At 61.1% G+C, this 220,991-nt stretch carries 203 protein-coding genes, 1 tRNA gene and 4 pseudogenes (1 of these 208 running past the window's edge); 96 read left to right on the forward strand and 112 right to left on the reverse strand.

Translation table 11 applies throughout. The features are described 5' to 3' along the window. From ASG68_RS14355 to dhaK, 9 genes are all read left to right on the forward strand, one after another. Nucleotides 1–555 carry the 3' portion of an ABC transporter ATP-binding protein gene (locus tag ASG68_RS14355; RefSeq protein WP_062583851.1) on the forward strand. 543 nt of this gene lie to the left of the window's left edge, so 555 of the gene's 1,098 nt are visible here — the last part of the coding sequence; the start codon falls outside the window, past its left edge; the stop codon is at nucleotides 553–555. Continuing rightward, nucleotides 548–1,558, forward strand: a complete 1,011-nt coding sequence (locus ASG68_RS14360) for an ABC transporter ATP-binding protein (protein WP_062583852.1) — start codon at nucleotides 548–550, stop codon at nucleotides 1,556–1,558. The genes ASG68_RS14355 and ASG68_RS14360 overlap by 8 nt, the downstream gene beginning before the upstream one ends. 72 nt (nucleotides 1,559–1,630) lie before the next feature. Further along, on the forward strand, nucleotides 1,631–3,277 hold the full coding sequence (locus ASG68_RS14365) for a dihydroxyacetone kinase subunit DhaK (protein WP_062584039.1): 1,647 nt from the start codon (nucleotides 1,631–1,633) through the stop codon (nucleotides 3,275–3,277). Further along, nucleotides 3,274–3,906, forward strand: coding sequence for a dihydroxyacetone kinase subunit DhaL (gene dhaL, locus ASG68_RS14370; protein ID WP_062583853.1), 633 nt, complete (start codon nucleotides 3,274–3,276; stop codon nucleotides 3,904–3,906). Before ASG68_RS14365 ends, dhaL begins: the two co-directional genes overlap by 4 nt. After that, nucleotides 3,903–4,304: a dihydroxyacetone kinase phosphoryl donor subunit DhaM gene (gene dhaM, locus ASG68_RS14375; RefSeq protein WP_062583854.1), complete on the forward strand. Its 402-nt coding sequence runs from the start codon at nucleotides 3,903–3,905 to the stop codon at nucleotides 4,302–4,304. The genes dhaL and dhaM overlap by 4 nt, the downstream gene beginning before the upstream one ends. Beyond that, nucleotides 4,301–4,645, forward strand: coding sequence for an HPr family phosphocarrier protein (locus tag ASG68_RS14380; protein ID WP_082478438.1), 345 nt, complete (start codon nucleotides 4,301–4,303; stop codon nucleotides 4,643–4,645). The genes dhaM and ASG68_RS14380 overlap by 4 nt, the downstream gene beginning before the upstream one ends. Beyond that, entirely contained in the window at nucleotides 4,629–6,212 is a 1,584-nt protein-coding gene (locus ASG68_RS14385; RefSeq protein WP_062583855.1) for a putative PEP-binding protein, read from the forward strand. Before ASG68_RS14380 ends, ASG68_RS14385 begins: the two co-directional genes overlap by 17 nt. Further along, nucleotides 6,212–6,622, forward strand: coding sequence for a hypothetical protein (locus ASG68_RS14390; RefSeq protein WP_062583856.1), 411 nt, complete (start codon nucleotides 6,212–6,214; stop codon nucleotides 6,620–6,622). The genes ASG68_RS14385 and ASG68_RS14390 overlap by 1 nt, the downstream gene beginning before the upstream one ends. A gap of 78 nt (nucleotides 6,623–6,700) precedes the next feature. Continuing rightward, a complete protein-coding gene (gene dhaK, locus ASG68_RS14395; protein WP_062583857.1) occupies nucleotides 6,701–7,696 on the forward strand; it encodes a dihydroxyacetone kinase subunit DhaK in 996 nt (331 codons plus the stop codon). Between the two features lie 6 nt (nucleotides 7,697–7,702). On the opposite strand, the gene ASG68_RS14400 is transcribed toward dhaK, so the two are convergent. After that, nucleotides 7,703–9,034: an NAD(P)/FAD-dependent oxidoreductase gene (locus ASG68_RS14400; RefSeq protein ID WP_062609877.1), complete on the reverse strand. Its 1,332-nt coding sequence runs from the start codon at nucleotides 9,032–9,034 to the stop codon at nucleotides 7,703–7,705. Nucleotides 9,035–9,127: 93 nt separating this feature from the next. Then, nucleotides 9,128–10,162 (reverse strand): LacI family DNA-binding transcriptional regulator, encoded by a 1,035-nt coding sequence (locus ASG68_RS14405; protein ID WP_062583859.1) that lies wholly within the window; start codon nucleotides 10,160–10,162, stop codon nucleotides 9,128–9,130. Between the two features lie 138 nt (nucleotides 10,163–10,300). On the opposite strand from ASG68_RS14405, the gene ASG68_RS14410 reads away from it, so the two are divergent. From ASG68_RS14410 to ASG68_RS14440, 7 genes are all read left to right on the forward strand, one after another. Then, nucleotides 10,301–11,326 carry a Gfo/Idh/MocA family protein gene (locus tag ASG68_RS14410; RefSeq protein ID WP_274534222.1) on the forward strand — a complete coding sequence of 342 codons (1,026 nt, stop codon included), beginning with the start codon at nucleotides 10,301–10,303 and terminating at the stop codon, nucleotides 11,324–11,326. A 13-nt stretch (nucleotides 11,327–11,339) separates the two neighbouring features. Next, the gene (locus ASG68_RS14415) at nucleotides 11,340–12,242 is read left to right on the forward strand and encodes a sugar phosphate isomerase/epimerase family protein (RefSeq protein WP_062583861.1); all 903 of its coding nucleotides are present in this window, start codon (nucleotides 11,340–11,342) and stop codon (nucleotides 12,240–12,242) included. Between the two features lie 98 nt (nucleotides 12,243–12,340). Next, nucleotides 12,341–13,573, forward strand: a complete 1,233-nt coding sequence (locus ASG68_RS14420; RefSeq protein WP_062583862.1) for an ABC transporter substrate-binding protein — start codon at nucleotides 12,341–12,343, stop codon at nucleotides 13,571–13,573. Between the two features lie 107 nt (nucleotides 13,574–13,680). Beyond that, on the forward strand, nucleotides 13,681–14,583 hold the full coding sequence (locus tag ASG68_RS14425) for a carbohydrate ABC transporter permease (protein WP_062583863.1): 903 nt from the start codon (nucleotides 13,681–13,683) through the stop codon (nucleotides 14,581–14,583). After that, nucleotides 14,580–15,407 carry a carbohydrate ABC transporter permease gene (locus ASG68_RS14430; RefSeq protein ID WP_062583864.1) on the forward strand — a complete coding sequence of 276 codons (828 nt, stop codon included), beginning with the start codon at nucleotides 14,580–14,582 and terminating at the stop codon, nucleotides 15,405–15,407. The genes ASG68_RS14425 and ASG68_RS14430 overlap by 4 nt, the downstream gene beginning before the upstream one ends. Beyond that, the gene (locus ASG68_RS14435) at nucleotides 15,404–16,471 is read left to right on the forward strand and encodes an ABC transporter ATP-binding protein (RefSeq protein WP_062603254.1); all 1,068 of its coding nucleotides are present in this window, start codon (nucleotides 15,404–15,406) and stop codon (nucleotides 16,469–16,471) included. The genes ASG68_RS14430 and ASG68_RS14435 overlap by 4 nt, the downstream gene beginning before the upstream one ends. A gap of 73 nt (nucleotides 16,472–16,544) precedes the next feature. Then, the gene (locus ASG68_RS14440) at nucleotides 16,545–16,952 is read left to right on the forward strand and encodes a winged helix-turn-helix domain-containing protein (protein WP_062583865.1); all 408 of its coding nucleotides are present in this window, start codon (nucleotides 16,545–16,547) and stop codon (nucleotides 16,950–16,952) included. On the opposite strand, the gene modC is transcribed toward ASG68_RS14440, so the two are convergent. The 3 genes from modC to modA all read right to left on the reverse strand — a co-directional run bounded on the left by modC (nucleotide 16,927) and on the right by modA (nucleotide 19,558). Further along, nucleotides 16,927–17,994: a molybdenum ABC transporter ATP-binding protein gene (gene modC, locus ASG68_RS14445; RefSeq protein WP_062583866.1), complete on the reverse strand. Its 1,068-nt coding sequence runs from the start codon at nucleotides 17,992–17,994 to the stop codon at nucleotides 16,927–16,929. The genes ASG68_RS14440 and modC overlap by 26 nt on opposite strands. Continuing rightward, nucleotides 17,991–18,692 (reverse strand): molybdate ABC transporter permease subunit, encoded by a 702-nt coding sequence (modB, locus tag ASG68_RS14450; RefSeq protein WP_062583867.1) that lies wholly within the window; start codon nucleotides 18,690–18,692, stop codon nucleotides 17,991–17,993. The genes modC and modB overlap by 4 nt, the downstream gene beginning before the upstream one ends. 71 nt (nucleotides 18,693–18,763) lie before the next feature. Continuing rightward, nucleotides 18,764–19,558, reverse strand: a complete 795-nt coding sequence (modA, locus tag ASG68_RS14455; protein WP_062583868.1) for a molybdate ABC transporter substrate-binding protein — start codon at nucleotides 19,556–19,558, stop codon at nucleotides 18,764–18,766. Nucleotides 19,559–19,744: 186 nt separating this feature from the next. Here modA and ung point away from each other — a divergent pair, with 186 nt between their 5' ends. Next, entirely contained in the window at nucleotides 19,745–20,440 is a 696-nt protein-coding gene (ung, locus tag ASG68_RS14460) for a uracil-DNA glycosylase (protein WP_062584041.1), read from the forward strand. A 5-nt stretch (nucleotides 20,441–20,445) separates the two neighbouring features. Here the strand turns inward: ung and ASG68_RS14465 are convergent, their stop codons facing one another. The 3 genes from ASG68_RS14465 to ASG68_RS14475 all read right to left on the reverse strand — a co-directional run bounded on the left by ASG68_RS14465 (nucleotide 20,446) and on the right by ASG68_RS14475 (nucleotide 24,568). Continuing rightward, nucleotides 20,446–21,354: a DMT family transporter gene (locus ASG68_RS14465; protein ID WP_062584042.1), complete on the reverse strand. Its 909-nt coding sequence runs from the start codon at nucleotides 21,352–21,354 to the stop codon at nucleotides 20,446–20,448. Between the two features lie 122 nt (nucleotides 21,355–21,476). Continuing rightward, nucleotides 21,477–22,805, reverse strand: a complete 1,329-nt coding sequence (locus ASG68_RS14470) for an HlyD family type I secretion periplasmic adaptor subunit (RefSeq protein WP_062583869.1) — start codon at nucleotides 22,803–22,805, stop codon at nucleotides 21,477–21,479. Then, complete coding sequence (locus tag ASG68_RS14475) at nucleotides 22,802–24,568, reverse strand: type I secretion system permease/ATPase (RefSeq protein ID WP_062583870.1); 1,767 nt, start codon at nucleotides 24,566–24,568, stop codon at nucleotides 22,802–22,804. The genes ASG68_RS14470 and ASG68_RS14475 overlap by 4 nt, the downstream gene beginning before the upstream one ends. A 371-nt stretch (nucleotides 24,569–24,939) precedes the next feature. On the opposite strand from ASG68_RS14475, the gene cobF reads away from it, so the two are divergent. From cobF to ASG68_RS14500, 5 genes are all read left to right on the forward strand, one after another. Further along, a complete protein-coding gene (gene cobF, locus ASG68_RS14480) occupies nucleotides 24,940–25,710 on the forward strand; it encodes a precorrin-6A synthase (deacetylating) (protein ID WP_062583871.1) in 771 nt (256 codons plus the stop codon). Nucleotides 25,711–25,859: 149 nt separating this feature from the next. Next, nucleotides 25,860–27,242, forward strand: coding sequence for a precorrin-3B synthase (cobG, locus tag ASG68_RS14485; RefSeq protein WP_062583872.1), 1,383 nt, complete (start codon nucleotides 25,860–25,862; stop codon nucleotides 27,240–27,242). 2 nt (nucleotides 27,243–27,244) lie between these two features. Continuing rightward, nucleotides 27,245–27,877, forward strand: coding sequence for a precorrin-8X methylmutase (locus ASG68_RS14490; protein ID WP_062583873.1), 633 nt, complete (start codon nucleotides 27,245–27,247; stop codon nucleotides 27,875–27,877). Further along, nucleotides 27,874–28,611 (forward strand): precorrin-2 C(20)-methyltransferase, encoded by a 738-nt coding sequence (locus ASG68_RS14495; RefSeq protein WP_062583874.1) that lies wholly within the window; start codon nucleotides 27,874–27,876, stop codon nucleotides 28,609–28,611. The genes ASG68_RS14490 and ASG68_RS14495 overlap by 4 nt, the downstream gene beginning before the upstream one ends. Beyond that, complete coding sequence (locus tag ASG68_RS14500) at nucleotides 28,608–29,372, forward strand: precorrin-3B C(17)-methyltransferase (RefSeq protein ID WP_062583875.1); 765 nt, start codon at nucleotides 28,608–28,610, stop codon at nucleotides 29,370–29,372. The genes ASG68_RS14495 and ASG68_RS14500 overlap by 4 nt, the downstream gene beginning before the upstream one ends. Here ASG68_RS14500 and ASG68_RS14505 read toward each other — a convergent pair. Then, entirely contained in the window at nucleotides 29,336–30,106 is a 771-nt protein-coding gene (locus ASG68_RS14505; protein ID WP_062583876.1) for a cobalt-precorrin-6A reductase, read from the reverse strand. The genes ASG68_RS14500 and ASG68_RS14505 overlap by 37 nt on opposite strands. On the opposite strand from ASG68_RS14505, the gene ASG68_RS14510 reads away from it, so the two are divergent. Together ASG68_RS14510 and cobM are read left to right on the forward strand one after the other, a co-directional pair. Next, the gene (locus tag ASG68_RS14510) at nucleotides 30,105–31,346 is read left to right on the forward strand and encodes a bifunctional cobalt-precorrin-7 (C(5))-methyltransferase/cobalt-precorrin-6B (C(15))-methyltransferase (protein ID WP_062583877.1); all 1,242 of its coding nucleotides are present in this window, start codon (nucleotides 30,105–30,107) and stop codon (nucleotides 31,344–31,346) included. The genes ASG68_RS14505 and ASG68_RS14510 overlap by 2 nt on opposite strands. 25 nt (nucleotides 31,347–31,371) lie before the next feature. Beyond that, nucleotides 31,372–32,136, forward strand: a complete 765-nt coding sequence (gene cobM / locus ASG68_RS14515; RefSeq protein WP_062583878.1) for a precorrin-4 C(11)-methyltransferase — start codon at nucleotides 31,372–31,374, stop codon at nucleotides 32,134–32,136. A gap of 6 nt (nucleotides 32,137–32,142) precedes the next feature. Here cobM and mnhG read toward each other — a convergent pair whose 3' ends face one another. Genes mnhG through ASG68_RS14545 form a run of 6 tightly spaced genes read right to left on the reverse strand, consistent with a single transcriptional unit; the run spans nucleotide 32,143 to nucleotide 38,163 of the window. Further along, nucleotides 32,143–32,523 (reverse strand): monovalent cation/H(+) antiporter subunit G, encoded by a 381-nt coding sequence (gene mnhG / locus ASG68_RS14520; protein WP_062583879.1) that lies wholly within the window; start codon nucleotides 32,521–32,523, stop codon nucleotides 32,143–32,145. Further along, the gene (locus ASG68_RS14525) at nucleotides 32,520–32,801 is read right to left on the reverse strand and encodes a K+/H+ antiporter subunit F (protein ID WP_062583880.1); all 282 of its coding nucleotides are present in this window, start codon (nucleotides 32,799–32,801) and stop codon (nucleotides 32,520–32,522) included. The genes mnhG and ASG68_RS14525 overlap by 4 nt, the downstream gene beginning before the upstream one ends. Then, nucleotides 32,798–33,286 (reverse strand): Na+/H+ antiporter subunit E, encoded by a 489-nt coding sequence (locus ASG68_RS14530; RefSeq protein ID WP_062583881.1) that lies wholly within the window; start codon nucleotides 33,284–33,286, stop codon nucleotides 32,798–32,800. Before ASG68_RS14530 ends, ASG68_RS14525 begins: the two co-directional genes overlap by 4 nt. Beyond that, entirely contained in the window at nucleotides 33,286–34,938 is a 1,653-nt protein-coding gene (locus ASG68_RS14535; RefSeq protein WP_082478439.1) for a monovalent cation/H+ antiporter subunit D, read from the reverse strand. The genes ASG68_RS14530 and ASG68_RS14535 overlap by 1 nt, the downstream gene beginning before the upstream one ends. Then, nucleotides 34,919–35,254 (reverse strand): Na+/H+ antiporter subunit C, encoded by a 336-nt coding sequence (locus ASG68_RS14540; RefSeq protein ID WP_062583883.1) that lies wholly within the window; start codon nucleotides 35,252–35,254, stop codon nucleotides 34,919–34,921. Before ASG68_RS14540 ends, ASG68_RS14535 begins: the two co-directional genes overlap by 20 nt. Further along, entirely contained in the window at nucleotides 35,254–38,163 is a 2,910-nt protein-coding gene (locus ASG68_RS14545) for a monovalent cation/H+ antiporter subunit A (RefSeq protein ID WP_062583884.1), read from the reverse strand. Before ASG68_RS14545 ends, ASG68_RS14540 begins: the two co-directional genes overlap by 1 nt. A gap of 405 nt (nucleotides 38,164–38,568) precedes the next feature. Between ASG68_RS14545 and ASG68_RS14550 the strand changes: the two genes are divergently transcribed. Together ASG68_RS14550 and ASG68_RS14555 are read left to right on the forward strand one after the other, a co-directional pair. Then, nucleotides 38,569–39,282: a response regulator gene (locus tag ASG68_RS14550; protein ID WP_062584043.1), complete on the forward strand. Its 714-nt coding sequence runs from the start codon at nucleotides 38,569–38,571 to the stop codon at nucleotides 39,280–39,282. Between the two features lie 2 nt (nucleotides 39,283–39,284). Next, nucleotides 39,285–40,538: an ATP-binding protein gene (locus ASG68_RS14555; protein WP_062583885.1), complete on the forward strand. Its 1,254-nt coding sequence runs from the start codon at nucleotides 39,285–39,287 to the stop codon at nucleotides 40,536–40,538. 410 nt (nucleotides 40,539–40,948) lie between these two features. On the opposite strand, the gene ASG68_RS14560 is transcribed toward ASG68_RS14555, so the two are convergent. The 9 genes from ASG68_RS14560 to ASG68_RS14595 all read right to left on the reverse strand — a co-directional run bounded on the left by ASG68_RS14560 (nucleotide 40,949) and on the right by ASG68_RS14595 (nucleotide 51,652). Beyond that, a complete protein-coding gene (locus ASG68_RS14560) occupies nucleotides 40,949–42,385 on the reverse strand; it encodes an efflux transporter outer membrane subunit (RefSeq protein WP_082478440.1) in 1,437 nt (478 codons plus the stop codon). A gap of 438 nt (nucleotides 42,386–42,823) precedes the next feature. Beyond that, nucleotides 42,824–43,168: a hypothetical protein gene (locus tag ASG68_RS14565; RefSeq protein WP_062583886.1), complete on the reverse strand. Its 345-nt coding sequence runs from the start codon at nucleotides 43,166–43,168 to the stop codon at nucleotides 42,824–42,826. Between the two features lie 85 nt (nucleotides 43,169–43,253). Then, complete coding sequence (locus tag ASG68_RS32050) at nucleotides 43,254–43,691, reverse strand: hypothetical protein (protein ID WP_156373860.1); 438 nt, start codon at nucleotides 43,689–43,691, stop codon at nucleotides 43,254–43,256. Then, on the reverse strand, nucleotides 43,645–46,296 hold the full coding sequence (locus tag ASG68_RS14570) for an EAL domain-containing protein (protein ID WP_244484241.1): 2,652 nt from the start codon (nucleotides 46,294–46,296) through the stop codon (nucleotides 43,645–43,647). The genes ASG68_RS32050 and ASG68_RS14570 overlap by 47 nt, the downstream gene beginning before the upstream one ends. Before the next feature lie 120 nt (nucleotides 46,297–46,416). Next, nucleotides 46,417–46,605 carry a DUF3008 family protein gene (locus ASG68_RS14575; RefSeq protein WP_062584046.1) on the reverse strand — a complete coding sequence of 63 codons (189 nt, stop codon included), beginning with the start codon at nucleotides 46,603–46,605 and terminating at the stop codon, nucleotides 46,417–46,419. Nucleotides 46,606–46,678: 73 nt separating this feature from the next. Next, nucleotides 46,679–48,304 carry a cisplatin damage response ATP-dependent DNA ligase gene (locus ASG68_RS14580; RefSeq protein ID WP_062583887.1) on the reverse strand — a complete coding sequence of 542 codons (1,626 nt, stop codon included), beginning with the start codon at nucleotides 48,302–48,304 and terminating at the stop codon, nucleotides 46,679–46,681. Nucleotides 48,305–48,306: 2 nt separating this feature from the next. Next, the gene (locus tag ASG68_RS14585) at nucleotides 48,307–49,317 is read right to left on the reverse strand and encodes a ligase-associated DNA damage response exonuclease (RefSeq protein ID WP_062584047.1); all 1,011 of its coding nucleotides are present in this window, start codon (nucleotides 49,315–49,317) and stop codon (nucleotides 48,307–48,309) included. Nucleotides 49,318–49,376: 59 nt separating this feature from the next. After that, nucleotides 49,377–50,336, reverse strand: a complete 960-nt coding sequence (locus ASG68_RS14590) for a nucleoside hydrolase (RefSeq protein WP_062583888.1) — start codon at nucleotides 50,334–50,336, stop codon at nucleotides 49,377–49,379. Between the two features lie 80 nt (nucleotides 50,337–50,416). Then, nucleotides 50,417–51,652, reverse strand: a complete 1,236-nt coding sequence (locus ASG68_RS14595) for an NAD(P)/FAD-dependent oxidoreductase (RefSeq protein ID WP_062583889.1) — start codon at nucleotides 51,650–51,652, stop codon at nucleotides 50,417–50,419. A 281-nt stretch (nucleotides 51,653–51,933) separates the two neighbouring features. Here ASG68_RS14595 and ASG68_RS31925 point away from each other — a divergent pair, with 281 nt between their 5' ends. After that, nucleotides 51,934–53,316, forward strand: coding sequence for a hypothetical protein (locus tag ASG68_RS31925; protein ID WP_200943298.1), 1,383 nt, complete (start codon nucleotides 51,934–51,936; stop codon nucleotides 53,314–53,316). Between the two features lie 23 nt (nucleotides 53,317–53,339). On the opposite strand, the gene lysS is transcribed toward ASG68_RS31925, so the two are convergent. Both lysS and gltX read right to left on the reverse strand, forming a co-directional pair. Further along, on the reverse strand, nucleotides 53,340–54,836 hold the full coding sequence (lysS, locus tag ASG68_RS14605; RefSeq protein ID WP_062583890.1) for a lysine--tRNA ligase: 1,497 nt from the start codon (nucleotides 54,834–54,836) through the stop codon (nucleotides 53,340–53,342). 198 nt (nucleotides 54,837–55,034) lie between these two features. After that, nucleotides 55,035–56,492, reverse strand: a complete 1,458-nt coding sequence (gene gltX, locus ASG68_RS14610) for a glutamate--tRNA ligase (protein ID WP_062583891.1) — start codon at nucleotides 56,490–56,492, stop codon at nucleotides 55,035–55,037. Between the two features lie 286 nt (nucleotides 56,493–56,778). On the opposite strand from gltX, the gene ASG68_RS14615 reads away from it, so the two are divergent. The 3 genes from ASG68_RS14615 to ASG68_RS14625 all read left to right on the forward strand — a co-directional run bounded on the left by ASG68_RS14615 (nucleotide 56,779) and on the right by ASG68_RS14625 (nucleotide 58,245). Next, nucleotides 56,779–57,126, forward strand: a complete 348-nt coding sequence (locus ASG68_RS14615; RefSeq protein ID WP_062583892.1) for an ArsR/SmtB family transcription factor — start codon at nucleotides 56,779–56,781, stop codon at nucleotides 57,124–57,126. Next, the gene (locus ASG68_RS14620) at nucleotides 57,110–57,604 is read left to right on the forward strand and encodes an SRPBCC family protein (RefSeq protein ID WP_062603258.1); all 495 of its coding nucleotides are present in this window, start codon (nucleotides 57,110–57,112) and stop codon (nucleotides 57,602–57,604) included. The genes ASG68_RS14615 and ASG68_RS14620 overlap by 17 nt, the downstream gene beginning before the upstream one ends. 104 nt (nucleotides 57,605–57,708) lie before the next feature. Continuing rightward, nucleotides 57,709–58,245 carry an SRPBCC family protein gene (locus tag ASG68_RS14625; protein WP_062584048.1) on the forward strand — a complete coding sequence of 179 codons (537 nt, stop codon included), beginning with the start codon at nucleotides 57,709–57,711 and terminating at the stop codon, nucleotides 58,243–58,245. Between the two features lie 224 nt (nucleotides 58,246–58,469). Here ASG68_RS14625 and ASG68_RS14630 read toward each other — a convergent pair whose 3' ends face one another. The 3 genes from ASG68_RS14630 to ASG68_RS14640 form a co-directional block, all read right to left on the reverse strand. Next, a complete protein-coding gene (locus tag ASG68_RS14630; RefSeq protein WP_062583894.1) occupies nucleotides 58,470–59,219 on the reverse strand; it encodes a TerC family protein in 750 nt (249 codons plus the stop codon). Between the two features lie 146 nt (nucleotides 59,220–59,365). After that, nucleotides 59,366–60,205 carry an AraC family transcriptional regulator gene (locus ASG68_RS14635; RefSeq protein ID WP_062603260.1) on the reverse strand — a complete coding sequence of 280 codons (840 nt, stop codon included), beginning with the start codon at nucleotides 60,203–60,205 and terminating at the stop codon, nucleotides 59,366–59,368. A gap of 96 nt (nucleotides 60,206–60,301) precedes the next feature. Further along, complete coding sequence (locus ASG68_RS14640) at nucleotides 60,302–61,006, reverse strand: TetR/AcrR family transcriptional regulator (RefSeq protein ID WP_082478441.1); 705 nt, start codon at nucleotides 61,004–61,006, stop codon at nucleotides 60,302–60,304. A 128-nt stretch (nucleotides 61,007–61,134) separates the two neighbouring features. Here ASG68_RS14640 and ASG68_RS14645 point away from each other — a divergent pair, with 128 nt between their 5' ends. The 7 genes and pseudogenes from ASG68_RS14645 (at nucleotide 61,135) to ASG68_RS14675 (ending at nucleotide 71,280) form a co-directional block, all read left to right on the forward strand. Next, a complete protein-coding gene (locus ASG68_RS14645; protein WP_062584050.1) occupies nucleotides 61,135–62,379 on the forward strand; it encodes an HlyD family secretion protein in 1,245 nt (414 codons plus the stop codon). 251 nt (nucleotides 62,380–62,630) lie between these two features. Then, on the forward strand, nucleotides 62,631–64,229 hold the full coding sequence (locus ASG68_RS14650) for a DHA2 family efflux MFS transporter permease subunit (protein ID WP_062583896.1): 1,599 nt from the start codon (nucleotides 62,631–62,633) through the stop codon (nucleotides 64,227–64,229). A gap of 116 nt (nucleotides 64,230–64,345) precedes the next feature. Next, entirely contained in the window at nucleotides 64,346–65,425 is a 1,080-nt protein-coding gene (locus tag ASG68_RS14655; protein ID WP_413814020.1) for a metallophosphoesterase, read from the forward strand. A gap of 107 nt (nucleotides 65,426–65,532) precedes the next feature. After that, nucleotides 65,533–66,555: pseudogene (locus tag ASG68_RS14660) on the forward strand (LacI family DNA-binding transcriptional regulator); the annotation flags it as partial. Nucleotides 66,556–66,643: 88 nt separating this feature from the next. Further along, the gene (gene xylB, locus ASG68_RS14665) at nucleotides 66,644–68,098 is read left to right on the forward strand and encodes a xylulokinase (RefSeq protein ID WP_062583897.1); all 1,455 of its coding nucleotides are present in this window, start codon (nucleotides 66,644–66,646) and stop codon (nucleotides 68,096–68,098) included. Nucleotides 68,099–68,139: 41 nt separating this feature from the next. After that, the gene (gene xylA / locus ASG68_RS14670; protein ID WP_062583898.1) at nucleotides 68,140–69,450 is read left to right on the forward strand and encodes a xylose isomerase; all 1,311 of its coding nucleotides are present in this window, start codon (nucleotides 68,140–68,142) and stop codon (nucleotides 69,448–69,450) included. Between the two features lie 312 nt (nucleotides 69,451–69,762). Continuing rightward, on the forward strand, nucleotides 69,763–71,280 hold the full coding sequence (locus ASG68_RS14675) for a globin-coupled sensor protein (protein ID WP_062583899.1): 1,518 nt from the start codon (nucleotides 69,763–69,765) through the stop codon (nucleotides 71,278–71,280). A 22-nt stretch (nucleotides 71,281–71,302) separates the two neighbouring features. Here the strand turns inward: ASG68_RS14675 and ASG68_RS14680 are convergent, their stop codons facing one another. Continuing rightward, nucleotides 71,303–72,337 (reverse strand): LacI family DNA-binding transcriptional regulator, encoded by a 1,035-nt coding sequence (locus ASG68_RS14680; RefSeq protein ID WP_062583900.1) that lies wholly within the window; start codon nucleotides 72,335–72,337, stop codon nucleotides 71,303–71,305. Between the two features lie 164 nt (nucleotides 72,338–72,501). Here ASG68_RS14680 and ASG68_RS14685 point away from each other — a divergent pair, with 164 nt between their 5' ends. The 11 genes from ASG68_RS14685 to ASG68_RS14735 all read left to right on the forward strand — a co-directional run bounded on the left by ASG68_RS14685 (nucleotide 72,502) and on the right by ASG68_RS14735 (nucleotide 85,478). Beyond that, nucleotides 72,502–74,028, forward strand: coding sequence for a sugar ABC transporter ATP-binding protein (locus tag ASG68_RS14685; protein WP_062583901.1), 1,527 nt, complete (start codon nucleotides 72,502–72,504; stop codon nucleotides 74,026–74,028). Between the two features lie 69 nt (nucleotides 74,029–74,097). Then, complete coding sequence (locus ASG68_RS14690; RefSeq protein ID WP_062583902.1) at nucleotides 74,098–75,102, forward strand: ABC transporter permease; 1,005 nt, start codon at nucleotides 74,098–74,100, stop codon at nucleotides 75,100–75,102. 118 nt (nucleotides 75,103–75,220) lie between these two features. Then, a complete protein-coding gene (locus tag ASG68_RS14695) occupies nucleotides 75,221–76,171 on the forward strand; it encodes a substrate-binding domain-containing protein (protein WP_062583903.1) in 951 nt (316 codons plus the stop codon). A gap of 245 nt (nucleotides 76,172–76,416) precedes the next feature. Continuing rightward, a complete protein-coding gene (locus tag ASG68_RS14700) occupies nucleotides 76,417–77,469 on the forward strand; it encodes a sugar phosphate isomerase/epimerase family protein (RefSeq protein WP_062583904.1) in 1,053 nt (350 codons plus the stop codon). Nucleotides 77,470–77,696: 227 nt separating this feature from the next. Beyond that, on the forward strand, nucleotides 77,697–78,881 hold the full coding sequence (locus ASG68_RS14705) for a Gfo/Idh/MocA family protein (protein WP_062583905.1): 1,185 nt from the start codon (nucleotides 77,697–77,699) through the stop codon (nucleotides 78,879–78,881). A 171-nt stretch (nucleotides 78,882–79,052) separates the two neighbouring features. Then, entirely contained in the window at nucleotides 79,053–80,426 is a 1,374-nt protein-coding gene (locus tag ASG68_RS14710) for a GH1 family beta-glucosidase (RefSeq protein ID WP_062583906.1), read from the forward strand. 54 nt (nucleotides 80,427–80,480) lie between these two features. Continuing rightward, the gene (locus tag ASG68_RS14715) at nucleotides 80,481–81,077 is read left to right on the forward strand and encodes an NADPH-dependent FMN reductase (RefSeq protein ID WP_082478444.1); all 597 of its coding nucleotides are present in this window, start codon (nucleotides 80,481–80,483) and stop codon (nucleotides 81,075–81,077) included. Further along, the gene (locus ASG68_RS14720; RefSeq protein ID WP_062583907.1) at nucleotides 81,074–81,460 is read left to right on the forward strand and encodes a hypothetical protein; all 387 of its coding nucleotides are present in this window, start codon (nucleotides 81,074–81,076) and stop codon (nucleotides 81,458–81,460) included. The genes ASG68_RS14715 and ASG68_RS14720 overlap by 4 nt, the downstream gene beginning before the upstream one ends. A gap of 60 nt (nucleotides 81,461–81,520) precedes the next feature. Next, entirely contained in the window at nucleotides 81,521–82,765 is a 1,245-nt protein-coding gene (locus tag ASG68_RS14725; protein WP_062583908.1) for an aconitase X, read from the forward strand. After that, entirely contained in the window at nucleotides 82,762–83,199 is a 438-nt protein-coding gene (locus ASG68_RS14730) for an aconitase X swivel domain-containing protein (RefSeq protein ID WP_062609924.1), read from the forward strand. The genes ASG68_RS14725 and ASG68_RS14730 overlap by 4 nt, the downstream gene beginning before the upstream one ends. A 77-nt stretch (nucleotides 83,200–83,276) precedes the next feature. Then, nucleotides 83,277–85,478, forward strand: a complete 2,202-nt coding sequence (locus ASG68_RS14735; RefSeq protein ID WP_062583909.1) for a putative bifunctional diguanylate cyclase/phosphodiesterase — start codon at nucleotides 83,277–83,279, stop codon at nucleotides 85,476–85,478. Between the two features lie 48 nt (nucleotides 85,479–85,526). Here ASG68_RS14735 and ASG68_RS14740 read toward each other — a convergent pair whose 3' ends face one another. The 5 genes from ASG68_RS14740 to ASG68_RS14760 form a co-directional block, all read right to left on the reverse strand. Continuing rightward, on the reverse strand, nucleotides 85,527–86,486 hold the full coding sequence (locus ASG68_RS14740; protein WP_062583910.1) for a rhodanese-related sulfurtransferase: 960 nt from the start codon (nucleotides 86,484–86,486) through the stop codon (nucleotides 85,527–85,529). A 93-nt stretch (nucleotides 86,487–86,579) separates the two neighbouring features. Continuing rightward, the gene (locus tag ASG68_RS14745) at nucleotides 86,580–86,939 is read right to left on the reverse strand and encodes a VOC family protein (RefSeq protein ID WP_062609881.1); all 360 of its coding nucleotides are present in this window, start codon (nucleotides 86,937–86,939) and stop codon (nucleotides 86,580–86,582) included. A gap of 68 nt (nucleotides 86,940–87,007) precedes the next feature. Beyond that, nucleotides 87,008–87,700, reverse strand: coding sequence for a helix-turn-helix transcriptional regulator (locus ASG68_RS14750; protein WP_062583912.1), 693 nt, complete (start codon nucleotides 87,698–87,700; stop codon nucleotides 87,008–87,010). Between the two features lie 43 nt (nucleotides 87,701–87,743). After that, nucleotides 87,744–88,649 carry a CHAD domain-containing protein gene (locus ASG68_RS14755; RefSeq protein ID WP_062583913.1) on the reverse strand — a complete coding sequence of 302 codons (906 nt, stop codon included), beginning with the start codon at nucleotides 88,647–88,649 and terminating at the stop codon, nucleotides 87,744–87,746. Beyond that, the gene (locus tag ASG68_RS14760; protein ID WP_062583914.1) at nucleotides 88,624–89,121 is read right to left on the reverse strand and encodes a CYTH domain-containing protein; all 498 of its coding nucleotides are present in this window, start codon (nucleotides 89,119–89,121) and stop codon (nucleotides 88,624–88,626) included. The genes ASG68_RS14755 and ASG68_RS14760 overlap by 26 nt, the downstream gene beginning before the upstream one ends. Nucleotides 89,122–89,353: 232 nt before the next feature. Here ASG68_RS14760 and ASG68_RS14765 point away from each other — a divergent pair, with 232 nt between their 5' ends. The 4 genes from ASG68_RS14765 (at nucleotide 89,354) to ASG68_RS14780 (ending at nucleotide 91,956) form a co-directional block, all read left to right on the forward strand. Then, nucleotides 89,354–89,992, forward strand: coding sequence for a 2-dehydro-3-deoxy-phosphogluconate aldolase (locus ASG68_RS14765; RefSeq protein ID WP_062583915.1), 639 nt, complete (start codon nucleotides 89,354–89,356; stop codon nucleotides 89,990–89,992). A 142-nt stretch (nucleotides 89,993–90,134) separates the two neighbouring features. Continuing rightward, on the forward strand, nucleotides 90,135–90,917 hold the full coding sequence (locus ASG68_RS14770) for a tellurite resistance TerB family protein (RefSeq protein WP_062583916.1): 783 nt from the start codon (nucleotides 90,135–90,137) through the stop codon (nucleotides 90,915–90,917). Between the two features lie 134 nt (nucleotides 90,918–91,051). Then, nucleotides 91,052–91,729 carry a GNAT family N-acetyltransferase gene (locus ASG68_RS14775; protein WP_062583917.1) on the forward strand — a complete coding sequence of 226 codons (678 nt, stop codon included), beginning with the start codon at nucleotides 91,052–91,054 and terminating at the stop codon, nucleotides 91,727–91,729. An 11-nt stretch (nucleotides 91,730–91,740) separates the two neighbouring features. Next, complete coding sequence (locus tag ASG68_RS14780; protein ID WP_062583918.1) at nucleotides 91,741–91,956, forward strand: hypothetical protein; 216 nt, start codon at nucleotides 91,741–91,743, stop codon at nucleotides 91,954–91,956. A 6-nt stretch (nucleotides 91,957–91,962) separates the two neighbouring features. Here ASG68_RS14780 and ASG68_RS14785 read toward each other — a convergent pair whose 3' ends face one another. From ASG68_RS14785 to ASG68_RS14795, 3 genes are all read right to left on the reverse strand, one after another. Beyond that, entirely contained in the window at nucleotides 91,963–93,006 is a 1,044-nt protein-coding gene (locus ASG68_RS14785) for a nickel/cobalt transporter (protein ID WP_062583919.1), read from the reverse strand. Continuing rightward, nucleotides 93,000–93,641, reverse strand: a complete 642-nt coding sequence (locus ASG68_RS14790; protein ID WP_062584053.1) for a DUF1007 family protein — start codon at nucleotides 93,639–93,641, stop codon at nucleotides 93,000–93,002. Before ASG68_RS14790 ends, ASG68_RS14785 begins: the two co-directional genes overlap by 7 nt. 98 nt (nucleotides 93,642–93,739) lie before the next feature. After that, nucleotides 93,740–94,639 (reverse strand): LysR family transcriptional regulator, encoded by a 900-nt coding sequence (locus ASG68_RS14795; protein WP_062603266.1) that lies wholly within the window; start codon nucleotides 94,637–94,639, stop codon nucleotides 93,740–93,742. A 716-nt stretch (nucleotides 94,640–95,355) separates the two neighbouring features. On the opposite strand from ASG68_RS14795, the gene odc2 reads away from it, so the two are divergent. Both odc2 and ASG68_RS14805 read left to right on the forward strand, forming a co-directional pair. Next, nucleotides 95,356–96,489, forward strand: a complete 1,134-nt coding sequence (gene odc2 / locus ASG68_RS14800; protein WP_062583921.1) for an ornithine/lysine decarboxylase — start codon at nucleotides 95,356–95,358, stop codon at nucleotides 96,487–96,489. A gap of 102 nt (nucleotides 96,490–96,591) precedes the next feature. Beyond that, nucleotides 96,592–97,182, forward strand: coding sequence for a GNAT family N-acetyltransferase (locus tag ASG68_RS14805; protein ID WP_062583922.1), 591 nt, complete (start codon nucleotides 96,592–96,594; stop codon nucleotides 97,180–97,182). Nucleotides 97,183–97,440: 258 nt separating this feature from the next. On the opposite strand, the gene ASG68_RS14810 is transcribed toward ASG68_RS14805, so the two are convergent. Next, nucleotides 97,441–97,872 (reverse strand): GNAT family N-acetyltransferase, encoded by a 432-nt coding sequence (locus ASG68_RS14810; protein ID WP_062583923.1) that lies wholly within the window; start codon nucleotides 97,870–97,872, stop codon nucleotides 97,441–97,443. Nucleotides 97,873–98,140: 268 nt separating this feature from the next. On the opposite strand from ASG68_RS14810, the gene ASG68_RS14815 reads away from it, so the two are divergent. Continuing rightward, nucleotides 98,141–98,584: a glyoxalase superfamily protein gene (locus ASG68_RS14815; RefSeq protein ID WP_062583924.1), complete on the forward strand. Its 444-nt coding sequence runs from the start codon at nucleotides 98,141–98,143 to the stop codon at nucleotides 98,582–98,584. Nucleotides 98,585–98,621: 37 nt separating this feature from the next. On the opposite strand, the gene ASG68_RS14820 is transcribed toward ASG68_RS14815, so the two are convergent. The 5 genes from ASG68_RS14820 to ASG68_RS14840 form a co-directional block, all read right to left on the reverse strand. After that, nucleotides 98,622–99,038, reverse strand: a complete 417-nt coding sequence (locus ASG68_RS14820; protein WP_244484242.1) for a GNAT family N-acetyltransferase — start codon at nucleotides 99,036–99,038, stop codon at nucleotides 98,622–98,624. Between the two features lie 32 nt (nucleotides 99,039–99,070). After that, nucleotides 99,071–100,060, reverse strand: a complete 990-nt coding sequence (locus ASG68_RS14825; protein ID WP_062583926.1) for a WD40 repeat domain-containing protein — start codon at nucleotides 100,058–100,060, stop codon at nucleotides 99,071–99,073. Further along, on the reverse strand, nucleotides 100,061–100,705 hold the full coding sequence (imm45, locus tag ASG68_RS14830) for an Imm45 family immunity protein (RefSeq protein WP_062583927.1): 645 nt from the start codon (nucleotides 100,703–100,705) through the stop codon (nucleotides 100,061–100,063). Further along, a complete protein-coding gene (locus tag ASG68_RS14835; RefSeq protein ID WP_062583928.1) occupies nucleotides 100,706–101,815 on the reverse strand; it encodes a CobW family GTP-binding protein in 1,110 nt (369 codons plus the stop codon). A gap of 121 nt (nucleotides 101,816–101,936) precedes the next feature. Next, entirely contained in the window at nucleotides 101,937–102,728 is a 792-nt protein-coding gene (locus ASG68_RS14840; protein WP_062583929.1) for a creatininase family protein, read from the reverse strand. Nucleotides 102,729–102,822: 94 nt separating this feature from the next. Here ASG68_RS14840 and ASG68_RS14845 point away from each other — a divergent pair, with 94 nt between their 5' ends. From ASG68_RS14845 to ASG68_RS14855, 3 genes are all read left to right on the forward strand, one after another. Next, nucleotides 102,823–103,317, forward strand: a complete 495-nt coding sequence (locus ASG68_RS14845; protein WP_062583930.1) for a MarR family winged helix-turn-helix transcriptional regulator — start codon at nucleotides 102,823–102,825, stop codon at nucleotides 103,315–103,317. A 103-nt stretch (nucleotides 103,318–103,420) separates the two neighbouring features. Next, nucleotides 103,421–104,449, forward strand: coding sequence for a LacI family DNA-binding transcriptional regulator (locus ASG68_RS14850; RefSeq protein ID WP_062583931.1), 1,029 nt, complete (start codon nucleotides 103,421–103,423; stop codon nucleotides 104,447–104,449). A 29-nt stretch (nucleotides 104,450–104,478) separates the two neighbouring features. Further along, a complete protein-coding gene (locus ASG68_RS14855) occupies nucleotides 104,479–105,450 on the forward strand; it encodes a 2-hydroxyacid dehydrogenase (protein ID WP_062583932.1) in 972 nt (323 codons plus the stop codon). Between the two features lie 25 nt (nucleotides 105,451–105,475). Here ASG68_RS14855 and ASG68_RS14860 read toward each other — a convergent pair whose 3' ends face one another. Then, nucleotides 105,476–106,234: a gamma-glutamyl-gamma-aminobutyrate hydrolase family protein gene (locus ASG68_RS14860; protein WP_062583933.1), complete on the reverse strand. Its 759-nt coding sequence runs from the start codon at nucleotides 106,232–106,234 to the stop codon at nucleotides 105,476–105,478. 427 nt (nucleotides 106,235–106,661) lie between these two features. Here ASG68_RS14860 and ASG68_RS14865 point away from each other — a divergent pair, with 427 nt between their 5' ends. From ASG68_RS14865 to ASG68_RS14875, 3 genes are all read left to right on the forward strand, one after another. Continuing rightward, entirely contained in the window at nucleotides 106,662–108,971 is a 2,310-nt protein-coding gene (locus ASG68_RS14865; protein ID WP_062583934.1) for a putative bifunctional diguanylate cyclase/phosphodiesterase, read from the forward strand. A 164-nt stretch (nucleotides 108,972–109,135) separates the two neighbouring features. Beyond that, nucleotides 109,136–109,891, forward strand: a complete 756-nt coding sequence (locus tag ASG68_RS14870; protein ID WP_062583935.1) for an N-acyl amino acid synthase FeeM domain-containing protein — start codon at nucleotides 109,136–109,138, stop codon at nucleotides 109,889–109,891. 215 nt (nucleotides 109,892–110,106) lie between these two features. Next, complete coding sequence (locus tag ASG68_RS14875; protein WP_062583936.1) at nucleotides 110,107–110,331, forward strand: aa3-type cytochrome c oxidase subunit IV; 225 nt, start codon at nucleotides 110,107–110,109, stop codon at nucleotides 110,329–110,331. Between the two features lie 224 nt (nucleotides 110,332–110,555). Here the strand turns inward: ASG68_RS14875 and ASG68_RS14880 are convergent, their stop codons facing one another. Next, complete coding sequence (locus ASG68_RS14880) at nucleotides 110,556–111,350, reverse strand: tetratricopeptide repeat protein (protein WP_413814021.1); 795 nt, start codon at nucleotides 111,348–111,350, stop codon at nucleotides 110,556–110,558. 393 nt (nucleotides 111,351–111,743) lie between these two features. Continuing rightward, complete coding sequence (gene rpsU / locus ASG68_RS14885) at nucleotides 111,744–111,980, reverse strand: 30S ribosomal protein S21 (protein ID WP_062583938.1); 237 nt, start codon at nucleotides 111,978–111,980, stop codon at nucleotides 111,744–111,746. 370 nt (nucleotides 111,981–112,350) lie between these two features. On the opposite strand from rpsU, the gene ASG68_RS14890 reads away from it, so the two are divergent. The 4 genes from ASG68_RS14890 to ASG68_RS14905 are packed head-to-tail and all read left to right on the forward strand — an operon-like array spanning nucleotide 112,351 to nucleotide 117,492. Continuing rightward, nucleotides 112,351–113,604 (forward strand): sarcosine oxidase subunit beta family protein, encoded by a 1,254-nt coding sequence (locus tag ASG68_RS14890; RefSeq protein WP_062583939.1) that lies wholly within the window; start codon nucleotides 112,351–112,353, stop codon nucleotides 113,602–113,604. A 12-nt stretch (nucleotides 113,605–113,616) separates the two neighbouring features. Beyond that, nucleotides 113,617–113,961, forward strand: coding sequence for a sarcosine oxidase subunit delta (locus ASG68_RS14895; RefSeq protein WP_062583940.1), 345 nt, complete (start codon nucleotides 113,617–113,619; stop codon nucleotides 113,959–113,961). Beyond that, the gene (locus ASG68_RS14900) at nucleotides 113,958–116,951 is read left to right on the forward strand and encodes a sarcosine oxidase subunit alpha (RefSeq protein WP_062583941.1); all 2,994 of its coding nucleotides are present in this window, start codon (nucleotides 113,958–113,960) and stop codon (nucleotides 116,949–116,951) included. Before ASG68_RS14895 ends, ASG68_RS14900 begins: the two co-directional genes overlap by 4 nt. Then, on the forward strand, nucleotides 116,944–117,492 hold the full coding sequence (locus ASG68_RS14905; protein ID WP_062583942.1) for a sarcosine oxidase subunit gamma: 549 nt from the start codon (nucleotides 116,944–116,946) through the stop codon (nucleotides 117,490–117,492). The genes ASG68_RS14900 and ASG68_RS14905 overlap by 8 nt, the downstream gene beginning before the upstream one ends. Nucleotides 117,493–117,511: 19 nt before the next feature. On the opposite strand, the pseudogene ASG68_RS14910 reads toward ASG68_RS14905, so the two are convergent. The 5 genes and pseudogenes from ASG68_RS14910 to ASG68_RS14930 form a co-directional block, all read right to left on the reverse strand. After that, nucleotides 117,512–118,581: pseudogene (locus ASG68_RS14910) on the reverse strand (DUF2332 domain-containing protein). Next, nucleotides 118,574–119,062, reverse strand: coding sequence for a MaoC family dehydratase (locus tag ASG68_RS14915; protein WP_062583943.1), 489 nt, complete (start codon nucleotides 119,060–119,062; stop codon nucleotides 118,574–118,576). Before ASG68_RS14915 ends, ASG68_RS14910 begins: the two are co-directional and overlap by 8 nt. A gap of 80 nt (nucleotides 119,063–119,142) precedes the next feature. After that, nucleotides 119,143–121,116, reverse strand: a complete 1,974-nt coding sequence (gene glgX / locus ASG68_RS14920; protein ID WP_062583944.1) for a glycogen debranching protein GlgX — start codon at nucleotides 121,114–121,116, stop codon at nucleotides 119,143–119,145. Nucleotides 121,117–122,261: 1,145 nt separating this feature from the next. Further along, nucleotides 122,262–123,227, reverse strand: a complete 966-nt coding sequence (locus ASG68_RS14925) for an SDR family NAD(P)-dependent oxidoreductase (protein WP_062583945.1) — start codon at nucleotides 123,225–123,227, stop codon at nucleotides 122,262–122,264. A gap of 41 nt (nucleotides 123,228–123,268) precedes the next feature. Beyond that, a complete protein-coding gene (locus tag ASG68_RS14930) occupies nucleotides 123,269–124,030 on the reverse strand; it encodes an SDR family NAD(P)-dependent oxidoreductase (RefSeq protein WP_062583946.1) in 762 nt (253 codons plus the stop codon). A gap of 150 nt (nucleotides 124,031–124,180) precedes the next feature. Here ASG68_RS14930 and ASG68_RS14935 point away from each other — a divergent pair, with 150 nt between their 5' ends. Continuing rightward, complete coding sequence (locus tag ASG68_RS14935; protein WP_062583947.1) at nucleotides 124,181–124,774, forward strand: TetR/AcrR family transcriptional regulator; 594 nt, start codon at nucleotides 124,181–124,183, stop codon at nucleotides 124,772–124,774. 10 nt (nucleotides 124,775–124,784) lie between these two features. Here the strand turns inward: ASG68_RS14935 and ASG68_RS14940 are convergent, their stop codons facing one another. The 16 genes from ASG68_RS14940 to ASG68_RS15015 form a co-directional block, all read right to left on the reverse strand. Next, a complete protein-coding gene (locus ASG68_RS14940; RefSeq protein ID WP_062583948.1) occupies nucleotides 124,785–125,108 on the reverse strand; it encodes a YrhB domain-containing protein in 324 nt (107 codons plus the stop codon). A 282-nt stretch (nucleotides 125,109–125,390) separates the two neighbouring features. Then, nucleotides 125,391–127,019 carry an alpha-D-glucose phosphate-specific phosphoglucomutase gene (locus ASG68_RS14945; RefSeq protein ID WP_062583949.1) on the reverse strand — a complete coding sequence of 543 codons (1,629 nt, stop codon included), beginning with the start codon at nucleotides 127,017–127,019 and terminating at the stop codon, nucleotides 125,391–125,393. A gap of 5 nt (nucleotides 127,020–127,024) precedes the next feature. Then, a complete protein-coding gene (gene glgA / locus ASG68_RS14950) occupies nucleotides 127,025–128,464 on the reverse strand; it encodes a glycogen synthase GlgA (protein WP_062583950.1) in 1,440 nt (479 codons plus the stop codon). A 1-nt stretch (nucleotide 128,465) separates the two neighbouring features. Then, the gene (gene glgC, locus ASG68_RS14955; RefSeq protein ID WP_062583951.1) at nucleotides 128,466–129,725 is read right to left on the reverse strand and encodes a glucose-1-phosphate adenylyltransferase; all 1,260 of its coding nucleotides are present in this window, start codon (nucleotides 129,723–129,725) and stop codon (nucleotides 128,466–128,468) included. Between the two features lie 124 nt (nucleotides 129,726–129,849). Beyond that, nucleotides 129,850–132,060 (reverse strand): 1,4-alpha-glucan branching protein GlgB, encoded by a 2,211-nt coding sequence (gene glgB, locus ASG68_RS14960; protein WP_062583952.1) that lies wholly within the window; start codon nucleotides 132,058–132,060, stop codon nucleotides 129,850–129,852. Next, nucleotides 132,057–134,522: a glycogen/starch/alpha-glucan phosphorylase gene (locus tag ASG68_RS14965; RefSeq protein ID WP_113105461.1), complete on the reverse strand. Its 2,466-nt coding sequence runs from the start codon at nucleotides 134,520–134,522 to the stop codon at nucleotides 132,057–132,059. The genes glgB and ASG68_RS14965 overlap by 4 nt, the downstream gene beginning before the upstream one ends. A gap of 367 nt (nucleotides 134,523–134,889) precedes the next feature. Further along, on the reverse strand, nucleotides 134,890–135,882 hold the full coding sequence (locus ASG68_RS14970) for a TadE/TadG family type IV pilus assembly protein (RefSeq protein WP_062583953.1): 993 nt from the start codon (nucleotides 135,880–135,882) through the stop codon (nucleotides 134,890–134,892). Nucleotides 135,883–136,203: 321 nt separating this feature from the next. Continuing rightward, nucleotides 136,204–137,082: a transglutaminase family protein gene (locus tag ASG68_RS14975; RefSeq protein ID WP_062583954.1), complete on the reverse strand. Its 879-nt coding sequence runs from the start codon at nucleotides 137,080–137,082 to the stop codon at nucleotides 136,204–136,206. Nucleotides 137,083–137,118: 36 nt separating this feature from the next. Further along, nucleotides 137,119–139,533, reverse strand: coding sequence for a circularly permuted type 2 ATP-grasp protein (locus ASG68_RS14980; protein ID WP_062583955.1), 2,415 nt, complete (start codon nucleotides 139,531–139,533; stop codon nucleotides 137,119–137,121). A gap of 8 nt (nucleotides 139,534–139,541) precedes the next feature. Beyond that, entirely contained in the window at nucleotides 139,542–142,871 is a 3,330-nt protein-coding gene (locus ASG68_RS14985; RefSeq protein WP_062583956.1) for a DUF2126 domain-containing protein, read from the reverse strand. A 152-nt stretch (nucleotides 142,872–143,023) separates the two neighbouring features. After that, complete coding sequence (locus ASG68_RS14990; RefSeq protein ID WP_062583957.1) at nucleotides 143,024–143,416, reverse strand: VOC family protein; 393 nt, start codon at nucleotides 143,414–143,416, stop codon at nucleotides 143,024–143,026. Nucleotides 143,417–143,436: 20 nt separating this feature from the next. Beyond that, on the reverse strand, nucleotides 143,437–143,817 hold the full coding sequence (locus ASG68_RS14995) for a response regulator (protein WP_062583958.1): 381 nt from the start codon (nucleotides 143,815–143,817) through the stop codon (nucleotides 143,437–143,439). Nucleotides 143,818–143,820: 3 nt separating this feature from the next. Continuing rightward, nucleotides 143,821–145,827, reverse strand: a complete 2,007-nt coding sequence (locus ASG68_RS15000; protein WP_062583959.1) for a GAF domain-containing protein — start codon at nucleotides 145,825–145,827, stop codon at nucleotides 143,821–143,823. 197 nt (nucleotides 145,828–146,024) lie between these two features. Next, on the reverse strand, nucleotides 146,025–146,801 hold the full coding sequence (locus ASG68_RS15005; RefSeq protein WP_062583960.1) for a VOC family protein: 777 nt from the start codon (nucleotides 146,799–146,801) through the stop codon (nucleotides 146,025–146,027). A gap of 67 nt (nucleotides 146,802–146,868) precedes the next feature. Next, the gene (locus tag ASG68_RS15010) at nucleotides 146,869–147,357 is read right to left on the reverse strand and encodes a DUF1579 domain-containing protein (protein WP_062583961.1); all 489 of its coding nucleotides are present in this window, start codon (nucleotides 147,355–147,357) and stop codon (nucleotides 146,869–146,871) included. 42 nt (nucleotides 147,358–147,399) lie between these two features. Next, nucleotides 147,400–148,128 (reverse strand): DUF899 domain-containing protein, encoded by a 729-nt coding sequence (locus ASG68_RS15015; protein WP_062584055.1) that lies wholly within the window; start codon nucleotides 148,126–148,128, stop codon nucleotides 147,400–147,402. A gap of 75 nt (nucleotides 148,129–148,203) precedes the next feature. On the opposite strand from ASG68_RS15015, the gene ASG68_RS15020 reads away from it, so the two are divergent. Further along, nucleotides 148,204–148,650 (forward strand): MarR family winged helix-turn-helix transcriptional regulator, encoded by a 447-nt coding sequence (locus ASG68_RS15020; protein WP_062583962.1) that lies wholly within the window; start codon nucleotides 148,204–148,206, stop codon nucleotides 148,648–148,650. 58 nt (nucleotides 148,651–148,708) lie between these two features. After that, nucleotides 148,709–149,107 carry a VOC family protein gene (locus ASG68_RS15025; RefSeq protein WP_062583963.1) on the forward strand — a complete coding sequence of 133 codons (399 nt, stop codon included), beginning with the start codon at nucleotides 148,709–148,711 and terminating at the stop codon, nucleotides 149,105–149,107. A 2-nt stretch (nucleotides 149,108–149,109) separates the two neighbouring features. On the opposite strand, the gene ASG68_RS15030 is transcribed toward ASG68_RS15025, so the two are convergent. Beyond that, nucleotides 149,110–149,574: a MarR family winged helix-turn-helix transcriptional regulator gene (locus ASG68_RS15030; RefSeq protein WP_062583964.1), complete on the reverse strand. Its 465-nt coding sequence runs from the start codon at nucleotides 149,572–149,574 to the stop codon at nucleotides 149,110–149,112. 84 nt (nucleotides 149,575–149,658) lie between these two features. Between ASG68_RS15030 and ASG68_RS15035 the strand changes: the two genes are divergently transcribed. Then, nucleotides 149,659–150,063 (forward strand): GFA family protein, encoded by a 405-nt coding sequence (locus ASG68_RS15035; protein WP_062583965.1) that lies wholly within the window; start codon nucleotides 149,659–149,661, stop codon nucleotides 150,061–150,063. 15 nt (nucleotides 150,064–150,078) lie between these two features. Here the strand turns inward: ASG68_RS15035 and ASG68_RS15040 are convergent, their stop codons facing one another. The 4 genes from ASG68_RS15040 to ASG68_RS32775 form a co-directional block, all read right to left on the reverse strand. Further along, the gene (locus ASG68_RS15040) at nucleotides 150,079–150,900 is read right to left on the reverse strand and encodes a class I SAM-dependent methyltransferase (protein ID WP_062583966.1); all 822 of its coding nucleotides are present in this window, start codon (nucleotides 150,898–150,900) and stop codon (nucleotides 150,079–150,081) included. Further along, nucleotides 150,893–151,819, reverse strand: a complete 927-nt coding sequence (locus ASG68_RS15045; protein ID WP_062583967.1) for a metal-dependent hydrolase — start codon at nucleotides 151,817–151,819, stop codon at nucleotides 150,893–150,895. The genes ASG68_RS15040 and ASG68_RS15045 overlap by 8 nt, the downstream gene beginning before the upstream one ends. 152 nt (nucleotides 151,820–151,971) lie before the next feature. Beyond that, on the reverse strand, nucleotides 151,972–153,810 hold the full coding sequence (ilvD, locus tag ASG68_RS15050; protein ID WP_062583968.1) for a dihydroxy-acid dehydratase: 1,839 nt from the start codon (nucleotides 153,808–153,810) through the stop codon (nucleotides 151,972–151,974). A gap of 358 nt (nucleotides 153,811–154,168) precedes the next feature. Beyond that, nucleotides 154,169–154,303: a hypothetical protein gene (locus ASG68_RS32775; RefSeq protein ID WP_274534218.1), complete on the reverse strand. Its 135-nt coding sequence runs from the start codon at nucleotides 154,301–154,303 to the stop codon at nucleotides 154,169–154,171. Nucleotides 154,304–154,441: 138 nt separating this feature from the next. On the opposite strand from ASG68_RS32775, the gene ASG68_RS31430 reads away from it, so the two are divergent. Further along, entirely contained in the window at nucleotides 154,442–154,882 is a 441-nt protein-coding gene (locus tag ASG68_RS31430; RefSeq protein ID WP_156373862.1) for a hypothetical protein, read from the forward strand. Here ASG68_RS31430 and ASG68_RS15065 read toward each other — a convergent pair. The 3 genes from ASG68_RS15065 to cpdR1 form a co-directional block, all read right to left on the reverse strand. Continuing rightward, a complete protein-coding gene (locus ASG68_RS15065; protein ID WP_156373863.1) occupies nucleotides 154,879–155,709 on the reverse strand; it encodes a calcium-binding protein in 831 nt (276 codons plus the stop codon). The two genes, ASG68_RS31430 and ASG68_RS15065, sit on opposite strands and share 4 nt — an antisense overlap. A 176-nt stretch (nucleotides 155,710–155,885) precedes the next feature. Continuing rightward, nucleotides 155,886–155,960: transfer RNA gene (locus ASG68_RS15070), tRNA-Val, on the reverse strand. Between the two features lie 95 nt (nucleotides 155,961–156,055). After that, nucleotides 156,056–156,418: a response regulator CpdR1 gene (gene cpdR1, locus ASG68_RS15075; RefSeq protein ID WP_018327941.1), complete on the reverse strand. Its 363-nt coding sequence runs from the start codon at nucleotides 156,416–156,418 to the stop codon at nucleotides 156,056–156,058. Between the two features lie 194 nt (nucleotides 156,419–156,612). Here cpdR1 and ASG68_RS15080 point away from each other — a divergent pair, with 194 nt between their 5' ends. Next, on the forward strand, nucleotides 156,613–157,500 hold the full coding sequence (locus tag ASG68_RS15080) for an N-formylglutamate amidohydrolase (protein WP_062583971.1): 888 nt from the start codon (nucleotides 156,613–156,615) through the stop codon (nucleotides 157,498–157,500). 150 nt (nucleotides 157,501–157,650) lie between these two features. On the opposite strand, the gene ASG68_RS31435 is transcribed toward ASG68_RS15080, so the two are convergent. Further along, nucleotides 157,651–157,860: a hypothetical protein gene (locus tag ASG68_RS31435; RefSeq protein WP_062583972.1), complete on the reverse strand. Its 210-nt coding sequence runs from the start codon at nucleotides 157,858–157,860 to the stop codon at nucleotides 157,651–157,653. A 30-nt stretch (nucleotides 157,861–157,890) separates the two neighbouring features. Here ASG68_RS31435 and hisN point away from each other — a divergent pair, with 30 nt between their 5' ends. Further along, complete coding sequence (gene hisN, locus ASG68_RS15085; RefSeq protein ID WP_062583973.1) at nucleotides 157,891–158,664, forward strand: histidinol-phosphatase; 774 nt, start codon at nucleotides 157,891–157,893, stop codon at nucleotides 158,662–158,664. Between the two features lie 21 nt (nucleotides 158,665–158,685). On the opposite strand, the gene ASG68_RS15090 is transcribed toward hisN, so the two are convergent. Then, nucleotides 158,686–159,666: an alpha/beta fold hydrolase gene (locus tag ASG68_RS15090; RefSeq protein ID WP_062583974.1), complete on the reverse strand. Its 981-nt coding sequence runs from the start codon at nucleotides 159,664–159,666 to the stop codon at nucleotides 158,686–158,688. Nucleotides 159,667–160,208: 542 nt separating this feature from the next. Between ASG68_RS15090 and ASG68_RS15100 the strand changes: the two genes are divergently transcribed. Further along, the gene (locus tag ASG68_RS15100) at nucleotides 160,209–160,685 is read left to right on the forward strand and encodes an Hsp20 family protein (RefSeq protein WP_062583976.1); all 477 of its coding nucleotides are present in this window, start codon (nucleotides 160,209–160,211) and stop codon (nucleotides 160,683–160,685) included. Between the two features lie 82 nt (nucleotides 160,686–160,767). Here ASG68_RS15100 and ASG68_RS15105 read toward each other — a convergent pair whose 3' ends face one another. The 3 genes from ASG68_RS15105 to ASG68_RS15115 form a co-directional block, all read right to left on the reverse strand. Continuing rightward, a complete protein-coding gene (locus ASG68_RS15105) occupies nucleotides 160,768–162,525 on the reverse strand; it encodes a caspase family protein (protein ID WP_062583977.1) in 1,758 nt (585 codons plus the stop codon). Between the two features lie 116 nt (nucleotides 162,526–162,641). After that, entirely contained in the window at nucleotides 162,642–163,637 is a 996-nt protein-coding gene (locus tag ASG68_RS15110) for a bile acid:sodium symporter family protein (RefSeq protein ID WP_062583978.1), read from the reverse strand. 51 nt (nucleotides 163,638–163,688) lie between these two features. Further along, nucleotides 163,689–164,732, reverse strand: a complete 1,044-nt coding sequence (locus ASG68_RS15115) for a threonine aldolase family protein (protein WP_062583979.1) — start codon at nucleotides 164,730–164,732, stop codon at nucleotides 163,689–163,691. Nucleotides 164,733–165,296: 564 nt separating this feature from the next. Between ASG68_RS15115 and gltB the strand changes: the two genes are divergently transcribed. Next, nucleotides 165,297–170,018 carry a glutamate synthase large subunit gene (gene gltB / locus ASG68_RS15120; protein ID WP_062609884.1) on the forward strand — a complete coding sequence of 1,574 codons (4,722 nt, stop codon included), beginning with the start codon at nucleotides 165,297–165,299 and terminating at the stop codon, nucleotides 170,016–170,018. Nucleotides 170,019–170,119: 101 nt separating this feature from the next. After that, nucleotides 170,120–171,574 (forward strand): glutamate synthase subunit beta, encoded by a 1,455-nt coding sequence (locus ASG68_RS15125; protein ID WP_062583981.1) that lies wholly within the window; start codon nucleotides 170,120–170,122, stop codon nucleotides 171,572–171,574. A gap of 160 nt (nucleotides 171,575–171,734) precedes the next feature. Here ASG68_RS15125 and ASG68_RS15130 read toward each other — a convergent pair whose 3' ends face one another. Beyond that, nucleotides 171,735–172,325 (reverse strand): TetR/AcrR family transcriptional regulator, encoded by a 591-nt coding sequence (locus ASG68_RS15130; RefSeq protein ID WP_062583982.1) that lies wholly within the window; start codon nucleotides 172,323–172,325, stop codon nucleotides 171,735–171,737. A gap of 139 nt (nucleotides 172,326–172,464) precedes the next feature. Between ASG68_RS15130 and ASG68_RS15135 the strand changes: the two genes are divergently transcribed. After that, nucleotides 172,465–172,863: a RidA family protein gene (locus tag ASG68_RS15135; protein ID WP_062583983.1), complete on the forward strand. Its 399-nt coding sequence runs from the start codon at nucleotides 172,465–172,467 to the stop codon at nucleotides 172,861–172,863. Between the two features lie 14 nt (nucleotides 172,864–172,877). Here ASG68_RS15135 and ASG68_RS15140 read toward each other — a convergent pair whose 3' ends face one another. Both ASG68_RS15140 and ASG68_RS15145 read right to left on the reverse strand, forming a co-directional pair. Continuing rightward, on the reverse strand, nucleotides 172,878–174,104 hold the full coding sequence (locus ASG68_RS15140) for a DUF459 domain-containing protein (RefSeq protein ID WP_062583984.1): 1,227 nt from the start codon (nucleotides 174,102–174,104) through the stop codon (nucleotides 172,878–172,880). A gap of 135 nt (nucleotides 174,105–174,239) precedes the next feature. Continuing rightward, on the reverse strand, nucleotides 174,240–175,412 hold the full coding sequence (locus tag ASG68_RS15145; protein ID WP_244484261.1) for a lytic murein transglycosylase: 1,173 nt from the start codon (nucleotides 175,410–175,412) through the stop codon (nucleotides 174,240–174,242). A gap of 349 nt (nucleotides 175,413–175,761) precedes the next feature. On the opposite strand from ASG68_RS15145, the gene galU reads away from it, so the two are divergent. Next, nucleotides 175,762–176,649 carry a UTP--glucose-1-phosphate uridylyltransferase GalU gene (gene galU, locus ASG68_RS15150; RefSeq protein ID WP_062583986.1) on the forward strand — a complete coding sequence of 296 codons (888 nt, stop codon included), beginning with the start codon at nucleotides 175,762–175,764 and terminating at the stop codon, nucleotides 176,647–176,649. A 73-nt stretch (nucleotides 176,650–176,722) separates the two neighbouring features. On the opposite strand, the gene ASG68_RS15155 is transcribed toward galU, so the two are convergent. From ASG68_RS15155 to ASG68_RS15165, 3 genes are all read right to left on the reverse strand, one after another. Next, nucleotides 176,723–178,183 (reverse strand): outer membrane beta-barrel protein, encoded by a 1,461-nt coding sequence (locus ASG68_RS15155; protein ID WP_062583987.1) that lies wholly within the window; start codon nucleotides 178,181–178,183, stop codon nucleotides 176,723–176,725. A 103-nt stretch (nucleotides 178,184–178,286) separates the two neighbouring features. After that, entirely contained in the window at nucleotides 178,287–178,745 is a 459-nt protein-coding gene (locus tag ASG68_RS15160) for an NfeD family protein (protein WP_062583988.1), read from the reverse strand. A 3-nt stretch (nucleotides 178,746–178,748) separates the two neighbouring features. Next, nucleotides 178,749–179,750 (reverse strand): SPFH domain-containing protein, encoded by a 1,002-nt coding sequence (locus ASG68_RS15165; RefSeq protein ID WP_113105656.1) that lies wholly within the window; start codon nucleotides 179,748–179,750, stop codon nucleotides 178,749–178,751. 185 nt (nucleotides 179,751–179,935) lie between these two features. On the opposite strand from ASG68_RS15165, the gene ASG68_RS15170 reads away from it, so the two are divergent. Continuing rightward, nucleotides 179,936–180,385: a hypothetical protein gene (locus ASG68_RS15170; protein ID WP_062583990.1), complete on the forward strand. Its 450-nt coding sequence runs from the start codon at nucleotides 179,936–179,938 to the stop codon at nucleotides 180,383–180,385. 11 nt (nucleotides 180,386–180,396) lie between these two features. Here the strand turns inward: ASG68_RS15170 and hemH are convergent, their stop codons facing one another. The 8 genes and pseudogenes from hemH to hmgA all read right to left on the reverse strand — a co-directional run bounded on the left by hemH (nucleotide 180,397) and on the right by hmgA (nucleotide 189,760). After that, nucleotides 180,397–181,434, reverse strand: a complete 1,038-nt coding sequence (hemH, locus tag ASG68_RS15175) for a ferrochelatase (RefSeq protein WP_062583991.1) — start codon at nucleotides 181,432–181,434, stop codon at nucleotides 180,397–180,399. 127 nt (nucleotides 181,435–181,561) lie between these two features. Continuing rightward, a complete protein-coding gene (locus ASG68_RS15180; protein ID WP_062583992.1) occupies nucleotides 181,562–183,523 on the reverse strand; it encodes a 5'-nucleotidase C-terminal domain-containing protein in 1,962 nt (653 codons plus the stop codon). Between the two features lie 230 nt (nucleotides 183,524–183,753). Continuing rightward, nucleotides 183,754–184,125, reverse strand: a complete 372-nt coding sequence (gene omp10 / locus ASG68_RS15185) for an outer membrane lipoprotein Omp10 (protein ID WP_062584057.1) — start codon at nucleotides 184,123–184,125, stop codon at nucleotides 183,754–183,756. A gap of 173 nt (nucleotides 184,126–184,298) precedes the next feature. Further along, the gene (locus tag ASG68_RS15190) at nucleotides 184,299–185,750 is read right to left on the reverse strand and encodes a homospermidine synthase (RefSeq protein ID WP_062583993.1); all 1,452 of its coding nucleotides are present in this window, start codon (nucleotides 185,748–185,750) and stop codon (nucleotides 184,299–184,301) included. Between the two features lie 153 nt (nucleotides 185,751–185,903). Continuing rightward, nucleotides 185,904–186,550: pseudogene (locus ASG68_RS15195) on the reverse strand (alpha/beta family hydrolase). A 71-nt stretch (nucleotides 186,551–186,621) separates the two neighbouring features. Beyond that, nucleotides 186,622–187,257: a maleylacetoacetate isomerase gene (maiA, locus tag ASG68_RS15200; protein ID WP_062583994.1), complete on the reverse strand. Its 636-nt coding sequence runs from the start codon at nucleotides 187,255–187,257 to the stop codon at nucleotides 186,622–186,624. Between the two features lie 9 nt (nucleotides 187,258–187,266). Continuing rightward, nucleotides 187,267–188,283, reverse strand: coding sequence for a fumarylacetoacetate hydrolase family protein (locus tag ASG68_RS15205; RefSeq protein ID WP_062583995.1), 1,017 nt, complete (start codon nucleotides 188,281–188,283; stop codon nucleotides 187,267–187,269). 127 nt (nucleotides 188,284–188,410) lie between these two features. Continuing rightward, on the reverse strand, nucleotides 188,411–189,760 hold the full coding sequence (hmgA, locus tag ASG68_RS15210) for a homogentisate 1,2-dioxygenase (RefSeq protein WP_062583996.1): 1,350 nt from the start codon (nucleotides 189,758–189,760) through the stop codon (nucleotides 188,411–188,413). Nucleotides 189,761–189,837: 77 nt separating this feature from the next. Between hmgA and ASG68_RS15215 the strand changes: the two genes are divergently transcribed. Beyond that, the gene (locus ASG68_RS15215) at nucleotides 189,838–190,287 is read left to right on the forward strand and encodes a MarR family winged helix-turn-helix transcriptional regulator (RefSeq protein ID WP_062583997.1); all 450 of its coding nucleotides are present in this window, start codon (nucleotides 189,838–189,840) and stop codon (nucleotides 190,285–190,287) included. Nucleotides 190,288–190,294: 7 nt separating this feature from the next. Here ASG68_RS15215 and ASG68_RS15220 read toward each other — a convergent pair whose 3' ends face one another. After that, nucleotides 190,295–190,771 (reverse strand): Lrp/AsnC family transcriptional regulator, encoded by a 477-nt coding sequence (locus ASG68_RS15220; RefSeq protein ID WP_062583998.1) that lies wholly within the window; start codon nucleotides 190,769–190,771, stop codon nucleotides 190,295–190,297. A 131-nt stretch (nucleotides 190,772–190,902) separates the two neighbouring features. On the opposite strand from ASG68_RS15220, the gene hppD reads away from it, so the two are divergent. Both hppD and ASG68_RS15230 read left to right on the forward strand, forming a co-directional pair. Further along, nucleotides 190,903–192,018 (forward strand): 4-hydroxyphenylpyruvate dioxygenase, encoded by a 1,116-nt coding sequence (gene hppD, locus ASG68_RS15225; RefSeq protein WP_062583999.1) that lies wholly within the window; start codon nucleotides 190,903–190,905, stop codon nucleotides 192,016–192,018. Between the two features lie 195 nt (nucleotides 192,019–192,213). Beyond that, nucleotides 192,214–193,122, forward strand: a complete 909-nt coding sequence (locus tag ASG68_RS15230; protein ID WP_062584000.1) for a sensor domain-containing diguanylate cyclase — start codon at nucleotides 192,214–192,216, stop codon at nucleotides 193,120–193,122. Nucleotide 193,123: 1 nt separating this feature from the next. Here ASG68_RS15230 and ASG68_RS15235 read toward each other — a convergent pair whose 3' ends face one another. The 4 genes from ASG68_RS15235 to ASG68_RS15250 all read right to left on the reverse strand — a co-directional run bounded on the left by ASG68_RS15235 (nucleotide 193,124) and on the right by ASG68_RS15250 (nucleotide 197,302). Then, on the reverse strand, nucleotides 193,124–193,408 hold the full coding sequence (locus ASG68_RS15235; RefSeq protein WP_062584001.1) for a YciI family protein: 285 nt from the start codon (nucleotides 193,406–193,408) through the stop codon (nucleotides 193,124–193,126). Nucleotides 193,409–193,410: 2 nt separating this feature from the next. Further along, nucleotides 193,411–194,040 carry an aminotransferase class IV family protein gene (locus ASG68_RS15240; protein WP_062584002.1) on the reverse strand — a complete coding sequence of 210 codons (630 nt, stop codon included), beginning with the start codon at nucleotides 194,038–194,040 and terminating at the stop codon, nucleotides 193,411–193,413. Further along, on the reverse strand, nucleotides 194,037–195,194 hold the full coding sequence (locus ASG68_RS15245) for an aminodeoxychorismate synthase component I (RefSeq protein WP_062584003.1): 1,158 nt from the start codon (nucleotides 195,192–195,194) through the stop codon (nucleotides 194,037–194,039). The genes ASG68_RS15240 and ASG68_RS15245 overlap by 4 nt, the downstream gene beginning before the upstream one ends. Nucleotides 195,195–195,439: 245 nt before the next feature. Next, nucleotides 195,440–197,302 carry a M3 family oligoendopeptidase gene (locus tag ASG68_RS15250; protein ID WP_062584004.1) on the reverse strand — a complete coding sequence of 621 codons (1,863 nt, stop codon included), beginning with the start codon at nucleotides 197,300–197,302 and terminating at the stop codon, nucleotides 195,440–195,442. 205 nt (nucleotides 197,303–197,507) lie between these two features. Here ASG68_RS15250 and ASG68_RS15255 point away from each other — a divergent pair, with 205 nt between their 5' ends. From ASG68_RS15255 to msrA, 4 genes are all read left to right on the forward strand, one after another. Continuing rightward, nucleotides 197,508–199,055, forward strand: a complete 1,548-nt coding sequence (locus tag ASG68_RS15255) for a sigma-54-dependent transcriptional regulator (RefSeq protein WP_062584005.1) — start codon at nucleotides 197,508–197,510, stop codon at nucleotides 199,053–199,055. A gap of 184 nt (nucleotides 199,056–199,239) precedes the next feature. Further along, the gene (locus ASG68_RS15260) at nucleotides 199,240–201,150 is read left to right on the forward strand and encodes a DUF882 domain-containing protein (RefSeq protein WP_062584006.1); all 1,911 of its coding nucleotides are present in this window, start codon (nucleotides 199,240–199,242) and stop codon (nucleotides 201,148–201,150) included. 262 nt (nucleotides 201,151–201,412) lie between these two features. Next, the gene (gene msrB, locus ASG68_RS15265; protein WP_062584058.1) at nucleotides 201,413–201,859 is read left to right on the forward strand and encodes a peptide-methionine (R)-S-oxide reductase MsrB; all 447 of its coding nucleotides are present in this window, start codon (nucleotides 201,413–201,415) and stop codon (nucleotides 201,857–201,859) included. After that, complete coding sequence (msrA, locus tag ASG68_RS15270; protein ID WP_062584007.1) at nucleotides 201,859–202,377, forward strand: peptide-methionine (S)-S-oxide reductase MsrA; 519 nt, start codon at nucleotides 201,859–201,861, stop codon at nucleotides 202,375–202,377. Before msrB ends, msrA begins: the two co-directional genes overlap by 1 nt. Nucleotides 202,378–202,589: 212 nt before the next feature. Here msrA and ASG68_RS15275 read toward each other — a convergent pair whose 3' ends face one another. The 4 genes from ASG68_RS15275 to ASG68_RS15290 form a co-directional block, all read right to left on the reverse strand. Next, nucleotides 202,590–202,853: a hypothetical protein gene (locus ASG68_RS15275; protein ID WP_062584008.1), complete on the reverse strand. Its 264-nt coding sequence runs from the start codon at nucleotides 202,851–202,853 to the stop codon at nucleotides 202,590–202,592. A gap of 288 nt (nucleotides 202,854–203,141) precedes the next feature. After that, entirely contained in the window at nucleotides 203,142–203,405 is a 264-nt protein-coding gene (locus tag ASG68_RS15280) for a DUF2312 domain-containing protein (protein WP_062584009.1), read from the reverse strand. A gap of 120 nt (nucleotides 203,406–203,525) precedes the next feature. Continuing rightward, a complete protein-coding gene (locus tag ASG68_RS15285; RefSeq protein ID WP_062584010.1) occupies nucleotides 203,526–203,831 on the reverse strand; it encodes a DUF1244 domain-containing protein in 306 nt (101 codons plus the stop codon). A 22-nt stretch (nucleotides 203,832–203,853) separates the two neighbouring features. After that, on the reverse strand, nucleotides 203,854–204,648 hold the full coding sequence (locus ASG68_RS15290) for an N-formylglutamate amidohydrolase (RefSeq protein ID WP_062584011.1): 795 nt from the start codon (nucleotides 204,646–204,648) through the stop codon (nucleotides 203,854–203,856). Between the two features lie 222 nt (nucleotides 204,649–204,870). Between ASG68_RS15290 and ASG68_RS15295 the strand changes: the two genes are divergently transcribed. Both ASG68_RS15295 and pyk read left to right on the forward strand, forming a co-directional pair. Further along, nucleotides 204,871–205,317 (forward strand): DUF1036 domain-containing protein, encoded by a 447-nt coding sequence (locus ASG68_RS15295; protein ID WP_162243584.1) that lies wholly within the window; start codon nucleotides 204,871–204,873, stop codon nucleotides 205,315–205,317. After that, nucleotides 205,317–206,756 carry a pyruvate kinase gene (pyk, locus tag ASG68_RS15300; RefSeq protein WP_062584012.1) on the forward strand — a complete coding sequence of 480 codons (1,440 nt, stop codon included), beginning with the start codon at nucleotides 205,317–205,319 and terminating at the stop codon, nucleotides 206,754–206,756. Before ASG68_RS15295 ends, pyk begins: the two co-directional genes overlap by 1 nt. A 92-nt stretch (nucleotides 206,757–206,848) precedes the next feature. Here pyk and ASG68_RS15305 read toward each other — a convergent pair whose 3' ends face one another. The 6 genes from ASG68_RS15305 to ASG68_RS15330 form a co-directional block, all read right to left on the reverse strand. Next, entirely contained in the window at nucleotides 206,849–207,847 is a 999-nt protein-coding gene (locus ASG68_RS15305; protein ID WP_062584060.1) for an alpha/beta fold hydrolase, read from the reverse strand. Between the two features lie 124 nt (nucleotides 207,848–207,971). Then, nucleotides 207,972–208,565: a hypothetical protein gene (locus ASG68_RS15310; RefSeq protein ID WP_062584013.1), complete on the reverse strand. Its 594-nt coding sequence runs from the start codon at nucleotides 208,563–208,565 to the stop codon at nucleotides 207,972–207,974. 174 nt (nucleotides 208,566–208,739) lie between these two features. Further along, entirely contained in the window at nucleotides 208,740–208,865 is a 126-nt protein-coding gene (gene ykgO, locus ASG68_RS15315; RefSeq protein ID WP_018327898.1) for a type B 50S ribosomal protein L36, read from the reverse strand. A gap of 184 nt (nucleotides 208,866–209,049) precedes the next feature. After that, nucleotides 209,050–210,099, reverse strand: coding sequence for a 5-(carboxyamino)imidazole ribonucleotide synthase (locus ASG68_RS15320; protein WP_062584014.1), 1,050 nt, complete (start codon nucleotides 210,097–210,099; stop codon nucleotides 209,050–209,052). Beyond that, on the reverse strand, nucleotides 210,096–210,560 hold the full coding sequence (gene purE / locus ASG68_RS15325; RefSeq protein WP_062584061.1) for a 5-(carboxyamino)imidazole ribonucleotide mutase: 465 nt from the start codon (nucleotides 210,558–210,560) through the stop codon (nucleotides 210,096–210,098). Before purE ends, ASG68_RS15320 begins: the two co-directional genes overlap by 4 nt. Nucleotides 210,561–210,627: 67 nt before the next feature. Then, the gene (locus ASG68_RS15330) at nucleotides 210,628–210,831 is read right to left on the reverse strand and encodes a YdcH family protein (protein WP_062584015.1); all 204 of its coding nucleotides are present in this window, start codon (nucleotides 210,829–210,831) and stop codon (nucleotides 210,628–210,630) included. Between the two features lie 241 nt (nucleotides 210,832–211,072). On the opposite strand from ASG68_RS15330, the gene ASG68_RS30685 reads away from it, so the two are divergent. Continuing rightward, entirely contained in the window at nucleotides 211,073–211,246 is a 174-nt protein-coding gene (locus tag ASG68_RS30685) for a YdcH family protein (RefSeq protein ID WP_082478450.1), read from the forward strand. Nucleotides 211,247–211,437: 191 nt separating this feature from the next. On the opposite strand, the gene ASG68_RS15335 is transcribed toward ASG68_RS30685, so the two are convergent. Together ASG68_RS15335 and ASG68_RS15340 are read right to left on the reverse strand one after the other, a co-directional pair. Beyond that, nucleotides 211,438–211,698, reverse strand: a complete 261-nt coding sequence (locus ASG68_RS15335; protein WP_037099983.1) for an ArsR/SmtB family transcription factor — start codon at nucleotides 211,696–211,698, stop codon at nucleotides 211,438–211,440. 161 nt (nucleotides 211,699–211,859) lie between these two features. Then, complete coding sequence (locus ASG68_RS15340; protein ID WP_062584016.1) at nucleotides 211,860–212,639, reverse strand: sulfite exporter TauE/SafE family protein; 780 nt, start codon at nucleotides 212,637–212,639, stop codon at nucleotides 211,860–211,862. Between the two features lie 105 nt (nucleotides 212,640–212,744). Here ASG68_RS15340 and ASG68_RS15345 point away from each other — a divergent pair, with 105 nt between their 5' ends. The 8 genes and pseudogenes from ASG68_RS15345 to ASG68_RS32455 all read left to right on the forward strand — a co-directional run. Next, nucleotides 212,745–213,398: a thiamine phosphate synthase gene (locus ASG68_RS15345; protein ID WP_062584017.1), complete on the forward strand. Its 654-nt coding sequence runs from the start codon at nucleotides 212,745–212,747 to the stop codon at nucleotides 213,396–213,398. 9 nt (nucleotides 213,399–213,407) lie between these two features. Continuing rightward, nucleotides 213,408–214,610 (forward strand): tetratricopeptide repeat protein, encoded by a 1,203-nt coding sequence (locus ASG68_RS15350; protein ID WP_082478451.1) that lies wholly within the window; start codon nucleotides 213,408–213,410, stop codon nucleotides 214,608–214,610. Between the two features lie 104 nt (nucleotides 214,611–214,714). Next, a complete protein-coding gene (gene efp, locus ASG68_RS15355; protein ID WP_062584018.1) occupies nucleotides 214,715–215,278 on the forward strand; it encodes an elongation factor P in 564 nt (187 codons plus the stop codon). A gap of 67 nt (nucleotides 215,279–215,345) precedes the next feature. After that, a complete protein-coding gene (locus ASG68_RS15360) occupies nucleotides 215,346–216,146 on the forward strand; it encodes an inositol monophosphatase family protein (protein ID WP_062584019.1) in 801 nt (266 codons plus the stop codon). A 150-nt stretch (nucleotides 216,147–216,296) separates the two neighbouring features. Then, nucleotides 216,297–217,406: a MotA/TolQ/ExbB proton channel family protein gene (locus tag ASG68_RS15365; RefSeq protein WP_413814015.1), complete on the forward strand. Its 1,110-nt coding sequence runs from the start codon at nucleotides 216,297–216,299 to the stop codon at nucleotides 217,404–217,406. Between the two features lie 3 nt (nucleotides 217,407–217,409). Next, nucleotides 217,410–218,441, forward strand: a complete 1,032-nt coding sequence (locus ASG68_RS15370; RefSeq protein ID WP_062584020.1) for a peptidoglycan -binding protein — start codon at nucleotides 217,410–217,412, stop codon at nucleotides 218,439–218,441. 109 nt (nucleotides 218,442–218,550) lie between these two features. Continuing rightward, on the forward strand, nucleotides 218,551–220,194 hold the full coding sequence (locus ASG68_RS15375; protein WP_062584021.1) for an FAD-binding dehydrogenase: 1,644 nt from the start codon (nucleotides 218,551–218,553) through the stop codon (nucleotides 220,192–220,194). Between the two features lie 444 nt (nucleotides 220,195–220,638). Further along, nucleotides 220,639–220,991 (forward strand): annotated as a pseudogene (locus ASG68_RS32455) (transposase); the annotation flags it as partial.

Genomic DNA, 220,991 nt, shown 5'->3' on the forward strand with positions numbered 1-220,991 from the left:
CGCATCCATGCGACCACCGTCTATGTCACGCACGACCAGCATGAGGCGATGGCCATGGCCGACAAAATCGCCGTCATGAACCATGGTGTGATCGAACAGTTCGGGACACCGCAGGAAATCTACAATCGGCCGGCGTCGATGTATGTCGCCGATTTCATCGGCTCGCCACCGATGAACTTCCTGAAATTTACCTCGGGTCTTCAGATCGGTGCGCGTTCGGTTTCGGTTGACGGAGTGGAGATCGCTCTTCCTGAAGTTCGCCAGGACATGGCGGTGGGCGAACTGGCGCTCGGCGTGCGCCCGGAACACATCCGTTTCAGCGACAACTCGGCTCTTCGGGGTTCCGTCTACGGCGCCGAATATCTTGGTACGAACCAGATCGTCGCGGTCGAAACCGGCAAGGGACTGCTCAAGGCGCGCGTCTCGGCAGACCGCACCTTCCGGGTCGGCGAGACCGTCGGGCTCGAACTGAACAGCGAGAAACTGTCTCTGTTTGACTGCGCCTCCGGCCGCGCGGTCAAGTCTTCCCTTTACACGGAGGCCCGTCATGGCTGAGGTATCGCTGCAGAACATCTCCAAGACCTTCGGCGATACGGAGGCTGTGCGTAACCTGACGCTGACTATCCGCGATGGCGAATTCGTCGTGCTGCTCGGTCCAACTGGGGCGGGCAAGACCACGACGCTGCGTCTGATCGCCGGTTTGGAAAAGCCGGATAAAGGCCGCGTGACGATCGGCGGGCAGGACATGGCCGCTTCCGCGCCGGCTAGCCGCGACGTCGCCTTCGTCTTCCAGCAATATTCGCTCTATCCGCACCTGACGGTGTACGAGAACCTGGCCTTTCCGCTGCGGTCTCCGGCGCGACGGCTATCCAGGGAAGAGATCGACCGGCGCGTGCGCGATGTTGCGCGGATGGTGCGCATCGACCATAAGCTCGAAAACCGATCGACCCGGCTGTCCGGCGGGGAAATGCAGCGTGTCGCCATCGGCCGGGCGCTGGTGCGCAAGCCGTCGATCTACCTGATGGACGAGCCACTGTCCTCGCTCGACGCCAAGCTGCGCGGAGAGTTGCGGCTGGAACTGAAGCGCATCCAGAGCGAACTGGGATCGACCTTGCTCTATGTTACCCATGACCAGATCGAAGCCATGACCATGGCGGACCGGATCGGCATCCTCAACGAGGGTGAACTCGTCCAGCTCGGGACGCCGCGCGAAATCTACAGCAATCCCGTCAACCTGCATGTGGCGGCAAGGCTCGGCCAGCCGCATATCAATTTGATCCCGGAAGGACTGGTGCCGGGCGGCCAGCCGCCGCGCGGAACCAAGACGATCGGTGCGCGCACAGAGCATATTGAAATCCACGCGGGCAACGGCACGGCGAATGCGGAGATCGACTGGATCGAGCATCTGGGCGATCAGAGCCACCTGCACATGCGCATTGGCGGGCACAAGCTGGTGACACTCGCCAACCCCTATGTGCCGGTCATGCCGGGAGACAAGATCACCTTGATGTTGAAGAATCCGCTCTATTTCGGAGCGGACGGACAACGGCTTGTATAAACAAAACAGGGAGGTTGCATCCTCTAAGCCCCGGCGGAAGGATGCAGATCGATAACGGACTGGATGAATGCCATGAAACATTTCTTCAACCGCAGGGAAAGCATTGTCACCGAGGCTTTGGACGGCCTGTTGCGGACGTCGGCGCCGGGAACATTGGCGCGTCTCGACAGCTATCCGGATATCAAGGTGATCGTCCGGGCCGACTGGGACAAGTCCCGTGTCGCCGTGATTTCCGGCGGTGGCGCCGGTCATGAGCCCTCGCATGCGGGCTTTGTCGGCAGGGGCATGCTGACGGCCGCCGTGTCAGGCGAAATCTTCGCCTCGCCCAGTGTCGATGCCGTCCTGACCGCGATCCGCGCCGTGACGGGAAAACCGGGTTGCCTGCTGGTGGTCAAGAACTATACCGGCGACCGGCTGAACTTCGGTCTGGCTGCTGAAAAAGCGCGGGCCGAGGGCTTCGATGTCGAGATGGTCATTGTCGCCGATGATATCGCGCTTCCGGATATCAACCAGCCGCGCGGTGTTGCCGGTACGCTCTTCGTGCACAAGATCGCCGGGCATCTGGCTGAAGACGGCGGAAGCCTCGCCTCAGTTGCGGCCGCTGCGAAGGCTGCCGCTCTCGATATCGTGTCTTTGGGCGTGTCCTATTCCTCTTGCTCGATCCCCGGTCAGCCGTTTGAGGACAGGCTGGCGGACGACCAGGGCGAACTCGGTCTCGGCATCCATGGTGAGCCGGGTGTCGAGAAGATCACTGTCCAGAATGCTGACAGTATCATCGCTGTCATGGCCGAACGACTGTCGGCTGCCATGAAGGGCGACGGCGATTATGCTCTGCTGATCAACAATCTCGGCGCGGTGCCGCCCGTGGAAATGTCGCTGGTCGCCAATGCGGTTCTCGCGTCGCCGCTGGCCGCCCGCGTTGCGCTGACGGTCGGTCCGGCGCCGATGATGACCGCGCTGAACATGAACGGGTTCTCACTGTCGCTGATCCGGCTTGATGCCGAACGTCAGAAAGCACTATTGGCGCCGGTCGCGCCGCATGCCTGGTATCCGGCGGTGGTGCCGGGCAAGGTGGCGGTCCAGCCCGCTCCGAAGGCCGCCAGAACGGCGGCCGCAGCGATAGCGAGCCGGGATCCGGCCGTTGAACATGTCGTGACCACAATCTGCCAGCATCTGATCGGCCTGGAAGCGGACCTCAACCGGCTGGATGCCAAGGCGGGCGATGGCGATACCGGCTCGACGGTGGCGACCGGTGCCCGCAGCGTTCTGTCGCTCACTGCCAGCCTGCCGTTTGCCGACAGGGCGGCGCTTTTCGCTGTCATCGGCGAGACGCTGTCGACCGCCATGGGTGGTTCCAGCGGTGTCCTGCTGTCGATCTTCTTCACCGCCGCCGGCAAGGCGAGTGGGGACGGAGCAGCGCTTCCTGCGGCACTTCTCGCCGGCCTGGACCGCATGACCTTCTATGGTGGCGCACATCCGGGCGATCGGACCATGGTCGATGCGCTGTCCCCGGCGCTACAGGCGCTCGCCGGCGGTGGCGTTCGCGCTGCGGCGGATGCGGCACGAAAAGGCGCCGAGGCGACCAAGGCGATGCGCAAGGCCAAGGCAGGACGTTCCGCCTATATCGGCGAAAGCGACCTGAACGGCGTGATGGATCCCGGCGCCCATGCCGTCGCAGAAGTCTTCGCCGCCGTTGCCGGCATTCTGGAGCCGGCATGATCGCTGTGGAAGAGCCCCGGCCAGCCATCGACCATGCGGTGCTGACCAACCGTCTGATCGCGGCATGCCGGGATGTCATCGCCACACGGGAGGCCGATCTCTGCGATCTCGACCGCGCCATCGGTGACGGCGATCACGGCACGAACATGCGGCGCGGCATGGATGCGCTCGCAGCCGAAAGCCGTCAACTTGCAGCGATGCCGCTGTCCGAGGCGATGTCACGCGCCGGGACGATCCTGGTGATGAGCATCGGCGGCGCGGCGGGGCCGCTCTACGGCACGTTTCTGATGGAGTTGGGCGCTGCATTGCGCAATGTGGAGGCTTGGCCGGAAGCATTGCGGCGCGCCGTTGCAGCCGTTGCTCGGCGCGGCAAATCCGCCGCCGGTGAAAAAACGCTTCTCGATGTTCTTTACCCTCTCCGTGATGAGGTGGTAAGGCACACGCCTCTTCCCCTGCTGGCCCAGCGTGTTCAAGGTTTTGCCGAAATGACAATCGACATGCAGGCCATGCGCGGGCGGGCTTCGTTTCTCGGCGAGCGCTCGATCGGCCACATGGACCCGGGCGCGGCAAGCTGCGCGCTTCTGGCCGCCACGATCTGCCGGGAACTGGCTGAGGCAGGCATCGAATGACAGTCAACAGCGCGAATGTCGGCATCGTTATCGTCTCCCACTCTCCACTTGTCGCGAGGGGCGCGGCCGATATGGTGCGCCAGATGGTGGGAAACAGCGTGCCTTTGGCCTGGTGTGGTGGCAATCCTGCCGGCGGTCTCGGAACCGATACCGGCGCTATCCTCAAGGCAATCGATGAGGCTTGGTCTGAAGCCGGCGTGGCGATCTTCGTCGATCTCGGCGGTGCCGAAACCAACAGTGAAATGGCAGTGGAGCTGAGTGGCGAGGCGCGCGCGTCGCGCATCGTCATCTGCAATGCGCCGATTGTCGAGGGGGCCGTCATTGCCGCCGCCGAAGCATCCGGCGGTGCATCGCTCGCCAAGGTCGTGGCGACGGCGCAGGAGCTGTCGCCATCATGACGGACAACCGGCACGGCGCATTGAACGGTGTGGGTCCGGCAGGTGGCAATGCCTCCGTCGAGCTGCTGATCACCCATGGCGTCGGCCTCCACGCCCGTCCCTCGGTCGTCTTCACACGTCTGGCCAAGACCTTTCCCTGCACGATCGAGATCGAGGTCAACCGGTCGGGGCTCTGGCTGAATGCCAAGAGCATCGTCAAGGTGATGGGCGCGCGCATCCGCAAGGGATCGACGCTGCGGATCCGGGCTCACGGCCTGCGCGCCGACGAGGCCATCGCCATGCTCGAAGCCCTGTTCGTCAATGATTTCGCCGAGGAAAGACCCCATGTCCGGGGTGCTTAGGCTGCAGGGGCAGGGCAACGGGCAGGGATATGCCACCGGTCCCGCCTATGTCGCACCGGCGGCAATCAGGCCCGCCGAAAACCGGGCATCACCTTCCCTCGAATTTGATCTCCTGAATGCGGCCATCGCTGCAGCCGCCGTCGATCTCGAATCGCTGATGGCTCAGAGCGATCCGTTGAGCGCCGAGATCATCGAGTTCCAGGTGGAAATGCTGCGCGATCCGGCGATCGGCGACATGGCGCTGGAACATATCGGGCGAGGGCAGAATGCTGCGCTGGCGTGGGCGGCGGCGCTGGAAGACTATATTGCCGGCTTCGAGCTATCCGGCGATGACGATATCCAGGCGCGCGCGGTCGATGTCATCGACATTCGCGACAGAGTTCTCAGAGCACTCGAGGGAAGCCCGTCCGCCGATTTTCCGCCAGGCTCCATCTTTATCGGCAGGGACATGGCCCCCAGCCTGTTTCTCGGCCATGACTGGACGGGGGGCGGCGGCATTGTGCTCGAGGCGGGCAGCACCGCCAGTCACGTCGCGCTTCTGGCGCGGGCCAAGGGTGTGCCGATGGTGGTCGGGCTTGGCAGCTTAACCGTCGAGGCGGAAACGCCGGTGCTCGCGGATGGCGCGACCGGCGTTGTCGTGGTGCGTCCCGGCGATGACGATGTCGCTGCGGCCGCAAGCCGGAAGAGGACAGTTGCCGCGGCGGCATCGCCTGCATTTTCGCCGGTCAAGCCGACCCAAAATGGTCCGATCGAAGTGCTGGTCAATATCAGCGACATCTCGGAAATTCAGCGGCTCGATCCCGGTGCTTGCGACGGCGTAGGCCTGTTGCGAACGGAGTTTATTGTGCCCTCCGCCGATCTCCTCAATGAGCAAAAGCAGGTCGAGCTCTATCGGCAAGTGCTCGATTGGGCCGATGACAAGCCGGTCACCATTCGCCTTTTCGATCTCGGTGGCGATAAGCCGCTCGGCGGGTTCGGTCTGGATGAGCGTAATCCCTTTCTCGGTCTGCGTGGCATTCGGCTGCTACTAGCAAAGCCTGAAATCCTCAAGGTTCAGGCGAGGGCGCTGTTGCGGGCGGGAACGACGGGGGCTCTGAAGATTCTTTTGCCGATGGTTACTGTCCCAAATGAGGTTGCAGACACGCGGCGCCTCTTCGAAGAGGAGGCGGCAGCTCTTTCAACTCAGCAGATTGCTGTCCGTATGCCATCCATCGGCATGATGGTGGAGGTTCCCGCCGCTGCCATCATGCTTGATACATTCACATCAGCCGATTTCTTCTCGTTAGGGACGAACGATCTGGCGCAGTATCTCGCCGCCGCCGCTCGAGACAATTCATCTGTCGCCGGTCTCTACCATCAGGCAGAACCGGCCGTCTTGCGGCTGGTCGTTCAAGATGTTGCGACCGCCCGCAGCATGGGCAAGCCGATCGGGATCTGCGGCGATATGGCGGGAGACCCTGCCAGCCTGCCGGCGCTGCTGGCCACGGGGTTGACGCAGTTTTCGGTTGCCCCCGCGCAGCTCGACGCCGTAAGGACGAGCCTGATGCAGGCGAAGGTGGACGGCTGATGGCACGCGACGCGAACGAAGATGCCATCATGGCCTACAAGGCGATCCTGGCGGGGATCATCGACAACCGGCCATCCGGCACGCGTCAGCGCCTGGCCGTTGCGCTCGGCAAACATCGCAGTTTCGTTACCCAGATCACCAGTCCCGGTTATGCCACGCCGCTGCCTGCCCGGCATCTGGCGACGATCTTCCAGGTTTGTCATGTCAGCAAGGCCGAGCAGGATCGTTTCCTCGAAGCCTATCAACTGGCCCATCCCGGCAAGTTGCCGGATCTCGGCAATGCCGGTGGCTTGCGGCAACTGACGGTGATGGTCGCCGATTTCGGCGATGAGCGGAAGAACCGGATGCTGGACGAAGCCATCCAGGATTTCATCCAGAAGATCGTGCTGATCACCGGCGAGGGGGACTGATTTGGTCCATACTGATCCGCCGCGAACGGCACTGGAAAATTCGCCCTGCTTGGATACGATTGCGGCGGGGGACGGGAGATGAAGAAATTCATGAACGGCGCCGGTACGCTGGCGCAGGATTGCCTGGATGGGCTTGTCGCGGCGCATGGCGATATCGTCGTGTTCGGTGCGGATCGCAAGCATGTCCGCCGCCGCACGCTGCGCGCCGGCAAGGTTGCCATCATCTCCGGCGGTGGTGCCGGTCACGAGCCGATGCATACGGGCTTTGTCGGCCTGGGCATGCTCGATGCCGCCTGCACCGGCTATGTTTTCACTTCACCGACGCCGGACCAGATCGTTTCCGCCATCCACGAGACCGATACCGGCTCCGGCACCTTGCTGATTGTCAAGAATTACGACGGCGACGTCATGAATTTCGAAATGGCCGCTGAAATGGCGATGGCCGATGGAGCGCGCCGGATCGAGACGGTCATCGTCAGCGACGACATTGCCGTTGAGCGATCAACGCGCGGAACCGGCCGCCGCGGCGTTGCGGGTACGCTGGTGGTCGAGAAGATCGTCGGCGCGGCGGCTGAGGCCGGCATCTCCCTCGCGGAGTTGAAGACCCTCGGCGATACGGTCGTGGGCACGACCCGGACGATGGGGGTTGCGCTGAGGGGCACGACGGTGCCGCAGACGACACGTGAGACTTTCGTGCTCGGCCCCGACGAAATGGAGATCGGCGTCGGCATTCATGGCGAACCGGGACGAGCGCGTGCGCAATTGGGCGAGGCGTCGTCGATCGTGACCTTGATCTGCGACCAGATCCTGAACGATTTCGGCGGTCTGTCCGGTCAGTCGATCCTGCTGTTCGTCAATGGGCTCGGCGGCACGCCGCTGTCGGAGCTTTACCTCGTTTTCGGCCTGGCGCGGACATTTCTCGAAGCGCACGGCGTCACCATCAGCCGCAGCCTTGTCGGAACCTATGTCACCTCGCTCGACATGGCGGGCGTGTCCATCACGGTGACCGTGCTCGATGATCGCCTGATGGAACTCTGGGACGCGCCGGTGCAGACGGCGTCGCTGCGCTGGTAGAACCGCTCAGACCGGCGGCGCGATCTCAAGCGGCGTGCCGTCTGAAAATCGGCTGAAACGGAACGGGACGGGATCGACAATCGGCGTGTCGCCGGTGACGAGGTCGGCGACCAGATGTCCGGCCCCGGGGCCGATGCCGAAACCATGACCGCAAAAGCCGGTGGCAATGATGAGTCCCGGCACGTCGTCGTGCTTGGAAATCACCGGAACGGCATCAGGCGTGACGTCGATCAGGCCGGCCCAAATGTGCTGCACCTGCGCATTGCGAAGAACCGGTATGGCGTCAGCCGCTGCCTGCAGCGCTTTCAGCCCGGATTTGGCATCCGGCTTCGGGTCGAGGATGCGATGGCGCTCGAAGGCGCCGGGCCTGTCGAGGGGAACGGCGGAAATCTCGAACAGTTCCTGCCAGCTGCGGGCACTGAGGCCGACCTGAACCGCTTCCCCTTCGGCCTTTCTGGCCGGCTGGAAATCCCGGAAGAAGGCAAAGCTGTCCGGCACCAGCGCGTGCAGGTTGATGCCACCGTTGGCGATCGTATAGCCGCCGTCGAGGCGTTTCCGATAGGCGTAAGTGCTTGCGGCACCAGCGCCATCCGGTCCGCCGGTGATCGGACCCGTCCGCAGCACGGTGTTGCGCACCTTCAGTTGCGGCAGGCGGATATCCAGCCCCTTGCAGAACAGCCGCGACCATGCGCCACCCGCGAGCACGATGGACGATGTTTCGATCCGGCCTTTTTCCGTGATGACGGCGCTGATCCGCCCCGCGCTTTTCTCGATGCCGCGGACGGCACAGCCGGTGACGATACGGGCACCGGCCTTGCGGGCGCCGGCGGCGATGGCGGGCACGGCCTTCTGCGGCTCCGCGCGGGCATCGCTTGGCGTATACATCGCGCCCTTGTAGCGCTGCGTTGCGCCCGGCATCAGTGCTGCGGTGTCGTCCGTACCGATCGTGCGGGTATCGAGGCCATGCGCCTCAGCCAGTTTCAGCCACCGTGCCTGATTGGCGAGGTCTCTTTCGGTTTCCGCGATGTAGAGAATGCCCGAACGCCGAAAGCCGGTGTTCCCACCGATACGGGTATCGAGTGTGTCCCAGATTTTCAGGGCTTCGATGGCCAGCGGAATTTCGCGCCGGTCGCGGCCCATGACGCGGACCCAGCCCCAGTTACGGCTGGACTGTTCACCGCCCAGCGCGCCCTTTTCGCAGAGAACGACATCCACGCCGCGTTCGGCCAGAAACAGGGCGGTGCTCACCCCGATGATACCGCCGCCGATGACGACGGCACCGGCCGTTTTCGGAAGAGTCTGGTCGGTATCGGTGAGGTCGAGTGTGGGGCCGGGCATGGGGCTATGGTTCCGATTTCGAAAGCTGTGCCAACGGTTTGCACCGTCCGGCAGCGTTCTTCAAGTCGCGAAGACTGACCTGCCGTGATCGTGTCAGGCCGGCAGCGTGAACGCGTCGCTCTCGCCCTCGACGAGATCCTCGGTCCAGACTTTCCGCCGGTTCGCATCCGGATAGAAATGGCTGAAGGCCGGCATGGTGGCGAGCAGCGCCTCCGCCAGCGCGATGCCGAGATCACGCCGCGACAGCTTGAAGCCCGTGAGGCTGGGTGAGAGGAAATGCGACTGCGGGCTCTGGCGGCCGATGACGGCGATATCGCGCCCCGGCTTGACGCCGGCTTCGTTGAGACCGCGATAGAGGCCGAGCGCGATGGTTTCGTTGACCAGCAGGATGGCGGTCGGCCGCTCCTTCTTGGCAAGAAGTTGCCGGGCGATCTGATAGCCGCCCGCTTCGTTCGGCGTCGAACTGAAGATGAGGTCAGGATCGAGCGTCAGGCCATGCGCCTCGAGCGCCTTGCGGCTCTGGTCGATGAAGATATAGCCGAGATTGACATCGTCATGTGGCCGGGTGACGGCGATACGCCGATGTCCCTTCGCCACCAGCCGGTCGATCGAGATCTGCGCCATGCCTTCGAAATCGAGGTCGAGCCAGGGCTGACCGACATCGGTGAGGCTCCGCCCGAGTGTGACGAACGGAATCTTGCGCTTGGCCAGAAATTCGAAACGCGGATCGTGGCGCTGGGTTGCCGACAGGATCAGGCCATCGGCGAACCCGCGGGCAACGACGCGGCGGAGATAATCGTCCGGATCTTCCTCCGACGAGCAGAGCAGGGCGACGAGGTCGAGGTGGTGGCGAGCAAAGACCGTCTGCACGCCATCGAAGACGCTCATGAAGAACGTGTCGCCCTGGCCGGTGATCTCCGTGCCGGTCTGCATCATGAAGCCGATGATGTTGGTGGTGCCCTGGCGCAGGCTGCGGCCGGATTGGTTGGGCACATAGCCGAGTTCGGCAGCAGCTTCGAGCACGCGCTTTCGAGTTTCCTCGTTGACGTCAGGACGCCCGTTCAGCGCGCGAGACACCGTTCCGATCGAAATATCCAGATGCTGCGCAAGCCTGCGTATGCCCGTCATTCCAGCCGCTTCCACCGTGCGTTTTTCGCGTCCCAATGGCCCCTCTCTTGACACGTTTCAAAAATCGTTCATAGTACCGTAAACGTTTACGGTGATTGAAAAGGAGCGAAAACCGTAGATTTTGAGGAGGAGAATCCTATTTTGCGTGCAGTTTTGTGCGGGTGCGGAGCTATGGCCAAAGGATGGCTGAAGGCGATCGCGGATACCCCTGAAATCCGGTCCACTGTCCAGGTCGTCGGCCTCGTCGACGTCAATCCGGCGGCTGCCGAAAAGCTGGCCGGGGAGTTCGGCCTGACCGATGCCGTCATCGGTTCGGATCTGGCGGATGTCCTGTCGAAATCCTCCGCCGATCTCGTCTTCGACGTTGTCATCCCGTCCGCCCGTCATGACGTCGTTTCAACCGCGCTGGCACATGGATGCCATGTGCTGAGCGAGAAACCGATGGCCCCGTCTATAGAAGAAGGGCGTTCGCTGATCGCCCGCTCCGAGGCCGCAGGGAAAATCCATGCCATCGTCCAGAACCGCCGGTTCATCTCCGGCATCCGCCGTATCCGCCGGCTGATCGAAAGCGGAGCGCTCGGCGATCTCACGGCCATTCATTGCGATTTCTTCATCGGCGCGCATTTTGGTGGGTTCCGCGAGCAGATGGACAATGTGCTGCTGCTGGACATGGCGATCCACACGTTCGACGCCGCCCGTTTCGTCGCCGGCAAGGTACCGGTCGCGGTCTATTGCCACGAGAGCAATCCACGCGGCTCCTGGTATGCCCATGGCGCCGCGGCCAATGCGATCTTCGAATTTTCTGATGACGTGACCTTCACCTATCGCGGTTCCTGGAGCGCGGAAGGGGCCAATACCAGCTGGGAAAGCCAGTGGCGGATCATCGGCACGAAGGGCACGCTGCTCTGGGATGGCGCCGACAATTTCCAGGCGGGCGTCGTCGCAGGTCCGGATGGATTCTTCCGCCCGATCGAGCCGATCGACGTGCCGACGCCGGCCGATGAGGCACAGACCCATGGCCATGCCAGCGTCATTGCCGATTTCCTCAAGGCCATCCGGACCGGCGAAAAGCCGGAAACGGTGAGCACTGACAATATCAACAGCCTTGCCATGGTGTTCGCGGCGATCGAAAGCGCCCGAACCCGGCAGCGCGTTACCCTATGAACAGGACAGTTTCATGAGCAATCCGGCAAAATCCATCCGCATCGGCACGATGGTCAGCGGCAACAAGGGCGATGCGGCCAAGCGTATCGGCGATATCGCCGGTCTGGGCTTCGAAAGCTTCGAGCCCTTCTTCTGGCAAACGACCAACGGCCAGAACCTGGCCGACCTCGGCAAGCGCTGTGTCGAGGCGATCGGGGACCGCGACATCACCATTTCGACGCTGGGCATGTTCGGCAATCCGTTGGAAACCGCCGAGATCGACCTCCAGACCCTGCAGGGCTGGAAGGATTGCATCGACAACGCCCATCATTTCGGCGCGACTTGCGTCGCCGGCTTCACCGGCCGTATCCGCAACAAGCCGCTGACCGAAAGCCTGCCGCGTTACAAGGAAATCTGGAGCGATCTCGCCAAGCGTGCCGCCGACAAGGGCGTGAAGATCGCATTCGAGAATTGCGCGATGGATGGCAACTGGGCGACTGGCGACTGGAACATTGCTCACAATCCGGATGCCTGGGAACTGATCTTCAACGAGACGCCGGACGATCATATCGGGCTCGAATGGGAGCCGTGCCACCAGATGGTCTATCTCATCGATCCGCTGCCGCAGATCCGCAAATGGGCGAAGAAGATCTTCCACGTCCATGGCAAGGACGCGACCATTCGCTGGGATGTCATCCGCGAGCACGGCATTTTCGGCAAGGAAAAATTCGTCTTCATGCGCACGCCGGGCTTCGGCGACACGAACTGGACCGACGTGATTTCCGAGCTGCGCCTTGCCGGCTGGTCCGGCTCCATCGATATCGAGGGCTGGCATGATCCGGTCTATCGAGATGCGCTGGAAATGACCGGCCAGGTGCATGGCCTGAACTATCTGAAGACGTGCCGGGGCGGCGATTTCGTCGTCGATCCGGTCTGAGGGATCGGGCCGGCCCGCCGGCCTGAAGGGACTGACATGACTGAGGAAGGCCGGCATGGAGGATGCCGGCCGAAAGGATCACCACAAGGAGGAAAATTATGGTTATCCGCAAATACGCACTCATCGGTGCGCTGGCGCTTGCAGGCGTTTCGATGTTCGGCCTCTCCGCAAAGGCAGAGGATGTGAAGCTGACAGTCTGGTCGCTCGACCGCGATATCCAGCCGGCCCCCAATCTGGTGGCGGATTTCAACAAGCTCAACAACGGCATCCAGATCGAATACCGGCAGATCCAGTTCGATGACGTGGTGAGCGAGGCCATGCGCGCCTTCTCCACCGGCCAGGCGCCCGACATCATCGCCATCGACAATCCGGAGCACGCGCTGTTTTCGTCGCGCGGCGCTTTCCTCGATCTCACCGACATGATCTCGAAATCGACCGTGATCAAGCCGGAAAACTATTTCCCCGGTCCGCTGAAATCGGTCGAATGGGATGGCAAATATTACGGCGTGCCGAAGGCGACGAATACGATCGCGCTCTACTACAACAAGGACATGTTCAAGGCGAAGGGTCTCGATCCCAACAAGCCGCCGCAGACCTGGGACGAACTGGTCGAGGATGCCCGCAAGCTGACCGATCCGGCTGCCAACGTCTATGGACTGGCTTTCTCGGCCAAGGCAAACGAGGAAGGCACGTTCCAGTTCCTGCCCTGGGCGCAGATGGGTGGCGGCAGCTACGAGAACATCAATTCCGAGGGAGCCGTGAAGGCGCTGGAGGTCTGGAAGACGATCATGGACGAGAAGCTCGCCTCGCCGGATACGTTGACGCGCGGCCAGTGGGATTCGACCGGCACGTTCAATTCCGGCAATGCCGCCATGGCGATCTCGGGCCCGTGGGAACTCGACCGCATGACGCAGGAAGCCAAGTTTGACTGGGGCGTGACATTGCTTCCGGTTCCAAAGGAGGGCGCCGAGCGCTCGTCGGCCATGGGCGACTTCAACTGGGCAATCTTCGCCTCGACCAAGCATCCGGAAGAAGCCTTCAAGGCGCTCGAATATTTCGCCTCGCAGGACGACAAGATGTTCGAGAAATATGGCCAGCTTCCGGCCCGTTCCGACATCACCATCCCGGCGACCGGTCAGGCGCTCAAGGATGCCGGTCTCAAGGTCTTCCTTGAACAGCTGAAATACGCCAAGCCGCGAGGCCCGCATCCGGAATGGCCGAAGATTTCCAAGGCGATCCAGGATGCCATCCAGGCAGCCCTGACCGGCCAGTCAACCGCCAAGGACGCGCTTGATCAGGCCGCCGAAAAGATCAAGGCTGTTCTGGGCTGATCTCCCGCACCGCCGGATGGCCTTCACTGGCCATCCACTGTTTCCTCCCGGAAGGGTCGGTTCGCGCGCGAATGCGCGGGCAACCCTGTCCGCGCATCGGAGGCCCCATGAAGAGGCTCCTTTCCAGTATCAGGGATGGCCGCGGTTTCGATATCGTGCTGGTCACTTTCCCGCTCGGTTTTCTGCTGCTGATGGCGGGCCTGCCGCTGCTCTACAACGTCCTGATGAGCTTCCAGGAGGTTGACATGTTCAGCCTCGGCACATTCTGGCGGCCCTTCGTCGGCTTCAAGAATTACGCCGATCTCTTCGCCCAGCCCGAAACCTGGCCCATCCTCGGCAACACCGCCCTGTTCGTCGTCGGTTCGATTGCCGGGCAGTTCATGATCGGCTTCGGATTGGCGCTGTTCTTCTGGGTGAACTTTCCCGGCGCCTCCTGGCTGCGCGGACTGTTCCTCGTGTCCTGGGTCATGCCCGGACTGGTCGTCGGCGCCATCTGGAACTGGATCCTGTCGGGCGATTTCGGCGTTCTGAATTTCATCCTGCGGGAAAGCGGCATCATCAGCGGCAACATCTTCTGGCGCTCCGATCCCAACTATTCGCTCTACGCTGTCATCATGGCCAATATCTGGCTGGGCACGGCCTTCAACATGATCCTGCTCTCTGTCGGTTTGGCGAGCATTCCCGGTGACCTATACGAGGCAGCCGAACTGGATGGCGCCAATGCCTGGCAGCGCTTCTGGACGATCACGCTGCCGATGATGCGCTCCACCATCGGCGCCATCATCGCGCTCGGGCTGATCTTCACGCTGCAGCAGTTCGACCTCTTCGCCTCGATCACATCAGGCGGGCCGAACAACTCGTCCAATGTTACCCAATACTGGGCCTGGGACCTGTCGTTTCGCCAGTACGATTTCGCCAAGGGCGCGACCATCTCCGTCATCATGATCGTCTTCGTCATGATCGCCGCGATCGTCTATGTCCGCTCCACACGTCATGAGGTGCGCGGATGAGCGAGACCAATCGCAACCGGCTGATGTTGGTGATCGCCATTCTCATGGCGGCCGTCTATCTGTTCCCGCTCTACTGGATGTACATCACCGCGCTGAAAAGCGGTTCGGAAATGTTCGCGACGCCGCCGAGCTTCTGGCCGTCGCAGCCGCAATGGGACACCTACCCCTTTGTCTGGGAAAGCCGGAACATGGGACGCTATCTCTGGAACTCGCTGGTCATTGCGTCGGGAGCCGTCGTGCTGATCACCGTGCTGGGCGTCGGCTGCGCCTATGTGCTCGCCCGCTACCGTAATGTCTGGGTCGATATCGGCCTGTTCCTGATCCTGATGCTGCAAGTATTGCCGGCCTCGCTGATGATCACGCCGATATTCGTCGGCTATTCGCAGCTCGGCATGCTGAACTATCCGCGACTCGCGGTGATCATCGCCATCGCCGCCAAGAGCATGCCGTTCTTCGTCGTGCTGGTGCGCGCAACTTTCATGGCGGTGCCGCAGGAACTGGAAGAGGCGGCGCTGGTCGATGGCAATTCGCGGGTCGGCGCCTTCTTCAACATCGTGCTGCCGCTTGCCCGCAACGGCATTCTTGTCAGCGCCATCCTGATCTTCATGCAGGCCTTCGGTGAGTTCGTCTATTCCAAGTCGATCATCCAGGCGGTGGAACTGCAGCCTGCCAGCGTCGGCCTCAATTCGTTCATGGGACCGAACACCAACGAGTGGAACCGGATCATGGCCTATGCCACGATCTACGTGACCCCCATCCTCGCCATCTTCGTGCTGCTGCAGCGGCGCATCGTCTCCGGCCTTACTTCGGGAGCCATCAAATGACCAAGCAGATCGAGCTCTCGGGCGTCAACAAATACTATGGCGCCTTCCATGCGCTGAAGAACATCGAGCTCAGCATCGAAAAGGGAACCTTTGTCGCCCTCGTCGGCCCCTCGGGTTGCGGCAAGTCCACGCTGCTGCGCTCGCTGGCCGGGCTCGAAAGCATTTCGACGGGTGACCTCAAGATTGCCGGCGAGCTCATGAACAACGTGCCGCCGCGCAAGCGCGACATTGCCATGGTATTCCAGTCCTATGCCCTTTACCCGCATATGACGGTGGAGCAGAACCTGACCTACAGCCTGCGCATTCGCGGCATCGGCAAGGCGGAGGCCAAGAAGGCGGCGGAAGAGGTCGCGGCAACCACTGGGCTTTCCCAGCTTCTCGGCCGCTATCCGCGCGAACTCTCGGGCGGCCAGCGCCAGCGCGTCGCCATGAGCCGCGCCATTATTCGTCACCCCAAGGCCTTCCTGTTTGACGAGCCCCTGTCGAACCTCGACGCGGCCCTGCGTGTTCACATGCGAAAGGAAATCCGCACGCTGCACGACCGGCTCGGCGCGACATCGGTCTACGTCACCCACGACCAGATCGAGGCGATGACGATGGCCGACCATGTTGTCGTCATGAAGGACGGCGTCATCGAGCAGCAGGGGGCGCCGCTGGAGCTTTACGACCGGCCGGCCAACAAATTCGTGGCCGGTTTCATCGGCTCGCCGGCAATGAATTTCGTGCCGGCCACGGTCGGCGCGGATGGCCGATCGCTGGCTGTCGATGTCGGCGAGAAGCAGACGATCCCGGTTGATCGGCAGCTGGAGCCGGGCCGTGTAGTGACGGCGGGATTGCGGCCGGAACATCTGCATTTCGTCGATCCGGGGCAGGGCGTGTTTCGCCTGCCGGTCGGCATTGTCGAAAGCACAGGGTCGGCGACCTATATCACCACCTCGACCGCGGCGGAGGTGACAATTGTCGAGACCTCGCGCCGATCGGTCAGGACCGGGGATATCATCGACATTTCCGTTCGCCCGTCCGATGTCCATGTCTTCGACGACAAGACCGGCGTGAGGATCTAATCGTCCGGCTGCTATACACCGGCGATCCGGCACGATAGTCTTCCGGAAAACGGAAGATGTCGTCGCTGATCGCATGAGCAAGAAAAACACCACGGAGCTGAACCCTGTTCTCAGGGTCGATTTCCCCCATGCCGAGCGGCTGGGTCGCGGCAAGATCATGCTGCTCGAACATATCCGCGAGACAGGGTCGATTTCCGCGGCGGGCCGGGCGATGGATATGTCCTATCGCCGCGCCTGGCTGCTCGTCAGCGCACTGAACCGGATGTTCGCTGAGGAGGCCGTCGCCTCGCAGCGCGGTGGAAAACAGGGCGGCGGCGCGGTGATTACCCCCTTCGGCGAAGAACTGATACAGCGGTTCCGAGCGATGGAGGCGAAGGCCGAGGCGGCCATGGCCGCCGAATTGGCCTGGCTCAACGAGAACCGCAACCCGGACCCGCAGCCTGCCGGCAAGGACGTCACAGATCCAGGGCAACACTCTTGATGATGGCATGCACCGGCTTGCCTGTCTGAAGCGCCAGTGCGTCGCGTGAGACGGTGGTGATGCGCGACACGATGGTCGCTCCACCGCAATCCAGCCGGATATCGACCATGCCTTGCGCCGCCTCGCCGATCTCGGTGATGACGGCGGGCAAGATGTTTAGCGCGCTCAGCCCTTCCGGCTTGCTGGTCGCGAGCATGACATCGCGGGCCGCGATCTGCAGCCGCACCGCTTTTCCAGCCGGGGCATCGAGATGGGGCACGACGATGCGCGTGCTACCGGCCCGGATCGTCGTGATCCGCTGATCGCCATCCGGCGCCTCCAGAACACCCTCGATCACGGCGCCCGCTTCCCGGCGGCTGACGGCGGGCGAGGGCTGGCTGAGGATAGTTGCCGCGTCACCGGAAGCGGAAACACGGCCGTTTTCCAGAATGATCACCTTGTTCGCCAGTCGTGCCACTTCGCTGACCGAATGGCTGACATAGACGATCGGAATGTCGGTTTCGTCGCGGATGCGCTCCAGATAGGGCAGGATTTCCGCCTTGCGATCCGCATCCAGCGCGGCCAGTGGTTCGTCCATTAGCAGCAGGCGAGGATTGGACAGCAGTGCCCGGCCGATGGCGATGCGCTGCTTCTCGCCGCCGGAGAGATTGGACGGAGAGCGGCCGAGAAGGGGAGCGACACCCAGCAGATCGACGATGCGGTCGAAGTCGGCCTGGCCTTCCTTCGCCGAGCCGAACCAACGGCCGTAGGTGAGATTGCGCCGGACGCTTAGATGCGGAAAGAGACGCGCCTCCTGAAAGACATAACCAAAGCGGCGCTTATGCGGCGGCACGAACACGCGCCTGTCGGTATCAACGAGAGCATCGCCGTTGAAGAGAAGGCGCCCGGTATCCGGCCTCAGCAGCCCGGCGATGATGTTGATCAGCGATGTTTTGCCCGATCCGGAACTGCCGAACAGGGCGGTGACCCCGCGATCGCAGGAGAAGGCTGCCTCGACGGAAAAGGAACCGAGTGTGTGCCGGATGTGGAGGACGAGGCTCATGCGGCATCCACCCGTTTGGCCGCAAGGTTCGCAAGGATTTCGGAGACCATCAGTGCCGCCATGGAAATGATGACGGAAATGATCGTCAGCCGGAACGCACCGGCGTCGCCACCGGGAACCTGGGTAAAGGTGTAGATCGCCGCCGACAGGGTTTGCGTCTCGCCGGGGATGTTGGAGACGAAGGTGATCGTCGCGCCGAACTCGCCCATCGCCTTGGCAAAGGCTATGATCATGCCGGCGATGATGCCTGGGATGATCAGCGGCAAAGTCACGGTCATGAACACCCAGGCGGGGCTGGCTCCCAGCGTGGACGCAGCCTGTTCCAGCTTGCGGTCAACGGCCTCGATAGACAGCCGGATACTGCGCACCATAAGCGGAAATGCCATGACGGCACAGGCAAGAGCCGCGCCCGTCCAGCGGAAGGAAAAGACGATGCCGGTATATTCGGCGAGAAAAGCGCCGATGGGGCCGCGCTTGCCAAAGAGGATCAGGAGCAGGAACCCGGTGACGACAGGAGGCAGCACGAGCGGCAGATGAACGATGCCGTTAAGGACGGATTTCCCCCAGAACCGGCCACGGGCGAGCAGCATCGCGATCGCGACGGCGAAGGGCAGGCTGGCGAGCATGGCGACGAGGGAAACGCGAAGGCTCAGGCGGATGGCCGTCCATTCCGCATCGCTTAAAACCAGCCAGTCCAAAATGCTTTGCTCCGTCGTTGACGGCAAGACGATATGCGCTCCATCCGCTCCCGGATAGAGCGCGCCACGTCTTATTTCAGGATGGTGAAGCCCTGAGCTTCGAACAGGGCCGCAGCCTTGGCCGATTTGACGAAATCGACATAGGCGGCCGCATCAGGGTTCTTGCTGTCGGCGGTGACGGCGATCGGATAGACGATCGGCGGGTGGGTGTCTTCGGGGAAGGTGCCCACGATCTTCACGCCTTTGTCGGCCGCAGCGTCCGTCTGGTAGACGATGCCGAGGGGAGCTTCGCCCTTGGAAACGAGCAGCAGGGCCGCGCGGACGTTTTCAGCGCCGGCCACATCCTTCTCGACGGAGGACCAGACGCCGAGCTTTTCCAGCGCCGCCTTGCCGTATTTGCCGGCCGGAACGGAATCGACGGCGCCCATGGCGAGTTTTCCGCCGCCGAGCAGGCCCTTCAGGTCGAAGCCTTCCTTGATCTCGACAGCCGCGGCATCGGGCTTGCCGGCAACCAGAACGATGCGGTTGCCCAGCAGGTTGGCGCGGGTGTCGTCCTTGATCAGCTTCTTTTCAGCGACATAATCCATCCAGGCGAGGTCGGCCGAGATGAAGACGTCAGCCGGTGCGCCGGATTCGATCTGCTTGGCGAGTGCCGAGCTTGCAGCATAGGAAACCGTGGTTTCCTTGCCGGCTTCCTTCTGCCATTCGGCATTGACGGCATCGAGTGCGTTTTTCAGGCTGGCCGCGGCAAAGACCGTGATCTTCTCGGCGGCTGCGGCCGGCTGGGCGAGCGGCATGCCGCCGACCCACAGAGCGAGCGCGGCTGCGCCCAGGAATTTCAGCAAGGTTCGACGTTCAGTGCGCATGCGGGTCCCCCATCGGTTTCGAGATATCCCTTTAGATATAACGGCGTATCGTAATTGGCCAGCGCTATATTCATGAAAATATATTGAAATTCATTCATGGCCAGTCCGGTATTGCCGCTTGTCTTGCCGGTACTCGACGTTAAATTCGGCCTCCGACGAGGATTGAACGAGGGACTGCGCCGCGCCATGGAATCGACTGTCAAACTCGAGGAAAGCTGGAAAGCGGCGCTCGCATCGGAATTTTCGAGCCCTTACATGGCGGCGCTGAAGCAGTTCCTCGTCGATGAGAAACACAACGGCAAACAGATCTTCCCGAAGGGTACGGAGTATTTTCGCGCGCTGGACCTGACGCCACTGGACAAGGTGCGTGTGGTCATCCTCGGGCAGGATCCCTATCACGGCGACGGCCAGGCGCATGGCCTGTCCTTCAGCGTCAAACCAGGCGTCCGCTCACCGCCTTCCCTGGTGAACATCTACAAGGAACTGCAGAGTGACCTCAGCATCCCGCCCGCCCGTCATGGCTTTCTAGAAAGCTGGGCGAAGCAGGGTATTTTGCTGCTCAACAGCGTGCTGACCGTGGAGCGTTCCATGGCCGCCTCCCATCAGGGCAAGGGATGGGAGAAGTTCACCGACGCGATTATTCGGGCCATCAACGAGCAGGAACACCCCGTCGTCTTCATCCTGTGGGGCTCTTATGCGCAGAAGAAGGCGGCCTTTGTCGATCAATCCCGCCATCTGGTCATCCGCTCGCCGCATCCGTCGCCATTGTCGGCGCATAACGGCTTCTTCGGCAGCAAGCCGTTTTCGAAGGCGAACGATTTCCTGACTTCCAAGGGGCGCAAGCCGATCGATTGGACCTTGCCGGCCAATCCGGCCGCCTGACGGGTTCAGGTCAGCGTCTGCGAGGATGGAGGCTCGGGCTTGCGGGCATTGCGCCGGGCGACCACGCTTTCGCGCCAGACGGTGAAGATGCCGGCGCCGACGACGATGGCCGAACCGGCGATCATGTTGAGATTCAGGGTCTCGCCGAAGATGGAAACGCCGATGATCGAGGCGAACACAAGCTGCAGATAGGTCAGCGGCTGGACCTCCGATGCATCCAGCAGTTCATAGGCCTTGATGAGCGCGAAGTGGCTGCTCGTCCCGGTGATGCAGAGCATCAGCATCCAGCCCCAATCCTGCGGCGCAAGCGCTGTCCAATAAAATGGCCCGACGAGCGTGATGGCCACCGCGCCCGCGACGCCCGTGTAGAAGAAGCTGGTGATCGAGGGATCGTCTCGGCTGACCAGCCGGGTCGCGATCACATAGACAGCGAAGTTGAGGGCGGCCAAGATCGGCACCAGCAATTTGACGTCGAACCCGCTGTCCTCCGGCTTGAGGATCAGCAAGACGCCAAGCATGCCGACGATGATCGCCGTCCAGCGGCGCCAGCCGACGCGCTCCCCCAGGAGTGGCATGGCGAGCAGCGCTACCAGAATCGGTCCGGCCGAAAAGATTGCCTGCGAGTGGGCCAGCCCGACTGTCGCGAAGGAAATAGTGACGATCACAATCTGTCCCGCCAGAAGGACACCGCGCATGATTTGCAGCGCTGGCCGTTTGGTGACGGCTGCGGCGCGGAGCCCTCCGCGCGACCGGGCGGCTAGAATGATCGCAAAGCTTGCAAACGCCCAGTACCGGATCATCGTGATGAAGATGGGCGGATAGAGGCTGCCGAGATGTTTGGAGATCGCGTCCTGTATCGAGAAGATCACGAGGGCAGTCAGGACGAAGATATAGCCGGTGCGCTTGGAGGTCATGAAGCGGTCATACACCCATGCATGTACCGCGCCACGCTATTCTTGCGGCGCAGCAATCTTTGTTGCTTTCCGGCGTTTTATGGCAACACGCGCGGCCCGAAAGCCACGCGTATAATGATGGATCACTCTTCGCGGAAGGTCCGCGCCATCTGCTCGGTCAGCGGCTTTGCCAGGTAGGAAAGCACGGTGCGGTCGGCGATCTTGATATAGACCTCCGCCGGCATGCCCGGATAGAGCGTCAGGCTTTTCAACGCTGCCAGACTTTCCGGCTTCGGCTTGATGCGCAGCGGATAGTAGGTCACGCCGCTCCGCTGGTCGGTGACTAGGTCGGGCGCAATCGTGACCACCTCGGCATCGACGATCGGTGTCGTGCGTTGGTTGAAGGCGCTGAAGCGGATCTCGACTGGCTGACCGAGGCGAATCTGGTCGATATCGTGCGTGGCGATCTTGGCTTCCACGGTCAGGGTGTCCGCGCCGGGAACGACGAGCATCAGCACTTCGCCGGGGTTGATCACGCCGTTCACCGTGTGCACGGCCAGCTGGTAGATCCTGCCGTCCAGCGGCGCGCGGATATCGATGCGCTTCAACTGGTCCATGGCGGCGATGCGGCGATCCTCGTATTCGGCGATCTTGCCCTCGACGTCCGTCAGTTCCTTGGCGTTTTCGGTGCGGCGATCCTCGTCGAGCTGCAGGATCTGCAGGTCGATCTCGCTGGATTTGCCGGCCGACTGGGCACGCGCCGCGATGCGGGCGCCGCGGTCGCCTTCCAGCTGGGCGCGGTCGCGCTTCAGTTCGGTCAGGCGCTGCATGGAAACGAGACCCTGGCCGTAGAGCTTGTCGAGACCGGCCAGTTCTTCACCGATCAGCTTCAGGGCGTCCTCGATGGCGGCGAGCTGGACGGTGAGGCCCTTGGCCTCATCGGCGAGCTGCTCCTTGCGGGATGCGAGCTGGCTCTTCATGCCGGCCAATGCATTCTTGCGGCTCATGAACAGCTTGCGTTCGCTCTCTTCCAGAATCTCGCCCGGCGTGCTTGTGCCGGAGGTGAGCGCGCTCAGGTCTTCCGGAATGGTGAAATCTTCGGATCCGAGCTGCTCGGCCAGCAGGCGCGCACGGCGGGCATAGAGCTGTGCCAGCGTGTTCTGCACGATCGAAAGGTTTGCGCGAACGGTGGTGCCGTCGAGCTTGATCAGGATCTGGCCAGCCTTGACAGCATCGCCTTCCTTGACGAGCACTTCACCGACAATGCCGCCCGTCAGATGCTGGATCTTCTTGACGTTGTTTTCCACCACTACAGTGCCGCCGGCAACGACGGCACTCGACAATTCGGTGGTTGTCGCCCAGCCGCCGACACCGACGACCAGAGCCAGTGCGAGAACCGAGACGGCGGTGATGTGGCGGCCCAGCGAGCGTCCGGAGTTCAAGGGCTTGGCGTCCGAGGTTTGGTCGGTCACGAGTTGGACTCCTGTCCTTCGCCCACGACCTTCAACGGTGCCGGGCTGGTAATCTGCGGCTGGCGGTTTTCCTTGCGCAGGATCTGCGAAAGGACCTCTTCCTTCGGTCCGAAGGCCTGCATGCGGCCTTCGTTCATCATCATCACCATATCGACGGCGGCGAGCGCGCTGGGACGATGGGCGATGACGATGACCATGCCATTACGGTTGCGGACACTCATGATCGCTTCGCTAAGCGCCTGTTCACCCTCGGCATCGAGGTTCGAGTTCGGCTCGTCGAGAACGACCAGGAAGGGGTTTCCATAGAGCGCTCGGGCGAGCGCCACGCGCTGCCGCTGACCGGCTGACAAGGCCGCACCGCCTTCGCCGATTTCGGTTTCATAACCGTTCGGCAGCTTGAGAATCAGATCGTTGACCCGCGCGGCGCGCGCCGCTTCGACGATGCTTTCAGCCGAGGCATTCTCGCTGAAGCGGGCGATGTTCTGCGCCACGGTGCCGGCGAAGAGTTCGACGTCCTGCGGCAGATAGCCGATATGACGGCCGAGCCTGTCTCCGTCCCACTGGTCGAGTGCCGCGCCGTCGAGGCGCACCGAGCCCCTGAACGATGGCCAGATGCCGATCAGCGCACGGGCGAGCGACGACTTGCCGGATGCACTCGGGCCGATGATGCCGAGCGCACTGCCCGCCTTGAGCGTGAAATTGACCTCGGCGAAGGTCAGGCGTTGTGCGCCGGGAGGGCCGCCGGCGAGCGCTTCGGCGGAGAGCCGGTCCCGGGGAGCCGGAAGTTCCAGCGGCGCATCACGCTCGGGCAGGGCCTTCAGCAGGTCCTTGAGGCGCTGCCAGCTCTGGCGGCAGGCGACATAGCCGCGCCAGTTGCCGATGGCGAGTTCCACCGGGGCAAGCGCGCGGGCGGTCAGGATAGAGCCGGCGATGATGATGCCCGGCGAAGCCAGGCCCTCGATCACCAGCACCGCGCCTGTTGCCAGCACGGCCGATTGCAGGGCCATGCGGAACACCTTCGACAATGCTCCATAGCCGTTGCCGACGTCCGAGGTCTTGCGGTTCTGTTCACGGTAATTGTTGTTGCGCAGGTCCCAGAGCTGCGACATGCGACCGAGCATGCCCATGGCTTGCATGACTTCGGCATTGCGCTGCGAGGCCTGGGCGAAGGCATTGCGGTGGTTGCCCGCCTCGGACGCCTTTTTGGACGGACCTTGCGTTCCGCTGTTCGTCAGGAAGGTCAGCGCGATCAGGATCAGCGAGCCGATGACCGCGACATAGCCGATCCAAGGATGGAACATGAAGCAGATGCCGATATAGAACGGCAGCCATGGTAGATCGAAGAATGCCGCCGGGCCGGTGCCGGAGAGGAACGACCGCACCTGGTCGAAATCGCGCAGCGCCTGCAGGCCGTCGCCCTGGGTGCGCAGTTTCAGCGGGGCCTGGACGATGCTGCGGTAGATGCGCGCGCTCATGGCCTCGTCCAGCGAGCCGGCGATGCGAACGAGCATGCGGCCGCGCACCATTTCGAAGGCACCCTGGAAGGCGTAGAGCAGAAGGGCTAGAGCGCAAAGCGCGATCAGCGACGGAATGCTGCGGCTCGGCAGAACGCGGTCATACACTTCCAGCATGAAGAAGGAGCCGGTCAGGTAGAGGATGTTGACAAGGGCGCTGGCGATGAAGACGCCGATGAAGGCAGCTTTGCATCGCCACAATGCCTCGGCCGGATCCGATGCGCTTACCTTGTTTTTCGAATTGTTCATCACTGTAGAGGCCCTCGCGAGACGCATTCCGTCTCAAATGCACCAACGTGCTGTAATTTCTCTAAAGCCGCATTACCTGGGGGTCTGTCACCTGGGAAACATGCCGTTTGCGCCACCCGTTTCGGGAATCTGCGCGTATGTATATGAATTTTGCGACCTCATAGTGGAAAGCCCTGATTATTGCCACGGTTTCTTTGCTGAGTCATAAAAATATTTATCGTGTTTAACCGGATACTTGGTGGCTCCAGTTTAGTGCGAAATGCCGGTTGGCGGCATCGCTGTTTGCAAATGCGCCATGCCGGAAACGAGCCGCTCTTGCATCGGCTGCGCCAATCGGCCAAAGACGCAGGATTATCCGAGAAAGCCATGACATGAAGACCGTTCTGATCGTCGGCATAGGTGCCGGAAACCCCGAACACATGACGGTGCAGGCGATCAATGCCTTGAACCGGGCCGACGTGCTTTTCATTCCCCGCAAGGGCGACGAAAAGGTGCAGCTTGCCGATATCCGGCGCAACATCGTGTCGCTCTACGTTACCCGGCCGGATAGCCGTACCGTCGAGTTCGACATTCCCGTGCGCAAGACGGCGGATCGCTCTTACCACCAGAGCGTCGACGAATGGCATGCGGCGATCGCTTCGGCTTATGAGCGGCTGCTGTCCGAGGAACTGGCCGAGGGCCAAACCGCCGCCTTCCTCGTCTGGGGCGACCCGATGCTCTATGACAGCACGATCCGCATCGTCGAGCGTGTGCGTGCGATGGATAACGTGGTGTTCGACTATTCCGTCATTCCCGGCATCACCAGCGTTCAGGCACTAGCGGCCAGCCACCGCATCCCGCTCAATCTCGTCGGCAAGCCGGTGGAGATCACCACCGGCCGGCGTCTTGCGGAAAGTTTTCCCGGCCGCGTCGAAACCGCTGTCGTGATGCTCGATGGCGAGCAGGCCTTCATGGCGATCGAGGATCCCGATGCGCGCATCTATTGGGGCGCCTATCTCGGGACAAGCCAGGAGATCGTCATCTCGGGTCGACTGGCGGACGTGAAAGACGACATCCTCCGAACCCGGGCTGAAGCCCGCGCCCGCCATGGCTGGATCATGGATATCTATCTCCTGCAGAAGGGTTGCGACTTCGAGGAATAGCGAACGGTGCGGCCTTTCGCGTCAGGCCTGTTCGCAACAGGACATGGCGGTCGGGTTTCTGGTGCTATAGGATAGGCTTGGGACATGCGGGTGCTCCATATCGGGAGGACGCTGACAGCATCCCGAGGACCGGAGATACATCGCCTGCAATGACGACCTGCATCGCACCAGCCGAGACCCTTACCAGTGCCGCGCATCTGGCGGCGATGCGCCGTGGCGCCTGTCCGTCGCTGACGGCGCCGATGATTACGGGTGATGGGCTGCTGGCGCGTCTGCGCCCGGCGGGCGAGGGGCTCAGCCTGCACGAACTCGGCGATATCGCCGATGCGGCGGCGGCCTGCGGTAACGGCATCCTTGAAGTCACTGCACGGGGCAATCTCCAGATTCGCGGGCTGACGAGCGAGACCGTGCCGATGCTGGCCGGCCGGATCGCCGATGCCGGCATCGAAACGGCCGATGGGCTGGCGATCGAGGTCCCGCCTCTTGCCGGTTTCGATCCGTCCGAAATCGCCGATCCGCGACCGCTTGTCGATGCAGTGAGGGCTTCGCTGGCGACGTACGTTCCTGCACTGTCACTTGCGCCGAAACTCTCCATCATCATCGATGGCGGCGGGCGTCTGAACCTGGGCGCTGTCACGGCCGATATTCGCGCTCAGGCCATTCAGGCCGATGGCCGCGTTCGATGGCTGCTTTCCGTGGCCGGAACGGCATCCTCGGCCCGGCCGGTCGCTTTGATCGAAGGCAACGCGGTCGTTTCCTCGGTTGTCGAAATCCTCGAAATGCTTGCGGCCATCGGGCCGTTCGCGCGGGCGAAGGAACTCGACGTCGCCATGCTGCGCCGGCGTTTTTCATTCGATTCCGGCACGGCCGTGCAACATCTGCCCGCGCACGGTTTCGTCGGTGTCCACGATTTTGGCGACCGCGGCACTGTGCTTGGTGTCGGTCTCGCCTTCGGGCAGATCCAGGCCGATAATCTCAAGGCCTTTCTGCAGGCGATCGCCATTCTCGGCGCGACCGACATTCGGCTGGCTCCGGGCCATGGCGTGCTGGTGATGGGTATTGGTCGTGAATGCATCGCAGCCGCTCAGGCGCTGGCACTCGGGCATGGCCTCCGGGCCTTTCCGGGCGATCCGCGCAACCATATCGCGGCCTGTGCCGGGATCGGTGCCTGCGCTTCCTCACGTATCGATACGCGCGGCGCTGCCCGCATGCTGGTCGAGGCGGCACCCTCGTTGCTGGATGGTTCGATAACCGTGCATGTGTCCGGCTGCGCCAAGGGCTGCGCCAAGGGCTGCGCCAAGCCATCCGTATCCCCGCTGACGATCACGGCTGCGCCAATAGGCTATGGGCTTGTCGTAAATGGCCCAGCCTCTGCCGCACCAAACGCCTACATCGAAGAAAACAACATAAGAAACGCGATCGGACAGCTCGACCGGCTGGTGCGCGAAGGCAGGCGGGCTGGCGAATCGGCCCGTTCCTGCCTTACACGGCTGGGAGCGGATGTGATCACGGCCGCGGTTCAACAGGGATAGAGATGCCTGAATACGATTATATCCGGGATGGCGACGCCATCTATGAGCGTTCGTTTGCCATCATTCGCAGCGAAGCAGACCTGTCCCGCTTTTCCGAGGAAGAAGCCGATCTCGCCGTTCGCATGGTGCATGCCTGCGGGCTGGTGGATGCCGCGCGGTTCTTCGAGTTCTCGCCCGGTTTCGTCGGTGCTGCCCGCCAGGCCTTGAAGGGCGGCGCGCCGATCTTCTGCGATGCCTACATGGTATCGCACGGCATTACCCGTGCGCGCCTTCCGGCCGACAATGACGTCATCTGCACATTGCGCGATCCGCAGACCGCCGAGATCGCCCGTGCGGTCGGCAATACCCGTTCGGCTGCGGCCCTGAAACTGTGGGTCGAGCGTCTGGCAGGCTCCGTCGTTGCCATTGGCAATGCGCCGACAGCCTTGTTCTTCCTGCTCGAATTGCTGCGTGACGGCGCGCCAAAACCGGCGGCGATCATCGGCATGCCCGTCGGTTTCGTCGGGGCGGCCGAGTCCAAGGATGCGCTGGCCGAAAATTCCTATGGCGTTCCCTATGCCATCGTGCGTGGCCGTCTCGGCGGCAGCGCCATGACCGCCGCCGCCGTCAATTCGCTGGCGAGGCCGGGTCTTTGAGCGCGGCATTGCAAGGAAAACTGATCGGCGTCGGCACCGGTCCCGGTGATCCGGAGCTTCTGACCGTCAAGGCCGTGCGTGCGCTCGAAAAGGCCGACGTGCTCGCCTATTTCGCCAAGGAGGGCCGACGCGGCAACGGTCGGGCTGTGGTCGATGGTCTGCTGAAGCCGGGTCTGATTGAGTTGCCACTCTATTATCCGGTGACCGTCGAGATCGACAAGGATCACGACGATTACAAAAGCCAGATCACCGGCTTCTACGATGCGTCCGCCGCCGCTGTCGCCGCGCATCTGGAGGCCGGCCGGACGGTCGCCATCCTCAGCGAGGGCGATCCGATGTTCTATGGTTCCTACATGCACCTGCATGTGCGGCTTGCGGGACGCTTCCCGACCGAGGTCATCCCCGGCATCACCGCCATGTCCGGCTGCTGGTCGCTGGCCGGTCTGCCGATCGTTCAGGGCGATGACGTGCTCTCCGTGCTTCCCGGCACGATGGCGGAGGCGCAGCTTGTGCGCCGTCTCGGCGATACGGAAGCCGCCGTGATCATGAAGGTCGGCCGCAATCTGCCGAAGATCCGTCGGGCGCTCGCGGCCTCCGGCAAGCTGGATCGCGCCGTCTATGTCGAGCGCGGCACGATGGCGAATTCCGCGATGATCCCGCTGGCGGAAAAGGGTGATGATATCGCGCCCTATTTCTCGCTGGTTCTGGTTCCGGGCTGGAAGGAACGGCCATGAGCGGCACGCTTTATGTCATCGGCACCGGACCCGGCGGCCCCCAGCAGATGACCCCGGAAGCGGCCGATGCCGTTTCGAAATCGACGGATTTCCTCGGCTACTTCCCCTATCTTGACCGCTTGTCGTTGCGGCCGGACCAGAACAGGATTGCCTCGGACAACCGCGAGGAACTCGACCGCGCACAGGCGGCACTCGTTCGTGCCGCAAGCGGCGTCAATGTCTGCGTCGTCTCCGGTGGCGATCCCGGCGTCTTTGCCATGGCGGCTGCCGTCTGCGAGGCGATCGACAACGGACCGGATGAATGGCGCTCCATTGATCTGGTCATCCTGCCGGGCGTCACCGCCATGCTTGCGGTCGCTGCCCGCATTGGTGCGCCGCTTGGTCACGATTTCTGCGCCATTTCGCTGTCGGATAATCTTAAGCCCTGGGATGTCATCACCCGTCGCCTGAAGCTGGTGGCGGAAGCCGGGCTGGTGATCGCGCTCTACAATCCGATCAGCAAAGCGCGTCCCTGGCAGCTTGAGGAGGCCTTCGAGCTTTTGCGTTCGGTTCTTCCTGCCGAAACGCCTGTTATCTTCGGCCGCGCCGCCGGTCGTCCCGATGAGCGCATGCTCGTCATGCCGCTCGGCACAGCGGATGCGCAGAAGGCCGACATGGCGACCTGCGTCATTATCGGTTCGCCGGAAACACGTATCGTTGCCCGTCCGGGCAAGTCGGATCTGGTCTATACGCCACGGTTTATTTCAGGGGAGAAAAGGTGATCGACGAGGCCGAGCGCGTCTTCGACGGTATGCGCCGTGCTGATCTCGGCCGGTTTCTGGCGCTCGACCATGATCACCTCGATGCCCAGCTGCCGCGCGGCCGCGATCTTGCCATAGGTCGCGGCGCCGCCGCTGTTCTTGGCGACGATCACCTCGACCTTGTTCCGCTCCAGAAGGTCGCGCTCGGCTTGCTCCTCGAAAGGGCCGGTGGCGAGAATGTAGCTGGCATCGGGAACATTCAGCGGCGGATCGACGGGATCGACGCTGCGGATGATGTATCGATGCTGCGGGGCATTGTTGAAATGGAACGCTTCTTGTCGGCCGATGGCAAGGAACACGCTGCGGGGCGCGGCGCCGAGCGCTGGCACCGCTTCGGCAATCGTGGACACGCGGGTCCAGCGGTCACCGGATTGCTGCTGCCAGACGGGGCGGCGGAGCGCGAAAAAGGCGATGCCAGTCGCGCGCGCGGCGATCACCGAATTTTGCGAAATTCGCGCGGCGAAGGGATGCGTTGCATCGATCAGCAGATCGAATTTTTCCTCGGTCAGGAACGCGGCAAGACCGTCGCTGCCGCCGAAACCACCGCTGCGCACCGGGACCGGCTGGGCCATCGGTTCGGCCGTACGGCCCGCCAGCGACAGCAGCAGATTGCAATCCGCGCGCTGCGACAGGGCGGCCGCCAGTTGCCGCGCTTCCGTGGTGCCGCCAAGGATCAGGATACGGTGTCTGCGCATGGGTAACGGTCAGGCCTTTTCGTCCGGCGGAAACGCGCCCTGGCTGACGATCATCGGCCTGGGTGAAGACGGTTTAGCGAGTCTCGGTGATGAGGCCAAGCATTGCATTGCCGAGGCCTCGATCGTCTTCGGTGGCATCCGCCATCTGGAGCTTGCCGCCTCGCTGATCAAGGGTGAGAAACATGCTTGGCTGAGCCCGTTCGAGCGGTCGGTCGAGGCGGTCATTGCAGCGCGCGGAACGCCGGTCGTGGTGCTCGCGTCAGGCGACCCCTTCTTCTTCGGCGTCGGCGTCACGCTCGCCCGGCGGATAGACCGTGCCGAAATGCGCGTTCTTCCGGCACCATCCTCGTTCAGCCTCGCCGCTTCCCGCCTCGGCTGGGCGCTGCAGGATACGGTGACCGTCTCGTTGCATGGACGGCCTCTGGATCTGATCCGCCCCCATCTGCAGCCCGGCAGCCGCATTCTTGCGCTGACGTCGGATGAGAACGGCCCGGCGGCACTTGCCACGCTTCTGTCGGAGAGCGGCTTCGGCCAGTCCCGACTGATGGTCCTTGAGGCGCTGGGCGGCCCGCAGGAGCGGGTCACGTCGCAACTCGCATCCGAGTTTTCGCTGGCGCAAGTGAATTCGCTGAATGTCTGCGCCGTCGAGGTTGTCGCCGAGGCAACGGCCCGTGTTCTGCCTTTGGCCGCAGGTCTGGACGATAGCCTGTTCGAGCATGACGGCCAGATCACCAAGCGCGAGATCCGGGCGCTGACATTGTCGGCGCTTGCCCCCCGGCGTGGCGAACTGCTCTGGGATATCGGTGCTGGTTCGGGTTCGATCGGCATCGAATGGATGCTGCTCGATCCGGCCATGCGGGCCATTGCCATTGAAGGATCGCCGGAGCGGGCTGAGCGGATCGGGCGTAATGCCGCGCAGTTCGGCGTTCCCGGCCTGACAGTTGTTCAGGGGACGGCACCAGCCGCACTCACCGGCTTACCCCGCCCCGACGTCATCTTCATCGGCGGGGGCGGCAGCGAGGCGGGCGTCATGGATGCCGCGATCGCGGCGCTGTCATCTGGCGGACGGCTCGTCGCCAATGCCGTTACCACCGAGATGGAAGCCGTGCTATTGGCCCATCATTTGCGGCTGGGTGGCTCGCTCACCCGGATCGATATCGCCCGGGCATCGCCGGTTGGCGCCATGACGGGCTGGCGTCCGGCCATGCCGGTGACGCAATGGTCATGGGTCAAGCCGTGACATTGGAATTTTAGAAGGAACGATCATGACCGTCCATTTCATCGGCGCTGGCCCCGGAGCCGCAGACCTGATCACCGTTCGCGGCCGAGACCTGATCGCGCGCTGCCCGGTCTGCCTCTATGCCGGCTCGATCGTGTCTCCCGAACTGCTTCAATATTGTCCGGAAGGCGCCCGCATCGTCGATACCGCGCCAATGTCGCTGGACGAGATCGAGGCTGAATATGTCAAGGCGGCTGAGGCCGGAGAGGACGTCGCCCGGCTGCATTCCGGCGATCTATCGGTCTGGAGCGCCGTCGCCGAACAGATCCGGCGGCTGGAAAAGCACGGGCTGGATTATACGATGACGCCGGGCGTCCCCGCTTTTGCCGCCGCAGCGTCGGCGCTCGGCCGCGAACTGACCATTCCCGCCGTCGCCCAAAGCCTCGTCCTGACCCGGGTTTCCGGCCGCGCCTCGCCGATGCCGAATGCCGAAACGCTGGTCGGTTTCGGCGCGACCGGCGCAACGCTCGCGATCCATCTGGCGATCCATGCGCTCGGTCAGGTGGTCGAGGATCTGACGCCGCTCTACGGTGCCGATTGCCCGGTCGCGATCGTCGTCAAGGCATCCTGGCCGGATGAGCGGGTGGTGCGCGGCACGCTCGGCGATATCGAGGCCAAGGTGGCGGCCGAACCCATCGAACGCACGGCCCTTATCTTTGTCGGCAGGACACTCGGCGCCACCGATTTCCGCGAGAGCTCACTCTATGACGCCGCCTATCAGCGTCGGTTCCGCGGGCGTGACGGGCTATAACGTCCGTCAGATATCCATCCCCGTCGTATCGGTCTGTTGTCCCGCTGCCTTGCGCGGTACCCCGTCGTTTTCTTCGATCCGGTCGCGATAAAGCGCGGATTGGCCGAGCAGCATCAGTGTCACCGGCGTCGTCACAACAACGAAGACGATGATCAGGATCTCGTGGACGATCCAGCGGTTCTGCAACACGGCAAAGGTAATCATCGAGGCAAGGCAGATCAGGATGATGCCGGCGCTCGCGCCGAGTGTCGGGGCGTGCAGGCGTCCATAGAAGGTCTTCAGCCGGATCAGGCCCAGAGAGCCGATCAGTGTGATGCCGGAACCCAGAAGCAAAAGGATGCAAACCGGAATGGCCGCCCAGGCCGGAAGATCGGTCAGATGGCTCATTCGATTACCTCGCCGCGCATCAGGAACTTGGCAAAGGCGATCGACGACACGAAACCGAGCAGCGCGATGATCAGGGCTGCCTCGAAATAGATCGTGTTGGCCGTGCGGATGCCGAAGGTGAGCAGAAGCAGCATCGCATTGATGTAAAGCGCATCGAGACCGAGGATACGATCCTGCGCCCGAGGTCCACGGACCATGCGAAACAGTGCGCAGCCCATGGCGAGGCTCAGCAGGATTTGCGAGGCCAGAATCGACCAGATGATGAAGAGTTCGCTCATTCGAAGATCTCCTTCAGCGGGGCTTCATAGCGCGTCTTGATCAGCTTGGCCCAGTTGTCACCGTTCTCGAGATCGAGGACATGTAACAGGAGCACGCCGGTCTGACGGTCGAACTCGACCCAGGCGGTGCCAGGTGTCGCGGTCAGGATGCAGGCCAGGATCGCTAGCGCGTTCTCATCCTTGAGACCGATATCGATGCGGACGAAGCCGGAGTTTGCCGGCTGTGTCCGGGCGCGCAGGATGACCCGCATCACGGCGATATTGGAACGCAGGACATCGACCGCAACATGTCCTGCCAGAGTGAAGATGCGATTGAAAGTTTTCAGCTTCGCCTTGTCAGGCTGCAGGTTCACTGTCACCCAGGCGAACGAGATGCCGAGGATGCTGCCCAGGATGACCTGGCCCGGCGAAAAGGACTGGTTGACCAGCAGCCAGAGTACGAGCAGCGCAAGGGAGAGAAGCGGGTAGGGGAACCAATAGCGCATCAGTTCGCCCCCGTCTCACCGGCACGCGGCGCCGACATGACCCGGCCGATATAGTTCTGTGGCTGTGAAAGCGCTTTCGCCGTCGCATCCATGTAGCGCATGGCCGGACCCGCCTGCAGGCTCAGGAGGACGCAGGCTGTCAGAAGCAGGAGAACGGGCGTGATCTCGATGAGGTAGACGCGCGGGATCGTGCCTTCGATCGACGTCCAGAAGGTGCGGATACCGACGCGGTTCATCGCGATCATCGCCGCCAGCCCCGAGAGGATCAGCAGGCTGACATAGGTCCATTCCGCCCCCGAGATCGGAGCCTCTGCGCCAAGTCCGCCGGGATTGAACAGCCCGTTCAGCATCGCAAACTTTGCGAGAAAGCCGGAGAGCGGCGGCAGGCCGGAAAACAGGATGGCGCAGGTACAGAAGCAGAGGCCAAGCACCGCCATGGTGCCGGGCACGGCAACGCCGATCTCCTTTTCCTCCTCGTTCTCGTCGATATCGCCATAGGCTTCCATCGTGACAGCCAGAACGTCGGCGCCGGCATCGCGGGCGCGCTCGACCAGTTCGATCAGGAGGAAAAAGGCGCAGGTCGTGAGCGTCGAGCTGACGAGATAGAACAGCGCACCGCCGATCACGGTGCCGTTGCCCAGTCCGATGGCCGCCAGCAGCGTACCGGAGGACACCAGCACGCAATAGCCTGCAAGCCGTCCCATGGCCTGAGAGGCCAGCACGCCGATGGCGCCGAAACCGATCGTCAGCAGGCCGCCATAGAGAAGGACGGATTGCCCGAAGCCGGCGGAGATGCCGGCGTCGCCGCCGAACAGCAGCATGGAAAGCCGCAACAGAATGTAGACGCCGACCTTGGTCAGGATCGCGAAGATCGCGGCCACCGGCGGGGTCGCCGCCGAATAGGTGGCCGGCAGCCAGAAGCCAAGCGGCCACATGCCAGCCTTGACGAGAAAGGCGATGCCGAGAATGGCTGCTCCTGCTTCCATCAGCATGCGGCTTTCGGGGCCGACGGTGGTGATTCTCAGCCCCAGATCGGCCATGTTCAGCGTGCCGGTCGCGCCGTAGATCAGGCTGACGCCGATCAAAAACAGAGAGGACGCCGCAAGGTTGATCGCGATGTAATGCAGCCCCGCCTTGACGCGCACCATGCCGGAACCGTGCAGCAGCAACCCGTAAGAGGCAGCAAGCATCATCTCGAAGAAGACGAAAAGATTGAACAGGTCGCCGGTCAGGAAGGCACCGTTGACACCGGCCAGCATCAACTGGAGCAGCGAATGGAAATGATGGCCCGCGCGATGCCATTTCGCCATCGAAAACATCTGCGTCGCGATCATGAGCACGGCGGTCAAGACCAGCATCAGCGCCGACAGGCGATCCAGCACCAGGACGATGCCGAATGGCGCTGGCCAGTTGCCAAGCAGATAGACACCGGTGCCCGGCGTGCCCACGGGCGCATTCGCGGCTGCTCGCATGAGCAACACGCTGATGATGAAGACCACGAGGGTCGATCCGAAGGCGATTACGCCCTTCAGTGTCCGGTTGCGCTCATCCACAGGTATCAGGCCAGCTGCGGTGATTATCGGCAGCAGGATCGGCAGGATGATCAGATGTTGAATCCAGTTCATCCCGTCGCTACTCCCTTCCGTCCACATGGTCGGTGCCGGTGAGGCCGCGCGAGGCGAGCAACACGACGAGGAAGAGCGCCGTCATGGCAAAGCCGATGACGATTGCCGTGAGAACCAGCGCCTGCGGGATCGGATCGGTATGGGTCAGCAAACCGCCGGCGCCACCCTTCTCGACGATCGGCGGCGCGTTCACCCGTAGCCGTCCCATGCCGAAGATGAAGAGGTTGACCGCATAGGACAGCAGCGACAGGCCGATGATGACCTGATAGGTACGCGGCCGGAAGAGCAGCCAGACACCCGAAGCCGTGAGGACACCAATACCAGCCGAGAGCACGAGTTCCATCAGGCGTTCTCCTTCGCGGCCATTTTCGCAGCCCGCATCTGGGCGCGGGGGGCGCGCACGGACTGGTGCGCGAGTGCGATCAGGATCAGGACGGTCGCTCCCAGGACCAGTGCAAATACGCCGAGATCAAACAGGATGGCGGTGGCCAGCGGTATTTTGCCCAGCACCGGCAGGGAGGCATACTGCGCGTGCGAGGTCAGGAATGGATAGCCGAACAACCACGAGCCGAGGCCGGTGGCGGTGGCAACCAGCAGCCCGATCGCCATCCAGCGCAGCGGATGGATCCGAAGTCGTTCCTCGACCCAGCGGGTGCCGCCCGCCATGTATTGCAGGATGAAGGCGATCGACATGGCGATACCGGCCGCAAAGCCGCCACCCGGCAGGTCATGCCCGCGGAAGAACAGGAAGGCGGCCAGCATGCCGATGACCGGGAACATCCAGCGCATGATGACGGAAGGCACCAACAGGTACTCTGCGATACTGTCGCCCTTCTTGCGGTCGGGATGATCGTCGTCGAAGGCGTTCTGCACGCGCTGCTGCTCCGGTGTTTCCAGGCTCTCGGTGGCCGGGCGGAAGCGCAGTAGCAGCGCGAAGACGGTCAGCGCGACGATGCAGAGAACTGCGATTTCGCCCAGCGTGTCGAAGCCACGGAAGTCGACGAGGATGACGTTGACGACATTGGTGCCGCCGCCCTCGCTATAGGCGCGCTCGAGGAAGTAGCTGGAGATGGTTTCCGGCAGTTCGCGCGTCATCACCGTGTAGGAGATCAGCATCATGCCGATGCCGGCGAAGACGGCGGTCGCGAGGTCGCGCAGGCGGCGCAGACGCGTGGAGATCGTCATCAGTTCCGGATCGTCGGGATTTTCGATTCGCTTTGGCAGCCACCGCAAGCCCAGCAAAATCAGCACGGTCGTGACGATTTCGACGAGAAGCTGGGTGGCCGCAAGGTCCGGCGCGGAGAGCCAGACGAAGGTGAGGCAGGTCACCAGGCCCGCGCCGCCGAGCAGAACGAGTGCCGCCAGCCGGTGGAATTTCGCCTGATAGGCGGCACCGATGGCGCAGATCATGCCGATCAGCCAGATCAGCGCGAAGGCGGGATCGATGCTGCGGAAGGCGATAGCGGCCGGCTTGAAACCTTGCAGCAGCAGCGTGACTGCGGCAGCAACCAGAGCAACGGCGACCAGGATGCGCATCTGCGGCTGCAGGCGGCGGGTGCCGGCGCGCATTTCGATCGATCGCGCCCATTTCCATGAAAGCGTAACCAGCACCCGCTCGAAAATACGCTGGCCTTCAAGGCGACGGAAGAAGGGCGGGCCTTCGATGCTGGTCGTGAGATAGGGCTTCATCACCAGGAATAACCCGACGCCGCAGACAAGTGCGATGAGGCTCATGAACAGTGGCAAGTTCCAGCCGTGCCAGACGGCGAGACTGTAGACCGGGGTAGCAATGCCGAGCACTGACTGGACGGCGGTATGCAGGAACGGGCCGATGGTCAGCGCCGGGATGACGCCGACGACAAGGCAGGAGAAGACGAGGAAATAGATCGGCGCAAGCATCCAGTGCGGCGGCTCGTGCGGCACCTTCGGCAGGTCCTGCGGCGGCGGCCCGAAGAAGACGCTGTGGATGAAGCGGATCGAATAGGTCACCGCGAACATGCTGGCGATGGTCGCCACATAGGGCGTCAGCGTGTCCAGGATGTTGTATTTGTGGGTTTCGATCGCCTCGGCAAAGAACATTTCCTTCGACAGGAAGCCATTGAGCAGCGGCACGCCCGCCATCGATGCACTCGCGACCATGGCGAGCGTCGCGGTGATCGGCATGTAGCGGAAGAGACCGCTTAATCGCCGCATGTCGCGCGTGCCGGTTTCATGGTCGATGATCCCCGCCGCCATGAACAGCGAAGCCTTGAAGGTCGCATGGTTCATGGTGTGGAAGATCGCAGCGACCGCCGCGAGCGGGCTACCGAGGCTGAGCAGGACTGTGATCAGGCCGAGATGGCTGATGGTCGAATAGGCCAGCAGCCCCTTCAGGTCCTGCTGGAAGATCGCGAAATAGGCGCCGAGTAACAGGGTGGTCAGCCCTGCGAGGCCGACAATCCAGAACCATTCGTCGGTTCCGGCCATGACCGGCCAGAGCCGGGTCAGCAGAAAGACGCCGGCTTTGACCAGGGTCGCCGAATGCAGATAGGCCGAAACCGGCGTCGGCGCCGCCATCGCATGCGGCAACCAGAAATGAAACGGAAACTGCGCGCTCTTGGTCAGCACCCCAAGCAGGATCAGGATCAGCACTGTCGTGTAAAGCGGATGGTCGCGGATCACGTTGCCGGAGGAGAGGACTACATCGAGATCATAGCTGCCGACGATATGGCCGATCAGCATCAGGCCGACAAACATGCACAGACCGCCCGTGCCGGTGACGGTCAGCGCCATGCGTGCGCCGTCGCGGGCGTTGGCATTGTGATGCCAGTAGCCGATCAGCAGGAAGGAGATAATGCTGGTCAGTTCCCAGAAGATGGCGAGCAGTATGAGGTTTCCGGAAAGAACCACGCCGAGCATGGCGCCCATGAAGGCGAGGAACAGCGCGAAGAAGCGCGGCACGGGGTCGCTCGCCGACATGTAGTAGCGTGCGTAGATCACCACGAGCAGGCCGATCGCTGCGACCAGGCTCGCGAACATCCACGCGAATCCGTCCATTCGCAGCGTCAGGTTGAGCCCGAGTTCCGGCAGCCATGCCGCATCGTAACGAAGGGGCGTGCCCGACGAAATGACGGTGTAGAGGCCGGCGGAGATGACGAGGCAGAGCAGCGCGATCGAACCTGCGAGCCACGCGGCAGCAGTGCCCTTTTGCGTCGGAATACAGATTGCAGCGAGGCTCCCTGCGAATGGTGCAAGGACCAGAATCAAAAGCAATGTCGCTGCGGTTTCTATCTGCCCGTTCCCTAAATCTTTCCACCTGAAAAGGACCGCAGAGGTCCGCGAAGGTTTTGCCGTTGCCACATCGTGACAGGCACCCAAATTGCATCGAAGAACGACACATGGGCATATGTTTTTATGTCTGCTTTCCTCCGCGATGCCAACCCGCCGAAGCGATAAAAAACGCCTGCTGCGGCAATTCGGTCCACCGTTTGTATTGAGAACGGAATCCGCGGCTTTTACCACTGCCTGCCGGGTGTCGGTGTCTTCCGGAAATATTCAGGCATCATTTTTGTAACGAAATGTAAGTGGCCAATATCAGGAAATGTTTCGACACGGAAAACGCGCGATGGGAGCCGGTGGATTGCGTGCGTTTTGACCCGGTACTGGTATAAATGGACCATGGACACAACACCGCACATTCTGGTCGTCGATGACGACCCTGAAATTCGCCGCCTGCTCGGAAAGTATCTCGACGGGCAAGGCTTTCGCGTCAGCCTGGCTGGAAGCCGAGGGGAATGCGAAGCAAAGCTCGCCGAACTGAAGATCGACCTGCTCGTTCTTGATGTCATGCTGCCAGATGGGTCGGGGCTCGATCTGTGCCGGGCCTTGCGCGGTCGCATGCCGCAGCTGTCGGTCATCCTGCTGACCGCGTTGAAGGAAGATGTCGACCGGATCATCGGGCTCGAATTCGGTGCCGATGATTATCTCGGCAAGCCGTTCAATCCACGCGAATTGGCCGCCCGCATCCGGGCCGTCCTCCGGCGCGGCAAGAGCGAGCCACAACCTGCCGGCAGCCGCCAATATGTCTTTGCCAATTATGTCGCCGATATCGAAAGCCGGACGCTCGTCGCGCCGGACGGCAGTTCGGTCGATCTGACGGGTGGCGAGTTCGAATTGCTGATGGTCTTCCTGCAGCGTCCGGGTCGCGTCCTGTCACGCGATTCGTTGCTGGACCTGACGCAGGGGCGCACGGCCGATCCCTTCGACCGTTCGATCGACATTCTCGTCAGCCGTCTTCGCCGCAAGCTGGGCGATGCCAGTGTCTTCAACATGCTGAAGACCGTCCGCAACAAGGGGTACCAGCTGGCCGTTCCCGTCGAACGGAGCAATTAGCCATGTGGTCCCTGCGCACCCGGTTCACCGCGCTCCTGGTCATCTCCGTCGTGCTGGTCCTCGTGGTCGCCGCCTTCGTCACGGCAACGCTTGTGCGCAAGCCGCCGGAAGCCATGTTCGATCGAGTTTTGGCGGAAAAGGCCGAACTCGCCGTCATGCTGCTGCGCGCGGACCCTGCAGCGGCAGAGGCGATGAATATTCCGATTCGGCCTGAGCCCGGCAAGGATCGCATCGATCAGGAACGGACGGACAGCCTGATGGTGGAGGCGCGGCGCCTCGGTTACAAGTCCGATTCCGTCGTCCTCAAAAGTTTCAACATGCACGCCAAGGATATTGCCGTGCGGCTCGATGATGGCCGTTGGGCCTTCCTCGATTTTCCAGGCCCTGGGCCGTTCCCCTATCTGCCGCTTGCCTTCTATCTGGCGCTGGTCGCCGTGGGCATGGCCGGTATCTCCGCCTATGTCAGCAATGTCATGATGCGGCCGTTGCGTTTGCTCGACGAGACCATTGCCAAGATCCGGCCCGATGGCATCATTCCCGAGCTGCCGGAAACCGGCCCGGTGGAGGTGCGCACGACGGCAAAGACCATCAATCGGCTGGCGACGCGTCTCAACGCAGCGGTTTCGAGCCGCATGCGCATGATTGCGGCCGCCGGCCATGACATGCGCACGCCGATGACACGCATGCGTCTGCGGGCGGAATTCGTCGGTGACGGCGAGGACCGGCAGTCCTGGCTGAAGGATCTCGACGAACTCGATCATATCGCCGACAGCGCCATCCGGCTGGTCCGGGAGGAAGTCAGCCCTGCAGCGCGCGAAAAGGTGGCGCTGGATGTGGTCCTGAAATCCGTCGCCGACGAAATCCGCGAGACTGACCTGCCGGTCGAGCAGGGCTCTGTGTTGCGCGCCGATGTCAAGGGTTCGCCCTTCGCGTTGAAACGTGCGGTGCGTAATCTGGTCATCAATGCCGCGACGCATGGGCTCGGCGCTCGCGTCTCTCTGTCCAATACAGGCGAGGAAGCCATTCTGACCATCCGTGATAGCGGCCCCGGCATTCCGCAGGAGTTGCTCGACCGCGTGTTCGAGCCCTTCTTCCGGGTTGACGAGGCGCGTCGGCAGCTGGTGCCCGGCGCGGGCCTTGGCCTCGCCATTTCCCGCGAGATCATCGAGAACCATGGCGGCACGATCACCATCGTCAACCGTCGCGAAGGCGGCCTGATCCAGACCGTTCGTCTGCCGCTTTGCGCTGCTGCATAGGCTTGATCTTCCTTCCGTCATCTCTGTGCTTGTCACAGAGATCCAGCCAGCTCAAGTCTTTGAGCTGAAAGAGTCTTTTGACCCGACGGACGTCGGGTCGCTGGATACTCGCCACAAGGGCGAGTATGACGGAGAGTGGGGTGCCACGTCGTCAAACAATCAGTTTAGGGTGTCAGCAGACCGGCTGCAGTATGCATGGCCGGACGGGCGGAAACCAACCGCAGTCAACTGTTGCAGATGTTGGCTGGCAGGTGGGTATCGATAGGTGCGCAACCTGTGGCCCTCGTTATCCGATAGCCTTCACACATTGGATTATCAACGCCCAATCCGGGCACAAAAAAACGCGGCAGGTTGAACCTGTCGCGTTTTTTATCTTGTGCAAACCCGCCATCTGCTGACGGGCCTATGTGTTATTTCTTGGCAACTTCGACGACCGGCTGAGTGTCGCCAATGCTTGAGCCGCCGCCGATGGCGACGTTCAGAGCCACGTAGTTGTTGGAGAGGTTGCGGATGCTGGCTGCCAGCGCGATGCGCGAGTTGGCCAGGTTGCGTTCCGCATCCAGTACATCGAGCAGCGAAGTGGCGCCGCCCTTGTAGCTTTCACGCGAAAGGCCGAGGGCCTGTTCGTAGGACGTGACAACTTTGCGCAGGGCGGCGACCGTCTGGTAGTTGTTGCGGAGGGCGACGAGTGCGTTCTCGACTTCCTCGACCGCATTCAGCACGGTCTGCTTCCAGGCGAGGTACTGCTGCTGCGCGCCGGACTTGGCGACGTCGACATTGGCCTTCAGGCGGCCGCCGTTGAAGATCGGCAGGTTCAGGCTCGGGCCGAACGACCAGCTGCCGAGACCACCGGTGGCCGCAGAGGCGATGATCCGCGAACCGTCGATCGTGCCGGAGAGGCTGAGGCTCGGATAGAGTTGCGCCTCGGCCACGCCGATTGCCGCCGTTGCAGCAGCCAGCTGGCGTTCAGCACGGCGGATGTCGGGGCGGAACCGGATGAGATCGGCAGGTACGCCGATCTTGGTGTTGTAGCGCGGTGTCGGCTGCGCGCCGCCGCGGCCAAGGCCCGCGGTGACTGTCGTTGCCGGCAGGCCGAGCAGGGTGGCGATATGGTTGGCCGCCTGGTTGAAGCCGGTCTGGTAGCCGGGCAGTTCGGCGAGGGTCGTGTTGACCAGACCTTCGGCCTGCACGACGTCGAGGCTGGAGGCTGCACCGGCCGCCTTGATGTCGTTGGTCAGCTTCAGGGTCTCGCGCCGCGATGCCAGGCTCTGCAGTTGCAGCGCATAGGCTTCCTGATTGTATCGTGCCTCGATGTAAGACGTCGTCAGATCCGACAGATAGGCCAGACGGGCGACATTGACGTCGGCATAGGCTGCATCGAGCGAGGCGGTGGCCGATTCCTTGGCGCGACGATACTGACCGAACAGGTCGATCAGCCAGGATGCATCGCCGCCGGCGGCGAGCGTCTTGGTTTCGGTATGGTCTCGCCCGGTATTGTTGCGAAGGTACGAGCCGTCCTGACCCTGTGCAGTTGCTGAACCGCCGGCATTGATCTCCGGCAAGCCACCAGCTGCGGCGGTGATCACGTTGGCGCGAGCCTCCATGATGCGCTCAATCGACTGCTGGACATCAAGGTTTTCATCCATGCCCTGGGCGACGAGGCCGTTCAGCTTCTTGTCGCGGAAGGCTTCCCACCAGGGGTTCAGCGTCACATCGTTGGATGCTGCCTTGTCGCCCGCCGAAAATTTGGCCGGCAGTGCTGCGTCCGGCGACTGATAATCGGGGCCGACAACACAGCCGGAAAGAAGAAGCAGGCTCAAGGGAAGGAGCGCTTTAACAATTTTCATCTGGGTCCCCATCCGGCACCGTCACGCGCCGGTAACAAACGATTCACTTTTTTCGTCTTTAACACTTTATGCGCCGCATGCGAGGGGACAATGCAAAGATGGGGGTTCAAAACGAACATCCCCAGGATTGGTGTTTCCCAAGTGCCACGGCTTGGATGTCACATCCGGAATTTCAAGGGTGGAGACGAAAATTTCCCGATACTTCATTTAGGTTTGCCGGCCGGTCATCCGTCATTCGCGGAATGACGGCCGATCAGACCATCTACAGCCGCCACATGTCTGGCGTTTGTCGGGTGCGTGTCGATTTGTTTCTGAGGGCCCTCAATGTTGGGGCGGTACGAGCGATGCCGGGCTCCGGCAATCATTGCCAGAGGTGGCCGGATCGCTCACTGATATGCGGTCGAGCTTGTCATCTGCCCTTATAGAACTATGCGACGCTCAGACCCAGATTTCGCGGTTCCCGAACTCTTCACCATCCTCGAAATTGCGGGTGCCAACCAGCGAAGCCGGTTCCTGCTGGCCGCTCTGGCCGTTTGCTGCAGCCTGCTGCTGTGCTTGCGCCTTGCGGGCTTCGCTGGCCTCCAGCGCGTTCAGCTTGGCCTGCAACTGGGCGATTTCCTCGTTGATCTCCGCCTTGTCCTCGTCGGTCTTGGCGTCCTCCAGTTCGGTCTGCTTCGCCTGAAGCTGAGATTCCAGCGACGCGATCTGCGCCGCGCTGCTGCCGGTGCCTGTTGTCGTGGTCAATGTCGAGAGAGCCGAGCTGCCTGAAACTGCTCCAACCATTTTGAATCCTTTGCGTTTTCGTTTCGGAACGATGAGAAACGCATCAATCTCCTAACGAAAACCGACCGCAATCTTCGAGAATTCATCACTCGTTTCCTGCAGTCAGCGCGAGCGGAAACATTCTGGAAATACGGAAACGACAGTGGCAATAGCGCAATCCGCGCAAAATTTTTCTTTGAAACGGCCGGGAACGTGCCGGAAGCGTACGCTCTGTTTCCTTTCCGGGACGCGGGAGGCGACAATCTTCCATTTGGCCAAAGACGGTATCTCTCGTTCTGTCCCGGACGCATCGATCATCCGGAAACATCCGCCAGAAATACTGAAATGAAGAGGAAATGCGGCAATACAAAAACCATGTATCGAGAAACAATTCGATACATGGTTTTTGGCCGATCCACGCAGCCAGCGCCCGCAATCCGGTCGGCCCAAAGCCGGACCAGCGCCCGTTCGCGCGAATCAGCAGAAGATGGATAGGATCAGGCGGCCAGCCAGCGGCGTTCGCGCGCGAAATTGGCGAGATCATTGGCGCTCATCGGCCGCGCGAACGCGTAGCCCTGCAGCCCGTAACAGCCGAGTTCCTGCAGGATCCGCGCGTGCTCCATGGTTTCGACGCCCTCGGCGATCACCTCAATGCCCAGCGACGTGCCGATATCGATGATGGACGCGACCAGTTGGCGCTGCTTCGTCGAGGTCAGGATCGGAAGCACCAGTTGTCGGTCGATCTTCAGGCGGCGCGGTGTCAGCTTCAGGAGGCTGACGATCGAGGCATAACCGGTACCGAAGTCGTCGATTTCGATGTCGATGCCGAGGTTCTTGATCTGCTCGATATTCGACAGGACCGTCATGTCGCTTTCGTCGAAGGAAATCGATTCCAGCAGTTCGAACGATACCTTGCCCTTCGGAATGTTCATCTGCTTCAGCCGGTCGATCAGCTTTTCATCGTGTAGACGGTGATACGATAGATTGACCGAAATCTTCGGGATCTTGATGCCGCTCGCTTCCCAGCGGCAGGACTGGAACAGAGCCTGTTCGAGGATACGCTGGTCGATTTCGGCGAGCGCGTTGATGTCCTCGGCCGTTTTCAGGAAGGCGTAGGGTGCCAGCAGGCCCTTGGTCGGGTGATCCCAGCGTGCCAGTGCCTCGACACCGATGATGTCGAGCGTGACGGGACAGAACTGCGGTTGGAAATGGGCGATGAATTCGTTCTGCTCGAGACCGCGCAGTATCTCGTCGGCAGTCTGCTTGGTCTGAATGACAGCCGTCTTCAGAGAATGCGTGAAGACTTCATGCCGGTTGCGGCCGCGGCGCTTGGCTTCGTAAAGCGCGATGTCGGCATTGACGAGAACATGGGTCAGTTCCTCTTCCGGGTGGCTTTGGTGGGCGATGCCGATGCTGACGCCGACCCGGCATTCCTTCTCTTTGTAAAGAACCGGCGTGCTCATCGCGTCGATGATACGCTCGGCAAGATCGGTGTCATGGCCCTCGATGCCGCCGTTATGGGAAATGATGACAAACTCGTCACCGCCGATACGTCCGACGAAATCGCCCTCTGCGGTGTTGGCGCGAAGGATGTGCGCGGCATGGCGCAGGATTTCGTCGCCGGCCGCGTGGCCGAGCGTATCGTTGATTTCCTTAAAGCGATCGAGATCGATGTGGAACATGCTCGCGAGACCATGGGTCGCGGCCCGCGGTTGCTTATCCGCCAGGATCTGATCGAGGTATCGCCGGTTCGGCAGAGCCGTCAGCGGATCGTGAAGGGCGTTGAACTCCATGCGATGGCGTGCCGCTTCCAGCTCAGCGCTGTGTGCCTCCGCCTGGCCTCTGGCCGTTTCAAGCCGTTCGTTCTTTTCGACGTCGGCGGTGACGTCCCAGTTGACGCCAACGATCTTCTCCCGGCCGCCGGCGCCGATATATTTCGAGCCGACCGCGCGGACGTGGCGAGTGCGGTTTCCGCTCAGACGGATGCGGAATTGCGAAACATAGCTGTCGCCGTGCAGAAGCGCGCCGCGAAACTCTTCCTCAGCCCGCTTCAGATCGTCGGGATGCAGGGCGTCGCGCCAGTCCTCATAGACTTCGCGGGCGCCGGTCTGGAGCCCGTACATCTCCTTCATCCGATCATCCCAGAGCAGCTTTCCGGAGTTGATGTCCAGCTCCCAGATACCGATTTCAGAGGTATCGAGTGCCATCTTGAGGCGGTGCGACAGTTCCTGCAATTGGTCCTTGTTGTGCTCAAGCACCCGGATATTGCGCTGCCGTTCCTCCGTCAGGCGACCGGTGATGAACATCGGGACGAGAATGAAAAGCGCACCCAGAGCAATCAGCGCCCGAACGGTCCAGGAATTTTCAGGCGTATCGACCCAGCCGCCCTTCGGGATCGCGCTGATCACCCAGGAACCACCCGGGAGCAGGACATTGACTTCGACCGGATCGGCGCCCTTGACCTTGCTGTCCCCGAAGAACAGTGCACCTTCCTCGCCAAGTCCGTCGCGACCGGAAATGGCGATATCGAGGTCGAGCCCTTCGGACAACAGTCCGCTGTCGCGATAGAGGCGCTGGACGTCGATGACGGCCGAGACCATGCCCCAGAAGCGGTTCGACTGGCCGCCAACCGGTGCTTCGACAGGAAAACGGCCGATCAGGCCCTGACCACCCTGGACGAGATTCAACGGACCGGCCAGCACCATCTTGCCGGTGTCGCGCACGCGCATGGCAGCGGCGCGCTGATTTTCGTTCGTGCGATAATTCAGTCCCAGCGCCTTCTCGTTACCCTTCATCGGATAGACCATGGAAACGATCAGATTGGGCGCGGCGGCAATGCTGCGCAGGCGCGTACGTTCGTTGAAAAGGTTCTGGGCGAGATCGGAAAACCGCTTCTGGTCCATGCCGGGCTCTGTCGAGATCGTGGCGATCAGTCCACGGACCAGCTGGACGTCGCCGTTGATATTGGCTTCGAGCCGGGAGCGGATGGGGCTGATTTCGGCCGCAACGGCTTCGCGCATCTTGCCGGCATGAAGTGCACGGTTCTGCTGCTCGGCTAAAATGCCGGCAACGACAACCACGATCAGCGCGACATAGGTCGGCAGATAGCTTGGTTTCAGCAGGCGAACGATTGTTGATTTTCTGAGCACGCGCGACAGTCCCGAAACACGAAATCCCCAATGCTGTTCTAAGGCTGACAGCAATTGGCGTGCATTGTCGCAAAGTCGTCTTAACAATATGTGCGCGTCGCAACCCCGGGATGCGGGTATTTACTTGGAAGTCTTTTTCTTCGGAAGGCTTTTACGGTCCGTTTCGGCCAAGTCCTTTAACTCCTTCTCGGTCATGGATTTTTCCATGCTTTTGGAGGCACCCTTCAAATCGGATTTCTTCGTTTCTCCGCGCTTGGCGGACAGGGCTGCGCCGGCGGCTTTCTGCTGGGCTTGGGATTTCGCAGGCATCATCGTGATCCTTTTGCTTGATGATGCCGTCTAACCATCTGTCGCTGGAATGGTTCCGCCAATCCGGCGCTACCTATGGCGTTTCTGCTGTTCCAATCATCGCCAGCAACGTTTCCAACCGGTCGGCGTCGCGTGGCAGCTTGTCGGTGCGCAGGCGGGAAATACGTGGGAATCGCATGGCGACGCCGGATTTGTGCCGGCTGGAGAAATTGATGCCCTCGAAGGCCACTTCGACGACGAAGCCGTGGTCCGGTTCTGCGCGAATGGAGCGTACCGGGCCGAAGCGCTCGATCGTGTTGTTGCGGACATAGCGGTCCAGAACCTCCAGTTCCGCATCCGTGAAGCCGAAATAGGCCTTGCCGACGGGCACGAGCACATCTTTTCCTTCAACTTCTGTCCAGACGCCGAAGGTGAAGTCGGAATAATAGCTGGAGCGCTTGCCATGGCCGCGTTGCGCATACATCAGCACGGCATCGACATTGTAAGGCTCGCGCTTCCACTTGAACCAAGGGCCTTTCGAGCGTCCGGATGTGTAGGGCGAATCCAGCCGCTTCAGCATGATGCCCTCGATGACCGGATCGGGCGGATCGGCGCGCAGCCGGTCCAGTTCCTCCCAGCTGGAAAACGGCACCAGCGGCGACAGGTCGAAATGCGATAGCGCCGCTTTCTCGATCAGTTCGGATAGGGCCGCACGGCGGGTGACGAAGGTTTCCGGTCGAATATCCCGCCGGCCGGAGAACAGGAGGTCGTAACCGCGAATGAAGGCCGGGTAATCCTCCAGCATCTTGCGCGTCACGGTCTTGCGGTTGAGGCGCTGTTGCAGGTCGGAAAAGGTGCGGGTCGCGCTGTTGGAACGCAGGGTGCCGCCGACCAGCAGTTCGCCATCGATAATCCCCTCGAAATCGGCGGCTTCCAGGATATCGGGAAAGGCGCCGGAAATGTCGTCACCACTGCGCGAATAGAGCCTGCGCGTGCCACCGACATTGGCGAGCTGTACCCGGATACCGTCCCATTTCCATTCCGCGGCAAAATCCGCCGGATCGAGCGCGGCAAGGTCGTTGTCGCCAACCGGTGTGGCGAGCATGACAGCGTGGAAGACGGCCGGCATATCCAGTTCCGGCTTCTCGCCGCTGCCGTCGAGCCAGCGGAAAAGAGACGTATAGGGCGGTGAAAGACCGTGCCACAGGGTTTCGATTTCCGTGACATCGACATTGCCGATATCGGCCAGCGCCTGCTTCACCAGCCTGGCCGAAACACCGATCCGCAAGCCGCCGGTGATCAGCTTCAAAAAGGCGAAGCGGCTCGATCCCTCCAACTGGTCCAGCATGTTGCGGACCAGTCCGTGGACATTGGCCCGCCCCACCGTTTCCAGCTGGTGGACGACGGCGCCGAGCGACAGGTCGAGCGGCGGGATGTCCTCGCCCTTCGGCTTCTCCCAGACCAGCGAAATCGTCTCGGCGAGGTCGCCGACATAATCATAGGAATAGCGGAACAGAACCTCGTCCATCCGCTCGAGCACCAGCTGCCGCAGGATGTTCGGCTTCACGGTCTTCAAGGTCAGCGTGCCGGCGATCGCCGCAAGCGCATAGCCCCGGTCCGGATCGGGCGCCTTGCGGAAATAGTCCGCCATCAGCGTGATTTTGGCATTGCGCTGCGGGGTGAGGACGAGGCGATCGAGAAGTTCGGCGAAGGCGCGCATGGCTATTCCCCCTCGTCGTCATAACCGACAAGGTGCAAGGGCCGGGCGGCGATCCTCTGCAACTCGCACCAGCGCACCAGCGCTTCCTCGCGCCCGTGCGTGACCCAGACTTGGCCGGGTTTGATCTCGGTGATCGTGTCGAGCAGTTCCGGCCAGTCGCAGTGATCGGAGATGATCATCGGCAATTCGACGCCGCGCTGTTTTGCCCGCTGGCGTACCAGCATCCAGCCGGATGCGAAGATCGAGACGGGATCGGGAAAGCGCCGCGCCCATTTGTCGGCAAAGGCCGATGGCGGGCCGATGACGACGGAGCCGGCGAAGGATTGTTTTTCCTTCGGCGCCAATGTCGCAGGACGGATGTCGCCAAGCGCAATGCCTTCGCTTTCATAGTAGTCGCAGAGCTTCGTCAGGGCACCGTGGATGAAGATCGGCTCGTCATAGCCCGCCTCCCGCATCAGGGCGATGACCCGCTGAGCCTTGCCGAGCGCATAGGCCCCGACCAGATGCGCCCGCTCGGGGAATTGCCGAAGCGAGGTAAGGAGTTTCGCAACCTCGCCCTTGTCGTCGGGATGATGAAAGACCGGCAGACCGAAGGTCGCTTCGGTGATGAAGACATCGCAGGGGACGGGCTCAAATCCCCGGCAGGTCGGATCGCGTCGTCTTTTATAATCGCCTGAGACGACGATGCGGGTGCCGTTGGCCTCAACGGCGATCTGTGCGGAACCCAATACGTGGCCGGCCGGGTGGAAACTGACGGTTACATCGCCGATGGTGGTGCGTGCGCCAAGTACGGCTTCCTGGGTGTCGACGCAGAACGCCTCGCCATAGCGGATGCGCATGATATCGAGTGTTTCGCGCGTCGCCATCACATGGGTATGGCCGGAGCGTGCGTGGTCGGCATGGCCATGGGTGATGAGAGCCCGTTCGACGGGCTGGACGGGATCTATATAGAAGCCGCCCTTCTCGCAATAGAGACCCTTGGGCGTGGGGTAGAGCAGCGTTTCCGGTTTCATGAAAACGAAGATAGCTGGCAATCGACAGGCTGCCAGCTATCACGGCAGAATTTTTATGCTCAGGCGGCGGGCTCCAGCGCCAGCGTTTTGGAGATCAGATCGAGCACGGCTTCCGCGTCGATGCCGGTGCAGACATTCTGGCTCGGCAGATTGTCCCAGGCGCTCGGCGGAAACAGCTGGTCGTCGGCCTTCTGGATGGTCTCGCCATCGGCGAGGCCGCCGCAAACGACGCGGATCGCGCCGCTGCGCAGGGTGAAGAGGTGCGGCGCGACGACATAGACGCAGGCGCAGCTGTCATGCACGACCATGCCGTCCTCGACATGCTGCTCATAGAACTCGATATAGAATTGCGAGATGTCGGACAGCAGCTTCGCCTGCTTGCCGCCGGCAGCGACGATGTCGGCCAGCCGCTTACGGGTCATGACGGTCTGCTCCGTCACGTCGAGACCGACGACGACGACGGGCCAGGGTGCGGTCATCACCACGTCGGCCGCCTCCGGGTCGCCATGGATATTGGCTTCCGCCGCCGGCGTGATGTTGCCCGGCACATCGAAGGCGCCGCCCATGATGACGACCTCTTTCACCAGCACGGCGATATCCGGATCGTCCCGCAGCGCCAACGCCAGATTGGTCATGCGGCCGACGGCGACGAGGGTCACTTCCCCTGGATTGGCGCGAACGGTCTCGATGATGAAACGATGTGCCGGGCGCGGATCGCAGGCGAGATCGACCGTTTCCGGCACGCCGATATTGCCAAGCCCGTCATCACCATGGATGGCAGTCGGCCACTCGACATGCGGGCGGGTCGGGTCGAGCGTTTCTCCAAGTCCCTTGGCGACGGGGGCGGCGATGTTCCACTGCTGCTTCAGATAGAGCGCATTGCGGGTGGTCGTTTCGATCGAGGCATTGCCGAAAACGGACGTGATGCCGATCAGGTCTATCTCGGGGTGATTGTGCAGGAAAAGCAGCGCCATTGCATCGTCGACGCCCGGGTCCGTATCGAAAATTACCTTGTGCATGATATCTTCTTTTCGTTGTCTTGAAATATGTCCGCAGTTTGCGCGAGTGAAAAGGGCACGGCCTTGAAAGTCAATCGGGCCTATTGGAAACGGGCGATGCTGAAGGGCTCAAGGTCGGATCGCGGCCCTGTTTCCAGCAGTTCGGTGATTTTCCGGCCGGTGATCGCCGACAGCGTCAGGCCGAGATGACCGTGGCCGAAGGCGAGCGCGATGCGCGGATCCTGGGGGCTCAGGCCGATGACTGGCACCGAATCCGGTGTCGATGGACGGCGCCCCATCCATTCCTTGCCGCCGGTTTCCGGCAGGCTTGGGACGTAGCGGCGCATCTTCTGGCGCATGGCTGCGGCACGCGCGAAATTCGCCGGAGCGTCCGGCTTGGCCAGTTCCACCGCGCCGCCGACGCGCAAGGCTCGGTGCAGTGGCGTGGCGACAAAGCCATGCTCGGCAAAGAAGACGGGCAGTTCAAGCGTCACCTGCGGATCGGTAAACGTGGTGTTATAGCCGCGCTCGTTTTCGAGCAGCACTTTCAACCCCAGTCCGCGAACGAGGTCCCGCGACCAGACGCCTGCTGCGATCACCACCTTGTCAAAGGTCTGCTGCTCATGCCCGGTCGCCTTGATCGTCACGCCGCTCGCGTCGGAGCGGACGGCGTCCACCGGCGCATCGACGAGCGTTGCGCGCTGGCGAATATGGGCTTGCAGGTGCCGCAGCAGCGAGAGCGGATCGAGGAAGGTCTGGTAGCCGCTGGAAAACACACCGCCGGCGAACTGTCCTTCAAGCGCCGGAACGCGGGCGCGGGCCTGTGTGCTGTCGAGCTTTTCGACCCCGTATCCGAGCAGGGCGGCATTCTCGTTCTCATGGCGATAGGCAGCTTCGACGGCCTTGGGCGTGTCGAAGATCGTCAGGGCGCCGCTCTGCTTCATATGGCCGGACAGCCCGGTCATGCGGGCCAGATCCTCGTGGGCGTTGAGCGCCTGTCGCATCAGGCCGAGCAATGCGGTCCGTGAGCGGGCGACCCGCGCCGGTGTCGCCGCCAGCAGCAGATTGACCAGCCAAGGGGTCAGCGCCGGCAAATCCTGCCAGCGCAGGGTCAGCGGGCCGAGCGGATCGAGCAGCCATTTCGGGGCGAACAGGATCATGTCTGGACGCGCCAGCGGATCGATTTCCGGGACAGCCAGGATGCCGGCATTGCCGACCGAGGCCGGCAGACCGCCAATGTCCTTTTCGAACACGGTGACCTCGTGGCCCTTTTCGATCAGATGGATGGCTGTGCCGCATCCGATGATGCCTGCCCCTGCAATGCCAATGCGCGCCATGATGCTGGAAATATCCCTGTGTCGATCACGTTGAATGCAACGGTTTTAGCGGCGCGGCGGCCAAGAGCAACCGATTTCACAGGACCACGTCGGCCAAAGTGTCAGAACGGAGCAAATCCCTTCGCCGAGAAAGCAAAACCGCCGTCATGCTTAAACTTTCCTAAACGTCGCAAGGGTAAGGTCGGCTGTACAATCAAATGCGGGGCAGGCCCTGCATCCGTCCGGATGCGTGGCATTCCGATGATCGGTCATGGAGTAGATGAGATGACGGAGCGGTTCGCGTGAAGTCGATCTTCAAGAAGATACGCCTTCCCCGGAAGGTCATGTTCGTCCTTGCTGGCGTTCTGGTCCTTGGCGGCGCATCCGGCGCTTATGCCGTCTATTCGGGCAAGGAAAGTTTTCTCGGTGGCAAAAACGCGGATGAACCGGCGCTTTCCGGCATCGCCTGCACCGATGTCGAAACCTTGAAGATGCGCCGCAACGGCCAGCGCTGGATCCGCAAATATGTCAGCACCGAAAGTGCCGATGGCGTCGATCGCGTCCGCACCGCATTGCGCATCGCTGGCCTGCTGGTCAAGGCGGAAAAGGCCGATCTCTACCAGGTGGCGATCCTCGATCAGGCTGGCCCGACCGATCGCGCCGACCGTCGCGGGCCGGCGATCGGTGCCGAAGTCCTGTTCGCGCCGAATCCGTCCAAGGTGCCGGGCATGACGACGCCCTTCGTTGCCCGCTACAACAGCGCCAAGGCCAACGAGGCCGGCATGTTCTATGGTCGAGAGATCGACCTCTCGACCGAAGAGATCAAGACCACGCTGACAGCCATGGACGACAAGTCCGAATGCTTCGATCCCATTGCCGCCGCCGCTGCAGAAGCGGCTGCCGCCGGTGGCGGACATGGCAAGGTCGCGCCGTCCGAAGGCAGCGACGCCCACGGCGGCGAGGCAGCGGCCGGTCATGGTGAAGAGGCCGGCCACGGCGAGGAGGCCGCAACGAGCCACGGCGAGGCGCCGGCCGAACACGGAGACGAAGCGGCAGCACCCGCCCATGATGAAGAGGCGGCGTCCGGTCATGAGGAAGGCAAGGCGGAGGATAAGGGTTTCCTCGGCTCGATGCTGGCAATGGTCTGGGGTGGTGACGAGAAGCCGGCCGAGGCCGCGAAGCCCGAAGCCGGTGGACACGGTGCCGTTGAAAACGCACACGAAGAATCGCCTGCCGGACATGCAGAAGAAGCCGCAGCACCCCCACATAGGGAGACGGCTGCCCCGGCTCATGAAGAAAGCAAAGCCGAGGAAAAAGGCTTCTTCAATTCGATGAAGGCCATGGTTCTGGGTGGTGACGAGGCAGACATACCGGCTGCCGAGGCGCACGGCGCCGCCGAAACCGGTCATGGTGAAGCCCCGGCTGCCCATGGCGAGGAAGCCGGCGCCCCTGGCCATGGCGATCAGGAAACGCCGGTGGAGCCGGAGGCTGAAAGCCATGTTGCCGTCGAACCGGGTCATGGTGAGCAGCCGGCCGCTCATGGAGAGGAAGCAGCAGTGTCGGCCCACGGCGCGGAAGCCGTTTCTGCGCATGACGTCTCGACGGAACCGGTTACCCACGGCGCTGAAACAGTAAAGCCGCCGGCAGAAGCCGACGGCCATCAGGAAAGCGCTGAAGCGCACTGATATGTGAGAGCCTTCTCCCCGCCTCAGTCCGCCTTGGACTTGCGGGCAGGGAACAGGATGACGTCGCGGATCGACGGGGCATTGGTGAGCAGCATGGTCAGGCGGTCGACGCCAATGCCGAGGCCACCGGCCGGCGGCATGCCCTGGTCGATGGCATCCAGGAACTCGTCGTCGAGCTGCTTCGACTTCTCGCCGCGGGCATGGGCCTGCTCCAGCTGCTCGACCATGCGCTTGCGCTGCTCTTCCGGATCGTTGAGTTCCGAGAACGCGTTGCCCAGTTCCCAGGCATTGCAATAGGTCTCGAAACGCTCGACCAGACGCGGTTCGCCCGGCACTTCCTTGGCAAACGGCGAGATGTCCTTCGGGAAATGGGTGACATGGCTCGGCTGGATCAGCGTGCCCTCGACCTTTTCCTCGAAGATGAAGGCGAGGCACTCGCCCCATGTCCAGTCCTTCTCTACTTCGAAGCCGGCAGCCTTGGCAGCGGTGCGGGCTTCCTCGTCGGTCTTCATGGCGAGGAAGTCGATGCCGGTCACTTCTTTGACGGCATCGGGCATCGGCACGCGCTTGAACGGTCCCTTGAATGAGAGCGTCTTGTCGCCATAGGCGAACTCGGTGGAGCCGTGAATCTTGACGGCAAGCTCCGCGAACATGCGCTCGACGAGGTCCATGATGTCCTCGTAGTCGGCATAGGCCCAGTAGCATTCCATCATGGTGAATTCAGGATTGTGCCGGGTGGAGACGCCTTCGTTGCGGAAGTTGCGGTTGATCTCGAACACCTTGTCGGTCAGGCCCGAAACCAGCGTGCGCTTCAGATACAGTTCCGGCGCGATGCGCAGGAACATGTCGAGCTTCAGCGTGTTGTGATGCGTCTTGAAGGGCTCGGCCGTCGCGCCACCGTAGACGGAGTGCAGCATCGGTGTCTCGACTTCCATGAAGCCGTCATCTTCCATGAAGCGGCGGATGCCGGACACGATCTTCGAACGCTGCTGGAAGCGAAGCTTGGATTCCTCGTTGGTCATGATGTCGAGGTGACGCTTGCGGTAGCGCTGCTCAATGTCGGACAGGCCATGCCACTTTTCCGGCATCGGCAGCAGCGACTTCGTCAGCATGGTGATTTCCTGCGCATTGATCGACAGTTCGCCACGCTTGGTGCGGCGCACCACGCCGGTCACGCCGATAATGTCGCCAAGATCGATCATCGGCAGCAGCGCACGCGCCTCTTCCGGTGTCGTATCCTTGTGGGAAAAGATCTGAATCTTGCCGCCGGCATCATGGATGTCCATGAACATGCCGGAATTGCGCGACGAGTAGACGCGGCCTGCAACGGTGACGACATCCTCGGTCACCACATCCGCTTCCAGGGTCTCGTATTTCTTCGCCAGATCGGCATTGGTGATCGTGCGGTGGAAATGCGCCGGATAGACATCGCCGATCTTCTCGCGCAGCAGCTTCAGCTTCTGGGCGCGCACTTCGGTGACGTCGGAGGAGAGGGCGGTTTCGGTCTTGTTGTCGGTCATCTTATTTGCCTTCAATAGGGCTTTTGTTCTCAAGGTTCCTGCGATCGAGGCCTTTTCCTCTTCTCCCCAGCGGGGAGAAGGTGGCCCGAAGGGCCGGATGAGGGGGAGCCGCAGGCTTTATAACCTGCCGCACCACCCCCTCATCGCCTCGCATTCGCTCGGCACTTCTCCCCGCTGGGGAGAAGAGGGAGCCAGTCTTTATTTTCCACTTCCCACCATCGATGCCGCCACCTGGCCGGCGACCTTCAGGCGCTGGCGCACGACGGAGCGGCCGAGGATGGCCATGGAATCGAACAGCGGCAATGAGCGCGTCGAACCGGAGACCGCTACGAACAGCGGCGCAACGATCACCTTCAGCTTCTTGCCCATCCGCTCGGAGATCGCGCGAAGCTCGGCCTCGATCGATTCCACATTCCATTCGAGGATCTTTTCCAGGTCCGGCTGAACTGTGTTGAAGATCTCGACCAGTTCTTCCGGCGTAGATTTCACCTTGGCGAAGGATGCGGCGTCGAGCGACAGGTCGGACTTGAACAGGAAGCCCGCCAGATCCGGCAGTTCGCCGAGCTTGGAAATGCGTGACTGTGACAGCTTGAGGCCTTGGCGGATCCGGTCGTTTTCCATCGCCCAGGAGAGAACGCGGGCGGCGAACTGTTCTTCGCTCAGGCCTTCGCGCAGCCAGCGGCCGTTCAGCCAGTCCAGCTTCTGCACGTCGAAGATCGCGCCGGCCTTGGAGAGGTTGGCCGGGTCGAATTTTTCCGCCAGGTGCTCCATGGTCAGCATTTCCTCGCCTTCGGCGATCTGGATGAAGAACAGGCCGAGGAAGTTCATCAGCGCTTCCGGCAGATAGCCGAGTGCGGTGTAGTAGGAGATCGAGGTCGGGTTCTTGCGCTTCGACAGCTTCGACTTGTCGTGATTGCGCATCAGCGACAGGTGCATGAACACCGGCGGCTCGAGGCCGAGATATTGATAGATCAGGATGTGCTTCGGCACCGAGGCGAGCCACTCCTCGCCGCGCGCGACATGGGTGATCTTCATCATGTGGTCGTCGACGACGTTTGCCATATGATAGGTCGGCATGCCGTCGGCCTTCAGCAGGACCTGCATGTCGACGGCTTCCCACGGGATATCGACTTCGCCATAGACGCCATCGACGAACTTGCAGGAGCCTTCGGTCGGGATCTTCATGCGCACGACGGTCGGCTCGCCGGCAGCCATGCGGGTGGTGACTTCCTCGGCGGAGAGGTTGAGGCAGCGGCCATCATATTTCGGCTGCTTGCCGGCGGCGCGCTGGGCTTCGCGCATTTCGGCCAGACGCTCGGGCGAGCAGAAACAGCGGAAACCGTGGCCATTGGCAACGATCTTCTCGACGAACGGCAGGTAGAGGTCCTTGCGATCGCTCTGGCGATAGGGGCCATAGGGGCCGCCGATATCCGGGCCTTCCGACCATGTCAGGCCACACCATTTTAGCGCGTCGAGAACCTTTGTCTCGAATTCCGGCGTCGAACGGGTCGCGTCCGTGTCTTCGATGCGCAGGATGAATTCACCGCCCATCTTCTGTGCGAAGAGGTAGTTGAACAGCGCGATATACGCGGTGCCGACATGGGGCTCGCCGGTGGGGGAAGGTGCGATGCGCACCCGGACTGGTATGTCTGTCATGATCCTGGCCCGTGTTTGACGTGCTTTCGGCCTTCCTGCCGGGGAGGAGTGTCCGGATGTGAAGGCGCATGCATTTAAGGGAAGGAAATGCCCGGTCGGTGCCTGAACAGGCGGGAATACCGGTCATTCCATGTGGCTGGCGTGAGACCATATTCAATCCGGCACGTCAAGGAAAACTGCGCCGGAAAGCAAGGACACGGTTTTGAAATTGAAGCGGGCGGCGTTGACAACGATATTGATCGGATGTAATTAACCTGTAAGTTAATTAACTGATTGGTTTAATGCGATGCAACAGGATCGCCTCAGCATGACGCTTTCCGCCTTGGCCGACCCGACGCGTCGGGCCATCCTGGCGCGGCTGGCCTCCGGCGAGGCTTCCGTCAATGAGCTGGCCGAGCCGTTCGACATGAGCCTGCCGGCGGTCTCCAAGCATCTGAAGGTGCTGGAAAAGGCGGGGCTGATCAGCCGTGGCCGCGAGGCGCAGTGGCGTCCCTGCAGGCTGGAGGCCGGGCCACTACGTGATGTGAATGCCTGGCTGGAAAATTACCGACAATTCTGGGACGAGAGCCTCGATAAGCTCGGTCTCTATCTGCAACAGCTGCAAAAGGGAGATGGAAATGGACGCCCGAGCTGAATATGTGCCTGCCGACAAAGCAAACCTTGTCCTGAAGCGGACCTACGATGCGCCGGTTGCACTGGTCTTCAAGGTCTGGACTGATCCCTATCATCTTGCCCAATGGTGGGGGCCGCATGGCTATACGACCCCGGTTTGCGAAGTGGATCTCAGGCCCGGCGGCATCATCCGCCTGCACATGGAAGGCGAGGACGGCGTGCGCAACCCGTCCAACGGCGTGGTCAAGGAAGTGGTCGAGAACGAGCGGTTCGCGTTTACCACCACCTGGGATGACGGCGATGGCAAGCCGATGATCGAGCTGCTGAACACCGTTACCCTGCGCGCGGTCGGCGACCGCACCGAGATGACGCTGCACACCCATGTTCTGCAGATCACCCAGGAACTGGTGCCGCAACTCGACGGCGGCATGGAAGCGGGCTGGAGCGAAAGCCTCGAGAAGTTCGCATCCGTGGTCGCCGCGCTCAAGAATGCCGGCTGAGTTATTGAGACCTTCAGAGAGCGCATTCTCATGCGCTCTCCTTCATGACCCGGCTTTGGATGCTCAGGCCGGTCGACAATTTCAACGCGTTTCAGGAACCCGATATGCTGAAAATCCTGCTGATCATCCTTGCCATCATCGTCGTGCTCTTGTTGGCCGTGGTCGTCTTCGCATCGACCAAACCCGATACTTTCCACGTCGAGCGCAGCGTGGTGATCAATGCGCCACCGGAAAAAATCTTTCCGCTGATCGCCGATTTCCGTGAGTGGCAGGCCTGGTCGCCCTATGAGAAAAAAGATCCGGCCATGAAGCGGACGACGAGCGGTCCTGCCAGCGGGCTCGGCGCAGTCTATGCCTGGGACGGCAACAGCAATGTCGGTGCCGGCCGGATGGAGATCGTGGAAGCGACCCCAGCCTCTAAAGTGCAGATCAAGCTCGATTTCAGCCGCCCGATTGAAGGTCACAACGTCGCGACCTTCACGCTTGCTCCGGCAACGCAGGGGACTGCTGTTACCTGGGCGATGGATGGGCCGAGTCCGCTGATCGCCAAGGTCATGGGACTGGTTTTCAACATGGACACGATGATCGGCGGTGATTTCTCTCAAGGGCTGGAAAACCTGAAGGCGCTCGCCGAGAAATAAAACGGAACCATCCCCGGCGTCGCCCGTTATTCCAGCGCGAGGAAAGCGGGCTGTGCCAACCGGACTCGAGGGAGATGGAGAACGCGGAGATTTTTCCGGTTTCTCTTCGCGGCCAACGAAAAGGCAGTCGAGCTCCTTTACCCCTTCGGCCCGTGTCCTCGCACCGCGCGTACTTCGAATTGCCCCGGGAATGATTCCCGGGGCTTTTTGATTCCGGGCACTGATCAGTGCTTGTTGGCCTTGTCGCGCTGCCGCTTGCGCCGCGACAGCATGTTGAGCACTTCGACCAGCGCTGAAAACGCCATCGCCGCGTAGATATAGCCCTTCGGCACATGCAGCCCCATGCCTTCCGCGATCAGCGTCGTGCCGATCATCAGCAGGAAGCCGAGCGCCAGCATGACGATGGTCGGGTTCTTCTCGATGAAGCGGGCGAGCGGGCCGGCCGCGACCAGCATCACGGTGACGGCCGCCAGGACGGCGACGACCATGATCGGCAGATGTGGTGTCATGCCGACGGCGGTAATGATGCTGTCGACGGAGAACACGAGATCGAGAATCAGGATTTGTCCGATTGCTGCCTTGAAGCCGGTGCTGACGGCCGTTCCGATGAAGGCTTCCTCATGGTCGATGGGATCGACATTGTGGTGGATTTCCTTGGTCGCCTTCCAGACCAGGAAGAGACCACCCGCGATCAGGATCATGTCCTTCCAGGAGAAGCCATGGCCGAAGAGTTCGAACACGGGGTTCGTCAGCTTCACGATCCAGGCGACGGTTCCGAGCAGCGCCAGCCGCATGATCAGCGCGAGCCCGATGCCGATCCGGCGAGCCCTTTCGCGCTGCTCTTCCGGAAGCTTGTTGGTGAGGATCGAGATGAAGATGAGGTTGTCGATGCCAAGCACGACTTCCATCACGACCAGGGTAATGAGGGCAATCCAGGCGGTCGGATCTTGCAGCAGAAGCAGAATATCCTGCATCGGGGGAGGTTCCTTCCTCGATTCGAGGTGTGCACAGTTGAACCCGCGCCTCCGGAAGGAAGCGCGGGTGAAATAACGCCCTTGTATGTATGGGGAAAGGGAGCGATGGCAAGCACCCACGAAGGATCCGGCGACCCTGGATACCGTTAATTGCTGACCGGAATCCAGATTTCCGTCACGCCCATGCCCATATGGGGATCGAAGCGCTCGTCATAAACTTCCATCAGATCCGGAAGACCCGTGTGCTTGTAGCCAGAGGACGGCAGCCAGTCGTTGAAGATAGCATGGCAGGTTGCCTTGATGCCCGAGATATGGCCGCGATGGGAAAAGACCGCGTAGGTCTGGGCCGGGAGTTTCAGGCTCTCGAAACCCGGTGGCAGGTCGTCGGTATCGCGCACTTGGGCGGCGCTCATGTATTGAAAGCTGCCTTCCTGGCCTTCCCGCGTGGTGCAGATGCCATAGGCGACGTCGCCGATCTGGGCGGGAATGTCGCCGAAATGGGTGTTGAACTGCTGCCAGAGCGAGGGGATGCCGGCGGTACCGTCATAGGTATAGGTCTGCTGCAGGCCCGCCATCAGCATGGCGGGGCAGGTTTCAAACCGGGGTGCTTCAAGCTTCGATGAGGATGCGGTGTCCATGCGGATCGGCTCCATGAGATCGAGATCGCCAAGATGCCTCCTGTTGCGCACTTCTTCCGGCGTCACGCCGAAATGGTCGCGGAAGGCACGGGTGAAGGCTTCATGCGAGCCATAGCCCGCATCAAGGGCGACTGCGAGAATGCTGGATGCGCCCTCGGCAAGGGACCGGGCAGCGGCGCTCAGCCGCCGTCCGCGAATATAGAAGCTGATCGACCGGCCGGTGGCCATGCCGAACACGCGCGACAGATGCGAGCGGGAGAGGCCCGCGGTCCGTGCGATGTCTTCCAGTGAGATGTCCGTGGCGTAATGGCTTTCGATGAACCAGAGCGCCTTGCCGATTGCATTCATGCCGCCTCCCGTAGCCGACCGGGGGCGATCCTATCATCATCCGGCCGCTTCATTTGATCGCGGTTGCGCAATTTGCGGCTGGATGGCTGCCAAATTTCAGGCGGTCGTGGCTTGTTTTGCGCCATAGGCCGCGAGAAAGACCCGCACTGCGCCGGTGATCACCCGGTGGATTTCCGGCGGCGGCGGCGCGTGTTCCATCGTTCCGAAGAGACGGAACTTGAAGAATCCGCCGCTGGAGAGATCGAGGAACTGGCCTGCGGCCAGATCGAGGTCGTCGATCTTCAGGTTGCCGATATCGACCTGATGCTCGAGGAAACCCTGCAGGACCGTGCGCAGGTTGTCCGGTCCCTTGAAGAAACGCCGACACAGGTCGGGCATGCGATCGCGGACGCCGAGCACGGTGCGCATGGCGTTGATGACCTTTTCGTCAGTCATATGGGTGACGAAGCTGACGCCGAATTTGTAAAGACCGGTCTCGACATCCTCATTGGATTCCAGAACGGTTCGGACGGCGGCAAGGAAGATCGCCCGCTCGCGCTCGATCATCGCCGAAAACAGGTCGTCCTTGTTCTCGAAATAGACGTAGATCGTGCCCTTCGAGACCCCGGCCTCACGCGTGATGTCGTTCATGCTGGCGGCGTCGAAGCCGTCCCGCATGAAGACGCGTTTCGCACCTTCGATGATCTGTTCGCGTTTCGCAGGATCTTCCCCGGCGACCTTGCGGCCGGCGGGCCAGCGATCGTCTGGGCGCTCGGAGCCTTCGAGCAGATTTTCCCGTGCAGTGTTTTCCGTGGCGGACATCTTTGTCTCTTTTTTAACTTTTCGAACCGCTTGGTTCGATTTGACTTGATATGTGCATAGATTAGCACTATGTCAATCGAACTGAACGGTTCGGTTCGAATTTCTCACATAAGGTCTGGTTGCGCAATATGTCCGTTTCAAGCAAATCAGGTGCTGCTCATGTTCGCCCCGTCGGCAACGATTTCAAGGTTGAGCAGGAGCAGGTCACTACTCCCGAAGCCGAGGTCGTGACCGAACCCGCAGCGGAAGCGCCGGCTGCAAAGCCCGTGGAAGCCGCCGCGCCGGCGCAGGAGGCGGCGCCTGCCGCGACGCCCAAGCGGCGCCGGTTTGTGTTCCCGGTCATCGTCATCGCCGCGCTCGCCGCCGGCGGCTGGTACGGCTACGACTGGTGGACCAACGGCCGCTTCATGATCTCGACCGACGACGCCTATATCGAAGGCGATATCGCTTCGATCTCGCCGAAGGTTTCCGGCTATATCGAGAAGGTCAATGTCGTCGCCAACCAGCGCGTCAAGGCCGGCGATCCTTTGATCACGCTTGACAAGGAAGATTACCGCATCGCCGCCGATCAGGCGCAGGCGCAGATCGATACGGAAAAGCTGTCCCTGCAGCGTTTCGACGCCCAGATCGCCGGCGCTCAGGCCAGCGTCGAGCAGGCGCAGGCCCAGAAGACAGCCCTTCAGGCGACCGTCCGGGGTGCCGAAATCACGCTCAATCGTGCCAGTGACCTCCAGTCAAAGGCAGTCGGTACGGTCGCCTCCCTCGATAGCGCGACGATCGCGCTCGACCAGGCGAAGGCAAACCTCATCGGCGCCGATGCTGCGATTGCAACGGCGACGGCCAACATTGCTGTCCTGAAGGCACAGCGCGCCGAGGCCGAAAGCACGATCCGCTCGCTCGAACTCGCGCATGAAAAGGCAGAACGCGATCTCGGCTTCACCGTCCTGAAGGCACCGTATGACGGTATCGTCGGCAATCTGGCGGTCCAGGATGGCGACCTCGTGTCCGCCGGCCAGCGCCTTGCTGCTCTTGTTCCGGTCGACCAGCTTTATATCGACGCCAACTTCAAGGAAACGCAGATCGCCCACATGGTTCCGGGCTCGAAGGTCAATATCCACGTCGATGCTTTCGACGAGGAGCCGATCGTCGGAACCGTCCAGTCGATCTCGCCGGCCTCCGGCTCGGTCTTCTCGCTGCTGCCGGCTGAAAATGCCACGGGCAACTTCACCAAGGTCATCCAGCGCGTTCCGGTCCGCATCGTGTTCCCGAAGGAAGTGCTCGAAAGCGGCCGGCTGCGCGCTGGTCTGAGCGTCGTCGTCGATGTCGATACGCGCACCGCGCCGAAGACGCAGGATACCGCAGCGGTCCAGTAACCCGCCTGCAATTTCGGCCTGAGAAAAGCCCCTTATCCTTTCCCCGCCCGCGGGGAGAGGGGACTTGGCTAGGAGTTCGCGGCTTGTCCCTTCTCCCCGTCCTGACGGGGAGAAGGTGCCCGACAGGGCGGATGAGGGGCATTCCCGATGAGGAAAGACATCCCGAACTCGCTCGAGACGACGCATTCAATATTCACATTACGATGACCGTCTCGCTCACCTGACTGAGGAGAAGGCCGGGAGCAAAGCCGATGGCTGCCACCGCAACAGCTGGAACGATGCCTGTCTCGACCGCCAAGGCGGAAGAGAAGATGGATCCGAAGCGTCTGATCGCTTTCTTCGCGATGGTCTTCGGCATGTTCATGTCGATCCTCGACATTCAGATCGTCTCGGCCTCGCTCGCGGAAATCCAGGCGGGCCTTTCGGCCGGTTCGGATGAAGTGGCCTGGGTACAGACCGCCTACCTGATCGCCGAAGTCATCATGATCCCGCTGTCGGGCACGCTCGCGCGCATCGTCTCCACCCGCGTGCTGTTCTCCGTCTCAGCCGCCGGCTTCACCGCCGCCAGCGCGCTGGCCGCCACCGCGACGAATATCGACCAGATGATCATCTACCGGGCGCTGCAGGGCTTTATCGGCGGCGGCATGATCCCGTCGGTGTTCGCGGCCGCCTTCACCATCTTCCCGCCCTCCAAGCGCAGCATCGTGTCGCCGATTATCGGTCTCGTCGCGACTTTGGCGCCCACCATCGGGCCGACCGTCGGCGGCTATCTCAGCCATGCCTTTTCGTGGCACTGGCTGTTCCTCATCAACGTCATCCCGGGCATCATCGTCACGATCGTCACCTGGAACTTCATCGACTTCGACAAGCCGGAACTGCACTTGTTCAAGAAGTTCGACTGGTGGGGCCTGTTCTCGATGGCGGTGTTCCTCGGGACGCTCGAATATGTGCTGGAGGAAGGCAACAAGAACGACTGGTTCAGCGATGAAACCATCCTGATCGCCGCGATCGCATCGGCAATCGGCGCAATCGTCTTCTTCTATCGCGCCTTCAAGGTCGAGTTCCCGATTGTCGATCTCAGGGCCTTTGCCAATCGAAACTTCGCCTTCGGCTCGCTGTTCTCGTTCATCATGGGCATCGGGCTTTACGGCCTGACCTATCTCTATCCGGTTTATCTCGGCCGCATCCGCGGCTACGATTCGCTGATGATCGGCGAGACCATGTTCGTGTCGGGTCTGGCCATGTTCTGCACGGCGCCGATCGCCGGCCGGCTGTCGACCAAACTCGATCCGCGCGTCATGATGGCCATCGGTTTCGCGAGCTTTGCCGCCGGCACCTGGCTGATGAGCGGGCTGACCGCCGACTGGGATTTCTACGAATTGCTGGTGCCGCAGATTCTGCGCGGTTTCGGCCTGATGATGTGCATGGTGCCGATCAACAACGTTGCGCTCGGAACCTTGCCGCCGTCGCGTATCCGCGGTGCCTCGGGCCTGTTCAACCTGACGCGTAACCTCGGCGGCGCCGTGGGCTTGGCCGCGATCAACACCATCCTGACCCAGCGCCAGGAAGAGCACTACGCGCGCCTGCAGGAACATGTGCAGTGGGGTAATCCCGAAGCCATGGATCAGTTGAACAACATGATCGCCAAGTACAATTCCCATGGCCTCGATGGCGCGACGATCGCCATTCAGAAGCTGTCGGGCATGGTCACCCAGCAGGCGCTGATCATGTCGTTCATCGACGTGTTCCTGATCCTCACCGCCCTGTTCGGTGCGCTGGTCTTCTGCGCCTTCCTGATCAAGAAGCCGCAGCCCGCGCCAACGGGCGCCGGCGGTGGCGGCGGCCACTAAGCCGCTGTACCCGAAAGCAGATATCGTCCAGAATGCCCTGAAGGTAAAACTTCAGGGCATTTTGCATGATCGGCAATCCGATACCGCTGTCGCGGCGCTCTCTGCTTCTCCAGATGATGGGTCTCGGCCTCGCTTCATCCCTGCTGCCGGCGTTCGCCGCTTCTAAAGTGAAAGATGCCGTGCCGCCGGTCGATGCGACCTTCCTCTTTGCCGCAGATGTCCATGCCTGCCTGATCTCCGGCGATACGCTGAGCCCCAACTGCGCGCAGGAGGGCAAGACGGATGCCAATCTGCTGCGCCATGTTGCGGCGCTGAATCGGATTTCCGAATTTGAATGGCCGAGCGAGATTGATGGCGTCGCAACCGGGCTTGCCGGTGCGGGAGAAAAGATCACCGTGCCGCTCGGCCTCGTCATCGGCGGTGACATGACGGACGATGGCGGCGGCCAGGTGAAGGTGCCGGGGGAAGGCCATCAGTTGATCCAGTTCTCCAGCCGCTACCAGCAGGGCGTCGGGCCAGACAAGGTGCATGTCCCCGTCTACAACGGCCTCGGCAATCACGATCTCGACCAGGATGGCGCCCCGCCGCATGTCGACTGGTACCGGCGGGAGTTGCGCGATTATGTCGAACTCAATCATCGCCAGACGGTGTTCTACAAGCCGCCTGTCCCTGTCGCCAATTACGATATCGATTCTGATGATTATTCCTGGGATTGGGGCGGGCTGCACCTCATCCAGTTGCAGCGGTTCGGCGGCGATACGAACAAGGGTGCCATCAGTGGTCTGAACTGGCTGAAGCAGGACCTCGCCTCCTTCGCGGCCGATGGCCGGCCGGTCGTGCTGTTCCAGCATTACGGTTGGGATCGGTTTTCCATCGAGAGATGGGACGCGGGTCACATGACCTTCGATGACACCGGCAGCGGACAACCGCACTGGTGGAGCGAGGAGCAGCGGACGGCTCTGCTGGCCGCTTTGCAAGGCTATAATGTCATCGGCCTGTTCCATGGCCACGAGCATGATACGCCGATGATCTACCGGCAGGGCAGCCTCGATCTGTTCAAGCCGACCGCCAGCTTCAAGGGTGGTTTCGCGCTTGTCCGCGTGACATCCGGTTTCATGGATGTCGTCCTTGCCGAAGCCGATGGTGATAGTGGAAATGTGAGGTTTCTCAAGGCTTTCACCAAGCGTATTTCCTGAGACGCAGACAAGCCGTGAGGGCTGAAACTGGGCCTGTTCCTCCGTGGGGGCATTTTTTTGATTTACGTACATCAAATTTTCCTCTAAGGCTCGTTCCCGGAGGAAACATGCGCCCGACAGTTCACGATATCGCTGCTGCTGCAGGCGTCAGCCTGGCCACCGTCGACCGCGTTTTGAACCAGCGCGCCGGTGTCCGCTCAGTGACGCGTGAAAAGGTCGAGCAGGCAATCGAGCGCATCGGGTACGTCAGAGATGTCGCCGCCGCCAACCTCGCCAAGAGCCGCGTCTATCCCTTCATCTTCATTCTGCCGGCCGGCGACAATTCGTTCATGCGCGGGCTGGAAGCGCAGGTGCGCGCGGCGATCGCCCGGTCGCCGGTTGAGCGTACCTCAATTTCCATTGTCTCTGTTCCGGCCTTCAATGCCGAGGCACTGGTCGCGGCTTTGGACGAGGCCCAGGCTGCGGCTCCAGCGGGCGTCGCGGTCGTGGCGATCGATTCCCCCGATGTGATCGCCGCCGTCAACCGGTTGCGCGCGGCGCGCATTCCGGTCGTCACGTTGGTGTCGGATCTTCCCGGCTCACAGCGCGATCATTTCGCCGGCGTCGACAACGTCGCGGCGGGCCGCACGGCCGGCAGCCTGATGGGCCGGTTTCTCGGTGGGCAGAGCGGATCGGTCGCGGTACTTGCCGGCTCGATGCTGGTTCGCGACCATCGCGAGCGTCTCGATGGCTTCCGCGCGGTGATGGACCAGGATTTCCCCGGCCATGCCCTGCAGCCTGTTCTCGAAGGGCAGGACGATCCGGCGCAGGTTGAGCGGCTGATCGATGATTTGCTGACCAGTCAGGAAGGGATTGCCGGCATCTACAGTCTCGGTGCCGGCAACAGGGGCCTGATCGCCGCCTTGAAGAAGCGCGCCGGTAAGGCGCACATCTGTGTCATCGCCCATGAATTAACGCCGCATACGCGGGCTGCGCTGAACGACGGCCTGATCGATGCGGTTCTGAACCAGGATGCGGGCCACGAAGTGCGCAGCGCCATCCGCGTATTGAAAGCCAAGGCGGACGGCGTTGCCGTATTCGGCGCGCAGGAACGCATCCGGATCGACATCTTCCTCAAGGACAACCTGCCGTTCGAGCAGGATGCCGCGGCAGATACGCCCCTTGACCGGGGCAGTAACCAGGAGCCCGCACAGGGCGAAGAAGACTAGGGAGACCAGCATGTATCTCGGTTTGGACCTCGGCACATCCGGGGTGAAGGCATTGTTGATCGACGGCGACCAGAAGGTTGTCGGCTCGGCCTCCGGTGCCATGGATGTTTCCCGGCCGCATCCGGGCTGGTCCGAACAGGATCCGGCCCAGTGGGTACGCGCCACGGAAGAGGCGATTGCCGGGTTGAAGGTGTCGCACCCGAAGGAACTGGCTGCGGTCAAGGGAATCGGCCTGTCCGGTCACATGCATGGCGCCACCCTGCTCGATGACCAGGACAAGGTCCTGCGCCCCTGCATCCTCTGGAACGACACCCGCAGCGCGGTGCAGGCTGCAAAGCTTGATGCCGATCCGCAATTCCGCGCCCTGACAGGCAACATCGTCTTCCCCGGTTTCACCGCGCCGAAACTCGTCTGGATCGCCGAAAACGAACCGGACATCTTCGCCAAGGTCCGCTGGGTCCTTCTGCCGAAGGATTATCTGCGTCTGTGGCTGACCGGTGAGCACATTTCCGAAATGTCGGATTCGGCTGGCACGTCCTGGCTCGACACCGGAAAACGCGCCTGGTCGGACAGCCTGCTCTCCGCAACCGGCCTCGAGCGGCGGCAGATGCCGGATCTGGTCGAGGGTACCGAGCAGGGTGGCACGCTGAAGGGCGATCTGGCCGCCAAATGGGGCATGGGCGCCAATGTCGTCGTCGCCGGCGGGGCAGGGGACAATGCGGCCTCGGCCTGCGGCATGGGCACGGTCGGCGAGGGCCACGCTTTCGTCTCTCTCGGCACCTCCGGCGTGCTGTTCGCCGCCAATTCCAGCTATCTGCCGAACCCGGAAAGCGCCGTTCACGCCTTCTGCCACGCGCTCCCGAACACCTGGCACCAGATGGGCGTCATCCTGTCGGCCACCGACGCGCTGAACTGGCATTCCGGCGTCACCGGCAAGAGCGCCGCTGAATTGACCTCGGAACTGGGCGACGCGCTGAAGGCCCCCTCGGGTGTCACCTTCCTGCCCTATCTTTCCGGCGAACGCACGCCGCACAACGATGCCGCCATTCGCGGGGTCTTTGCCGGTCTGGGCCATGAAAGCAGTCGCGTCGTGCTGACCCAGGCCGTGTTGGAAGGCGTCTCCTTTGCGCTCCGCGACAGCCTCGAAGCCCTGAAGGCTGCCGGCACCAACCTGTCCCGCGTCACAGCCATCGGCGGTGGCTCGCGCTCGCGCTACTGGCTGAAATCGATCGCCACGGCGCTCAGCCTGCCGGTCGATGTTCCCGCCGATGGCGATTTCGGTGCCGCCTTCGGCGCCGCCCGCCTCGGTCTGGTCGCCGCCACCAACGCCGATCCGCTGTCGGTCTTCACCGCGCCCGCAACGGCCGAAACCGTTCAGCCGGATGCCTCCCTGTCCGGCGCCTACGAGGACGCCTACCAGCGCTACCGCCGCCTCTATCCGGCGATCAAATCCGCGACGCTTTAGTCGCCCCTCACCACACTGACAAAACCACCACGGAGATACACATGAGCACCGGTTTCTTCGGCGATATCGCCAAAATCAAATATGAAGGCCCAGACAGCACCAACCCGCTGGCCTATCGCTATTACCAGCCGGACGAGATCGTGCTGGGCAAGCGGATGGAAGATCATCTGCGTTTCGCGGTTGCCTATTGGCACACGTTCACCTGGCCGGGCGGCGATCCCTTCGGCGGCCAGACCTTCCTGCGCCCCTGGTTCGAAGACACGATGAAGGCCGCCAAACTCAAGGCTGACGTCGCTTTCGAATTCTTCTCGCTGCTCGGCGTTCCCTACTACTGCTTCCACGATGCCGACGTGCGTCCGGAAGGCAAGAACTTCGCCGAGAACACCAAGAACCTCAACGAGATCGTCGATTACTTCGCTGAGAAGCAGGCTGCGACCGGCGTCAAGTTGCTCTGGGGCACGGCTAACCTCTTCTCCAACCGCCGCTTCATGTCGGGTGCGGCGACCAATCCGGATCCGGATGTCTTTGCCTTCTCAGCCGCGACCGTGAAGACCTGCATGGACGCGACGCAGAAGCTCGGCGGCGAGAACTACGTCCTCTGGGGCGGCCGTGAAGGCTATGAAACCCTGCTGAACACCGATCTGAAGCGCGAACTCGATCAGCTCGGCCGCTTCCTCAACCTCGTCGTCGAGTACAAGCACAAGATCGGCTACAAGGGCACGATCCTGATCGAGCCGAAGCCGCAGGAGCCGACCAAGCATCAGTACGACTACGACGTCGCAACCGTGTACGGCTTCCTCAAGAAGAACGGCCTTGAAAACGAAGTGAAGGTCAATATCGAGCAGGGTCATGCGATCCTTGCCGGCCATTCCTTCGAGCATGAACTGGCGCTCGCCAATGCGCTCGGCATTTTCGGCTCGATCGACATGAACCGCAACGACTACCAGTCCGGCTGGGATACCGACCAGTTCCCCAACAACGTGCCGGAAATGGCGCTGGCCTATTACCACGTGCTCGCAGGCGGCGGCTTCAAGACCGGCGGCACCAATTTCGACGCCAAGCTGCGCCGCCAGTCGCTCGATCCGGCAGACCTGCTGATCGGTCACATCGGCGGCATGGATTGCTGCGCTCGTGGCCTGAAGGCTGCCGCCAAGATGATCGAAGACAAGGCACTCTCCGCGCCGCTGGCCGAACGCTATGCCGGCTGGGATTCCGCCGAGAGCCAGAAGCTTCTGAGCGGTGGCTATTCGCTGGACGAGATCGCCCATTATGTCGAGACCAGGGACATCAACCCTCAGCCGAAATCCGGCAAGCAGGAGCTACTCGAAAACATCGTCAACCGTTACGTTTGATAGGCTTTCGCAAGCGGAGAAAAACGGAAGGGCGCTACGGCGCCCTTTTTTTGTTTGCGCCCATTCCGTGTAGTTTTAGACTTTTCTCCTATGCGACATTTCGCGCAGCGCGAATAAGGTTGAACTAAAATAAAATTTTTATCCTTATAAAACAATATATTACTAAGAGTGAGGGAGTAGAATTGCTATAGGGCCGTAAAGACATTTTTAACCACGCGGTTCTACCTCTCGTTACACCGCGCCTTTCTCTGCCGACATGATGTCGAATAAGCAGCCCGCATGTCCCTCCTTCTACACCAAAGGATATCAGGCATGACTGGTACTTCTGCTCTGACAAAACAACTCAACGAACGGCTCGATTTTGTCGGTCTCGGCGCCGAAGAGCGGGCGATTCTCGCCAAGGCGCAGCCCGTGATTTCGGCCTCCCTCGATAGCGCCCTCGACAAGTTCTACGTCAAGGCGACGGCTCATCCGGAGACAGCGAAATTCTTTTCCAGCGAAGCACATGTCAAAAGCGCGAAGGCACGGCAGGTGCGTCATTGGGACAAGATCGCGTCGGGCAATCTCGACGGCGACTATGTCGCAGCCGTTACCACGATCGGCAAGACCCATGCCCGCCTCGGTCTTGAGCCACGCTGGTATATTGGCGGTTATGCGCTGATCATGGAAACGATCATCAAGAACGTTGTTGAAAACCATCTGCAGGGCTTCCTGCATCGCCAGAAAGCCAAGGCTGTCAGCAGCGATATCACGGCGATCATGAAGGCCGCTTTCGTTGACATGGACTATGCGATTTCCGTTTATCTGGAAGCCCTGCAGGACGAACGGGTGAAGGCGGAAGTTGAACGCAAGGCCCTCTCCGACCAGCAGGACGATGCCCTCTCGGCACTGGATGTCTCGCTCAACGGTCTTGCCGGTGGCAACCTGACTGCGCATATCGATGCAGCACTCGCGCCGAAATTCGACAATCTGAAATCCAATTTCAACTCCGCGCTTTCGACGCTCGACCAGACGCTCGGAGCGATCGTCGCTGGTGCAGAAGAAACATCGAGCAACGCCTCCGAACTGGTTTCGGCAACCGACGACATGGCGCGGCGCACGGAGCAGCAAGCGGCCTCCCTGGAAGAGACTGCCGCGGCGCTGGAAGAGATCACCACGATTTCGAAGGAAGCTGCGATCCGCACCGAAGATGCGCGGCGCGTGGTTCGCACGGCGACCGAGGAAGCGAAGCGATCCGGCGAAGTGGTCGAGAAGGCTGTTTTCGCAATGAGCGCCATCGAAGAGTCCTCGCGCAAGATCACCCAGATCATCAGCGTTATCGACCAGATCTCGTTCCAGACCAATCTCCTGGCACTGAACGCCGGCGTTGAGGCGGCGAGGGCAGGCGAGGCAGGCAAGGGTTTTGCCGTTGTCGCGCAGGAAGTGCGCGAACTGGCGCAGAAATCCGCCGATGCCGCCAAGGAAATCAAGTCGCTGATCGACAAGTCGTTCGAGGATGTCCTCACCGGCGTCTCACTCGTCAACAGCACCGGCGAGGCTTTGCGCACGATCGGTGAGCAGGTCAATCACATCAACGAGCATATCGATGCGATTGCAGGATCGGCACGGGAGCAGGCCGTCGGTATCGCCGAGATCAACACCGCCGTCACCGGCATGGACCAGATGACGCAGCAGAACGCGGCTATGGTGGAAGAGACGGCGGCCGCGACGCACAATTTGATGCGTGTCAGCATGAGCCTGAAGCAGTTGGCGAGCCAGTTCACGGTTTCCGAGCGGTCGCATTCGGTGCAGGGCGGCAGCCGCACAGCCCCACGCCGACGCGCGGCTTAAGGGGGCACGGGGCGGAGCGCATCTATCGCTTCGCCGTCCACTGGCGGGATGGTGCCGCGACAGAATTCCGCACGATCAAATCCGGCCGAAGCAGGATTTCCGTTTCGGCCGGCTTTCCGTCGGAGAGCAGTTCCAGCAGCAACGCCATCGCATGCTTGCCGATCAACGTGCGCGGTTGGCGGATCGTGGTCAGCGCCGGTGACATGAAACTCGCCTGTGGCACGTCATCGAAGCCGGTGACCGAAAAATCCCGCGGAATATCATAGCCGCGCCCGCCGAGGCCGATCATCACGCCGATCGCCGTCTGGTCGTTGACGCACATGAAGGCGGTCGGCAGCGTGTCGCGCATGAAAAGCTGCTCCACGGCCAGTCGTCCGCTTTCGATTGTGCCGTCGCCTTCGAAGACGATGCGCAGGTCCGCCGGCACATTGGCGGCGTTCAATCCGGCCTCATACCCCTGCCGGCGCCGTCCGTAGGCAAGCCGCGTTCGTGAATCGCCGATGAAGGCGATCTTGCGATGGCCCTCGGATATCAGAAGATCGACTACCTTGCGCGCGCCCTCGATATCGTCGACGCCGACATAGGGAATGCCGCCGTTGAACACAGGCTCGAACACGCCGACGCTGGGCGGCAGGCGTGCCGTCATCGTCTGGTGTCCGAAGGGCAGGATACCGGTAAACAGGATCAACCCCGCCGCCTGGTTGGAATTGAGGAACTTCAGATATTCCAGACCACGCTGGGCGTCGTTCTGCGTATGGCCGATCAGTACGCCATAGCCATGCGACCGCGCCTCGTTCTCAAGGCCGACAAGGATGTTGGAAAAATTGGGGTCGCCGATGTCAGGCGCCACGACGAGAATCATGTTCGACCGGCCGAGCCGGAGGCTGCGCGCCATCGCATTGGTCGTGTAACCGGTGATGGCAATCGCCTGGTTGACCTTCAGGCGCGTCGAGTTTGCAACCTTCTCCGGCGTGTGAATGGCGCGCGAAACAGTCGCGATCGAAACCTCGGCAATCCGGGCGACATCTTCGATTGTTGCGGGCGTGGAATTCGACACGGGTCTGCCTTGGGTCTCGTCTGCGCGGGACACTACACACAAGCTCCGGGAGGTCAAAGCCCGCCCCCAGAAATTCTGCGTTATCCAATGATGTAAACCTTTACATGACAAATGTAAAGGTTTACATAGGTCCTCAAGCGGATGGGAGCCGCAGGGAGGCAAGCATGAATTCGGAGTCCGTCGACGCCGGCACCACAGTGTTGTCCGCGCGGCGTATCAGCAAGTCGTTCAACGGCGTGCAGGTTCTCTTCAGTGTCGATTTCGATCTGCGCGCCGGCGAAATCCATGCCCTCATGGGCGAGAATGGCGCGGGGAAGTCGACCCTGGTCAAAATCCTCTCCGGCTTCGAACAGCCGACTTCCGGCGAAATCCTTCTCGATGGCAATCCGATCAAGCTGCCGCCGAATGGCGCGGCCGAAGCGCTGGGCATTGTCATCATCCATCAGGAATTCAATCTGGCCGAACACCTGACGGTGACCGAGAGCCTGTTCCTCGGTCGCGAGGTGACGCGCTTCGGTGTTCTGGACCGCAAATACATGCGCTCGGAAGCGCGTCGCGTCCTCGATCTGCTCGGCTCGCATGTCGATGAGAATGCGATGATCAGTTCGTTATCCATCGCCGACAAGCAGATGGTCGAAATCGCCAAGGCGATCAGCCGCGATGCGCGCGTCGTGTTCATGGATGAACCGACGGCGGTCCTGTCTCGCGAGGAAACCAATTTCCTGTTCCGGCAGGTGCGCAAGCTGCGCGATCAGGGCACGAGTTTCGTCTTCGTGTCGCACAAGCTTGATGAGGTCATGGAACTGACGGATCGCGTCACAGTGCTGCGCGATGGCCAGTGGATCAAGACCTCGCGCACCGCGATCTTGGATGGCGAGGCGATCGCCCAGTTGATGGTCGGCCGCGAACTGTCCAGCCTCTATCCGGCCAAGAGTGAGCCGAATGTCGATGAGGAAACCGCGCTGAGTGTCAAAGGCCTGTCGACCGGCTATGTCCAGGATGCCAGCTTCGATGTCCGCAAGGGTGAGATCATCGGCTTTTCCGGCATGATCGGCTCCGGACGTACCGAGTTGATGGAAGCGATCGCCGGCTTGCGGCCAAGGACGGCGGGTGAGGTGGTCATCAAGGGTGAGGCCGTGTTGTCCGGCGATGTCCACGCCGCGAACCGTTGCGGGCTCGCCTACATGACCAAGGACCGCAAGTCCAAGGGCCTGCTGCTCAATTCCGGCATGATGGCCAACCTGACGCTACAGTCGCTCGATAAGCATGGCAAGTTCGGTTATCTCAGCCCGTCCAGCGAGGCCTCGGCGCTGGAGCGCGCCCGTCGGCGGTTCGATATCCGCGTGCGCGACGGAAGTGTCGCCGCGCGCCGCATGTCGGGTGGCAACCAGCAGAAGCTGCTGCTTGCCAAGGTCATGGAGACGGAGCCGGACATCATCATCATCGATGAGCCGACACGCGGCATCGATGTCGGCACCAAGCAGCAGATTTATCATTTCATTTCGGCGCTTGCTCGCGACGGCCGCTCGATCATCGTCGTGTCGTCGGAAATGCCGGAGGTTATCGGTCTGTGCACTCGCGTCGCCGTGATGCGAGAGGGCCAGATCGTCGGCATGCTGGAAGGCGACGAAATCTCCGAGCAGGAGATCATGCGCTACGCGGCGGGCTTGAAGAAAAAAGCGGCTGCCTGAAAGCGCCTGGCGCATCGGCAGTCAAGAAGCAATTCCCAGGGATAATGGGATCGGGAGGCAGGTTTGGACATGAGCGTGAACGAGGAAAGCAGGGAGATCCGGCGCCGCAGCTGGCGGGATATCGATCTAAGGGCGGTCGCACCCTTCGCCGCACTGGTGCTGCTGTTGATCGTCGGTGCGCTCGTCAATCCGAATTTCATCGGCCTGACCAATCTCGCCAATGTCGCGACGCGCAGTGCATTCATCGCCATCATCGCCGTCGGCGCGACCTTCGTGATCTCGTCGGGAGACCTCGACCTGTCGGTCGGTTCCATGGTCGCCTTCGTCGCATCTCTCATGATCCTCTTCATGAATTCAGGTGCAATCGCGGATCCCGCGCTGATGCTGACGGCGGCAGTCGTTCTCACCGTCATCATCGGTGCGGGCTGCGGACTTCTCAACGGCCTGATCACCACCGTCGGCCGGATCGAGCCCTTCATCGCCACGCTCGGCACGATGGGCATCTATCGCGGCCTGACCACCTGGTTGTCGCAAGGTGGCGCGATCACGCTGCGCGAGCCCGAGCTTCAGACCCTGTACCGTCCGGCCTATTTCGGTTCCATTCTGGGTGTTCCGGTTCCGATCGTCGTGATCCTCGCCGTGACTGCCGTTGCCGCGTTCGTACTCTATCGCACCCGCTATGGCCGTCATGTGGTCGCCGTCGGCTCCAATTCGGATGTCGCGCGCTATTCCGGTATCCCGGTCAATCGCGTGCGCACCATCGCCTTCGTCATCCAGGGGCTCTGTGTCGCGATTGCCGTCCTTCTCTATGTTCCACGTCTCGGGTCGACATCGGCCACCACCGGCATCCTTTGGGAACTGCAGGCGATCACCGCCGTCGTCGTCGGTGGCACGGCGCTGAAGGGCGGCGCCGGGCGTGTCTGGGGCACGATCTGCGGCGCCTTCATTCTCGAACTGGTCGGCAACATCATGCTGCTGTCCAATTTCATCAGCGAATATCTGATCGGCGCCATTCAGGGCTCGATCATCATCATTGCGATGCTCGTCCAGCGCTCGCTGGTTCGGAAATCGTGAGGCCAGGCAATTCCAGCAAGCGTGTGAAGCGGTTTTGCTGGAATTGCGGGGAAGAGAGAGCCGGGTTCAACAGGTCGCCCGGCCCCGAAAGGTGGACCTGATATTTGGGAGGATAAACATGCGTAAGAAACTGTTGAGCCTGACCGTTGCGGCGCTGGCTCTGGCCTTCGCCGGCACCGTGCAGGCGCAGGATACCAAGACGATCGGCGTTTCGATCCCCGCGGCCGACCATGGCTGGACCGCCGGTGTCGTGTTTCACGCCGAACGCGTCGCCAAGCTCTTGATGGCTGCCCATCCGGGCCTCAACGTCATCGTCAAGACGTCGCCGGATCCGGCAACCCAGGCCAACGCCGTGCAGGACCTTGCGGTTCAGGGCATCGATGCGCTGGTTATCCTGCCGTCCGATCCGGATCCGCTGGTCAACGCCATCAAGGAAGTCAAGGACGCCGGCAAGTTCGTGACGATCGTCGACCGCGCGCCGAGCGTCAACGACAGCACGATCCGCGACCTCTACGTCGCCGGTAACAATCCGGCGCTCGGCCAGACTGCCGGCGAATACATCAAGAAGACAACGCCGGACGCTGAAGTCGTCATCATCCGAGGCCTGCCGATCCCGATCGATCAGCAGCGCCAGGATGGTTTCGACAAGGGCATCGAAGGCTCCAACGTCAAGGTTCTCGACCGCCAGTTCGGCAACTGGAACCGCGACGACGCCTTCAAGGTCATGCAGGACTACCTGACCAAGTACCCGAAGATCGACGTGGTCTGGTGCCAGGACGACGACATGGCTGTCGGCGTGCTGCAGGCTATCGAGCAGGCCAAGCGCACCGACATCCAGTATGTCGTTGCCGGCGCCGGTTCGAAGGACATGATCAAGAAGGTCATGGACGGAGACAAGATGATCCCGGTCGACGTTCTCTATCCGCCGGCAATGGTCGGTACCGCCATGGAAATGACGGCTGCCGCCCTCTACGATCAGGTTCCGGTCTCCGGCACCTACACGATCGACGCGACGCTCATCACCAAGGAGAACGCGGCCAACTACTACTTCCCGGATTCCCCGTTCTGATCCGGATGTGATGCCTGCGCTGCCCGCGGCTTGATGCTGCGGGCAGTTTTTCTTTTGGCGCGGATTTTTTCAAAATTTTCAGCACGCGCCGGATTGTCCCCTCGCTCAAACATGATAGCTTTCAGCCGCGCTGCAACGTTTCAGGTTTAGAGACTGCTGTTAGATGTACGTACCGCAAAAATAGTTTTAAGAAGAATCTTGGTTGGCCGGGGATGAGCGGCGACCGTCGAAGGAGGAGACGACAGATGAAGACCATCAAAGGCCCGGCACTTTTCCTGGGGCAGTTCGCGGGCGATGCGGCCCCCTTCAACTCATGGGATTCGATCACCAAATGGGCGGCGGATTGCGGCTATATCGGTGTTCAGGTGCCAACCTGGGCCGGTCAGCTTTTCGACCTCAAGAAGGCCGCCGAATCCAAGACGTATTGCGACGAATTTGCCGGCAAGGCGCGCGAGAACGGCATCGAGGTGACAGAGCTTTCGACCCACCTTCAGGGGCAGTTGGTCGCGGTCAATCCCGTCTACGACGAGGCCTTCGACGGCTTTGCAGCGCCGGAAGTGCGTGGCAATCCCAAGGCACGGCAGGAATGGGCGGTCGAGCAGGTCAAGATGGCGCTGACGGCGTCCAAGCATCTGGGCATCAAGGCACATGCGACGTTCTCGGGCGCGCTTGCTTGGCCGTTCATGTATCCCTGGCCGCAGCGCCCCGCTGGCCTGGTTGAAACCGCCTTTGACGAACTCGCCCGCCGCTGGAAGCCGATCCTTGACCATGCCGAGGATTGCGGCGTCGATGTCGCCTACGAGATCCACCCCGGCGAAGACCTGCATGACGGCATCACCTTCGAGATGTTCCTCGAACGCGTCGGCAACCACGCGCGTGCCAACATGCTCTATGATCCCTCGCACTACATTCTCCAGTGCCTGGATTATCTCGATCACATCGATATCTACCACGAGCGCATCAAGATGTTCCACGTCAAGGATGCCGAGTTCAACCCGACGGGACGCCAGGGCGTCTATGGCGGCTATCAAGGCTGGGTCAACCGGGCCGGCCGTTTCCGATCGCCGGGCGATGGCCAGGTCGATTTCGGCGCCATCTTCTCGAAGCTGACGGCCAACGATTTCGACGGCTGGGCCGTGGTCGAGTGGGAATGCGCGCTGAAGCACCCGGAAGACGGTGCCCGTGAAGGCGCCGAATTCGTCAAGCACCACATCATCCGCGTCACCGAAAAGGCCTTCGACGACTTCGCCGATGCCGGCACCGACGACGCCGCCAACCGGCGCATGCTGGGGCTGTGATTTCCCCTTCTCCCCGCCTGCGGGGAGAAGGTGCCCGAAGGGCGGATGAGGGGCATACCGACAGCTCGGGATTGCCCCTCTCCCTGTTTCGACGGGCAGAGGGGACGACAGAGTTAGCCGCTTGTCTCTTTCCCTGTCGAAAGGGAGGAGGTGCCCGCCAATTTCCGTCAAAGTCGGGCGCGGACGAGAGGCTTTATCCGCACAACAAAATCCAAGGGAGACACTCTATGGCAATCGAAGGAAGCTCTTCGGACACCCGCGAAAAGCGCATCCGCCTCGGCATGGTTGGCGGTGGTTCCGGCGCGTTCATCGGCGCGGTTCATCGCATGGCCGCCCGTCTTGACGATCATTTCGAACTGGTCGCCGGCGCCCTGTCGTCGACGCCGGAAAAGGCGCAGGCCTCCGGCCGCGAACTCGGGCTCGACCCCTCGCGCAGCTATTCCGATTTCAAGGAAATGGCGATCCGCGAAGCCAAGCTGAAGAACGGCATCGAGGCCGTTGCGATCGTGACGCCGAACCATGTCCATTACGAAGCCGCCAAGGAGTTTCTGAAGCGCGGCATCCACGTCATCTGCGACAAGCCGCTGACCTCGACGCTGTCCGATGCGAAAAAGCTGAAGAAGCTGGCCGACGAGAGCGATGCGCTGTTCGTGCTGACCCACAATTACACCGGTTATCCGATGGTCCGCCAAGCCCGCGAAATGGTCGCCAATGGCGATATCGGCGCCGTGCGCCTCGTCCAGATGGAATATCCGCAGGACTGGCTGACCGAGAACATCGAGCAGTCCGGCCAAAAGCAGGCCTCCTGGCGCACGGACCCGTCGAAGTCGGGCGCCGGTGGTTCGACCGGCGATATAGGCACGCATGCCTATAACCTCGGTGCCTTCGTGTCTGGCCTGGAACTGGAAGAACTGGCGTCCGATCTCGACAGCTTCGTCGATGGCCGCGCGCTGGATGACAATGCCCATGTGATGATGCGCTTCAAGGCCAAGGACGGCCAGCGGGCGAAGGGCATGCTCTGGTGCAGCCAGGTGGCTCCGGGTCATGAAAACGGCCTGATGGTCCGCGTCTACGGCACCAAGGGTGGCCTCGAATGGACCCAGAAGGATCCGAACTATCTGTGGTACACGCCGTTCGGCGAGCCGAAGCGCCTGGTCACCCGCGCCGGCGCCGGTGCCGGCCCTGCTGCCGCCCGCGTCTCCCGCATCCCGTCGGGCCATCCGGAAGGCTATCTCGAAGGCTTCGCCAACATCTACACCGAAGCCGCCCGCGCGATCTTTGCAAAGCGCAAGGGTGAAGCGGTCGATCCGGCTGTCATCTATCCGACAATCGACGATGGCATGAAGGGCATGGTGTTCGTCGATGCCTGCGTCCAGTCATCGAAGCGCAATGGTGCTTGGGTGAAGGTCTGATCGCTACAGCGCCTCAACGAAATTCGCCCTGCCGGTAAAATGGCAGGGCGACACAGTTCTCGACGATTCTGCGGTTGACTTTTGGTCTTTCCGGATTACTGCAACGTTTCAGATTTCCAGACTGACGCGGAATACCTCCGTTGTACCCCGCGCAATCCGAAGAGAACGACGATGATCGAAGCAAAAAAACTGGCCGAGCGTTTCCCCGGCGATTTCATTTTCGGCGTGGCAACGGCTTCTTTCCAGATCGAGGGTGCCTCCAAGGCTGATGGCCGCAAGCCGTCGATCTGGGATGCGTTTTCCAACATGCCGGGCCGGGTGCACAATCGCGACAATGGCGATATCGCCTGCGATCACTATAACCGGCTGGAAGAAGATCTCGACCTGATCAAGAGCCTCGGTGTCGATGCCTATCGCTTCTCCATCGCCTGGCCGCGGATCATTCCGGAAGGCACCGGGCCGATCAACGAGAAGGGTCTGGATTTCTACGATCGCCTCGTTGACGGTCTGAAGGCGCGCAACATCAAGGCCTTCGCGACGCTCTATCACTGGGACCTGCCGCTGGCGCTGATGGGCGACGGTGGCTGGACCGCGCGCACCACCGCCTATGCCTATCAGCGTTACGCCAAGACTGTGATGGCCCGGCTGGGCGACCGTCTCGATGCGGTCGGGACCTTCAACGAGCCCTGGTGCTCGGTCTGGCTGAGCCATCTCTACGGCATCCATGCGCCGGGCGAGCGCAACATGGATGCGGCGCTCCACGCACTGCATTTCACCAATCTCGCCCACGGTCTGGGCGTTGCCACGGTGCGCGAGGCGCAGCCGAACCTGCCCGTCGGCATCGTCATCAACCCGATGCACATCTACGCCGGCAGCGATAGCGCCGAGGACAAGGCTGCCGCCGAGCGCGCCTTCGATTTCCACAATGGCGTTTTCTTCGGCCCGATCTTCAAGGGCGAATATCCCGAAAGCTTCCTCTCGGCGCTCGGTCACCGCATGCCGGCGATCGAGGATGGCGACATGGAGACGATCAGCCAGAAGACCGACTGGTGGGGCGTCAACTATTACACGCCGATGCGTGTCAGCCATGATCCGGCGGAAGGTGCGGAATTCCCCGCCACTGTCAGCGCCAAGCCGCTGAGCGATGTCAAGACCGATATCGGCTGGGAGGTGTTCCCGCAGGCGCTGGGCGATCTCATCCGCACCGTCAACGAGCGTTACGCGCTGCCGGATTGCTACATCACCGAGAATGGTGCCGCCTACAATATGGGTGTCGAAGACGGCGTGGTCGTTGACCAGCCGCGCCTCGACTATGTCGCCGAGCATCTTTCCGTCGTGGCCGATCTGATTACCGAAGGCTATCCGATGAAGGGCTATTTCGCCTGGAGCCTGATGGACAATTTCGAATGGGCGGAAGGCTACAAGATGCGCTTCGGCATCGTCCATGTCGATTACGAGACGCAGGTCCGCACCATCAAGAAGAGCGGCCACTGGTACAAGGAGCTGGCCGAACAATTCCCGAAGGGCAACCACAAGCCGGGATGACAGGTGAGCGTCAAACTGCATCATGGCCGGGGTGATTCTGCCCCGGAGATGCCGATGCCCCGCCCGCTTGTTCTCTATGCGCTCTGCGGCAGCCTGCGAAAGGCATCCAGCAATCGCGCCCTGCTCGAAGCGCTCCGTGATATCGCGCCAGCCGATATCACCATCGAAATCTGCGAGTTGATCGGCGATCTGCCGATCTTCAATCCGGATCGCGAGGCCGACGATATGCCGGCGTCGGTTCTGGCGCTGGCCGCGAAAATCCGTGCCGCCGATGGCCTGATCGTCGCCTCGCCGGAATATGCCCATGGCATTCCCGGCGGTCTGAAGAATGCGCTCGACTGGCTGGTGTCGCGCGACGAAATCCCGCACAAGCCGGTCATGCTCGTCCACGCCTCCCATCGCGGAGATGATGCGCTGGCCGCCTTGACCGAGGTCCTGAAGACTATATCGGTCCGGCTGGTAGACGAGAGCTTTTTCCGCATCAATCTCCTCGGCAAGACAGTCGAGCAGCGCACGGCAATCCTGGCGGAACCCGGCACGCAAGCTCTTCTTTCGGAAAATCTTCAGCGGTTTCTGCAGGTGATTGCGGACTGCCGAACTGATAAGACGGACTGCCTGTCAGGGCCAGCATTCAGAGAGAGAGCTTTATGAAGCGAGTCGACGAAAGTGACGAACGATCTCAAGCAGACTTGGAGCTCCGCGAAACTTGGGATCGCTCCTTGGATATTCAGGGGCGGATGGGACTGACGCGGTTGACTGCCAGTGAGCGGTCCGCGTTGATGGGAATTGCCATTCGCGAGGCATTGATCTGGGGTGGAATTGTTGAGGTTATGACAATCGGCGCATACCTGCTGATTCGTTTTACTGATGGAGACTGGGGTAACTCTTGGAGTGGCCTGCTGAATGGTCCAATTGTTGTTGCAGGTTATTTCTTCTGGAAGCGTCGCAAGCTGCTTGATAGATCAACAGCTATGTGGAGTGCCAAAAGAGAAGAATTGCTCACTGAACTGATCGAACGTAACCGTTCTAAGTGAGCTTCAAATATTCGGTGGCCGAAAACCATAGCGAAGTAGTTTAGGTACTATTTGTTTCCCATGGCCCTTCGTCTCTCTTCCCTCGACAAAGACCTTCTGGACGGCGCCCACGGCGAGGCCGCCGCCTTCTGCATGCGCCTGCTCACCCGCTTCGCGGAAGCGGTCGGCGCCGAAAGCTTCATCGATATCGACGGCGCGCATATCGATGGCTGTCTTTACCTCGGTCAGGTCAGCCTCGATTTTGTCGAGCATCTGGTGCAACTCAGGGGCCGTGTCCGGGTGCCGACCACGCTCAATGTCGGATCGGTCGATCTCATCCATCCCGAACTGTTTCACGGTGACCGCGAGATCGGCACCAATGGCGCGCGGCTGATGAAGGCGCATGAAGAACTCGGCTGCATGCCGACATTTACCTGTGCGCCCTATCAGACGATCTTCAAACCCCGTTTCGGGGCACAGATCGCCTGGGCGGAATCCAACGCCATCGTCTTTGCCAATTCGGTCATTGGCGCGCGGACAAACCGCTATGGCGATTTCATCGATCTCTGTTGTGCGCTTACGGGCAGAGCGCCGTATTACGGACTGCATATCCCGGATAAGCGGCGCGCGCGGGTTCTGGTCGAGATTGAAAGCCTGCCGGAGGAGTGGACCGATACCGGGCCGGTCTGCGTCGCCGTCGGCCACGCGGTCGGCAAGCGCTGCGGCAGCCTGGTTCCTGTGATCACCGGCCTGCCTGCTTACACGCAGGAGGACGACCTGAAGGCGCTCGGCGCCGTTGCAGCTTCCTCGGGTGCTGTGGCCCTGTTCCATGCCGTCGGCCTGACGCCGGAGGCACCGACCGTCGAGGCCGCGTTTCAGGGACATGCGCCGGACGAGACGATCCGTCTCACGGCCGACGATCTGCGCGCAACGGTTCGCAATCTTTCGACCGTGCCGGATGGCACGCCGCTGGTCGGCGTCAGCCTCGGAACACCGCACTTTTCGTTTGAGGAATTCGCCCGTCTCATGCCGTTGGTCGAGGGCGAAAAGCCTGTCGTTCACATCTACATCAACACCAATCGCGGCGTTCTCGAAGAACTGGCTGCCCGTGGCTGGAAAGATATTCTGGAGGCACAGGGGGCGACGCTCGTCATCGACACCTGCACCTATGTCACTGCGATCATGCGCGACATGTCCGGCGCGATCATGACCAATTCCGGCAAGATGGCCTATTACGCGCCCGGCAATATCGGCATCGACATCGCTTTCGGTTCGCTCGCCGAATGCATGGCTTCGGCGCGGGCGGGGAAGGTGGTGCGGCTGTGAGCGAAACGATCGATGCTGTCACACTGGCCGCCGGGTCGGCCGAGGGACCGGCCTTCGTGCTGTCCGAGCCGCTGAGCTTCTGGGGCGGGCTGGATTCGGCCACAGGCAGGATCATCGACCAGTGGCACCCGCAGAGGGATCAGATCATGACGGGGACGGTTCTCGTGATGAAGGCCGGGCGAGGCTCCAGTTCCGGCAGTTCCGTTTTGGCGGAAGCGATCCGCCGGGGAACGGGGCCGGCCGGCATCGTGCTGATGACGCGCGATGCGATCGTCACCGTCGGCGCCATGGTGGCGGCTGAACTTTATGGCGTCCATTGCCCGGTGGTACTGGCCTCGGAGGCCGATTGGCCCCGCATCATCGGCAGCGAACGGCTTGTCCTGCGCGCAGATGATGCAAAGGCGAAGCTCCAATTGTTGGGTGGAACACATTAGATACCCCTTTTTCAAGGGGCTGGCGTAAAGATTTTGGAATGCATTTTCTGGCAGGGTGGGCGCATCCGGAGTACTTGATGCGCAGACTATCGAATATCCTTCAGAATATCATGGGCCTGAAGCGGCAGAACGTCGTGCTGCTTCTGCTGGTTTCGTTTGCGCTGGTCGTCGTTGTCGTGATGGCCATCGTGCTGACGGCGTTGCGCACTGTTGCCTCCACCACCAATGCGCTCGATGAAAGCCGCTCCCGCCAGGCCATGTCCGGCGCGCTTGCCATGATGCGTAATCAGATGGCGACGACCATGCATGATTATGCCGTCTGGGACGATGCGGCGCGTGCGGTCTATGCACCGGATTCGGAAGATTGGATCATCGAGAATTTCGGTCTTGCCAGTGAGGCTTCAGACCTCTTCGACACCGCCTATCTGCTCGGCCCGAGTAACACGGTGGTCATGGCTTATCAGCGCGGGGTTCGGTTTACCGTGCCTCCATCGGAATTTCTGTCACCCGCCTTCCGCGTGATGATGAAGACGGTGCGTGACGCCGGCATGAGCGATAACGCGGAGACGGCTGGTTTCGTGCAAACCAGGGAAGGCGTGGCGGTTGTCGGTGTTTCGACGATCCGGGCAGCGTCGGCCGATGTGTCCGTTCCGAGCGACCGGCTGCAGCAACTGGTCTTCATTCGCCATCTCGATCAGGACAAGATTGCTGAGATCGCGAAAACCTATCTCATCCAGGACCTGCGCCTCGTCGATGCCGCAAACGTTCATCCCGGTGCCGCCCTGATCAAGGATCCTGCGGGCGATCTGATCGCCGGCCTTGCATGGATTGCGCAGAAGCCTGGAGACGTCAGCTACCATCAGGTTCGCCCCTATGTCCTGCTGGCCATATCCGTCGTCGGTGTTTTTGTCATTCTTCTTGTGATCGCCGGCGGAGCAGTTATCGCCCGGTTGCGCGGCGATGAGATCGCGGCGCGCAGGATGGCGCTGAAGGACCGGTTGAGCGGCCTCAGGAACCGGGTGGGCCTGTTCGATGGTCTGCAGGCCATGATCGATGATGCCGAGGACCATCGCACGGATGTCATGCTGTTCTATCTCGATATGGACGGATTCAAGGAGGTCAACGATGTCTATGGACATGCGACGGGCGACCGCCTGATCAAGAGCGTGTCGGTCGGCCTCTCGCATCTGGTGCCGGAAGGTGGTCTTCTCGCCCGTCTTGGTGGCGATGAGTTTGCGATCGGGATACCGGTAAAACTTGGCGACGCGGATAAGCCGTCGCTGGAGATGCATATCCTCGACTTCTTCTCGGAGCCCTTCGTGATCGGCGATCTCGTGGTGGTGGTCGGAGTCAGCATCGGCACCGCGATCTCGGCGCTTGGCGCGGTTGACGCGGAGGAACTGCTGCGGCGGGCAGACATCGCCATGTACAAGGCCAAGGCAGAGGGGCGCGGCCGTGCCATTGCGTACGATGCCGATATGGACGCAGTGCTCGCCGAGCGCAAGGCGCTGGAAGCTGCCCTGCGCTCAGGTATTCAGTCCGATGAGTTCTACGTCGTCTACCAGCCCGTGGTCGATGCAGGATCCTATGCGATCATCGGCCTTGAAGCCTTGTTGCGCTGGAAATCGCCGGTGATGGGTATGGTGTCGCCCGATATCTTCATTCCGCTGGCCGAGACGACGGGGCTGATCGACAAACTCGGTTTGTTTGTCATGGAAGAGGCGCTGCGGGTAGTTCGCAGCTGGCCGCAGATCGGTATTTCGATCAATGTGTCACCGGCACAGTTCCGCAATCCGTTCTTCATCCCGAAGGTGTCGCGCCTGCTTGAGGAAAGCGGCGTGCGCCCGTCATCTGTGACGCTTGAAGTCACCGAGGGTTACTTCATCCACAATCCGGAACAGGCCCGTCGCATGATCGGCGCGCTCAACGGGCTCGGCGTTCGCATGGCGCTCGACGATTTTGGTGCCGGCTTTTCCAGCATTGGGTATTTGCGCCAGTTCGGTTTTGATCGGCTGAAGCTCGATCGCTCGATGATCCGGGCGCTGGAAGATGGTCCAAGCGGCCGCGACATGCTGCAGGCGACGCTGGCACTCGCTGCAGCCCTGGATATTCCGGTAACCGCGGAGGGCATCGAGACCGAGGAAGAGGCAGTCATCCTGCGGCTTTGCGGCTGCGATCACCTGCAGGGCTACTATTTCTCACGTCCGGTCGAGGAGGCGGCGCTTCCGGCCTTTTTGGCCGACAAGGCGGCACCGGGGACGGTGGCGCTTTCGGCTTGATGGGTCTCGCTGCTTGGCGGCCCGGCCTGTCGAAGTCGCAGGCTAATCTCAGCTTCCCAGATGCCGCTCGCCGCGGCTCTTTGCCAGGTCGATCTGGTGCTGCCGCTGGCGGTACCGCAGGCGGTCTTCTTCCGTGCGGGTCTCGTGGCAATGGATGCAGGAGACGCCGTCCTCGTGGTGCGGGGATAGCAGGTCCTTTGGCGTCAGCGGCTGGCGACAGGCGTGGCAGAGGACGTGCTCGCCTTCCTTGAGGCCATGCGTCACCGACACGCGTTCGTCGAAGACGAAGCAGGCGCCGTCCCATAGGCTTTCTTCCTCGGACATCTCTTCGAGATATTTCAGGATGCCGCCCTTGAGGTGGTACACCTCGTCGAAGCCCTGTTCCTTCATGAAAGCCGTCGCCTTTTCGCAGCGGATGCCGCCAGTGCAATACATTGCAATCTTTGGCTTCGAGGCGAGGTCGGTATTGTTCTTCACCCAGTCGGGAAACTCGCGGAAGCTCTTGGTGTTGGGATCGACCGCACCTCGGAACATGCCGATCGCGGTCTCGTAGTCGTTGCGGGTATCGATCACGATCGTATCGGGATCGGAAATCAGCGCATTCCAGTCCTGCGGCGCCACATAGGTGCCGACGATCTTGTTGGGGTCGATATCCTCGACGCCCATGGTGACGATTTCCTTCTTCAGCCGCACCTTCATGCGCAGGAACGGCATGGAGGAGGCCCAGCTTTCCTTGTGTTCGAGCGCGGAAAATTCCGGCTGGCTGCGCAGGAACGCGAGAACGGCGCGAATGCCGTTCTCAGGACCGGCAATCGTGCCGTTGATACCCTCGTGGGCGAGCAGCAGCGTTCCCTTGACCCCGTTGTCGTCACATATCTCTTGCAGCGGCTGCCGGAAGTCGGCGAACCTCTCGAACGAGACGAAATGGTAAAGTGCGGCCACCAGAAATTGGCTTCTCTGGTCGAGAGTGGCGGCGTCCGGGCGAGGCGTGTGCAAGGTGTCGGTCATGCGCAGTGAAATACAGCTTTCGGCCCTTTCGCGCAATTCCCCTGCCGCATGGCAGGTCTGCGGCCCGATGTCTCGGGCCGCGCGTCGGGTCCATCAGGCTGCTTCCTGCGTGGAAACACGCAGCCGATGCCCATCCGGATCGGCACAGGTGAAGGTATAGTCGGTTTCCGAAGAGACTGGCTCCTGCAGGATGGTGACACCCTTTCGGCGCCATTCATCATGAAGGGCATCGACCCCTTCGCGGCCGGCAACACGGATCGGAAGTTCGACATCGCGCATGCTGGCGATGGCGTGCGCGCGGCTTCTCCGTGCCAGGCCGAGCTTCAGAGCATCGTTCATCAGGACAACCGCATAGCTTGGCGACAATTCCAGCGGCAGGGCGCCGAACATGGCCATATAGAAAACGGCGCTCTCCGCCCGGCTTTCGACGGGCAAGATAAAATCGGTTTTCATGGCAGTCTCCTCTTAGGTTCACGAAGACTGTTTTAAATCGGTCTGCTGTCAGTTTATGGCAGCAGGATTCACATGTCGTGCGGAAGCTTCACCGTCTTGCGCCAAGCGGCCAAAAGATGGTGGCGTTTGCGCGGCGCGCGCACATCGGTCACAACAAGGGAATTGATGCGATCAGCACGGAAGTGACGGAAATCGTTGCGTAATTCGCACCAGCCGATGAGAATTCGAACTTCTTCAAGATAACCGAGTGCAAACGGCCAGATGCGCCGGGTCGTCGGTGTTCCATCCTTGTCGGCATAGTCGAGATCCAGTTTCAGGCCCTGGCGGATCGCGTCGCGAATGACAGCAAGATCCATCGTGCCGACATCGGGCCGGCGGACGGAGGGCACGAGCAGGGAATTGGTTTCGAGCTCATGGCGCAGGTCCGCGGGTAGCACCGCCGCGATTTTCGACAGGGCATTTCCTGCCGCCTCGCGCAGGTCGTCGTCGGTTCGCGCCGCCACCCAACGCGCGCCGAGCACCAGCGCCTCGATCTCCTCCTCGCTCAGCATCATCGGCGGCATCAGGAAGCCAGGCTTGAGCACGTAACCGAAGCCCGGCGCGCCCTGGATGTCGGCACCCTGTGCCTGCAGCGTGGCGATGTCGCGATAGAGTGTACGGATGCTGACGCCGAGCCGCTGCGCCAGCGTATTGCCGCTCACCGGCCGCCGATAGGTGCGCAGAAGCTGGATGAGGTCAAGGAGACGAGTGGAGCGGGACATGTATCCTTATACTGTCAAAGATTGGCAGCATCAACAGGGTGGCTCAGGCAGCATTTCGCCAAAGCAATGCGATCCGGCGAGCCTCGTCGCGAGGGCGATCAAGGAAGACTTCGTCTGCAAGCTGCAGCGCGGATTGGCGAAGAGCCTCCTGCCGGGCGATCACGGCAGACAGCAGATGAGCGATATCCTCGCTCCGGGTAAACAGATGCGGATGTGCGTTGGCGAACGATGTCAGCAGCGCAAGATCGTTGTGGTGGCCAAGCAGGTCGACCATTTCAGACGCAGCCACGCGCTTGGCATGCATCGCCGAAGGCCAGAGATCCCGCAGCAAACTCAGGTAATGTCGGTAATCCTGGCCACGCTTGCGCAATTCGTGAAAGAGATGGGTATCGGTGGTGTTTTCACAAGCGCGCCACGCCGCGCGTGCCCGTTTCAAAAGCGTGCGCCATCCCTTGTCGATGCGCGTCTCATCTCGTTTCTTGCCGCCTTTGAAATCGACCCTTGAAAGCGCCTCCAGTGCTTGGCTGCAGGTGGCGATTGCCGAGGCGACGCTCTCCGCGATCTCCGTCGTAGCGCCTTCGTTGTCCTTGAAATGGTCTGACAGGATTTTCTTCACACGCTCCAGCATGACCCGCTCGTCATCGTTTCTGGCGTGTTCCAGCAAGTATCGGCTGACTTCCACCAAGGCCGTTGCGTCGCGAAGAGCAGATAATGTCCGGGCCATGTTCCGGATGCGGGCATTTTCCCGATCCCGAAAGACCGGAACGTCGTCGGCAACGAGGCGATAGAGCGACCGAAGCTTCTTGAAATTTTTCCGCGCCGCATGGATCGCCTCCAGCATTCCTTCCGGATGGGTGGTAAGCACAGCGATCGCTTCGTCCAGTTGCTCCGCACCTGCCGCCTTGAACTCTTCGGAAAAACGCTCAGAGGGGCGAATACGATAGCCCATGGCCTGTCCTCGAAAACAACGGCTCGGTTGAAAGGTACTGATTGGAATAGTGAAAGTCGCCCGTCACCTCGGCGCCGAGCCAGTCGGGAAGACGCGGTTCGTCATCCTCCGCCTTCAGTTCGACCTCTGCGATGACGAGACCGTCATGGGCTCCGCTGTAAACATCGATCTCCCATGTGAAGCCGTCATATTCTACTTCGTAGCGAGTCTTCTCGATCATGAGGCCGATGGCCTTCGACATCAACTCCCGGGCGTCATCGACGGGGATTTCGTATTCGAACTCGTCGCGCGTCATGGCGCCGGAGCCGAGCTTGATCGTCAACTTCGCGCGCTTGCCGTCCATCAACCGTACGCGGAGGGATCGTCCGTCCATCGTCACAATATAGGCTTGAAGCAGGGCGGTTCCGGCATTGGCGTTACTGCGCCAGTCGTTCGACGCGACGAGAAACTTTCGCTCGATTTCCTTGGCCATTGCCCCGCCCACGCTGAAATATCAATTCGTTGGCGCGCAGACTACAGGATTGTAGAAGGGCGGCAAGCGCAAGATTGTAGTGAATGAGTGACGTCCCTCATCCGTTTTCGCATCACGCCGCGAGTTGGCTGTCAGGTTTGCTTCATCATGGCAGGATAGGTTTGGTATCGACAAAGGCGGGCGGGAAGAGTATTCGAACCCCACTTCAATCGTTTTAAAAAAGGTTGCCGGCATGAGCGAGAAAACCGAGAAGCTTCTTTCCGTCCTGAAACTGCAGCCGGTCGTTCCGGTGCTGATCATTGACGATCTGGCGACAGCGGTGCCGCTGGCCCGCGCTCTGGTCGCAGGCGGCCTGAAGGCGATCGAAATCACGCTGCGCACGACAGCCGCGCTCGAGGCCATCCGTGCGGTTGCCAACGAGGTTGAAGGTGCCGTTGCCGGTGCCGGCACCATCCTCAACGCCGCACAGTATGAAGCCGCCGTCGAGGCCGGTTCGCAGTTCATCGTCAGCCCCGGCACGACCCAGGAACTGATCGATGCCGCCAACGATTCCGAAATCCCGCTGCTTCCGGGTGCGGCTACTGCCAGCGAAGTCATGGGCCTGCGCGAAGAAGGCTACAAGGTGATGAAGTTCTTCCCGGCCGAGCAGGCCGGTGGCGCCGCTTACCTCAAGTCGCTGTCGTCGCCGCTCGCCGGCACATTCTTCTGCCCGACCGGCGGCATTTCGCTGTCGAACGCCAAGGACTATCTGTCGCTGCCCAACGTCGTCTGCGTCGGCGGTTCCTGGGTCGCGCCGAAGGACCTGGTCGCCAAGGGCGATTGGGCTGGGATCACCAAGCTCGCGGCCGAAGCTTTCGCGCTGACGAACTGAGACGGGCTTCTTTAAAGGTTTCGAAGGCCGGAGCATCTGCTTCGGCCTTTTTCGTGCCCGCCTTCTTTTATTTGTATTCTTTTCGTCGCATTCCTATGTCTCAGTCCGACAAGTTCAACCGGCCCAAAGGGAGTGCGACCGAATGTTTGACGCGAAGAAATTGCTGGATCAGTTCCTGGGCTCGCAGGTCCCCGGTGCGGGAGGAAGCGTGAAGGATCGGGCAGGGCAGGCGATCGAACTTGCCAAGAACAATCCCTGGAAGACAGGCGCCCTTGCCGCCGTCCTGCTTGGCACGGAAACTGGACGTGAAGTCGGCGGTGCGGCTCTGAAGATTGGTGGTCTCGCCGCCATCGCGGGCCTCGGATATCAGGCCTACAAGAACTATCAGGCTGGCAAGGCGCCGGCCGAAGCACAGCAGGAAGCCCAGGCCCAGCCGGAGCTTCTGCCGCCGCCAGCCGATTCCGGTTTCAGCACGCAGCCCGAAGCCATCCGCAACGATTTCGTGCTCGTTCTCGTGCGCGCCATGATCGCCGCCGCCCGCGCCGATGGCCATATCGATGACGCCGAGCGCGCCCGCATCATGGACAAGGTCAAGGTGTCTGGTCTGGATTCAGAAGCCGAAAGCTTCCTCAACGACGAACTCAACAATCCCGTCGACCTCGACAGCATTGTCGCGACTGCGCGGACGGAGGAAGAACGCGTCGAACTTTACACCGCCTCGCGTCTGGCCATCGATGCCGATACCCGCGCCGAGCGTGGCTATCTCGATCTTTTGGCCGGACGCCTCGGCCTTGCCGATGCGCTGATCGATCATATCGAGGCGACTGTCTCGGCAGCCAAGGGGCCGGTGGTCGAGGCGCAGGCCAACGCCCCCCAGACGTCCGTTCCGCAGGTCGGCGAACCGCCGATCAAGTCGCCCTGGTGATCGATCCATCACGACTTTGCATTTGCGCGGCATCCCTGCCTGCCCTATGCCAAAGCTGAAACGAGAGCATTGGTCCGAACGTCCATTCGGGCCGGTACTCTTATCAGCGGTATGCGGTATCTCAGGAGCAAACGATGTCCGATCTCGCCAATTGGAAGCCCCGCCCGGCGCCGCAACCGGTGACGCTCGAAGGCCGCTATGTATCGATTCGGCCCTGTGACCGCGCGGCGCATCTGGAAGCGCTCTGGCAGGCCTTTGGCGGTCTGGATATCAACACCCGCCTGCAATATTTCGCGCAGGACGATTTCGGCGGCATCGAGGATTTCGACACATGGCTGACTGCCGTCCAGAAGTCCGGCTGGGTCACTGAAGTCTTCGTCGACAAGGCGAGCGGCGAGGTCGTGGGTCTCGCCAATTACATGCGGCCCGACCCGGCCAATGGCGTCGTCGAAGTGGGTGGCGTGGCGCATTCCTTCGCAATGGCACGTTCGCCGCTGTCCACCGAAGTTCATTACCTGATGGCCAAGCATGCTTTCGAGGACCTCGGCTATCGGCGTTATGAATGGAAATGCGACAACCGCAACGAGGCGAGCAAGAAGACGGCCGTGCGGCTCGGTTTCTCCTTCGAGGGTGTTTTTCGCCAACACATGCTGTCGAAGCGCGCGAACCGTGATACTGCCTGGTTCTCGATGATCGACAAGGAATGGCCGCTGTTGAATGCGGCCTTCGAAGCCTGGTTGTCGCCGGACAATTTCAATGCCGATGGCACGCAGAAGCGACGGCTGGAAGATATCCGCGCCGCACTGGCATGAAAGGAAGAGACATGACCGAGCCCCAGAAACAGGACCGCTCGCCGGCAATCGCTGCCGCAATCATCCTGCTCGTGGTCGGATTGGGCTTCTTCATCCTGCCGAAGATCATGCTCTGGCTGGGCGACTTCTCGCCTTGGCTGGCCGGCGCCTTCGGCACGCTGTTCGTGCTCGGCTTCTTCCTGATCTTCTGGCTGCGCGCCCGCTATCAGCGCCGGCGCGGGCTCTGACGCGCCTCAGCCCTGCAGCGAAGCGCCGAGCAAAACGAAACCCAGAACCAGCACCAGCAGGGCGCCGGAAATCTCGATGCCGTTGGTGATGCGCAGGGCGGCCGATCCGCTCGATGCGTAGCGAATGGCGAAGTCCTTGGCCGTGACGGCAAGCGTCGCCAGGATCGAGACGGTGATGGCCGTGCCGATCGACATGGCGAAGACCGACAGCACCCCGCCGAGATAAAGCCCATTCAATAGCGCGAAGCTCAGCACGATCAGAGCGCCGGAGCAGGGGCGTAGCCCCACCGCAATAATCGCGGACCAGGCTTCCCTCAGCGCGAACCGATCGCCCTTCAACATAGAAGGATCAGGCGCATGGGCATGGCCGCAGGTGTCGCAGACCTCGCCCGGACCATGGCTGTGCGCATGCGAATGGCCGTGATCATGAACGTGATCGTGATGATCATGATGAGCGTGACCATGGTGCCCATGGTCGCCAGCCGATGCAGAGGCAAGGCGACGCTCGCGCATGCCCTTCAGCTTGCGAAAAAGCAGCCAGCCGCCGAACGCTGCGATCAGGGCGTAGCTCACCACTTCGAGGAAATGCGTCGCCTGCGTCATCGAAATCGATGAGCCACGCAGCACGAGATAGGCCGCACCGACCAGCAGGATGGCGACACCGCCCTGCATCATCGAGGAAAGAAACGACAGGAGCACGCCGCGCTTCAGTTCGGTCTCGTTGGCGATCATGTAGGAGGAGATCACCGCCTTGCCGTGGCCGGGGCCGGCGGCATGGAACACACCATAGGCAAAGGACAGGCCGATCAGCGACCAGAGCTGCCACGGATTTTCCCGCATGCCTTTGATGGCATCGGTCAATGTGTGGTAGAAGCGCTGCTGTTCCATGTTGACGAAGGCGAAGAAGCCGCCGAACAGTCCATTGGTCTGGAAGGCCGGCTCGGCCGTGCCGATCCCGAGCGGCGATTGTGCGTGCGCCACGGCCGTGCAGGTGGCAAGCGCCACGATCGCCAGACCAGCAAGATGGAGCGGACGACGCGGCATCAGCATGAGAATTCGATCCGTGTTGCAAACATCTTCGACATATCGGTTCCGGTCGGATCGTTGAAGAAGGCGTCGGTCAGGCTGGCCTGGTTCTGCGCGAGTACCTCATCCGGGTCCGGACGTACCACCTTGTGCTGGCAGGCATTCAACTGGTCGCCAATCGGCGCCAGATCGTCATCGGTCGGAAAATCCATCGCCGTATACATGGTGGGATCATAAACCCCGAACGACATCGTGCCCTTCAGCGGCATCGGCTCGGCCGGCTTGACGGCGAACATCAGCAGCAGTTGCCCATCCTTGTAGTCGGCAGTGATCGCGTCCGGCTTGTTGACCTTTACGCTTTTGCCGTTGTCGGTGATGGTCGTGTAATAATTGTACTCGGCCAGTGAATCGAGAACTGTCTGGCCGACCTCCTGCAATTCGTCGGGGTCGAGCTGGGCGTTCGAATTCTTGTCGAAGTCCATCACCACGCTTGCTGAAAACAGCTCGTCGAAGCGCCAGACATTGCGCAGCTCGGTGATCTGGTTGCTGCCGTCGGCCACAATTTCCAAGCGCGCCTCGGCGAAAATGTGCGGATGGGCGAGAGCAGCGGTCGGTGCAAGCAATGTCGCTGCCGTCAGGATCAGGGACGATGGTTTCATGCTGTCGTGATTCCCGTGAATGTTGCGGCGCAAACCGGCTGTCATGCAATGTATGGCAAATGGGACGGAATTGGGACTTTCGACCTGAGGGGATGTCGTCAATTTCCCGTGTTCTTGCGAAACCATGTGTGCAGGAAATCGACCAGCGTCCGCACCTTGGTGGGTAGATAGCGCCGGTGCGGATAGATTGCATAGATGCCGCGATCCTTGGGAAGGAAGTCTTCCAGGATGGAGACAAGCGCGCCGGAGGCGATCTTCGGCCGGGCGATGAACTCCGGCACGCCGGAAATGCCGATGCCGGATTCCGCCGCGCGGATGGCTGCAAGCGGGCTGTTGACCTCGATCGGCCCGCCGACGGGAACGCTGAAGCCTGTCCCATCGGGCTCGATAAAGCGCCAGTTGCTGTAGGATCGTCCGTTGGTATCGATAATGCAGGCGTGCCGCGACAGTTCGGACGGGTGGTTGATCGGCCCGCTCTTTTCCAGGAATTCGGGCGAGGCGCAGATCTTGATCTGGAAGTCATCCAGCTTGCGGGCGATCAGTGTCGAATCTTCCAGTTTGGTAATGCGGATGGCGACGTCGAACCCTTCCTCGACCAGATCGACGAAACGGTCGTCGGAGACGATTTCCAGCGACAGTTCCGGATGCGCCTTGCCGAAATCGATCAGCGATTGCCCGATCTCGGCATCGACGAAGGTGCGCGGTGCCGAAATGCGCAGCCGGCCCTTCAGGTCGGAATTGCTGGCCCGGACGAGATCGGCGAGGTTGTCGATCTCCTTGAGGATCTCGGAGGCGGTCCGATAGTAGGTATGCCCCGCCTCGGTCAGCGAAAACTGCCGGGTGGTGCGGTTGAGGAGAAGGGCGCCCAGTTCATCCTCCAGTTCGCGCACATATTTGGACAAGAGCGCCTTGGAGCGGCCGACGCGGCGGGCGGCAGCGGAAAACCCTTCGGCATCGACGACGTCGATAAAGGCGCGGATGCGGGTCAAGGTATCCATGTCGTCCCTCGCTTCTCGGGCTGCGGCCCGCATTCTGATTCGTGTCGAGGCCCTTGCTTTGCGTCCCACCGTCGGAAGGAGAGGCACCAAAGGCCGTTTATGGCGTTAACTTTCATCCGACAGCCCATGTCGCCCGCTCGCCGCGAAAAAGGACCTTAAAACAAGATGTTGGTTTCTGCGACAGCGCAAGTCGAATTGTTCGAAAAATGTGAACATCTTAATGGGATGGCCGGCCGGTAAAAATTCATCGGTCAATTTGAAAAAAGTCTTGATTACGACAATGTTTTTTCTTATCTCCCCCTCAGCCCAAAGTCGCACGTGCCCATGGGTGTCCGCCGAACCCTCGAACTGGGAGAAATCCCTAAGGTGAGGAAATCGGTAAGGTACCTGGAATTAACCCCTCCAGTCGCTATCCCGGCCAACCGGGAAATGCGAGGACATCTGAAGCAACGACGGTGCGGGCCTTTTTGTTCTCTTCCGGCTTTCCATCAGCCGGGATTACTAAGAGGCACACCTTCATTGCCCGAAGTGCGGTAGGGTTCTCCCACCAATCAAAGGCAGACAAAGCCGAACAAAGCTCTTGGCGGGGCGTTGTTCAAACAACCGCGCATTATGCGCATGTCTGGATCCGGGGTCTCCACCGGCTGGTTCCAGCACATGTTCGCGTATGCCCTTTGTCCTCCGGTTTTCCGGAGCCTAACAGATTGGGGAATACCATGACCACTGCACGCATCATCGACTTCCTGAACACCCGACGTCCCGAAGGTCCCTGCCTTGTGGTTGACCTCGATGTCGTGCGTGACAATTTCAAGGCTTTCCGACACGCTCTGCCGGACAGCTCGATCTACTACGCCGTCAAGGCAAACCCGTCGCCGGAAATCCTGCGCCTTCTCGCCTCCATGGGCTCCAACTTCGATTGCGCGTCCGTCGCTGAAATCGAAATGGCGCTCGATGCCGGCGCGACCGCTTCGCGCATCTCCTTTGGCAACACGATCAAGAAGGAACGCGACGTTGCCAAGGCGCATGCCCTCGGCGTTTCGCTCTTTGCTGTCGACAGCCATGAGGAAGTCGAGAAGATTTCCCGTGCAGCTCCGGGCGCCCGCGTATTCTGCCGCGTCCTGACGGATGGTGAAGGTGCCGAATGGCCGCTGTCGCGCAAGTTCGGTTGCGTTCCGCAGATGGCCGTTGACGTTCTCGTCTACGCGCACCAACTCGGCCTCGTATCGCATGGCGTCTCGTTCCATGTCGGTTCGCAGATGACCAAGGTCGATGCCTGGGATTCGGCCCTTGCCGATGCCAAGCGCGTCTTCGTGCAGCTGGCCAAGCAAGGCATCGAGCTGAAGATGGTCAACATGGGCGGTGGTTTTCCGACCAAGTATCTGCGCGACGTGCCGTCGGCTGAAGCCTATGGCAAGGCGATCTTCGGTTCGCTGCGCAAGCACTTCGGCAACAACATCCCGGAAACGATCATCGAGCCGGGCCGTGGCATGGTTGGCAATGCCGGCGTGATCAAGGCGGAAGTCGTCCTGATCTCGAAGAAGTCGGACAATGACAACCACCGCTGGGTGTTCCTCGACATCGGCAAGTTCGGCGGCCTCGCCGAAACCATGGACGAAGCGATCCGTTACCCGATCCGCACCATCCATGACGCCGACGAAATGGAGCCTTGCGTTCTGGCCGGCCCGACCTGCGATTCGGCCGACGTGCTGTACGAGAAGAACATGTATCCGCTGCCGATCTCCCTTTCGATCGGAGACGAGGTTCTGATCGAAGGCACCGGCGCCTACACGACCACCTACTCGGCGGTCGCTTTCAACGGCTTCGACCCGCTGAAGGCCTACGTCATCTGATTGGCGTCATCTGATCAGTCTGCTCCGGTCGAAAGCCGGAGCAGCAAATTCACAATTTGTCTTCGATACCGTTTGAATCGGTTTTGAGTTCGGGAGGCCAAGATGGCCGCTGTTCTTGATTCTGTCCGCGCTTTCTTTGCGCAGAATGCCTTCACCATCGACATGGAAAATGCTGGCGACGTCGTCGCGCGCGAAAACCTGCTCGACCGCGCCATGGGTCCGAACCGTCGCCGCAAGTCGTCGGAAACCCTGCGCCGTGGCCGCGTCCCGGCCGAAGGCCTGGCGCTGGTTGCCCGCGATCCGGATGGCCATGTCATCGGCACGGTGCGCCTTTGGAATGTTGAAGCCGGCGTGACCCGCGACGGCGCGGCTGTCGACGCCCTGCTGCTCGGCCCGCTCGCGGTCGATGGTGCCCATGAAGGCAAGGGCATCGGCGCGGCCCTGATGCGCGCGGCCATCGGCGAAGCCAAGACGCGTGGCCATGGCGCTATCCTGCTGGTCGGCGATGCGCCGTACTACGAGCGCTTCGGCTTCTTCGCCGAAAAGGCCCGTCATCTGGTCATGCCCGGCCCGTTCGAACGCAATCGCTTCCTGGCGCTGGAACTCAAGGACGGCTGGCTGAACGGTGCCGCCGGCATGCTAGTTGCCAATGGCCGGAAGCTGGCCATGCCGAAACTGCGCCGCGCCGCTTGATTTCATCCCCGTTGATCCCCGCGCCTGAAAACCGTGTGATTCTCTGACGGTCTTCAGGGCGGGTAGCCGGGTTCGCGAACCGATCCGGCCCGGAGATGGTGCCGGAAGAGACGGGCAATCCCCGACAAATCCGGCATCGGCAGGCGGCAAAGCCTGAAACACCAACCAAACCAATAGCGCTGCCTGCCACGCCCCGAAGCAGCGCCACTCCGGAGCTCCGACTCTCCGGAGTGGGGTTTTCGCGCGGCAGGTTGTTTTTCAGAAGACCTTCTTGAGGAAATATCGCGGGATGGCGCCGGGAATGCCTTCCAGCACGCCGAACAGCGTATAGCCCCGCTTCTCGTAAAACGGCCTGGCCTGGAATTCGAATGTATCGAGCCAGACCCCGACATAGCCCCGATCGCGGGCGATCTTCTCCGCCTCGTCCATCAGCCGTGTTCCGAGCCCCATGCCGCGATACTGTTCGGGTAGGACCAGATATTTGATGAAGGCGAAGCCGTAGCCATCCGTCCCGTACAATCCGCCGACGATCTCGTTCGTATCGGGATCGCGGACATAGATGGCGAAATCCGGATCGTATTCGCTCTGACCGGTCTGGGCGTGATTGAAGACGGAAAGCGTCTTCGAAATTGCCTCGGGACCCTCCGCATCCGGGTCGGCGGCAACGATATCGATGATGGGAGGTCGCATGAACAGGGCCTTCTGGATCGCACGGCAGGGTGGAATGGCGGCGACTATAGGTGTGCTGGCGCAGGATCGGCAATGGGCGCCGAGGAAAATTGACTTTTCCCGAAGGGCGAACTAAAGGGAGCGAATGGGTGAGAGCCCCAGCCGTCCGCGAGCCTATGCTTTTGGTGAAGTCTCTCGTATCTCTTCGGTCGTCCCTGATTGTGGCGTGCGAATGGTGGCAATGCGGGCTCCCTCCGATAGACTGCACGCTCCATTTGGAGACTTTAAGATGCGTGGATCAGTCCCGCTTCCATCCCTCGATGCCCTGAAAGATCAGGCCAGGCGGCTGCGTGCCGGTCTGGCGACTGATGGTCAGGAGATCACCCATTCGAAATCGCTGGAGCTTCTGGCCGCGCAATATGGTTTTCGCGACTGGAACACCCTGCATGCGATGGTCGGAAACCGTCCGCCGCTGAACCCCTGGATGCTCGGATCACGGGTTAAGGGGCATTACCTCGGCCAACCGTTCGAGGCGAAAATCCTCGGCGTTCAGGCGCTGACTACTCAGCCGGGCCGCTATCGGCTTGTGCTGGATTTCGACGAACCCGTCGATGTCGTCACCTTCGAAAGCTTCTCGGCCTTCCGCAAGCGTGTCCATTGCACGATCGACGAAACCGGCCGCACGGTCGAGAAAACATCGAACGGCCGGCCACAGGTGGAATTGATGTGGTGAGATTTGGCGCGGGCTGACAGGTCCTGCGCCGTCATCGCTATCTGCCCGGCCTGTCCCAGCGATAGAGAATGTCCGGCTCCCTCTCTTCGTTTCCGGAGCCATCCGTCATTTCGATGGCGACGAAGCCGTGTCTTTCATAGAACCGGCGTGCTCTCTTGTTGCGCTGGAACGTCCATAGACGCAGCGACCGGGATGTCTCCAGCGCAATCTTGAGAAGTGCTGTGCCCGCACCGGCGTTCTGAAAACCGGGGTCGACATAGAGCTGCTCGACCCAATCGTCGTTGAAGGCGATGACCCCGATCAGCCTGCCGTCGATCTCGGCACCCCATATGCAGCACGTCGTGAGCAGATGTTCGGACCAATAGGCAAGGTCCTCCTGCGGTGTGTGCAGGGCGCCGATCCAGGGAAAGTTGGCATTGAAGGCCGCACGGTGAATGCGCGTGGCCGATGGCATGTCCTCAATCCCAAGCGGCCGCAGCGAAAGCGTCATGCGGTGATATCGACGACCCCGCAATCACCAGCTTCGGAGCCGAACGCCAACTGCCGGCCGTTCCGGTTCCAGGCCATGGCCGTGATCGCGCCTTTGCCGGGGCGGCGCAACAGGACTTCCTTGCTGTCGGCAAAGCGAACCACCATGATCATGCCGTCGGCATAGCCGATTGCCGCGATCTCCTCGACCGGGTGGCAGCAGACCTGTGTCACCATGATATTGGCGCGGGTGCCGAGTTCCAGCGGCGCCTTGCCCATCGGGCCGTCCTTGGCCTGGAACGGCCAGACGATAGCGGCCGGAGCACCCGACGAAGCGAGCCACTTGCCCTTGGCAGACCAGGACACCGACTTGATCTTGGCGGGGTAACCCGTCATGCGCATATGGCGGGTCTCGGTGCCGGGCTTGCTGTCCAGCTTCCAGCCGTGCAGCGCGTTTTCCTGCATGCTGGTGACGACGAAGCGGCCGTCGGGCGAGAAGGTGACGCCGGTATGAGCGCCCTTCCATTCGAGATCCACCGGCTGGCCGGCCATCGCCACCCAGTGCAGCGAAACCCCATTGTAGCGCGCCACCGCGATCCGCAGTCCCTTCGGCGCGAAGGCGATGCCCTCGACGGTGCGCTCCTCGGTGAAATCCTTGACTGTACCGTCTGCCAGCCGCACATGCGCCGTCTTGCCATAGGCATAGGCGACCGCGCCCTGCGGTCCGGCTGCGACCTGCGAAATCCACTTGCGCGGAACATTGGCGATCTCGCTCACCGTGCCGTCGGCCTGGATGCGCAGAACCTTGCCATCCTCGCCGCCGGTCAGAAGAGTATCGCTCGCCTCGTCGCGAATGGAGGACAACAGGCCCTCATGCGCCTCGATCGTCTTCTGGCCGTGGTCCAGCCGATGGATCAGGCCGGAGGATTCGGCAAAGAAGGGAATGTCACCCAGAAAGGCAACGCCGGCGACATGGCCGTTGAGATCGAGGGGAGCGACTGTAGGCATTTAAACCGGTTCTTCTTTTGAAATGGCAATCCAGTGTTCCGAATGGAAGCTCGATTTTGTTTTCCAGCTTTTGGCATCGAAGTACAGCGTCATCACTTCGCAGCCCTCCATTTCTTTGTATGGCAGCCAGGTCACCAGAATCCGTTCCCTGCCGAGATCAATGCCCGGTGACACTATTGCCATGTCAATGAAATGGCCTGCTGGTTGTGACAAGAGCCTGCGAAGCTCATCCGGCGGCGGACTTATCAACCGATCCTGCGCATCTTCCAGCGCTTGGTTCGGATCATACGGTTCCTCGTCATCGACAAGCCTGTAGTTGCCGGAAGTCAGGACGCAGGCGCCTTTGACTGGCACAGGCTGATCGACATAGGTAAACCGAAACCAGCGATCCCAATTCCCAAGCAGCCACTCCACCGAAAGCCCGTTGTCCAGGCTCCGGCTTTCGCGCGGAAAGACACTGAATATCAGGCCGGCCTTGTAGCCCGAGACGACCATCAGGCCGAGGCCGTATTCGTCATCGCGTGGATCGTAGACGAGGAGATCGACCGGTTCGGAGCCCGGCCCCAGATCGTAATTCTCGGGCAGCCGGAGAACGTCGCCGACGTCCAGCTGCCCGTGATGCATGTCCTCGATCGGTATCGCCATTTACGCTGCGCAGGCGTTGAACGTCCGTTCCAGCTTTTCGCGGTCCAGTTCGCGGCCGATGAAGACGAGGCGGCTTTCGCGCTTCTCGCCGTCCTTCCACGGGCGCTGGTGGTCGCCCTCGATGATCATGTGGACGCCCTGGACGACATAGCGTTCCGCGTCACCCTTGAAGGCGATGATGCCCTTCAGGCGCAGGATGTTCGGACCTTCCGTCTGGGTGATCTTCTGAATCCACGGGAAGAACCGGTCCGGGTTCATCTCGCCACCGCGCAGCGAGACGGACTGCACCGTCACGTCATGGATCGGCGACGGGGCGCGGTCGTGATGATCGTGATCATGGTGGTCATGCCCATGATGATCGTGGTCATGGTGGTGATGGTCATGATCGTGGTGATGATGGTCGTGGGTGCAATCCGGGCCGCAGGCGTGATCGTGGTGATGATGATCGTCCTGATCCAGGAAGTGCGGATCGTTTTCCAGTGCGCGCTCGAGGTTGAAGGCGCCCTGGTCGAGAACCTTGGTCAGGTCGATTTCCGAGCGCTGAGTGCGGTGGATGCGGGCCGACGGGTTGATGACGCGCACGGTCGCTTCGATCTTGGCCAGTTCTTCCGGGGTCACGAGGTCGGTCTTGTTGAGCAGGACGACATCGGCAAAGGCGATCTGGTCTTCGGCTTCGCGTGAATCCTTCAGGCGCAGCGGCAGATGCTTGGCATCGACCAGTGCCACGACGGCGTCGAGCTCGGTCTTTGCGCGCACGTCGTCATCCATGAAGAAGGTCTGGGCGACCGGCACCGGATCGGCAAGGCCGGTTGTTTCGACGATGATGGCATCGAAACGGCCGGGACGGCGCATCAGGCCTTCGACGACGCGGATCAGGTCGCCGCGCACCGTGCAGCAGACGCAGCCATTGTTCATCTCGTAGATTTCCTCGTCGGATTCGACGATGAGATCGTTGTCGATGCCGATCTCGCCGAATTCGTTGACGATGACGGCATATTTCTTGCCGTGATTGTCCGAGAGAATGCGATTGAGCAGCGTCGTCTTGCCGGCGCCGAGATAGCCGGTGAGCACGGTGACGGGAATGGGCTTGATGGCGGATGCTTCGGTCATGAGAACCTCGGAAATTGGGGCGCCTTCCGGCAGGGGGTGGTGCTGATATAGGAGATGCAACGCCCCAGCGCAAATCCCGCGCCGAGACCCATACGAATAAAATCACCGGTTTGCTTTTTTCCTAGCGAAGCGTGGCAACATCGAATGCGGCAACATCCTCCAGCAATTCGATAATTCCCGTGACAGCATGGGCGAGCAATGTTTCGCCGCGCTCCGCCGTCGCCGCGGACGCATCGCCTGCGACGCCGGCACTGTTCAGGTCGCTCATCTTCCAGCCGAAGGCATGCGGGCCATAGGCGCGCAGATGCTTGTAGTCTCGGGCAAAATCCGCCTGCCGTGATCCGAAGCGCTCTGCCTTGGTCATGTCGACCTTGGCCGGATCGAGCGCCAGCATCACCGAGGTCTCGATAGCGCCGCCGTGGATATCGATCGCCTTGTCCTCCGGGCTGATCCAGCCCTCCGGCTGCCCGAAGCGGGTCCAGCTCGTCGCGACCGTCAGCATGCCGAACCGCACGCGCGCTTCGGTGGCGACGATGGTGAGCAGCGGTGAATTGCCGCCATGGGCGTTGAGCAAAACGAGCTTGCGGATTCCCTCGTGGTTCAGTTCTTTGGCAATACCCAGCCAGCGCCGGACAGCCTCGTCGAACGCCAGCGAGCGGGTACCCGCAACATCCATGTGCTCGATCGAGTAACCGACCGGTTCCGCCGGCAGAAATGTAACGGGCAGGGCAGGGGGCAATCGGTCGATCAGCCGGGTCACAAGCCCTTCGGCGATCAGCGTGTCCGTATCGAGCGGCAGGTGCGGTCCGTGCTGTTCATGCGCCCCGAGCGGAAGGATGGCGATCCAGTCTCTCCGTGCGGAGGAAGGAAGCGCGGAATCATTGTCTTTCCAACGCGCTGCGGGGAATGTCATGCTCTTGTCAGCCTTTCGGTTGTACTTGCGGACAGGCGGTCATTCGAGTCATACAGGGGACGGAAGGCCGTGCAAGAAATTTGGTGGAGGACCGATGGGAAAGAAGAGCAAGGCCGAAAAGAAAGCCAAGGGCAAAAAGAAGCATGACATCGACGTGCACGCACAGGACCTTGCGTCGGTTCTGGTGCAGGCGGCGCGCTCGATGCGTACGGTCTTGTCGCGCAATCTCCTGGAAAGCGGCCTCTATGCCGGCCAGGACGGCGTGATGCTGGCGCTTGCCGAAACCGATGGCCTCACCGCCGGCGTGCTGGCATTGAAGCTCGGCGTCAAGGCGCCGACCATGACCCGCACCATCGGCCGCATGGAAGCGCAGGGTTTCCTGGAGCGTCGGGCGGATGAGGAAGATGCGCGGCTGACCAAGGTCTATCTCACCGAAGTCGGCCGTGACCGGCTGCAGATCATTTCCGATGCCGGCAAGACGTCGGAGGAGATGGCGACCAAGGGGCTGACGGAAAAGCAGATCAAGACCCTGATGAAGCTGTTGCGCGCTGTCGACGGCAATCTGCAAAGCACCGCTGCCGTCGAATAGAATTGCGAATCCGGCGAATGATTTGCCGATTGCAGCGGTAATTTAAACAGTTTAAAGAGGGTTTAAAAATAGCGGTGTACAGCCGATAAGCTCAGGGGGAAACGTGGCGCAGAAGATCAAGCTCTCCACCATTGCGGAAACGCTTGGTGTGTCCACGGCAACCGTATCCCTGGCCCTGCGCGACAGCCCCCTCGTTGCTGCGATGACGCGCGACAAGATCAAAGAACAGGCCCGGGCGCTCGGTTATATCTACAATCGGCGTGCCGCCAGTCTGCGTACATCCCGATCCGGCATCATCGGCGTCGTCGTGCACGACATCATGAACCCGTTCTACGGCGAAATCCTGAAAGCGATCGAGGCGGAACTCGATCGCGACCGGCAGACTTTCATTCTGTCCAACCACTACGATTCCGTCGAGAAGCAGCGCGCCTTCATCGAGACCCTGCTGCAGTTGGGCGGCGACGGTGTCATCATGTCGCCAGCGATCGGCACGCCGCCGGAAGATATCCAGTTGGCGGAAGACAACGGCATGCCGGCCATCCTGATCGCCCGCTCGATCGAAGGGCTCGATGTGCCGATCTTCAGGGGCGACGACGCCTACGGCATTTCGCTTGCCACCAATCACCTGATCAGCCTCGGCCACCGCGTCATCGCCATGGTCGGCGGCACGGACCAGACCTCTACTGGCCGCGACCGTTATCAGGGCTATGTCACCGCGCTCCGCAAGGCGAATATCGAGGTCGATCCGGACCTGCGCATTCCCGGTCCCCGCTCCATGCAAGGCGGGTTCGAGGCGGCGGTGCATCTCCTGTCATTGCCGCAAAAGCCGACGGCCGTGGTCTGCTGGAACGATCTCGTCGCTATCGGCATGATGAACGGCATCGCCCGCGCCGGCCTCGTGCCCGGCCGCGACGTGTCGGTGACCGGCTATGACGATCTCGAGGAAGCATCGATCGCGACACCGGCCTTGACCACCGTCTGGAACGGCCAGTCGGATGTTGGCCGCAGCGCCGCACGCGCCTTGCTCGACAAGCTCAATGGCAGCCACGAGCCCGACGGTATCCACCTCATCAAGCCCGAAATGCGGATCCGCCAATCGACCGGACCGCTTCGATCCCACACATCCGAATAGCCGGGTCCGATCCCGGAAAGGAGCGAACCATGTCGCACGGCCGCCCCCGCATTCTCGTGCCCGGAAAGATGAGCAAGCGCGTGCTCGAGCGTTTGCCTGAAACCTTCGACCTGATTTTCACCGAAGCTTCCGATCCCTCATTGGTAACGCCGGAAATGGCCTCCGACGTTCAGGGCATTGCCGTCTCGGGCAAGCTTCCGTCCGCCTTTGCGGATGCGTTTCCCAATCTCGAAATCATCGCCAATTTCGGCGTCGGCTATGACGGCATCGATGCTCGCCATGCGGCAAAGCGCGGCGTCGTCGTCACCAACACGCCGGATGTACTGACGGAGGAAGTGGCCGATACGGCGATCGGCCTGCTGCTCAACACGGTGCGCCAGTTGCCGGCAGCGGAGCAATGGCTGCGGCAGGGGCGTTGGGCCAGGGACGGAGCTTTCGCCCTGTCGCCGCTGACCCTGCGCGGACGTACGGTGGGCCTCTACGGTCTCGGCCGGATCGGCCTTGCCATTGCCCGGCGTCTCGAAGCCTTCGGCGTATCGATCGCCTACCATACCCGCACGCCGCGCGAGGGGCTTGCCTATACCCATTACCCGACGCTGAAGGGCATGGCGGAGGCGGTCGATACAATCATCGTCATCGTGCCCGGTACCGAGGCGACCCGGCGGACGGTCAATGCCGATGTGCTGAAGGCGCTGGGACCGAATGGTGTTCTGATCAATGTCGGTCGTGGCACGACTGTTGACGAAACGGCCCTGACGGATGCGCTGTCGAAAGGTGTGATCGCCGCCGCCGGCCTCGATGTGTTCGAAAACGAGCCGCATGTTCCGGAGGCGCTTCTGGCTTTGCCGAACACCTCGCTCTTGCCGCATGTCGGCTCCGCCTCGCAGGCGACGCGCAATGCCATGGCCGATCTGGTTGTCGATAATCTCGTGGCCTGGTTCGACACCGGCGAAGCGTTGACGCCGGTGGAAGAGACGCCCTTCAAGCGGAAGAGCCTCTGACAATATCAGTTCGCCGCTTTGTGGATCAGGCTTTCGCCTTTGAAGCGGCGTAGGCCCGCACCGCGTCGCCAAAGGCCTGAAACAGCGCCGATGACGGGCCATCCTTGCCGACCCAATATTCCGGATGCCACTGCACGCCGACGGCGAAGGCCTTGGCGTCGATGACCGAAACGGCTTCGATCGTGCCGTCTTCCGCGACGGCCTCGACGGCAAGGCGCGGTGCGGCTTTCGAGATTGCCTGCCGATGCAGCGAGTTCACCTGGATTTCGCCGGTGCCGAGCACCGAGGCGAGACAGGTGCCCTCCTTAATCTTCACGCTCTGGCGGATGCCGTAGGCGACATCGAGTTCCGGCACGTCCGGCTTGCGGTGGTCCCAGATGCCGGGCAGGTCCTGGATTTCATTGGCAAGCGTGCCGCCCAGCGCGACGTTCAGTTCCTGGATGCCGCGGCAAATGGCGAGCAGCGGAACGCCACGTTCCAGCGCGCGGCGGATCAGCGGCAGGCTCGTGGCATCGCGGCCGGGATCGAACGGGCCTTCGGCTTCGGTTGCTTCCTTGCCGTAGAGGGAAGGATGAACGTTCGTGCGCGATCCGCTGACGAGGACGCCATCGACACGGTCGAGGATTTCATCGGCATCATTGCCGGTTTCGAGCGCTGGAACAAGAAAGGTCATGACGCCGGAGCCTTCAACGGCAGCGCGGACATATTGATGCGGCGTCGCGTGCCAGACATTGCCGTCGAAAGCTCTGAAATCGGCCGGGATCGCCACCACGGGTTTGGGCATTGCTGGTCTCCAAGGCGGCTCCGCCGCCATCTGCTGAACGGTCATCATCTTTATGGGCTAAGCCATTGCTGCCAGCGACATGGTAAAGTCAACCGGGGCAGAAATGAAACAGCTTTCAAGGGCTTGCGAAATCTGGCCTGTGGACCTTAGGATTGCAGTAACCATGAGCACAGAAAAGGCTGAGTGTGTGTTCTTGAAGAATGATGCAACCGGAATAAAACAAAAAACCAGTTTCCGGTTGAATCTAGGTAGGGTTGTACAAAACGGTTCGTCTTTTGCACGTGCTGCAATATTGGGTTGAAATCTTCCAGTAATGCGGGATTCAGGTCGTCTTGCTCAATATATGAGAGGTTTTTTGCGCCCAAGGCGCGAAATCTTTCGTTAAACCCTCCGGAATAACACTTCGCCAAACCGGAGCAGAGGGTTCATGACTTCACGTGAACAGAGCGCTCTTCCGACCGATGTCTACCGTTCGTTCGTAAGCTCTCTCTACGACTATCGCCAGACGCTGTTGATCGGCATGCTGTCGCATGCTGTAACGTTCCTGCTCATCCTGGCGAAGACCGGTGATGTCTTCTATCTCGGTTGCACCGTTGCGATCGCGCTGATCTGGTTCGTTCGCCAGATCGGCATGCGCCGGTTCGACCGCGTCGATTTCGCGGCCTTGGATGTCAATGGCATCCGTCTGTGGGAGAACCGCTACAATTTCGGCGGGGTCTGCGCGACGATCACGCTGGGCACAGCCTGCGGCTATTCGATTCTTGTCAGTCAGGACGCATTCGCCGAGTTCGCCTGCATTTCCGTGACATTGGCGACGATGGTTTCGCTCGTCGGCCGCAATTATGGCTCGGCGCGCGCCGTTATCATCATGTCGCTGTCCGCTTGCGGGCCGATCATTCTCGGCCTGCTCGGACGCATGGATTTGTTCATGGCGATCCTCGCGGCGCTGATGATCCCGTTTATCCTGACGACCTGGTCGATGGCGAAGGGTGTGCGCGAAACGCTGCACGACAATGTGCTCGCCGCGCGTGAAATCGCCACCATCGCCGAGCGTTTCGATCTTGCGCTCAACAACATGCCGCATGGCCTGTTCATGCTGGATGCCAACAATCGCATCCTGGTTGCCAACAGGCGTGCCTGCGATCTGCTCAATCTCGGCGATCAGGAAAGGCTCAAGGATTGCCATCTGGACGCAGTGCTGCGCTACGGCGTGCGTCATACCTTCCTGGAGCAGGATCAGGCGCGGCAGGTTCTAAAACAGCTCGACCGGCTCATGAAGGGCATCGATTCTCAGGCGCTCATTCCATTTTCCGAGGACCTGTTCCTGGAGTTTTCGGCAAGCCAGCGCGCCAATGGCGGCATCGTCCTGATCTTCGAGGACGTGACGGCACGCGTGCGGGCGGAAAAGAAAATCCTGCAGATGGTCCGGTTCGACACGTTGACCGGCCTTCCTAACAGGGATTATTTCGCGGAACTGGTGGGTAATGCGCTGGCCGAGCGCAAGCCGGCCGGACCGGTTGGTTTCATGGTTCTCGACGTCGCCGAGTTCAAACATGTCAACGATACCCGCGGCCATGTGGTTGGTGACCGATTGCTTTGCGCGATTGCCGAAAGGCTGAAAAAGATCGCTGGCGACAGGGCGATCGCGGCACGACTGATGGGCGACGAATTTGTCCTGCTGTTTTCCCATGAAGCCGGCCGGCGGGAACTCGAAGAGCGCATGCGTTCGCTGCATGCCCAGATGCGCGGTGCCTACGATGCCAGCGGTTTCAGCTTCAATATTTCCATGAGCGCCGGATATGTGATCGCCGACAGCGCCGACTTCCGTCTGGAAGATATGCAGATCAAGGCAGATCTGGCGCTGTTCGAGAGCAAGAGCCGCGACAAGGGAAGCTGCACCGCCTTCGAAGTGGAAATGGACGCAAACTACCTCGATCGGCAGAAACTCAAGGCGGATCTGCGCGAGGCGCTGGAAACCGGCGGCCTCTCCGTCGCCTATCAACCGATGTTCGTGGCCGATGGATCGCGCATCGAATGCTGCGAGGCGCTGGCCCGATGGACGCATCCCGAGCGCGGTCCGGTGTCGCCGATTGTGTTTATCCAACTGGCGGAAGAGATCGGCGTGGTTACGGAGATCACCCGCTTCATGCTGCGTCAGGCCTGCCTCGACTGCCTGACCTGGCCGCAACACATTGCGGTTTCCGTCAATCTCTCCGTTCTCGATCTGCGCAGCAGTGAAATCGTCGCCGTCGTCATGGATACCTTGGCCGAGACTGGGCTTGATCCGGCCCGTCTGCATCTGGAGGTCACGGAAAGCTGCCTGATGGAAGAGGCGGCCAAGGTGCAGACGATCCTGCAGGAATTGCGCGCCCGCGGCGTTACTATCGCCATTGATGATTTCGGGACGGGTTATTCCAGCCTGAGTTATCTTGATGCTCTGCCGCTGGATATCATCAAGATCGACCGTTCCTTCGTCCGCAACATTCGCGAGGACGCCCGTCGTTTCAAGCTGCTGCGCGGCACTGTCAACCTGTCGCGGGAACTCGGGCTCAAGATCGTCATCGAAGGGGTCGAGACGGAAGATCAGCTTGCCTTGATCAACGAGTACAAATGCGCTGATCTGGTGCAGGGCTATGTCTTCGCCGCCCCGGTACCATCACTTGCGATCGAGAGCCTGTCGGACACGCTCTCGAAGAAAGCCCCGGCATCGAAGCGTCGCGGCCGTCGCATTGCCTGACACTTCCGTTCTCTCGTCTGCATCCGGATGCCGCAACCACCTGTTTATTTTAGCGTTAACGATTTGTTAAGGTTAACAAATCCTTTTTGGTTAAATTTCCGTTAAGATGTTGTGAGGGGCCTCACTTTCCTGGATGAATACGCCGTTCACAGGGGTAGTCATTCATGGATGCGCGTACGGCGCCGCAGATCAAGTTTGCGGACAGATTGCTGGAGCTATTGGATCACGTCGAATATCGACGGGTGGAAACGGGCGAGGACATGGAAGATGTCGCGCGCGTCCGGTTCAAGGCCTACAAGATGGCTGATATCCTTCCTTTGTCCGGCAGCATGCTGATCGACGACATCGATTTCGACAGCCATGCATATGTGTTCGGAATCTATTTCGAGGAACGGCTCATCAGTACGGTGCGAGTGCATCATGTCACGCCGGAGCACCGTGTCAGTTCTTCCGGTTCCGTCTTCGGTGCCGAGATCGATCGTTTCCTTGATGCCGGCATGTCGCTGATCGATCCCGTCCGGTTGGCTGCCGATCCGCAGATCCTGAGAGAAATGCCGGCCATTCCCTATCTGACCCTGCGTGTCGCCACCATGGCTTCGGAGCATTTCGATGTCGATCGCTGCCTGTCGCTGGTGAAGCCGCAGCATGCCGCCTTCTACAAACGCATTTTCGACGCGGATACGATCGTCACGCCGCAGAGCAATTGCGGCAGCTACAAGATCGACCTGACACTGCTGGCGGCGCGTGTCCGTGAAATCCGCCCCTGGCTCTACACGCGTTTCCCCTTCTTCGATTCCGAGCCGTTTGAACGGCGGATGATGTTCGGCGGGGTAGGGCCAGCCGATCACTCGCCGCTGACGGTGCTGCCGACGGCGAGGCTGGCATTGACGATGCAGAGCCGGGCGCGTGGGCAGGCCTGAGCCGGTCTGTGCCGCAAAAGCATGCCGACAACCCTTATGTCGCAGTTGCTCGCCTCCGGTTTTCGTTGCGCTTGACTGCTGCTTTGTGTAAGGGCACCTATGTGTGATTGCGGCCGTCCGGCATGCGAATCCGCGCAGGATGGATGAGAGACGATATGCGGTGCTCGCCGCACGGTTGGTTGAGCGCAGTGCCGCGGCATTTGGGAGATATGACGATGGCTGAACATCATTCCGGACCGGCTGAACTTGGCGCGCCGATGGATTATGCCGAGCACGAAAAGACTTATTCCTTTTTCCTGAGCGCCGCGAAGTTCGGCACGCTTTTCTGCGTCGCCCTGCTGATCGCCATGGCTGCCGGCTTCTTCACGGGCGCCGGCTTCTTCACGGCGCTTGTCCTCTTCATTCTCCTCAACGTCGCGGGCTTCGTGCTGCTGCGCTGATTGGTTTTCGCTGACGTGAGGCTCTACCCGGTCTGGTGGCCGGGCGCGGTTTATGCGTGGCGCAATGCACAAACGAAAATGCCCGCTGTTGAGCGGGCATTTTCGTTTGTGGAGATGTGACGATCTGTCCCCGATGGGGTCCCGCGCCGCAAAACCACCGACAAGAAAAAACCCGCTGCGGTCAGCAGCGGGTTCGGTCGATTCCCAAAAGGGTGCTTGGTTTCTCAGGCGCCGCCGGCTTTCACGCGGGCAAGGCCGGCGCGGGCTGGTTCGTACTTCGTGTCGAGCGACAGCGCATGCGAATAGGACTTGGCAGCCTTCACCTTGTCGCCCTTGCGCTCGTAGACCAGCGCCTGGTTGGCCCAGGATTCGGCGATCTTTGCGTTCAGGTTGATGGCGGTGTTGAAATCGGAGAAAGCGTTGTCGTCGTCGTTCTGGGCAACATAGGAAATGCCGCGGCCGTTGTAGGGCTCCGGCGAATTCGGCGACAGCGAAATCGCCGTCGAGAAGTCTTCGATCGCCTGCGCGTGCTGCCGGCGCGCCTGATAGATCAGGCCGCGATTGTGATAGGCGCGTGGGTCTGTCGTATCGAGTTCGATCGCCTTGTTGAAATCGGCAAAGGCCTGATCGAGCTGACCGGCCTGGCGATAGAGATTGCCGCGGCCGATGAAGGCAACGTCGTAGCGCGGGTTCAGTTGCAGCGCCATGTTGTAGTCGTTCTGCGCCGCGCTCTGGTTGCCCATGTTACGCTCGACCAGCGCCCGGTTGGCATAGGCCTGATAGAAGCGCGGATTCAGCTCGATCGCCTTGTTGAAATCGGCAAGCGCCCGGCGGAACTCGCCGGCACGACCGTAAGCGGAACCGCGAACGTTATAGCCTTCCGGATCGCTCGGATTGGCCGCGATGACGGCGGACAGCGAGGCGATGTTTTCTTCCGACCCTTGAGCCCGCTCGACGCGCAGCGTATCGGTCGATGTCTCGCTGGATACGCAGCCCGACAACGTGACCGCGGCGGCAATCGCCAGCAGGGAGGCAAGGGCGAAACCGCGCCGATTGGAACGCTCGGCGTTTGCGCCGGTATGGTCGGAAAAGTCCGCAGTCCTGGCAGTCGATGTCAAGATTGATCCCTCAATTAAGCGAAGCCTCGCGGCATGTCTCGCGCTGCGCAACGGCAGGTCGGACGAGCATGCATAGTTTCTAAGTCGAGGAGCATATCAGGCGCACCACTCAGGTGCCGGCTCCGTGTCCGAAGACAGTGTAGCACGCCATCCGTGCTTCAGGCATGCATCCGGCATCACATCCGGTTGCATCGTGTTTGATACGGATGATCGTCATCCTCTTCAAACAGAAAGAGCGGCGGCGACCATGTCGCCCCCGCCCGAATTATGCGTCCGATACGCTGGAGGCGCGGATCAGCGTGCTGCAGCCGGACGGCCGCCGGTAACGATACCAGCTTCGCGCTGGGCGCGCTTGCGAGCCAGCTTGCGCTGACGGCTGATGGCCTCGGCCTTTTCACGGGCCTTCTTGACGGAGGGCTTTTCGAAAGCCTCGCGCATCCGCATTTCGCGGAAAATGCCTTCGCGCTGCATCTTCTTCTTGAGTGCGCGAAGCGCCTGGTCGACATTGTTGTCGCGGACTAGTACCTGCACGTGAATCCCGTTCCTTTGGTTTCGAGTTATGCCTCAAAAGTCATGCGACGAGGCAATAAAATAAAGTTCGCAGAGCTCGAAAGCTTTACGATTGGGGGTGCCAATAGCAGATGGGTCCTGCAAAGTCCAGCACGAGTTCGCCTCGGCGTCGAAAATTGCCGTCACCGGCTTTCGTTATCCTGCAGCAGGTGACGCCGGGAGTGGCGAATGTCGGAAAATGAACATGTTTGTCCGGCATGTCGCAACTCGTACGAACAGCGCCCAACCGCGTCGCAAAAGAAACGTTGCGGACGGTCGGGATTTGCGATTTCTAACGGCGACCAGAAGAAATTCACCGGCCCTCGGGCAGGATCACGGAGTGTATAGGCGGATGCGCAAATATTCGGTTTTTGCTGTCGCTCGCGAAGCGATGCGCGGCCACAAGGGGTGGGAGGCGCAGTGGACCTCTCCCGAGCCGCGCAAGGAATATGATGTCATCATCATCGGCGCCGGCGGGCACGGTCTCGGCACGGCCTATTATCTTGCCAAGGAACACGGCATCACCAATATCGCCGTGCTCGAAAAGGGCTGGCTGGGAGGCGGCAATACCGGCAGAAACACCACGATCATCCGCTCCAACTATCTCTATGACGAAAGTGCGGGCATTTACGAGCACGCGCTGAAGCTCTGGGATGGTCTCAGCCAGGACCTGAACTACAACGTCATGTATTCGGCGCGCGGCGTGATGATGTTGTCGCACAACATCCATGACCAGCAGGTGTTCAAGCGCCATATCCATGCCAACCGCCTGAACGGCATCGACAATGAATGGCTGACGCCGGAGCAGGCCAAGGAATTCTGCCCGCCGCTCGATATTTCGCGCTCGGCCCGCTACCCGATCAACGGCGCCGCCCTGCAGCGCCGCGGCGGTACGGCCCGTCACGACGCCGTTGCCTGGGGCTATGCCCGTGCGGCGGCCGCCCGGGGTGTCCACATCATCCAGAATTGTGAAGTCACCGGCATCCGCCGCAATCCCGACGGTTCCGTTGCGGGTGTCGATACCAATCGCGGCCAGATCAATGCCAAGAAGGTCGGCGTCGTTGCGGCCGGCCACACGTCGGTGCTGATGGAAATGGCCGGCGTGCGCATGCCGCTGGTCAGCTATCCGCTGCAGGCGCTGGTGTCGGAGCCGGTCAAGCCGATCTTCCCCTGCGTCGTCATGTCGAACACCGTGCACGCCTATATTTCGCAGTCCGACAAGGGCGAACTCGTCATCGGCGCCGGCACGGACCAGTATTCGTCCTACTCACAGACCGGCGGCCTGCAGATCATCACCCACACACTGGATGCGATCTGCGAACTGTTCCCGATCTTCCGCCGGATGAAGATGATGCGCTCCTGGGGCGGCATCGTCGACGTCACGCCGGATCGCTCGCCGATCCTCGCCAAGACGCCGGTTCAGGGCCTGTACGTCAACTGCGGCTGGGGCACCGGCGGCTTCAAGGCAACGCCGGGCTCGGCCAACGTCTTTGCTCACACCATCGCCAACGACGCGCCGCACAAGATCAACGCGCCGTTCACGCTGGAGCGTTTCCGCACCGGCCGCCTGATCGACGAAGCCGCCGCCGCGGCTGTCGCGCACTGAGGGGGAACCACCATGCTACTGATCTATTGCCCCTATTGCGAGGAAGAGCGCTCGGAACTCGAGTTTCGTCATGGCGGCGACGCGCATATTGCGCGTCCGACCAACATGACCGAGATGACCGACGAGGAGTTCGAGGCCTTCTTCTTTTTGCGTGACAACGTCAAGGGCCTGACCTTCGAGCGCTGGCGGCATCTGAACGGCTGTGGCCGTTTCTTCAATGCAGCCCGCGACACCGTCAGCGACAAGTTCCTCACCACCTACAAGGCCGGCCTGCCGCGCCCGGATATCGCCACGCTGCGTCCGGCGGCTTCCGCCCCTGTCGAAACCTATGAAGCCACGGAGTCGGACGCGAAATGAGCGGCGCCAATCGTATTCCCGGTGCAGGCCGTCTCACCCCTGCAAAGACCGCCCGTTTCTTCTTCGACGGCAAGAGCTATGCCGCATTGGAAGGCGACACCGTTGCCTCCGCGCTGCTCGCCAATGGCGTTCACCTCGTCGGCCGCTCGTTCAAGTATCACCGTCCGCGCGGCATCGTGTCGGCTGGTGCGGAAGAGCCGAACGCGCTGATCGGTGTCGAGCGTGATGCATCCCGCAAGCAGCCGAACGTTCGCGCCACCGTGCAGGACGTCTTCGACGGCATGAAGGTCGTGTCGCAGAACCGCTGGCCGTCGCTGTCCTTCGACGTCGGCGCGGTCAACAACCTGCTGTCGCCGTTCTTCGCGGCCGGCTTCTACTACAAGACCTTCATGTGGCCGAAGCAGGCCTGGAAGCATGTCTATGAGCCGCAGATCCGCGCGGCCGCCGGTCTCGGCGTGTCGCCGACCGAAGACGACAGCGACCATTATTCGAGCCGCTACGCCCATTGCGACGTGCTGGTGATCGGTGCCGGTGTTGCCGGTCTGTCGGCAGCGCTTGCCGCTGCCAAGACCGGCGCCCGCGTCATCATCTGCGACGAGCAGCCAGAAGTTGGCGGCGCGCTGCACTATGACAAGAGCGTCACGATCGACGGTCAGGACGGTTATGCCTGGGCGCAATCGACGGCCGCCAATCTGGCGAAGATGGAGAATGTGACCGTCCTGCCGCGCACGACTGCTTTCGGCTATTACGCTCAGAATTTCGTCGGTCTCAACGAGCGCGTCACCGAGCATCTGGCGAAGCCCGACCGCAAGCTGCCGCGCGAGCGTCTCTGGCAGGTGCGCGCCAAGCGCGTCATCATCGCCACCGGCGCCATCGAACGCCATATGGTGTTTTCCAACAATGACCGTCCGGGCATCATGCTCGCATCGGCCGCACGCACTTTCCTCAACCATTTCGGCGTCGCCGTCGGCAAGAAGATCGGCGTCTACACCGCCAATGACTCCGCCTATGAAGCGGCCTTCGACCTGAAGCGCGCCGGCATCACCATCGCCGCGATCGTCGATTGCCGCGAAAAGCCGGGTGACGCGGTTCTCACTGAAGCCCGTTCGCTGGGCATCGAAGTCATGACCGGCCACGCTGTCGTCGATACCGGCGGCAAGCTGCGGGTCGCCTCCATGTCGGTCGCCCGCAACGGCGGCGGTGCCGCCCGCAAGATCGCCATCGACGCGCTCCTGACCTCCGCCGGCTGGACGCCATCGGTGCACATGTTCTCGCAGTCGCGCGGCAAGGTCGCCTATGACAACGAGACGCAGCGCTTCCTGCCCGGCACCTATGCGCAGGACTGCCTTTCTGTCGGTGCCTGCAACGGCACCAACGACCTGCAGGCCACCATCGAGGAATCGCTGGCGGCCGGTGAACTGACGTCGAATGCATCGGGCTTCACCGCGCCTGAAAAGCTCTCGCTGCAGGGGGCGAATGCCTTTGCCTGGACCGGCGGTATGGCAGGCAGCGCCGAAGGCGCCGGTGCCGATACGACGGTCAAGGCCTTCATCGACTTCCAGAACGACGTCTGCGCCAAGGACATTCGTCTGGCCGTTCGCGAAGGCATGCACTCGATCGAGCATATCAAGCGCTTCACCACCAACGGCATGGCGACGGACCAAGGCAAGCTGTCCAACATCCATGGTCTGGCCATCGCCGCCGAGACGCTCGGCCGCGAGATCCCGAAGGTCGGTCTCACCACCTTCCGCGCGCCCTATACGCCGGTGACCTTCGGGACGCTGATCAACCATTCGCGTGGCGACCTGTTCGACCCGACCCGCAAGACGCCGATGCATGCGCTCGAAGAGCAGACAGGCGCCGTGTTCGAGGATGTCGGCCAGTGGAAGCGCGCCTGGTATTATCCGCGTGCCGGCGAGGACATGCATCAGGCCGTCAACCGCGAGTGCAAGACCGTGCGCGACGTTGCCGGCATCTTCGATGCCTCGACGCTCGGCAAGATCGAGGTCGTCGGCCCGGATGCGGCCCAGTTCCTCAACCTGATCTATACCAACAGTTGGGATACGCTGAAGCCCGGCCGCTGCCGCTACGGTATCATGCTGCGCGAGGACGGCTTCGTCTATGACGACGGCGTGGTCGGTCGCATGGCGGAGGATCGCTTCCATGTGACGACGACGACCGGCGGAGCCGCCCGCGTCATGAACCACATGGAAGACTATTTGCAGACCGAGTTCCCGCATCTGAACGTCTGGCTGACCTCGGCCACCGAACAGTGGGCGGTCATCGCGGTGCAGGGTCCGAAGGCACGCGAGATCATCGCGCCGCTGGTGGAAGGCATCGACCTGTCGAACGAAGCCTTCCCGCACATGAGCGTTCGCGAAGGCAAGATTTGCGGCGTGCCGACCCGGCTGTTCCGCATGTCGTTCACCGGTGAAACCGGATTCGAAGTCAACGTTCCCGCCGATTTCGGTCCGGATGTCTGGGCTGCGATTTATGAGCGGACGCAGGCGCTCGGCGGCTGTGCCTACGGCACCGAGGCGATGCACGTGCTGCGCGCCGAGAAGGGCTACATCATCGTCGGTCAGGACACGGACGGCACCGTCACCCCGGACGATGCCTCGCTCGGCTGGGCCGTCGGCAAGAAGAAAACGGACTTTGTCGGTATCCGCGGCCTGCGCCGTCCCGACCTCGTCGCCGAAGGCCGCAAGCAGCTTGTCGGCCTGTTGACCAAGGACCCGAATGTTGTGCTCGAAGAAGGTGCGCAGATCGTCGCCGACCCCAACCAGGCCCTGCCGATGACGATGATCGGGCATGTGACCTCGTCCTACTGGTCGGAAAACTGCGGCCGGTCGATTGCGCTGGCACTCGTTGCCGGCGGCAAGGCGAAGATCGGGCAGACGCTCTATGTGCCGATGCCCGACAAGACGATCGCCGTCGAGGTGAGCGACATGGTCTTTGTTGACAAGGAAGGAGGCCGCATCAATGGCTGATCTGGCAAATCGTACCCTGCCGCTCGCCGGCTTCCATGGCGGCTCCGGCGCCGCATCCCTGTCGGTGGCGAAGCCCGCCACCCGCATCTCGCTGCGCGCCAAGCCGGATGCCGTTTCAGCACTCTCCGGCGCGCTCGGCCTGTCGCTGCCGACAAAGCCGAAGACTTCGGCTTCGGTGAACGGCCGGCATGCGCTCTGGCTCGGCCCGGACGAATGGCTCGTCATCGACGAGACCGAAGGCGACCTGATGTCGGCCGTTGCCGGCAGCGGCGTGCTGCATTCGGCGACCGACATTTCCCACCGCAACACCGCAATCGTCGTCAAGGGTCGCGGCGCCGAAGTGGCTGTTAACGGCGGCTGCCCGCAGGACCTTTCGCTGACCGCCTTCCCGGTCGGCGCCTGCTCGCGCACCGTGCTGGCCAAGGCGGAAGTGGTGCTGCTGCGCACGGCGGAAGACGCCTTCCGCGTCGAGTGCTGGCGCTCGTTTGCGCCGTATGTCTCGGGGCTGCTGAACGAGGCGGCGGAAGACGCGGGGAATTGACATCATTCCACGCCCGGCCTCAATGAAGGCCGGGCCAGCCAATCCATTCTATCCAGCGGCCGTGAAAATCGGCGCGGCCGATCAAGTGTTTTTCGCCGGACGGCCATGTCTGCAGCGTCAACGCCGCACTGTGCTTCTGATCGTCAGCCTCCATCGTGCCAGCGGCGCGTTCGAGGTTGCGCGCTCACCAGCAGCTACGATCAGAGCTTCGCCTTTTTCCTGCAACGGCTTTGGAAGATATTGCCAGGCGATTGTATGATAGATCACGTGCGCATGGCCCTCATGAACAGGCCCGAGCCGCTGTTGCAACCAGTCTACCGCATCTGCCTTTTCGACAACCTGGCGGTTTGCAGCCGCGATTGACAGCGCAAAGCGGGTGCGCTCCAGCCTGTCCTGCTGGTCGGCCCAGATATAGGACAAAAGCCGCAGGACGTCATCGTCGCGGGCAGGGTTCAAAGGATTGAGATCGCAACCGGCACGGCTTTCGACATGAACGAGGACCTTGGGTGGTGGTGGCCCACACCACTCCGGCGCGATCAGCACCGGTGAGGGCTGCATGATCCAAGTCCTGTCGCCCAGCCTGTAGTCGTAGCGATCCCATTGCAGATTGAGCCCGGCGCTCGCGCCGACTTCGGAGAGGATCAGAGGCTTCCGAAGCAGGCTGGAAATCGTCAGAAAGCTAGGCAGAAGTGCCGCCGAACGGCGCACCTCATTGGTTTGGGGGGCCGACTTCAACCGATCGAGAATGAAGGTGGAATGTGTTTCGAAAGCGTTTTCCACCGCAGCCCAGAGATTGTTGTCATTTGCTGTCACATGCGGCGGGTAGACAGCGGCCAGATCACGGTCGTTGCCGGACAGCACAAGCGCATGCAGGGCACCCGCAAGACGGAGTGGCACGGAGTCGCCGCCGGGCGAAGGATCGCCACCCCACGACAGGATTGTCTTGCCGACGAAATCCGATGCGGTCAACCGTTCGCCCGCAAGTGTGCAGAGCCTTGCGGTAAACGGCGAGCCGAGGCCACGGCAGGCGCTGGCCTGCGTCTCGAAAGCGAGGCGGACGGTCTCTTGTGTCGCAGGTTGATCACGCATCCTCCGGCCGGTCCTTCGGGTCGAACTGGATGATGGTCAGCCAGTTGGCGGTCAGCGCGGGTTTGCGTTCGCCTTCGATATCGACTGTGACGTCGTAGGTGACCATCAGCATGCCGGCGCCGCGGAAGCGGGCTTCGGCCATGGTGAAGCGGCCGCGCACCTTGGCGCCGCTCTTCACCGGCGTCATGAAGCGGACCTTGTCGAAGCCGTAATTGATGCCCATCGTCTGTTCGCGGACACGGGGCAGGCAGTTGTAGTTCATCGCAGAGAGCAGCGAGAGCGACAGAAATCCATGGGCGATGGTGCCGCCGAACGGGGTCTCGGCGGCGGCGCGCACCGGGTCGGTGTGGATGAACTGGTGGTCGTCGGTGGCATCGGCGAAACCGTCGATGACCTTTTGCGTCACCGTGATCCAGTCGGAAATCCCGATTTCCTTGCCGACCAGATCCTTGACGTCAGACAGTGAAATTTCCTGCGGCATTGTCTTTCCCGATCAAAAATATCCCCCCGCTCTCTATAGGCCGATCTTGCGACGAACGGCAAACAGGCTGGCGGGTTGGTTCATGAAATTTCAACGTGGAAGCCGACGCTGCGGGCGGCGACCATGCTGACGCCGGCGCTGGCAGAGGGTAGCAGGCTCTGCCAGCCCATTCCCTGCTGCGTGGGCAGATGGAACGGGTGCGGTGCGTGGCTGCGGTTGATGACGACGGCGAGCCTTGTGCTTCTGTTCTGGACCGCATCACCGGTGGTCAGCAGCATGATCAGATTGTCGGTTGACGGGCTTTCCCAGTCGCCCGTTGTCATCGGCTGGCCATCGAGCCGTAGCCATTGGACGTCTCCGTTGCCGGTGAAGAAGGCGGTCTCGCGGAAGACATCGAAGCGCGCGCGGATCTGGCTGAGCAGCGCGGTATGGGCGATCAGGGTGGGGTCGAGCGCCCGCCAGTCGACCCAGGTGATTGCGTTGTCCTGGCAATAGGCATTGTTGTTGCCGCGCTGGCTGCGCCCGGCCTCGTCGCCGGCGGTCAGCATGACCGTACCGCGGGTGGCAAACAGGGTCGAGAGCAGGGCCATGACGTCTCGCCTGCGGAAGGCCTGGACTTCCGGATCGTCCGTCGCGCCTTCCACGCCGTTGTTCCAGGACTGGTTGTCACTGTGGCCGTCGCGATTGTCCTCGCCATTCGCCTCATTGTGCTTGCCGGCATAGGAGACGAGGTCCATCAGCGTGAAGCCGTCATGGGCGGCGATGAAGTTGACGCTGCGGGTCTGCTCGCCCCCATGGCGGGAAAAGATGTTTGATGAACCGGCCAGCGCCGTTGCGAGATCGCCGACGATATGGCGATCGCCCCGCCAGACACGGCGCAGGTCATCGCGGGCGCGGTCGTTCCATTCGAGGAAGGGGGCGGGGAAGTTGCCGAGCTGGTAACCGCCCGGGCCGATATCCCAGGGTTCAGCGATTAGCACGCGGTCTTTCAGCACCGGATCGGCCAGCATTTCCGTCAGCAGCGCGGCATCGTTGCGGAAACCATTCCTGTCGCGGCCGAGGATGGAGCCGAGATCGAAGCGGAATCCATCGATGCCGGCGGCGCGCACGAAATGCCGGAGACTGTCGAGGATCAACTGGCGGACCACGGGATGATCGCAGGCGATGGTGTTGCCGGTGCCGGTGTCGTTGATCAGCTCGCCGGGACGGCCGGTCGCGTGGCGGTAATAGGTGTGGTTGTCGAGGCCGCGCATCGAGAGCGTTGCGCCAAGCCTGTCGCTTTCGCCGGAATGGTTGAAGACGAGATCGAGAATAGTGCCGATGCCCGCGTCATGCAGCGCTGTCACGGTGTCCCTGAGTTCGGCGACGCCACCAGGAACGAGGCGCGGATCGAGCGCCATGAAGGCGATGGGATTATAGCCCCAGCCATTGGTCAGTCCGAGCGGTGGCAAGTGGCGCTCGTCGATCCAGGCGGTGATCGGCATCAGCTCGACCGCCGAAACGCCGATCTGCTTGAGGTGGGCAATGATGGAGGGGTGAGCAAGCGCGCCGAGGGTGCCGCGCACGCTGTCCGGAATATCCGGATGCAGCATGGTGAAGGGGCGCACCGCGATTTCGTAGATCAGGCCGCCGGTCTTGACCTGCGGCGGTTGCGGCGGCACGGACGGATGGACGCGGACGATCGCCTTTGGCACGAGATCGGCGGTGTCGTCGCCGAACAGGGACAGGCGGGGATCATGGCGGAAGGGGCGGTCGAGTTCGGTTGCATAGGGATCGACCAGCAGCTTGGCCGGATCGAACCACAGGCCATCATCGGGGGCATAGGTTCCCCAGGCGCGAAAGCCGTATCGCGTCCCGACCGGCGCATCCGCGACCAACAGACTGTGAACGCCATCCTCGCCCCGCTGCATCGGCAGCCGTCGCAATTCACGCTCGCCGGTCTCGTCGAACAGGCAAAGCTCGATGCCGGAGGCGGCGCCCGACCAGACGGCGAAGGTCGTGCCATCTGGGCCGGGCACGGCGCCAAGGGGGGGGGAGACGTTTGCTTGGCTCATGGGATCACCTTGGGAGGAGGAGGTGGGCGGGACGTGCTTCGTATCGGATTGGTTTGACAGTGATTTGTCTCTGCTTTGGGGGATGTTGCAAGGGGTAAATGCATCTCTCCTTGAGTGGCAGACATGGATCCCTCAAAGTCCCCTCCCCACAAGGGGGAGGGGCTTAAACTGCCGCTCTGTCCGTTTTCTGGACCGCGAGTTCGGCGGCTGGGTCTCTCCCCCCTTGTGGGGGAGATGGCCAGCAGGCCAGAGGGGGGCTCCACATGGGTAGCCTTGCCCTCAAAGGATGGATTGCAACACCATCACCCACGCCCGGAAGTCCGTCGTGGTTTGGTCAAGTCCATTCTCCTTGGCCGGGGCGTTGGAAAGTGCCGCTGACGAAGTAATTATATATGACGCCTTCCAGCGCCCCGTTCAGTGTTGGTCGACGGGCAACTCCGGTTTCTCTGCCAGAACGGCACCCCTTTCGGGGGACCACCAGGGTCTGGCGGNGTATATGACGCCTTCCAGCGCCCCGTTCAGTGTTGGTCGACGGGCAACTCCGGTTTCTCTGCCAGAACGGCACCCCTTTCGGGGGACCACCAGGGTCTGGCGGCATTTGCGCCACCATCCGGTCTGTTGTGTGCCTCACAGGCACGCCCCGATCCTGTTTCAAACGGGAGGGAAACCACTTTCTGCCAATCCACCGGACAAGGGCTTACGTCTGTCCCCCATCCGGNGGTCTGTTGTGTGCCTCACAGGCACGCCCCGATCCTGTTTCAAACGGGAGGGAAACCACTTTCTGCCAATCCACCGGACAAGGGCTTACGTCTGTCCCCCACCCGGCACCGGCCCCACCTCACTGCCACGCCTGGCAGCTCTCCCACTGGGGGAGAGGTAAAATTGCCGTACCTTCGTGGCTCAAGGCCATCCCCGGTTTGGCAGGGAGTTGGCTGAGGGTTGGCCTCTCCCCTTGTGGGAGAGGAAGAAAAATCGGCTCTTGGCTTCAGCCAAGTGCCAGATTTTTCAGGTGAGGGGATCGTTTCTTTTCTGGAAGCCGTCCGTGCGTCCATGCCGACCCCCTCTCTTGCAATTTCTAACACTTAGCTGAAGCTAAGAGTTGAAATTGCTTTCTCCCCCACCGAGGGGGAGATAAGGCCACCTTGTCAGGCAGCCCCGAGCATCTGCTCGCTTTTCGCCCACAACTGCTTCGCCCTGTCGGCATCGAGCGCGTAGCAACGGACGCCGTCGGCGAAGGGGTTTTGCGTGTCGTTGATCTCGGCGACGGCACAGTCTTCGAGATATTTGCCGCCGATAACGTCCGCGTTCGCAACGACGGCGGCCCAGACGGAGGTTGCGGCGGCCTGGGCAATATCCTTCAGTTCCGCTGGCGGCAGGCCGGCCTCAGCGCGGGCCTTGCCGACGGTTTCGAACAGGCCTTGCAGATCTTCCTGCGCCAGATGGCGGGGAAGAGCCGTAAGGCTGTTGCCGGGCATGACGGAGGCGGCGCGCACGCCGCGACCGCGATGCCGGCGGTCGAACTCGACGGCGAAGAGGGCATTGGCCGTCTTCGAGCGGCCATAGGCCACCCAGGGATCATAGGCCTGCTGCTCGAAATTGGGGTCGCCCAGATCGACATCGGCGACGCGATGCGCCTGCGATGCCAGGACAATCAGGCGTCCGTTGTCGGCGATGAGCGGCTCGATCCGGTTCACAAGCGCGAAATGGCCGAGATGGTTGGTTCCGAACTGGGTTTCGAAACCATCCTCCGTCTTGCCGAACGGGGTCGCCATGACGCCGGCATTGGCAATGACGGCATCGAACCGGCGGCCATCGGCCAGCAGCCTGTCGGCACTGGCGTGGACGCTTTTGAGGGATGCCAGATCGAGCGCGATCAGGTCGAAGCTGCCGCCACCATCCCAGGCAGCGGCGCGCACTTGTGCGGTGGTTTCTTCGGCTTTGGCAGGATCGCGTACGGCGCCGATGACGCTGGCGCCGTGGGCTACCAGCGCGCGGGCGGTTTCGAGCCCGATGCCCGATGCCGCTCCTGTGACGAGGAAGCGTTTTCCCCGGAGATCGACGCTGTCAAGCACATCGTCGGCGGTGGATTCCGCACCAAATCCTTGGGTCATGTCTTTTCCTGTCATTGCCTGCGGGATCGCGGTGTTCACGCTCAGATGCCCAGCCCGCCGGCGATGTTGATGGCTTCGCCGTTGATGTAGCCGGCATGCGGACCGGCAAGGAACGAGATGGTTTCGGCCACTTCCTCAAGCGTCGCGATGCGGCGGATCGGGTGCATGTCGAGGATGGCGTCGCGGTTCGGCAGTTCGCCGGAGACTTCGGCAGCCATGTCCGTCGGCATGATGCCCGGCTGGACGATGTTGACGGTGATGTTGCGCGGTCCGAGATCGCGGGCGATGCCCTTGGCATAGCCGGCCAGCGCCCATTTCGTGCCGGTGTAGTCGGCGACGCCGGGGAAGGGGACGTAGGAGCCGAGCAAAGAGCCGACGAAGATGATCCGGCCGCCATCCGTCAGCTTCGGGGCTGCGGCGCGCGTGTTGGCGATCGAGCCGAGGACGTTGACCTGCCACTGGCGGTTATAGGCCTCGTGATCGAGATTGGGATCATCCACCAGATGTCCCTGGATGGCGATGCCGGCATTGTTGACGAGGATATCGAGCTTGCCGAATTCGGCGATGACTTTGTCGATCAGCGGCTTGGCGGTGGAAAGGTCGGCTTGGTCGCTCTTGATGGCGATGGCGCGAACGCCCTTGGCCTTCAGCGACTTCACGACCGCGTCCGCCTTTTCGGCAGAAGCTGCGTAGCTGATTGCCACATCGGCGCCGTGGGCGGCGAGTGCGTGCGCGGTGGCAGCACCCAAGCCGCGCGAACCGCCGGTGACGAGGGCGACCTTGCCCTTGAGCATATCTGACATGGGATTTTCCTTTCAAAAACGTGCGCAATCCGCCGGTTTTGGCGGACGTCAATTTTGTAACGATCGTTACTGTAACGAACGTTATGAATATGGACATTTGCTGTCAAGTGGTTTAATAACGGTCGTTATGAAAAATTTCGGAGCAAGCTGATGGGACGCCATCGTGAATTCGACGTGGAAAAAGCACTCGACGGAGTGCTCTGCGTGTTCTGGCGCAAGGGCTATGAGGGCACGTCCTATGCCGACCTGACGGAGGCGGCCGGCGTCGAGCGGCCGGCGCTCTATTCCGCCTTTGGCAACAAGGAAGCCTTGTTCCGCAAGGCCCTTGCCCGCTATTACGAGCGGCATCTGCATTATCTGCCGGAGGCGCTGGAAATGTCGGTGGCGCGCGATGTCGTCGCGCATATCCTGACCAACGCCGTCGATCTCAACACGCGGTTTCCCGAACATACGGGTTGTTTCATCATCAACGGCGTGCTGGCGGGATCGGACGATGCGGAATCAATACGCCAGGCCCTAATCGAGGCGCGGGCGGAAGCCGAGATGCAGCTTCGTGAGCGGCTTGAGCGGGCCAAGGCCGAGGGTGACTTGGACGAGACCGCCAGCCCTGCGACGCTTGCCGCTTTCGTGCTCGCCGTGACGCATGGCATCGCGGTTCAGGCGAAGGCGGGCTTCAGCCGCGAGACGCTGACGGCGGTCGCCGAGCAGGCGCTGTCGACCTGGCCGGTGGGGAAGGCGGGTTGATTATGGCGGGTCAGGACCAGATTGGTTGCTCGGGCTTCCTGTAAATCTGCCCGGGTGGGAGGGTGGATTCGAATTCCTTCAGGTAGAAGGCTGTATCGCGCGCCATCCCGAAGACCTTGATTTCTCCGCTGTCACGGTCGATCAGAAACGGAGAATTTCCGATCAGTGCGCTGGAAAAGTCGTCGGGATCGCGCAGATGGGCGCTGGATTGATAGAAGAAAACCCATCCATACGGCTTGGCAATCGCCGCGTCTCGAATGAGCTCGACTTCCTTACCGCAGGTCACTTCAACCCATGTCTCAGCCAGCCGGCGCGCTTTTGAAAATGTCAGCATGTTACTTCACCTTGCCGGCTTTTCAGGTTACCCGAGACGTTCCTTGTTACCATCCGTCCTATACTCCTGTGCTCGTTACAGGAAATCAGACAGTTCAAATTCCTGATTTCAAAGAGTCTTTTGACCCAACAGGCGCCGGGTCGATGGATCCTCGGGTCGAGCCCGAGGATGACGGAGAGTGGGGAGCGGCTGGCGTCAAACAACCGGCTTCCCGGTTTGTCTGAAAGCTGAGGCGCGGCGGCGCCGCGCCCCTTGCTTTTTTTTCTGCCGGTACCCGTTCGCTCAGGTAATAACGCTCGGCTCCGTGCGGCCGGTGCGGGACTTGATGCCGGCGATCTCGTCGGCGACGGCGATGAGGTCGGCGAGCGCTTCCTGTGTTTCGGTATCGTGCTTTGAGGCGTCGGGCTCGTAGCGTTCGATATAGACGCGCAGCGTTGCGCCGGATGTGCCGGTGCCAGACAGGCGGAAGACGACGCGGGAGCCGCCTTCGAACAGGATGCGGATGCCCTGGTTGTTGCTGACCGACTTGTCGACCGGGTCGTTATAGGAGAAGTCGTCCGCGGTGGCGACCTTGAGTTTGCCGAAGCTCTTGCCCGGCAGGGTGGCGAGCTGGTCGCGCAGCGCGCTCATCAGGCCGTTGGCGGCGTCGGAATCGACCTCTTCATAATCGTGGCGCGAATAGTAGTTGCGGCCGAAGGTCGTCCAGTGCTGGCGGGCGATATCCTGGACGCTTTCCATGCGCACGGCGAGGATGTTGAGCCAGAGCAGGACCGCCCAGAGGCCGTCTTTTTCGCGGACATGGTTGGAGCCGGTGCCGGCACTTTCCTCGCCGCAGATGGTGACGCGGCCGTCATCCATCAGGTTGCCGAAGAACTTCCAGCCGGTCGGGGTTTCGTACATGCCGATGCCGAGTTTTTCGGCGACCTTGTCGGCGGCGGCACTGGTCGGCATCGAGCGGGCGATGCCGGCAAGACCCTTGGAGTAACCCGGCGCCAGCGTCGCATTGGCGGCGAGCATGGCGAGACTGTCGGAGGGGGTGATGAAGATGCCCTTGCCGATGATCAGGTTGCGGTCGCCATCGCCATCGGAGGCGGCGCCGAAATCCGGCGCGTCGTCGCCCATCATCTCTTCATAGAGCGCGCGGGCATGGACGAGGTTCGGGTCGGGATGGTGACCGCCGAAATCGGGCAGCGGAATGAAGTTAAGCACCGAGCCCTTGGCAGCGCCCAGGCGGTTTTCGAGGATTTCCTTGGCATAGGGGCCGGTGACCGCGCTCATGGCGTCGAAGACGATGCGGAAGCCGCCGCCGATCAGGTTGCGGATCGCCTTGAAGTCGAACAGCTTTTCCATCAGTTCGGCATAATCGGCGACGGGATCGATGACCACGACCTCCATGCCGGCGACGGTCTGGCTGCCTTCGCTGTCGAGATTGACGTCGGCGACCTCGGCGATCTTGTAGGTCTCGATCGTGCGGGTTCCGGCATAGATGGCGTCGGTGACCTTTTCAGGCGCCGGGCCGCCATTGGCGATATTGTACTTGATGCCGAAGTCTTCGGTCGGGCCGCCGGGATTGTGGCTGGCCGACAGCACGATGCCGCCGAAGGCCTTGTACTTGCGGATGACATTGGAGGCGGCCGGCGTCGAGAGGATGCCGCCACGGCCAACCAGCACGCGGCCGAAACCGTTGGCGGCCGCCATCTTGATGGCGATCTGGATGACTTCGCGATTGTAATAGCGGCCGTCGCCGCCGATCACCAGCGTATCGCCCTTGAACCCGTCCAGGCTGTTGAAGATCGACTGGATGAAGTTTTCGGCATAGTTCTTCTGCTGGAAGACCGGCACCTTCTTGCGCAGGCCGGATGTGCCCGGCTTCTGGTCCATATAGGGGGTGGTCTGAACGGTTCTGATCATGGTCCTTAGCCTTTCGCAAGAAGACTGGAATAGAGATCGGCATAACGCTGCGCGCTCATATCCCAGGAAACGTCTGATTTCATGCCCTGGGCCTGCAGGCGAGCCCAGACTTTCGGTTGCCGGTAAACATTGAACGCCCGCCTGAGCGCCTGGCGCAGGCTGGCGGCGGAGACCGGCGAGAACTGGAAGCCGGTGGCGACCTTGGCGGCGAGTGCCGCCTCATTGGCATCGATGATGGTATCGGCGAGGCCGCCGGTATGGGCGACGATCGGCACGCAGCCATAGCGCAGGCCGTAGAGCTGAGTGAGGCCGCAGGGCTCGAAGCGGGAGGGGATGAGGATGGCGTCGGAGCCGGCCTGCATCAGGTGCGACAGGGGTTCGTTGTAGCCGACGACTAGGCCGACACGGCCGGGATGGCGGGCGGCGGCGGTGCGGAAGGCGGATTCCAGTGCCGGATCGCCGGAGCCGAGCACGGCGAGTTTGCCGCCATTGTCGACGATGTCGTCGATCACCTCGGCCAGAACGTCCATGCCCTTTTGCCAGGTCAGGCGGCTGACGACGCAGAAGATCGGGCCGGGCGCTTCATCGAAGCCGAAATGCTCGGACAGCGCCTTGCGGTTGACCTCGCGCTTCTTCAGCGAACTTGCACTGTAGTTGGCAGCGATGTTGGTATCGGTCTGCGGATCCCAGACGGCGGCGTCAATGCCGTTGACGATGCCCGACAGGTTGGTGATGCGGGCATTGAGCAGGCCTTCGAAGCCCATGCCAAATTCAGGTGTGAGGATTTCCTGGGCATAGGAGGGGCTGACGGTGGTAATGGCATTGGCCGTCTGCAACCCGCCTTTCAGGAAGCCGACATCGCCGAAATACTCAACATAGTTCACCGAGAAGGCTTCGCGCGGCAGCGCCAGTTCCGGGAAGACCTGCGGGCCGAACTGGCCCTGGAAGGCGATGTTGTGAATGGTCAGCACCACCGGCATGGCATGGGCTGGGCCAAAGCGCATGTAGACCGGGGTGAGCGCTGCCTGCCAGTCATGGACATGGACGAGGTCCGGTTTCCAGCTTGGCAGCATGCCGCCGGCAATCTCGGCTGCTGTCAGCGACAGGGCCGCGAACCGGCGGAAATTGTCGGGATAGTCGATGCCGGCGCGATCGACATACGGGCCGCCGTCACGGTCGAATAGTTCCGGCGCATCGAGCACGAGAATGTCGATGCCGTCATGAACGGCCGAAAGGATGGAGGCGGGGTGGCCGAACAGGTTTTCGAAGCTGCCGATTTTCTCCGGCTTCTTGATCTTCTGCATCACCACCGGATAACCCGGCATAAGCGTGCGCATGCGGATGCCGTGCGGCTTCAATGCCGCCGGCAGGGCGCCCGCCACGTCGGCGAGACCCCCTGTCTTGATCAGCGGAAAGACTTCCGATGCGACGGACAGCACTTCCATCTTACATGCCCAGCTTGTCGATCATCGCCTGGGTGATCAGGCAGATGCCATTTTCCGAGCGGCGGAAGCGCTTGGCGTCCATTTCCGGATCTTCACCAACAACAAGGCCTTCGGGGATGACGACACGGCTGTCGATGACGACATTCTTCAACTGTGCGTGCCGCTCGATCTTGACGTTCGGCAGGATCACCGCGCCTTCGAGACGGGAGTAGGAGTTCACACGGACGCCGGTGAACAGCATGCTCCTGTTGAGCGTCGCGCCGGAGATGATGCAATCGCCCGAGACGAGGGACGAGATGGCGGAACCACGGCGGTTTTCGTCGTCATGGACGAATTTTGCCGGCGGCTTGATTTCCGCGAACGTCCAGATCGGCCATGTGCTGTCGTAAATGTCGAGTTCCGGCGTCACATGGGTCAAGTCGATATTGGCCTGCCAGTAGGCATCGATCGTGCCGACGTCGCGCCAGTAGGCTTCACTCTCGAAATCGGAACGGACGCAGGACTGATTGAACCGGTGGGCGACGGCTTTGCCGTGCTGGACGATATAGGGAATGATGTCCTTGCCGAAGTCGCGCGAGGACGATGGGTCGGCGGCATCCTTGCGCAGGATGTCCATGAGGAACTTGGTGTGGAACACGTAGATGCCCATCGACGCCAAGGCCATTTCCGGATTACCGGGAATGCCCGGCGGATCGGCGGGCTTTTCGACGAAGGCGATGATCTGGTCCTTTTCGTCGACATGCATGACGCCGAAGCCGGTCGCTTCCATGCGCGGCACTTCCAGGCAGCCGATGGTAACGTCGGCGCCGGAATCCACATGCTGCTGGAGCATGAGTTCATAGTCCATCTTGTAGATGTGGTCGCCGGCGAGGATGACCATGTATTCGACGCCATGATCCTCGATGATGTCGATGTTCTGGTAGACGGCGTCGGCCGTGCCTTCATACCATTGCGTCTCCGAGACGCGCTGGGAGGCGGGCAGGATGTCGAAGCTTTCGTTTCGTTCCGGGCGGAAGAAGTTCCAGCCGCGCTGCAGGTGGCGGATCAGCGAGTGCGCCTTGTATTGAGTGGCGACGCCGATGCGGCGGATACCGGAATTCAGCGCGTTCGACAGTGCGAAATCGATGATGCGGGCCTTGCCGCCGAAATAGACCGCGGGCTTGGCGCGACGGTCTGTCAGTTCCTTGAGGCGGCTTCCGCGTCCGCCCGCAAGGACATAGGCCATTGCGTCACGGGCGAGGGGTTGCGAGCGTTTTTCCATTGATTTTTCCTCCCGATAGTATGGTTCCCCGGAGCGGCTTGACCGGCATCTTCCGATGGCCTCCGCTCCCAATATTTTTTCTGACGTACATTTGGGCGGACCCTCCGGACCGCCCAAAAGTGCGCTAATCCTGCTCCAGCATCAATGTCGCCAGAGGCGGCAAGGTGATGGTTGCCGTAATCACACCCGAGCTGTTTTTTGTCGCCTGCACGGCGCCGCCGTTGCCCTTTCCACTGCCGCCATAAATCTCGGCGTCGCTGTTCAAGATTTCCTTCCACCGTCCCTCCACGGGCAGCGGTATCGTGTAGTTTTCGCGGTAGACCGGCGTGAAATTGCTGATGACGGCAACCGTCTTCTCGCCCGGTGCCTTGCGCAGCCAAGCAAAGACGGAGTTTTCACGGTCGTCGGCGATCAGCCATTCGAAGCCTTCGCCTTCACAGTCGCGGGCATGCAGGGCAGCCTTGCTGCGGTAGGTGCCGTTGAGATCACGCACCAGCCGGCGCATGCCTTCGTGCATGGGATATTCGAGCAGGTTCCAGTCGAGCGAGCGATCTTCCGACCATTCGCGCCACTGGGCGAATTCCTGGCCCATGAACAGCAGCTTCTTGCCGGGATAACCCCACATGAAGCCGTAATAGGCTCGGAGATTGGCGAACTTCTGCCAGTCGTCGCCGGACATCTTGGCGATCAGAGCACCCTTGCCGTGGACCACTTCGTCATGGGACAGCGGAAGTACGAAATTCTCGCTGAAGGCATAGAGCAGGCCGAAGGTCAGGTCGTTGTGGTGGTGCTTGCGGTGGATCGGCTCGCGCTGGAAATATTGCAGCGTGTCATGCATGAAGCCCATGTTCCACTTGAAGCCGAAGCCGAGGCCGCCGGCATGAACCGGATGCGAGACCTTCGGCCAGGAGGTGGATTCCTCGGCGATCGTGATGATGCCGGGATGGCTGCCATAGACTTCCTTGTTCATCGTCTGCAGGAAGCGGACGGTGTCCAGGTTCTCGTTGCCGCCATATTCGTTCGGCACCCATTCGCCATGCTTGCGCGAATAGTCGAGGTAGAGCATCGAGGCGACGGCATCGACGCGCAAACCGTCCAGATGGAATTTTTCCGCCCAGTAGAGCGCATTGTTGACGAGGTAGGAGAACACTTCGGCCCGGCCGAAATTGTAGATCGCGGTGTTCCAGTCGGGGTGATAGCCCTGACGGGGATCCTCATGCTCGTAAAGTGCGGTGCCGTCGAACCAACGCAGGCCGTGGGCATCGGTCGGGAAATGGGCCGGCACCCAATCGAGGATGACGCCGATACCGACCTTGTGGGCGCCGTTGACGAAGCGGGCAAAACCTTCCGGCTCGCCGAAGCGGGCGGTCGGCGAATAGAGGCCGGTCGTCTGGTAGCCCCAGGACGGATCGAACGGATATTCGGTGATCGGCAGGAACTCGATATGGGTGAAGCCCATGTCGACGCAGTAGGGGATCAGGCGTTCGGCCAGTTCGTCCCAGGACAGCATGGTACCGTCATCGCGCAACTGCCAGGACGCGGCATGCACCTCGTAAATCGAGATCGGTTGGCGGCGGGCATCGACGCTGGCCCAATGGGCGCGATGCGCATCGTCCTGCCAGACCTGCTCGATTTCACCTGTCGTCATCGAGGCGTTTTTCGGGCGCAGTTCCGAACGGCGGGCAAAGGGGTCGGCCTTGAGTGGCAGAACCTCGCCGTTCTTGCCGACGACCTCGTATTTGTAGATCGCACCCGGCTGGATGTCCGGCAGGAAGATTTCCCAGATGCCGGTATCCTGGCGCAGCCGCATCACATGGCGGCGTCCATCCCAGTTGTTGAAATCGCCGACCACCGAGACGCGCTTGGCATTCGGTGCCCAGACGGCAAAATGGAAACCGTCGGCGCCATCATGCTTGAGCGGATGCGCGCCCATCTTGTCGAAGAGCCTGAGATGCGAGCCCTCGCGGATGTAATAATCATCCATCGGCCCGAGGACCGGGCCGAAGCTGTAGGGATCGGTAACGGTCCACTCGCCGCCGCCATTGCTGGCGCGGTAGCGAACCGGCTGGATCTTCTTGAGCGCGACCGGGCCTTCGAAGAAGCCGGCATCGTCACGCCGTGTCAGCGTGCCGATGTCCTTGCCAGTCAATGTTTCGGCGATGACGGCTTCGGCGCCCGGAATGAAGCAGCGGGCGACGAACTCCTTGCCTGCGGCATGAACGCCGAGGGCGGCAAACGGATTGGTATGAGTGCCAGCGAGGATCGCCGCAATCTCTTCCGCCGACAGACTGGCTGGCGGAACGGTAGGCGTGGCGTCTTTCGGCACTAATGTCATCCGGCTCTCCAGATTTCCCCGGCATATTGCCGGATTGTACGGTCGGAGGAGAACCAGCCCATGCGCGCGGTGTTGCGGATGGTCTTGGAATACCAGCTGGCCGTATCGGTCCAGAGCGCGTCGACTTCGCGTTGTGCCTTGCTATAGGCATCGAAGTCGGCAGCGACCATGAACCAGTCATGATTATACAGGCCGTCCACCAGGCCGGTGAAGCGGTTTCGATCGTCGGGCGAGAAAACACCGGAGGAGATGGCCGCGAGCGCCTGGGACAATTCCTTCGACTGCTCGATGATGGCGCGGGGATTGTGACCCTCGGCGCGCACCTTGGTGACTTCCTCCGCCGTCATTCCGAAGATTTTTATGTTTTCCTCGCCGACCCAGTCGCGCATTTCCACGTTCGCGCCATCCAGCGTACCGATGGTAAGCGCACCGTTCAACGCGAACTTCATGTTCCCGGTTCCCGACGCTTCCATGCCGGCGGTCGAAATCTGTTCCGACAGGTCGGCCGCCGGAACCATGATTTCGGCAAGCGAGACGTTGTAGTTGGGGATGAAGACGATCTTCAGCAGGCCGTGGACGGAGGGGTCATTGTTGATGACCTTGGCGACGTCATTGGCGAGCTTGATGATCAGCTTGGCGTTGTGATAGCTCGGCGCCGCCTTGCCGGCGAACAGTTTGACACGCGGAACCCAATCCAGCTCGGGACGCGAGCGGATCTGGTCATACAGCGAAATCGCCTCGATGATGTTGAGGAGCTGGCGCTTGTATTCGTGGATGCGCTTGATCTGGATGTCGAACATTGCCGACGGATCGAGGCGGATGCCCATCCGGCTCTGGACCAGTTGGGCGAGCTTCACCTTGTTGGCGCGCTTGATGGCGGCGAACTGTTCCTGGAAATCCGGCTTGTCGGCAAAGGTATCGAGGGCCTGCAGCGCCTCGGTATTGTCCATGAATTCGTCGCCGATGGCGCCGCGGATCAGCGTGACAAGATCCGGATTGCATTGCATCAGCCAGCGGCGCGGGGTAATGCCGTTGGTCTTGTTGTTGATCCGGTTCGGGTAGAGCCGATGCAGGTCGGCAAACACGGTTTCCTTCATGAGTTCGGTATGTAGGGCGGAAACGCCGTTGATCGAGTGCGATCCGACAAAAGCCAGATTGCCCATACGAACACGGCGGTCGCCGCTCTCGTCGATCAGGGAAATGTTGCGGACTTCCTCGTCAGTGTGTGCCTTCTGCTTGCGGGCTTCGAGCAGAATCTTGGCGTTGATCGCATAGACGATCTGCATGTGACGCGGCAGCAGTCGTTCGAACAGCGGAACCGGCCATGTTTCGAGCGCTTCGGGCAGAAGCGTATGGTTGGTATAGGAGAAGGTCCGGCGCGCGATGTCCCAGGCGCCTTCAAAATCGATGCCATGGACGTCGGTCAGCAGGCGCACCAGTTCGGCGACGGAAACCGCCGGATGGGTGTCGTTGAGCTGGATCGCGACCTTGTCCGGCAGCGAGGTGAAGTCCGGATATTGCTGCAGGTGGCGGCGAAGGATGTCCTGTAGCGAGGCCGAGGAGAAGAAGAACTCCTGGCGCAGGCGCAATTCCTGGCCGGCCGGCGTTGCATCGGCCGGATAGAGGACGCGGGCAAGGCTTTCGGCCTTGTTGCTTTCGCGCAACGCGCCGATATGGTCCCCGGCGTTGAAGGCGTCGAGCAGGATCGGATCGATCGGATGGGCGGTCCACAGGCGCAGCGTGTTGACGCGCTTGGCACGCCAGCCGACCACCGGCGTATCGCAGGCCGTGGCGATGACGCGCTCGGCCGGCTTCCAGACGTAGCGGGTCACCTCTTCATCGACATTGACGGTTTCGACAGAGCCGCCGAAGCCGATCTCGTAGGAGCTTTCGCGGCGTTCGAATTCCCACGGATTGCCGTGGGCAAGCCAAGTCTCCGGCAGTTCCACCTGCCAGCCGTCGGCCATCTGCTGGCGGAAGAGACCGTGGACGTAGCGGATGCCGTAGCCATAGGCGGGGATGTCGACCGTGGCCATCGATTCCATGAAACAGGCGGCAAGACGGCCAAGGCCACCGTTGCCGAGTGCTGCGTCCGGCTCCAGCGTGGCGATGACGTCGATGTCGACGCCGAAGGAGTTGAGAGCTTCCCGCAACTCATCCATCAGGCCGATATTGGTGACGGCGTCACGCATCAGGCGGCCGATCAGGAATTCGAGCGATAGATAATAGACGCGCTTGGCATCGGTCGCGTAGGTCTTGCGCGTCGATTCCATCCAGTTGTCGGTGATCCGGTCGCGAACGACCAGAATGGCAGCCGTCAGCCAGTCGTGCGGCTTGGCGACCTTGGGGTCCTTGCCGATGCGGTAGGTGAGGCGTTCGATGATTTCCTTGGCCAGGGTTTCGGAGTTTGAGGCGCGTGGCGCCGCGCTCGGGATACTTTCGTTGGACAAACGATCGATCATAGAATCTGGGTTACCTTCTATCGGTTTGGGAGACCGGAGGCCGAACACCAACGGGGCATATGAGCGATTTATGCACCGATACGAAGCGCTTGCAATAGTGTTTTCAATAAGATGAAAATTGCCGCGGGGCCGCATGGTCATTGCGGTTTCAAATCCGAAAGGGACAATCGGCGAGGGTACCGCGCGGCACTGACGGCAATGCCCGGCAGTATATGTCTTTACGCTTAAATGCGTGGCGATGCCATTGATTCCGTAATCGTTTTCGCAACGCGATCTCATCGCCCGAACTTGCGATCGCGCAATTGGCAAAGCCGCACCCACCAGACGGACGGGAGCGGCTTTGAATCAGTGTTCCGATTTGGTCAGGCTACTTTGTCAGGCGGACAAAGCTACCGTCGGCACCGCATGTGGCGGTGACCGTGTAGAAGAAGTCCTGGCGGTCCCAGCCGCCGCCGTCTTCCCAGGCATGCTCCTGCTTCTTGGCGCAACCGAAGTATTTTTCCAGCGACGCCTTCACGCCAACCGGAACCTGCTTGCCATCGACGAACAGATGATTGCTGGTGTTCGGATCGTCCGTGCGCAGGACGGCGTTGTAGCTCTTGTAGGAAGCGCCGTTGTTTTTCGCGCAACTCACGGCGCTGTTCTTGACCGTCGCCTTGTAGCCGATATCGCAACCATCATTCTTGATATCCATGCGTAGCGCGAGATTGGTGTACTTGCCGAGATCGATCGTTCCGGCGGGATTGGCGACATAGGTGCCCTGGCCGCCATTGGTCTGAGTGGTCGGCTGATAGATGACGGTTCCGAGCAGTTCTTCCGTCGTTGCGCCCTTGCGCAGGACGAGTACGGAGATTTTCTTGAAGTACCAGCCTTGTGCCTTGGTCGGCGTAAACGTGATCTTTTCCGGTTTCATCGGGGAGAGAGCCGATGCCGTGACTCCGACATCCACGGTATCGATATTGGCGATCTGCATCAGGCTTGTCGGCACCGACTTCTGCAATACGACCTTCAACGTCTTATCGCTTGCCGTGACCTTGTATTTCACCTTGTTGGCCAGAGCCTTGTCTTCCGTGATTTCCTCATCGGTCGCGGTATTAACCTGGCCCTTGATATAGTGGACCGTGACGGCTTCAGCCGCGGCAAAATTGGTTCCGTCAAAGACGGCGCCGCCGGCGAGAACGGCCGAGTCGGCCACTTCCTGAAGTCTGGTTTTCTCGGTGGTGGCAACCGTGTAATCGACGGCGGAACCTGCCGCCACAATCACGACGGGAAGGGCGATCGCAGTCATGATCGCGAAATTGCCGGAGCGGTCTGCGAGGAGTTTGTCACAAAGCTGAAAGAAGGTCGAACGAGTTGCCATTTGATCTACTCTAGAAAGTCATTTTCCAATGAGATCATTCTTACGCGACGAGTCTTACCAGTCGGTTTTGACGATATGTCGGATTTTATGTAATCGCGGAATTACGGAAGGAATCGGCCCGGTTTGTCGGCGTTTTCTCGATGTCGAGAGGGAGGCATGCTGTTTCTTTCTGGAGCATTCGATGGCTGATGGCATGCCCGTTCGCCATTTCATGCGCTTTTCGAAGCCTCCAGCCATACGCGTGAAGGCCGCGTTCGCTGATCGGACGTCTGGCGATGAAAAAGTTGTTCGAAAGGGGGACTCCAGTGGTCCCGTTTTGGGTCACTGCAGCGGAATGACGTCCACGGCCTGTTCCGTCTTGTGCGATCCGTAGCTTTTCAGGACGCCGATGACGGGTGCGACATCGCTGTAGTCGCGGCCATGGCCGACGACGATATGATCGAGACCGGCAAAAATATTGTTGGTGGGGTCGAGTTCCAGCCAGCCGGAGGTCGATCCGCACCAGAAACGCACCCAGGCATGCATGGCGTCGGCGCCTTCGAGGCGCTCCTTGCCCGGCGGCGGGATGGTCCGGAGGAAGCCGCTGACATAGCCGGCGGGAATGCCGAGGCTGCGCAGGGCTGTTATCATCACATGGGTAAAGTCCTGGCAGACGCCCCGTTTCAGCTTGAAGGCCTCGCGCGGCGTCGTATCGACTGTCGTTGCCTTCGGATCGTAGGTGAAATCTTTGTGGATGCGCTCGCAGATGGCGGTGGCGATCTGGCGGACGGTCATGTCTGGCTTGGCGATCGAGCGGGCATAGGCAGCGATGGCTGGGTCGTCCGGCAGGCGCGGGCTGGCGCCCAGGAAATGATGCGGCGAATTGGCATCGAGTGACCAGACACTGGCAATATCGGCGGGAAAGCCGTCAAGATCCGGCGAAAAATCCGCCGTCAGGGCCTGCGCGTCGAGCTGGATACGCGCCTGCATGCGGATGACCAATTTTTCATGCGGTTTGCGGAACAGGATCGAGGTCGATGGATTGGCGAAGAAGTCGACGGCGTCGGTTCGCTCTTCCGGCGTCGGTGTGCACGTGACCGTACCGGCGACCAGCCGCTGGCGCTCGGGAAGCGAGACCGGCAATACGCGGACGATGTGCCGACCGCCGGAAACCGGAACTTCGTATGTATAGGTGATCCGCAGATTGATATCGTAGAGCATGGTCTCTCACATCCGGCGCAGGCGATTCGGCATATCTTATCCGAGATAGGTTTGCGCGAGGATATCCGAGAACCGTCCAAGCTCCTGCTCCAGACGGTTGTAGACCGATGCGTCCATGGCCTCGGGCGTCATGACCGCAAGGCCGGCATGCAGGCGCATGGCCTCCCGATAGAACGGTGACATCTGGCCGTTGTTGAAGGCCTTCGGCAGTTGCTCCACTTCCGTCTTGATCTCGTTCAGCTGGTAGAGAACCGAGCGGGGGTTGAGCGGGTCGAGCGCCAGCAGGTCGGTGACGGTCAGCGAGGCGGTGTTGACGTTGTAGCGACGGCGGTGGGTCATGACGCTGTCGCCGATTTCGAGCAGCATGTCATAGGCACCGTCGGGGGCGTTCTCGCCGGAGAGATGGCCGAGCAGGCGGGTCATGTGCAGGCCGCGTTCAAGATAACGGCCGATCGACAGGAAGCGCCAGCCGGTGAAGCGATACATGTTTTCATGGACCAGACCGGCGAAGCCCGCGAGCTTGCGCAGTAGAATGGTCATGGCATGAGTGGCGTCGTCACCGGCCTGCACCGTCGACTGGAATTTCCGGGCGGTCTTGGCGAGGTCGTTCAGCGCCAGCCAACCATCGGCGGAGAAGCGGTCGCGGATATTGCTGGCGGAAAACAGCGCGCTGTTGATGTTCTGGATCAGGCTGTCCGGAACGGCCTGCTTCGTATCGATATCGAGATTGGCCAGATAGTCGCTGATATCCTTCAGCAGCGGATTTTTGCGGTTGGCGGATTCGGCGTAACGGCCGTGCCAGGCGCGCAGGATGCGAAGCGCGCCTTCGGCCCGCTCGATATAGCGGCCAAGCCAGAAAAGATTGTCGGCCGCACGGCTCGGCAGGCTGCCAGGCATGATGCGGATGAAGCTTTCTTCGGCGGGAAGCAGCGTCGAGCGTTCGACGGGCTTTTGGCTGACGATCCAGACATCGGCGGCCGAGCCGCCCGCCTGCATGGCGATCGCCGCTGCGTCGGCGCCGGAGCCGATGCGGGCGAAACCGCCGGGCATGACCTGCCAGCCGTCACGGGTGCGGGCCGCATAGACCCGCAGGCTCATCGGCCGCGGCGTCAGCTTGCCATTGACCCAGGCCGGCGTGGTGGACAGCGTCACGACTTCCTGGCCGACGAGTTTCGGGCCATCGGTCAGGAGCCAGTCGGCGACCGAGGTCTTGGCCGTCTCGCGCAGCGACGAGCCGAGAACGGACTGGCCGTTGTCGTCGAAGAAAGGGCGGGTGGAATAGGCGGGGCCGATGACCATCTTCTCGATATTGCCGGCGACCTGATCGCGCTCCGGCTGCTGGCCGCACCACCAGGTGGCGATGCTCGGCAGCAGTTGATCCTCGCCCAGAAGATGTCGGCAGATGTTCGGTAAGAAGGCGAGGAAGGCGCGGGTTTCCAGAATGCCGGAGCCGAGCGAATTGACGATCGACACGGACCCCGACCGCAGTGCCTCGACGATACCAGGCGTGCCGATATGCGAACCCTGGTTGAGTTCCAGCGGATCGGCGAAGGCGGCATCGAGACGGCGCCACAGGACGCCGACAGGCTTGAGGCCGGCGACGGTGCGCACCATCACCCGACCATCGACGACGGTCAGATCCTCGCCCTCCAGCAGCATGAAGCCGAGGTAACGAGCGATATAGGCGTGCTCGAAATAGGTTTCGTTGGCAACACCCGGTGTCAGGACGGCGATGCGGTCATCGGGATGCTTCTTGCGCGCCTGCAGCGTATCGCGGAAGGCGCCGAAGAAGCCGGCAAGGCGATGGACATGGGTTTCCGCATAAAGGTCCGAAAAGGCGCGGGTCGTGGCGACTCGGTTTTCCAGCGCAAAGCCGGCGCCGGAGGGCGCTTCCGTGCGATCGGACAGGACCCACCAGTTGCCATCCGGCCCGCGACCGATCTCGAAGGAAATGAAATGCAGGAAATGACCGTCAGCCGGCAGGACGCCGACCATAGGGCGCAAGAATTCGGGATTGGAGGCGACCAACGAGGGCGGCAGGAAACCTTCGGCGACCAGCCGGTTCGGCCCATAGATGTCGGCGGCGATGCGCTCCAAGAGTTCGGCGCGCTGGACGAGGCCTTTGGAAACGGCCTGCCATTCATTGTCGTCGATCAGGACGGGGACATGGGAGAGCGGCCAGCTGCGTTCCGAATTCTCCTTCGTGCCATAGGCGCGGTAGAAGACGCCGGCATCGCGCAGGTAACGGTCGGCGCGGGCGAAGCGGTTGGAAAGCTCCGTTTCGTCCATACGGCCGATGGCGGAGAGAAAATGCTGCCAGACCGGCCGGACATTGCCGTGCGTATCCAGCATTTCATCGGCAATGCCGGGAAGCGCACGATAGCCAAAAACCGGATCGTTTCCGGTCCGGTTTTCCCTGCGCGTCGCTTCCGCCGTCTGCTTCTTGGACATTTACGTCTTTACACTCCTGGCGGACGCCGAAGGTCGAGCGTCAGCGGAAATTCTGCTGATGGTGTTTCCGCAACAAGAGCGTAAGCGCCTGCAGTGTGACCCCACGGTTCGAAGCGTGCCAGTCTGCGGGCTTCCGCCTCATTGCCGTTCACCGGGAAAGTGTCGTAGCTGCGCCCGCCGGGGTGGGCAACATGATAGATGCACCCGCCGATCGAACGCTTCGACCATGTATCATAAATGTCGAATGTAAGCGGTGTGTTAACCGGCAAACTGGGATGCAAACCCGACACCGGCTGCCAGGCTTTGTAGCGGATACCGGCAACGGAAACACCGTTGACACCGGTCTTGGTCAGCGGCAGCGCACGGCCGTTGCAGGCGACGGTGTAGCGCTCCGGATTGGCAGTTTCGAGCTTGACCTGCAAGCGCTCCACGGAGCTGTCGACATAACGCACCGTGCCGCCGGGCGCGCCTTCCTCGCCCATGACATGCCAGGGTTCGAGCGCCTGTCGCAGTTCCAGCTTGGCACCCTCGTATTCGACCTCGCCGCAGAACGGGAAGCGGAATTCGAGCTGTGCCTCGAACCATTCCGGTTTCAGGTCGAAGCCATTGGCGCGCAGGTCGTTCAGGAGGTCGAGGAAATCCTGCCAGAGGAAATGCGGCAGCATGAAGCGATCATGCAGCGTCGTGCCCCAGCGCACCAGCTTGCCTTCGGCCGGGTTTTGCCAATAGCGGGCGATGATGGCGCGGACCAGCACCTGCTGGGCCAGGCTCATGCGGGCATTCGGCGGCATTTCGAAGCCGCGGAACTCGACAAGCCCCAGCCGCCCTGTCGGGCCATCCGGCGAAAACAGCTTGTCGATACAGATTTCCGAGCGGTGCGTGTTGCCTGTGACGTCGGTCAAAAGATTGCGGAACAGGCGGTCGACCATCCAGGGCAGGGGCGCCTGCGCCATGCCGGGCAGTGGCACCTGCGCCATGGCGATTTCGAGTTCGTACAGCGTGTCATGCCGCGCCTCGTCGACGCGCGGCGCCTGGCTGGTCGGGCCGATGAACATGCCGGAGAACAGGTAGGACATCGACGGATGCCGCTGCCAGTGAAGCACAAGGCTCTTCAAGAGGTCCGGCCGGCGCAGGAATGGGCTGTTGTTGGGGTTCTGGCCGCCGACCACGACATGGTTGCCGCCGCCGGTGCCGGTGTGGCGTCCGTCGATCATGAACTTGTCGGCGCCGAGGCGGGTGAAGCGGGCTTCCTCGTAGATCGCCGTGGTAATGGCAACGCAATCGGCCCAATTGGAGGCCGGATGGATGTTGACCTCGATGACGCCTGGATCGGGCGCGACGCGCATGACGTTGATGCGCTCGTCCTGTGGCGGGGAGTAACCCTCGATATGGATGGGCAGGCCGAGATTGGCGGCAGCCTGCTCGGCGGCGGCGATCAGGTCGAGATAATCCTCGATGCGTTCGACGGGCGGCATGAAGACGCAGAGGCGGCCGTCGCGCGGCTCGACGCTCATGGCTGTGCGCACGGCGCCACGGATGTCACCGGCGGAACCCGAAATGTTTTGTTCGTTGCGATCCTGTTGCGGTTCGCTCGCCTTGCGCGAGGCCTCCGCCATCGCCCTTGCCGGCGCGCTGTAATCCGGCAGCGGTTCGCGCGGAATGGAGGGGTCGGCCTGATGGATATAGGGATATTGCGACGGCGGCACATAGGGAAGAGTGCCCAGCGGCATGCGGAAGCCGATCGGGCTGTCGCCCGGGATGAGAAATATCTTGCCGCGGCGCGTGCGCCAGCGCTCGCTGACCCAGCGGCGACCGTCAGCCTTGGCATTCCAGGCCTGAACCGGGAGGATGTAACCGGTCGGCGTCGTCAGGCCGCGCTCAAACACCTTGGCAATGCGGGCGCGTTCTTCCGGGCTTTCGAGCTTGGAGTTGGAGGGGTCGACGTTTTCCGGCAGGCTGCCTTCCTTGATGATCCATTCGGCTGGATCCTCGAAGGCAGGGATGATCATGTCGGGCTCGATGCCGAGTTCCGTGGCGATGCCGGTCAGAAGCGCGTCGGCTTCCTTGTCAGTGACCTTGGTATCCTGGCCCTCGGCGGCGATCAGGGCCGGATCATGCCAGATCGGCTTGCCGTCCTTGCGCCAGTAGAGCGAGAAGGTCCAGCGCGGCAGGCTTTCGCCCGGATACCACTTGCCCTGGCCGTAATGCAGGAAGCCGCCGGGGGCGAAGCGCTCGCGCAGCCGACGGATCAGTTCGTCAGCCTTGTCGCGCTTGGTCGGGCCGACGGCGCCGGTATTCCATTCCTCCGATTCGAAATCGTCGATGGAAACGAAGGTCGGCTCGCCGCCCATTGTCAGGCGCACGTCTGCGCCGTTCAGCACCGTGTCGACGTGTTCGCCGAGCGCGTTCAGCGCTTCCCAGCTTTCTTCCGAAAACGGCTTGGTGATGCGCGGATGTTCGGCAACCCGCGACACCTTCATCTCGAAGTCGAAGGTCGTGTTGGCATCGCCGTAGAGGCCACCCGAGATCGGGGCGGCGTTGCGATAATGCGGCGTGGCGGCGAGCGGGATATGACTTTCGCCGGTCAGAAGCCCGGACGTTGGATCAAGCCCGACCCAGCCGGCGCCGGGGATGTAAACCTCGCACCAGGCATGCAGGTCGGTGAAATCCACCTCGGTGCCGGAGGGGCCATCAAGCGCCTTCAGGTCAGGGGCGAGTTGGATGAGGTAACCAGAGACGAAGCGGGCAGCGAGGCCGAGATTGCGCAGGATCTGCACCAGCAGCCAGCTGGAATCGCGGCAGGAGCCGAGGGCCAGTTGCAGGGTCTCCTCCGGCGTCTGGACGCCGGGCTCCATACGGATGACGTAATTGACCTTCTGCTGCAGGCGGGCATTGAGGCCGACGATGAAATCGATCGTGCGGGTCGGCGTCAGGTCGATCGTGTCGATATAGGCCTTCAGCGCCGGGCTCATCGGCTCCGGCTGCATGTAGATCTTCAGGTCGTCGCGGATGTCTTCCGGATATTTGAACGGGAATGTCTCGGCTTCCTCCTCGATGAAGAAGTCGAAGGGATTGTAGACCGTCATGTCCGCGACGAGATCGACCTCGATCTTCAGTTCGGTGACGGGATCGGGGAAGACGTAGCGGGAGAGGTAGTTGCCGTAGGGATCCTGCTGCAGCGTGACGAAATGGTTTGCCGGCGTCACTTTCAGCGAGTGGCTGATCACCTTGGTCTTGGAATGGGCGGCGGGCTTCAGCCGGATGATCTGGGGGCCGAGTCGAACGGGCTTGTCATACTTGTAATGCGTCAGATGATAGATACTTGCCTTGATCGCCATGCGGATCTTTTTCCCCTCGATGATGGGTCTTTGCCATCCTTGGGAAGATTTTGTGCAATGCAAAGGGAGATTGCAAGGCGGAATTCCCGACGGGAAGATTCATTTCCCGTCGCTATGTTGCAGCATGCTCACTCTGCTGAAAGTTCAATCGCCTAGCTCAATTCCTGGGCAATTTCCCAGGCATGCCCAGACGGATCGGCAAAGGCGGCAGTACGGCGGCCCCACGGGCGGTCGATCGGGCCGTTCAGGAAGGTCACGCCTCGCTCGATCAGGTCGGCGTGGGTGGCGTTCACATCCTCGACCCGGATGGTCAACAGGATGCGGGAGCCCGAAGACGATGGCGCGACCGATAGCGGGGTCACCAGTTCGGGCGCTTCGGTCGCCTGAAGCAGGTTCACCATGATACCGCCGAATGTCATGACGGCGGAGACGGGGTCTTCATAGACGATCTCGGGCTCAAAGATATTTTGGTAGAAGCTCTTTGACGTGCCGATATCATCGACGAACAGGGTGATGACTTCGATGGTGTTGAGTTGCGGCACGATTAGTCTCCCATGTTTTCCAGTCAGTGCCGCGCCATCCTCTGCAGGGTGGCGGCCACCTTGCTGCTGTCGTAGGGTTTGGGAAAGAAGACGCTTCGTTCCGGTAGGTCCAGATCGGAGATCTGCCGGTGCCCTGATGTGATGATGATCTCGATCGGCGGCCAGCGGTCGCGCACGGCCGCGGCGAGCATCATGCCGTCGATGCTGCCGGGCATGTCGATATCAGTGAAGACGATGCGGATATCGGTGCGCGCTTCCAGAATCTTGACGGCCTCATCGGCGTTGGCGGCCTCAACCACCTCGAAGCCCGCATCCTCGACAAGGTCGACCGCCATCATGCGCAGCAACGGTTCGTCCTCGACGACGAGGACGATACGTTTGTTGATGGGTGTGGACTGCGCCATGATTTACTTCGCCTGCTGGAGCTGGGAGAGAACGGCAGTCATTTCCACCATGAACCCTGAATGCCGGTAACTCGCGACAACGTCGCCGGTTCCGGTCAGACCCATATTTATCAGGCGCGAGCCGAAGCCCTTGCGCGCCGGTTCGGTGGCGGGCGGGCCGCCTTCTTCTGTCCACCGGAGACGGAAGTTGCCCTCGTTGCCCACGCCATCGATCGACCAATCGATCGACACGCGACCGGTGGGGCTGGATAGCGACCCGTATTTCACCGCGTTGGTTGCCAGCTCATGCAGGACAAGCGAAAGCGAGAGGCTGCTCCTCGGGCCGAAGGTGAAGGCCGGGCCGGAGATATCGAACCGTTCGGACATGCCGAGTGTCTCGATACTGCTGGCCACAAGTGCCGCGACATCCGCGCCGGTCCAGTTTTGAACGAGCAGGGCGTCATGGGCCGTGCTCAGCGCCTGCAGCCTCTTTTCGAAATTGGAGACATGATCGCGTTCGGTCACATGCCTGAGCGTCTGCGATGCGATCGCCTGGACCATGGCGAACGTGTTCTTCAGGCGATGGCCGATTTCGTGGTTGAGAAGATGCTGGTCCGATTCCGCCTGCAGGCGGGCAAGCGCGCTCTGGATGCGGTTGCCGAAGCTGCGGATGAAGGAAATCTCTTCATCGCTCCATTCATAGGGACGGTTGTGATGGACGAAGACGACGAGGCTGAACTTGCCATGGTCGAAGATCGGCAGGTTGACGAGGACCCGAATGCCGATATCGATGAGCGCCTTGGCATTGGCTTGGGTGCGCGGGTCCGTCAGAACGTCGGTGATGATCACCGGTTTTCCTTGCTTCAGGTCCTCGATGAACGTGCCATAGGCGCGGAAATGGTGGAGGCCGGCGAGGCTTTGGATGTCCGGTGCCCGCCATTCCGGCTGCATCATGACTGTTTCGGCCACGATATCGACGATGCCGAAACCGGCCCGGGTGGCATCCAGCGCCTTGGCCATGAGATCGGAGGCGACGAGCGCGATGGATTCGATTTCATCGAGGTCCCGCAACCGGTCTTCGAGATCGAGCAGGGCTCCGGTGCGGGCAAGCGAGCGCTTCTGCGCGGTGATGTCCTGGACCGTGCCGAGCATGCGAACGGGCTTGCCATCGTCGTCATGTTCAAAGGTGGCGTGGCGGGCGATCCATCGGACCCCGTGTTGTGGTGTCAGGATACGGTACTCCACATCCGGATCGGCATTGCCCTCTTCGCGGTTCGCCGTGTTCGAGCGCAACGCCTGGTCTTCCGGCAGGACCATGGCCTCGAACGTCTTTGCCGGATAGGATTCCGCAGATGGTACGTTGAAGATGCGGTAGAATTCGGCCGATCCCTTCAGGTTACCGGTCGCGATATCCACCTCGAAAGTCCCGATGCGGCCGGCCTCCTGGGCCGCCAGCGTTTTGCTGGCGCTGGAGCGGATGCTGGCGGCGATCGATTTCTGTCGCTTGAACAGTTCGTCCTTGCGGCGGGACACGCGACGCGCCTCAAGCAATAGAACGACCTGCCGCGCCAGGGCTTCCAGCGCTTTCGTCTGTGCTTCATCCAGGCCTTGCGGCCGTGTCACCGTATCGATGACACAGAGCGTGCCGATGATGGTGCCATCCGGCACGATCAGGGGCGCACCGGCATAGAAGCGGATATGCGGGGCGTCGGTCACCAAGGTATTGGTGCGCGTGCGCGCGTCCTGCGTCAGGTCCGGGATAACCAGGATGTCGGGATTGCCGAGGGCATTCGCGCAGACGGATTGTCCGATTGGCGTTTCGCAGGCTTCAAAACCGATGCGGGCCTTGAACCACTGGCGCCCGACCTCGACCAGGCTGACGAGCGCGACCGGCGTCTTGCAGAGCACGGACGCGACAAGAACGATATCGTCGAATTCCGGCTCCGGTTGCGTGTCGAGAATGTCGTAGGCCTCGAGGGCTTCCAGGCGTTTTTGGTGGTCTATGTCGGCGGCGTCGAACAGCGGGAACAACGAAATCTCTGCGATACAAATAGGGAAGGGGCGCGCCCGCCGCTGGCTTTCATCAACCGGCATGCACTCGAAAGAGAAATCTAGCGCGCGTCGCAACCCCGTCAAGCCAGCCGCACCGCGGCGGCGGGGATATGTGGAGGGCAAGAAAAAGCGCCGCCGTCGAAACGGCGGCGCCCGTCCCGATGCGCCGTGGCGGATCAGCGTTTCATCGAGACGAGATTGAAATAGGCGCCTTGCGGATCGACACAATTGACGACCCAGGCGCCACCCGGCACTTCCATCGGGCCGTTGACGACCTTGCCGCCCTTGGCATTGGACCGTTCGATCGAGGCGTCGAGCGCAGCGACGTTGAAATAGAAGCCCCAGTATGGCGGCATGGGCATGTCCGCAGACTTGGTCATCATGCCGCCGATCTGTGCGCCATCATGGGCGAACAACTGGTAGTCCCCCATCTCGCCCATCGGAATGGTCTGGTCTTTCGTCCAGCCGAACATTTTCTGGTAGAAGGCCAGATCGGTGTCGAGGTCGCCGGCCATCAGTTCGTGCCAGCCGACATTGCCGTCCGCCATCTGCGAGATTTCCGGCATTTCGCCGTCGCCATCGCCCTTAAACAGCGCGAAGACCGCGCCGTGCGGGTCCGTGACAACGGCGAAGCGTCCCACGCCGGGGATGTCCTCGGGTTCGCGATGTACCGTGCCGCCAAGTTCGGCGAGCTTCTTGGCGGCGGCATCGACATCATCGACGCCGATATAGCCGAGCCAGGCCGGCGGTACGTCCATTTTCAGGGCATTTTCCGGCATGGTCATCAGCCCGGCAATGCGGGCGTCGCCTGCCTTGAACAGCGTGTAGTTCGCGCCGGGCATTCCGGAATCGACGGAGGTCCAGCCGACCACGTCATCATAGAATGCCTCGGCTGCCTCGGTGTCGGTGGTCATCAGTTCGTACCAGACGAACGCGCCGTGTCCCTTGCTCATTGTCATTCCTCCATTTGTGTTTTTCCGGGGTCGCCCAGCTGAAACGTTCAGCCGTGGAAACAGACCGTCAGACTGCCGACACCCGGTGATAATCGCATGACATGATTGGCTGCCAAGTTCCGTCAGCAGTCTGGACGCGGGACGAAAAGTTTCGCGTGTCCGCATCCCGGATGGTCATGATGTCCTGATAGCGGGCCGTGCGCCCGGTATTGCCGAAATCTGGGCCATCGCAGTCGAGTGTCAAGACCTTGCCGGTCTCATCGAGCGTGCCTTCGTAAACCCAGAGATTCGTCATGGCGGAACTGACGAAGGATCCGACGTAGCGCTTTTTCAGCGGATCGTAGCCCAGCGACAGGATATTGGTCGCCGAGCTGCCATCCGGCATAGTGCCCGTGGTTTCACAGACGACCCAGGTTCCGTTCAGCGAGCGCGCCGTCTCCTGCCAGTCGCCACCCGAATCGCTGTGATCGCTGCCTTCCGGCATATGGAAGACGAGACGCCATTTCCCCACGAGCTGCTCCAGCCAGCGGTGTTCTTCCGCAAGGTCTGCCTTCATCGCTACGGTCTCCTCTCTGAAGCGATTGCCGGTCAGGCTGGATCAGGCGCAGCAGGAATGCGCTTTCGGCGCTTCTTCATATTCGTCGTGGCGTTTGACGAAGCTCAGCGTGCCCGTCTCGTTGCGGCCCTTCGGCGCCCGGTCGAGGATCATCAGCGTGGTGAGGATTTCCTCGCCGCCACGGGCATAGTCGGAATAGGTGTGGTAGATATTGCCGGCCTCGTCGCGAATGAAGGCGCTCATGCCGGGAAGCTCGTCATGCGCCTGATCGCGCGGCGTTTCGCGGAAATTGTAGAACACCGAGCCGCTGTCGAGTTCTTCCTTGGTGAAGGAGACGTGGTAGTCGAAATTGAAGTCGCTGTTGAACGAGGAAACCCAGGGAGCTTTCCAGCCCATGCGCTTCTTGTAGGCCTCGATCTTGTCGAGCGGCGCACGCGAAACGTTGACATAGGTGACGTCGTGATTATTGAGATGGGCAAGCGTGCCGTCGATATGATCGGCAAGGAACGAGCAGCCCGGGCAGCCGGCGTCCCAGTCGGGGCCGAACATGAAGTGATAGATCATCAACTGGCTGCGGCCATCGAACAGGTCTGCCAGTGTCTTCTTGCCAGTGGGCGTGTCGAATGTGTAGCTCTTGTCGACCTTGACCCAGGGCATGGCCTGCCGGTCGGCGCGGATCTTGTCGCGCAGTTTCGTCTCTTCCTTTTCGGTGGCGAGCAGCGCCCTGCGGGCTTCGAGCCATTCCTCGCGCGATACAACCGGATTGCTCAACATCGTTCATTCCTCCTCAAGAAATCGCGTTTCGTTCCCGTTGACTAAATAGGTTGATATCAACATTATTCGGTCATGTCAAAGCCCATCGTGATTCCTTTCGAAACGACCCTGCATGTGAAGGACACCTGCCTGTGTCTGCATGTGCAGCGTGCGGCGCGGGCCTTGGCGCGGAAATTCGACGATGCGTTGCGCCCGTTCGACCTCACGAATGGGCAATTCTCTCTGCTGATGTCGCTCAATCGGCCGGAGCCGCCGGGCATGGGGCCGGTTGCGCATCTGCTGGCCATGGACCGCACCACCCTGACGGCAGCACTCAAGCCGCTGGAAAAGCGGGGACTCGTTGTGACCATGACCGACGTCAAGGATCGTCGGCTGCGGCGGATGAAGTTGACCCCTGCGGGACACGCGCTGCTGTTTCAGGCGCTGCCCGTCTGGACAAGCACGCATGCCGAGGTCGATGCGGCGCTCGGCGAGGGGCGGCCCGACCGCTTGCGATCCGATCTTCTCGCCCTAGCTTAAGCGTGAGACCCTTCCAGCCGGAGGGGAGGACATCCGCAAGCCAGAGGAGAGACGGTCGATGAGGATGATTTTCGTGAACCTGCCGGTAAAGGACGTGGTGCGTTCCAAGGCGTTTTTCGGCGGGCTCGGGTTCACGTTCAATCCCGAATATTCCAGCGATGACACGCTGTGCATGATCATCGAGGAAAACATCTTCTGCATGCTGATGAATGAGGCACGGTTCAAGGAATTCATCATCCGCGACATCGCAGATACGACCAAGGTGACAGAAGTGCTGACCGCGCTTTCGGCCAGCAGTCGCGCCGAGGTGGACGACACGCTCGCCAAGGCGCTGGCGCTCGGTGGCAAGGAGTGGCGGCCGATCATGGACTATGGCTTCATGTATGGCTGCAGCTTCCAGGATCCGGATGGCCACGTCTGGGAACTGGCCTATATGGAGCCGCAGCAGGCCGATTGAGTTCAGCCGCCCAGCGGCTTTGGCGCGGACAGCTGCTCAAGCAGCCGGGTGAGGGTTTCGGTGGTCAGGCGCAGGTCCTGTGCGTTCACCGCCGCTCCGAGCGAGTCTGCCCAAGAGGCTTGGCGGATTTGGATATCGCGCAAAACCGTCTCGCCTTCCAGCGTCAGCATCAGCAGCTTGGCGCGCTGGTGGGCGGGGTTTTCCTCGTATCGCACAAGGCCTTCCTTTTCGAGAAGATCAGCGATGCGCTGCACGCCCTGACGCGCCAAACCGAGCACGCGGCCGATTTCGGCGACCGACATGCTGGCATGGCTGGCGGCAGCCAGAACCTGCCAGCGGGCACTGGTCTGGCCCGACGGCTTGGCAAGCATATCGCCTGCTGCCGTGAGGTGGGCGGCAAGCCGGATGACCGAAATCGAGAAGTGCGAGAAGGCGTCGCCTGCGGCGGTGCGGGTTGGTTTTTTCATATTGACAACATATTGTCATTCTGTAGGATGCGGATATGACAATATGTTGTCATATTTTGATGTGGCAGGCAAGGGAGAGCCGGCATGAAGATGACCTATATGGGAAGCTGCCACTGCGGCAAAGTGCGTTTCGAGGCGGATATCGATCTCGATGCGGGGACGGGCAAGTGCAACTGCTCTATCTGCACCAAGCGCCGCGCCTGGAGTGCGTTGATCAAGCCCGAGGATTTTCGTCTTCTGTCGGGTGCCGACGAGATGGGGGAATACCAGTTCGGCACGATGAGCGGACATTACCGCTTCTGCCGAACCTGCGGCATCATGCCGTTCAGCGATGGTTATATCGAGCAGATCGGCGGTGCCTTTGTGTCGGTCAGCCTCGCCTGCCTTGACGATCTCGATCCATCGGTTCTGGCGGAGGCACCGGTCACCTATTCGGACGGCCGCAACAATGCCTGGTGGAATACGCCGGCGGAGACGCGGCATTTGTAGCCGTCACCGACTGTGTCATCCCGCCTTGCGGTAGCGGCGGGCGACATAGACGATGTCTCCGCGCGAAAGCCCCTTGTAGAGGGCAGAGCCTTTCGAGCCGGAGAATTCCGTCATGAAGCGCTGCAACAGCCAGGACTTGCCGATCCGCTCGCGCTTGCGGGCCTCGGCGGCGTTGAGGGCGGCGACGACGCCTTTCGAGATGTTACGGTCCTGAACCAGATCAAGGCCGGGTGCCCCGAGTTGCCCATTGAGGGCGGTGAGCTGTTTCTTCGATCGCATGTCGGCAAAGGTGAACCATCCGCCTGGCGCGAGTACGCGTGAAACCTCGTGGGCAAAGGCCGGCACGTTGCCGTAGCAATGCGATGACTCGATATTGACGACGATATCGAAGGAGCCATCGGCAAAGGGCAGGTTTTCCGCATCACCGGTCTCGAAGGTCAGGACCGGGGTATCCTTGTTGATGCGTCTGGCGCGTCGCACGGTATCGGGCGAATAGTCGAGCCCGACGATGGACGCCGGTGCGTGGTAGCGGGCGATGTAGCGTGATCCGCCGCCGCGTCCAGAGCCGATCTCCAGCACGCGCTTGCCCTCGACTGGAAGGCCTTCGACAGCCTGCTGGTACAATCCGATGAATGCGCGTTCCGCTTCGTCTTCTGCATTCAGAGCAAAGGCTGGGCCGGCCGGCACAAAGCCATAGTTCATGAAGCGCCAATCCTGATCGTGCCAGGAGAGGGACAGGAGGTTGTAGATACGTCTCCAGACCCATTTCTGCACGCGCGGAAACTTGCCGGTCGAAGCAACGTCGAGAACGCGGGAGAAGAGGCGACTGCTACTCATGTCGGGGGGATTCCATTGGCGCCGCGGCGGCGGTCTCGATCGTCTTGAACTCGCCATAGAGCCAGGTTCGGCCCTTGCGGATCAGTTCGGCATCGTCCTTGTTGAGGGGATTGAACCAGGGCAGGTAGTATTTCAGGATCAATGGCCAGCATCGACGCCAGTATCCCGGTGATATGACTGTCAGCCGGACCAAACGCAACCAGAAGCGCGGCCCTGTCTTGATCCCGTCGCCAGCGGCGAAAATCTTGATGTTGCGCACCGTGATGAAGATAAAGGGCACGAGCGTCGCGTTCATCGCCATCACGCGGATGAAATAGCGCTTCCATCCCGGCATGTTCGGCGTCGCCTTCTTCAAGACATCCAGCGCGACCGCCTTGTGTTCCAGTTCTTCCAGGGCATGCCACATCCACAGGCGCCGATAGGCGGGCGCCGCATCAGCAAGCAATTCCGGATACCGCAACGTCACGGTCGACAAGGTGGCCGTCAGATGCTCGATCGCGCAGGTGACGACGAGCCGCAGGATCGGCGACGTGTCGCGCGCCATGCCAGCGCGAACAGGGCGCTCCATCTTGTCGACGTCATAGCCGAGTTTGGTCAGGGCACGGTTGTAATCCATGTGCTCACGGGTGTGGAACGCCTCCTGCACCGCGTAGCCGTTGATTTCGGCGGCCAGTTCCTTGTCGCCAAGTTTCGGCGCGTAGTGCCGCAGCGCGCGAATGAAATAGCGCTCGCCTTCGGGCAGGAAGATAGACAGGCCGTCGAGCAGAACCGTCTTCTGGAAGTCGCCACCGAACCAGTGGCGGACCGGATTTTCGACAATGCCGAAGCGAATGTCGCGGGGAATGATATCCTCGTCGTCGGTCCCTTCGGACGCACCTTTCCAGTGTGCCGCCTCGACCTGCTCCAGTCCTTGCGCCATGCCGCACCGCCACTTTCAAAGACATTGCCCCGCCGCGCTAATCGGCCCCAGAAGAATTATAGTCCCTTGCCGGACGATTGGCCACGGACCGCATAAAAAAGCACGCCGGTTTTTTGCCGGCGTGCTTTTGGAAAATGGCTTGATGGATAGTCTTATTCGCCGAGATCGCGCACCGCGCCACGGTCGGCGGATGTCGCAAAGGCAGCATAGGCCTTGAGCGCCGTGGTCACCTTGCGCTTGCGCTGCTCGACCGGCTTCCAGCCCTTGGCTTCCTGCTCCTCACGGCGGAGGGCGATTTCGGCATCGTCGACGCGCAGCGAGATCGTCCGGTTCGGAATGTCGATGTCGATCATGTCGCCTTCGCGCACCAGGCCGATGATGCCGCCGTTCGCCGCTTCCGGCGAAACGTGGCCGATGGACAAGCCGGACGTGCCGCCCGAGAAACGGCCGTCGGTGATTAGCGCGCAGGCCTTTCCAAGGCCCTTCGACTTCAGGTAGCTGGTCGGGTAGAGCATTTCCTGCATGCCCGGGCCGCCCTTCGGTCCTTCATAGCGGATGACGACGACGTCGCCGGCCTTGACTTCGTTGGCAAGGATCGCCTTGACGGATGCATCCTGGCTTTCAAAGACGCGAGCCGGACCGGAGAATTTCAGGATCGATTCATCGACGCCGGCCGTCTTCACGATGCAGCCGTTGATCGCGATATTGCCCTTGAGCACAGCAAGGCCGCCGTCCTTGGAGAACGGGTGCTGGGCATCGCGGATGACGCCCTTCTCACGGTCGAAGTCGAGTTCCTTCCAGCGGGCGCTCTGGCTGAAGGCAACCTGGGTCGGGATGCCGCCGGGAGCGGCGCTGAACAGTTCAAGCGCTGCCGGATTGTCGGTGACGGCGATATCCCACTGCGCCAGCGCATCGGCCATGGTCTTCGAGTGGACGGTCGGCAGATCGGTGTTCAGGAGACCGGCACGGTCGAGTTCGCCGAGGATCGCCATGATGCCGCCGGCGCGGTGAACGTCTTCCATGTGAACGTCGGACTTGGCCGGCGCGACTTTCGACAGGCAGGGCACCTTGCGGGAAAGCCGGTCGATATCGTCCATGGTGAAATCGACTTCGCCTTCATGGGCGGCGGCCAGGATGTGCAGCACGGTGTTGGTCGAGCCGCCCATGGCGATGTCGAGCGCCATCGCATTTTCGAAGGCCTTCTTCGAAGCGATGGTGCGGGGCAGGGCGGTGACGTCTTCCGCTTCGTAATAGCGCTTGGCCAGACCGACGATCTCGCGGCCGGCACGCAGGAACAGCTTTTCGCGGTCCGAATGGGTGGCGAGCGTCGAGCCATTGCCCGGTAATGACAGGCCCAGTGCTTCCGTCAGACAGTTCATCGAGTTCGCCGTGAACATGCCCGAGCACGAGCCGCAAGTCGGGCAGGCCGAGCGTTCGATGACCTTGACGTCCTCGTCGGAGACCTTGTCGTCGGCGGCGGCGACCATGGCGTCGACCAGGTCGAGCGCATGGGTCTTGCCGTCGGACAGCACGACCTTGCCGGCTTCCATCGGGCCGCCGGATACGAAGATGACGGGGATGTTGAGGCGCAGCGACGCCATCAGCATGCCGGGGGTGATCTTATCGCAGTTGGAGATGCAGACCATGGCGTCGGCGCAGTGTGCGTTGACCATGTATTCGACGCTATCGGCGATGAGTTCGCGCGACGGCAGCGAATAGAGCATGCCGTCATGGCCCATGGCGATGCCGTCATCGACGGCGATCGTGTTGAATTCCTTGGCGACGCCGCCATTGGCCTCGATTTCGCGGGCGACCAGCTGTCCAAGATCCTTGAGATGGACATGGCCGGGAACGAACTGCGTGAACGAATTCACCACCGCGATAATGGGCTTGCCGAAGTCGCTGTCCTTCATGCCCGTCGCGCGCCAGAGGCCGCGAGCGCCGGCCATGTTGCGGCCGTGGGTGGTGGTGCGGGAGCGATAGGCAGGCATGGACGTGTTCCTTGAACTTTGTCGGCTAAACAGCAGATATGGGCAACAGGTATCGCAATTGCAGCGGTCCTACTCCAAAACTGCGTCCGCGTCACGATTTTCGTAACAATATTTCGTGTTTTTTCGAGTCCGGTAGGGGTGGCTAGGATGCCGAGGCATTTTGGTGGAGCGAACAGGATTTGTTTATCAAACGTCGGAATTTGGGGACTGTTAGCGCTCATCTACCCCATTTGGGGGATGCGCGATTCGGCGTTTCGCATTCTATTGGCTCGCGCTGGACACTTTGCACTGTCAGCAATTTCATCACGTAAACATTCTTAAAAGTCCCCTCTCCGGCAACGGCGGGGGGCTTTTTCGTTCACACCAGCGGGCTCTTGCGTCGCGCCAGGTAATCCCGGTTGAGAACATCCATGATATCCTGAGCATCCTCCCGGTCGAGGCCTGCGAGATCGCGGCCGTCGGAGGCGGCCGGAACGCGGGTGATCAGGTCCACGATCGTCCAGCTCCCGTTCCTTTCCTGCCTGAGGCCATAGCGCGGTTCATTCACAACAGGCGGCCCTTGATTGTCATTTGGGTTTTCTTTTGAGCGGATGCCGTTGGCATCGGCGTTTGCGATATTCTGCAAATAGGAATGCAGAGCCGTTTGACAATGTTTCGGTATGCCGTTCGCCACAAAATGCGCGTTCAGATTCTCATCGGAAAGGGAGTTCGCGCACTGCTGGTATTGGTTAATGATGTCTTAACCACGGCCACACAAGCGATCGCACTTTTCCCGTTTTGCCGCGTTGTGGCCGGAGTGACCCGTCAGACTTCAGGGATGGATATGGAACAGATCCGTTTGGATTGGCTTCAGGCCAGCGCCCGCGCATGCAATGCACGCCAGATGTATCGGCTGGCCTATGACGTCGCCATGAGTTCCGCTGCATCCCAGCGGCACCGGCGGGCGGCCCGCCGGGTCGTGAAGATCCTGCATCATGTCATCGACAAGCCTATCGCCAAGGCCGCCGTGCTTGCGGCGGCCAGGAGACGGTTCGACGGGCTTGTGGCCGAACTTGAGAATGGCGCGTCCTAAAGAACGAAATAGCCCTTGTCGAGCGTCAGCGCTCCGTCGAGATGAACAGCGAAATCCGCGACCTTGTCCCCGTTGACGTCGGCATAGACATAGGTGTTGGCGGCGGTCTTCTCGTAACGCAGTTCGCCGGCGTGGCCGCCGAAAGCCTTGGTGCCGATGAAGTGGAACGCGTCGTTCTTCGCTGTCGTGCTATTGGCGTCGATGGCCGACAGGCTGATCTTGTCGCCGGTCTTGCTGGCGCGGAAATCCGTGATCGTGTCCTGGCCAGCCTTCTCGAGGGTCGATTCGGCGATGCTGCGATAGATAAACGTGTCGCGCCCCGCGCCGCCGGTCAGGATGTCCGCGCCGAGGCCGCCTTCGAGCTTGTCGTTGGCGGCAAGACCGTTGAGCACATCGTTTCCGCCCCGACCCTGCAGCACGTCATCATACTTGGTTCCGTCGATCGTGTCGTTGCCGGAGAGCAGGATGTCCTTGATCCGTTCGTTCTGTCCGGCCATCACCGCGTCATAGAGTTCGGCGGCCGAGACGCGCAGGTCGCGCATGTTGAAAATCTGCACGCCGTCCTGAATGAGGGTGAACGAGGTGATGGCGCCGCCGACAATATCGGCCATTTCCTTGCCCTGTTGTGTCGGATCGAGCAGGATGCCACCGTCCGTGCCCTTGTAGATCAGCTTGTCGCCGGTGAACGAGACGCGGTTGTTGTCGTCCGTGTAACCCGAAATGCTGGAAAAGTGATAGGCGTAGCTGTTGTACGCCTGCAGGAAGTCGAAGGAAAAGCCGGCAATATTCGCGCCGCTGCCATCGTCACCAAAAGAGATTTTCGCCATGATCATGCCCGTGAAATGGATTTTACAATCCGGGCATCTAAGACAGTGCCATCATCACGGACAAGCGGTCGGGCGAATCATCTTTACTTACGGTTAACCCTGCAGCAGCGCTTGTCGCAGCAAAGGCCAAAACGAAAAAGGCTTTCCGGTTTCCCGAAAAGCCTTTTGAAACTGGATGGTGGGCGTGACAGGGATTGAACCTGTGACCCCTACGATGTCAACGTAGTGCTCTCCCGCTGAGCTACACGCCCATCCGATGTCGGCGCATAGACCACAAACCCTCCGGAGCGTCAATAGGCTTTTTTCGGCTTTTTGACAGGAAGTTTTGCGGCCCTTGCGGCGCGGCCTATGCGGCCAGCATCTTGTTCACTTCATCCACAAGATCGCGCAGATGGAAGGGCTTCGACAGGACCTTTGCATCCTTCGGCGCCTTCGAATCAGGGTTGAGCGCGACGGCGGCGAAGCCGGTGATGAACATGACCTTGAGGTCGGGATCGAGTTCGGTCGCCCGGCGGGCAAGCTCGATGCCGTCCATTTCGGGCATGACGATATCGGTGAGGAGGAGCGAGAACGGTTCTTCGCGCAGCCGGTCATAGGCGCTGGCGCCATTGTCGAAGGACAACACCTTGTAGCCGGCCTTTTCCAGGGCTTTCACCAGGAAGCGGCGCATGTCGTTATCGTCTTCGGCGAGGAGAATTTTTGGACTCATGGATTAAGCCGTTTGCACCTTACGTGTCGATGTAGGGAATTGCGGTATCGTCATGAAACCGCACGTGGGTAAATATCCGGTGAAGACACGGGGTCAAGCCCGGTCACTGGCGGGACGCGACTATGGACACAGATGCCGCCAACTGGCAACATACACGAAACAGCAAGATCATGACATGGTAAAAAAGGGCTGCGATGACGCAGAACGTCAGCGAAACCGAACCGTTCGAAGTTCGCGAACCGGAAATGCAGCGCATTCCCTTTGTCTTCAATTCCCCGCATAGCGGGCGGATCTATACACAAGCCTTTCTCAACCAGACGAAACTCGACGATGTCACGATCCGCCGGTCGGAAGATCATTTCGTTGATGAACTGTTCCAGAGTGTGACAGGCCTCGGCGCGCCGATGCTGATGGCGCATTTCCCACGGGCCTTTCTCGACGTCAACCGCGAACCTTACGAACTCGACCCGCGCATGTTCGACGGGCCACTGCCGCCACATGCCAATATAAGCTCGATGCGTGTCGCCGGCGGGCTCGGCACCGTGCCGCGGCTGGTCGCGGAAAACATGGAAATCTATGGCCGACGCTTCCCCGTCGCCGAGGCGCTGGAGCGGATCGAGACCATCTACAAGCCCTATCATGCCTGCCTGCGCAAGCTGATCGCCCGCACGCATGTCCGCTTCGGTCTGGCGGTGCTGATCGACTGCCATTCGATGCCGGGCAATATCCGCATCGCCGGCAGCGGCCAACGCCCGGACTTCATTGTCGGAGACCGGTATGGGACCAGCGCGGGCGCCGACCTGTCGCGCGCGGCCGTCTCGCTTCTCGAAGATCTCGGCTTCTCCGTCGCCCGCAACAAGCCCTATGCCGGCGGCTTCATCACCGAGCATTACGGCCGACCGGCGCGCGGCCTGCATGCGCTGCAGATCGAGATCAATCGCGGTCTCTACGTGGATGAAACCACGCTTCAAAAGAAGCCGGAATTCGAGAGGCTTGCCGACGCCATCAGGCTGTTCCTGACCGGTCTTGCTGCGCATGTTCAGAAATATGTGGTGATGCCCACGCCGCTCGCCGCCGAATAATCATCCAGCGCTGCGCTTCTTCCATTCCCCGGTCAAAAAAAACCGCGCTTGTGGCGCGGCTAAGTCTAGGGAGGAAACACCCAAGGAGGGTATTTACAGTCACAAGTGACTGTAGGGAAAAGCTAATATTGCAGCGCACAAATGTCAAGCTTAATTTGGCCACATTGCTGCATTGCGCCATGGATGGGCTTTATCGGAAATCCCTGAAATGCGCGGTTTTGAGCGGTTTTTCGAGTTTTGAGGCACGTTCTTCGGGATTTTCAGGCTCGCCCTGTATTGCGGATGCGAATCCGGACGATTTTCGTCAATTTTCGCGGTCGAGACTTCATTTTCAAAAAAATGTGCCATAAGCAGATTCAACTCTCATTTTCCCGATTTTCGTGAGGTTTCATGCTGCCGGACCGTGAATTTTTCGACCGCCTTGCCGATGCGGCGAAGGCCGAAACCCTGCCGCGCTTTCGCACAGGCACCAGTGTCGTCAACAAGGAGGCTGGCGGTTTCGATCCGGTGACCGAAGGCGATCGGGCGGCGGAAGCGGCCATCCGCGCGCTGATCGAGCGGGAATTCCCCGAGCATGGCATTCTCGGCGAGGAATTCGGCAATGTCGGGCTCGACCGCGACTATGTCTGGGTGATCGATCCGATCGACGGCACACGCGCTTTCATTTCCGGTCTGCCGGTCTGGGGCACGCTGATCGGCCTCTATCACAAGGGCGATGCGGTCATGGGTATCATGGACCAGCCCTTTACAGGCGAGCGCTATTACGCGGATGGAAAAGCAGCGTCCTATCGCGGCCCTGACGGCGACAGACAGATCAGGACGCGGACCGGCGTCAATCTCGCGGATGCCATCATGTTCACCACCACGCCGCACATGTATTTCGGCGAGGCGAAGACCCGGTTCGAGACCCTACAGAACACGGTCCGGCTGTCCCGCTATGGCGTCGATTGCTATGCCTTCGCGCTGCTGGCAGCCGGGCATGTCGACCTCGTGCTTGAGGCGGGCGTCAAGGCCTATGACGTCGGCAGTCTCATTCCGCTCGTCGAACAGGCTGGCGGTGTCTTCACCGACTGGAATGGCGGGCCGGCGGAAATGGGCGGCAATGTCATCGCCGCTGGCAGCGCCGAACTTCACGCGCAGGCCTTGGAATTGCTGAAAGGTTGAAGGGGCGGAGCATCCGCGCCTTCAGTCTACGAGTGCCGTTTCCCGTACCGCTTCGGGAGCTTCGCCATCGCTGCCGGGGATGAAGGCCTCTACCGCCGCGATTGCCTGTGCGCGATAGTGGTCGGCTTCTTGAAAAAGCTCATGCCTGGCGCCATCGATCGGGATCATGTGGCCGGCTCGGAAATTGCGGGCAAGCGCCTCGACGGCGAGATGGGGGACGAGACGGTCCTGTGTCGGCGCGAGCACGATCGTCGGAACCCGGATCTGGGTCAGGTGATCATGGCTGGCAATGCGCCGGATCGCCTTGAAGGTTTCGTGCAGCCAGCGGGCGCTGGGCGGGCCGAGCGCCAGTTCCGGATGCGCGTCGGTCAGCGCCTTGTTGCGGGCAAAGCGACGGGCATCGGAGGTCAGCAGGTTTTCCGAAAAGGGCAGGGGGCCTTTGTCGCGCATCAGCGGCAGCGAGCCAAGCCCGAGAAGGGTGAACGTGGTGGCGAGAATGCCGATCATGCGGTGGCCGAGCTTCTGGCCACCGAGAGCGACGAAGGGAGCGGTAATCGCCAGCCTGTCGATGCGGCTTGCCAGCATAGGGGCCTGAGACAAGGCAACCAGCGCGCCCATCGAGTGAGCCAGCATGAAGAAGGGCAGGCGCGTATCGGGCAGCACGATCTGGTCGAGAAAGATGGTAAGATCCTGCTCGTAATCTGCAAACCGTCTGACATGCCCGCGACGGGCATGTTTGTGCAGACGGTGCGAGCCAGCCTGGCCGCGCCAGTCGAAGGTGGCGACCCAAAGCCCTCTGGCAGTCAGTTCGCCGATGGTCTCGGCATATTTCTCGATCGACTCGTTGCGTCCCTGGAGCAGAACGACCGTACCCTTCGAGACCGTCGATGCGGATTTGAAGATCGCGTAGCGCAGCTTCGTTCCCCGCGCACCCTCGAAAAAACCGACAACATGATTGCCGGGGATCGGATTGTCCGGGGTCGCGTGGAGGATCGGCGTCATTGGCTAGGTCCGTGTGCGGGTGCGGGGTCCGTGTTCGGCAGGAATTGCCTCGGCGCGCAAGCGGCGCAGGTCCGCCGAGAGGAGACACCGGGCTGTCGAACGTTTATCGTTGCTCCATTCCTCTTAAGGAACCGTGCAAGACCGAACCTGCGGTCGAGAATAGGCCCACCATTCCCGTGCGTCAAAGAAAAAGGGGCCGGAAGCGGCGGGGGACTGGATAGTTCCGCTTCCGGCCAGAGACAGTCGGTCGGCGACAAGGCATAACGGACGGGAGAAGGGACGTTCACCGCCGGGACTTTTGCCTTTGTCCGACGGTGCTGTTTTACGCCCACCAAGCTGAACGCATCCGGAACCACCTGTTCATCCTGCGTTTAGAAAATCGGGATGCCGAAACTTGTCTTGCGAGGGTCTTGAAGGCGCGAAAGGCAATTCCCATCTCATCCTCACGGGCGCCGAAGACGGGCTCGTTCACCGGTTCTGCCATCGCCGCTGACGGGATGACAGGACCAAGATCGCACAACAGTTGCTCACAAGAGGACACCATGCGTCACGTTGATTTTTCCCCCCTTTACCGTTCCACCGTCGGTTTCGACCGCCTCTTCACCATGCTCGACAGTCTCGGCCAGCCCGACCAGTCGCAGACCTATCCGCCCTACAATATCGAGCGGACCGGCGAGAGTACTTACCGGATCACCATGGCCGTTGCCGGTTTCGACGAAACCGAACTTTCGATCGAAGCACGCGAGCACACGCTGACCGTCAAGGGTGAAAAGGGCGAAGACAAGGGCACCGACAGCCAGTTCCTGTATCGCGGCATTGCCAAGCGCGCCTTCGAGCGCCGCTTCCAGCTCGCCGATCACGTGGAAATCCAGTCCGCTTCGCTGAAGAACGGCCTGCTTCATATCGACCTCCTGCGCGAGATCCCGGAAGCCGCCAAGCCGCGCCGCATCGAGATCGCCGCCGCGCAGTCGGCACCGAAGCAGATCGAAGCCACCCAGATCGAAGGCAACGCCAACTAAACGTTCGGCATCGATTGGACTTGAAGAAACGGCGTCCCGGCGGGGCGTCGTTTTTTGTTGCTCGATTTCCGTTCGGCGGCGATCAGCCAGCCGTCCATGGGATATCGTATAGCAGGATGGACGTCGGGCCGAGGATCGCCGGTTCCTGATCGTATTGAAGATCGGCAAGCTGTTCGCGCGTCTTGGCAATCAGCCCCTCGAAGGAAATTTTCTTCTGCTCCCGCAAGAGCTTGGCGAGGACATAGGTGAATGCACCGTGACTGGTCGCGCCGTGGCGATATTCGTAGGAAAACTGTCCTTCGCCGCAGGCTTCGATGATGACAGGCAGATAGGGGCCGGGTGAAATTGCCTCGTTCTCCCTTTTCAGTCTTGCATACTGCGTTGATGAGAGGCCGCGCAGCATCGAGGCGCGCCCGATACGCTCGGTTGCCCCCTTCTGGCCGAAATATTCGGCGGCCAGTGCCTTTTTCGGTGTGAAATCCTTGTTGATGCGGGCGAAGTCTCGCTGGACCCACATCTGGGTCTTGCTGTCCCACTTCAATTCCCGGTGCCTGATATCATCCGGTGGGGTGATGCCGCGTGGTCTGGCACCGCCGGCCCGATGAATTCCACCGGAATGGCAGCAATCGAAGATCAACACGAGCCGGCAATCATAGGGTAGCTGGCTGTAGAGGCCGTAGATCTGGTCATCGGCGATGAATTTTTCCGGCGTCCAGTCGAAATCCCATGGAACCAGCGTTTCGACATAATGGTCAGGCTCGAAATTCTCGCCATATTCCGGGACCTGCGCGCCGTGGCCGCTGTAGTAGAAGATCAGTTCGTCACCGGGCTTGGGGTCGTCCAGCAGCCATTTCAGCCGGCTGAGGATACCGTCTGCAGTCGCGCGGCTGTCGAGGCAGGTGCGGATCGATTCCGGTGGAAATCCGCAATCCTGTAGCACCGCGCTCATGGTGAAGACGTCGTTGATGCAACCCTCCAGCCGTTGTTCGGGATTGGGATAGTCGTTGATACCGACGAGTAGCGCCTTCTGCTTCTTGCCACCACGCGGGCCGGCGACGATGGCGGGCGCCAATGCTTTTGCGCCGACCGTCTCCGTTGAGATCGACAGCCAGACATTCTGTATGGTCGCACTGTGGCCGAGATAACTGGGCGCGGAATGGTCGCCATAGCCTTCGTCGTCGAACGGCGTGTCGGTCTGGCTGAATTTCTTCGTGTCGAACAGACGGATAGGAGCAGTGAAAACGTCGTCGTTGACGTTGTAGAGATGATACCAGAAGCGGACATCAGGCAGTTGCACCCGGCCATTCGTCAGGTTGCGGATGACAAACGGATTGGCGATCTGGGACCCGAAGGTGACATAACGAGCCTTCGCCAGGATGCCCGGCAAATCGCCGACCGTTGCGTCGGGATGGGTGAAGGCATTATACGTGATCAGCGATCCGAGGCTGTGCGCAAGGATGATATCGGGCTGGTAGTCCCGGATCGAGTCCAGAACCCGCTGGCGGGTCTTGCGCTTGAACTCCTCGTCTTCGACCCACGCGACGACATAGCCGGCGGTCCATTTGATCTTGTCGGAGATGTCGGTGAGGATGCCGCGCTGGCGACGGGTGATTTCGGAAACGCCGCTTTTCGCCAGTTTCCATAGAGCGGTCGCGCTTTCTAGGGCGGATATCTTCGTCGTTTCAAAGATATCGTCGTAGTTCACCATCTGAAATTCCAGGGTGATATCCTTGCCGGGAAAAGCCGCCCTGACGGCCGCCTCCCACTCCGCTTCCCAGTCGGATGCCCGGTGATCACCGAGACCGTGGAAGCCCATTATCTTCAGAGTTTTGTCTGCCATGACCTTTCTCCCCCAACAATTCGGGAGGAATGTAGCACATCGCATGGTTGCATAAAAGAAAAAATTCTATCTATCTTTGCGGCGGCCCTGACCGCGATCCGATGCAGCAGGAGCCTTTATGCAACAGTTGCGGCTGCCGCCTCGGCTTCACGCCTGCGGCCGCGCTCCGCATATTTCTGCGCAATCACGGCGCAGGCCATCAGTTGGATCTGGTGGAACAGCATCAGCGGCAGGACAATGCTGCCGATGCTCTGGCCAGCGAAGATGACATTGGCCATCGGTACGCCGCTCGCAAGGCTCTTCTTCGAGCCGCAGAAAGTGATGGCGATCTCGTCTTCCTTCGAGAAACCGAGCAGCCGGCTGCCATGCATGGTGGCGAGCAGCACGATCACGAGAAGCACGATGTCGAGGATGACAACGACGGCGAGGTCGCGGACGGAGAAGGTGTGCCAGAGCCCCTCGGTCACCGCCTCGCTGAAGGCGAGATAGACCACCATCAGGATCGAGCCGCGATCAACCGGCATCAGCAGTTTCTTGCGGGCGCGGATGAAGTCGCCGATCCAGGGCTGAAGGATCTGACCGAGCAGGAAGGGCGCCAGCAGTTGCAGCAAAATCTGCTCCAACGCATCGAAGGAGAATCCCCCATGGCCGCCGGCGGCAAACAGCAGGCCGACGAGAAGTGGCGTCAGGAACATGCCGAAAATGTTGGAGGCCGACGCGGCGCAGATGGCGGCGGGCACATTGCCGCCAGCCATCGAGGTAAAGGCAATCGACGACTGAACTGTGGATGGAAGGACGCAAAGAAACAGGATGCCAGTATAGAGCGCCGGCGGCAGAAGCGAAGACGGCAACAGACCGGCCGCCAGCCCGAGCAGCGGGAACAGCACGAAAGTCGAGCCGAGAATGACGAGATGTAGCCGCCAGTGCAGCAAGCCGGCGAGGACGACGTCGCGCGACAGACGGGCACCATGAAGAAAGAACAGAAGCCCGATGGCGATCTTCGTCGCCAGCCCGAACCATTCCGCCGGCTCGCCGGAAATCGGCAGTAAGGAAGCGAGGACAACAGTAAGGACGAGAAGGATCGTAAACGTATCGGGTAGAAAACGGCGCATGGTGTCTCTTTGTCTTGTCAGGCGCCGCAATCCTTTACCCGTCGGCCGCGCTTAGCAAGCCGCAATAAATTGCCTGACGTCATCCGCTGTCGTCGCAAAGCTGGTAACGAGGCGGTAAAGCCCCTCGTCTTCGGCGACATCCGTCAGGGTCTGCGGCACCGGCCAGTCATAGAAGACGGCGCCCTGTGCCTTGAGATTCTCAGCCACAGACTTCTTGAGGATGACGAACAGTTCGTTGGAGCCGGTCGGCCAGGCGAGGCGCGCGCTCTCGGATGATTCAATACCCTTGGCCAGTTCGTTGGCCATGCCATTGGCGTGGCGGGCGAGATCGAGCCAGAGGCTGCCTTCGAGATAGGCGTCGAACTGGGCGGCGATGAAGCGTGATTTGGAGAAGAGCTGGGCGGAGCGCTTGCGCAGATAGCCCATTTCCTCGGCCTTCGACGTGTCGAACAGGATCAGCGCCTCGGCGCACCAGCAGCCGTTCTTGGTGCCGCCGAAAGAAAGCAGGTCGATGCCGCGCTTCCACGTCATCTCCGCCGGTGTCGCGCCGAGCGTGACGAGCGCGTTGGCGAAGCGGGCGCCGTCCATATGGAGCGGCAGCTTTTCGGCCTTGGCGATGGCGGAGATCGCTTCGATCTCGTCGAGGCTGTAGACGGTGCCGGCCTCGGTCGCCTGGGTCAGCGTGATCGCCATCGGCTGGCCGCCATGCACGCCGCCGCCACGCGAATGGCGAATCTGTTTTTCGAGAAGATCGGGCCGCATCTTGCCGAGCGTCCCATCGATGGCGGAAAGCTTGGCACCGTGGGAGAAGAATTCCGGCGCGCCGCATTCATCGACATAGACATGCGCTTCCCGGTGGCAGAACACGTGGCCGCCCGGGCGATTGGCGCTGGCAAGGGCCAGAGAATTGGCCGCCGTTCCGGTGGCAACGAAGAAGACTGCGACCTCGCGCTCGAACACCTCGGACAATGCGCTTCCGACCTTCTTGTCGAGATCGCTGGTGCCATAGGCGGAGGCAAAGCCGCCAGCGGCCTTGACCAGGCTTTCGGCGATCACGGGATGGGCGCCCGCCCAATTGTCGGAGGAGAAAATCATCGATGCGGTCCTGTGGTTTGGCGGGCGAAACGCCCTTTCCTGATCTTTGAACCGACCATACGGATGATGCTGCGGCAATCAATGCTCAAGGCCGCATATAAGGACAATTCCAGACCAGTTTGAAACCAAATCGAAGAAAACGAGAGGTTCTTGAAAGAAAATTACAAAAATACGCAATTAACCGCAATGTTCGGCAAAATCTCCCCGATTATTTTGTATTAGTGGTCTTGCAGTCCTATACGCTTTCTGGCATAGGACTCATGAAATAGGACAGTCTTGCTGTCCTATTTCGGTCCCAAGACCGGAAAGAAGCTGGAAAGCTCGCGAAACGCGGCTCCCGGCGGACGACTGCAAGCCGCGCTGGACATACTATGTCCTTGCCGCCGGAGCAGTCGCGATGGTCGCGGACCTTTCTCTGCCTGATGCAGTAAATGCTTCATTTGCGACCGGATCAGGATCATGCGACGATAATGCCGGTGCCGGCTTCAACGGGACTCTTGCCCGCGAAAGCCTGCCTGGACTGCGGACATACCCGGTAAATCCGGGTTAACAGGAGGGACGACGATGACGGACTTTACGCCATCCACCATGACTGGGCTCAACGATGCGCGCCAATTGGCGACAGTTGAGAAAAATACCGCATTTCCGGGCCTGCCGAAAAAACAGGGGCTCTATGATCCCGCCAACGAACATGATGCCTGCGGCGTCGGCTTCGTCGCGCATATGAAGGGCCAGAAGTCGCATCAGATCGTCAAGGATGGCCTGTTCATCCTCGAAAACCTGACGCATCGCGGTGCCGTTGGCGCTGATCCCCTGATGGGCGACGGCGCGGGCATCCTCGTCCAGATTCCGGACCGCTTCTTCCGTGAGGAAATGGCGGCGCAGGGCGTCACCCTGCCCAAGGCCGGCGATTATGCCGTCGGCTACATGTTCATGCCGCAGGATGAAGACCAGATCGTCCATTTCAAGCAGGTGATCACCGACGTCGTGGCCGAGGAAGGCCAGACCCTGCTCGGCTTCCGTGACGTTCCAGTCGACAACTCTTCGCTGTCGAAGGCGCCGGATATTGCCGCGACCGAACCGCGCCATATCCAGGTCTTCATCGGTGCCGGCCGTGATGCCGCGACCAACGCTGAGTTCGAGCGCCGCCTGTTCACGCTGCGCAAGGTGATTTCCAACCGCATCTACGACGCGTTCAAGGGCGCCGAAACCGGCTTCTACCCGGTCTCGCTGTCGTCGAAGACCATCGTCTACAAGGGCATGTTCCTGGCTTATCAGGTTGCGGCCTATTTCAAGGACCTGGCCGACCCGCGCTTCGAATCCGCCGTTGCCCTCGTGCACCAGCGGTTCTCGACCAACACCTTCCCATCCTGGAAGTTGGCGCATCCCTATCGCATGGTGGCGCATAACGGCGAAATCAACACGCTGCGCGCCAACGTCAACTGGATGGCTGCGCGCCAGGCTTCGGTCTCCTCGCCGCTGTTCGGAGCCGATATCTCCAAGCTATGGCCGATCTCCTATGAAGGCCAGTCGGACACGGCCTGTTTCGATAACGCGCTGGAATTCCTCGTCCAGGGTGGCTACTCGCTCGCGCATGCAGTGATGATGCTGATCCCGGAAGCCTGGGCCGGAAACCAGCTGATGAACCCCGAGCGCAAGGCGTTCTACGAATATCACGCTGCCCTGATGGAGCCGTGGGACGGTCCGGCCGCCGTCTGCTTTACCGATGGCAAGCAGATCGGCGCGACGCTCGACCGCAACGGCCTGCGTCCGGCCCGCTACCTCGTCACCGACGACGACCGCATCATCCTTGCTTCCGAAGCGGGCACGCTTCCGGTCAAGGAGGAAAGCATCGTCAAGAAGTGGCGCCTTCAGCCGGGCAAGATGCTGCTCATCGACATGGAGAAGGGCTCCATCATCTCCGACGAGGACGTGAAGTCTTCGCTGGCGACCCAGCATCCCTATCGCCAGTGGCTGGATAACACCCAGCTCATCCTCGAAGACCTGAAGCCGGTCGAGCCACGCGCCCTGCGCCGCGACGTGTCGCTGCTCGATCGCCAGCAGGCTTTCGGCTACAGCCTGGAAGACACCAAGATCCTGATGTCTCCGATGGCGACGACCGGACAGGAAGCCATTGGTTCGATGGGCACCGATACGCCGATTTCGGCAATGTCGGACAAGACCAAGCTGCTCTACACCTATTTCAAGCAGAACTTCGCGCAGGTGACGAACCCGCCGATCGATCCGATCCGCGAAGAACTGGTGATGAGCCTCGTCTCCTTCATCGGCCCGCGTCCGAACATTCTGGACCATGTGGGCGCGTCGCATGCCAAGCGCCTTGAAGTGCGCCAGCCGATCCTGACCAATGGCGATCTGGAAAAGATCCGTTCCATCGGTCACACGGAAGACCGGTTCGACACCAAGACGCTCGACTTCACCTATGATGTCGCGCGTGGCGCCGAAGGCATGCCGGAAATTCTCGACCGTCTCTGCGAGCGGGCGGAAGCGGCCGTCAAGGGCGGCTACAACATCATCGTGCTCTCCGACCGCCAGATCGGTCCGGACCGCGTGGCGATCCCGGCATTGCTGGCAACGGCTGCCGTGCACCATCATCTGATCCGCAAGGGGCTTCGCACCTCCGTCGGTCTCGTCGTCGAAACCGGCGAGCCGCGTGAAGTGCATCATTTCTGCCTTCTTGCCGGCTATGGCGCCGAGGCGATCAATCCCTATCTCGCCTTCGATACGCTGACCGACATGCACAAGCGTGGCGAGTTCCCCAAGGAGGTCGATGGCAGCGAGGTCGTCTATCGCTACATCAAGGCGGTCGGCAAGGGCATCCTCAAGGTCATGTCCAAGATGGGCATCTCGACCTACCAGTCCTATTGCGGCGGCCAGATCTTCGACGCTGTTGGCCTGAACTCGGAATTGATCGACCGCTACTTCTTCGGCACGGCAACGCAGATCGAAGGCATCGGCCTGACCGAGATCGCCGAGGAAACCTTCAAGCGTCACCAGTCGGCCTTCGGCTCGGATCCGCTGTTGAAGACGACGCTGGAGATCGGCGGCGAATATGCCTACCGCATGCGGGGCGAAGGCCATGCCTGGTCGCCGGACGCGATTGCATCGCTGCAGCACGCCGTTCGCGGCAATGCCGTGGATCGCTACCGCGAATTCGCCGAGATGGTGAACGGCGCCTCGCTGCGCATGAACACCATCCGCGGCCTGTTCTCGATCAAGGGTGTCGAAGCGCTCGGCCGCAAGCCGATTTCGATCGACGAGGTCGAGCCGGCCACCAACATCGTCAAGCGCTTCTCGACAGGCGCCATGTCCTTCGGCTCGATCAGCCGCGAGGCGCATACGACGCTTGCCATCGCCATGAACAGCATTGGCGGCAAGTCCAACACCGGTGAGGGCGGCGAAGAGTCCGACCGTTACTTCCCGCTCTATGACGGTTCGCCGAACCCCGAACGATCAGCCATCAAGCAGGTTGCCTCCGGCCGCTTCGGCGTCACCACCGAGTATCTGGTCAATGCCGACATGCTGCAGATCAAGGTCGCGCAGGGCGCCAAGCCCGGCGAAGGCGGCCAGCTGCCCGGCCACAAGGTCGATGCGACGGTCGCCAAGACCCGGCATTCGACCCCCGGTGTCGGCCTGATCTCGCCACCGCCGCACCATGACATCTATTCGATCGAGGATCTGGCGCAGCTGATCTACGACCTGAAGAACGTCAATCCCGCGGCGGATATCTCGGTCAAGCTCGTCTCCGAAGTCGGCGTCGGCACGGTTGCCGCCGGCGTCGCAAAGGCGCGCGCCGATCATATCACCGTTTCCGGCTATGACGGCGGCACCGGCGCCTCGCCGCTGACCTCGCTCAAGCATGCCGGCAGCCCTTGGGAAATCGGCCTTGCCGAAACCCACCAGACGCTGGTGCTGAACGGCCTTCGCTCGCGCATCGCGCTTCAGGTCGATGGCGGCCTGAAAACCGGCCGCGACGTCATCATCGGGGCGCTTCTCGGCGCCGACGAGTTTGGCTTCGCCACCGCGCCGCTGATTGCCGCCGGCTGCATCATGATGCGCAAGTGCCACCTCAACACCTGTCCGGTGGGCGTGGCGACGCAGGACCCGGTCCTGCGCAAGCGCTTCAAGGGTGCGCCCGAGCATGTCGTCAACTACTTCTTCTTCGTTGCCGAGGAAGTGCGCGAAATCCTGGCCTCGCTGGGCTTCGCCAAGTTCGACGACATTATCGGCCTGTCCGAGCTGCTCGAAAAGGATGCGATGATCTCGCACTGGAAGGCCAATGGCCTCGACTTCTCGCGCATCTTCCACAAGATCGATGCGCCGAAGGAAAAGACCTACTGGACCGAAAAGCAGAACCATCCGATCCACGACATCCTCGACCGCAAGCTGATCGAGGCGGCCAAGCCCGCGCTTGAATCCAAGACCCCGGTCTCGATCGAGGTCGATATCAAGAACGTCGACCGTTCGGCCGGCGCCATGCTGTCGGGTGAAGTCGCCAAACGCTACAAGCACAAGGGCCTGAAGGACGATACGATCTCCGTCAAGCTGCGCGGCACGGCCGGCCAGTCGTTCGGCGCGTTCCTCGCGCGTGGTATCAGCTTCGAGCTGATCGGCGACGGCAACGACTATGTCGGCAAGGGCCTGTCGGGTGGCCGGATCGTCGTGCGTCCGCCGGAAAACTCCAAGATCGTCGCTGCAAAGTCGATCATCGTTGGCAATACGGTTCTTTACGGTGCGATCTCCGGCGAGTGCTACTTCAACGGCGTCGCTGGTGAGCGTTTCGCGGTGCGCAACTCCGGCGCCATCGCGGTTGTCGAGGGTGTGGGCGACCATGGCTGCGAATACATGACCGGCGGTGTCGTCGTCGTTCTCGGCGAAACCGGTCGCAACTTCGCAGCCGGCATGTCGGGCGGTGTCGCCTATGTGCTGGATGAAAGCGACGATTTCCCGAAGCGCTGCAACATGGCGATGGTCGAACTCGAGCCGGTTCCGGAAGAGGACGACATGTTGGAGAAGCTGCACCATCACGGTGGCGACCTCATGCACAAGGGCATGGTGGATGTGTCGGGCGACATGACCCGCCATGATGACGAGCGGCTCTACCAGCTGATCTCGAACCACCTGCACTACACCGGCTCGCCGCGCGCCAAGGAAATCCTCGACCATTGGGTCGAGTTCCGGCCGAAATTCCGCAAGGTCATGCCGGTTGAATACCGGCGTGCGCTGGAGGAGATGGAACGCATGCGCATGGGCATCGCGGCGGAGTAACCGTCGATCTGTGACAACGCACCCCTGTAGCGACAGCGCGGGGGTGCATCTGGCGCGCTCGAACGAGCGCTTCCTTGGATAAGAGATATCAGGAACTTACGATGGGCAAGGTTACGGGCTTCATGGAAATCGACCGCCAGCTGGCAAAGTATCAGCCGGCGTCGGATCGCATTCGGCATTTCCGCGAATTCACAATCCCGATGTCGGACCCGGAAGTGCAGAAACAGGCGGCGCGCTGCATGGACTGTGGCATCCCCTATTGCCACGGACCGACCGGCTGCCCGGTGCACAACCAGATTCCCGACTGGAACGATCTGGTCTACAATGGAAACTGGGACGAGGCGATCCGCAACCTGCACTCGACCAACAATTTCCCGGAGTTCACCGGCCGCATCTGCCCCGCCCCCTGCGAGGAAGCCTGCACGCTGAACCTGGAAGATGCACCCGTCGCCATCAAGACCGTCGAGCAGGCCATCGCCGACAAGGCCTATGAGATGGGCTATATCGTGCCGCAGCCGGCCTTCACCAAGACCGGCAAGAAGGTCGCGATCATCGGCTCGGGACCTTCTGGCATGGCCGCTGCCCAGCAGCTTGCCCGTGCCGGTCATGAAGTTCATGTCTACGAGCGCGAGAGCAAGCCAGGCGGCCTGCTGCGCTATGGTATTCCGGACTTCAAGATGGAGAAGAACTTCATCGACCGTCGCGTCGATCAGATGCGCGGCGAAGGCGTGACCTTCCACTGCGGCGTCAATGTCGGCGTCGACCGGACCGTCGAAAGCCTGACCGAAGAGCATGATGCGGTTCTTTACTGCGGCGGATCGGAAACCCCGCGCGATGCAGGTATTCCCGGTGTCGAGTTCGCCGGCGTACACGACGCGATGCCCTATCTCGTCCAGCAGAACCGCCGCGTCGGCCGCGAAAATATCGACAGCGTCGGCTGGCCATCGGACCCGATCCTGGCCGGTGGCAAGCACATTGTCGTCGTCGGCGGTGGTGATACCGCGTCTGACTGCGTCGGCACCGCTTTCCGCCAGGGGGCCGTCAAGGTGACCCAGCTCGACATCCGCCCGCAGCCGCCGGAAAAGGAAGACAAGCTCGCCGTCTGGCCGTTCTGGGCCACCAAGATGCGCACTTCGTCGTCGCAGGCCGAAGGCGCCGTGCGCGAGTTCCAGGTGGCGACGCTCGAATTCGTCGGCGAAGACGGCATGCTGACCGGCGTCAAGTGCTGCCAGGTCGACGAGCGCCGCAAGCCGATCGCCGGCACGGAATTCGTCATCAAGGCCGACCTCGCCTTTATCGCCATCGGCTTCAACGGTCCGTTCACCAATGGCGTCCTGAAGGATCTCGGCGACAAGCTGACGATCAACACCGACCGCCGCGGCTCGACCAATGTCGTCGCGAACGACAAGGACTACAGGACTTCGGTCGACAAGCTCTGGGTCGCCGGCGACGTCCGCCGTGGCCAGTCGCTCGTCGTCTGGGCCATCCGCGAAGGCCGCCAGGCTGCGCGTGCGATCGACGAAGCCCTGATGGGCTCGACGGTCCTGCCACGGTAAACACCATGTCCGCCGCCGGGGCGGCCATTGACAACTTGAAGGGCCACTTGCGCATAAAATCTACGCAAGTGGCCATTTGGATTCCGGGTAATATCCCATGCGATGGGAGGTCCCAAGGCTGCGACGGGTAGGCGGCTCCTTCAATCCTCCGCGATGAGGCCTACCGCGCCTCCACCAGAAAACCCGAAGCCAGAGCCTGAAACGCCTCGACGGCTTTCGGCAGTACCTCCTGCGGATTTTCGCTCGCCGCGATCCATAGCGCCGCATTGAGCGCCGCGCCGCTCAGCAGCCGAGCTGCAGCCTCGGCATCGACCGGCTTGACTACACCATCCGCGATCAGCTTTTCCACCGCTCGTCTGGTCACCTGCAGACAGCTGTTCTGGCTCGGCCATTGCGACGGGTCACCCAGAACGGCGGGTCCGTCAAGCAGGACGATACGCTGCACTTCCGGATCCAGCGCCATCTCGATATAGGCAGCCCCCTCGGCGAGCAGGCTCTGCCAATCATCCCCCGCGCATGCGCCGATCTCCTGCGCGCGTGAGGCCATTTCCGTGTCGATCTGGTCGACCACGGCCGCCAGAAGGCCGCGCTTGTCTCCGAAATTGTGATAGAGCGCCCCCCGCGTGAGGCCGACATCGGCCGTCAGGTCGTCCATCGACGCGGCGGAATATCCTTTTTCCGCGAAGGCCTTGCGCCCGGCTGCAATCAGCTTGGCCCGGTTCTGCTCCATCGTTTCGGCACGCTTCGCCATCTCGAATCTCACATACGTTTCGTATATTAATTTGACATACGCACCGTATGCCACCATATTACATACGCACCGTATCTGAAAATCAGGCATCCGTGAAGCGCACTCCTGCCCACGGTCGCCCCAGAAAGAAAGATTTGATATGACTGAACGACAGGTCATTTTCCCCGCTGATCGCCACGCCCTTTACGAAGAACATGGCTATTCGGCCGCCATCCAATCCGGCGATCTCCTGTTTGTCTCCGGGCAGGTCGGCAGCCGTCCCGATGGAACGCCCGAGCCAGATTTCGAAAAGCAGGTGCGTTTGGCCTTCGACAATCTGAAGGCCACGCTCGCGGCTGCCGGCGCCACGTTCGATGATCTGGTCGATGTGACCACATTCCACACCGATCCCGAAAACCAGTTCGGGACGATCATGGCGGTCAAGCAAGAGATTTTCGAAAAGCCGCCCTATCCGAACTGGACGGCAATCGGCGTGAACTGGCTCGCCGGCTTCGATTTCGAGATCAAGGTCATCGCCCGCATCCCTTCGAAATCCTGATTGCAGTCTCCGGCCTAGTTCCTAATAACCGGGTTGCTGATGACGGTTTCCGGCTTTGCCAGCCGGAAATCGTCCACCCGGCCGGCCGGGGCGGCAGCGACTTCGCCCTTCTCCACCAGTTTGTCGCGCGGGCTCTTGCCGTTGCCGGCAAGGGCTGTTGTTCCGCCAAGCAGCGCTGTTCCGCCATCAAGATCGGGATCGTCGAGACTAATCGGTTGGGTCTGGATGATGTCTTCGTTGGCGAGCGGCGCGGTGACGACGAGGTCCTTCAAACCGTCGGCGCCGGGAACGTCCTGTCCGGAGGCTGCCGCATCACCGAGCAGCTTGCGGATATCCTTCTCGACATAGAAAGCGAGCTTGCGCTTGCCGGCCTTGGTCAGGTTGATGCCGTCGGAGCCACGCAGGCGGACCTGCTGGCCGTTGATGTCGGAACCGGTCATGACGAACTTGCCGCCCTCATCGACAAAACCGTCCCAGATATCGATGAAATTGCCGCCCACCTTTTCCGCCTCGGCACGGAAGATGCCGTTGAACGTCACCATGTCGGCCATCATCGAACTCGACTGGAAAGGCGGCATGCCGACCCAGAGGAGCGGAATATTGTCCTTGCGGGCAAGCACCGCGAAGGCGCCCACACGCTTGGTATATTCGGCAAGCCAGGCATCCGTCCGGAATTTCTCCTTGGAGCCATTGATCGACATCTGCTGCCGCTCGTTGGCGCCGAGACTGACGATAATCACGGAAGGTTTCACCTCGCCGATATAGGCAGGCAGGCTTTCGGGCCAGTTGAAATAGTCGTCGCGTACCAGGCCGGAAGAACCGTTGGCGCGCGTTTCGATCACGATGCCGGGTGTCGTCTCGAATGCAGTCTGCAGGCCATCGCCCAGGCTTGCGGCGACGAAATCGCCGACGACCAGCACCTTTTTCGCATCTGGCAGTTTTTCAACGATAACCACTGGCGGCTCGGCCGGTGTGGGTTTTGCTTTCTGTTTGACCTTCTTTGTCTTCGGGCGCTGCTGCTGTTGTGGCTGGCGCTGACGCGTGTCGTAGACTGGCACATCCTCATAAACCGGTGGCGGACGCCGGCGGCCGAATCCAAACAGCATGTCGAGGATGGTGCGGCGTTCCTGAGCACCGGCCTGACGCGGCGGCTCGATCACCAGTGCCGTCAACCCGATCGACAGCACGATCAAGGCATTGATCAGCCATCGAAGACCGGTCCTGTTGAATCTGCCGCTCATCTGTCTGTTCCGCAATGGTCTGCCCGGAGCTTACTGCGTTTCCCCGCAAACATACAACGCCTCCCTTTCGAAAGGCGTTGCGTTCAGGATGAATGCGGATTGTGCCGCAATTGAGAAGGCAAGGATCGCCTGCGGTTATTTCCGCAGGGCCTTCAGCAGATGCTGCGTCGGCTCGCCGTCCGCCGCCATGCCGTTGCGGCTCTGGAAAGCCTGGATCGCGGCCTTCGAACCGGAGCCGAAATTGCCATCGACCTCGCCATCGTAATAGCCGAGTTCCTTCAGCCGGTTCTGCAGCTCGAACTTCTGCTTGATATCGAGCGAGCCGTCCGGACGGCTCCAGGCCTGTTGCATGCCGCCATAACCGGCAATTTCATCGGCCAGAAGACCGACACCGAGCGCATAGGAATCCGACGCATTGTAGCGCTTGATGACGAAGAAATTCTTGGTCATCAGGAAGCCCGGGCTACCGGCACCGCCAGGCATCTTCAGCTCGGCCCGCTGGCTGCCATTGCGGAAACCCTTGCCGTTCGGCCGCGTGAAGCCGAGCGATTCCCACTCGGAAAGCGTCTTCGTCTGGCCGCCATAGTCGCTACCACCGCGCGGCGGCGAGACTTCGAAGCCCCAGGTCTGTCCCGGTTGCCAGCCGTTCTTCTTCAACAGGTTGGCGGCCGTCGCCAGTGCATCCGGCACCGAGTTCCAGATATCCTTGTGGCCATTCCCATCCGCGTCGATCGCATAGAGCAGGTAGCTGCTCGGAATGAACTGGGTGTGGCCCATGGCGCCGGCCCAGGAGCCGTTCAACTCGCGCGGCCCGACATCGCCGTTCTGCAGGATTTTCAGCGCCGCGATCAGCTGCGTCTTGGCATACTTGGCTCGTTTCGGGTCAGCATAGGCAAGCGTCGCCAGCGCGCGGGGAACATAGTGAAGGCGGTCATCCTTCTCCAGCACGGCACCGTAATTGGATTCCATCGACCAGATGGCCAGAAGAATGTTCCTGTCGACGCCGAAATGCTTTTCGAGCGCAGCCAGCGTGCGGCCATGCTTGACCGCCATTTCCTGGCCGATCTTGCGCGTATAGGGGTTCACCCGGCTATCGATATATTCCCAGATCTTGTGCTTGAATTCCGGCTGATAGGCGGCCTTCTGCAGCACGTCCGGATCAGGCGTCTTGACGCCGGCAAAGGCCTGTCGATACGTCGCCTTGGTGATCCCGCTCTTGGCGGCAGTGGCATAGAAGCTGTTGATCCAGGTGGTAAAACCTTCATCGGCAGAGGCAGGCGCAGCGGCAAACAAGGTTGCGGCTGTCATGAACGCGGCTGCGGCACGGCAAAGGAGTTTTTTCGAGGTCTTTGTCATCAGCTGTCGTTTCCGTTGCTCGGCGCCTCTCCGCAGCCGTGCTGCACTGGAAAAGCGCAAATTTACAGTCTAAGAGCCAGCCTCATGCATCAACTACATGCATGTGGTCCCATCTTCGAGCCGGTTTGCCTTGAAGGCAACCGCCAGAATCAGGATCCTACGAGAATGAAGTCAACAAATTCTTTACCATGAAAGCCTTGCGCCGTCCTCCTTTGCAAAAAAATAGCAATTTCCCATTTATGCCCTATTGATAGCCACTTGTACCGATTTAAATCACGCTGTTGTGATCTTGGAGATGTCAATGACTGACAAGCGTAAAGTTCGTAAGGCCGTATTCCCCGTCGCCGGTCTTGGAACACGATTCCTTCCCGCCACCAAGGCTGTTCCCAAGGAAATGTTGACCGTCGTCGACAAGCCGGTGATCCAGTACGTTGTCGATGAGGCACTCGATGCCGGCATCGAACACCTGATCTTCGTCACCGGCCGCAGCAAGGCTGTCATCGAAGACTATTTCGACATCCAGGTCGAACTGGAACAGACGCTGCGCGAGCGTAACAAGAAGGCTGAACTGACGCTGCTCGAAAGCATCCTGCCGGTCGCCGGCAGCACCAGCTTTACCCGCCAGCAGTCGCCGCTCGGTCTTGGCCACGCGGTCTGGTGTGCACGCGAACTGGTGGGCGACGAGCCCTTTGCGGTCCTGCTTCCCGACATGATCATGTCGTCGGAAAAGGGCTGCCTCAAGGGCATGGTCGAACTCTACAACGAGACCGGCGGCAACGTGCTGGCTGTCGAGGAGTGCGATCCGGATCAGGCGCACAAATACGGCATCGTCGGCAAGGGCGACCCGGTCGGCGGCGGTTTCAAGATCACCAAGATGGTCGAAAAGCCGGCCAAGGGCACGGCCCCGTCGAACTTCTTCATAAACGGCCGCTACATCCTGCAGCCGGAAATCTTCTCGATCCTGGAAACCCAGGAACGGGGGGCCGGCAACGAGATCCAGTTGACCGATGGCATGCTGAAGCTCGCCCAAGCCCAAGATTTCGCCGGATACCACTTCCGTGGCACGACCTATGACTGCGGCATGAAAGAAGGCTTCATCCTGGCAAACGTTGCGTTTGCGCTGGAACGCGCCGATATCCGTCCGGGCGTCGAGGGTGCCCTCAAGGACCTGCTGAAGAGCCTGAACTAAGAAAATCGATCGAAGAGAAAGGCCCGCTTGCGTACACGCGAGCGGGCCTTTCTGCGTGTGTATATTGCCTATCTCACCGCCGCAGGGTCAAGCCGACGCCGATGCGGGCGGTGTCCGTCGATGGGCCGAGATCGCGGTTCGTGCGTTCGTAGCTGACATCACCGGTGAGCGCCAACGTACGGTTGACGTCCCAGGTAAGACCAGCGCCGGTCATCCAGACCTTTTCATCGCCTGAGAAACTGCCGGACGGATAGTTGCGGAAGGTCAGGCTGTTCGACCACCGCGCCAGGAGATTTGAACGCAGTTCATGCGTCCCATTGCTGGACAGCGTGTAGGTCAAGGCGCCGCTTTCACCCGGCGTGGTCGAGGGCTCCAGCCCTGTCGAAACACCATAGGTGATGTTCGTGCCGCGCTGCGGCGACCAGTTGACGAGGCCATCGATGGTCACGCCGCCGAGTTCATCGAGGCGGCTGTCATCGAAGCGGTAGGTCTCATAGCCCAGGGCGATCTCACCGCTCAGCTTCTCGCCGAGGTCGGCCTCGATACCGGCCCTCAGGCCATAATTGTCATAGGAGCGCTCGAAGCCCAGCGTATCCTGCCGCAGGTCGTAGATCGACCGGCCGGCGGAGCCTTCCAGGAAGGGGATCAGCGCGGGTGACAGTTCGTAACCGACGCGCAGGGTCAGCGCGCCCTCGTTGCGGTCACGATCGTCCCGCGACAGGGTCGTGCCATTGTCGAGATCGACATCGCCATAGGTGTAGCGGTCGAAATCCACCTTCGCCGATCCGCGCAGGATGCCGAAATCGTGCTCTATCCCGGCGCCCAGCGTGTACTGGTTGACGTCGGATTGCGAGGTCGCATTGGCGATCGCATTCGGATCGTCGGCGTCTTCGCGCTCGAAATGGTAACCGGCCTTCAGCGTTCCCGTCGTTTCACGGCTGATGTCGAGACGAAGGACAGCTTGCAAGTCAGCTGTCGGTTCGGTCTCGCCGGAGCCGGACACATTGCGCTGCCATGTGCCTTCGCCGGTGATCGAAAGCTCATGACGCGACCAGTCGGATGTCAGCGTGCCCTTGAGGCCGGTTTCAAGATAGCTGCGGCTTTCCGTATCGTCGCCAGTCTTGGTCTTTTCGAAATTGAACGTCTGCCCGAGCGTCGGCTTGAGGACAAAACTTCCGAGGCGAATGCCGGTAGCGGCATCCTCCGCGATATTGAGCTGCTGCCTCAGGCCATCGACGCTATTCTCGCGCAGGTTGGTCCGCGCCATATCCTCATCGACGGTCGGGTCGGTGAACAGAGGCTCGCCGGCCTCGGTGCTAATGGAGCCTGTAGTTTCTGCAGACGGCACGACGGCCGGAGCGGCAACAGTTCCCACCGTGGTGGTTGCCGCGGTCGTGGATGCCGTGTCGTCGGTCGGCGCGAGAAGCGCCTGGGCAAGAGAGGTGTTCGGCGAAAACAGCGCGCAGCCGGCAAGGAGCCATGCCGCTGTGCGCAAGACGCGGGTCCTTTTCGTGGCTGAATGGAATTGCGTCATATGCCGAATGCCCGGGAATCCGTTTACGAGTGTTGAGCAACCGTAAACGGATGTGGTTAACCATTCGTTTCCGAAATGGTTTTCGGCTTCAATTTCAGCGATTTCAGGCGCTTTCGACCGTCAGGCGGCCGCCATTGGCGCCGATCACCTTCACGCGGGTGCCCGCAGGGAGATCCGGCCCTTCCACCGACCAGGTCGTGTCGCCCAGCCGGATGCGGCCCCTGCCTTCGGCAATCGGTTGTGTCAACACGGCTGTGCGACCGATCAGGCTCGCACCGCGCTGGTTGAGAAGCGGTTCATCCGAGACATTGCCGGAACGGGCCAGCAACCGACGCCCGGCGAACACGGCGGCGATGGAGAGCGCAGCGAAGAACACCAGTTGCAGCTGCCAGACCCAAAAGCCGGCCTCCCATAAAAGCAGCGAAACGACGCCGGTCAGAATAGCGGCGATGCCGATCCAGACGAGAAAGACGCCGGGGGCGACGACTTCCGCCGCCAAGAGCACGAGGCCCAGAACCCACCAGCTCCAGGGGCCGAGTTCGAGAATGATGCGCTCGATCATCGATCAGCCATCCTGCCTGCCGGTATCGAAGGGATTGCGGGTCGGCACGGTGCGCGGTGTCGTCTGCCGGACCGGCGAGGGCGAATTGCCGCCATCGCCGAACACTTCCCGCGCGATCGCACCGATGCCGCCGAGCGAGCCGATCAGCGACGAGGCTTCCATCGGCATCAGCACGATCTTCGAGTTGGATGCGGTGCCGATCGACGCCATCGCCTCGGTATATTTCTGAGCGACGAAGTAGTTGATGGCCTGCACGTCACCGGCGGCAATGGCTTCCGAGACCATCCGCGTCGCCTTGGCTTCGGCCTCGGCGAGGCGTTCGCGGGCTTCGGCATCGCGGAACGCGGCCTCGCGCTGGCCTTCCGCCTGCAGGATGGCCGATTGCTTGGCGCCTTCCGCCCGCAGGATCTGCGCGTTGCGGGCGCCCTCGGCTTCCAGGACCTGCGCGCGCTTCTCGCGCTCCGCCTTCATCTGCCGCGCCATCGCATCGACAAGGTCTTTCGGCGGCTGAATATCCTTGATCTCGACGCGGGTGACCTTGATGCCCCAGGGACCGACAGCTTCATCGACGACGTGCAGCAGCTTGTCGTTGATGGCTTCGCGGTTGGACAGAAGCTCATCGAGGTCCATCGAGCCCATGACGGATCGGATATTGGTCATGGTGAGATTGAGGATGGCGCTCTCGAGATTGGACACCTGATAGGCGGCCTCGGCGGCATTCAGCACCTGATAGAAGGCGACAGCGTCGGCAGCGCAGCTGGCATTGTCCTTGGTGATGACTTCCTGCGTCGGGACGTCCAGAACCTGCTCCATCACATTCATCTTCGCGCCGATCCGGTCGATAAAGGGAATGATGAGGTTGAGGCCCGGTTCCAGCGTCCGGGTGTAACGACCAAAACGTTCTACCGTATAGCGAAACCCCTGAGGCACCGTCTTGATGCCTGCAAAGAGCACAAGGACAACAAGCACCACAAAGGCAATGACGACGATATCCAGTCCGGCCAAGGGCATAGGGTTCCTCCCGCTTGGTGCGTAGCGTTCAACACCACTCCAGGACAAGACGTGGCAGTTACCCGTTTTATTTGCAAGAGCCGCAGTTTGAAGCGACAGCTTCTCAGTCGGTCAAAGTCCGAATATGGACAAGAAAACTAACGTGTGTTTTAATTTCAACCTCAATCATGAGGTGAATTATGGGTGATCTGCGCGATGAGTTGAAAGCAGAATATACTCTTCTCCAAGGTCATCTGGAGAGTTTTGACGCGAAAGCGCTGACGATCAAATCCTGGGCGACGCCACTCTTGGCTGGAGGCGTCGGCTTTGGCGTCAAGGAAGAATCGCTCGATTTCATCGCCATGGTTGCCGTTGCCGCATTCAGCTTGTGGCTGCTGGAAGCCTTCTGGAAAAGTTTTCAGGATTGTTATGTCGCGCGCATCAATTTGATCGAGGCATGGTTTGTCGATCCGCAGTCTGAGCCCCTGGTACCGTTTCAGATTTACTCGGCATGGCGCCAAGCGTGGCAGCAGAAGATGAAATACCCGCGGTCGATCGCCAAACGGTTCGTTCAACCCTTTATCGTTCTGCCTTACCTGCCGATCCTGATCGCCTGTATTTATTTTTTGCTGACTGTCACACCGAAATAAACGTCTTCAAATCAGCGATCCACCCAGCCCGCCAGCTCCCGCCGCACCACATGCTCCAGCACCTGCATCCCGTCGGCGCCGTCGTTCAAGCAAGGGATATGCGTGAATTTCTCGCCACCGGCATGGTGGAAAATCTCCCCGGCTGCGACGGCGATTTCCTCGAGCGTTTCCAGGCAATCCGAGACGAAGCCGGGATTGATCACCGCAACGCGCTTGACGCCGTCCTTGCCGAGCTTTTCGACGGTCTTGTCGGTATAGGGCTGTAGCCATTCCTCCGGGCCGAAGCGAGACTGGAAGGTGACCTGCAGCCTATCCTTCGACCAGCCGAGCTTTTCGCGCAGCAGGCGTGCGGTCTTCTGACACTGGCAGTAATAGGGGTCGCCCTTGTCGAAATAGGATTTCGGGATGCCATGGAACGAGGTCAGCACGACCTCCGGCTCCCAGTCGAGCGTCGCGAGATGGCTGGTGATCGAATTGGCCAGCGCGTCGATATAGACCGGGTCATCATGATAGGGCGGAACGGTGCGCAAGGCCGGCTGCCACCGCATTTTCAGAAGCGCCTTGAACGCCTCGTCGTTGACGGTCGCCGTGGTCGCCGCTGCATATTGCGGATAGAGCGGGAACAGCAGGATCTTCTCGCAGCCATCCTTCTGTAGTTCCTCGATCTTCGAGCGGATCGACGGCTGGCCGTAGCGCATGGCCCAATCGACCCGCACATTCGGCAGATCGGCAAAGGATTTCGCCATCGTCTCTGCCTGATTGCGGGTGTAGGTGCGCAGATAACTTTCGTTCAGATCGTTGTTCCAGATCGTCTTGTAGGCCTCGCCCACCTTGGCGGGACGGCGGTTCAGCACGATACCGAAAAGGATCGGATACCAGAACCAGGGCGACCATTCGATCACCCGCCGGTCCATCAGGAATTCCTTCAGATAACGCCGCATCGAAACCTTGTCGGTTCCATCCGGCGTGCCGAGATTGACCAGCAGCACGCCGACCTTACCGAATTTCACGGGCGGGTGGTTCGGAGTGGTCGCGTCGGTCGTCATCATTCAAATCATCCTGCGGCTGGGGGCACGCCCGTTATACGGCGGGGCGATCCCACGGTTCATGCGTACATAAAAAGAAAAACCGGCCCGGGAAACCCCGGACCGGCCGATTGACTCGGGACATATTGTCTTACTTGGCTGGAATCGTCAGTTCAGCGCCGATCGTCAGCTTTTCCGGCACCGGATTGCCGTTGGCCTCGGCGATCTTCTTCCAGAGTTCGGCATTACCATAGACCGCCTTGGCAAGGTCCCAGAGCGTATCGCCGCGCACGATGACATGCTTGGTTTCGGCGGCCGCCGGCGTTGTTGTTGCAGGCGTCTCAGCCGCCGGCTTGGTTTCCGGATTGGCTGTTTCCGTGGTGCTGGTCGTCGTCGTGGTTGCCGGTTCGGCCGGCTTGGCATCCGGCGTCACGGTCTTTGCAGCCGTATCGGTATTGGCGGCCGGATCGGTGCTCGTCTGCGTCGATGGTTCGGCCGGCGTGGCAGCCGCGATTTCGGTGATGCGGCCATCGGTTTTCGGCGTGTAGGGATTGTTGGCCGCCAGATAGTCGGCCAGAACCGTCTCGAGGCCCGGACCGTAGTCATAGGCATTGATGGCGTTGGTCTTGAAGACGCTGTAGCCGTCACCGCCGTTGCGCATGAAATTGTTGGAAACGAGCGTATAGGTCTTGGCTGCGTCCAGCGGCGCATAGGCCTCGCCTTCCTTCACCTCGACGACCGACACGCGGCTTCCGACCGGCTTCGACTTGTCGAACGAAAACTTCATGCCGGCAACCTGCGGGAAACGGCCGCCGCCTTCCTCGATCTGGCTCAGGCCGTTTTCAAGAGCGACCAGAATGTCCGACCCCTTCAACTGGAACGTCGCGACGGTGTTCTGGAACGGCAGGACTGTCACGGCTTCGCCCATCGAAACATCGCCGGCATCGATCGAGGCACGCAGGCCGCCGCCATTGGTGATAGCGATCGTCACACCCTGATCCTTGACCCTGTCGAGCATGGCGTCGGCGACGAGATCGCCCATCTCGCATTCCTTGGCCCTGCAGGATTCGCGCGTTCCATCGATCGGTTTTTCGGTCTTGCCGATGACCTTGGCCTTCAGTTCCTCGATCGGCTTGGCCAGTTCCTTGATGCGGGCCAGAACGGCCTCATCCGGCTTGAATTTGGAATCGATCAGGATCGGATCGCCTTTGGCCGCCTTCACGACGCCATTGTCATCGAAAGTGACGACGAGATCGCCGAGATACTTGCTGTAGGAGCCCGCCTGCACGACGGGAACCTTGTAGCCGCCGGGATTGTCCACCATGGTCGGGTAAGGGCCTTCGGCCTTCTCGTCCGTATTGGACAACAGGCTGTGCGAATGACCGCCGACGACGACGTCCACATCCGGTATTTTCGCGATCACGGCCAGATCGCGCGGATAGCCGACATGGGTCAGCGCGATGATCTTGTTGATGCCCTGTGCCTTCAATTCCTGCACGGCCGTCGTGATCGTATCGACATCCAGCCCGATCAGCACCTCGTCGCCCGGCGCCGAGATTTCGGCTGTGTCATTGGTGACGGCGCCGACCACGCCGATCTTCTGGCCGCCGACATCGAGCACGATGGACGGCTTGATGCGATCCTTCAGCTTCGACTTGAACCCGGGCAGGACATTGGAACTGATGACGGGGAATGTCACCTTGTCGAGGAAGGTCTTCAGCCCATCCTCGCCCTCGTCGAACTCATGATTGCCAACGGTCATGGCATCGAATTTCATCAGGTTGAGGAATTCCGCTTCCGCAGCCCCGTTGTAGGTGGTGAAAAACAGCGAGCCTTGGAAATTGTCGCCGGCATTCAGCAGGAGTGTGTTCTTGCCGGTCAATTCCTGGCGCTTCTGATCGATTGCCACCTTGAGGCGCGCGACGCCGCCGAAGCATTCGTTCTTGCCTTCTTCCTCGGCCGAGCAGGTGGAATCGTACTTGTTGATGGATTCGATGCGCGAATGCAGGTCGTTGATGTGCAGGATGTTCAGTTCATAATCGGCGAAGGCCGCGCCCGACGAAAGTGCAAGGATCGAGGCTGTTATCAGCCCGGTTCGCAGATGTCTGATCATGGATGTCTCCTGTTTTTGGCGGGTGTAGTCAGGCCGTTGAAGGCGTGCGCTTTCGTTACGCTCAAACTATGACGACGAGTGCGTGCCTGCCGATGGTTTCACCTGCGGACGCCAACATCAAGCAGTAAATCGATCTATGGCCCGCTCCACGCTCGGCAAGGTTAAGATCGCCGCGATCCAACAAAAAAGCCTCCGCGAACGGAGGCTTTTGACGGTCGATCCCGAAGGGCTCAGCCTCTGCGGGCGAGCGAGAATTGCGCTCCGGAATCCGTCGTGCAGTTGAGCTGGGCCGTCGTTACCATGGCGCAATTGACCTTGGACTGGGTGTTGCGAACATGCGACGTCATGTTGATCTCGACCAGCTTGGGCGAGAGGTTGACGTAATTGCCGGATGCCAGAACCTGATTTGTGTCGGTGGTGCGCGTCGTGAACGTACCGGCCGTGAATGTTGAGACGATGCCGTTCGGATCGACCCAGGAACCTTCGACCCCGGCCGGCTGAACCTGTGTCGTGGGCAACTGGCGCACTTCGCGCGGCGAGGATTGGCAGGACGCCAGCGCCGCGGCGGCGGACAGGACGGTCAGGATGGCGATCGGCTTCATATATGTCTCCCGGATGATGCGGAAAGCTGTCGTTCGATTGGAAAAAACCATGCCGTGATCAGGAGTTGAATGCAAGAGTGGGGCATGAGCGGGGCGGGTATTATTCCATCATCAACGAAAAACGCCCGGGGATCGTTCCCCGGGCGTTAAAAATTCGAACCTAATCAGTCGGTTCAGCGAACGAGGATGTTCTTGAACTGCCAGGGATCCTTCCCGTCGAGATCTTCCGGGAACAGGCCCGGGCGACCGTCGAGCGGAGTCCAGTCGGTGTAGTGGCCTTCGACCGGGCCGAGATAGGGCGACTGCACTTCGAGGCAGCGCTTGTAGTCGATCTCGTCGGCTTCGACGATGCCGGCCTTCGGGTTTTCCAGCGCATAGACCATGCCGGCGAGAACAGCCGATGTCACCTGCATGCCGGTCGCGTTCTGGTAAGGCGCGATGCGGCGGGTTTCTTCCAGCGACAGGCGCGAACCATACCAGTAGGCATTCTTGTCATGGCCGTAGAGCAGCACGCCGAGTTCGTCGAGGCCTTCGACCAGTTCATGCTCGTCGAGCACGTGGTGAACGGGCTGCGAGTTTCCACCGTTGCCGAACATTTCATGCAGGGACAGGACGGCATCGTTGGCCGGATGATAGGCATAATGGCAGGTCGGACGGAACGTCACTTCATCATCCTTGTCGCGAACCGTGTAGTAGTCGGCGATGGAGATGGCTTCGTTGTGGGTGACGAGGAAGCCGTACTGCGGGCCCGGCGTCGGGCACCAGGTCCGAACGCGGGTGTTGGCGCCCGGCTGCTCGAGGTAGATGGCCGCCTTGCAGCCCTTCTTGTGCTTCTTGGCGTTCTTCGGCATCCAGTTTTCATGGGTGCCCCAGCCGAGTTCGGCCGGCTGCAGACCTTCCGAGATGAAGCCTTCGACCGACCAGGTGTTCCAGAAGACGTTGAGCGGCTTCGGATTCTTGGTCAGCTGTGTGTCGCGCTCGGCGATGTGAATACCCTTGACGCCGACCTTTTTCATCAGCTTGGCCCAGCCTTCGCGGTCATGCTGGTCCGGCTCGTCGAACTTCAGGTCGAGATCGTTGGCGAGATTGACCAGCGCCTGCTTGACGAACCAGGAAACCATGCCCGGGTTTGCGCCGCAGGTCGAAACGGCGGTCGCGCCACCCGGGTTCTTCGCCTTTTCCTTGCGCAGCGTTTCGCGCAGCGCGTAGTTGGTCCGGTCGGAATTCTTCAGGCTCTTGTCGAAGTAGAAACCGAGCCAGGGCTCGATGACGGTGTCGATATAGAGCACGTCGAGCTTGCGGCAGAGCTTCATGAGATCGACCGAGCCGGTATCGACCGAGAGGTTGACGCAGAAGCCCTGGCCTTCACCTTCGGTCAGAAGCGGCTTCAGCAGGTCCTTGTAGTTGTCCTTGGTGACATATTCCTTGATATGCCGGACGCCGTGCTTGGCGAGGATTTCCATATCGCTGGCATTTTCGCGCGGGTCGATGACAACCAGTCGGCTCTTGTCGAACTTGAAGTGGCGCTCGATCAGCGGCAGCGTGCCGCGGCCGATGGAGCCAAAGCCGATCATCACGATCGGGCCGGTGATTTCGCCGTAAACCGGGTAGGTTGTTTCTGCCATTTTGCTTTCTCTCCTGCGGACGGGTTTTTTTGGCTTGTTCAGCCATAGCCTGCCAATTTTTGGCTTGGAAGGCCCTAGATCACAGATTTCTGTCACAATAAAGAGCGCGGCGGCAAGTCAAGCCGCCGTTGCGCCCCCCAAACCTGGCACTTTTCAGATTTTCGAGGTGATCCGGGCGGACCAGGTTTTGACGGTATTCGCCATGGTCCCGAGATGATCAGCAGCCGAAATCCCGAAATCGTCTTACGGGGTTTCAGGTCGTGATCGCCGTCTTCCAGCCACAGGATTTCAACCCGGCCGGAGAGGCCGTAGATGCCGACCTCATCGATCGTCCCGAATTCGTCGCGCGTTCCCTGGCAGATCAATGTCGGCGTCTTCAGATCGATCAGATGCGCGGTCCGCAGGCTTTCCGGCTTGCCCGGCGGATGGAAGGGATAGCCGAGGCAAAGCAGGCCGCAGATCGTGCCAGCGGAAAATAGTTCGTCGGCAATCATGCTGGCGACCCGGCCGCCCATCGACTTGCCGCCGATAATCAGGGGACCAGCGACGCCCAGCGCTCTGACGGCGGTCTGATATTCCGGGATCAAGGTTTCGGCGCGCGGCGGCGGTTTCCGCGTGTCGGAGGTTCGGCGGGCGGCCATATAGGCAAATTCGAAACGCGCAACGCGAAAGCCGACAGCGACCAGTGCTTTCGTTGCAGCCGTCATCGAGGCCGAATCCATCGGCGCGCCGGCGCCATGCGCCAGCAGGATGGTCACCTCGGCGTTTTCAGCGCCATCAACGAGAAAGTCTGGATGCATGGTCATCCCGCGCTCACCAGGAAAGATGCCGCTGTTTTACAGTGATCAACGGGAAAAGCCATGTCCGAAAGTTAAGCCGGTGCCGTCGGCTGGGCGGCTTCAAAGGCCGGGATCTTGCGGCAACGCTCCGCGATCGCGACGAGACGCGGACAACCCGAGAGATCGGCACCCCACCGCTCAGCATTATAGACCTGCGGCACGAGGCAGATATCCGCCATGGTGGGCTGTTCGCCATGGCAGAACGCACCGGTCAGCGGGTTGTCGAGCATCTTCTCGAAAGCCGCCAACCCTTCGCCGATGAACTTGCGCATCCAGGCGGCGCGCGCCGCCTCCGGATCGGTCGATTGTTGCATGACATGAAAGACGACTCCCAGATTGCAGACGGGGTGGATGTCCATGGCAATGGCATAGGAGAGCGCGCGGACGCGATGACGGCCGAGCGGATCGGCCGGCAGCAGGCCGGATTGCGGGCGTGTCTCGGAAAGATATTCGATGATCGCCAGCGATTGCGTCAGCATGTGACCGTCAATGTCGAGCGCCGGCACCAGCCCCTGCGGATTGCGGGCCAGATGATCCGGTTGCTTGTGCTGCCCGGCGAGAAGATCGATCGGGACGGAGCGATAAGGGATATCAAGGAGATTGAGGGCGATCCGCACCCGGTAGCTGGCCGAGGAGCGCCAATAGTCGAACAGGACTGTATCGCTCATCGGCGGGCCTCAGCGGTTTTCATAGTGCGTGACGGTCTGCTCGATGGCGCCGAAGATCGAATGTCCGGCCTTGTCCTTCATCTCAATGCGCACGGTATCGCCAAAGTGCATGAACGGCGTTTTAGCGGTTCCCGTCTCGATCGTTTCGATCATGCGGATTTCAGCGATGCAGGAATAGCCGACGCCGCCCTGAGTGACCGGCTTGCCCGGCCCGCCATCCATTTTGTTGGAGACAGTGCCGGAACCGATAATCGTGCCGGCTGAGAGCGGCCGGGTCTTGGCGGCATGCGCGACGAGCTGTCCGAAATCGAAGGTCATGTCGATGCCGGCATTCGCACAGCCGAACGGCTTGCCGTTGAGATCGACGAGAAGCGGCAGATGCAGGCGCCCGCCGTCCCAGGCCTCGCCCAGTTCATCTGGGCTGACGGCGACCGGCGAAAAAGCGGAGGATGGTTTCGACTGGAAGAAGCCGAAGCCCTTGGCCAGTTCGCCGGGGATCAGCCCGCGCAGGGAAACATCGTTGACGAGCATCACGAGCCGAATGGCGGCCCGTGCCTCATTCGCCGTCGCGGCCATAGGCACATCATCGACGATCACGGCGATCTCCGCTTCCATGTCGATGCCATAGGCCTCATCGGCCATGACGATCGGATCACGAGGACCGAGAAAGGAATCCGAGCCGCCCTGATACATCAGCGGCTCCGTCCAGAACGAGGCCGGCATCTCGGCGTTGCGGGCCTTGCGGACCAGTTCGACGTGGTTCACATAGGCCGAACCATCCGCCCATTGATAAGCGCGCGGCAGCGGCGAGGCTGCGTCATGCTCGTGGAACCGGATCGATGGCTGCGATCCCGTTTCCAGCCCCTCAGCAACCGCCTCGAGCCTCGGTCCGACATGCTCCCAATCATCGAGCGCCGCCTGCAGCGTGCGGGCGATATGGCCGACTTCGGAGCAGCGGGTCAGGTCCTTCGAGACGACGACAAGGCGGCCGTCACGGGTGCTATCCTTCAGGGTGGCAAGTTTCATGGTCTTGGCTTTCTTTTGTCTTTACCGTGCTCAACGCGATTTGGTGTTTCGCTGCTTTGCCCCTCACCCTAGCCCTCTCCCCGCTCGCGGGGAGAGGGCTAGGGTGAGGGGCTATTGTCTCATGCCCTCACTTCACCCCCGGCGTGCCATCGAACCGGCGCTCCAGTCCGTCCCAGCATTCGAGATAATTGTCCTGCAGCGTTTCCAGCTCCGCCGCATAGCGGGTCAGTTGCTGCGGGTAGCGGGTCTCGAACATGAAGGCCATGGTGTGGTCGAGCTTCACAGGTTTGAGCTCCGCATTGGAGGCCTTTTCGAAACCGGTCGTATCCGGCCCGTGCGGCAGCATCATGTTGTGCAGGCTCATGCCGCCCGGCACGAAGCCCTCTTCCTTGGCGTCGTACTGACCGTGGATCAGGCCCATGAACTCACTCATGATGTTGCGATGATACCAGGGTGGCCGGAACGTGTGTTCGGCCACCATCCAGCGCGGCGGGAAGATGACGAAATCGACATTGGCCGTGCCCGATTCCTCCGTCGGCGCCGTGAGCACGGTGAAGATCGACGGATCAGGGTGGTCGAACAGGATGGCGCCGACCGGCGAGAAAGTGCGCAGATCGTATTTGAACGGCGCGTAATTGCCGTGCCAGGCGACGACGTCGAGCGGCGAATGGCCGATCTCGGTGACATAGAACTTGCCGCACCATTTGACATGGACGCGGCAGGGCGTCTCCTTGTCCTCGTAGGCAGCGACCGGAGTCTTGAAATCGCGCGGATTGGCCAGGCAGTTCGCGCCGATCGGGCCGCGATCGGGCAGCGTGAACTTGGCGCCGTAGTTCTCGCAGATATAGCCGCGCCAGTCCGACCCTTCGCCGAGCCGCGAAACCTTGAACATCATGCCACGCGGGATCAGGCAGATTTCCGAGGGCTCTACATCCATGATACCCATTTCGGTGAAGACGCGGATGGCGCCAAGCTGCGGCACGACCAGCAGTTCGCCATCGGCATCGAAGAAATAGTCGTCGACCATGTCCTCGTTGAAAACATAGGCATGCGCCGCCATGCCGACCTGGGTCATGACATCGCCTGCGGCGGTCATGGTGCGGATGCCGGCGAGGAAATTCAGTTTCTCGCTTGGGGAAGGCAGCGGGTTCCAGCGAAGCTGGCCGAGCGGCAGGGAATGATCGTCGATGCAGGGCGCCGATTTCCAAAGCGGATAGCTGCCATGGGAAAAGCGGCGCGTATGCCGGACACTTGGGCGGATACGGTAAAGCCAGGAACGCTCGTTGGTGCCGCGCGGCGCGGTGAAGGGCGAGCCGGAAAGCTGCTCGGCATAGAGGCCGTATTCACATTTCTGCGGGCTGTTCTGCCCCTGTGGCAGCGCGCCCGGCAGCGATTCCGTCTCGAAATCATTGCCGAAACCCGGCATGTATCGCGGGCTGTTGGCGACGGTATCGGCATTCCCGCCTGCATCGGACATGGCTTGAACCTCCTCCTCGAATATGGTTTCAAACGTAACTGTCGATTTTGTAACTATCAAGGAGACCGGAGGAGGACATGGACTACAGCGACTTCGATCTCGAAACCTTCCTGCCATTTCGCCTCAACCGCGCTGCCGAGTTCATCGCCCTGCGGTTTGCCGCCACCTACAAGGCCGAATATGGCCTGACCCGGCCGGAATGGCGCACGCTGGCAGCGCTTGGCAGTTCCGGACGCATGACGGCGACGGCGGTCGGCACCCATTCCACCATGCACAAGACCAAGGTCAGCCGCGCGGTCTTCGCGCTGGAGGAGCGCCGCTGGCTGAAACGGACGCAGGACGAGGACGACCGCCGCGTCGAGCATCTGGAACTGACGGCTGCGGGGCAAAATGCCTATCGCGAACTCACCCGGCTGGCAGGCGACTATTCGGCCGAGCTGACTGATCTACTTGGCAGCGAGGGGCTGCGGGCCTTGGCATCCGGACTGGACGCCGTCGAGAAAGCCATGGTTCGCCGGCGTCGGTAGGCGCGAATCATGCCCGGCGCGTCCGCACCGGTAATCCCTGAAAATCCTTGAGCGTCGAGAGCACGATAGACGTCTTCACATGCTGGACGCTGTCATGTGGCAGGAGCACGTCGTTGACGAAATGCGCCAGCCCGGCCAAATCGGGCGTCACGACCTTGAGGTGATAATCCATCTCTCCCGTCAGGGCGTAACATTCCAGCACTTCCGGCAGGTCGGCGATCAGTGCGGCGAAACGCTTGGCATTGTCGCGGTTGTGGGTCGCCAGCGTCACGGCGATGACGATCAGCAGATCAAGCCCGAGCCGGCCGCGATCGAGAATGGCGCGGTAGGTCTGAATGAACCCCTCCGCCTCCAGCCGCGCCCGCCGCCGTGAACATTGCGATGGCGAAAGCGCGATCCGTTCCGACAATTCGTTGTTGGTCAGACGCCCGTCGTTCTGCAGTTCGGCAAGGATCTTGATGTCATATCCATCCATCTGCTCCATCTGTGCATCCAATCTGTAAATCGTGCATGATCCGTGCATAAATTTGGCTGCACTTCGCAAGAATGCAAGCCCAATGCACGGGTTTTGCGGCATCATCCGTCTCGGAGTTTGGATTTCTTGAGGAGAAGACGATGGGCCCGTTCCCGCATGACGCAGCACCGACTGGCATTACGCTGGACAACCCCGCCGGTACGGATGGTTTCGAGTTCGTGGAGTTCGCGCATCCGGAGCCGGAAAAGCTGGCCGAACTCTTCACGCGCATGGGATACCAGCCGGTCGCGCGCCACCGCAGTAAGGACATCACGGTCTGGCGGCAGGGCGATATCAACTATCTCGTCAATGCCGAGCCAAACAGCCATGCCATGCGCTTCGTCGACGATCACGGCCCCTGCGCGCCGTCCATGGCCTGGCGGGTCGTTGATGCCGAGCACGCCTTCAAGCATGCTGTCTCGAAGGGCGCGAAACCCTACGAGGGTACCGACAAGGCGCTCGACGTGCCGGCCATCGTCGGCATTGGCGGATCGCTGCTCTATTTCATCGACAAGTATGGTGCCAAGGGTTCGGCCTATGATGCCGAATTCGAATGGCTCGGTGCGCGCGATCCGAGCCCGCGAGGCGTCGGCTTCTATTATCTCGATCACCTCACCCACAATGTCTATCGCGGCAACATGGACACCTGGTGGGATTTCTACCGCGAACTGTTCGGCTTCAAGCAGATCCATTTCTTCAATATCGACGGCCGTATCACCGGGCTCACGAGCCGGGCGATCACCTCGCCTTGCGGCAAGATCCGCATTCCGCTGAACGAGTCCAAGGACGATACCAGCCAGATCGAGGAATATCTGCGCAAGTACAAGGGCGAAGGCATCCAGCACATCGCTGTCGGCACCGACGGCATCTACGAGGCGACCGACAGGCTGGCGAGCAACGGCTTGAAGTTCATGCCAGGACCGCCGGACACCTATTACGACCTCTCGCATGACCGGGTGAACGGCCATGACGAGCCGATCGAGCGGATGAAGCAGCACGGCATCCTGATCGACGGCGAGGGCGTGGTGGATGGCGGCATGACCCGCATTCTGCTGCAGATTTTCTCGAAGACCGTGATCGGCCCGATCTTCTTCGAATTCATCCAGCGCAAGGGCGACGAGGGGTTTGGCGAAGGCAATTTCCGCGCTTTGTTCGAGTCCATCGAAGCCGACCAGATCCGCCGCGGCGTCATCGCCCCAGCGGTTGCCGCCGAATAGAATACGCACCCGGCATTCATCACCCCGCTGGCCGTGGTCGGCGGGGCTTTTCTTGCCCTATATCGGGACATGCATTCACGCTACATTAACCATCCGGCCGACATGGGCAGGGAACACTTTGCGTTCCGTACTATCGTGAGACGGTATCGCTTCGTGGCCGATTCGCCGTGAAAGCTGCAACTCGGATAGTGTGCGATGGATGACATAGCGGCCAGGCTTGCCGCGTTGAGGGACGATACATCAGTCCTGATTGCGCTTTACGATCATGATGATCGGCTCCGATATGCCAACAGGGCATTTCGCGCCGCGTTCTCTCTCGATGACAGCGAAACCCCGCTCTGGCCAGACTTGATGCGCCGCAATCATGCGGCCGGCCTTGGCACCATCATCAGCGTTGCCGATTTCGACGCTTGGGTGGTTTCGGCGCAATCGCGGCGGGGCAAGGTGCCGTTTCGCGCTTTCGAAACGGATCTGGCCGACGGCCGCTGGCTGTGGATGACGGAAAGTGTCGATCGCAGCGGCTGGATGCTGTGTATCGCCAATGACATCACGCATCTGCGCGCCGATGAGCGCACCCTGCGCCAGGATCGCGATTTCGCGCTCAAGGCATCGCAGACCGACGAACTGACGGGCATTTCCAATCGCCGCTACATGATGACCAAGCTTGAGGAGATGATTGCCAGTCAGCCGCTATGGGGGGATGTCAGCGGTTGCGTCTGCATTCTCGATATCGACTTCTTCAAGGGCATCAACGATCGCTACGGCCACCAGACCGGTGACGATATCCTGCTCGATTTCGCCCGACGCGTTCATCCGCTCGTGCGCCGCCACGATTGTTTCGGACGGATCGGCGGCGAGGAATTCATGCTGATCTTTCCGGAGACGACCCTTCCGGAAGGCCGAAAGATTGTTGACCGAGTGCTGGACAGGGTCCGCACTGCACGGCCGCTGCAGATGGTGCCGATGTTTTCCTACACCTGTTCGGCCGGCATCGCCGCGCTAGAGCGGGGCGACACGGCACGCGCGCTTTATTCGCGCGCCGACGCCGCACTTTATGAGGCGAAGCATTCCGGCCGGGACAGGATCGCGGTCAGCCTGCGCTGAGCTATTGTTTCAAACCCTCAAGACCTGCCGCCGTCCGGGTGACCATGACTTCGGTCACTTCGTAATCGGCAACGCCGTGGATCGTGAACGGATCGGCGGCGACGATCGCATCGATCTCGCTGCGCGTTCCATGCGCCAGGATAACGCCGCCGGTGCGCGGGTTCTTGCGGCCGGACGCGAGAAAGATGCCGCGATCGTATCCGTCCTTCACCCAGTCCATGTGCGGCTCGATATGACGATCCACCTCGGTGAGGTCGGCCGTGTAGGTCAGTGACAGGATGAACATGATCAGTCCCCGGTTGTCAGTTGAGCGCGGATCAGGCCGCGCAATGAATTGCCCACATACAGCGTCCCGGCATTCACGTCGTCGAGAGACAGGCGCTGGGCGCGCGCCCGTCGGGCGCAGATCAGTTCGGTTCGCAGTACACCCGCCAGCAGGCCGCAGCTGATCGGTGGTGTCTTCAATTGCCCGGAGCCGTCATCGAGAAAGATCGAGGTGATCGTTCCTTCGCAGGGCTCGCCCATTTCGTTGAGCAGCAGCACCTCGTCAGCGATGTCCGCCGGATATTCCCGGCGTGCGGCCTCATAGAGATCACGGCGGGTTGTCTTGTGGCGCAGGAGCTTGTCGGTGGAATCGAGACGAGCCTTGGCGATGGCGACGCGCCAGACTGTGTTGTCCGGCAAGGGAGAGAACGGGGCTGTGGTCACGGCGATTTCGCCGATGGGGCTGAGGGTGAGGCGGACGCGGAGGGGAGAACGTTCTCCATGAACCTTCGCCAAAGCTTCTTCAGCTTTCTCCGCACCAATAAACCCCAATCGCCCCGCAGAGCGCTTCAGCCGAGCCAAGTGCAGCCGCAGGCGGATAATGCCGTGACCGGGTTCCCAGCGCATGGTTTCGATCAGGGAGAAATCGTTCATCGCTCGATCCACGCGTCGCCGACGGCGAAGCGCGCCTTCAAAAGGCATTCCTCGTATTCCGCTTCCGCCGTGGAATCATAGACGATGCCGCCACCGACATTGAAGATGGCCTGGCCATCCGGAAACAGCGAGAGCGTGCGGATTGCGACGTTGAAGCGCATCGTTCCGTCCGGCGCGATGAAGCCGATCGAGCCGCAATAGGCATCGCGCGGGCCTTCCTCCAGATCGTGCAGGATTTCCATCGCCCGCATTTTCGGCGCGCCGGTGACGGAGCCGCAGGGGAACAGGGCTTCGAAGATCCGGGTGATGGTCGTTCCGGGCAGGAGCTTCGCCCGCACATGGCTGACCATCTGGTGCACGGTTGGATAGGTCTCGATGTCGAACAGGCGGGGGACGTCGAGCGTGCCGACTTCGGCGATGCGGGAAACGTCGTTGCGCAGGAGATCGACGATCATCCGGTTTTCCGCCTGCGATTTCGGGTCGGCCCGCATTTCCTCGATCAGCGCCTTGTCCTCGGCGGGGGTGGTGCCGCGCCTGACGGTGCCCTTCATCGGATGCGTCTCGATCCAGCCGTCCGTATCCACCCGGAAGAAGAGTTCCGGCGAGCGGGAAAGCAGGATCGGCCCCTCGAGCGCGACGAGCGCGCCGTATTTCACCGGCTGGCGCTCGATCAGCGACCAGAAGGCGGCGAGCGGATCGCCATTCCAGCGGGCGGCGACCGGCATGGTGAGATTGGCCTGGTAACAATCGCCCTGGCGCAGATGCTGGTGCAGGCGGTCGAAGCGTCGGCGGTAGGCGTCGAGGTTCCAACTGGCGCGGGGTTCGGTGATGAAGGGCTCGTTTTCGGTGCGGCGTCGAGGCTCGGCAAGCGGGTGGTCTTGCGCCGGCGCATCGAACACGCCGAAGGACATCAGCGGCGTCGGCCGGTTTTCCTCGGCAAAGGGGGCGAGCTTCTTCTCGAAGAGATGGCCTGCCTCGTAGCTCATGAAGCCGGCCAGCCATTTGCCGTCAGCGTGGGCCGCTTCCATCTCGGCGAGCCCCCGCCAGAACTCGGCTTGTGTGCGGGCGGTGATGACACGGGAAGGCTCCGCGAAGACGGTCGTCCTGTCTTCGCTGTCGTCCCTAAAGAGGACATAGGGGCCGGTGTCGGTCATGCTGCTCACGTCGGTGTCCGCATGGATCCTCGGGTCAAGCCCGAGGATGACGGAGTTTGGGGTTGCCGGTAGAGGTGAACCGCTGGCTGTTCAGCGGACCGAGCTTGAGAAGCATCGTCCTTGGCCACTATCCGCGAAACGTCAACCTTGAACCAAGCCCGTGGACCGTCATCCTCGGGCCTGACCCGAGGATCCATGCCGCCATTCACGAAGCTCGCTTCCATCCGACTTACCTGCTCAGAACCTTACGCCTGCTTATCAAGCGCTTCCAGTTCGTCGATCAGCCCTTCCAGCATCGACAGGCCCTGTGCCCAGAACGACGGATCGGTGGCATCGAGGCCGAAGGGGGCGAGAAGTTCGGAATGATGCTTGGTGCCGCCGGCCTTCAGGAGCTCGAAATACTTCTGCTGGAAGCCCGTTTCGGCTTGTCTGTAGACGGCGTAGAGCGAATTCACCAGGCAATCGCCGAACGCATAGGCGTAGACGTAGAACGGCGAATGGATGAAGTGCGGGATATAGGTCCAGTAGGTCTCGTAACCCTCGGAAATCCGGATCGCCGGTCCGAGGCTTTCGGACTGGACCGACAGCCAGAGTTCGCCGATGGCATCGGCCGTCAGCTCGCCGTCCTTGCGGGCGGTGTGGACCTTGCGTTCGAACTCATAGAAGGCGATCTGGCGCACGACCGTGTTGATCATGTCCTCGACCTTCTGGGCAAGCATGGCCTTGCGTTCACGCTTGTCGCGGGTCTTGTCGAGCAGCGCCCGGAACGTCAGCATCTCGCCGAAGACCGAGGCGGTTTCAGCCAGCGTCAGCGGCGTCGAGGCCATCAGTGCACCCTGGCCGCCGGCCAGAACCTGATGGACGCCATGGCCGAGTTCGTGGGCGAGTGTCATCACGTCGCGCGGCTTGCCCATGTAGTTGACGAGGACATAGGGGTGCGCCGAGGGGACTGTCGGATGGGCGAAGGCGCCCGGCGCCTTGCCCGGACGAACCGGCGCGTCGATCCAGCCGCCATCGAAAAAACGGCGTGCGATATCGGCCATTTCCGGCTCGAAATTGCCATAGGCTGAGAGCACGGTTTCCTTGGCCTCGTCCCATGAAATCAGCGATGTCGGCGTTTCCGGCAGCGGCGCGTTGCGATCCCAGAACTCCATCTGCTCCATGCCGAGCCATTTCGCCTTCATCGCATAATAGCGGTGCGACAGGCGCGGATAAGCCTCTTTTACGGCAGCGGCCAGTGCATCGACCACCTCGCGCTCGACCCGGTTGGCCAGATGCCGGCTATCGGCGATATCGGTGAAGCCGCGCCAGCGGTCGGAGATGTCCTTGTCCTTGGCGAGCGTGTTGGTAATCAGCGTGAAGATGCGCAGATTGGCCCTGAAGGTTTCCGTCAGCGCCTGGGCCGCCTTCTTGCGGGTGGCCGGATCGGATTCCTGCAGCATGCTGAGCGTCACTTCGAGCGGCAGTTCCTCGCCGTCGATGGTGAATTTCAGCGCCGCCATCGTCTCGTCGAACAGGCGGTTGAAGGCGCCGGCGCCGGTCATGGACTTTTCAAGGAAGAGTTGCTCGATCTTGTCATCCAGCTGGTAGGGCTTGTCCAGGCGCAGATCGACAATCCAGGGCTTGTAGTGGGCGGCGAGCGGATCGTTAATGAGTGCCGCGTCGATGATGGCGTCGTCGATCCGGTTCAGTTCCAGAGCGAAGAACAGGAGGTGGCTCGCCATGTCCGTGAGTTTTGCCTGGGCATCGCCATACAGCTTGCCGTTGGCCGGGCTGGACGTGTCGGAGAAATAGGTGAGGCCGGCAAAGGAGCCGATCTTGCCCATCAGGTCTTCCAAGACCTCATATTCCCGAACGGCTGCGCCGATGCCGTCGTCGCCCGAACGGGTGGCCGCTTCGGCGAGCTTGCCCTTCCATTTTCCCTCGAAGGTCAGGGACAGCGTTTCGGCCCTTGCAAGGTCGTCGAGATATTCCCGAGACGTCGAGGACGGGTAGAGATCTTCCAGCTTCCAGGAGGGCAGGTCGCCGAGTCCGGATGTGTCTGCCGCAGCCGATGTCGCGGCGCGGACGATGCGGGAAAGAGGCTGGAAAGCGGCGAGACGATGCATGGGAGGCTCACTCTTTTGATCGGGTGCCGGCCCGGTTTCGGGTCGCGAAGCAGGGGCGGATATGGGGCCATGACCTAACGTCGGCAATGGTTAAAATGCAAGCATTTCTCAAAAGAGGATTTTCAGGCCTTTGTGGGAGGAATGCTTCTCACGATGCGGCACATGACGTGACGACCCGGATCTACGCAGAAAGCAGGAGGCCTTCATGACATCCCAAATTCTCGTCATCGATGACGATCCGGTTCAACGCCGGCTGCTCACCAATATGATCGAGCGGCTTGGCCATATTGCCCATCTGGCCGATAACGGCCGCAGCGGCCTCGAACTTCTTGAACGCAAGCGCGGCCTGATCAGCGTCATTCTGCTCGACCTGATGATGCCGGAAATGAACGGCCACGGCTTCCTCGAGGCGATTGCCGAACGCGGTATCGATACGCCCGTCATCGTGCAGACGGGGCAGGGCGGCATCGAAACGGTCGTACTCGCCATGCAGGCCGGCGCCTTCGATTTCGTCGTCAAGCCGGTCTCGCCGGAGCGGCTGTCGGTTGCGATCGGCAATGCCCTGAAGCTGGAGCATCGCGAGGGCAAGGGCCGCGCGCCGAAGCGTTCTCGCAGCGGCTCGGTCGGGTTCGACGACGTCGTCTCGGCAAGCCCTGCAATGATCCGCGTGCTCGATCTCGCACGCCGCGCCGCGCAATCGAATATCCCGATCGTGCTCGAAGGCGAATCCGGTGTCGGCAAGGAAATGGTGGCGCGCTCGATCCAGCATGCCAGCGAACGCGCCGGCAAGCCGTTCATCACCGTCAATTGCGGCGCCATCCCGCACAATCTGGTCGAGAGCATTCTTTTCGGCCATGAGAAGGGGGCGTTTACCGGCGCCAACGAAAAGCATTCCGGCAAGTTTGCCGATGCCGATGGCGGTACGCTGTTCCTCGACGAGATCGGCGACCTGCCGCTCGAAGTCCAAGTGAAGCTGCTGCGCGCGGTGCAGCAGGGCGAGATTGAGACGATCGGTGCGCGCCATCCGCAAAAGGTCAACGTCCGGCTGATTTCCGCGACCAACAAGGACCTGATCAACGAAGTCCGCGAAGGCCGCTTCCGCGAGGATCTCTATTACCGTCTGAATGTCTTCCCGATCGCCATCCCGGCGCTGCGCAAGCGCAAGGAGGATATTCCGGTTTTGGTGCGAACTTTCGTCGAGCGCTTCGCCATCGAGCAGAGGCTTGCTACTCCACTGACGGTCTCAAGCGGCGCGATGGCGCTGCTGACCGCATATGACTGGCCCGGAAACATCCGCCAGTTGGAAAACGCCATTTTCCGCGCCGTGGTTCTCGCCGAAGGCACGGAACTGACGGTCAAGGATTTCCCGCAGATCGCCACGCAGATCCCGGGCTATGTCGTCGCCGAGAAGACCGGCTTTACTTGGGAGGAAACGGGGCCGGCGAGAATGCCGATCGTCGAGGCCGATCACCTGCCGTCCGTCTATCCGCAATTCGGCTCGCCCGAACGGCATGATGCCCGCTCCGCCGACCATCATCACCAGCCGGACAACGCGATCGCAAGTGTCGATGACGGCGGCAATGTTCGAAAACTGGCCGATGTCGAGGAGGAGTTGATTCGGTTTGCGCTGAAATTCTACCGTGGCCAGATGAGCCAAGTGGCGCGCAAACTCGGCATCGGACGGTCGACACTGTACCGTAAACTCAAGGATTATGGCATTAATCCAGACGATCCGTTCAGCGAGGCCGCATAAAATTAGGGATAACAATCAACCCCGATCCGTCGTATTCACTCGTTGTCGTTTAGACCTTGTTAGTGAACTGTTCACTATATTATAAGGATAACCGATGACTGTGGCATATTTGCCATGCTGTCACCGCAATTGACAGTCATCAGAGCAGCCACGGGACGCATTGTCCGTCGGACGGGGATTGAGTTTGCAAAATTTGTTCGGATTCAAGAAGCCTAACGGCTCCGTGATAACCCGCTTTTGCGCCGCGATAGCCGGTAAGATGCCGCGCGTCCTTGCATCGCTTATCATTGCTGCGTCTCTGGTCACGCCGGGCTTCACACCGCCCGTTGAAGCGGCCGGCCAGACGCGGACGCTGAAGCTCTATTTCATTCATACGCAGGAAAAGGCTTCGATCACCTTCAAGCGCAATGGTCGCTATGATCAGAAGGGCCTGCAGCAGATCAACCGTTTCCTGCGTGACTGGCGTCGCAACGAGCCGACCCGGATGGATCCGCGCCTGCTGGACCTCGTCTGGGAAGTCTACCAGAAGAGCGGTTCGCGCGATTATATCCACGTCGTTTCCGCCTACCGCTCGCCGGCAACCAACGGCATGCTGCGCTCACGCTCGAAGGGCGTTGCCAAGAAGAGCCAGCACATGCTCGGCAAGGCGATGGACTTCTACCTGCCCGACGTGAAGCTGAAGACGTTGCGCGAAATCGGCATGAAATTCCAGGTGGGTGGCGTCGGCTATTACCCGACATCCGGCTCGCCTTTCGTTCATATGGACGTTGGTGGCGTTCGCGCATGGCCGCGCATGAGCCGCAACGAACTCGTCCGGCTCTTCCCCGACGGCAAGACCTTGCACGTACCGGCTGATGGCAAGCCGTTGCCGGGCTACCAGATGGCGGTTGCCGACTACAAGCGCCGCGTCGGCGAAAGCACGATCGAAGTGGCCGGTGGCGGCGCCAAGGGGCCGGGCGACAAGGACACCACGAAGCGCAAGGGTAATCTCTTTGCCATGCTGTTTGGCGGCGGTGGCGACGAGGATGAAGAACCGAATGCAATCGCCAGTGCCGAACTTGAAGGCGCTGACGAGCAGCCGGCTGCCAAGTCCAAGGCCAAGGTGACCGAGGTTGCCGCAGTTGAAGAACCGCTGCCCGGCGTCGATAACTCGGTGGCCAAGGCCGCGGATCAGGCCAAGGACGTTGCGGCTCCGGTTCCGGGCGTCCGGCCGGCCTTCAAGGATGCCGATGCGGGCGTTCAGACGGCGCTCGTTGCGCCTGCCAAGGACACGTCCCAGGAAGCCTGGGCGGCAGCTTTGCCCGGTGGTACGACCCCGACCGAGCTGCAGAGCGAATATGCTGACCTGACGGCCTACAAGATTCCCGTGCCGCAGATGCTGGGCAAGCGTGGAGCAAACGGTGATGCCAACAGTGATACGCTGATGGCGTCGACCGACCCGAACGCTGCCGTCGTGCCCGAGGATGTGGCCGCGCTCGGTTACGTGCCGGTGCCGGGCATGCGTCCGGCCGGCGAGGATGCCATGCTGGCCGTTGCCGACGCCAATGTCGTCGTGCCGTCTTTCGCAGATCGCAGCCAGCAGGCGCAGACGACTGTTCCGGAGCAGCAGCCGCAGGCTGTCGCGCTGGCTGAAGAGCCTGTCGATGCGGTAGCCGAGGCGCAGACGCGTGTTGCCCTGGCGCAGCCGACCAAGCGGGAAGAGCCTGTCGAAATGGCGGCGTTCGCACCGGCAACAAAACCCAAGACCCGTGGTCTGGTGTTTGACGATGCCTTCAATCCCGATGCGACTGCCGAGGCTCCGGCCAAGGGCAAGCGCCCGAACAAGCAGGAAGCCGATGCCGCGACGCGGTCGTCGGTTCGCACCGAGCCGAAGCTGACGCAGCAGATCATTTCCGAATGGGCGCTGACGAATGGCCGCATGGCGACGCTCTCCAAGCCGGTCAAGGCACCGCGTTTCGTCAGCAAGACTCTTCGGGCTTCGCCGACGACCGTCTATTCGGCAGGCTTCTCGAACTCTGCCGTCGCGATCGATACGGCAAGGTTCAGCGGCAATGCGGTGAACTTCCTCGAAGTGAAGAAGTTCAGTACCAACTGATTTTTCATGATCGGATTTGCATGAGGCCCGCTGGTGACAGCGGGCCTCATGCGTTTGGGCTCACGGCAATGTGTGGCGGATGTGAAAGTCAGTGCGCCATATCGCGCCCGGCAAATATGGCGGAAGGCCAATTGCCTTCCTATATACGGGTCATCTCTCTCGCCGGTTGCGCGTCCATCCCTCGCTGTGGTTCGATGCAGGAGGTAACGGTTTGTGCGACGACCGCGAAGACGATCACGTTGGAACGGACAAGGAGTTTTGGATGTCCAAATATTCGAAGAGCGTGGAAGCAATTTCAAAGCTGTCTCCGGAACAGTATCGGGTGACGCAGGAAAGCGGCACGGAGCGGCCCGGCACCGGGGAATATCTCGGCAACAGGAAGCCGGGCATCTATGTCGACATCGTCTCGGGCGAGCCGCTGTTCGCATCGTCGGACAAATACGAGTCCGGTTGCGGTTGGCCGAGCTTCACCAAGCCGATCGATGCTCACTATGTCGCCGAACTGCGCGACGTGTCCCATGGAATGATCCGCACGGAAGTTCGCTCGACCCATGGCGACAGCCATCTCGGCCATGTCTTTACCGATGGTCCAAGGGATCGTGGCGGGCTGCGCTATTGCATCAATTCCGCCTCGCTCCGTTTCGTCCCGCGCGAGAAGATGGAAGCGGAAGGTTATGGTGACTATGTATCTCAGGTGGAGGAAATCTGATGACGACTGAACGCGCAGTGCTGGCCGGCGGTTGCTTCTGGGGCATGCAGGATCTGATCCGCCGCTACAATGGCGTGCTCGACACCCGCGTCGGCTATACCGGCGGAGATGTCGAGAATGCGACCTACCGCAATCACGGTAGCCATGCCGAGGGCATCGAGATCATCTTCGATCCAGCCCGCATCAGCTACCGTGAACTGCTGGAGTTCTTTTTCCAGATCCATGATCCGTCGACACTCAATCGGCAGGGCAATGACCGGGGAACGAGCTATCGGTCCGCGATCTACTATACCAGTGACGAGCAGAAGCGTGTCGCCATCGACACGATCGCCGATGTCGATGCCTCCGGTCTATGGCCGGGCAAGGTGGTGACGGAAGTGGAGCCGGCCGGTGCATTCTGGGAAGCGGAGCCGGAGCACCAGGATTATCTGGAGCGGATTCCGAACGGCTATACCTGCCACTTCGTCCGCCCGGGCTGGAAGCTGCCGCGCCGTGAGCAACGGGTTTCGGTCGCCTGAGGTCCATAAGACTTGAACTGGCAGAAGCGGTTGCGTTTGCCAGTTCCTTCCCATCTGCTGCGGGATCGTCGCAGGTCGAGGCATGTGCATCGGTCTTGCATGAGAGCTATGGTGTTGGCTGCTCACCAATGGGCTGCCCTCGCCGATCACGGTCTTTGTTCAGCCTGCATTTCGCAGCAAATCGGCGGCAGAGTTTGGGTGGGGCGGCCGTTCTATTTTGGAAGGCACTCGACATCATAGGCTATGATGATCTGCTCCGGGCCAGCGGCGCCTAAGGCCTGCAAGCTTTCCAGGCCACTTCTCAACTTGGTTCCAGCTTCTTTCAAACTCGCCTCGAGCTTTGATTTCGCCGCCATGCAGCGCTCTTCACTCGAAAATTCCTGAAACACGACGTTTGGGCGGAGCCTCCATTCTGTTCGGTCATCTGTCGCGGCCGGATTGACGGAATAGGAGAACACGTACATCAGGACCCACATCGGGTGTTCCTCCGGTTGCAGACGGTACGCGCGTCAAGGAGCGCTCATGAATGGTTTGGTTCATGATCGTGCCACCGTTTCACACGTGCTGGCAAGTTTATTTGCAGGAAAGTGTCATAAATAAAAAATCAAAGGTTGAGTTTTTAAAGTGAAGCAACCCTGGAAGGATAACGCAGATACTGCCGCGAGGGAGACCCGCCGACGGGACATGGCGTCATGATAAAGGGCCGGAAAAAATCCGACCCTTTCAAAATTTAACTGAGCCGAAAGTTACGACTTTCGTCTGAATTACTCGGCGTCCGGCGCGTCGATCATGCCGAGGGCGGCGAGATAGGTGTCGAGGATGGCTTCCTGTTCCATGCGCTCGTCCTTGTCCTGCTTGCGGATGGCGATGACCTTCTTGAGGATCTTCGTATCAAAGCCGGTTCCCTTTGCCTCGCCATAGACATCCTTGATGTCGTCGGCGATGGTCTTCTTTTCTTCTTCCAGCCGCTCGATCCGCTCGATGAAAGAGCGAAGCTGGTCGCGGGCGACGCCATGGGCATCCGACATGGTCTTCTCCTTATTGGGGACTGAATTTGTGAGGCTGTGACCTGACGTGAAGCGCGGTCAAGGTCAAGTGACATTGCGCATATTGGCGACGATTTCGCGGCAGGCGGGGCCGTATCGGCCTTATTCTTTCGGCTTGTTCACCTCGAATGCGGCCTTCTGCTCGACGCTTGCCTCGCGTTGGTGCTTTGCTCGCCATTCTTCATAGGGCATGCCATAGACGATTTCACGCGACGCTTCCTTGTCCATCGGGACGCCGGCCGCATTGGCCGCGTCACGGTACCAGTTGGACAGGCAGTTGCGGCAGAATCCGGCAAGATTCATCAGGTCGATGTTCTGGACATCGCTGCGTTCGCGCAGGTGGGCGGCGAGCCGGCGGAATGCGGCCGCCTCGAATTCAAGCTGTTGCTGTGGCGTCAGGTCGCTCATCGTCGATCTCTTTTCGGTCTTGTCAGAAGGCGTACGGCCCGGTGCGGGACGGATAGCGCTTGATCTCGTGCATTTCGGGGCGCGCGTTCAATCTTTCAAGGATCGGCCCCAGCCGTTCGTCCCATTCGGCAACGCCGACATCGTCCCCAATCAGATCCTGCCGCACCTCTATCAGGGCATGGGCGATACCGGTCTCCATGCAATGGCGAAACATCGTATCGCCGCGCAGTGCGCCGTCATAGGGCTCGTTGTTGCCGACAATAATGTTGCCGGATGCCTCGAGTCCGGTGATCAGCGGTTCAACGGCGCGCGGGTCACTGTCCCAGAGAACGGCGGCATGCCAGGGGCGGGCGACGCCTTTCCAGGCGGGCGTATAGGAATGCAGCGAGATGACCAGTGGCGCCTTGCCGCTTGCAGCGCTGACTTCAGCAAGCATCTGAGAGATGGCCCGGTGGTAAGGCCGGTGAAACCGGTCGAGACGCGCGTTCCACTCTTCCGGCGTGATCGGATGGTTGCCGGGAATGATGGCACCGTCTGAAATTTTCATGATCAGCGTCGGGTCATCCTCGCCACGGTTGGGGTCGATCAGCAGGCGCGAAAAGCAGCTCATAACGGCGGGAACGCCAAGCCGGGCCGCAAGCCGACGCGTCAGCGCCTCGACACCGATATCATAGGCGATATGCCGTTCGAAGGCGCTTTCCGGCAGTCCTAGACGCCCATATTCCGGCGGTAACCTGTTCGTTGCGTGATCAGCGAGAAGGACCAGACCAGCCGTCCTGTCCCCTTCAATGATCTCGAATGGTGATGATTGCGGCATACAGTATCAACTCGTTTCATGCTTGACGAAATTTGATGGCATGATGGGGCCGATATCGCAAGGCAATGGTCGATTTCTCCGGTTTCGGTCAACAAAAAGCCGGATGTAATCGATTAGAGTCGCGTTGACATTCAAGCCCCACCGTCGCAAGAAAGTGCCACGACAAATCACAATGGAGATCCATTGGAAACCGTGTCTAGATATGCTTTTTCCAGACTGAATATGCGGAACTTGGCGCTTGGCGCCGCCGTCATTACGGGTCTGGCAGTATTTTCGCCGGTTCTGGTGACAAGCGAGGCCCACGCGGAGTTTCGTGTGTGCAATGGCACGCAGAACCTCGTTGGCGTGGCTATCGGCTACCGGGCCAAGGAAGGCTGGATTACGGAAGGGTGGTGGCAGGTTCCTGCGACCACCTGCGCGACCCTGATCGAGGGCGAACTGCAATCACGCTACTATTATCTCTACGCTGAGGATGCGGCCCGCGGCGGCCGCTGGACGGGTGAGGTCAACATGTGCCTCGCTGAAAACGAGTTCAAGATTACCGGCGTGCAGGATTGCTTCGCGCGCGGGTTCCAGCGGGTGGGATTCAAGGAATACGACACGGGGCGTCAGGGAAGCTGGATGGTTCAGTTGTCCGATACCCCAGGGACACAAGAAAGCCACAACTGATGAAGCGGAATAGAAAAGTCAAAATCCTCGCCACGCTTGGCCCGGCGTCGAATGAAGAAGAGATGATCCAGAAGCTGCACGAAGCAGGCGCTGATCTCTTCCGCATCAACATGAGCCATGCCAGCCATGACATGATGCGTACGCTGATCAAGCGCATCCGCAGCGTCGAAGCGCGCTGTGGCCGCCCGATCGGCATTCTCGCTGACCTGCAGGGACCGAAGCTGCGCGTCGGCAAGTTCGCCGATGGCAAGGTGGATTTGGTTCCCGGCCAGACCTTCACGCTCGACAACAACGACGCTCTGGGTGACACCAAGCGCGTCCACCTGCCGCATCCGGAAATCCTCGAATCCGTCAAGCCTGGCCATCGCCTGCTGATCGACGACGGCAAGTTGCATCTGCGCGCTGAAAAGTGCGACGGCAAGTCCATCGTCTGCACCGTGGTTTCCGGCACCAAGATTTCCGACCGCAAGGGCGTCAGCCTGCCCGATACGTTGCTCGGCGTCGGCGCCCTGACCGAGAAGGACCGGGCCGACCTCGATGCCGTGCTCCAGACCGAGGATGTCGATTGGGTTGCCCTGTCGTTCATCCAGCGGCCGGAAGACCTGTCAGAGGTTCGCAAGATTTCGCGCGGCCGCGTCGGTCTGATGTCAAAGATCGAAAAGCCGCAGGCGATCGAGCGGATCGACGAGATTATCGAGCTTTCCGACGCGCTGATGGTTGCCCGTGGCGACCTCGGCGTCGAAATGCCGCTCGAAGCGGTTCCCGGCCTGCAGAAGCAGTTGATCCGCGCCTGCCGCCGTGCCGGCAAGCCGGTCGTCGTCGCGACCCAGATGCTGGAATCGATGATTTCGGCGCCGGTTCCGACCCGCGCTGAAGTGTCCGACGTTGCCACCGCCGTCTTCGAAGGCGCCGATGCAGTGATGCTGTCGGCCGAGTCCGCCTCCGGCGATTACCCGGTCGAGGCCGTTTCGACGATGGCGTCGATCGCCAGCAAGGTGGAGCTTGACCCGCACTATTCGGGCATCATCTATGCCCAGCGCACGCCGCCGGAAGCAACCGGCGCCGACGCCATTTCGCTCGCTGCTCACCAGATCGCCGAGACGCTGAAGCTGTCGGCCATCGTCTGTTATACGTCATCGGGCACGACGGGCCTGCGCACCGCGCGCGAGCGCCCGCAGGTTCCGATCCTGGCTCTTTCGCCGGTGATCCAGACGGCGCGCCGCCTCGCCGTGGTCTGGGGCTTGCACTGCGTCGTCACCAGCGACGCGACCGACCTTGACGACATGGTCAACCGCGCCTGCCGCATCGTTGCGACGGAAGGCTTCGGAAAGCCGGGCGACCGGGTGATCATTTCGGCCGGCGTGCCGCTGGGAACGCCAGGCGCCACCAACATGCTGCGCATCGCCTATATCGGCTCCGACGGCCTCAGCGGCGTCTGACCCCGGTTCTCTGTGAACATGAAAGCCGTCGGAGCGATCCGGCGGCTTTTTGCATTTCAGGCTGTGCGGGCTTTTCCCATCGACCGGGTCAGCTATTGAACCACGGTGATCCGCGCTTCCGCCTCAGCCGCCAACTTCTTCAGGTTACGCTTCTTTCCAGCCACGCTCTCGATCGCGGAGATCGCGAGGTCGGTGACGATATAGTCCGGCTTGTGCCCGAGATTGTGAATGGTAAGCAGCGTCGAGCCGGCGATGGCTGCGTGTAGCTGCCGGGAATGGATGTGCGGATAGACGACATTGTCGGCATCGCCGGTGATAATCACGGTCGGCGCCTTGATCTCCCGGTAACGCGGTGAGACGCGCTTTACGTATTCCAGCAGGTTGGCGACATCGATGGCATTGTTGCGGAAGGCGCGGGGGCGCAGGGCAAGATAGGCGGCGGTGTTTTCGATATAATCGTCAGGCCGGGGATTGGGAGCAAAGACCGACTTTGTTGCCTTGTCGATCGCGGCAAGACCGGCAGGCGGAGCAATCAGCGTCGAGAACAGCCAGCCGAGGACGGGCGTCCTGGCGGCGGAATAGTACCATTCGATACCACCGGGCCAGGGATGTGTGGCGGGGGAGAGGAAGACCAGCCCCTCGACCATATCCTTGTGATTGAGCGCGAAGGTTGCCGCGATGGCGCCGCCGAAGGAATGGCTGACGATGATCGCCTTGCGGATGCCGCGCTTCTTCATCAGGGCAGCGATCGCATCCGCCTGGCCGTCCGGAAAGGCATTCTGTGGCCCGCCTCGCTCTGAGAATCCGAGACCTGGGCGATCCACGAACAGCATATCGGCGCGGCCGTCGAGCTTCGCCCGGAAGGCGGTCATCAGGTCGCGCAGGTTGGCGCTGGCGCCGTGGATGAAGACTAGCGTCGGCAGGTCCGCCGTTTTCGGACGGGGAACATAAACACTGTTCATGCGATAGCCGCCGACGTCGATCAATTCGCCCTGGTTCGGATTGTTCTTTTCGAAGGCCGCTGCCTGATAGGAGCTGAAGCCGAATCCCGTGGCGAGAACGGCGAAAAAGACGAAGGCGATAAACAGCATGATTTTCCTGGAGGCGAAATTCATCGATCACTTTCTCGCGCACTGAGGACATGCGCAACCGGCCGGATGGATATTGTTATGCCGATACGGTGAAAGGAGATGCTTGGTTTCGCGGAAAGGCGGTTTAGGTGCGATTGCCGGCCAGTTTTTCTTCAAGCTCGCCCAGTTGTTCCTGTGCCTTTCGGTCGGCCGGATAGATATCGAGGAACTGCTCCCAGGCCCGAAGCGCCAGTTCATCCTTGCCGGCGGCGGTCAGGATCGCCGCCATGCCGGCCAGTGCGCCGAAATGGCGTGGCTCGATGGCGAGCACGCGATTGATGTCGGACATGGATTTGCGGAAGTTGCCCATCTGGTAGTGCAGCGTGGCACGCTGGTTCCAGCCTTCGACATACTGCGGGGAAAGGGCGATGACCTGGTCGAGCACGTCGAGCGCCGTGGCCTGACGGTTGGCTTCCATCGCCTTGGCCGCCCATTGCATCAGGAGATTGACGGAGGCGCTGCCGGAATCCTGCCATTCGATGCGGATTCGGTCGGAAATCTCACGGGCCTTGTCCGGCGTGCGTTCCCGCTTCAACTCCGCAAAAAGCGTATCGAGTCGCTGCTTGGGTGTCGTCAGCTCCGATGTCACGGACGCTTGTGACGCATCCGCGGCCTGAAGAGCAGGCACGGCCGCAATGGATACTGCGAGGAGGGAGCCGAGAATCAGAAATGATGACATGAGTTTAGCCATGGCAGATAAGGTAGTCCGCCATGGCCGAAGATCAAATCAAATTTGTGACATCAAGATGATGAACCGCCGAGCGCCTGTTTTCTCCCGGAGAACAGGCGCAGAGACGCACACAGTCCATTCACGATTATCCAGAAAGCCAAGCTTTCCGGCTCGCGGAATGAATCAGCCCTGACGAGCCTTGAAGCGCGGGTTCAGCTTGTTGATGATGTAGATGCGACCCTTGCGGCGAACCAGACGGTTTTCGCGGTGACGGGCCTTCAGCGACTTGAGCGAATTTTTGATCTTCATTTTTCTGATCCGCAGTTTAGGCGAATCCATGTTCGCCGGTCTTTAACAATCAAAAGCGCGCTGGCAGACCGTTAAAGTCGAGCGCGCTCTTAGGGTGGCAGGCAAATAACCCGGCATCATAAAAGTGTCAACCATAGAGAGCCGGTTTTCGCAGGGGCTTTCGGCTTTTCTGTGGGTTAACGCCCTATTTCAGCCAGGTGACGTGCCCCATCTTGCGTCCCGGACGCGCTTCCGTCTTGCCGTAAAGGTGCACCAGCGTCTGGGGTTTGGCGAGCCACGAGGGCACGTCGTCGATGTCGTCACCGATCAGGTTCTGCATCACGCAATCGGAATGTCGCGCACCGTCTGACAGCGGCAGGCCGGTGACGGCGCGGATATGCTGTTCGAACTGGGAGACCGCGCAGGCGGCTTCCGTCCAGTGGCCGGAGTTATGGACGCGCGGTGCGATCTCGTTGCAAACCAGCGTGCCATCGGCAAGGATGAAGAACTCAACGCCGATGACGCCGACATAGTTGAGCGCGGACAGGATCGCGGTTGCGGCCAGTCGGGCAGCCTCCGCCGCCGTCTCGTTCACGGAGGCCGGAACGGTCGACGTATGGAGAATGCCGTTGCGATGGATGTTTTCGGCCGGATCGTAGCAGGCGATCGTGCCATCGGTGCCGCGCGCGGCAATGATCGACATCTCCCGCTCGAAGGGCACGAAGCTTTCGAGAATCATCGGCACGCTTCCGAGTGCGGCAAAGGCACCGGCGGGATCGTCCGAGGCGCTTTTGAACACGCGTTGGCCCTTGCCGTCATAGCCGAAGCGGCGGGTTTTCAGCACGCCCTGACCGGAGAAATCGACAAGCGCCTGTTCCACCTGCTCCTGGCTGTCGATGGCATGGAAACGGGCGGTCTCGATGCCGCAGCCGTTGAGGAACCGTTTCTCTGTGACGCGGTCCTGGGAGACTTCCAGTGCCTTGGCTGGCGGACAGACCGGGCGGGTCTGCGCGAGCAATTCGGCTGCCTTGACCGGAACGTTTTCGAATTCGTAGGTGATGACGTCGCAAGAGTCTGCGAGTTGGCGCAACGCTGCTTCGTCGTCATAGGCGGCAACGATCTGGCCATTGGCAACCTGAGCCGCCGGACAATCGGCCTGCGGTTCCAGAATGATGGTGCGGAAATTGAGACGAGCCGCCGCCATGGCGAGCATGCGGCCGAGCTGGCCGCCGCCAATGATGCCGATCGTTCTCATGCCTGATCCACGGGGTACTCGGCCACAGATACGCTCTGCTGTTCGCGCCAGTCGTCGAGGCGGTCGGCGAGATCTGGGTCGCTGAGTGCGAGGACTGCAGCGGCAAGAAGGGCTGCATTGACGGCGCCCGCGCGGCCGATCGCCAACGTGCCGACAGGAATGCCGGCGGGCATCTGCACGATCGACAACAGGCTATCCTGGCCGGACAGCGCCTTGGACTGGACGGGAACGCCGAACACCGGCAGCGGCGTCATGGCTGCCGTCATGCCGGGCAGGTGGGCCGCACCGCCGGCGCCGGCAATGATGACCTTGAAGCCCTCGTCGCGCGCGCCTCTCGCAAAATTGATCAGCCGATCCACGGTGCGGTGCGCGGAAACGATACGCGCCTCATAGGCCACATCGAGTGCGTCGAGCATATCGGCGGCATTCTTCATGGTCTCCCAGTCGGACTGGCTTCCCATAATGATGGCGACGGGCGGAGTGGCTGCTTTCGTCACGTCTTCATTCCGTATCTTGGTCGAGGCCGTATCAGGCAATGATATCAGGGATGATCTGGTCTTCGATCTTGGTGATCTTGTCCTTAATGATCAGCTTCTTCTTTTTCATCCGCTGGATGCGCAGGGCATCACAGCCGGTCTGGATCATTGCATTGATCGCGACGTCATAATCTTCGTGTTCCTGCCTCAGTCGAGCTACGCCCAGTCTGAGTTCGGCCTGATCCTGATCTGGCATGCATGTTCCCCGTCGGCGCCGGCAGAAGTCGGTCTGCCATCCGTATCAAATCGTCGTCGCTCTAGCACAGAATTGTTGGTAACGGGAAGTTATCCCAATACCAAATCTCGTGAGCCGGATTCCGCGTCAGCCACGATTTCGCCTTCGACAAATGAAAAATAGCGTGGCACACTACCCCGGTTACAACGTGGAACATCCGGCATTTCAAAGCCGGGTGCAAGCAAAAGGAAGGGACTGCCACATGACCATTGAGGCTCATCTTGCAACGCTTGAGAAAAAACATGGTGTTCTGGAGCAGGAGCTCCATTCAGCGCTGACCCAGCCCTCGATTCAGGATCAGCACATCGCCGACATCAAGCGTCGGAAGCTGCGCTTGAAGGACGAAATCGAGAAGATTCGCTCTTCATCTCACTGATTAGGTAAAGCAATCTCATTCATCGGGAGACTTTTGTTCCAGCGTGAATTGATGACCGGAAGAGGGAAGAACACTCCCGAAGCGGCTTCAAGCGTTGTCGATAAGCGGGCTCATCCAATGCGGACATGATGTCCGTCAGAGCCCGCAGGTAGTGAGTTTCCCGGTGTCTGGCCCTTGTCGGGCCATATCCCTCAAGACCAGAACTGATCCAGCCACAGATTGACGCGGTCGAAGCCCGGCTTGTTGATGGCGTAAATCCGTTTCGTGCCGCTTGCCGAGACGGAGACTAAGTTCGAATCCAACAAAGCTTTCAGATGCTGTGACACCGCAGGCCGGCTGATGGGCAGGCCTTCCGCCAGTTCGTTCACAGTGCGGGGCGCGCGCCGCAACTCCTCCAGCAGGTAGCGCCGGTTCGGGTCCGAAATTGCATCGAATGGATCAGCGTGTGACATGGGCAAAAGCTAGGAGAATTCAAAGCGCTCGGCAAGTGAATTGTGCAGTGCGGCATTAGAATTTTGCCGTGCAGTATGCAAGTGATCCGTGCATAATCCGGCAATTATGCCGTTAGTTTTCCCGGGGTATGGCTTCGACCACTTCAACCGGCGCGAATGCTTCAGTAAGCAGTCGCCAGCGCAACCGCACCGTCATAGACCAGCTTCATGCCGGCAAGAAACGCCATCGTGTACATGAAGGGGTAGAACACCTGCGGCTGCATGCGCTTCACCACCCAGGCGCCGGCCATCGTCGCGAGCATTGCCAACGGGAAGAGCGTCACCGACGTTGCCAGATTGCTCGTATCCAGTTGTCCGAGCGCGAAATAGGGGATCAGCTTGACGGCGTTGAGGATGGCAAAGAAGCGGACCATTGTCCCTGTGTAATCGCGTGGCGGCAATTTCAGCGGCAGCGCGTAGATCTGGAAGGGCGGGCCGCCGGAATGGGCGACGAAGCTGCCATAACCGGCAAAAGAGCCGAAAAACATCGCCGGCACTGTCCGGTGCGGTTTGGCCGGGATGACGATGCCTTGCCGCGCGCGCCATGTATTGTAGGCATAGCGCAGCACGAACAGGACGGTGATCAGGCCGATGATCAGCCGCAGCACATCGCGGGAAACATAAGCCGATGTCGCCCAGCCGATACCGATGCCGACAAGGGCGCCGGGCAGCAGGATGGTCAGCGTCTTCCGGTCGCCATTGTGCCGCCAGGTCCAGAGCGCGACGGCATCCATGGCGATCAGGATCGGCAGCAGGAGCGCCGCCGCCTGGACCGGCGACACAACCAGCGACAGGATCGGCACACCCATCATGGAAAGGGCTTCGCCCATGCCGCCCTTGCTGAAACCGACGAGCAGGACCGCGGGGATGGCGATGGCATAGAAATGAAAATCGGGAAGCATGGGTATCGGTTGATCCTTTTGCCCGCAGGGTCTATCGCTTTTGCGGATCGAAATCGAGTAGGGATGATAAGCGCGGACGCGCATTTCATCGGAAACAGAGACATTATGAGCAATCAAGACAATCGCTGCCGCCTGGTCCTCATCGCGCCGGATATTGCCGATATCGAGAGCCGCGCGCGGATCCTGGCCGGCGCGCTGCGTGGCGGTGATGTAGCATCCGTCATCGTTCCGCAATATGACCTGGACGATCACACGTTCCAGAAACATGCCGAAGCCCTGGTCCCGGTCATTCAGGAAGCGGGTGCCGCCGCGCTGGTTGCAGGCGATACGCGGGTCGCGGGCCGGGCCAAGGCGGATGGCCTGCACATCACCGGCAATGCGGCTGATCTCGCCGAGGCTGTCGAAAAACTCTCTCCGAAGCTGATCGTCGGCGGCGGCAATGCCGCGGATCGCCATCACGCGCTGGAAATGGGCGAAATCCGTCCGGACTACGTGTTCTTCGGCAAGATCGATGGCGATATCAAGCCGGAAGCGCATCCGAAGAACGTGGCGCTGGCCGAATGGTGGGCGTCGATGATCGAAATTCCCTGCATCGTCATGGGCGGAACTGACCCGGATTCGGCGTTGACCGTGGCCGAGAGCGGTGCCGAGTTCGTGGCCCTTCGTCTGGCGGTTTTTTCCGAACCGGAACAGGCGCCTTCTATTGTTGCCGCAATCAACGCACTTCTTGACGAAAAAGCGCCACGGTTTGAAGCTTAAGACATTTTCATGGTGATCCGTCCTTCTTCCTCGCTGCGCCGATTCCGGCTGTTTTTGCTCTGCGCTGCCGTGTTTGCGGCGCCGGCCGGCCTTCACGCGCAGACGGGGCTGCCTGGCGTGGATGAACCGGTGCCGGTTGCGACCGGCGATCAGCCGGCGGCGGAACAAGGCGCAGTCGATGAAGGTGCAACAGCCAAGCGCGGGCGGATCACGCCGTTCAACGGTGCGGCCATGCCGGAGGGTGAGATTCCGAAGCTGCAGACGCCCGAGGATGCCAAGAAGGCGGACGAACAGGCTCAGCAGCCCTCAAACGGCGTCAGTGTGCTGGAGCGCATGGGCGCAGCCTTGCCGGCCCTGCCGCAGGAAAAACCCTTTACCGGCAAGGCCGACGATGCCTATGGCGCGTTCCAGCGCGGCTATTACCTGACGGCGATGGAACTGGCTCTGCCGCGCGCGCAGTTGGGCGATGCGGCGGCCCAGACGCTGGTTGCCGAGATTTTCTCGCAAGGACTCGGTGTCGCCCGCAACACCAAGGATGCGGCTTTCTGGTATGGTCAGGCAGCCAATGCCGGTGATCCCGGCGCCATGTTCAAATACGCGCTAATGCTGATGGAAGGTCGCGATGTTCCCCGCGACAAGAAGCGATCCGAAGAACTGATGAAGAAAGCCGCCGATCTCGGCAATTCCTCGGCGCAGTTCAACTACGGCCAGTTGCTTGTCGCTGATATGCCCGGTGAAAAGGGTCTGAAGGCGGCCTTGCCCTATTATGAGAAGTCGGCCGAGCAGGGCATCGCGGATGCGCAATATGCGGTGGCGCAGATTTATCTGAACGTCGACGGGATCGACGAGAACAAGCGTTCTATGGCCCGCAACTGGCTTATGCGCGCGGCGAAGGCCGGGTTCGACACGGCGCAGCTCGATCTGGCGATATGGATGGTCGATGGCATCGGCGGCGAGCGCAATCTTGAAGAAGGTTTCAAGTGGATGTTGCGCGCGGCGCGCGGCGGCAATGTCGTTGCCCAGAACAAGCTGTCGCATCTCTATATCAATGCCATCGGCACCCGGCCGGATCCGGTGGAGGCCGCCAAGTGGTATGTCCTGTCGCGCCGGGCAGGCTTGAAGGACCTTGCGCTTGAGGATTTCTATCTCGGTCTCAACGACGAACAGCAGAAAGCCGCATTGAGCGCTGCCAACAAATACCGCTCATCGTAACACTGTTTTCTCGCAAGACTTGAACTTTCGGGGCTTTTGTGGTCTTGAAGCGCCGGATTGACTGGCCGTTGAGGCCATACGGAATTCTGTAGGGTCTGCTCCCCATGAAAATCAATGGCAATGAAATTCGCCCCGGCAGCGTGGTGGAACACAATGGCGGTCTCTGGGCTGCGGTGAAATGCAATACGGTGAAGCCGGGCAAGGGCGGCGCCTTCAATCAGGTCGAACTCAAGAATCTGATCGATGGCACCAAGCTCAACGAGCGATTTCGCTCGTCGGAGACTGTCGAACTCGTCAGCCTCGAAATGAAGGATTTCCAGTTTCTCTACGAGCAGGGCGACGCGCTGGTGTTCATGGACAATGAGAGCTATGAACAGCTGGAACTGCAGAAGGATTTCGTCGGCGACCGTGCCACCTTCCTGCAGGACGGCATGATGGTGACGGTCAAGCTCTATGACGACAAGCCGATCGGCATCTCGCTGCCCGATCAGGTGGTGCTGACGATCGAGCAGGCCGATCCGGTGGTGAGGGGGCAGACGGCAGCGTCATCCTACAAGCCGGCGATCCTGGAAAACGGTGTGCGCGTCATGGTTCCGCCTTTCATCGAGACCGGCGAGCGCATTCTGGTCGATACCAATGAAATCGTCTATCTCCGCCGCGCGGACTGATCCGCAGCGGCACGTTTAAAATTCTCCGGTCGTTGATGCGGCCGGTTTCTGTTCGAAGGAAGCCACGATGGCACGCTCAGCTCTTCTCAATGTCATGGTTCAGGCCGCGTTCAAGGCCGGAAAGTCCCTGGCGCGCGACTTCGGCGAAGTGCAGAATCTGCAGGTATCGCTGAAAGGCCCCGGCGACTATGTCTCGCAGGCTGATCGCAAGGCGGAAAAGCTGATCCGCGAGGAACTCCTGAAGGCTCGCCCGACCTATGGCTTCCTCGGTGAGGAAAGCGAAGAGATTATCGGCACCGACGGCGCACATCGCTGGATCGTCGATCCGCTGGATGGCACCACCAACTTCCTGCACGGCATTCCGCATTTTGCCATCTCGATCGCGCTCGAACGGCAGGGTGAAGTGGTTGCTTCTGTCGTCCTCAACCCGGCGACCGACGAGCTCTATACTGCCGAACGTGGCGGCGGCGCCTTCCTCAACGATCGCCGCCTGCGTGTTGCTGCCCGCAAGAGTCTGTCTGATGCCGTCATCGGCACAGGTACGCCGCATCTGGGCGCCGGCAATCACGGCACTTATCTGGTCGAGTTGCGCCACGTCATGGGCGAAGTCGCCGGCGTGCGCCGCATGGGCGCTGCGTCGCTCGATCTCGCCTATGTCGCGGCCGGTCGTTTCGATGGTTTCTGGGAGCGCGGCCTGATGCCGTGGGATCTCGCCGCAGGCATTCTCCTGATTCGCGAAGCCGGCGGCTGGGTCGCCGATATCGACGGCGGCAACAAGCCGATCGAGGACGGCACGATCGTTGCCGGCAACGAATATATCCGCAAGGCCCTGCATGAGGTCCTGCACCGGCCGATTCCGGGCAAGTAAGCCCGGAAATGACTGAAACGGCGGCTATTGTGTGCAGTCGCCGCAGTCTGTTGTTTCCCCTTCAATTTGGCACAAAGTTCCTCTAGTCTCCGGACCATCATCGTCGCGCCCGCAGATGCGGGCGGGTTGCGGCCCTGGAAAACCGGAGAAATGAGCCTCATGGCGAAATTGGAACTGTCGGGATGGGATGCCGGCGGAGAGTTGAACGAGGGGTATAATCCCAACAAGCTGACGAGCCCGATGGTCTTCTTCTGGATCATGGTGTTCTTCCTGATTATTGTCGGCTTTGTCGGCGCAATCCTGTTTCGCCAAGCGCACGCCGCCTTCATGAGCAATCCCGGCCTGAACGGGCTGATCCTCGGTGTGTTGCTGATCGGCATTCTTCTCGTTTTCAATCATGTGCTGGGGCTTCGGCCTGAAGTGCGTTGGTTCAATTCCTTCCGCGCTGCCGGAAGTGCTGAAAAGGTTGGTCGCGATCCGGTGCTTTTGGCGCCGATGCGCGCGCTGATTGGCCAGCGCCATTCGATGGCGATTTCAACCACGGCATTGCGCTCCATTCTCGATTCGATCGCCACTCGTCTGGACGAGTCGCGCGACACGTCGCGATACCTGATCGGTCTTCTGGTCTTCCTAGGCTTGCTCGGTACGTTCTGGGGTCTGCTCGGTACGATCGGATCGATCAACACTGTCATCCAATCGCTCGATGCCGGAACGGGAAGCACGCAGGATGTGCTGGCGGCCCTGAAAACCGGCCTTTCCGCGCCGCTGACCGGCATGGGAACAGCCTTCTCCACCTCGCTTTTTGGCCTGTCCGGCTCCCTCATTCTCGGTTTTCTCGATCTGCAGGCCGGCCGCGCGCAGAACCGGTTTTACACGGAGCTGGAAAATTGGCTGTCATCGGTCACCGATGTTAGTTCCGACCTCACGGTAACATCTTCCAGGCCCGGTACCGCGCCGGTTGATGAACTTCGTCAGCTGACGGAGCAACTCGCGCGGCTCAATCAGGATGGCGGCATGAGCCAGCGCACGACCGCAGCCATGGCAAGCCTGGCGGAAGGCATTCAGGGGCTGGTCAAGAACATGCGCGGCGAGCAACAGATGCTGCGTGATTGGATCGAGGCGCAGCAGGAAGAGGCGAAATCGATGCGCAAGACGCTCGACAAGCTATCCGCCCGCATCGGCCACACCGATAAGGCGCCTGCGCACCCCGACCGTTCGCCGCCGAAGCTTGCCCGCTTCGAAGACGCCGGGGGGGAATGATCGATGGCACTTGCGCGCAAGGGCCGCAGCCAGAGGACCGTCGACTACTGGCCGGGCTTCGTCGATGCGCTGTCGACCCTGCTTCTGTCCATCATGTTCCTGCTCTCCGTGTTCGTGCTGGCGCAATTCCTGCTCAGCCGTGAAATCAGCGGCAAGGACGACGTGCTGAACCGGCTGAACAGCCAGATCAACGAATTGACGCAACTGCTGGCGCTGGAAAAAGGCGGCAAGCAGGATCTCGAGGATTCGCTGGCGAACCTTCAGGCCTCGCTGGCGACGTCGGAAGACGAGCGCTCCCGTCTGCAGGCGCTCTTGCAGCAGGGCGCCGGCAGTTCGGACAGTGCTAACCAGCAGATCGGTGACCTGACGGGCAAGCTGGATGCGGAAAAGCAGGCGAGCGCCCGCGCGATGAGCCAGATCGATCTGTTGAACCAGCAGATTGCCGCCCTGCGCAGCCAGATTGCCGCCATTGAAGGCGCTCTGCAGGCCTCCGAAGCCAAAGACGAGGCATCGCAGACGAAGATCGCCGATCTCGGCCGCCGCCTGAATGTGGCGCTGGCACAGCGCGTGCAGGAACTCAATCGCTACCGTTCAGACTTCTTCGGTCGCTTGCGCGAAATCCTTTCGGATCGTGAGAATATCCGCATCGTCGGCGACCGTTTCGTTTTCCAGTCGGAAGTTCTCTTTCCCTCCGGGGGAAACGAGCTGAACCCGGCGGGTCAGGAAGAAATGGCCAAGCTTGCCAATGCGCTGCTCGATCTCGCAAAAGAAATCCCGGCCGAGATCAACTGGGTTCTCCGTGTCGATGGACATACCGACAATGTGCCGCTCTCCGGCACGGGTCGTTACGCCGATAACTGGGAGCTTTCTTCGGCCCGCGCGACCTCGGTGGTCAAATTCCTGATTTCGAAGGGCGTTCCGGCGGATCGTCTGGTGGCTGCCGGTTTTGGTGAGTTCCAGCCGATCGCCGAAGGCGACACGCCGGAGGCTCGTTCGCAAAACCGCCGCATCGAGCTGAAGCTGACGGAAAAATAGCAGTCTTTTCCGGTGTTTGGTCATGCTGGACAAAATCCGGCTGACTTCATCGTTGCCCTGACCTTTACGTGTTCGTAAGCTGTCCTCGGAAGCGGCTTTGGAGGGGCATATGGATTGCGATGTGCTGGTGATCGGCGCTGGGCTTGCCGGTCTCGTTGCGGCGGTGGAAGCCGCCGACCGAGGCCTGCGGGTTATCGTTCTCGATCAGGAAGGCGAGCAGAATCTCGGCGGACAGGCGTTCTGGTCGCTGGGTGGGCTGCTGTTCGTCGATAGTCCCGAGCAGCGGCGCATGCGCATCCGCGACACACTCGATCTGGCCCGTCAGGACTGGATGGGATCGGCACAGTTCGACCGGCCGGAGGATTTCTGGCCGCGCCGCTGGGCGGAGGCCTATCTCGATTTTGCCGCCGGTGAAAAACGCAGTTGGCTGCATGCGCAGGGCATGCGCTGGTTTCCGGTCGTCGGCTGGGCTGAGCGGGGCGGCGGGCTCGCCGATGGTCATGGCAATTCCGTGCCGCGTTTCCATGTCACCTGGGGGACTGGGCCGGGTGTGCTGGCACCGTTCATTGCGCGCGCGAGGGCGGCGGAGGCGAGGGGACGCATTCGGTTCCGCTTTCGTCATCAGGTCGATGAACTGATGGTCAGCAATGGCGCGGTGATTGGCGCGCGCGGTTCGGTGCTGCGCAATGATGGCGTGTTGCGCGGTCAGCGCAGTTCGCGCGAGGTGGTCGATGAGTTCTGGTTCGAGGCCGGCGCCGTGGTCGTCTCTTCCGGCGGTATTGGCGGCAATCATGACATGGTCCGCCGGCAATGGCCGGTCGACCGCTTGGGGCCGGCGCCGGGGCGCATGATCAGCGGCGTTCCACAGCATGTCGATGGCCGCATGATCGAGATCGCCGGTCATGCGCGCGGCTCGGTCATCAACAAGGACCGGATGTGGCACTACACCGAGGGCTTGAGGAATTTCGATCCGATCTGGCCGAACCATGGCATCCGCATCCTGCCGGGACCATCGTCCTTCTGGTGCGACGCCAATGGCAACCGGTTTGCAGCACCCGCGATGCCGGGCTTCGACACGCTGGGAACACTGAAGGCTATCGGCCGCAGCGGCGCCGATTACAGCTGGTTCATCCTGACAAAGGCCATCATCAAGAAGGAATTCGCGCTTTCGGGCTCGGAGCAGAATCCCGACCTGACCGGCAAGGACATCCCGCTGCTGCTCAGGCGGCTGGGCAAGAACCCGCCGGGACCTGTCCAGGCCTTCATGGACAAGGGGGAGGATTTTGTCGTTCGCGACCGGCTGGAGGATCTGGTCGACGGCATGAACGCGCTGACCGGCGAGGGGCGCCTGTCGCTGGATCATCTGCGCCATCAAATCGAGGCGCGGGACCGCGAAATCGCCAACCCGTTCTCCAAGGATGCGCAGGTCACGGCCATTCGTGGCGCGCGCAACTATCTGGGTGACCGCCTGATGCGGACGGCGAAACCGCACCGGCTGCTCGATCCGAAGGCTGGGCCGCTGATCGCGGTGCGCCTCAATATCCTCACCCGCAAGACCCTCGGCGGACTGCAGACGGATCTCGACGGAAGGGTGCTGGAATTGTCCGGTGAACCGGTACCGGGTCTCTATGCGGCCGGCGAAGTCGCCGGATTCGGCGGCGGCGGTATGCATGGCTATAACGCGCTGGAGGGGAGTTTTCTCGGCGGCTGCATTTTTTCGGGCCGGGTCGTCGGGCGCAGGGTAGGGGCTTGAGCAAGCCCTGTGTTTCTTCACCATGAGGTAGGAAGCGAAACAGGTACTTTGCTTAAATCCGGCCCACTCTTTGGAGTGATGATGTTTAATCAGCTCACTAGGTCAGCTGCAGTTAAGTCTTTGGTGGTCTTGATACCTTGATGCCAAACGATTTGGATTCACGGAGATCCGCTACATCACCTGCGACGATGTGGGCGTAGCGATGATTCGGTAGGGGATGCGGAACACGCATGAGAAAGGTGGTCCGCGCATACTGAATAAGGCGGCGGTCAGCCCCAGCACTCCCTGTCGATTTACCCATGTAAACTGAAGCGATCTTTCCGGTTGAGTCCGTCTTAATCATTACCGATCCGATGTTCGGAATTGACGTATGAACTGCCCCCCATTTCGACCGGACAGTCGGCATAAGCAGAAAGGCTCAAGCACAGGCTTGAGGACAGGCTTATGTCTAACGAGTATCGACACGTTGGGACAACCGAGCAGAAGCTGACGATCATTGAGCAGAGTTTCGAACCAGGCGAGACGGTGTCTTCGACCGCTCGCCGCCATGGCGTTGCGCCCAATCTGCTTTATCGGTGGCGCAGGCTGTTGAGCGAGGGAGGTGCTGCAGCCGTGGATTCTGACGAGCCGGTTGTCGGCAATTCGGAAGTGAAGAAGCTGGAGGATCGCGTTCGCGAGCTGGAGCGCATGCTCGGCCGCAAGACGATGGAGGTCGAAATCCTCCGCGAAGCCCTTTCCAAAGCAGACTCAAAAAAACGGATATCGCGGCCGATCTTGTTGCCGAAGGACGGTTCGCC

The sequence above is a fragment of the Rhizobium sp. Leaf453 genome (assembly GCF_001425605.1).
Lineage (GTDB): Bacteria > Pseudomonadota > Alphaproteobacteria > Rhizobiales > Rhizobiaceae > Pararhizobium.

Excerpts from the sequence above, each read along its gene's own strand:
- ASG68_RS14360 (WP_062583852.1), top strand. The coding sequence starts at position 548 with ATGGCTGAGGTATCGCTGCAGAACATCTCCAAGACCTTCGGCGATACG.
- ASG68_RS14400 (WP_062609877.1), bottom strand. The coding sequence starts at position 9,034 with ATGCCCGGCCCCACACTCGACCTCACCGATACCGACCAGACTCTTCCG.
- ASG68_RS15350 (WP_082478451.1), top strand. The coding sequence starts at position 213,408 with ATGGTGATCCGTCCTTCTTCCTCGCTGCGCCGATTCCGGCTGTTTTTG.
- imm45 (WP_062583927.1), bottom strand. The coding sequence starts at position 100,705 with ATGGCGATACCGATCGAGGACATGCATCACGGGCAGCTGGACGTCGGC.
- ASG68_RS14550 (WP_062584043.1), top strand. The coding sequence starts at position 38,569 with ATGGACACAACACCGCACATTCTGGTCGTCGATGACGACCCTGAAATT.
- ASG68_RS14565 (WP_062583886.1), bottom strand. The coding sequence starts at position 43,168 with ATGGTTGGAGCAGTTTCAGGCAGCTCGGCTCTCTCGACATTGACCACG.
- ASG68_RS14405 (WP_062583859.1), bottom strand. The coding sequence starts at position 10,162 with ATGACGGGCATACGCAGGCTTGCGCAGCATCTGGATATTTCGATCGGA.
- ASG68_RS14365 (WP_062584039.1), top strand. The coding sequence starts at position 1,631 with ATGAAACATTTCTTCAACCGCAGGGAAAGCATTGTCACCGAGGCTTTG.
- xylB (WP_062583897.1), top strand. The coding sequence starts at position 66,644 with ATGTATCTCGGTTTGGACCTCGGCACATCCGGGGTGAAGGCATTGTTG.
- ASG68_RS15245 (WP_062584003.1), bottom strand. The coding sequence starts at position 195,194 with ATGACCGACACCGGCCCCTATGTCCTCTTTAGGGACGACAGCGAAGAC.
- ASG68_RS15375 (WP_062584021.1), top strand. The coding sequence starts at position 218,551 with ATGGATTGCGATGTGCTGGTGATCGGCGCTGGGCTTGCCGGTCTCGTT.
- ASG68_RS14620 (WP_062603258.1), top strand. The coding sequence starts at position 57,110 with ATGGACGCCCGAGCTGAATATGTGCCTGCCGACAAAGCAAACCTTGTC.
- ASG68_RS14940 (WP_062583948.1), bottom strand. The coding sequence starts at position 125,108 with ATGCTGACATTTTCAAAAGCGCGCCGGCTGGCTGAGACATGGGTTGAA.
- ASG68_RS14975 (WP_062583954.1), bottom strand. The coding sequence starts at position 137,082 with ATGCTCTACGATATCAATCTGCGGATCACCTATACATACGAAGTTCCG.
- ASG68_RS14870 (WP_062583935.1), top strand. The coding sequence starts at position 109,136 with ATGGATGCGCGTACGGCGCCGCAGATCAAGTTTGCGGACAGATTGCTG.
- ASG68_RS15215 (WP_062583997.1), top strand. The coding sequence starts at position 189,838 with ATGGACTACAGCGACTTCGATCTCGAAACCTTCCTGCCATTTCGCCTC.
- ASG68_RS15220 (WP_062583998.1), bottom strand. The coding sequence starts at position 190,771 with ATGGAGCAGATGGATGGATATGACATCAAGATCCTTGCCGAACTGCAG.
- ASG68_RS14925 (WP_062583945.1), bottom strand. The coding sequence starts at position 123,227 with ATGACCCAAGGATTTGGTGCGGAATCCACCGCCGACGATGTGCTTGAC.
- pyk (WP_062584012.1), top strand. The coding sequence starts at position 205,317 with ATGAAGCGGAATAGAAAAGTCAAAATCCTCGCCACGCTTGGCCCGGCG.
- glgB (WP_062583952.1), bottom strand. The coding sequence starts at position 132,060 with ATGACATTAGTGCCGAAAGACGCCACGCCTACCGTTCCGCCAGCCAGT.
- ASG68_RS14465 (WP_062584042.1), bottom strand. The coding sequence starts at position 21,354 with ATGACCTCCAAGCGCACCGGCTATATCTTCGTCCTGACTGCCCTCGTG.
- ASG68_RS14625 (WP_062584048.1), top strand. The coding sequence starts at position 57,709 with ATGCTGAAAATCCTGCTGATCATCCTTGCCATCATCGTCGTGCTCTTG.
- ASG68_RS14965 (WP_113105461.1), bottom strand. The coding sequence starts at position 134,522 with ATGATCGATCGTTTGTCCAACGAAAGTATCCCGAGCGCGGCGCCACGC.
- ASG68_RS14970 (WP_062583953.1), bottom strand. The coding sequence starts at position 135,882 with ATGGCAACTCGTTCGACCTTCTTTCAGCTTTGTGACAAACTCCTCGCA.
- modA (WP_062583868.1), bottom strand. The coding sequence starts at position 19,558 with ATGCGCACTGAACGTCGAACCTTGCTGAAATTCCTGGGCGCAGCCGCG.
- hemH (WP_062583991.1), bottom strand. The coding sequence starts at position 181,434 with ATGATGACGACCGACGCGACCACTCCGAACCACCCGCCCGTGAAATTC.
- ASG68_RS14575 (WP_062584046.1), bottom strand. The coding sequence starts at position 46,605 with ATGCCTGCGAAATCCCAAGCCCAGCAGAAAGCCGCCGGCGCAGCCCTG.
- ASG68_RS14580 (WP_062583887.1), bottom strand. The coding sequence starts at position 48,304 with ATGCGCGCCTTCGCCGAACTTCTCGATCGCCTCGTCCTCACCCCGCAG.
- ASG68_RS15240 (WP_062584002.1), bottom strand. The coding sequence starts at position 194,040 with ATGAACGATTTCTCCCTGATCGAAACCATGCGCTGGGAACCCGGTCAC.
- ASG68_RS14845 (WP_062583930.1), top strand. The coding sequence starts at position 102,823 with ATGGGAAAGAAGAGCAAGGCCGAAAAGAAAGCCAAGGGCAAAAAGAAG.
- ASG68_RS15335 (WP_037099983.1), bottom strand. The coding sequence starts at position 211,698 with ATGTCACACGCTGATCCATTCGATGCAATTTCGGACCCGAACCGGCGC.
- ASG68_RS14530 (WP_062583881.1), bottom strand. The coding sequence starts at position 33,286 with ATGCGCTATTGGTTCCCCTACCCGCTTCTCTCCCTTGCGCTGCTCGTA.
- ASG68_RS15360 (WP_062584019.1), top strand. The coding sequence starts at position 215,346 with ATGGCACGCTCAGCTCTTCTCAATGTCATGGTTCAGGCCGCGTTCAAG.
- ASG68_RS14810 (WP_062583923.1), bottom strand. The coding sequence starts at position 97,872 with ATGCGACCTCCCATCATCGATATCGTTGCCGCCGACCCGGATGCGGAG.
- efp (WP_062584018.1), top strand. The coding sequence starts at position 214,715 with ATGAAAATCAATGGCAATGAAATTCGCCCCGGCAGCGTGGTGGAACAC.
- ASG68_RS14765 (WP_062583915.1), top strand. The coding sequence starts at position 89,354 with ATGAGCGAGAAAACCGAGAAGCTTCTTTCCGTCCTGAAACTGCAGCCG.
- ASG68_RS14980 (WP_062583955.1), bottom strand. The coding sequence starts at position 139,533 with ATGTCCAAGAAGCAGACGGCGGAAGCGACGCGCAGGGAAAACCGGACC.
- ASG68_RS14655 (WP_413814020.1), top strand. The coding sequence starts at position 64,346 with ATGGGTCTCGGCCTCGCTTCATCCCTGCTGCCGGCGTTCGCCGCTTCT.
- ASG68_RS14790 (WP_062584053.1), bottom strand. The coding sequence starts at position 93,641 with ATGAAACCATCGTCCCTGATCCTGACGGCAGCGACATTGCTTGCACCG.
- ASG68_RS14380 (WP_082478438.1), top strand. The coding sequence starts at position 4,301 with ATGACGGACAACCGGCACGGCGCATTGAACGGTGTGGGTCCGGCAGGT.
- ASG68_RS15100 (WP_062583976.1), top strand. The coding sequence starts at position 160,209 with ATGCGTCACGTTGATTTTTCCCCCCTTTACCGTTCCACCGTCGGTTTC.
- ASG68_RS15290 (WP_062584011.1), bottom strand. The coding sequence starts at position 204,648 with ATGCCGCAATCATCACCATTCGAGATCATTGAAGGGGACAGGACGGCT.
- ASG68_RS14750 (WP_062583912.1), bottom strand. The coding sequence starts at position 87,700 with ATGTCCCGCTCCACTCGTCTCCTTGACCTCATCCAGCTTCTGCGCACC.
- dhaM (WP_062583854.1), top strand. The coding sequence starts at position 3,903 with ATGACAGTCAACAGCGCGAATGTCGGCATCGTTATCGTCTCCCACTCT.
- ASG68_RS15365 (WP_413814015.1), top strand. The coding sequence starts at position 216,297 with ATGAGCCTCATGGCGAAATTGGAACTGTCGGGATGGGATGCCGGCGGA.
- ASG68_RS14675 (WP_062583899.1), top strand. The coding sequence starts at position 69,763 with ATGACTGGTACTTCTGCTCTGACAAAACAACTCAACGAACGGCTCGAT.
- ASG68_RS15005 (WP_062583960.1), bottom strand. The coding sequence starts at position 146,801 with ATGAGCAAGGGACACGGCGCGTTCGTCTGGTACGAACTGATGACCACC.
- ASG68_RS14805 (WP_062583922.1), top strand. The coding sequence starts at position 96,592 with ATGGCCGCTGTTCTTGATTCTGTCCGCGCTTTCTTTGCGCAGAATGCC.
- ASG68_RS15190 (WP_062583993.1), bottom strand. The coding sequence starts at position 185,750 with ATGGCAGAAACAACCTACCCGGTTTACGGCGAAATCACCGGCCCGATC.
- ASG68_RS15135 (WP_062583983.1), top strand. The coding sequence starts at position 172,465 with ATGACTGAACGACAGGTCATTTTCCCCGCTGATCGCCACGCCCTTTAC.
- ASG68_RS14415 (WP_062583861.1), top strand. The coding sequence starts at position 11,340 with ATGAGCAATCCGGCAAAATCCATCCGCATCGGCACGATGGTCAGCGGC.
- ASG68_RS15125 (WP_062583981.1), top strand. The coding sequence starts at position 170,120 with ATGGGCAAGGTTACGGGCTTCATGGAAATCGACCGCCAGCTGGCAAAG.
- ASG68_RS14895 (WP_062583940.1), top strand. The coding sequence starts at position 113,617 with ATGCTACTGATCTATTGCCCCTATTGCGAGGAAGAGCGCTCGGAACTC.
- ASG68_RS15035 (WP_062583965.1), top strand. The coding sequence starts at position 149,659 with ATGAAGATGACCTATATGGGAAGCTGCCACTGCGGCAAAGTGCGTTTC.
- ASG68_RS14720 (WP_062583907.1), top strand. The coding sequence starts at position 81,074 with ATGAAGCGAGTCGACGAAAGTGACGAACGATCTCAAGCAGACTTGGAG.
- hmgA (WP_062583996.1), bottom strand. The coding sequence starts at position 189,760 with ATGTCCGATGCAGGCGGGAATGCCGATACCGTCGCCAACAGCCCGCGA.
- ASG68_RS14585 (WP_062584047.1), bottom strand. The coding sequence starts at position 49,317 with ATGAAACCGGAAACGCTGCTCTACCCCACGCCCAAGGGTCTCTATTGC.
- ASG68_RS15340 (WP_062584016.1), bottom strand. The coding sequence starts at position 212,639 with ATGCTTCCCGATTTTCATTTCTATGCCATCGCCATCCCCGCGGTCCTG.
- ASG68_RS14535 (WP_082478439.1), bottom strand. The coding sequence starts at position 34,938 with ATGTGGACGGAAGGGAGTAGCGACGGGATGAACTGGATTCAACATCTG.
- ASG68_RS15305 (WP_062584060.1), bottom strand. The coding sequence starts at position 207,847 with ATGCTGTTTATCGCCTTCGTCTTTTTCGCCGTTCTCGCCACGGGATTC.
- ASG68_RS15105 (WP_062583977.1), bottom strand. The coding sequence starts at position 162,525 with ATGGCAGACAAAACTCTGAAGATAATGGGCTTCCACGGTCTCGGTGAT.
- ASG68_RS14760 (WP_062583914.1), bottom strand. The coding sequence starts at position 89,121 with ATGGCCAAGGAAATCGAGCGAAAGTTTCTCGTCGCGTCGAACGACTGG.
- ASG68_RS14930 (WP_062583946.1), bottom strand. The coding sequence starts at position 124,030 with ATGTCAGATATGCTCAAGGGCAAGGTCGCCCTCGTCACCGGCGGTTCG.
- ASG68_RS14425 (WP_062583863.1), top strand. The coding sequence starts at position 13,681 with ATGAAGAGGCTCCTTTCCAGTATCAGGGATGGCCGCGGTTTCGATATC.
- ASG68_RS14420 (WP_062583862.1), top strand. The coding sequence starts at position 12,341 with ATGGTTATCCGCAAATACGCACTCATCGGTGCGCTGGCGCTTGCAGGC.
- ASG68_RS14755 (WP_062583913.1), bottom strand. The coding sequence starts at position 88,649 with ATGGGCTATCGTATTCGCCCCTCTGAGCGTTTTTCCGAAGAGTTCAAG.
- glgA (WP_062583950.1), bottom strand. The coding sequence starts at position 128,464 with ATGGAAGTGCTGTCCGTCGCATCGGAAGTCTTTCCGCTGATCAAGACA.
- ASG68_RS15250 (WP_062584004.1), bottom strand. The coding sequence starts at position 197,302 with ATGCATCGTCTCGCCGCTTTCCAGCCTCTTTCCCGCATCGTCCGCGCC.
- msrA (WP_062584007.1), top strand. The coding sequence starts at position 201,859 with ATGACGACTGAACGCGCAGTGCTGGCCGGCGGTTGCTTCTGGGGCATG.
- ASG68_RS15155 (WP_062583987.1), bottom strand. The coding sequence starts at position 178,183 with ATGACGCAATTCCATTCAGCCACGAAAAGGACCCGCGTCTTGCGCACA.
- ASG68_RS14890 (WP_062583939.1), top strand. The coding sequence starts at position 112,351 with ATGCGCAAATATTCGGTTTTTGCTGTCGCTCGCGAAGCGATGCGCGGC.
- ASG68_RS14645 (WP_062584050.1), top strand. The coding sequence starts at position 61,135 with ATGTCCGTTTCAAGCAAATCAGGTGCTGCTCATGTTCGCCCCGTCGGC.
- ASG68_RS14875 (WP_062583936.1), top strand. The coding sequence starts at position 110,107 with ATGGCTGAACATCATTCCGGACCGGCTGAACTTGGCGCGCCGATGGAT.
- ykgO (WP_018327898.1), bottom strand. The coding sequence starts at position 208,865 with ATGAAGATCAAAAATTCGCTCAAGTCGCTGAAGGCCCGTCACCGCGAA.
- glgC (WP_062583951.1), bottom strand. The coding sequence starts at position 129,725 with ATGGAAAAACGCTCGCAACCCCTCGCCCGTGACGCAATGGCCTATGTC.
- ASG68_RS15145 (WP_244484261.1), bottom strand. The coding sequence starts at position 175,412 with ATGACAGCCGCAACCTTGTTTGCCGCTGCGCCTGCCTCTGCCGATGAA.
- ASG68_RS15030 (WP_062583964.1), bottom strand. The coding sequence starts at position 149,574 with ATGAAAAAACCAACCCGCACCGCCGCAGGCGACGCCTTCTCGCACTTC.
- dhaK (WP_062583857.1), top strand. The coding sequence starts at position 6,701 with ATGAAGAAATTCATGAACGGCGCCGGTACGCTGGCGCAGGATTGCCTG.
- ASG68_RS14695 (WP_062583903.1), top strand. The coding sequence starts at position 75,221 with ATGCGTAAGAAACTGTTGAGCCTGACCGTTGCGGCGCTGGCTCTGGCC.
- ASG68_RS14440 (WP_062583865.1), top strand. The coding sequence starts at position 16,545 with ATGAGCAAGAAAAACACCACGGAGCTGAACCCTGTTCTCAGGGTCGAT.
- cpdR1 (WP_018327941.1), bottom strand. The coding sequence starts at position 156,418 with ATGAGTCCAAAAATTCTCCTCGCCGAAGACGATAACGACATGCGCCGC.
- ASG68_RS15285 (WP_062584010.1), bottom strand. The coding sequence starts at position 203,831 with ATGAGCGACCTGACGCCACAGCAACAGCTTGAATTCGAGGCGGCCGCA.
- omp10 (WP_062584057.1), bottom strand. The coding sequence starts at position 184,125 with ATGAAGCCGATCGCCATCCTGACCGTCCTGTCCGCCGCCGCGGCGCTG.
- ung (WP_062584041.1), top strand. The coding sequence starts at position 19,745 with ATGGAATCGACTGTCAAACTCGAGGAAAGCTGGAAAGCGGCGCTCGCA.
- dhaL (WP_062583853.1), top strand. The coding sequence starts at position 3,274 with ATGATCGCTGTGGAAGAGCCCCGGCCAGCCATCGACCATGCGGTGCTG.
- ASG68_RS14865 (WP_062583934.1), top strand. The coding sequence starts at position 106,662 with ATGACTTCACGTGAACAGAGCGCTCTTCCGACCGATGTCTACCGTTCG.
- ASG68_RS14705 (WP_062583905.1), top strand. The coding sequence starts at position 77,697 with ATGGCAATCGAAGGAAGCTCTTCGGACACCCGCGAAAAGCGCATCCGC.
- ASG68_RS14735 (WP_062583909.1), top strand. The coding sequence starts at position 83,277 with ATGCGCAGACTATCGAATATCCTTCAGAATATCATGGGCCTGAAGCGG.
- cobM (WP_062583878.1), top strand. The coding sequence starts at position 31,372 with ATGACCGTCCATTTCATCGGCGCTGGCCCCGGAGCCGCAGACCTGATC.
- ASG68_RS14945 (WP_062583949.1), bottom strand. The coding sequence starts at position 127,019 with ATGATCAGAACCGTTCAGACCACCCCCTATATGGACCAGAAGCCGGGC.
- ASG68_RS15255 (WP_062584005.1), top strand. The coding sequence starts at position 197,508 with ATGACATCCCAAATTCTCGTCATCGATGACGATCCGGTTCAACGCCGG.
- ASG68_RS15065 (WP_156373863.1), bottom strand. The coding sequence starts at position 155,709 with ATGGCGAAAATCTCTTTTGGTGACGATGGCAGCGGCGCGAATATTGCC.
- ASG68_RS14795 (WP_062603266.1), bottom strand. The coding sequence starts at position 94,639 with ATGGATACCTTGACCCGCATCCGCGCCTTTATCGACGTCGTCGATGCC.
- ASG68_RS15230 (WP_062584000.1), top strand. The coding sequence starts at position 192,214 with ATGGATGACATAGCGGCCAGGCTTGCCGCGTTGAGGGACGATACATCA.
- ASG68_RS14435 (WP_062603254.1), top strand. The coding sequence starts at position 15,404 with ATGACCAAGCAGATCGAGCTCTCGGGCGTCAACAAATACTATGGCGCC.
- ASG68_RS15180 (WP_062583992.1), bottom strand. The coding sequence starts at position 183,523 with ATGATCAGACATCTGCGAACCGGGCTGATAACAGCCTCGATCCTTGCA.
- ASG68_RS14590 (WP_062583888.1), bottom strand. The coding sequence starts at position 50,336 with ATGCACAAGGTAATTTTCGATACGGACCCGGGCGTCGACGATGCAATG.
- ASG68_RS14700 (WP_062583904.1), top strand. The coding sequence starts at position 76,417 with ATGAAGACCATCAAAGGCCCGGCACTTTTCCTGGGGCAGTTCGCGGGC.
- ASG68_RS15115 (WP_062583979.1), bottom strand. The coding sequence starts at position 164,732 with ATGATTTTCTCCTCCGACAATTGGGCGGGCGCCCATCCCGTGATCGCC.
- ASG68_RS14770 (WP_062583916.1), top strand. The coding sequence starts at position 90,135 with ATGTTTGACGCGAAGAAATTGCTGGATCAGTTCCTGGGCTCGCAGGTC.
- ASG68_RS15345 (WP_062584017.1), top strand. The coding sequence starts at position 212,745 with ATGAGCAATCAAGACAATCGCTGCCGCCTGGTCCTCATCGCGCCGGAT.
- cobG (WP_062583872.1), top strand. The coding sequence starts at position 25,860 with ATGACGACCTGCATCGCACCAGCCGAGACCCTTACCAGTGCCGCGCAT.
- ASG68_RS14775 (WP_062583917.1), top strand. The coding sequence starts at position 91,052 with ATGTCCGATCTCGCCAATTGGAAGCCCCGCCCGGCGCCGCAACCGGTG.
- ASG68_RS14635 (WP_062603260.1), bottom strand. The coding sequence starts at position 60,205 with ATGAATGCAATCGGCAAGGCGCTCTGGTTCATCGAAAGCCATTACGCC.
- ASG68_RS15045 (WP_062583967.1), bottom strand. The coding sequence starts at position 151,819 with ATGGCGCAAGGACTGGAGCAGGTCGAGGCGGCACACTGGAAAGGTGCG.
- gltB (WP_062609884.1), top strand. The coding sequence starts at position 165,297 with ATGACGGACTTTACGCCATCCACCATGACTGGGCTCAACGATGCGCGC.
- ASG68_RS14935 (WP_062583947.1), top strand. The coding sequence starts at position 124,181 with ATGGGACGCCATCGTGAATTCGACGTGGAAAAAGCACTCGACGGAGTG.
- ASG68_RS14650 (WP_062583896.1), top strand. The coding sequence starts at position 62,631 with ATGGCTGCCACCGCAACAGCTGGAACGATGCCTGTCTCGACCGCCAAG.
- maiA (WP_062583994.1), bottom strand. The coding sequence starts at position 187,257 with ATGAGCGATACAGTCCTGTTCGACTATTGGCGCTCCTCGGCCAGCTAC.
- cobF (WP_062583871.1), top strand. The coding sequence starts at position 24,940 with ATGAAGACCGTTCTGATCGTCGGCATAGGTGCCGGAAACCCCGAACAC.
- ASG68_RS15310 (WP_062584013.1), bottom strand. The coding sequence starts at position 208,565 with ATGTCATCATTTCTGATTCTCGGCTCCCTCCTCGCAGTATCCATTGCG.
- ASG68_RS15025 (WP_062583963.1), top strand. The coding sequence starts at position 148,709 with ATGAGGATGATTTTCGTGAACCTGCCGGTAAAGGACGTGGTGCGTTCC.
- ASG68_RS14385 (WP_062583855.1), top strand. The coding sequence starts at position 4,629 with ATGTCCGGGGTGCTTAGGCTGCAGGGGCAGGGCAACGGGCAGGGATAT.
- lysS (WP_062583890.1), bottom strand. The coding sequence starts at position 54,836 with ATGACCGACAACAAGACCGAAACCGCCCTCTCCTCCGACGTCACCGAA.
- ASG68_RS14595 (WP_062583889.1), bottom strand. The coding sequence starts at position 51,652 with ATGGCGCGCATTGGCATTGCAGGGGCAGGCATCATCGGATGCGGCACA.
- ASG68_RS15170 (WP_062583990.1), top strand. The coding sequence starts at position 179,936 with ATGGGTGATCTGCGCGATGAGTTGAAAGCAGAATATACTCTTCTCCAA.
- ASG68_RS14855 (WP_062583932.1), top strand. The coding sequence starts at position 104,479 with ATGTCGCACGGCCGCCCCCGCATTCTCGTGCCCGGAAAGATGAGCAAG.
- ASG68_RS15080 (WP_062583971.1), top strand. The coding sequence starts at position 156,613 with ATGACGCAGAACGTCAGCGAAACCGAACCGTTCGAAGTTCGCGAACCG.
- ASG68_RS14995 (WP_062583958.1), bottom strand. The coding sequence starts at position 143,817 with ATGGCGCAGTCCACACCCATCAACAAACGTATCGTCCTCGTCGTCGAG.
- msrB (WP_062584058.1), top strand. The coding sequence starts at position 201,413 with ATGTCCAAATATTCGAAGAGCGTGGAAGCAATTTCAAAGCTGTCTCCG.
- ASG68_RS15280 (WP_062584009.1), bottom strand. The coding sequence starts at position 203,405 with ATGTCGGATGCCCATGGCGTCGCCCGCGACCAGCTTCGCTCTTTCATC.
- ASG68_RS15040 (WP_062583966.1), bottom strand. The coding sequence starts at position 150,900 with ATGAGTAGCAGTCGCCTCTTCTCCCGCGTTCTCGACGTTGCTTCGACC.
- ASG68_RS14560 (WP_082478440.1), bottom strand. The coding sequence starts at position 42,385 with ATGAAAATTGTTAAAGCGCTCCTTCCCTTGAGCCTGCTTCTTCTTTCC.
- ASG68_RS15295 (WP_162243584.1), top strand. The coding sequence starts at position 204,871 with ATGCGGAACTTGGCGCTTGGCGCCGCCGTCATTACGGGTCTGGCAGTA.
- modC (WP_062583866.1), bottom strand. The coding sequence starts at position 17,994 with ATGAGCCTCGTCCTCCACATCCGGCACACACTCGGTTCCTTTTCCGTC.
- ASG68_RS14500 (WP_062583875.1), top strand. The coding sequence starts at position 28,608 with ATGAGCGGCACGCTTTATGTCATCGGCACCGGACCCGGCGGCCCCCAG.
- ASG68_RS14430 (WP_062583864.1), top strand. The coding sequence starts at position 14,580 with ATGAGCGAGACCAATCGCAACCGGCTGATGTTGGTGATCGCCATTCTC.
- gltX (WP_062583891.1), bottom strand. The coding sequence starts at position 56,492 with ATGACAGACATACCAGTCCGGGTGCGCATCGCACCTTCCCCCACCGGC.
- ASG68_RS14815 (WP_062583924.1), top strand. The coding sequence starts at position 98,141 with ATGCGTGGATCAGTCCCGCTTCCATCCCTCGATGCCCTGAAAGATCAG.
- ASG68_RS14780 (WP_062583918.1), top strand. The coding sequence starts at position 91,741 with ATGACCGAGCCCCAGAAACAGGACCGCTCGCCGGCAATCGCTGCCGCA.
- ASG68_RS14505 (WP_062583876.1), bottom strand. The coding sequence starts at position 30,106 with ATGCGCAGACACCGTATCCTGATCCTTGGCGGCACCACGGAAGCGCGG.
- ASG68_RS15010 (WP_062583961.1), bottom strand. The coding sequence starts at position 147,357 with ATGAAGGCAGACCTTGCGGAAGAACACCGCTGGCTGGAGCAGCTCGTG.
- ASG68_RS14475 (WP_062583870.1), bottom strand. The coding sequence starts at position 24,568 with ATGAACAATTCGAAAAACAAGGTAAGCGCATCGGATCCGGCCGAGGCA.
- ASG68_RS14825 (WP_062583926.1), bottom strand. The coding sequence starts at position 100,060 with ATGCCTACAGTCGCTCCCCTCGATCTCAACGGCCATGTCGCCGGCGTT.
- ASG68_RS14630 (WP_062583894.1), bottom strand. The coding sequence starts at position 59,219 with ATGCAGGATATTCTGCTTCTGCTGCAAGATCCGACCGCCTGGATTGCC.
- glgX (WP_062583944.1), bottom strand. The coding sequence starts at position 121,116 with ATGAGCCAAGCAAACGTCTCCCCCCCCCTTGGCGCCGTGCCCGGCCCA.
- galU (WP_062583986.1), top strand. The coding sequence starts at position 175,762 with ATGACTGACAAGCGTAAAGTTCGTAAGGCCGTATTCCCCGTCGCCGGT.
- mnhG (WP_062583879.1), bottom strand. The coding sequence starts at position 32,523 with ATGAGCCATCTGACCGATCTTCCGGCCTGGGCGGCCATTCCGGTTTGC.
- ASG68_RS14835 (WP_062583928.1), bottom strand. The coding sequence starts at position 101,815 with ATGACCGAAGCATCCGCCATCAAGCCCATTCCCGTCACCGTGCTCACC.
- ASG68_RS15275 (WP_062584008.1), bottom strand. The coding sequence starts at position 202,853 with ATGTGGGTCCTGATGTACGTGTTCTCCTATTCCGTCAATCCGGCCGCG.
- ASG68_RS14820 (WP_244484242.1), bottom strand. The coding sequence starts at position 99,038 with ATGCCATCGGCCACGCGCATTCACCGTGCGGCCTTCAATGCCAACTTT.
- ASG68_RS14745 (WP_062609881.1), bottom strand. The coding sequence starts at position 86,939 with ATGAAAACCGATTTTATCTTGCCCGTCGAAAGCCGGGCGGAGAGCGCC.
- ASG68_RS15140 (WP_062583984.1), bottom strand. The coding sequence starts at position 174,104 with ATGAGCGGCAGATTCAACAGGACCGGTCTTCGATGGCTGATCAATGCC.
- ASG68_RS14740 (WP_062583910.1), bottom strand. The coding sequence starts at position 86,486 with ATGACCGACACCTTGCACACGCCTCGCCCGGACGCCGCCACTCTCGAC.
- ASG68_RS14490 (WP_062583873.1), top strand. The coding sequence starts at position 27,245 with ATGCCTGAATACGATTATATCCGGGATGGCGACGCCATCTATGAGCGT.
- ASG68_RS15110 (WP_062583978.1), bottom strand. The coding sequence starts at position 163,637 with ATGCGCCGTTTTCTACCCGATACGTTTACGATCCTTCTCGTCCTTACT.
- ASG68_RS15320 (WP_062584014.1), bottom strand. The coding sequence starts at position 210,099 with ATGAGAACGATCGGCATCATTGGCGGCGGCCAGCTCGGCCGCATGCTC.
- ASG68_RS14915 (WP_062583943.1), bottom strand. The coding sequence starts at position 119,062 with ATGCCGCAGGAAATTTCACTGTCTGACGTCAAGGATCTGGTCGGCAAG.
- ASG68_RS14900 (WP_062583941.1), top strand. The coding sequence starts at position 113,958 with ATGAGCGGCGCCAATCGTATTCCCGGTGCAGGCCGTCTCACCCCTGCA.
- ASG68_RS14785 (WP_062583919.1), bottom strand. The coding sequence starts at position 93,006 with ATGCTGATGCCGCGTCGTCCGCTCCATCTTGCTGGTCTGGCGATCGTG.
- hisN (WP_062583973.1), top strand. The coding sequence starts at position 157,891 with ATGCTGCCGGACCGTGAATTTTTCGACCGCCTTGCCGATGCGGCGAAG.
- ASG68_RS14715 (WP_082478444.1), top strand. The coding sequence starts at position 80,481 with ATGCCCCGCCCGCTTGTTCTCTATGCGCTCTGCGGCAGCCTGCGAAAG.
- ASG68_RS15205 (WP_062583995.1), bottom strand. The coding sequence starts at position 188,283 with ATGAAACTTGCCACCCTGAAGGATAGCACCCGTGACGGCCGCCTTGTC.
- ASG68_RS14540 (WP_062583883.1), bottom strand. The coding sequence starts at position 35,254 with ATGGAACTCGTGCTCTCGGCTGGTATTGGTGTCCTCACGGCTTCGGGT.
- ASG68_RS14640 (WP_082478441.1), bottom strand. The coding sequence starts at position 61,006 with ATGTCCGCCACGGAAAACACTGCACGGGAAAATCTGCTCGAAGGCTCC.
- ASG68_RS14615 (WP_062583892.1), top strand. The coding sequence starts at position 56,779 with ATGCAACAGGATCGCCTCAGCATGACGCTTTCCGCCTTGGCCGACCCG.
- ilvD (WP_062583968.1), bottom strand. The coding sequence starts at position 153,810 with ATGCCTGCCTATCGCTCCCGCACCACCACCCACGGCCGCAACATGGCC.
- ASG68_RS14510 (WP_062583877.1), top strand. The coding sequence starts at position 30,105 with ATGGGTAACGGTCAGGCCTTTTCGTCCGGCGGAAACGCGCCCTGGCTG.
- ASG68_RS14710 (WP_062583906.1), top strand. The coding sequence starts at position 79,053 with ATGATCGAAGCAAAAAAACTGGCCGAGCGTTTCCCCGGCGATTTCATT.
- hppD (WP_062583999.1), top strand. The coding sequence starts at position 190,903 with ATGGGCCCGTTCCCGCATGACGCAGCACCGACTGGCATTACGCTGGAC.
- purE (WP_062584061.1), bottom strand. The coding sequence starts at position 210,560 with ATGGGAAGCCAGTCCGACTGGGAGACCATGAAGAATGCCGCCGATATG.
- ASG68_RS14555 (WP_062583885.1), top strand. The coding sequence starts at position 39,285 with ATGTGGTCCCTGCGCACCCGGTTCACCGCGCTCCTGGTCATCTCCGTC.
- odc2 (WP_062583921.1), top strand. The coding sequence starts at position 95,356 with ATGACCACTGCACGCATCATCGACTTCCTGAACACCCGACGTCCCGAA.
- ASG68_RS15020 (WP_062583962.1), top strand. The coding sequence starts at position 148,204 with ATGTCAAAGCCCATCGTGATTCCTTTCGAAACGACCCTGCATGTGAAG.
- ASG68_RS15160 (WP_062583988.1), bottom strand. The coding sequence starts at position 178,745 with ATGATCGAGCGCATCATTCTCGAACTCGGCCCCTGGAGCTGGTGGGTT.
- ASG68_RS14840 (WP_062583929.1), bottom strand. The coding sequence starts at position 102,728 with ATGACATTCCCCGCAGCGCGTTGGAAAGACAATGATTCCGCGCTTCCT.
- ASG68_RS14725 (WP_062583908.1), top strand. The coding sequence starts at position 81,521 with ATGGCCCTTCGTCTCTCTTCCCTCGACAAAGACCTTCTGGACGGCGCC.
- ASG68_RS14860 (WP_062583933.1), bottom strand. The coding sequence starts at position 106,234 with ATGCCCAAACCCGTGGTGGCGATCCCGGCCGATTTCAGAGCTTTCGAC.
- ASG68_RS14690 (WP_062583902.1), top strand. The coding sequence starts at position 74,098 with ATGAGCGTGAACGAGGAAAGCAGGGAGATCCGGCGCCGCAGCTGGCGG.
- xylA (WP_062583898.1), top strand. The coding sequence starts at position 68,140 with ATGAGCACCGGTTTCTTCGGCGATATCGCCAAAATCAAATATGAAGGC.
- ASG68_RS30685 (WP_082478450.1), top strand. The coding sequence starts at position 211,073 with ATGACCATTGAGGCTCATCTTGCAACGCTTGAGAAAAAACATGGTGTT.
- ASG68_RS14390 (WP_062583856.1), top strand. The coding sequence starts at position 6,212 with ATGGCACGCGACGCGAACGAAGATGCCATCATGGCCTACAAGGCGATC.
- ASG68_RS32050 (WP_156373860.1), bottom strand. The coding sequence starts at position 43,691 with ATGATCTCGCCAATTTCGCGCGCGAACGCCGCTGGCTGGCCGCCTGAT.
- ASG68_RS15090 (WP_062583974.1), bottom strand. The coding sequence starts at position 159,666 with ATGACGCCGATCCTCCACGCGACCCCGGACAATCCGATCCCCGGCAAT.
- ASG68_RS31430 (WP_156373862.1), top strand. The coding sequence starts at position 154,442 with ATGCAGAGCCGTTTGACAATGTTTCGGTATGCCGTTCGCCACAAAATG.
- ASG68_RS15130 (WP_062583982.1), bottom strand. The coding sequence starts at position 172,325 with ATGGCGAAGCGTGCCGAAACGATGGAGCAGAACCGGGCCAAGCTGATT.
- ASG68_RS15330 (WP_062584015.1), bottom strand. The coding sequence starts at position 210,831 with ATGCCAGATCAGGATCAGGCCGAACTCAGACTGGGCGTAGCTCGACTG.
- ASG68_RS14685 (WP_062583901.1), top strand. The coding sequence starts at position 72,502 with ATGAATTCGGAGTCCGTCGACGCCGGCACCACAGTGTTGTCCGCGCGG.
- ASG68_RS15235 (WP_062584001.1), bottom strand. The coding sequence starts at position 193,408 with ATGTTCATCCTGTCACTGACCTACACGGCCGACCTCACCGAGGTGGAT.
- ASG68_RS14905 (WP_062583942.1), top strand. The coding sequence starts at position 116,944 with ATGGCTGATCTGGCAAATCGTACCCTGCCGCTCGCCGGCTTCCATGGC.
- ASG68_RS14525 (WP_062583880.1), bottom strand. The coding sequence starts at position 32,801 with ATGAGCGAACTCTTCATCATCTGGTCGATTCTGGCCTCGCAAATCCTG.
- ASG68_RS15370 (WP_062584020.1), top strand. The coding sequence starts at position 217,410 with ATGGCACTTGCGCGCAAGGGCCGCAGCCAGAGGACCGTCGACTACTGG.
- ASG68_RS14985 (WP_062583956.1), bottom strand. The coding sequence starts at position 142,871 with ATGGCGATCAAGGCAAGTATCTATCATCTGACGCATTACAAGTATGAC.